The following is a 225,491-nucleotide window of genomic DNA, read 5'->3' on the forward strand; positions in this document are numbered from 1 at the left end:
TGCGACCGCCGAAGAGCAGCAGACCACCGAAGGCAAGGGCGTAGGCCGTGATGACCCACTGACGGTTGCCGTCCGAGATGCCCAGGTCCTGCTGGGCGGAGGGCAGCGCGATGTTCACGATGGTCGCGTCGAGCACGACCATCAGCTGCGCGAGCGCGATGAAGATCAGCGCTTTCCAGCGCCTGGGATCTGTTTCTGACATGGGAGTAGCCACCTAGCGGTACGAGTGGTGAACAAGTGACGGAAAAGCGACGCATGCCGCGCCCGGCGGCTGCGTACTGCGAAGTCGAGCGAGAGAGTCGAGCGAAAGAACGAGGTCAGGAAGCGAGGTCAGGAAGCGAGGCCGGGAAGCGAGGCCAGGTCAGGAAGGACTCAGCACTCGCGAAGGCCCTCCAAGGTCGCCGCCTCACCGGGCAGCTCGGAGCGGGCCGGCGCCATCAGGCCGTCGAGGAACAGCTGTAGATGCCGGTGGACGAAGCGGTCCATGTTCAGGCACGCCGTGCCGGGCAGCGGCCTGGTGAGCTGGGAGAGAGCGACCATCAGGTCCCCGACGGCGATGTCGGTGCGCAGCTGCCCGGCCGCGCGCGCCCTGTGCATGAGCGCGCCGATCACGGCTTCGAGCCGCTCACGGGCGTCGACCAGATCCGGGTGATCAGGGTCGAAGGCCGCCTGGAGGACCGGGCACAGGGCACCGATGCGCTCGTCGGCGGAGGCATGTACGAACCGGCGCAGGGCGTCGAACGCGACGCTCGCGTCGGCGTCGGCCGCCGCGATCGCCTCCTCGGCGTGTGCCGAGACGCGGTCGGTGACGAGCAGGACGACCTGGTGGACCAGTTCGGAACGGTCGGAGAAGTGCCGGTAGACCGTGGCGTTGCCGACGCCCGCCCGGCGCGCGACCTCGTCGAGCGGCACATCGGAGCCGAACTCGACGAACATCTCGCGTGCGGCGGCGACGATCCGCTCCCGGTTGCGCAGGGCGTCGGCCCGCGGGCGGGGCGTGCGGCGCTGCTCAGCGGTTGCGGTCTCCACGGCGGCTCTCCTCAAGTCTGTGATCGAAGTCCGTGATCGAAGTCTGATCGAGCTCTGCGATCGAAGTCGGTGATCGAAGTCTGTGATCGAGCCTCCAGGACGGTGCACGGTGCGCGGTGCACCGTGCGCGGCGCCGGAGCCTCTGTTGCGCGATGCGGGGAATCACTCCCCGTTTCGCTCGGACTCAGGTCTAAACGGGGAAGGACTCCCCGGATATTTCCCATCGCCCGACTTTCTTCCCGTGACCCGCGTCACACCTCCGTGCGCGAAAAACCCACGATCGGTCGCACCCAGCGAGCGCCCGCGCACCCACCGGCACAGGGTGATCGAAAGGGTGCAGCCAGGACCGGCGGCTGCCGCGAGGGGAAGGCCCATGGATGCAGCAGCCGACCTGGAGGCAGATACGCGGAGCCCGACGTGGCGCGGCACTGGCCACCTGCGCCGTCCTTGCCCTCACGGTCACCACATCGGCGAGCACCGGCCGCCTGATGGAGGAGTCCCCCACGGCGGCGGGCCCCGTGTCCCTGGCCCGCGCGACGACACTCAGCCCGTGCATGATCAGCGGCACGATGGGCGTCCAGATGTCGGAGGGCGTACCCACGTCTTCCGGCTACTCCCGCTCCACGGGCACCGTCCGGGCCCTGAACCTCATGGTCGACTTCTCCGACGCCCCCGGTAAGGGCAGCGCGCTCGACCGCCTCGCGGAGTTCTTCCCGCAGACGTCGGACTGGTTCCGCACCAGCTCCTACGGACGTCTCGACTACCGCCCCGATTCGCCGATCTCCGACTGGCTGCGGATGCCCAAGAGCTTCAAGGAGTACGGGATAGAGCGCGGCGCCCCCTTCGACCCGGGCTACCGCGAGCTGGTCCGGGACATAGTGGCCGCGGCGGACCCGGACGTGGACTTCCGGGAGTACGACCTGGTGAACATCCTCATCACGCCGAACGCGGGCCCTTCCGCGCTCGACACGGTCCTGTCGGTGACCTTCGCGGGCAACACCGAGGCGCCCGTCGCGGACGGCGTCCCGGTCTCCAACGCGTCCTTCGTCTACAGCCGCCAGGACGACGGCTCGGGAAACTACGGCGAGACGGGCTACCGCGTGCTCCCGCACGAGAACGGCCACGTCTTCGGCCTGCCCGACCTCTACACGCAGGACGGCGGCGGCGCGGTCGGCCACTGGGACATCATGAGCGAGGACTGGGGCGCCAACAACGACCTGCTCGCCTGGCACAAGTGGAAGCTCGGCTGGCTCGACGACGACCAGATCAGCTGCGCGTCGAACGCGGGCACCACCGAGCACACGCTGAGCCCGCTGGCGACGAACGGCGGCACCAAGCTCGCCTTCGTGCCGCTGAGCACGACCAAGGGGTACGCCGTCGAGGTGCGCACCCGCGGCGGCAACGACGACGCGATCTGCAAGCCCGGCGTCCTGATCTACCGGGTGGACGCCGAGGTCGACACGGGCCGGGGCCCGATCAGCGTCTCCGACTCCACGAAGGACAGCGGCGGCTGCACGCGCCAGCCGAACGTCCACGCGGAACTCTCCGACGCGACCTACGAGCCCGGACAGACCTTCACGGACAAGAAGACGGGCGTACGCATCACGGTGTCGGACATCGACGCGGAGGGCCGGTACCGGGTGCACGTCACGCGCCCATAGCGGAGGGCCGGTACTACCGGGTGCACGTCACGCGCCCATAGCGGAGAGCCGGCACCGGGTGCACGTATGCGCCCATAAAGGCATCCTCAGCCGCCGTTGACCTTGGCGCAGCCGGCGCCGGGAACGGTCTGCTGCACCTGCCGCAGGAAGGCGGCGTTGTCCGAGGTCTTGCGGAGTCGATCGAGGATCGCCTCCAGGTTGCTCTGCGCGTCCCTGCCGTGCAGGGCGCGCCGCAGTCCGCGTACGGCGGTCAACTCATCGGCGGGCACCAGGAGTTCATCACGGCGCGTGCCGGACGGGGTGACGTCGACGGCGGGGAAGACGCGGCGCTCGGCCATGCCGCGGTCGAGGCGGAGCTCCATGTTGCCGGTGCCCTTGAGCTCTTCGAAGTAGTAGTCGTCGGCGCGCGATCCGGTCTCCACGAGCACGGTGGCGAGCATGGTCAGGGACCCGCCCTCCTCCGCGAGCCGCGCGGCACCGAAGAGGCGCTTGGGGCCCTGGATGGCGGCGGCGTCAACACCTCCGGAGAGGGTGCGGCCACCGCTGGACGCCGCGTTGTTGTACGCGCGGCAGAGCCGGGTGAGGGAGTCGAAGAGCATGACGACATCCCTGCCCTCCTCGGTGAGCCGCTTGGCGCGCTCGACGGCGAGTTCGGCGAGGGCGATGTGCTGCTTGGCGGGCCGGTCGAAGGTCGAGGCGAGCACTTCGCCGCGTACGGACCGCTTCATGTCCGTGACCTCTTCGGGCCGTTCGTCGAGCAGCACCACCATGAGGTGCGCCTCGGGGTGGTTCGCGCTGACGGCAGCGGCGATCTGCTGGAGCAGTACGGTCTTGCCGGTGCGCGGCGGCGCGACGATGAGGCCGCGCTGGCCCTTGCCGACAGGGGCGACGAGATCGATGAGCCGGGTCGCGACACTGCCGCCGCCCTCGCCCGGCGTTTCGAGCCTCAGCCGCTCGCGGGGGTGCAGCGGGGTGAGGTCACCGAACCGCGCGCGCCTGCGCAGGGCTTCGGCGGAGTGCCCGTTGACCCGGTCGACGTCGGTGAGGGTGCGGGCCTTGCCGCAGGCTCCCTCGACCAGGTCTCCGGCACGCAGGCCGAGTCGGCGGATGAGCGCGGAGGGGACGGTCACGTCGTTCGGGGTGGCAAGGCGATCGCCGGTACGGAGATGGCCGTTGGCGTTGTGACTCACGTCGAGGATGCCGGAGACGGCTACGACGGGGGTCGCGGCGGGGGTGGTTGAGGTGGGGGTCGTTGAGGTGGGGGTGGTCTTGTTCTGGGTGAGGGTTGCGGTACTCATGGTGGGGTCCTTTCGCGGACATGCGAATGAGGGGCCCGGCGGAACGGTGGGTTCACGTCCCGTACGACGGGCGGAGAAACGAACTGCAGCGAGAGCTTCGAGAAATACGGAAGCTTCGGAACTGCGGGAGCCTCGAAGAGGCGGAAGAAGAGAAGATCTGCACCGGCGCCGCAGAAGGCGGCGTACACACGTGCTGCTTGCAAGGTAGCACATGCCTTGAGCCGTCGAGCGTGACCTGAGTCACCACGGCCTTGCCCGGCCCACCCCGGATCGCCGCACCCGCCCACATGCTCCGCTCCCCCGTTGTGTGGGTCCCACACATGGGACCCCCGTCCGGCGCGCCCTTACGTTTCCGGCCATGACGAGCCCCACTCCACGCGGTGACGCCCCCGCAGGATCCGTAGGACACGTAGGACCCGCAGGACCCGCAGGATCCGCTGGACCCGCAGGATCCGCTGGACCCGCACGACCCGCACGACCCGCAGGGCGAAGGAATCCCTCCACGTCCATGTGAACACGGTGGTCCAACGCCTGGACAGGATCGGCCACTTGCTCGGCGCCGACTGGCAGACCCCGGAGCGTTCCCTGGAGATCCAGCTCGCCCTGCGCCTGCACGTCTGCACGCCTGCACGCCTGCACCTGGACGCCGGTACCGCGTCACCCTGATCCTCCGCGGCTCCCTCTCCTGTTCCTGTCCGGGCGGGGGGCGGTCCGGGCGGCGGACGGTATGAGGAGGGTGGCGATGAGCCCGAGTACGACGAACCCCGCGGCGACATAGCCGCCCAGGGCGACCCCGTCGTTCAGATCGACGCGGACCTCACGGAACGGGACCTCGCGGAACAGAACCTCGCGGAACGGGACAGGGCCGCCGGGTCGGGCTGACCCGGCAACCATTCCTCGCCCCGGTGACGACTGCCCTGCGCAACGCGGACGTAGACGCACACCCACTATCGCCAGGGCGGATGAGGCAATGAGAGCGATCAACGATGAGCGCGGGGCGCGGCACCGCAGGCGTCGGCTGAACCTGACGATCGGCATCCCGGTGGCCCTGACGGCTGCGGCGGGGCTGACGTACGGCACGGCCTTCGGGATCTTCGGCGAGGGCGCGCGGCCACTGGCCGCGGCGGCGAGTTCCGCAGGGGCTTCCGCCGCCGACGTCACCGACGTCACCGATGTCGCGGACGGCTTCGCGTCGGTCAACGCCCTGGGTCAGAACGGGACGTACGGCGGACGCGACGGAAAGACAGTCACCGTCAGAACGCTCGCGGACCTGGAGAAATACGCGACGGCTTCCGACCCGTACGTGATCGTCGTAGCCGCGACGATCACGATGGACCCCAAGGGCAAGGAGATCAAGGTCGCGTCGGACAAGACGATCGTGGGTTCCGGCACCTCGGGCCAGATCGTCGGAGGCGGCTTCTTCCTGGGCCAGGGCGTGCACAACGTGATCATCCGGAACCTCACGATCCGGGACTCGTACGCGGGCACGTGGAACGACAAGGAGCACGACTTCGACGCCGTACAGATGGACGGCGCGCACCACGTGTGGATCGACCACAACGATCTGCGGCACATGGCGGACGGCCTGATAGACAGCCGAAAGGACACCACCTACCTGACGGTGTCCTGGAACAAACTGAGCGACAACAACAAGACCTTCGGCATCGGCTGGACCGAGAACACCACGGCCGACATCACGATCCACCACAACTGGTTCCGCGAGACGGAACAGCGCAACCCGTCCACGGACAACGTGGCCCACGCGCACCTCTACAACAACTACCTCCAGGACGTGGCAGGAACGGACATCACGTCCTCGTACGGAAACTACTCGCGCGGCAACACGAAGATGGTCCTGGAGAACAGCTACTTCGAGGGGCTCAAGAACCCGGTCACCAAGGACAGTTCGGCCTCGATCGTGCAGCGCGGGAATGTCTTCGTCGGGACGAGCGGACGCAACGAGAGCGGCGGCACGGCGTTCGACCCGAAGAGCTTCTACGACTACACGCTGGACAAGGGGTCGGACGTCCCGTCGAAGGTGAAGTCGGGCGCGGGCCCGCGCCCGAGCACCGCCACCACCGCCACTGCCTCTGCCACCACCACCGCCACCCTCACGGTGGCGAAGGACGGCAGCGGCCAGTACAAGACGGTGCAGGCGGCGGTCAATGCCGTACCCGCGAACAACTCCTCGCGGGTGATTGTCTCCATCGCGCCGGGGACGTACCGCGAGACGGTGAAGATCCCGTCCAACAAGCCGCACGTCACGCTCCAGGGCTCTGGGAGCAGCCGCAAGGACACGGTCATCGTGTACGACAACGCGGCGGGCACCCCCAAGCCGGACGGCTCCGGCACCTACGGCACATCGGGCAGCGCGACCGTCGCCGCCGAGGCCGACGACTTCCAGGCCCGCAACCTGACCCTCTCCAACGACTTCGACGAGAAGGCCAACCAGAACCTCGCAGGTCACCAGGCGGTGGCCCTGCGCACGGCAGCCGACAAGGCGTTCCTGGACAGCGTGATCGTCGAGGGCGACCAGGACACGCTCCTCCTGGACACGGCGGCGAAGGACAAACCGGGCCGGGCGTACATCAAGAATTCCAACGTCGTAGGCAACACGGACTTCGTCTTCGGCCGGGCGACAGCAGTGGTGGACCAGTCGGTGATCACCCTCAAGAAGCGCTGGGACGGCACCTCGCAGGGCTACGTCACCGCGCCGAGCACGGCGGCCGACCGCAAGGGCTTCTTGATCACGAACACCACGGTGAACGGCGACGTCTCGGCACGCAGCTTCTACCTGGGCCGCAACTGGCACGCGGGCGGCGACGCGGCGCTTGACCCGCAGACGACGGTGCGCGACTCGACCCTGAGCGCCGCCGTCAAGACGACCCCGTGGGTGGACATGGGCGGCTTCCCCTGGAAGGACGACCGTTTCGCGGAGTACAAGAACACGGGCGCGGGCTCGGGCACGGCGAGCGCCGACCGCCCGCAATTGACGGACGCGCAGGCAGCGAACCAGGAGATCGGCGACTGGCTGGGAAATTGGACCCCGGGTTCCTGAGGAGCAGTACAAGGAATTCGAGAGTTCACATAGCCCACAGAGTTCACAGAATCCACAGAGTCCACGGGGAATGAATTTGCATTCCCTCAAAGAGTGTGGGCACGGCGACGCCACAGAACACAGAGGCACGCACGACCCCCGCCGCCGTGTCCACACTCGCACGAAAAAAGCAAGCGGGAACAGGGAAGTTGCGTCAGGTCGCGTGTTCACACGGACCGCCCCTTTGGCCAGCCGGGCAGACGCGATAATGACCACACGGGGAAATGCATTCGGCGCACGCAGGTGGACGGAATTCGGCTGCTAGGGTTTGGCCTTCGTCACGGGCAGGGAGTTTCTCGCCGTACCGGCGCTCCGGCTCGTATTGCAAGCGGTCACATCACTTCACGCTCACGGCCAAGGCCACAGCCATGGCCACAGCGGCCCACGCCTCCACACATTCCTGGAGCCCTACGCTCATGTCTGCCGACAGCGCCACGACGTCGCCCCTCCCACCACCGCCGAACACCTCCGAAGCGGCCTCCGGAACCTCTACCGGGACCTCTACCGGGACCTCTCCCGGAACCTCCGCCAAGGGCCGCCACCTCGGCCTGGCCCTGTTCGTGATCGCCGCCGCCCAGCTGATGGTGGTCCTCGACGCGACGATCACGAACATCGCCCTGCCCAGCATCCAGACGGACTTGGGCGTCACCGACGCGAATCTGGCCTGGATCGTCAATTCCTACGCCCTGGCCTTCGGCGGACTGCTCCTGCTGGGCGGCAGGGCGGGAGACCTGTTCGGCCGCCGCCGGATGTTCCAGGTGGGCATCGCGGTCTTCACCCTCGCATCCCTCCTGGGCGGCCTGGCTCCCAACGAGGCGCTGCTGATCGGCGCGAGGATCCTCCAAGGAGTGGGCGCGGCACTGGCAGCCCCCAGCGCACTGGCCTTGATCACCACCACGTTCCCAGCCGGTAAGCCGCGCAACACGGCGATGGGCGTGTACGCGGCGATGGGCGGGGTCGGCGCGACGGTGGGCCTGCTGCTCGGCGGCGTACTCACCGACGTACTGGACTGGCGGTGGGTGTTCTTCGTGAACATCCCGATCGGCCTGGCCGTCCTCGCCGGAACCCGCACGCTGGTGGAGGCGGAGCGCCACCGGGGCCGCCTGGACATCCCGGGGGCGATCACCGGGACCGGCGGCTTGATCGCGTTGGTGTACGGGATCACGCGGGGCGGCGAACACGGCTGGACGAACGCCCTGACGCTGACGTCATTCGCCACAGCGGCGGTGTTTCTGCTGGCCTTCCTGCTCCTACAGTCCCGTACGACACACCCGATGATGCCGCTGCGACTGTTCAAGGACCGCAACAGGTGGGGCAGTTACGCGACGATGCTGTTCATCGGGGCGGGCATGTTCGCCACGTTCTACTTCCTGACGCTCTACATGCAGCTGATCCAGGGCTACAGCCCGGTGCGGACGGGCTTCGCGTACCTCCCCTTCAGCTTCGGCATGGCGGCGGCGGCAGGTATCAGCTCCAAGCTGATCGCAAAGGTGCCCCCTCGCCTCCTGGCGGGCCCGGGCCTGCTGGTGGCAACGGCGGGAATGCTCTGGTTCGCAACGCTCACCCCGACCTCCTCCTACGCCACGCACCTCATGCCGGCGATGTTCGTCACGGGCCTGGGCCTGGGGATGAGCTTCGTCCCGATGACTCTGGGCGCGGTGAGCGGAGTGGCCCACGAGGACACGGGAATCGCCTCGGCGCTCCTGAACACGGCACAGCAGATCGGCGGCGCGCTGGGCCTCGCGGTCCTGTCGACGGTCTCCACCTCAACGGCGAACGCGAAGCTCCCGGAGGCGGCCTCAGCCCTGTACCGCGCCCTGTCCACGAAGGACTTCCCCCTGATGTCCCGGGCGGGCGAGGCGGTGACGCACGGCTACACGATGGCGTTCATAGCGGCGGCGTGCATGTTCCTGGCGGGCTTGGCGGTAACGGCACTGGCGATCACCGCGGGCAAGCAGGAACACACGGAGTCCACACCCCCGCCCCACATCGGCTGACGCCACCCCCGGCCAGGCGGCACCGCCCCACCCCCATCCGCTACCCTGTCTGAAACCGCCATCCGTGGCGGCATCAGTCAGCCCCGCCTTCGTAGCTCAGGGGATAGAGCACCGCTCTCCTAAAGCGGGTGTCGCAGGTTCGAATCCTGCCGGGGGCACAGCGAAAAGGCCCCGGACCAATCTTGGTCCGGGGCCTTTGACATCTACTTTTGACATCGACGCGGGCGGTCACTGACGACCGAGGCCCTACTCGGCCGCAGTGATAAGCCTTGTGAAGCTGACCGGCCTACACCGCTTTCCATGCTCGTAGGCCCCGTCGCGGTCTGCTGGAAACTCCGTTCCTGGATACGGACGGTCCCCGGTGATCCGCCGCGGTTGGACGGCTGACTGGCGGGGAGCCACGGGGAAGGTCGCAGGGCGATCCGTCAGCATCGGGCGTCGGCGTGTCCCTCCCGCAGGTCCGGTGCCCAACTAGCCCTGGATCGCCTCAGTTTCCCAAGGCCGGGCGCCAGACGCGTCGGCGCAGTGGAAGCAAGCCGTAGGGTTCCGTCCATGGTGACTGCGACCGTCCGCGAGTGGAACGACGAGGAAGGGTGGGGTGTTCTCGACTCCCCCGAGACTCCCGGCGGCTGCTTCGGCCATTACTCCGACATCCAGGCGACCGGCTTCCGCACGCTGTCGGCCGGACAGCAGGTCGACCTCGCCTGGGAAGCCCCCGGCTTCAAGCAGGACGGGTACGACTACCGCGCGGTGAGCATCGCGCCTCGGGCTGCCTGACCTTCACGGCTGACACGTCACACCCCACGTCGGCACTCGCCCACGAGCCCGGTCTCGCAGGCGACGATCCCGAGCTGGGACGGTCGCGCGCACGCGGCCTGGTGAGGCTTGGGAGGCCTGGGAGGCCGGGGTATGACACCGCCGGGGCCGCCTGGACAGGTGGGCCCGCGCATGGGCGCAGCCTGGTGGTGGCAGACCCAGGATGAGCTGGCACTGCCCGGCTCCGAACGGGTTGGGCAGACTGATCCGCATGACCCACAACAGCACGTACATGAAGGCAGTCACCATCCCCTCGTTCGGCACCGCCGACGTCCTGCGCCTCGACGAGGTGAAGATCCCCGAGCCCGGTCCGGGCCAGGTCTCCATCGATGTGGCGTACGCGGGCGCCAACTTCGCCGAGGTCCTTTACCGCCAGGGCGTGGTGGACGTGCCGCTTCCCTTCGTGCCGGGCATCGAGGTCTCCGGCCGGATCCGGGCGCTCGGCCCCGGGGTCGAGGGGCTGTCGGTGGGGCAGCCGGTCGCCGCCCTGACCATCGTCGACAGCGGTGGCTACGCCGAGGTGGTCACCACGTCGGCGGACCTCGTCGCCCCTCTGGACGGCTACGACCTGAGTCTGGAGACAGCAGCGGCGCTTCCGTCCAACAGCACCACCGCCTTCCTGGTGCTCGACCGCGTGGCCCGCATCGAACCGGGCGAGCGCGTACTGGTACATGCCGCCGCCGGCGGCGTGGGCAGCCAACTCGGCCAGGCCGCGCGGCAGTTGGGTGCGGGTCGAGTGGTCGGCACAGTGGGCAGTGTCGCCAAGATCGAAACCGCCAGAGGCTTCGGCTACGACGAGGCGATCCTGCGGGACAACCACGCCGAGGCGGGCGAATTCGACATCGTGGTCGACATGGTGGGCGGCCCTGCACGTCGCTCCAGCCTGGACCTGCTGGCCCCGATGGGCCGACTGGTCGTGATGGGCAACGCCTCGGGCGCCGAGGACGTCGGCATCTCGTCCAACGAGCTGTGGTTCAGCAACAAGAGCGTCTCCGGCTTCAACCTCGCCGCGTTCTCCGAGGCCTTCCCCGCCCAAGCGGGCCGGGCGCTGCGTCGTGCCGTCGCCGCGGCAGCGGAGGGCCGGATGCGGGTACAGGTCGAAGCCCTCCCGCTGGAGCGAGCCGCCGAAGCGCACCGCCGCATCGAGTCCGGCTCCACCACCGGCAAGCTGGTGCTCACCGTCGGAGGTCAGGGTTGAGAGGTCCTGACATAGGCGTGGGTGTTGAGAGGTCCTGACATAGGCGTGGGTCGGGACGCGCAGCCGTACGGCGGGCAGGGGCCTGACCTCAGCCCCTCAGCCCCCTCCCCTCAGCGCCCCCAGCCCTCAGCCCCAGCCCGGACTCAAGGGCGGATGCGGACCCCGTGGCGCGTGCGCATGCGGTGGAGTTCCCACAGGGCCACCGCCGTCACCGAGATCGGGCCGCCGAGGGCCGCGCACCACTGCGCGGCTGGTGGCCCGTGGGGCAGTCCGCCGTCGAGTGCGACGCTGCAGAGCGTCAGTTCCCAGACGAGTACGACGGTGAGCGCGGCCGGGAGAGCGGCGTGGACGTTGGATGTGTTGAAGGCGTAGCGGGCGGCGTACGCGGAGGCGAAGAGGAGGAACGGCAGCAGCCAGACGAGGCCGATGAGCAGGGCGAGCGCCACCAGGCCGTTCAGGAGCGTGCCGTAGTTCTGTTTCAGGAGAACAGCGCTGCCTGCCAGTACGAGGCCCACGCCCACCAGAATGCCGACGTACCAGCCCACCGCCTTGAGCGGCTCACGCAGGCGGGAGCGGAGCACGCGCCTCTGCGCGGCGGGCGCGTAGCGGATGAAGCCGATGACGACGAGTGGCCCGGTGAAGATGAGCAGCAGCGGGGCGAGGATCACCTTCACCACGCCGTCGTTGGCGACGCCGCTCCAGCCCTCGTCCGCGCCGTAGGCGTAGATCAGGAGGAGGCTCGCGGCCAGGCCGACGATCGCGCGCCACAGCTGTACCCGCGTCACGACCCGGTCCTCGACACGGCCCGCGCCCGGCTGGTTGAAGATCGCCTCGGCGCGGCGGCGGGCGGAACGGATCACCGGGATCAGCGGCGAGACGAAGAGGAACGCGCAGCCGGACCGTCGCCGCCGGACAGGCTGCGGCGGCTGCGGGTACGGATGCGGGTACGGATGCGGGTGGGGCTGAGGGGTCGGATGTGGGTGCGGGTACGGGCTCGGTGGCGGGCCGTACGGGTCCGGGGCGCCGCCCCCCTGTGGCTGTGGCTGGCCGTTTCCCGGTCCCCAGCCCTGATATCCCCCGTGTGCCACTGTTCCCCCTGGTCTCCCGCGACGCTTCCGAGCGCGCGCAGTTTACTGGCCGGAACCGGACGGGCGGCACCCCGACGGTCTCGCCCTCAGGGTTCGGGGTCGGGGTCGGGGGCGAGTTCGGGGTTGGAGCCGGGGTCGAGTTCGGGGTCGTCCGCCGCGTACGGGTGAACGTATCGGCCCTTGTCGAAAGGGGTGAACCAGCTCGTGATCCCCATGGGCGCGATGCCCAGGGCCGCGCCCACCTCGCTCTCGTCGACGCCGTCCATCGAGTCGTCGTACAGCAACTCGTGGTCCATGTCCTCGTAGACGAGGTCGGCGAAGCGGTCCAGCGCCGCGGAGACGCCCTCGTCGAGGAGGCCGAAGGTTTCGAGCGTGACCTCGGCCTCGCGCAGCAGCAGCTTGAGGACCAACTCCTCGGCCACGCAGCTCAGCTCCTTGAAACTCCCCACGGTCAGCCGCGTGGTCAGGGCGATCGCCGTCACCAGGAATCGCCGGGCGAAACGCGCGTCGTACTGCAAGGCGTAGCGCGGGGGCAACTCGTCGAGGAGCCACATGGGACGGTCGCATTCGGCGACGTTGGTTCCCTCCCGGTCCAGCGCGTGCGCGTCCTGGAACAGTTCGTCCATGAGGACGTCCGTGCCCCAGATCAGGGCCCCGGCGGCAAGCTCGGCGTCCTCCGTCGAGATGCCGCCGGAGTCGCCCCCGCTCTCGGCCTCGCCCGCTCGCCACTCTTCGTCCTCGCCCTCTCGCCCCTCTTCGTCCTCGCCCGCTCCCTCGGCCTCGCCCGTTCCCTCGTCCTCGCGCACACCGAACATCCCCGCGCCGAAGGCGGCAAGCCGCGGGGCCATGGTGCGGATCTTGGAACGGATGGCATCGGTCTCCATCGTCGTCCCGGCCGCGTCGGCGGGCGTGGCTCCCCCGGCAAGGCCCATCAGACGCGCACGGCGGGACTCAAGGTCGTCCGGCGGAGCATCAGGGCCGTCAGCCGCGTCCAGGCTCTCCATCGCCAGGTCCGGGTGCAGCTCCACCTGACACCGCACGACGGTCCAGTCCGAGAGCAGATCCGTGCTTTCGAGCAGATCCTCCACCAGTTCCCGGACCGCCTCCTCGGCGAACTCCAGCGCCGGGGCGTCCACGACTACCTTGAGCAGCGCCCCACCGGGATACACGCCCACGAAGGTGTCGAGGAGTTTCACCTCCATCCCGTCGGGGCCCGTGATCTCCTCCACGGACTCGAAGCCGTTCTCAAGAAGGGCGGCGACGCCGACCCGTTGCAGCTCGTCCATCTCCGAGGTGCCGCCGGGCGGTCGGGTATCCACACTCACTGCATATGTCACGCAGTACAGCCTCGCAGGTGGGGCCGCCGCTTGAGCTCGCAATGCCGACTTCCCTGCCGTCGCGGTTTCAACCTGTGTCGAGGGCCCCGCCCCGGGCAGGCATGAGGTGAACTCCCATGGAGGTCGTTCACTCCCGCAGGCCGGCCCCCATGGTTGAGGCGGGCCGGCCGTGGCCCAGGGGAGCCGCTGCGGCCGGATCCTGCCAGCAGACAGGGAGACCGGAAGGCCGCCAACCCCTTCCCCGGTCCGCCAGGCAGCCCCCTCCAGCAGCACGCCAACCCCTTCCCCGGTCCGCCAGGCAAGCCCCCTCCAGCAGCACGCCAACCCCCTCCGGCAGCCCGGCACCCCCCTCCGGAGCGCTGCTGTTACGACCCCCTAATACCTCCCCGCCCAACCCCCGCCCCGTCCCCGCCCTCTCCCCCGGCATGGGGACACACAGTCAGGTGAAGCCGCCGCGCGAGCCCAAACAGCCCCGCGTCCGCGCCCACGTCCGAACCCGCGTCCGCACCCGCACCCGAACCCGCACCCGAACCCGCACCCGCACCCGCACCCGAACTCGCGTTGGAAAGCCACGCCGCCGCCTCATCGACTACCCCCGCCACGGCAGACACGGTCTCCGTCGCTGGCTTCCCTCCTGGCGGCAGTGGGGCGGCTCCCTCATCCTCGTTCTCTCCACCCTCGTCTGCCTCTTCGCCATCGTGTACGCCGCTGTCGACATCCCCGACGAGAACGCCACCGCCCAGCGGGAGGCCAACGTCTACTACTGGGCCGACGGCACCCAGATGGTCAGTACCGGTGAGGTGAACCGGCAGAACGTACGGCTCTCCGAGATTCCCGATGCCGTCGAGAACGCGGTCATCGCCGCCGAGAACGACACCTTCTACAGCGACTCCGGCGTCTCGCCCAAGGGCCTGGCCCGCGCCGCCGTCAACATGGTCCGCGGCCAGGAGACGCAGGGCGGCTCCACCATCACCCAGCAGTACGTGAAGAACACTTACCTCTCCCAGGACCAGACGGTGACGCGGAAGGCCAAGGAGTTCGTCATCGCGTTGAAGGTGGACCGGAAGAAGAGCAAGGAGGAGATCCTCCAGGGGTACCTCAACACCAGTTGGTTCGGGCGTGGCGCCTACGGCATCGAAGCCGCCGCCTACGCCTATTACGGAATCCCCGCCAGGGAGTTGAATGCCAGTCAGGGGGCTGCTCTGGCCGCTCTGTTGAAGGGTGCCGAGCAGTACGATCCCTCGGCGAGCCGCGCCAACCACCTACGTTCCGTGGCCCGTTGGAAGTGGATTCTCGACCGGCAGGTCAAGGCCGGACTCATGGAGCGCGTCGAGCGCGAGAAGTTCACGGACTACCCCGAGCCCCACAAGCAGTCCCGGGCCACCAGTCTCGGCGGGCAGACCGGCTATCTCGTCGACGTCGCGAACAGGTACATCAAGCAGAACACCTCGCTCACCGACAAGGACCTCGCCCACGGCGGCTACAAGATCCACACCACCTTCGACAAGGACAGGATGCGGCGCCTGAAGGGCGCGGTCGAGCGCGTCCTGAAGCGCGACATCGACCCCGAGAAGCGCGTCGCCGACAAGGGGGTGGAGGTGGGCGCCGCCTCCGTGCGGCCGACCGACGGCGCCATCGTCGCGCTGTACGGAGGCGCCGACGCCACCAAGCACTTCACCAACAACGCCGACACCTCCGGCGTTCCCGTCGGCTCCGCCTTCAAGCCCTTCGTCCTGGCCTCCGCCCTCGATCACGGCATCGGTACACAGGCGTCGGGCGGGCGCGGCAAGTGGTGGCAGCCGGTGTCGACCGGCAGTTTCTACGACGACAGCGGCCATCTGCTGGGTTCCGTCGCGCTTAAGCGCGCTGTAGGCCCCGACTCCGATTCCGGCTCCGGCTCCGGCTCCGGCTCCGGCTCCGGCTCCGGCTCCGACAACGGCTCCGGCTCCGGCTCCGGCTCCGGCTCCGGCAACGGCCACCCGGACGACACCAGTCACCCCACCCTGGGCCAGGCCCTGGCGAAGGGCGGCAACGCGACCTACACACGCCTCGGCAAGGAGGTCGGCTGGGAGCGGGTGCGGCGCACCGCCGTCTCCTCCGGGCTTCTCGACGGCAGCATGGCGCGCCTGGACAAGACCTTCCCCATCGGTACGTCGACACCCAGCGCGATCCGGATGGCCGGCGCCTACAGCACCTTCGCCAACCGCGGCCTGCGGCACGACCCCTACTCGGTGACCAAGGTCGTCAAGGACGGCGAGAACGTCGACGGGCTCGCGAGGCCCGATGCGCGGCGCGCGTTGGATCCGGATACGGCCGATGAGGTCGCCGACGCGATGCGGGGTGTCGGCATGTCATCCGTCGATCAGCCGGTCGTCGCCGGACGCACCGGCGATCAGGATCGTCTCCGCTCGGCCTGGTTCACCGCCACCACCGAACATTCGTCGACCGCCGTGACGATGTTCCGCACCACTCCGGACAAGCCTCAGCTGCTGCCCATGTCGGGCGTGGGCGGCAAGAGTTCGCAGCACGGGAACGTCTTTCCGGTACGGATCTGGCAGGACTACGTGAAGGACGAGCGGGCCGGGACCGCGCCGGTGGCAACACAGGGGAAAGGGAAGGGCAAAGGGAAGGGGGAGAGGAAGGAGTACCTGAATGAGCCCTCCGTGCCCAGCAGTTCCCGGTAGCGCGGGGCTCACCCTCAGGACACATCCTCAGGACTCACCCCCAGGACTCACCCCCAGGTCTCACCCTCAGAACTCACCCTCAGGACTCATAGCTGCTCATCCTCAGGTCCCTTCCCCAACCACCGGCCTGCTGCCATCGTTCCGATATGTATCCCTATGGGCCGCCGCCCGGGCCGCCGCCCCGCATCGACTCGGGGCGACTACGGCCCCGCGTGCGGTGGTTCGTCGTCGCGGGAGTCATCGCGGCGGTCTGCGTGGGCATCGGCATAACCAGCTTCGTGCTGACGTTCACCGCGGCGGTGCACTCCGTCGACGACAGCAAAGCGTTCACGAGCGGGCAGTCCGTCACGCTGCGCATGGGGCCCGATGACGACGCCGCCATCTACGTGCGCAATCCCGTCGTCGCTCGTGCGCACTGCGAAGTCGTCTTAGGGCCCTACGGCGCCGCGCCCCGCGTGACCACGCCCGACAGCAGCTTCAGCGTGACCAGGGGCAGCGTCGAGTGGGAGCGCGTGTTCGTGCTCAAGACGGACACCGCCGCGGACTACCGCGTGAAGTGCGACGACCCGCGCGGCGCCCTCACCTTCGCCCCCGGCGACGACGCCGACTTCGCGTCCTTCGTCGGCGGCATCGTCGTGACCGTGGTCGTGCCGCTCCTCGGCCTCCTCGCGGGCAGCGGCATCGCGATCATCGTCGGCGTACGACGCGGCAGGCACCGCCGGTGGCTGGAGGCGCAGGCGTACTACGGCTGACGCCAGGCTGTCCCCGCACTGCCCACGGCTAGCGCGCGTTCTCGCGCATCTCCTCCGGGCAGGCCGTGCCACGTGGCAGTTGGTAGGGGGCGGCGAGGCGGTAGACGCCGGGGCCCGGGGCCAGGAGTTCGGTCCACTTGTCGCCTTCGGCGTCCTCCTCGGCCTCCATCAGGCAGCCGTTGAGGTTGTCGAACTTCTTGGGGGTGTTCTCGTCCAGCTCCCGCTGCCGCTTGGACGCGTCGGTCTCCTTCGGCCCCTCAAGGCCCTTGCCCTCGGCGTCGACGATGCTGAGCCACGGCGAGTACGGCACGCGGATCAGGACGCGGCCCGCCTTCTTCACCTCGATCGTCATCCCGCCCGCCTCCGCACGGTCGACGACCGCGGGCGGATCGGCCAGCGGGGTCGGGTCGGTGACCTCGTACAGCTGCCAGTTGGAGTCCACCCACACCTGCTTCAGATACGGCAGGCCCCTCTCGACCAGCTTCGCCTCGCGCTTGCCGCCGTCGCCGTCGGGCTCGCCGTTGGGCACCACGACGAAATGCACCGACCAGCGCTGGAGCCACTCGTGGTAGTTCGCCGAGTTCAGGGTGTCGTCGTAGAAGAGGGGGTTGCGTTCCATGTCCGCCTGGCGGTTCCAGCCGCGGGCGAGGTTCACGTAGGGCGAGAGCGCGGAGGCCTCGCGGTGGCTGCGCGCGGGCACGACCTCGACGCGGCCCTTGTCCGCGCCGACCTCCTGCAACTCGTTGACGAGCGGCGCGAGCTCACGCGTCCAGGAGGCGACGGGCGTCGTGTGCACCGCGTCGTCGCCCGCCTTGAACCCGACCCAGCCGACGAATCCGGCGAGCCCCACGACGATCACGTACCACTTGCGGGTCTTCGGAACGGCGAACGGCAGGGCGGCGAGCAGCACGACCGCCGCGAAGGACATCGCGAGGCGGGTGATGTTGGAGCCGATCTGCGAGTTGATCAGCCAGACACCGAGCACGAAGATCGCGTACACGACGGTGGTGATCCGCACGGTCTTCCAGTGCTTCGGTACGACGTAGAAGATGAACGCGCAGAAGAGCAGGGGCAGCGAGGCCGACCCGAACGACATCGGCTGCGTACCGGAGAAGGGGAAGAGCCACGCCGAGATGCCCACGACGACGGCGGGCGCGAGCCCGAGCGCGTACGCGCCGGGGTAGCGCTTGCTGAGGAAGAGGGCGGCGGCGACCATGCCCACGAAGAGGCCGGCCACCGGGCTTCCCATGGTCGCGAGCGCGGCGAACGGCGCGGCGACCAGTGCCTTCGCCCACCGCTTGTAGCGCCAGCGGTAGGGCCAGCAGAAGACGGCGGCGACGGCCATCAGCGCGAACATCTGGCCGAGGCCGTACGTCACACGCCCCGACACCGCGTTGCAGAACAGCGCGAAGACACCCGCGAGGGCGGGCCACAGCGGCTGTTTCACCGCGCGGCTGCGGACCAGGATCATCGTGAGCATCGCCGCGGAGATCGTCCCGGCGATCATCATCGTGGTCCGGACGCCGAGCACGGACATCAGATACGGCGATACGACGCTGTACGACACCGGGTGCATCCCGCCGTACCAGGCGAGGTTGTACGCGGAGTCGGGGTGCCGTCCGACGAACTCGGCCCAGGCGTCCTGCGCGGCGAGGTCTCCGCCGCTGTTGGCGAAGATGAAGAACCACAGGACGTGCAGAACGGCCGCGGTGACCGTCGCGATGGTCACGGGGTGCCTCAGGAACCGCATCCACTTGGATTGCCGCTCGGGTACGACAGGTTCGTCGCCGCGCTGGGCGGGCAGCTTTATTCGCGCCCCGGTGCGGGCCCCGCCACCGGTGCCGGAATCAGGATCGGCGTCGTCGGCTCGCGTCGGCTCCGCTGTGGCCACTTGCGGCACTCCCCGTGTCGTTCTGTCCGTCCGGGGGCGTAGGTCGTGATCGTGGGTCGTGTCGGAGGGTCCGTCCCGGAACACCCCGTCGCCCAGCCCCGGTGTACTGCCCCCGAGCTTGTGACGCTAGCACGCAGGGCCCGGAGGGAGCCCGGGGTGGGGGCGCTCTCTCCGGGCCCTGCGTTGTGCTTGTGCGTCGTGCTCGTATGCCGTTGCTTTACGTCGTGCTTGCAGGCGTACTTGTACGTCGTGCTGGTACGTCCGTACTTGTACGTCGTACGTGTACGTCTGTACTTGTACGACGTACGTGTACGTCGGCCTGCGGATGCCTCAGCCGACGCGCTTCAGCTTGGCGCCGAAGCCCGGCTCGCTGAGGTCGCTCTGGAGCGCGACGGGCACCTCCACGGCGCCGTCCTTGCCGTCGCCGACGCTCAGCACACCCACTTCGGTGCCTGCCTTCGCCGAGTGCGGAACCGTATCGCCCGCCTTGTCGCCGAGCTTCAGCTTCACGGTCAGGCCCGACCAGCCCGCGGCGGCGACGTCCTTGGTGGCCACGACCGGGGTCGTGCCGCCCAGACCGTCGTCGACCTGACCGACGACGTCGCCCTTCTTCACTATCGTCTTGGCCGTGAGCGCGCCCTGGCCTGCCTCGATGAGCTTGCGGGTGGCCCCGGTGACCTCGTCGATGTTCGCCGTGCCGTTGCGCCCGTACTGGCCGAGGGCGGCACCGATGATCGTGCGGGTCTGGCCGCCGACCTTCTTCTCCGCGGCGAAGAGGATGTTGCCGCCCGCCGCGGTGGTGGTGCCGGTCTTGATGCCGATGGCGACCGTCGGGACGAGCCCGAAGAAGTTGTTCTGCTTGTCGCCGTTGAGGTCCTTGTAGCTGGGCTGGCGGGAGATCTCGTTGAAGACCGGGTCCTCCATCGCGGCCCGGCCCAGCTTCACGAGGTCCTCGGCGGTGGAGACGGTCGTCTTGTCGAGGCCGCTCGGGTCCGTGTAGTGGGTGTTCTTCATGCCGAGTTCCTTGGCGGTCTTGTTCATCTTCGCGACGAACTCGTCCTCGGAATCGCTCTTGGTGTCCCAGCGGGCGAGCAGCTTGGCGATGTTGTTCGCGGACGGCAGCATGACCGCCTGAAGCGCCTCGTACTGGGTGAGCTTCTGGCCCTCGGAGACCTTGACGACGGACTCGTTCTCCGCCTTGCCCGTCTCGTAGTGCTTCTCCGCCGCGGCGTCGACCGGGATCTTCGGGCCGTTGTTGCCAGTCTTCAGCGGGTGGTCACGCAGGACGAGGTAGACCGTCATGACCTTGGCGATGCTCGCAATCGGCACGGGCTTCTGGTCGCCCGACGTACCGAACGTCCCGATGCCGTTGACGTCCATCGCCGCCTGGCCCTGACTCGGCCACGGCATGGACGGCTTGCCTCCGTCGAAGGAGACGGTCTCCTTCGCGGTGAGCGCGAGGGTGGGCGTCGGCAGCGGACGCACAGCCTGTACGACCGCAAAGACGATCACCAGGAGCAGTACCAGCGGCGTCCACACCTTGACTCGCCGCACGGTGGTGCGGACCCGGGTCTCGGGCGGCGGCGGAGTGTTGGTCAGCTCGGCGAGAAGGTCGAGCGGGGGCCTCGGCGGCAGGGGCTGCTGGGTGGTGTGCTCGGGGCCCGCATTGCCCGGCACCTTTGGGGGCGTGGCCGCCTCAGGTGCGGAGGTCGGCCTGGCAGGCGGCTGTGCGCCGCCGCTGGGCGAGGCGCCGTCGAGGGGCTTGAGCGCGACGAACTTGCTGGTGCGCTCGGCTTCACCCTCCGGCTTCGCCGTGGGCTTTGCGGTCGGCTTTGCGGTCGGCTTCGCGGTCGACTTCGCCTCGGGCTTGGCCTTGTCGGCGGGCTTGTCCTCCGGCTTGTCTTCCGGCTTGTCCTCCGGTTCGGCGGTGCCCTTGCCCTCGGGCTTCTTGGCTCCGGGCTTGTGGTCGCCCAGCTTGAGCATGGTCGTCGGCTGGTCGACCGACTTCGGGGGCAGCGGCGCCTTGAAGATCGCGGTGGCCTGGTCGACTCCGCCCGTGGGGGGTTCGGGGTCCTCGGTCACGGTCTCGTCGTCGGCCGTGTCGGCGGAGTCCTTGGTGTCGGCGGAGGCCTTGGTGCCGGCCGAGGCCTTGGTGTCGCCCTTGGTGGAGCCCTTGGGCTCGTCGGAATCGTCGTCAGGCGCGGCGTCCTCGGGGCTGTCCGCCACGTCGGCGTCACCGGCATCACCGGCATCACCGGCGGAAGCGTCCGCACCCGCAGGCTCGTCGGCCGCGCCAGAACTGTCTGCGCCGTCGGTGCCGTCGGTGCTGTCGGTGCCGTCGGCCGAAGCCGCGCCCCCGTCGCCCCCGTCATCCGCCGCGCCCGAGTCGCCCGAGTCGCCCGAGCGAACCTCCGCATCGGCCGGGGCGTCGTCGGAGGAGCTGTCCCCGTCGGCGGCAGAACCCTCGGCATCGCCGGACCCAGCCGAACCGTCAGCGTCACCCGCCGCCTCGGGCTCGCCGGAGGAGCTCTCATCGGCGTCAGCGTCGGCGGCAGCGTCCTCGTCGGAAGCCGCATCCTCGCCGGACGCGGTTCCCGTCTCCGCGGCCCCGGGGGTCTCCTCGTCCGCCGAGGCCACCCACGCCGCCACAGCGGCCCTCAGGCGCGCGTCGCCGTTCTTCTCACCCTTGGGCTCGCTCTCGGCGCTTTCGGCGCTCTCAGCGCCCTGGGAGCCTTCCGCGCCCTCAGTGGAATCGCCGTCCCCGGGATCCCTGGAATCCTCGGAATCCCCGGAATCCCCGGAATCCCTGGAAGCCTCGGATTCCCCGGAACCGGTGGATTCCCCGGAACCCGCGGCCCCACTCGCCGCAGCCCCACTCGCCGCCGCCGACGACGACGCCGATACCGACGACGCCGTCTCCGACACCGCCTTCGTCGAGAAGACCGCCGTCGCCGTGTCCTCCCGCGCCGCGGGGACCTCGCGGGCCACCGCAAGGCGGGGGTCGCGTTCCTCCGGCGTCGGCGCCGGTACTGACGGTTCTGCCCCAGTCGGTTTCCCCGACGACTTCCGCTGCTTCGACCTGTCGGGGGTCTCGCCCGCCACCGATGCCTCCTCGTACGCCATGCCGCTCGCGTTGCCGTTGCGCCAAAACATGGCCGGACCCGCTGTCCGAACCATGTACCAGTGTCCTGTGTGGGGGCTTAACCCCCGTGGTAGACGAGAACGACATACCTACTGGTTCCCGTACTTACCGGTCACGCACCCTCGACAGACCAATGTGAGAGGGGTCACCCTGTCATTCATCCACGCGGGGAGGCATGGATGGGCAGGAGCCGCAGAACAATTCCGGAGGAGCTTCTGCTGCTCGCTTTGGACCCGGCCACGGGTACCACAGCGCAGCCGCAGTCGCTCGACCTCGGTCTGGCCGGAGCACAGCTAGTGGAGCTGGCGCTGGCCGGACGGATAGCCCCAGACGGGGATCGTATCGCCGTGGTGATGCCACGGCCGACCGGAGATCCGACTCTGGACTCCGCACTGGAACTGCTGCGCAGGCGCGGCAGTCCGGTTCGGGCAGTCCACTGGATTGGCGGGCCCCGACTGGGGCTGCGCCAGATTTACCTCGCGCACCTGGAGCGGTGCGGCATGGTGCATGCCGTTTCGGGCCAGATGTGCGGAGTGCTGCCGACGACTCGCTACCAAGCGACGGACACGGCGATCAGCCGGGACATCAGGTCCCGACTGGACAGTGCGATCCGCACCGGCGTCCCGCCGGACCCGCGGACCGCGGCGCTCGCCGCGCTCGCTCACGCAGTGGGACTCGGCAAGCACCTGTACCCCGGCAACGAGGGGCGTTCATCGCGCTCCCGTCTCCGGGACCTGATCAGGCACGACCCGATGGGCGGCCTCGTGGCGCACGCCGTGATGGACGTCCAGAACGGTGCGGCCGCTCAGCCGCGCCGTAGCCCGGCCCCAGCGGGTCCGGGTGGGCCGGGTGGACCAGGTGGACCAGGCGGTGGCCGACAGCCGGCCAGGACCGCACCGGAACCCGGCGGGGTCCCGATGCAGCCACACCGCGGGTCCATGGCACGCGCCGTGGCCCACTGAGCACGATCACAACTGCACAATCACAACTGCACGATCACAACTGATCGACCGCAGTGAGAAGTAAGTGAAAAGCAGCAAGCAACAAGCAGCAAAAGACTTACCGCAGTACGGCAACAGCTACGCCGCACCGCAGTCCCCCAGACCCGGTACGGGAGCCGCTGGGCCGCGCGGGGCACTGGCACCGGAACGTCCGGACGACGACACCGGTACCTCTGCCCCGCGCGGCCACACATCTTGGCGCCCCGACAGCCGGGCCGCACCCTTCACACCGGTCCTCACGTCCGCCTTCACGTCGCATCGCGCCTCGCACTTCCCAGACTTCACTTCGCACTTCACATCGGCTGTTTCCCAGCGGGTGCGACGCGTTGGTGGCACTCTGCTCAACAGCAGATACGCAAAGTAGAGGCATGTAGTCGGAGGTGCACGTCCCGTGGCGTCCAGTGTCAATCCCACCGTCAGGCGACGCCGTTTGGGCCAGGAGCTCCGCAGGCTCCGCGAGCTCAAGGGCATGACGGCCGAGGAGGTCGCCGAGCGCCTGCTGGTCTCGCAGTCGAAGATCAGCCGCCTCGAGAACGGCCGTCGTTCGATCAGCCAGCGCGATGTACGCGATCTCTGCGGGGTCTACGAGGTCGAGGACCACCGCATCGTCGACTCGCTCATGCAAATGGCCAAGGACTCACGCCAGCAGGGCTGGTGGCACTCCTTCGGCGACATTCCGTACAGCGTCTACATCGGTCTGGAGACGGACGCGGCATCCCTGCGCGTGTACGACCCACAGGTCGTCCCCGGTCTGCTCCAGACCCGTGCGTACGCGGAGGCACTCATCACCGGCGCGCTGCCGGAGACCACGCCGACGGACATCGAGAAGCGCGTCCAGGTCCGTGTCCGCCGCCAGGAGCGCATCAACGCCCCGGAGAACCCCCTGCGCCTGTGGACCGTCCTGGACGAGTCCGCGCTGCGCCGCGTGGTCGGCTCCCGGCATCTGATGCGCGAGCAGCTGGAACATCTCGTGGAGCAGTCCCAGCTGCCGCACGTGACCGTCCAGGTGATTCCCTTCGAGATGGGCGCGCACCCGGGCCTCAACGGCCAGTACGCGATTCTTGAGTTCCCGGACGCCGCGGATTCCAGCGTGGTCTACATCGAGGGTGTCACGAGCGATCTTTATCTGGAGAAGGCGAACGACGTCCAGCAGTACAGCGTGATGTACGAACATTTGCGGGCACAGGCCCTGAATGTTGATCAATCACGCCAACTCATCGCAGACATCGCGAAAGAGTACGCGCGCTAGGACGTAGACCGCGTACGGGACCGCCCGCCAGAAAAGAGTTCGGCACGGTACACCTTTCCCTCGGCGAGGCGGAAGACCCCAGTGGAATATGCCATCCGGTCGAGTGAACGCTCCCTTCACTCGGCGATGTTGGCGAGTAGCGTCATTCACGCCATCAAGCACCACATGTTGGCACAGCCGCTCTCGGCGGTGACCGCAACTCACCCACTGGGCAAACCGGAGTAACCATGGCAATTCATCAGGGCGCTACGAATACATGGATCAAGTCCTCGTATTCCACGGGAAACGGCGCTTGCGTCGAGGTCAAGTCCCCGATTGCAAGCGCAATTTCCGTCCGAGACTCGAAGGTCGACGCGGGGCCCGTCCTCGCCTTTCCCTCCGACTCATGGCGCGCGTTCGTCTCCGAGGTCGGCCGGGAGACATCAGACCTCGGCTGATACTTATCTCCTGTACGTTCCGCACCTCCTCGCATATCAGCCTCATCAGCACCACGGGGTCAGCGAGCGCTCAACAACCTCATAAGCAGAACCGATTGAGCCCTCTCGACTGGCCCGCCGTCCCGGCCGAGGGGGCTCGGCCCTGCCCGCCCCACCCCATCCCATCCCAATCCCGTCCCATCCCATCCCATCCCATCGACCGTTGATCAACGGCTGCCGCAATTGATCGCTAGCGCAATTGATCGACGTAGAGATCCGTTCCCGGGACCGTGGGAATGAACGGCGCCACCAGTTCCACCCGCCCCAGGCCCGACTCCGCCACCGCGTCCGCCCGCCCGGCGAAATGCTCCTGCCAGCACTCGCGCGGATCGGCCTGCAGGAACCAGAGCAGCGTGAGCCGCGTATCGACGCCCTCCACCTGCTTCACGTAGGTCATACGGTCCCCCGGCAGCGGAGTCGGCCGGAAGATCGTCACCATCGCGGCGGGAGATCCGGCGAGTGCGCGCGGCAACTGCTTGGCGCACAGAAACTCCAGCAACTCCGCTCGCCGCTCACCCGAACCACCCGAGCCACCGGAATCACTGGAATCACTGGAATCACCCGGATCACCTGAATCACCGGATCCGCTCGATTCGACGTCGATGACTTCGAGCACGAGGCCTTGGTAGGGGTGGTCGAGCGCGTGGAAGTCGCGGGGTCCTGCCGCCCCGTCCCGGTAGACGGTGGCCTCGTGGTCCTGGAACGCCGTGAACACGTGCGTGCGGTCCTGGTAGACGCGGCCGTCGCGGTTGAGGCGTTTGTTGATGCCGACGGTCCACTTCATGTGCTCGTCGTAGCGGCCTTCGGTGACCCAGTATGTGGAGAGGTAGCAGCCCGCGGTCACGGGCTGGGCGACCGCTGACTTCTCGGGGTAGCGCAGGAGTTGCAGCTCTCGGGGAGCGACCCAGCGGCGGCCCGCGTACATCCAGGGCATCGCCATCGCGCCGGCGTAGTAGTGGTCGTCCTCGTACCAGCGGTTGTACGCGTACTCGTGGCCCGCGTGCGGCTCGACCATGGTGATCAGGGCGTGGCCCGGACGCACGCCGTAGGGTCCGACGGCGGCCAGCTCGCCGTAGACCTCGCCGCGGGTGTCGTCGGGCGAGTGCTCACGTGCGTTCTCGCGGGTGTCGTCGGGCGAGTGCTCGCGTGCGTTCTCGCGGGTGTCGTCACTCATGCCTCTCCCCTTCCTCCCTCTTCCTTCCTCCGGTGGACGCCCATACTCTGACGCCCCGTCAGCAAAACTGCCAGAGCCGGGAGGCGCCCCATGCCGTCGCTCCTCGAAGGAAAGACCGTCGTCGTGTCGGGGGTCGGTGCAGGCCTCGGACATCAGGTGGCGGCCGCCGTGGTGCGCGACGGCGGGCACGCCGTCCTCGGGGCGCGCACGGAGGCGAACCTCGCCAAGTCGGCCGAGGAGATCGACCCCGAGGGCTCGCGCACGGCGTACCGCGCGACCGACATCACCGACGAGTCCCAGTGCGACGCCCTGGCGCTCCTGGCGCGCGAGCGCTTCGGCGGGATCGACGCGGTGGTCCATGTCGCCGCCTGGGACAGCTACTTCGGAGGCATCCAGGACGCGGACTTCGCGACCTGGCAGCAGGTCATCAACGTCAATCTGCTCGGCACGCTGCGCATGACACGGGCCTGCATCCCCGCGCTGAAGGAGCACGGCGGCTCGGTGGTGTTCATCGGCACGCAGTCGGCCGTCGCGGCACCCTCGCAGGTGCGGCAGGCGGCGTACGCGGCGTCGAAGGGCGCGCTGACGTCGGCGATGTACTCCCTCGCCCACGAAGTGGGGCCGGACCGGATCAGGGTCAACACGGTTCTGCCCGGCTGGATGTGGGGTCCGCCGGTCGAGGCGTACGTCCAGTTCACCGCGCACACCGAGGGCGTGCCGGAGGACGAGGTGCGGGGCCGCCTGGCGGAGCGGATGGCACTGCCGGAGCTGGCCACGGACGGGGATGTGGCGGACGCGGCGGTGTTCCTCGCGTCGGACATGGCGCGGTCGATCACGGGACAGTCGCTCCTGGTGAACGCGGGCGAGTTGATGCGGTAGGCGTCGCGCGGGGCGGAACGAAGAACAGGGACGGCTGTACGGGACTCGGGTCCCTGTACAGCCGTTTTCGCATGCTCCGAGGGCCCGGAGGGAGCTCGGGGCAGGGCTTGGCGGGAGCCTGCGGAGGGGGCCCGGCGGGAGCCTGCGGATGGCCCGCCAAGAGCTCCGCCAGGAGCCCGTTGAGGCCCCCCGCTGGATCAAGGATGTGAACGTAGGTCAGCAAACAGAACGATTTTACGTTCTCTTGACCTCACGGGCGGTTGTCCGCGGCGTACGCCCGAACCCACGATGAGCGGGCACTTCAGGCCGCCCACGTCCGTACGTCACGAAACTGGCGAAGTGCACGGCATTTCAGCGCAGTTCACAAGGCGGACCCCTGGAGGGGGCACATGAACAGTCTCGACTGGGCCGTGCTCATCGGCTACTTCGGAATCATGGTCGCGATCGGCGTCTGGTCGCACAAGCGCGTGGACAACGTCAGCGACTTCTTCACCGCGGGCGGCAAGATGCCCTGGTGGCTCTCTGGCATCTCGCACCACATGTCGGGCTACAGCGCGGTGATGTTCACCGGGTACGCGGGCATCGCGTACACCTACGGCGTCACGTCCTTCATCACCTGGTCGTTCCCGATCGCGCTCGGCATCGCCATCGGTTCGAGGCTCTTCGCGCCCCGCATCAACCGGTTGCGCTCGCGACTGCACGTGGCATCGCCGCTCGAATACCTCAAGAACCGCTACAACCTGAAGACCCAGCAGGCTCTCGCCTGGTCCGGCATGCTCCTGAAGATCGTGGACGTGGCCGCCAAGTGGGCCGCCATCTCCACGCTGCTCTCCGTCTTCACCGGCATCTCGATCAACCAGGGCATCCTGATCACCGGCGTGATCACCGCCGTCTACTGCACCATCGGCGGTCTGTGGGCCGACGCGCTCACCGAGCTCGGCCAGTTCATCATCCAGCTCCTTGCCGGTGTCGCGATGTTCGTGGCCGTGGTGGCCAAGCTCGGCGACCACGGCGGCTTCTTCGGAGTCTGGGACGAGCCCGCGCTGGCGGGACACGGGAAGCCGTTGGTCGGCCCGTACGGCACGATCTTCCTTCTGGCGTTCCTCTTCATCAAGCTCTTCGAGTACAACGGCGGCATGCTCAACCAGGCCCAGCGCTACATGGCCACGTCGAGCCCCCGCGAGGCCACGCGCTCGGCCCGGCTCTCGGCGATCCTGTGGCTGGTGTGGCCGGTCGTCCTCTTCTTCCCCATGTGGATGTCCCCGCTCCTGGTCAAGGCACAGAAGCCCGACGGCTCCGACTCGTACGCCCTGATGACCGAACAACTCCTGCCGCACGGCCTGTTGGGCCTGGTCATCGTCGGCTTCTTCTCGCACACGATGGCCATGTGCTCCTCGGACGCCAACGCAATCGCGGCGGTGTTCACGCGGGACGTGGCGCCCGTCGTGTCCGAGAAGGCCAGGGCGTGGAACGACCGCAAGGGTCTGATCGCGGCGCGCCTGACGACGGTGATCTTCCTCGGCCTGTCGATGGCGGTGGCCACGCAGGTCAACTCACCCGCGTTCAAGGACATCATCACGGTCGTCATCAAGTGGGTGGCAGGCCTCATGGGTCCGATCGCGATCCCGATGATGCTGGGTCTGCTGCGTACGTTCCGCAAGTCCGGACCGACGGCGGCGCTGACCAGCTGGTCGATGGGTCTGCTCGCCTTCTGGCTGGTCAACTACCCGATCAACTGGAACGTCGAGGGCGGGGTGCCCCTGGAGTACCAGGTATCGATCCCGCTGGCGGTCTCGCTGATCCTCTACATCGCGATCGGCTACATCAAGCCGGAGGACACTCCGGAGCGGGACGCGATCATCGAGAAGATCAATACGGACGACGACGGCTCCGCCGGGGCCGCTGCGGTTGTTCCGGCACCGGCGGGAGAGGCGGACGAAACGGTCGCCCCCCGTGGCCGCTTGCAGTAGATCACCGGCTCCGCCGAGTTCGCCCTCAGCCGCCGGACGGGCTGGACACCCTCCAGCCCGTCCGGCGGCGCATCGCGTACTACCTACCGCCTACGGGCTACGGGCTACGGGCTACGGGCTACGGGCTACGGGCTACGGGCCACCGCTACACCCGCGGATACTTCGCCAACCACCCCGGCGACGACACCGCGGGCCCGTGCAGTGCGGGCCCCTGTGTCATCTCCATGGCGAAATCGTCCGCGAGCTCAAGAATCGTGGCCCGCCCCTCCAACTCGGTGAGCCAGCCCGGAGGCAGCGCGGTCTCTCCGTGCAGCGCGCCGAGCAGGGCCCCGCACAGTCCTCCGGCGGCAGCGGACGCGCCCCCGTGATTGATGGCGAGTCGCAGCCCGTGGCGGATGTCCTCGCCCACCAGAGCGCAGTAGACGGCGGCGGCGAGCGAACCCTCCGCCCCACCGTCGCCGACCAGCTCCTCCACCCGCGAGGGGTTGGGCATTCCCTGCCGCACGGCCCCCAGAGCATGCTTCAGCGCATCGGTGACGGGCTGATGTCCTGGTCTCGCCGCAAGCAGCGCGAGCGTCCGCTGGATGGCGCCGTCCAGGGATTCCCCGCGGGCGAGCCCGTGCACGATGACGGTGTGCGCGCCGGCCGCGAGGTAGGCCGTGGGATGGCCGTGCGTCTGCACCGCGCACTCCACCGCCAGTTGCAACACCAGCTGCGGCTCCCACCCGACCAGGAGCCCGAAGGGCGCGGACCGGGTGACGGCCTCCGTCCCCTTCTCCTCCGGGTTCTTGGGAGCCTCCAGCGTCCCCATTTTCTCGTCCCCGAACCCCAGCAGGCAGGAGCGGGCGGGCGACCGTCGCGAGTAGAGCCACTCCTCGCGGGCCAGCCACCCGTCCTCCTTGCGCCGCTCGTCGGGCCCCCAGTCGCTCTGGGTGGCCGCCCAGCGGCGGTAGGCGCGGTGCAGGTCGGTGGGCGGATGCCAGGCGCCGGTGTCGCGCCGCACCTGGGCGCGTATGAGTCCGTCGACGGTGAAGAGGGTGAGCTGCGTGGCGGCGGTGACGGCGCCGCGCCTGCCGTGCGCGGAGGCGGGTTCGGTGAGCCCTTCGGCGCCGTGCGCCTCGCGTATCGCCTTGAGGCTCAGCGAGTCGACGGGTGCGCCGAGCGCGTCCCCGACGGCGCCCCCGAGCAGGGTGCCGCGCACCCGGCTGCGGAAGTCCTGCTGCTCGGCGCGGCCCCAGACTCCGGTGGCTGCTGCGGTGCTCACGGCACCTCCTCTCCTGGCTCGCCCCCTGCGCTTCCCGCACTTCTGCGCAGCACTGTAATCGACCGGGAACGCTCGGTTCGGTGGCGAAGAGATATCTGAAGAGTCGCCCGTCAGATCACTTTTGACCGGCCTTCACCAGGCCTCTTCATGGATCTACACAGGGCTGTGGAAACGTCCATTCCATGACCACATGACCACATGACCGTGGACACAGGGGACGCATGGGGGCGGTCTTGTTCGGCGGCTCGGCTCAGCCGTACCAGGTGACGTTGCGGAGGTAGACGCATGTGTGGCGCGGCACCGCGAGGAAGCCGATGAAGCCCCGCCCCCCCCAGAAGGCCAAACTCGCGAAGGCCGCCTTCTCGGTCCAGTCCGTCACAGCCCTGCCTCTGCCTCTGCCTCTGCCGACTCGCGGATCGCACGGATCTCCGCGATGGCAGCCGTCGGGTCCTGCTCCCCGGCGTCCACGATCCGCTCAAGCGTGCGCAGCCGGGCGGCACGCGCCGGATACCGTTCGGTCGCGACGAACACGGCCCAGGAGTGCACGAAGGCCCGCAGCGCGTCCGGAGTGAGCTCAAGCATGGGGATCAACGGCCCGCACGGGCCGTCGGGCTGGGCGCTCACGGTGACCTCCGGTGCGGATGCCTCGGTCCTCGTACGGTACCGGCGGAGTCGGCGGTGTGTTGCTGGGACAGCGCTGGTCACGGGATTCACTTCCGGTAGTTCCTATGCTGCGGTCGCGCCGGAGTGGCTGCAGGCTCGGCACTGGCCCGGCTCAGGGGAGCGGAAGGCGCGGTCGCAGCCTTCGCAGGTCTGGAGCGGGTCGGGGCGGGTCGCCCTCGGTGCAGGGGGCACAACCGGGGGCAGCAGGGCTGTGAGGCGGTGGGCGAGGAAGGCGGCCGGGTGGCGCAGGGGTTCCGGCGGCAGGTCGGTTGCGAGGACCCGCTGTACGTCGGCGGGGATCACCCCGCGCTCCAGCCAGGCGACTGCGGCCGGTACGAGACGGCGTACGTCGCGCTCGGCGAGCAGGAGGCGGGGCGAGAGCGCGCGGAGGCCGGACAGGAGGTCGGCGGCGGCGGTGCGGTGGCGTGACCCCGTCGGCTGCGGCGGCTCCGTCTGCTTGGGGGCCGGGTTATCGGGTGCTTCGTAGGCCGGTGGTTCGGGCTCCCCTGGCGCGTCCGACTCCTCGGGCTCCTCGGGCTGCGGTGCCAGTTCGAGGCGGGGCATGGGGGCCTGCGGGCGTTCCGATCTTTCCGACGCTCCCGCCCCCTGCGGGAGGTTGTACGAGATCGTCCGGGTCACGATCTGCCCGGACGGCAGGCGCTCCTTGATCCGGGCCAGGTAGCCGTGCGCCTCCAACTCCCGCAGAGCGGCGGCGATACGCGTCTCCCCTTCGGGGAACTTCGCCGCCAGCGCCTTGATGCTGACCGGGGTTCCGTCCGGGAGCGACTGGATGTGGATCGCGAGGCCGATCGCCGTCAGGGAGAGTTCGGAGTGCTGGGCCAGAGCGTTGCCGACAACGGTGAACCGCTCGGTGTGCGGCTCGCACACGTGGCCGACGCCTGGCCGCGTTCGGCTGGATCGGCTGGATCGGCGGGAACGGCCGGGGGAGGGGCGCGCAGGCGCGTTAGGGTGCTGCTCAGTCATCGGGAAGCTTCCTTCTTCCTTGGTGGTCAGGCCCTCGTTCGGGATTGCAGTCCCGGCGGGGGCCGTCTCATGTCGCATTCGGTTGTGGGTCGAGGCAGGGCGGATCGCATCCAGTCGCGACAGCCCGGCAGCGCCGACAGTGGCCTAACAAGTTCCTTGATCGCCAGTCGAGTTGGAAATGATCACCCTTCTGGGTGACGGCGCCATACGGGCGGGGTGGGGCGAGGTGGGGTGGGGTTCCCCCAAGCCCTTCGCCTGGTTCTTTTACCTGGTTCTTTTACCTGGTTCTTTGTCTTTGGCGTCGGGCGTTTCCGGGTCACGCCCGGCCACGACCCGGTTCCGGCAGCAGGCTCACTTCCGCCCAGACCGTCTTGCAGGGACCGGGGCCTTCCTCGACACCCCAACGGTCCGCGAACGCCGCGACGATGACCAGACCCCGGCCTGTTTCCGCGTGGCCTCCGGCCGGGTCCGGGATACGGGGGTGCCGGTCGCCGAGGGCGTCGGTCACCGCGATGCGGAGGTTGCGGGTCGCGTCCAGCGCCAGGGTCAGGGTCAGCCGGAAGTCCCGCCCCGGCACTCGCCCGTGCAGGGCGGCGTTCGCCGCGAGTTCGGCGGTGATGTGTTCAGCGCGGTGCGCAGGCTCGGCTGAGCAGTGATCACGCCCATACGTACGGTGACCGTCTTGGTGTTGTCCAGCTTTGTACAGACTGTCCTGCGTGACGTGTTGGGCATGGGAGCCGTTGGGGACGGACAGCACGTCGGAGGTGGGCACCGGTGATGACGGACGGCGACAGCGAACGCACGGGGTACGAGACAGACGAGCCGGGCTGGGATGTCTTCCCAGGGGACGAGTCAGGGTTGGTGGTAGCGGTCGGCCGCCAGATCAGGCTTTGGCGTGAGGAGGCGGGGCTGCGGGCCGCCGAGTTCGGCGAGGCGATCGGGTACGGCGAGGGCCTCGTCTACAAGGTGGAGGCCGGGAAGCGCATTCCCCGACCCGAGTTCCTGCTCAAAGCGGACGAAGTCCTGGGCGCAAGGGGCAAGATCGCCGCGATGGCCGAGGCCGTGGCGGAGGCTCGGTATCCGAAGAAGGTTCGGGACCTGGCCCGGCTGGAGGCGCAGGCGGTCGAGCTGGCGGCGTACCGCAACCACAACCTGCACGGCCTGTTGCAAACAGAGGAATACGCGCGGGCACTGTTCGAGATGCGGCAGCCCGCGTACTCGCAAGAGCAGGTTGAGCAGGCAGTGGCCGCACGGATGACCCGGCGGTCCGTCTTCGAGCGATCGCCCGCTCCAGCGCTCGGCTTCGTCCAGGAAGAGGTGACGCTGCGCCGCCCGATCGGAGGGAAAATGGTACTCCGCCGACAGCTCGAATACCTTTTGCAGGTGGGGAAGTTGCGAAACGTCGCCATCCAAGTAATGCCGACTGTCCGCGAGGACCATGCGGGAATGGACGGCGAGATCCAGGTGCTGAAGTTCAGGGACGGTGCAGCGATGGGGCGCTCCGAGGGGGCGTTCGCAGGCCGCCTCGTCTCTGATCCGAAAGAGCTCCGGATCCTCGAATTTCGGTATGGCATGATCCGGGCCCAGGCTCTCACGCCACAGGAGTCCCTGGCCGTCATCGAGCAAGTGCTGGGAGAGACATGATCCGCAACCCCTCTGCCGGAGACGATGCCGAGCTGGAGTGGTTCAAGAGCAGCTACAGCGACAGCAGCGAGGCTGACTCCTGCGTCGAAGTGGGCTGGCTGAAGAGCAGCCATAGCGACAGCAGCGCGCCCGGTGACTGCGTCGAGATCTCCGCCCCCACCCCCCGCGTCATCCACGTACGCGACTCCAAGAACACCCTCGGCCCCCGACTCGCCTTCGCGAACAGCAGCTGGGCCCCCTTCCTCGCGTACGCGGCAGCGCCCCCGACTCCGGCTAGCTGACCTCCCCTCCCTTCCCCCTCCCCTCCCCTCCCCCAGATCAAGGCCCCACCTTCCTCCCCGGCAGACGCCGAGCGGCGGGACGGGCGCATCGTCATGCCCGGAACAACTCACGCCGCTCGACAGCGGACCCCGCTTGACACCACCAGCGCCCCATCCCCATTATTCAGCTAGTTAACTAGTGGACGGGTGGTGAGAGGGATGCGGTACTACATCGAGAGGCGCCGGGGCGTCGCGGCGTACCAGCAGATCGTCGAGCAGACCAAACGGGCCGTCAGAGCCGGTGCGTTGAAGCCCGGCGACCGGTTGCCGACCGCTCGCGAGGTGGCCGAGACCTGCGCCGTGAACCCGAACACCACGCTCAAGGCCTATCGGGAGCTTGAGCGGGACGGCGTGGTGGAGCTGCGGCAGGGAGTGGGCACGTTCATCGCCGCCGCGAGCACGGAGGCGGACCGGAGTCACACGCCCGACATCGAGTCGCCGCTCTACGCCGAACTGGCGGAGTGGACCGGGCGGGCGCTGGCCGCGGGTCTGGTGGAGGAAGACGTGCGGGATCTGGTCGAACTGGCGCTTCAGGAGCGCCAGCAGACGGCGGCGGGCACTTCCCGCAGCAGTGCGGACGAGCAGAACGGGAGACGGGGATGAGCGGTGCGTCAGGAGAGGCGGCCGTGCGGAACAAGGGGCGGACCGCCCTCGAAGTACGCGGCCTCGGACGGCAGTACGGGCGCCGCTGGGTGCTGCGCGACGCCACGTTCCGGCTGCCCGCAGGGCGCGTATGCGGACTCGTGGGTCCCAACGGCGCGGGCAAGACGACGATGCTGGAGATCTTCGCGGGGCTGCGCGACGCGTCGGCGGGCGAGGCGACGGTCTTCGGCGAACCCGCCGGTGGGGCCCAGGCCCGGCAGCGGGTCGCGTTCCTGCCGCAGGAGAAGCCACTGTTCGCGCGCTTCACGGTCGCCGAGACACTGCGGGCGGGAGGCGAGCTGAACCCGCACTGGGACCAGGAGTTGGCCGAGGACTTCGTGCGGGCCGGATCCATTCCGCTCGACGCCAAGGTGGGAAAGCTGTCCGGCGGCCAGCGCACCCGGGTAGCCCTCGCGGTGGCCCTGGGCAAGCGCCCCGACCTCCTCCTGCTTGATGAGCCGCTCGCCGATCTGGACCCGCTGGTGCGCAGGCAGACCGTCGCCGCACTCCTCGGCGAGGTGGCCGAGCGCGGTATCACCGTCCTGCTCTCCAGCCATCTGGTGGCCGAACTCGACACGCTGTGCGACTACTTGTTGCTCGTGGCCGAGGGCGGGCTGCGCCTTGCCGGTGACGTGGACGAGATCATCAGCGTCCACCGGATGCTGTCCGCGCCCACCGACCGGGTGCCGACCGGGCCCGGCGGGCTGCCCGGGGGGCTTGAGCACCACACGGTCGTGGAGACCCACGGCGACCAGCGGTACACCACCGCCCTTGTCCGCCCCGGCGGTCCGGTCGCCGACTTCTGGGACGCCACCGCGCCGACCCTTGAGGAAGTGGTGCTCGCCTATCTGGCGCAGAGCAGCTCCGCGCAGCCACTGATCAGCCCCAACTCCTATGTTCTCGGCTCCGGTTCGGAGGCAGTGAAGTGAGTACGACGACACAGACGCTCCGGACGGACGGCGGCGGCTCCCCCGGAGCGCCGGGGCGGCAGGCGAGGGCGCGGGCGCGCGGCTTCGGGCCGAGCGGGATGGCCTGGCTGGTGTGGCGCCAGCACCGGACGGCGTTCCTCCTGCTGCTCGTGGTGGCGGCCGTCACCACGGCGGTCCTGGCGTGGCTGGCCCAGGACGCGAGCAGCGCCGTGGCAGCCGTCGAAGGGTCGAGCCCGTCCCCCGTGGCGACCGCCGCCCTCGACACCGCTTACCAACGGCTCGACTTGCTGGGTCTGGCCCTCGCGGGTCTGCCGGTGATCATCGGCGTGTTCATCGGCGCTCCGCTGTTCGCGGGGGACCTGGAGAGCGGCACCGCCAAGTTCGTGTGCGTCCAGTCGCACAGCCGCTGGAGCTGGGTGGGGACGAAGCTCGGCATGGCCGCCCTGTTCTCGGCCGTGGCGGCGCTCTCCACCGGGATCGCCATGAAGGCCCTGTGGACGCCGCTGGCGAACCACATGGCCGTCAACGCGGACTTCACCAGCGCCAGCGGCTTCGACACCACGGGTCCGGTCGCGGTGGCCCTGGCTGTGCTCGGCCTGCTGATCGGCGCCGCCGCCGGGCTCCTCACGCGGCGCACGCTGCCCGCGATGGTGGTGACGTTCGCCGCCCTGCTCGCGGTGAAGACCGTATGGGAGCCGATGCGCATGATGTTCGCGACCACGGTGACGAAGACGACGGGCGACGGCCTGTTCGGCGAGGGCGACGCTCCGGAGGTTCCCGTCAACGCCCTGGAGGTCGACACCTCCTACGTGACCGATGACGGTTCACTCCTCGGCTGGGGCTCCTGTGTGGAGGAGAGCGACAGGCCGGCCTGTCTGCGGCGCGACGGGGTGGTCGGCTGGTCGAAGGAGTACCTGCCCTTCTCCCACATGGACGCCATGCAGTGGGCGGCAAGCGCCGCGCTGGCCGGGGCGCTCCTGGCGATGGCGGCCGTCCTCATCTACGCGGCAAGGCGCGCCCTACGCTGACCCCACCCCCACCACCCCCACCCCCCGCCCATGCCGGGGCACTGCAAGAAAGTCCCGCAAAACACGGCCAATCCAGGCTCTCCAGCGGGATTTTTCTGCAATCCCCCTATATGTGGCGGGGTTTGTAACAGGGACGCCGGGTTGTGTAACGGGAATGTCAGGCAACGTAACGGTGAAGCTGTAGCGCACAACCATCGACGTTAGCCCCTGGTCTCCCTTACGTCACAGCAGTTTCCCCACAGGAGGATCAGTGCGACGTTCACTCATAGCCGCAGTCGCCGTCACCGCGCTCGCGACGCCGCTCGCCATCGCGTTGACGTCCGGTTCCGCAGCCGCCGCCCCCACCGCGGCCAGCAAGCCGGTGACCGACTTCAACCATGACGGATACGCCGACCTCGCCATCTCCGCACCCGGCGGCGCCGTGGACGGCGTGGCCGGCGCGGGCTACGTCTCCATCGTGTACGGATCGGCGTCGGGCGCCGACACCGCGCACGCCAAGCAGATCAACCGCACCACCGCCGGTGTCCCCGGCGACCCCGAGGAGAACGGCAGCTTCGGTGGAAGCACCGAGGCCGCCGACCTCGACGGCGACGGATACACCGACCTCACCGTGAGCAACGACAAGACCGACGCGGTGCTCTGGGGTTCCGCGAACGGACTGACCCAGGCCTCCGAGCTGCAGGGCGGGTACACGGACCAGGTGAAGGCCGGTGACTTCAACGGCGACGGCAAGGCCGACCTCGTCACCAACAATCAGTCCACCATGGAAGTTCGCTACGGCCCGTTCACCCGTGACGGGAAGCCCGCCTCCACCTCGTCCGTCCAGAACGGCGACGACGGCCCCCAGGAGCTCATGGTGGGCGACGTGACCGGTGACGGCGCCGACGACCTCGTCACCGGCCACGCCATGGAGGAGATGCAGCACTCCTCGCGCCTGTGGAAGGGCAGCAAGGACGGCCTCTCCAAGACGTCGACGGAGACCAAGAAGTTCACCACGAACGGCGTCATCGCCGACGTGGACAAGGACGGTTACGGCGACCTGGTGGCCCGCGAGGTCGACGAGGTCTCCGAGACCCAGGTGTACGACGCGGGCGCGGTCCGGGTCATCTACGGCTCCAAGTCCGGCTTCTCCAGCCGTACCGCGAAGATCGACCAGGACACCGCGGGCGTCCCCGGCGCCAGCGAGGCGGCGGAGATCAACGGGCCCGAGTGGGGCGACCAGTTCGGCGCCTCCCTCACCGCGGGCGACGTCACCGGTGACGGCTACCCCGACATCGCGGTGGGCGTGCCCGGCGAGAACCTCGGCGACGCCGCCGACACCGGTGCGATCGTCCTGCTCAAGGGCGGCGCGAACGGCCTGACCGGCTCCGGCGCCCAGGCCTTCAACCAGGGCACGGCGGGCGTCCCCGGCGTCTCGGAGAAGGGCGACAACTTCGGTGAGTCGGTCCAGCTCACCGACGTCAACAAGGACGGCCTCGCCGACCTGACCGTGGGCGTGCCCCAGGAGGACGGCACGACCAAGGACTCCGGCGCCGCCTGGCTGTTCCGCGGCGCGAAGACCGGCCTGACCACGACCGGCATCACGTCGTTCAGCCCGTCCACCCTTGGCACCCCGGAGGCCGGCGCCCGCTTCGGCTCCGACCTCACCGGCTGATCCCCTAGCTCCTCAAGCGGGTCATTCCAGGACCGGGAGCAACTCCGGGAGGTGGCCGTCCGACGCGGCGGCCGCCTCCTGGCGTTCCTGGGGCACCTCTCCGTACAGCGTCGTCCGCGCCTTCGCCGGACGCCCGGCCTCCTCCGCGATCGCGACGAGGTCCTTGACCGAGCGGTACGAGCCGTAACTGGAGCCCGCCATCCGGGAGATGGTCTCCTCCATCAGCGTGCCGCCCAGGTCGTTCGCGCCCGAGCGCAGCATCTCCGCCGCCCCCTCCGTGCCCAGCTTCACCCAGCTGGTCTGGATGTTCGGGATGTGCGGGTGGAGCAGCAGCCTCGCCATCGCGACCACCGCGCGGTTGTCGCGGGTCGTCGGGCCGGGGCGCGCGATCCCCGCCAGGTACACCGGCGCGTTCGTGTGGATGAAGGGGAGCGTCACGAACTCGGTGAACCCCTCGACCCCCTTGGCCAGCGACTCCTCCTGTATGGCGGCCAGCGTGCGGAAGTGGCCGAGCCAGTGCCTCGGCTGGTCCACATGCCCGTACATCATCGTGGAGGACGAGCGGATGCCCAGCTCGTGCGCCGTCTTCACGACCTCGATCCAGGTGGCCGTGGGCAGCTTGCCCTTCGTCAGGACCCAGCGCACCTCGTCGTCGAGGATCTCCGCAGCCGTGCCGGGGATCGAGTCCAGGCCCGCGTCCTTCGCCGCGCTGAGCCAGTCCCGTATCGACAGACCGGTCCGCGTCGCGCCGTTCACGACCTCCATCGGCGAGAAGGCGTGCACATGCATGCCCGGGACGCGCTCCTTCACGGCGCGCGCGATGTCGAAGTACGCGGTGCCGGGCAGGTCGGGGTGGATGCCGCCCTGCATGCACACCTCGGTGGCGCCGACCTCCCACGCCTGCTGGGCCCGGTCGGCGACCTGGTCGAGAGAGAGCGTGTACGCGTCCGCGTCGGTCCTGCGCTGGGCGAAGGCGCAGAAGCGGCAGCCGGTGTAGCAGACGTTGGTGAAGTTGATGTTCCGCGTGACGATGTACGTGACGTCGTCGCCGACCATCGACTTGCGTACGTCGTCAGCGATGCCGCACAGCGCGTCGAGCGCGGGGCCGTCCGCGTGCAGCAGGGCAAGGGCCTGCTCGTCCGTCAGGCGCGTCGGGTCGTCGGCGGCCGTCTTGAGCGCCGCCCGCACGTCGCCGTCGATCCGGGACGGCACCATGCCGGGCGCGGCCTGCTCGCGCAGGGCCTCCCAGTCGCCGTACACCTCGTCGAAGTCGTCGCGGCGGTCGGACGTACGTCCCGTCGTGTCGATCGTGCGGTGCAGGTCCGTGCGGCCCGACGAGGCGACGTACCCCTCGTCCGGCTCCTGCCAGGGCAGACCGGTCGGCCGGGCGTCGGGGTTCGCGAGGCCCGTGTCCGGGTCGACGAGCGCGCGCACGTGCGGAAGGAGACGCGGATCCAGCCAGGGTTCGCCGCGCTCGATGAACTCCGGGTAGATCGTGAGCCGCTCGCGCAGTGTGAAGCCCGCTTCGGCGGTCTTCTCCGCGAGCTCGTCGATGTGCGGCCAGGGGCGCTCGGGGTTCACATGGTCGGGCGTGAGGGGCGAGACGCCGCCCCAGTCGTCGATGCCCGCGCCGATCAGGAGCGCGTACTCGGCGTCGACGAGATTCGGCGGGGCCTGGATGCGGGCGCTCGGGCCCAGGATGTGCCGGGCCACCGCGATGCACGCGGCCAGCTCGTCGAGCTCGGCGTCCGGCATGCCGCGCATCGCCGTGTCGGGCTTGGCGCGGAAGTTCTGGACGATGACTTCCTGGATGCCGTGGTACGAACGCTGCGTCGAGCGGAGCCGGAAGAGCGCGTCCGCCCGCTCCTCGTACGTCTCGCCGATCCCGATGAGGACCCCGGTGGTGAAGGGGACGTTGGAGCGTCCCGCGTCCTCAAGGACCCGCAGCCTGACCGCGGGCTCCTTGTCGGGCGAACCGTGGTGCGGGCCGCCCGGCTCGCTCCACAGCCGGGTCGCCGTCGTCTCCAGCATCATGCCCATGGACGGCGCGACGGGCTTGAGCCGCTGGAGGTCGGTCCAGGTCATGACGCCCGGGTTGAGGTGCGGGAGCAGACCCGTCTCCTCAAGGACGCGGATCGCCATCGCGCGGACGTAGGCGAGCGTGTCGTCGTAGCCCTCCGCCTCCAGCCACTCGCGCGCCTCCGGCCAGCGGTCCTCGGGCCGGTCGCCGAGCGTGAACAGAGCTTCCTTGCAGCCCATTTCCGCGCCGCGCCGGGCGATGTCGACGACCTCGTCCGGCGAGAGGAACATCCCGTGCCCCTCGCGCCGCAGCTTGCCGGGCACGGTCACGAAGGTGCAGTAGTGGCACTTGTCGCGGCACAGCCGCGTCAGCGGGATGAAGACCTTCTTCGAGTACGTGATGACGCCAGGCCGTCCCGCCGCCGCGAGCCCCGCGTCCCGCACCCGCGCGGCGGACGCGGCCACGTCCTTGAGGTCGTCGCCGCGCGCCTGGAGCAGCACGGCGGCTTCGGCGGTGTCGAGCGCGACGCCGTCCCTGGCGCGTTTGAGGGCGCGCCGCATGGCGTTGGCGGTGGGCCGTGCCGGCGCGGGGGTCGGCCCCTGGGGTGCTGAGTCCTGTGGCGCGCTGTTGGTCATACGTCCGAGCATACGAGCGACCTCGCGCAGAAACACCTACAGGTCAGTGCCGGTTGCGGGCTGGTCGCGGGCGGCGGGTGCGAGGGACAGGTACCGCTTGCACGTATCGCTGAAACCGTCGAGCGTGCGCAGCACCTCCGCCGCCCCGCGCGCCGGGAGCTGCACGATGACCTCGTCGATGCCCAGCTCTTCGTAGTGGGCGAGCTTGCCCTCGGTCGGCTCGACGGCGGAGAGCGCCACGTACAGGTCGCCGGGTTCGCGGCCCGCGTCGGCCCAGGCGGCGCGCAGCGCGGGGAGCGCGTCGCGAAGACCGGCCCCGCCGATGGGCAGCCAGCCGTCGGCGTACTCCGCGATCCGCGCGAACAGCTTGGGTCCCGCCGCTCCCCCGATGAGCGTGCGGGGCGCACGCACCGGCTTCGGGTGCGCCTCGCTGGCCCGCACGCTCGCGAACTCGCCCTCGTACGCCGTCGGTCGCTCGGCCCACAGCGCCCGCATGACCGCCATCCGGTCCCGCACGAGCGCGTGCCGCGTGCGCCACTCGACGCCGTGGTCGGCGGCCTCCTCCCTGTTCCAGCCGTAGCCGATGCCGAGGGTGAGACGGCCGCCCGAGAGGTGGCCGAGGGTCGCGATCTGCTTGGCGAGGTCGATGGGGTCGTGCTGTCCGACGAGCGTGATGTTCGTGCCGAGCCCGAGCCTGCTCGTGACGGCGGCGGCCTGGGCGAGGGCCACGAAGGGGTTGAGCATGCGGGCGCACTCGGGCGGGAGTTCACCGCCGGGGTAAGGGGTCTCGCGGGACACCGGGATGTGGGAGTGCTCGGGGAGGTAGAGCGCCGCGAAGCCTCGCTGCTCCAGTTCCCGGGCCAGGCGGACGGGGGTGATGGTCTCGTCGGTGAGGTAGAGGGTGGCGGCAACGCGCATGTGGTGGCCTCCGGTCACGTCGTCGTACGGAGCGGGCTCGCCTACTGGTCGTACGGAGCGGGCTCGTCTACTGGTCGTACGGAGCGGGCTCACTTATTAGCCGTCAGCGGCGCAGGAGTCCATGCCGTGCCCGCGAGCGCCTATGCGCGGAGCCCCGGGTGGCCTAGGATCCGCCGGAATCGACGGAATCGACGGAATCGACGGAATCGACGGAATCGACGGAATCGACGGAATCGGGGGGTTCCTCATGCGGCTTCGTTTCGCGACCGTACTGCTGCTGCTCGGAGCGCTGCTGGGAGGTACGGCTTCCGCGGGCGCGTACGCGGTCGCTCCGCGGACCGCTGCGACCACGGCGGCCACGGCGACAGGCGCGTCGACGGCGTACGCGGCGGGCGCCACTGCCACCAGGACGGACACCAAGGCGGCCGACGAGTCGCGGTCCAAGCCCAAGAAGACGAAAAAGAAGAAGAAGTCCAAGGGCGGCGCCGGGCTGATCTTCGCGATCATCGCCGTCGTCGCGGTCATCATCATCGTCATGATCGCCCTGCGCCGCGTACGCAAGGCTCGTCACCGCCCGTAAGTCTGTCAATTGCCTTCCCTTGCGCCCCAGTTCACGGCTCAATACCAGGGTTGCCCTGCAGTCCCTTCCGACACCCTGGGGAGCCGCCACATGTGCGAGGACGAACACCGCCCGGCCAGAGCCGCCAACACGCCGCTGAACCGGCGCGGTCTGCTCGTGACGGGAGCCGCCGCCGCGCTTACGTTGAACAGCGTGAGCTTCGCGAGCGCCTCGGGGCGTGCATCCGGAAGTGACGACGAGACCAAAGTGGTGCGCGGGACCTTGCCCACCGGGTCGCCCGACTTCGTGTATCTGCCGGTCGAAGTCCCGGAGGGGGTACGGGAGATCCACGTCGCGTACACCTACGAGAAGGTCACCGTCCCGGCGGGCACGCAGGGCAACGCGCTCGACATCGGCGTCTTCGACCAGCGCGGCACGGCACTCGGCGGCAAGGGCTTCAGGGGCTGGTCGGGCGGCGCGCGCACGGAGTTCTTCATCCGCGCCGACGACGCCACTCCCGGCTACATCCCGGGCCCGGTCAAGGCGGGCACCTGGAACATCGCGCTCGGCCCGTACACCGTCGCCCCCCAGGGCCTGCCCTACGAGGTCACGATCACGCTCAAGTACGGGGCGCCCGGCAGGACGCCCAGGCCCGTCTACCCGCCGGAGCGGGCGAAGGGGCGTGGCCGCGCCTGGTACCGCGGCGACTGCCACCTCCACTCCTGGCACTCGGACGGCAGGCGCACCCCGGCCGAGATCGCGGCCCTCGCCCGCGCTGCGGGCCTCGACTTCATCAACACCTCCGACCACAACACGTACTCCTCGCACCCCCACTGGGCCGACCAGGCCGGGGACGACCTGCTGATCATGCTGGGCGAGGAGGTGACCACGCGCAACGGCCACGTGGTCGCCCTCGGCACGGACCCCGGCACGTTCATCGACTGGCGTTACCGCGCCCGCGACAACCGCTTCGGCAAGTTCGCCCGCGAGGTCCGTGACGCGGGCGGCCTCGTCGTCCCCGCTCATCCGCACGGCACCTGCATCGGCTGCAACTGGAAGTTCGGCTTCGGGGAAGCGGACGCGGTGGAGGTGTGGAACGGCGCGTACACGCCGGACGACGAGGTGTCCCTCGCCGAGTGGGACGGCACGCTCGTCGCGTCCGTGCGCGGCCGGAAGCCGTGGATCCCGGCCATGGGCAACAGCGACGCCCACCGCGACCCGGACCCCGTCGGCACCCCGCAGACGGTGGTCCTCGCGGACTCCCTGTCCCGCGACGCCATCCAGGCGGGCATCCGCGCGGGCCACAGCTATGTCGCCGAGTCCAAGAACGTCGCGGTCGAGTTCACGGCCACCGGCGGCAAGGGCAAGCAGGCGGGCATCGGCGACCGCCTCTACGTCGAGCAGGACGCCCCGGTGACCGTCCGCCTCGACGTCACCGGCGCGCCCGGCTGCACGATCCGCTTCGTGACGGACCAGGGCATCCTCTTCACGGGCCCCGCGCTGCCCGAATCCGGCGCCGGTACGGCTCAGTGGCGGACGACGCCTTCGTACGCGGCGTACGTACGGGCCGAGGTCCGCCACGCGCCGACGGTGACGGGTCTGCCGGGCGCCCTTGCCGCCTTCACGAACCCGGTGTTCCTGGGCCGCGGGTAGCTCCGCAGGGCCGGAGCGCGTTCTGGAGCGGGTCAGTCCGCGACGACCAGCGTCGGAGTGTCCCGCTTCAGGACCTCGCCCCGGAAGAACGCCGGGCTCGTGCGGCCCATCACCAGCATGATCACCACGCCGAGGAGCAGCAGGCCCACGCCGATCACGAAGACCGAGCCGACGCCGAGGACGGAGGAGCCGCTGCCGTAGGCGGGGTTCCACATGTCGATGAGGGTCTTGGCGAAGACGCCGGTCAGGAGGACGCCGCCGAGGACCGGAAGCAGGCCCTTGAAGACGAAGTCGCGGACGGAGCCGAGGAGATCGCGGCGGAAGTACCAGACGCAGGCGAAGGCCGTGAGCGCGTAGTAGAAGCAGATCATGAGACCGAGCGCGTAGATCGTGTCGACCAGGACGTGCTCGGAGACCAGCGTCATGACCGTGTAGAAGACGGCGGTCGCGACGCCCGCGGTGACCGTCGCGCGGCCCGGCGTCTTGAAGCGCGGGTGGACGCGTGCGAACGACGGCGGGAGTGCCTCGTACGCGGACATGGCGAGGACCGTGCGGGCCACCGGGATGAACGTCGTCTGCAGGCTCGCCGCCGCCGACGCGAGGACCGCGACGAAGAGCAGGATGCCGAGCGTCGGGCCCATCACGGGGCCCGCGAGGACGGCGAAGACGTTGTCGGAGGTGTCGGGGTTGGCGAGGCCGAGGCCCTTGGTGCCCGCGCCCACCACCATCTGCGCGGCGACGGCCGTCGCGAGGTAGGAGCCGACCAGGACGACCATCGCGATCAGCGCGGCGCGGCCGGGGGTCTTGTCGCTGCCGGTCGTCTCCTCGTTCGCCGCCAGGCAGGCGTCCCAGCCCCAGTAGATGAAGATGGCGAGCGAGAGGCCCGCGGTGAAGGAGGAGAACGACTTCACGGCGAACGGGTTCAGCCATGACCAGGAGAAGTCCTGCGACAGCGGGAACTGCGCGCTGCCCGCCTTCTGGAACGCCATCACGACGAAGATCGCGAGGACGGCCAGCTGAAGCCCCACCAGCGCGTACTGCACGCCCTTGGTGGCCGTCATCCCCCGATAGCTGATGGCCGTCGCGGCCGCGATCAGGGCGAGGCAGGTGAGGATGTGGACGGCCTTGTCGTCGTCCAGGGCCGCCACGGAGTCGTTGCCCGTGATCTCACCGGCCAGGAGCCAGAAGTACGAGGTCGCCACGCCCGCCAGATTGGACAGGACGATGATCGTGGCGATGACCAGACCCCAGCCGCACATCCAGCCGATCCGGGGGCCGAAGGCCTTGACCGTCCAGGTGAACGAGGTGCCGCAGTCCGGCATGGCCTTGTTGAGCTCACGGTAGGCGAAGGCCACCAGGAGCATCGGCAGGAAGCCCGCGAGGAAGACGGCGGGCATGGCGAGGCCGACCTCGCCGGCCGTGGAGCCGAGGGTCGACGTCAGGCAGTAGACGGGGGCGACGGTGGAGATGCCGATGACGGCACTGCCCATGAGGCCGACGGAGTTCCCGCCGAGGCCTTTGGCGCGTACGCCCCCGTCGGGGGCGCCGCCTGCCGTGTCTCCGGCCCGGGGCGCCTGGAGCCGATCGTCCAACTGGGTCATGAACAGGACGTTAAGGGCTGCGGTTTCCACATGCGGAGGATCAGCATCCGGATCGATTTGCTTGCAATCGATGGATGAATTGGGGCAACTCCCATTGATTACTGGAATCGATCACCGAGACGGTTACCTATTACCAGGCAAACGCCAGACCGTCCGATATGCGGGAACCGCAGCACTGTCCGCTTTGTCCTGGTTCAAAATTTTCCCTCGCGTCCTCCCGCGTTCCACATGACGGACATCGGCCCGCTCCCGTCACCCGGGCCGCGTCACGCCGGTCGCGTCACCCCGGCCCCATCACCCCGGCCACACGATCGACTGCAGCTCGCTGTACGCGTGCAGCGCGTACGAACCCACGTCCCGGCCGACCCCGCTCTTCTTGAACCCACCGAACGGCGCCTCCATGTTCCGGCCGATCGTGTTCACGCCGACCCCGCCCGCGCGCAGCCGCCGCGCGACCCGGAAGGCGCGGGCCACGTCGCCCGACCAGACGTAGTCGATGAGGCCGTAGTCGCTGTCGTTGGCCAGCGCGATGCCCTCCTCTTCCTCCTCGAAGGGGACCACCACGACGACCGGGCCGAAGATCTCCTCGCGGACCACCCTCATGTCGTTCGTGCAGTCCGCGAGCAGCGTCGGGGCGACGTAGAAGCCGTGGTCGAGGCCGGGGCCCGCCGGGCGCTCGCCGCCCGCGACGACACGCGCGCCTTCCTTCCGGCCGAGCTCCACGTACGACTCGATACGGTCGCGGTGCGCCGCCGAGATCACCGGGCCGACGATCGTCCCCTTCTCCAGCGGATCACCGACCTTCATGAAGCCGATGTAGCCCGTCAGCTTCTCGATCAGGTCGTCGTAGATCGCGCGGTGCGCGATCACCCGCGTCGGGGCGGTGCAGATCTGTCCGCTGTAGAAGGCGTACGTCGTCCCGATGCCCGCCACCGCCGAGTCCAGGTCCGCGTCCTCGAAGACGAGCGCCGCGCCCTTGCCGCCCAGCTCCATCAGCTGGCGTTTCATGTCGCGACCGCACACCTCGGCGATCCGCTGCCCCACCGACGTCGAGCCCGTGAAGCTCACCATGTCGACGTCGGGCGAGTCCACGGCCGCCTCGCCCACCTCCGGGCGCGCGCCGCTCACCACGTTCACCACGCCCGGGGGCGCCCCGGCCTCCTCAAGGGCCGCCGCCATCCGGTACACCGACAGCGGGTCCTGCGGGGCGGGCTTCACGACCACCGTGTTGCCCATGGCCAGGGCGGGTGCCACCTTGCCCGCCGGGTTGGCCCAGGGGTTGTTGTACGAGGTGACGCAGGTGACGACGCCCACCGGCTGGCGGACGGCGAGCGCACCGAGGACACCCGCCTTCCCCATCGGGCCCGCCTCGCTGATCTGCGGAGGAAGGGCGGACTCGACGGGCTCAAGGGCACCTTTCGCGTACCGCTTGAAGCGCGCCACCGACACCGCGACCTGCATCCCGCGCGCCGTCCCGGCCGTCGCGCCGCTCTCCGCCTGGGCGAGTTCCGCGAACGAGGCGAAGTCGCGCCGCATGATCTCCGCCGCCCGGTCCAGGACGGTGGCCCGCTCCTCGGGTGTCGTACGCGACCAGGCACCGAAGGCGTCGCGGGCCGCCCCCGCCGCCGCGTGCACCTGCTCGCGGCTCGCCTCGGGGGCGAGTCCGACGACACCCTCGGTGGCCGGGTTGATCACTTCATAGTGACCGCCGTCGGGCTCGACCCACTCGCCGCCGATGAAAAGGCGCTGCTGCTCCGGTGGTTCAGGGCTCACTTCGTGCTCACCGTCCTGGTGTCCCGGCCCGAACGCAGCACCGTGCCGGGCGTCGCGCCCGTCACCGTGTCCTCGCGGATGGTTTCGACTCCGTTGACCCAGACGGCGTTGACGCCGATCGCCTTCGAGTCCAGGCGCGGGCTGTCGCCCGGCAGGTCGTGCACCAGCGTGGCCTTGCCCGCGTCGATGCGCTCGGGGTCGAAGAGGACGAGGTCGGCGTGGAAGCCCTCCTCGATACGGCCCCGCTCCCGAAGACCGAAGAGCCGCGCGGGGTCGTCGGTGAGCATCTTGACCGCCTGTTCGAGGGCGACCAGCTTCCGTCCGCGCAGGCAGTCCCCGATGAACCGGGTCGTGTAGGGGGCTCCGCACATCCGGTCCAGGTGCGCGCCCGCGTCGGAGCCGCCCAGCATGACGTCCTCGTGCTGCCACGCCTCCTGGCGCAGGGCCCATGAGTCGGGGTCGTTGTCGGAGGGCATGGGCCACAGGACCGTACGCAGATCGTCGTTGGCGCAGATCTCTACGAGGCACTGGAAGGCCTCCTGGCCGCGCTCGGCGGCGATGTCGCCGACGACGCGCCCGGTGAGGCCTTCGTTCTCCTTGGAGTAGGTGTCCCCGATGACGTACCGGTCGAAGTTCGAGAGGCGCCGGAAGACTCCGGCCTCCTTGCTCGCGGCGTGCCGCAGCATCTCGCCCCTGACGTCCGGGTCGCGCAGCTTGGCGACACGCTCGGGAACGGGGAGTCCGAGCACGTCGCCCCAGCCGGGTATCAGGTTCAGCGCGCAGAAGGTGCCGAGCGACATGTTCATGGGGGTGAGGATCGGCATCGTCAGGGCCACGATCCGGCCACCGGCCTTGCGGGCGCGGTCGCTGGCGGTCAGCTGGCGCGGTACGCGTTCGGGGACGGCGGAGTCGATGGTGAGGACGTTCCAGTTGAGCGGGCGTCCCGCGGCGGCGCTCATCTCCACGAAGAGATCGATCTCCTCGTCGCTGAACTGATCGAGGCACCCGGCGACGATGGCCTCCAGCTGTGTGCCCTCGTGCTCGGCCACGGCCCGGCTGAGCGCGATCAGCTCGTCGGGCTTCGCGTGCCGGGAGGCCACGGGCTGTCCGTCGCCGTCCGAGTGTGTGGACGACTGCGTGGTGGAGAGCCCCCAGGCGCCGGCGTCCATCGCGTCGTGGAAGAGCCGAAGCATCTGGTCGAGCTGCTCGGGGGTCGGCTGCCCGCCGACCGCGTCCGCGCCCATGACGTACCGCCGCAGTGCGCAATGCCCCACCATGAAGCCCGCGTTGACGGCGACGCGCCCGTCCAGGGCGTCCAGATACTCGCCGAACGAGCTCCACGACCAGGGCGCCCCCTCTTCCAGGGCCACCAGCGACATGCCCTCGACCTTGGACATCATCCGCCGCGTGTAGTCGGCGTCCTCGGGCCGGTCGGCGTTCAACGGAGCAAGGGTGAAACCGCAGTTGCCGCCCGCGACGGTGGTGACGCCGTGGTTCAGGGACGGGGTCGCGTACGGGTCCCAGAAGAGCTGGGCGTCGTAGTGGGTGTGCGGGTCGACGAACCCGGGGGCGAGGATGCGTCCCTGGGCGTCTTCGCTGGTCGTGGCCTGCTCGGTGAGGGTTCCGGGTTCGGCGATGACGGCTATGCGGCCGTCCCGGATGCCTACGTCGGCGGTGAACGCGGGGGCGCCGGTCCCGTCTACTACGGTCGCGCCCTTGATGAGGTGGTCGAGCATGGCGTGGACGTCCCCCTTCGGGGCAATCGGGTGGATGGGTGGGAGAGAGATCGCCCGAAGGGCGAAAAAGGGTGCCCCGACCTCCGTCCGGGAAGGGAAGGCCGGGGCAGCGAGTGGGGCGGCTCAACCGCCGGAGGCACCCGCGCCGCGCATACGCGTGGTGCGGTGCACGGGATCCGTGTCGATCTTCGGAATCACGTGCTCACCGATCAGCTTGATCGTGTTCTTCGTGTCCTCGGGCGAGATCCCGATCGGAAGCCCGAAGCTGAGCTGGTCGGCACCGGCCTGCTCCCACCGCTTGCACTGCGTGAGCACCTCGTCCGGGTCGCCGCAGATCATCAGCTCCTCGGCGATGAGCAGCTCGATGATCTCCTCGCTGTACTCGGGGAGCAGCTCGGGCCACTCGGGGATGCCCTCGGGGCGCGGGAAGGTGTCGTGGTAGCGGAAGAGCAGCGACTGGAGGTAGTTGAGGCCGCCGCCGACGGCGATCTCGACGGCCTTCTTGTGCGTCTCCGCGCAGATCGCGGTCGAGGTCACCATGACGTTGTCGTTGACGAAGGCACCGACGGGTTCGGCGTCCTTCACGGCCGTCTTGTACGACTCCAGGACCCACTCCATGTCGGATACCTTCTGCACGCTGAAGCCCAGTACCCCGAGCCCCTTCTTGCCCGCCATCGCATACGAAGGGGGGGACCCGGCGGCGTACCACATGGCCGGGTGCGACTTCCCGTACGGCTTGGGCAGGATCTTGCGGGGCGGCAGCGACCAGTGCTTGCCCTGGAAGCCCACGTACTCGTCCTGGAGCCACATCTTGGGGAACTCGGCGATGGTCTCTTCCCAGAGTTCCTTGGTGTGGTTCATGTCGGTGATGCCCGGCATGAAGCCCAATATCTCGTGCGACCCGGCGCCGCGCCCCGAGCCGAACTCGAAGCGGCCTTCCGAGAGGTGGTCGAGCATGGCGACCTTCTCGGCGACCTTGACCGGATGGTTCACCGGGGCGAGCGGGTTGAAGATGCCGGAGCCCAGGTGGATGCGGTCGGTCGCGTGGGCGAGGTAGCCGAGGAAGACGTCGTTGGCGGAGAGGTGGGAGTACTCCTCCAGGAAGTGGTGCTCGGACGCCCAGGCGTACTTGAAGCCGGACTTGTCCGCCTGGATGACGTACTCGGTCTCCTCGATGAGCGCCTTGTGCTCCGCTTCGGGGTCGACCTTGGCCCGCTTGGCGGGCACGTATCCCTGTACAAAGAGACCGAATTCCAAGGAGGTTCACCATCCTCGTGAGTATCTTCGAGTTTCTGACGAACCGTCAGATTGTGATGCGACGACTGTTCCACCGGCCGCAATGACCGTCAATACCCGGGGCCGCCCTTACTGACGCCGCGTCAGACGATGCTGACGCCCGCGAGCCATCCCCCGTCTATGACGAACGGCTGCCCGGTGATGTAGGCCGAGTCGCCGCCGGTCAGGAAGAGCGCGAGGGCGGCCACCTCCTCGGGCCTGCCGATCCGCCCGAGCGGCACGAGCTTCTTGTAGAGCTCGGCGACGGCCTCCCCCGCCTCGGTGGGGTCGGCGGTCGGGTCGAGCTGTGCGGGGTTGGTCATCGGGGTGTCGACGGCCCCCGGGCAGACGGCGTTGACGCGGATGTTCCTGTCGGCGAGTTCGAGCGCGGCGACGCGTGTGAGCCCGAGGATGGCGTGCTTGGTCGCGGCGTACGCGCCGACGTAGGCCATGCCCGTCATCGCGGCGTACGAGGCGGTGTTCACGATGGTCCCGCCGCCGGCGGCGGCGATCTCGGGCGCCACGGTGCGGATGCCGAGGAAGCAGCCGATCTGGTTGACCTGGATGATCTGTTGGAACTCTTCGAGCGGGGTGCTGAGGAGCTCGTTGAAGCGCAGGATCCCGGCGTTGTTGACCAGGCCGTCGATCTTCCCGAAGGCGTCCTTCGCTGCGCCGGCCGCCGCCTCCCAGTCGGCTTCCCGGCCGACGTCGAGGTGCACGAACCTGGCCACGTCGCCGCCGAGCTCCTTGGCGAGGGCCTCGCCCTGCTCGTCGAGCACGTCGGCGATGACGACCCGCGCCCCCTCGGCGGCGAAGAGCCGCGCCTCCTGTTCGCCCTGCCCGCGCGCCGCCCCGGTGACGATGACGACGCGCCCGTCCAGCTTGCCCATACGAGTCTCCTTGAGTGATGTCTTCAGAGAGGTCTCAGTTGAGGTGCGGGGCGACTTCGGCGGCGAACGCCGCCATCTGGTCGGTGAGTTCGGTACGGCTGCGGCTGCGGAAGCACACCTGTATCTGCTGCACCCCCATCGCCCCGTACGCGCGCAGCGACTCCGCGAGAGCGTCCGGCTTCCCGCTGAGGGTGCGCCGCCCCACGGACCAGCCGGGCTCCCCCACGTACAGGGGCTCGGCGATCGCCCCCACGACGATCGGCTCCGGCACGCCCGCCTCCTCGCGCAGCCGCTTGAGCCTGGCGATCTGCGCGGGCAGCTTGTCGCGCGGGTCGCCCTGCGGCAGCCATCCGTCACCGCGGACGGCGGCCCTGCGGACGGCGGCGGGCGACGAGCCGCCCACCCAGATGGGGACGCGCTCCTGCATGGGGCGGGGACGCTGGCCGAGGCCGCTGAAGTCGTAGTGCTCGCCGTGGTGTTCGGGGTACTCCTCGGGGCCGAGCGCCGCGATGAGCGCGTCGACGGTCTCGTCGAGCACGGGCCCGCGCCGCTCGAAGTCGGCCCCGACGGCGTCGAACTCCTCCTGCACGTGCCCGGCCCCGACCCCGAGGATCAGCCGCCCGCCGCTGAGCCGATCCAGGGTGGCGTACTGCTTGGCGCTGACGAGCGGATGCCGGAGGCCGACGACGGCGACATGGCTCATGAGCCGTACGTTCTCGGTGATCCCGGCGAGGAAGGAGAGGGTGGCCACCGGGTCGTACCAGACGGTGCTCATGGTGTCGGCGAGCCGCCGCGGAATGGCCACGTGATCACAGCTCGCGATGTAGGCGAAGCCGCCACGGTCCGCGGTGCGGGCGATCTCGGCGAGGTCGTCGGTGGTGGCGTCCGCCTCCCACGCCTCCGCGTAGATGACGCTCTGCGACTGGATCGGGAGCTGCATCCCGTAGACCAGTCGCCCTTGCAGGAAGATGTGCGCCAGCGCGTTGACAGCCATGGGAACCCGACCCCTCACCTTGATCTGACGATCTGTCACATACGGCGACGGGACTCATCGTCGTAGCTGACGCACCGTCAGGCAAGGGGTCGGAGACGACTGTCCGCCTCGGTCGCGCTCCCGTTGGCGATGTGTCGGCCGGGACTGCGAGTGCTGTCCGGGCCGGGCCCGCGAAGGGCCGGCATCTTCACCTCCGGCCCGCCGTGCGCCCGCTACAAGGGCCCCGGTGTGAAGGCGTGCGTGGAACTCATCAACCACGACAACTGACATCCAGGGGCCCGCACGGACGCGGGCCCCTTCGCTGACCGGCTACGCCCCGGGCCCCGCCCACAGCCCCTCACCCGTGAGCCCGAGCAACTCGATCGCGTTGCCCCGTACGATCCGGTCGACCACGTCCGGAGCCAGGTGCCCCATCTGGTCCTCGCCGACCTCCCTGGACTTGGGCCAGGTCGAGTCGGAGTGCGGGTAGTCGGTCTCGTACAGGACGTTCCCGACGCCGATCGCGTCGAGGTTCTTCAGCCCGAAGGCGTCATCGAAGAAGCACCCGTAGACGTGCTCGGTGAAGAGCTCGGACGGCGGCCGGTGCACCTTGTCGGCGACCCCGCCCCAGCCCCGGTTCTCCTCCCAGACCACGTCCGCGCGCTCCAGGATGTACGGAATCCAGCCGATCTGCCCCTCGGCGTACATGATCTTGAGGTTCGGGAAGCGCTCGAACTTGCCGCTCATCAGCCAGTCGACCATCGAGAAGCAGCAGTTGGCGAAGGTGATGGTGGACCCGACGGCGGGCGGCGCGTCGGCGGAGGTCGACGGCATCTTGCTGCTCGACCCGATGTGCATGGCGATGACGGTGCCGGTCTCGTCGCAGGCCCGCAGGAAGGGGTCCCACTCGTCCGTGTGGATGGAGGGAAGGCCCAGGTGGGGCGGTATCTCGGAGAAGGCGACGGCACGTACGCCGCGGGCGGCGTTGCGGCGGACCTCGGCGGCGGCCAGCTCCGCGTCCCAGAGCGGAATGAGGGTGAGGGGGATGAGACGGCCGTTCGCCTCGGGCCCGCACCACTCGTCCACCATCCAGTCGTTGTAGGCCTGTACGCCGAGCAGGCCGAGTTCGCGGTCCTTCGCCTCGGTGAACGTCTGCCCGCAGAAGCGGGGGAAGGTCGGGAAGCAGAGGGCGGACTGGACGTGGTTGATGTCCATGTCGGCGAGGCGGTCGGGCACGCTGAAGGACCCCGGGCGCATCTGCTCGTACGTGATGACCTCAAGCTTGATCTCGTCCCTGGCGTACCCGACGGAGGTGTCGAGGCGGGTGAGGGGCCGGTGCAGATCTTCGTAGATCCACCAGTCACCTATGGGCCCTTCGTCCCCCTTCGCCCCCATCACGGGGGCGAACTTCCCACCCAGGAAGCTCATCGACTTCAGGGGCGCCCGGACGACGCGCGGCCCGCTGTCGCGGTACTTCGACGGGAGGCGGTCCCGCCAGACGTGGGCGGGTTCGACGGTGTGGTCGTCCACCGAGATGATCCTCGGGAACGTCGGCAAGGTCTCAGTGGTCTCCATGGGCTCCACGGTAGCGCCGATCTGACGACCCGTCAGCTCTTCGTCAGGTCTTCGTCACCCGTATATCGACGGAGCTCCGGCCGTCCTCGCACGGGCCGGGCCCGGACGCCAGAGTGCGTGGACCCTGTGAGAGCCGTCTCCCACAGCTGACGCATCCGCTATGAACAAGGCAAACTGGCGGGCAGCAAGTGCCGGTGGAATACGGAATCCAGGCAAAGAGCGACAATCGCGGGCAGGGCAGACCCGCGACGCAGGACCAGGCACGGCGCGACGGCCGCGCACGGCAGGGCAGCAGGGGGAGCGATGGACGGTGTACCGCGAGTACCGGACCAGCGGCGTCCGGCCCCGGGGAACGCCCCCGAGGAATTGAGACCGCACTTCAGCGTGCTCGGCCCCGTACGCGCATGGCACGGCGCCGATCAGCTGCCCATGGGCTCTCCGCAGCAGCGCGCCCTGCTCGCGGCGCTCCTCCTGCGGGCCGGCCGCACGGCGACGTCACACGAACTGATCGACGCCCTCTGGGGTGACGAACCGCCCTCGCAGGCGCTCGCCGCAGTGCGTACGTACGCGTCACGGCTGCGCAAGGTCCTGCCCGCCGGTGTCCTGGTCAGCGAGTCGGGCGGCTACGCGATCGCGGTGAGCGAAGGCGCCCTCGACCTGGCGCTCGCGGAGGACCTGTCGGCTGAGGCGGAGAAGGCGCGCGGGGTCGGTGACCTCTGCCAGGCGCGCTCCCTGGTCAACAAGGCGCTCGGCCTCTGGGACGGCGAACCCCTGGCCAACATCCCCGGGCCGTACGCGGAGACGGAGCGCACCCGCCTCGACGAGTGGCGCCTCCAGCTCCTCGAATCCCGCCTGGACATGGACCTGGAGGTCGGCTGCCACGCCGAGGCCGTCTCGGAACTCACCGCCCTCACGGCGGCGCACCCCCTGCGCGAACGCCTGCGCGAGCTGCTGATGCTGGCCCTTTACCGCAGCGGACGCCAGGCGGAAGCCCTCGCGGTCTACGCGGACACCCGTCGCCTGCTCGACGACGAACTGGGGGTGGACCCGCGCCCCGGCCTGAAGGAACTCCAGCAGCGGATCCTCCAGGCGGACCCGGCCCTCGCCGAGCCGTCGGCGGCGACTCCGGAACCGGCCGCGGCGGTGGTGCGCCCCGCGCAGCTCCCGGCGACGGTCCCGGACTTCACGGGCCGAGCCTCCTTCGTATCCGAACTGAGCGACATCCTGTCCGCGGCGGAGGGCCGGGTGATGGCGGTCTCGGCGCTCGCGGGCATCGGGGGCGTGGGCAAGACGACGCTCGCCGTCCATGTGGCGCACGTGGCACGGACGCACTTCCCCGACGGCCAGCTGTACGTGGACCTGCAGGGAGCGGGCGCGCGTGCGGCGGAGCCGGAGACGGTCCTCGGCGCGTTCCTGCGGGCCCTGGGGACCGCCGACTCGGCGATCCCGGACTCCCTGGAGGAGAGGGCGGCCCTCTACCGTTCGGTTCTGGACGGCCGCAGGGTCCTCGTCGTCCTGGACAACGCGCGTGACGCGGCCCAGGTACGTCCCCTGCTCCCCGGCATGGAGGGCTGCGCGGCGCTCGTGACGAGCCGCATCCGGATGGTGGACCTCGCCGGGGCGCACCTGGTGGACCTGGACGTGATGTCCCCCGAGGAGGCCCTCCTCCTCTTCACCCGGATCGTCGGCGAGGAGCGGGTCCAGTCGGAGCGCAAGGCCGCTCTCGACGTGGTGGCGGCGTGCGGCTTCTTGCCCCTCGCCATCCGTATCGCGGCGTCGCGCCTCGCGGCCCGCCGCACCTGGACGGTCTCCACGCTCGCCGCCAAGCTGGCGGACGAGCGGCGCCGCCTGGACGAACTCCAGGCGGGCGACCTCGCGGTCAAGGCGACGTTCGAACTGGGCTACGGCCAGCTGGAGCCGGCGCAGGCCCGGGCGTTCCGCCTCCTCGGCCTCGCGGACGGCCCCGACCTGTCCCTGGCCGCGGCGGCGGCGGTACTTGACCTCCCCGTCGAGGAGACGGAAGACCTCCTTGAGATGCTGGTCGACACGTCCCTGGTCGAGTCGGCGGCACCCGGCCGCTACCGCTACCACGACCTCGTCCGGCTCTACGCGCGTGCGTGCGCCGAGCGGGAACTGCCGCCCGCCGAGCGGGAAGAAGCCCTGTCGCGGTTGCTGGACTTCTATCTGGCGACGGCGGCAGGGGTGTACGCCCTTGAGCGGCCGGGTGACCGTCTCGTGGATCACTTGGCCCCCACCGCGTACGCCGGTCTCTCGTTCGACGACCGGCACAAAGCACTGGGCTGGCTCTACACCGAGGCGAACTGCCTGCTGGCCTGTGCGCAGCAGGCTTCGAAGGGCACGAGCCTGCGGCGCGCGGTCGACCTGCTCTGGGCCTCGCAGGACCTCGCGGAGTCCGGTGCCAACTCCAAGCAGTACGAGGCTGTCGCGCTGTCCGCGCGCGACGCGGCCCAGAGCGCCGGTGACACCCGCACCGAGGCGCGCGCCCGCACGACGATCACCAACGTCCATCTGGTGGCGGGGCGTTATGACATCGCGGACGAGGAAGCCCGCCTGGCCGCGCTGCTCGCGACGGCGGCGGGCGACCCGACTCCGGTCTACTGGGCATCGAACGACCGAGGCATCATCGCCCTCAACCAGGGGCGGTACGCGGACGCCGACGAGCATCTCCTCCGTGCGATAGACGGCGCCCGGGCGGACAAGAGCCGCCCGAACGAGGCGAGCGCCCTGTGCAATCTCTCCCGCATGCACCTGTTCATGGGGCACACCTCACGCGCCATAGACCTCGCCCAGCAGGGCATCGACATCTACGACCGCATAGGACACACCCTGCGCCTGGCCAACGCCCAGTACGCGCTGGGAATAGCGCTGACCCAGGCCGGGCGCCACGCCGAGGCGATGGAACAGCTCGGCGAGGCCCTGCACAAGTTCGAGACGAACAGGCAGCGCCTCTGGGAGGGCACAGCGCACTTCCGCATCGCCCAGGCCCATCTGTCGGCCGAGAGCTCGGCGCAGGCGGCCCAGCACGCGGAACAGGCCCTCGCCATCGGCTGCATCGGCGGCGACCGGACGCGCGCGCACGTCCTGACGACGCTGGGCAAGGCGCTGAGCCGCCTCGGCCAGACGGATCGGGCGCGAGCGTGCTGGCACGAGTCCCTGTCACTGTACGAACAGTGCGGAGCAGCCGAGGCGGACGCGGTGCGAAAGCTCCTGGCGCCGCTCCCCGCGGCCTGACCCAGCGCGTCGGCGTCGCATCGGAGGCGTATCAGCGGTGCGTCGGCGACGTTCATCAATCGTTTATGCCCACCCTGCATTCTGAGTGCAGTCGATCCGTCGCGTCGGGGGGCAGACGGGTCGCCGGGAGCCTCACCTCTCGGGTGAGTGCTCCGCCCGCCCCCTGTCCGGCGGTCCTCGGGGGAGTCGCCGGACAGGGGCGTTCTATATAGTTGCCCGCCGCCGACACCTCAGGAGTTGACAGCATGAGCGACGCAGCGAAGAAGAAGAAGGACGGGATAACCACGCAGGGCGACCACCACAGCCCCGCCCCGCCCGCCGACGGCGCCATCACCACGATGGGCGACCACCACAGCCCGGCGCCGCCCGCCGACGGCGTGGTCACCACGCAGGGCGACCACCACAGCCCCGCCCCACCGGCGAAGGACTGAAGACTTTCATCCTGACGGGGGGTCGACCGCGGTGGCGCGGAGGGGAAGCCACCGCGGTCGACGCATGTCCGGAGCCTGGTTCAGGCAGAACGGCGGCGGAATCGTCCGAGGAACTCTCGGACCACCACGCGCGCACATCCGCCGCCTCTGCCACCAGCACCACGTGCCATCCACATCCACACCCCCATGCCACATCCGCATCTGTATCTGTATCTGTATCCGCATCCGCATCTTGCTCAGAAGGAGCCGCAATGACTCGCGCCAACAAGGTCCTCGTCACTCTGGCCATCGCGGCCGCCGCCACGGCCGGCGCGGCGAGCCCGGCACTTGCCGACAGCCACACCCCGGTCGGCCCGCTCGGCGACCACCACACCCCCGGGAACCCGATCGACGACCACGAGACCCCGATCACCCCGCTCGGCGACCACCACGCCCCGGGCAGTCCGCAGGACTGACCGGGGTGGCAGTAAAGGTGGGCTATTCGTCCTTGCTGACATCCGTGGACGCCGAAAGAATCGGCGCATGCAGATAGCGATCCTCCTCTACGACAAGTTCACCGTCCTCGACGCGGTAGGCCCCTTCCAGACCCTCGCCGGTCTCCCCGACGCCGAAGTCGTGTTCGTGGCCGAGCAGGCCGGTCCCGTCCTCGACGACACCCGCACGCTCTCCCTCGTCGCCACGAAGTCGCTCGCCGAGGTCAGCAGCCCGGACATCGTCGTCGTACCCGGCGGCCCGGAGCCCGACCTGGCGAACGAGGCCGTACTCAGCTGGCTCCGTGCCGTCGACGCGCACACCACCTGGACGACCTCCGTCTGCACCGGCTCCCTGCTCCTCGCGGCAGCAGGCCTGCTCAAGGGCCGCCGCGCCACGTCCCACTGGCTGGCGCTGGAGCAGATCAAGCAGTTCGGGGTCGATTCCACGGGAGAGCGCGTCGTCTTCGACGGTAAGTACGTCACCGGCGCGGGCGTCTCCGCCGGTATCGACATGGGCCTCACCCTCGCCGGGAAGATCGCGGGGGACGAGCACGCGCAGACCGTACAACTGCTCATCGAGTACGACCCCCAGCCGCCGTACGACGCGGGCTCCCCGGAGAAGGCCCCGGCCGCGCTGGTGGAGAAGTTCCGGGCGCAGAGCGTGTCCTAGCCGTCCAGGACGCTAGGACGTGGCCAGGGCCGCAGTGCCGCAGCGGTCAGTTCGCACCAGACGTACTTGCCGGTGTCCCCGCTCTTCGCGAGCGGGTACCAGCCCCAGCCGTCGGAGCAGGACTCGATGAGGGCCAGACCCCGCCCCTCCTCGGCTTCCGGGTCGGCGATACACAGGGGCGGCATCGGCGGTGTGGGGTCGGCGTCCCATACGCCGATCCGGAGGACGCAACCGGCCCAGCGCAGGCGCAGAGCCGCGGGGCCTTTCGTGTGGCGTAAGGCGTTGCTGACCAGCTCGGTGGCCAGGAGTTCGGCGGCTTCTGCGAGGTGGGGCAGTCCGTGGGCGTTGAGGATGAGGCGAAGGGTGCGGCGGCAGATGGTGACGGCGCGGAGGTCGTGGGGGGCGTAGAGGGTGTACTCCCACGGTTCGCCTTGTCCGCCCGGCGCGGCATCACTGATTCTGGGCATGCGCAACTCCCCTTGGAGTAACGGATTTTTGGGCTCGCTGCGCGGTCGGGCTCGGTGGCATGCCGCACCCGCCGTGGCATGGCAGGGCGGTGCGCTTCCGGACTCCCCGGAACTTCGTAGCGTGCACTTCTAGTCACTGACGGTAGGGGTAATTTATGACCCTGGTCAAGTCGCTCGCGTAAACTGCCCTGGTCATCAAATGACGGGAGAGCAGGGGCAGATGCCAGCGCGAAAGGTGATCACGGCCAGACAAGTGCGACTGGCGGCCGAGCTGCGCAAGCTCCGGGAACGGGCAGACCTGTCCGTCCAGGAAGGGGCCCGTGCGCTGGGCATCGCCCAGGCGAAGTTGTCCAACACCGAATCGGCACGCGTCGGGGTGAGCCCGGATCGCGTACGCCACTTCGCCAGCCAGTACGCCTGTGACGACGCCGCCCTGGTGGAAGCGCTGGCAGCCATGGCGGCCGAGCGTGCGAACGGCTGGTGGGAGGAGTACCGGGAACTACTACCGCCAGGGTTCTTGGATCTCGCCGAACTGGAACGAAACGCCCGGTACTTGCACACCATCGAGATCGCGCACGTGCCGGGGTTGTTGCAGACCGAGGAACAGGTGCGGGCGATCTTCGCCTATTCGGTACCGGAGTTTCCCACGAAGGAACTGGAAGCTCGTGTGGACTACCGACTGCGCCGCCAGTCAGTCCTCGATGGTGCCGAGGCCCCACCGTACGAGGCCGTGATCCACGAAGCCGCGCTACGCATCCGCGTGGCCAACCGCGCTGTCGCACGGCGGCAGTTGCTTCATATCCTCGAGATGACGCAGCGACCAGGCATCACCGTGCGCGTCATCCCGTTCGACGTGGACGGCTTCGCCGGTGTCGGCTACCCGATGCTGCATGCGGGCGGCCCGGTTCCGCAGCTCGACACCGTGCTGTTGGACTCCGTACACGGAGTGGCCTTTCTGGACGGCGAGTCACAGCTCAGCCGGTATCGCGCCCTGTTCAGCAAGGTGAAGGGCGCGGCACTCGACGAAGTAGTGTCGAGAGAGCTCATCCACCGGCTTACCAAGGAAGCCTGAGGCGCTCGGACATGACGACGATCACGTGGCAGAAGTCCTCATTCTCCGGCGGCGGAGACGGCGCCAACTGCGTCGAGATCGGCGCCGCACGAGGCACCCTCCACCTCCGCGAAAGCGACACCCCCACCCAAGCCCTGTCCCCCTCCCCCGAGAGCCTCGCCGCCCTGATACGCCACATACGGACGACCACGACCTAACCGCCCGGGATCGCATACGCCGTGTGCGTTGCAGAAAAGTCCCTCCAAAAGGCCCCGCAGGAGCCGTTTCAGCGGGACTTTTCTGCAATCCCCCCCATCGGCCTACCGGCACGGCGCCAGTGTTGACTTGATCTTCGCGATGAAGCTCTCCGGCGTTCGGAATACCTCCTCCGCCCCGAACCGCAGCACCACCCGCACCTCGGGGCATGCCGCGAGGTCGTTGTAGCGGGCCAAGTCGCGGCGGTGGGCCTCTCGTGAGCCGTGGTAGGCGTAGCCCTCGATCTCTACGACCACGCCCTCCTCCCTGAAGAGGAAGTCGGGGCGGCAGCGGCGGCCGTTCGGGGTCAGGAGTTCCACCTGGGTGGAGGGGTGAAGGCCCGCGTCGTGCATCCGCAGCCTCGCCATCGTCTCCGCCGGCGATCCCGCGCGGGGGTCGGCCAGCAGCAGGCGGCGGCGCGCCCGGACGGCGCCCGGTAGTGGAGCGTCCAGGGCTGACGCGATGGCGGCCGTGCCGATCAGCGGACGTCGCCGGGTGCGCCCGAGCGTCCGCCAGGTCAGCGACGAGTCGACGGCCACGAGCGCCTCGTCCCTGGGCCCGGCCCGCAGCAGGTCCGCCAGCGTGCGCGCTACCGTCGTCACTCGCAGCTCTCTCCTCACGGCGATGTCCTGCGGTGGCAGCGCCAGCCAGTGCGTACGGGCCCCGGTACGGCGCCGCGACCGGCGGAGGTCGGTGAACTCCGGTTCCACCCGCAGTACTTCGATGTCCCAGAGCGACGCCGCCGCCGTATGGCTCGCCACGAGACCCGGTATGGCGAGCTGCCCCGCCCTCAGGCAGAGCGACAGATCCACGACGCGTCCCGGCTCTGCCCAGGCGCCACCCGGGATCCGCGTCCATCCCTCGCCGGTCAGCCTCCGGAACAGCTTGTTCCGGGGCCACCCGGCGTCCATGGCCCGGCGCGCGAGCAGCACGCCCCCGACGGCCAGTTCCCGCAGTTCCGGCGGTTCCGGCGGTTCCGGCGGTTGCCGCTGTGGTCGCGGCTCTCGTGTTTCCCCCATCCCGCAAGGCTCCCGCAACGGAGTCCGTCCCGTGCGGCCTGTGGATAACCGCCCTCACGCCGCCGAGTGGAACGCCCCCAGCCAGTCCACCAGAAGCCGGTTCACCTCGAAGGCGCGCTCCTGCTGCACCCAGTGGCCGCAGCCCTCGATGATGTGCGAGGACACCAGGCCGGGCAGGGTCTCCGGGTACGCCTTGATCGCGTCGGCCATCCATGTCGTCGACGCGTCCTGGTCGCCGCCGATGAACAGGGACGGCTGGGTGATCGGGGCTCCGTCCCATGCCGCCAGGTCCTCCCAGTCGCGGTCGACGTTCCGGTAGCGGTTGAGCGCGCCGGTCAGGCCCGTGCGCTCGAACTCGGCCGCGTAGACGTCGAGATCGTCCTCGGTCAGCCAGGAGGGGAGGCCCGATTCCGGCGCGAAACGGTCCGACATCCGTCCGCCCCTGGGCACGAAGTGCAGGCTCGGGGCGTCCGGCGGCGGCATCGTGTCCGCCGACACGCCCGCGTAGAAGCCCGCGAGCCAACCCCGCACATCCGGCTCGATCTCCGCCTCCGCCCTCCCCTGCTCCTGGAAGTAGCTGACGTAGAACTCCTCGTCGGGGCCGCCGATCATGGCGAAGGCGTCCGAGGGGCGGAATCCGTTCCGGGGCGCGTACGGAACGCTCAGCAGGCCCACCGCCGTGAAGACATCGGGCCTGAGCAGCGCCGAGTTCGCCGCGATGCCCGAGCCCCAGTCGTGGCCGACGATCGTCGCGGTCTCCGCGCCCAGGGCACGTACGACACCCACGTTGTCGGCGACGTGCGCCAGCATCCGGTACGCGTCCACCTCACGCGGCTTCGACGAGCGGCCGTATCCGCGCACGTCGATCGCGACCGCGCGGTAGCCCGCCTCGGCGAGGACAGGGAGCTGGTGGCGCCATGAGTACCAGGACTCCGGGAAGCCGTGGACCAGGAGGACCAGCGGGCCCGTGCCCTGCTCCACCAGATGGATCCGGCCGCCTCCAGGGACGTCCACCAGTCGGTGGTGCTGAGTGGGGTGCGGCATGTTTCCTCCCGGATCAGTGGATACGTCCTACGCCATGATCCTGGGCCCACGCCTCCGCTGCCCGCGAGGAACTTTGCCGACTCGGCAAAGACGGGTCGCTCACCCCCGCGCCACCACCACCGCCGCCTTGAGATCCGCCCAGAACTCCGGGCGGACCGTGACCCGGAACCCCAGCCGGTACACCGTCGTCCGCTCTCTGCCCCGCACCCTCAGCCGTACCTCCGTGGGGCCCGGGTGCGAGCGGAGGATCTCCTTGAGCCGGGCGACCGCGTGCGGGGTCACCTGGGGCCCGTGCATGTCGAGGAGTACGGGCGCGTCCGCCGCCGCGCGCGAGAGGTCCGGTACCGAGAGTTCCATGCCCACCAGACGCGGGACGTCCTCCCGCTTGTCGAGGCGGCCCTTCACGAAGACCACCGTGTCCTCCACCAGCTGGGTGGCCAGGAGCTGGTACGTCGCCGGGAAGAACAGGCACTCCAGCGACCCCGCCAAGTCCTCCACCGTGGCCACCGCCCACGCGTTTCCCTGCTTCGTCACCTTGCGCTGGAGGCCGGAGATGATCCCGCCGATCGTCACCACCGCGCCGTCCGCGTGCTCTCCCCCGGTCAGGCTCGCGATCGCCGCGTCGGCCTTGGCGGCGAGGACGTGCTCGATGCCGAACAGGGGGTGGTCGGAGACGTAGAGGCCGAGCATCTCCCGCTCCTGGGCGAGGAGGTACGTCTTCTCCCACTCCTCGGAGGGGAACTCGACGTCGAGGCCGACCCCAGGCCCGGCCGCTTCCCCCTCCCCGCCGAAGAGGTCGAACTGCCCCTCCGCCTCCTTGCGCTTCACCTGTACGACGTCGTCGATCAGGGGTTCGTAGCAGGCAGTCAGCCCCTTGCGCGTGTGGCCCATCTCGTCGAACGCCCCCGCCTTGATGAGGGATTCGGTCGTCCGCTTGTTGCACGCGGTCGCGTCCACCTTCTCCAAGTAGTCCGGGAAGGACTCGTACTTCCCTTTCTCCTCCCGGCACTTGACGATCGAATCGACCACCTGCACGCCGACATTCCGCACCGCCGTCAGGCCGAAGAGAATGACGTCGTCGCCCTGCGCCGCGAAGTTCGCCACCGAGGCGTTCACGTCCGGCGGCAGGACCCTGATCCCCATCCGGCGGCACTCGTTGAGATAGACCGCCGACTTGTCCTTGTCGTCACGGACGGAGGTCAGCACGGCGGCCATGTACTCGGCCGGGTGATTCGCCTTCAGATACGCGGTCCAGTACGAGACCAGTGCGTACGCCGCCGCATGCGCCTTGTTGAACGCGTATCCCGCGAACGGGACAAGGACGTCCCAGACCGCCTGGATCGCCTCGTCGCCATATCCCCGCTCCCGGCAGCCGTCCCGGAAAGGAATGAACTCCTTGTCCAGGACCTCCTTCTTCTTCTTTCCCATCGCACGGCGCAGCAGATCGGCCTGGCCCAGTGTGTAGCCCGCGAGCACCTGGGCCGCCTTCTGCACCTGCTCCTGGTAGACGACCAGGCCGTACGTCAGGCCGAGCACATCGCGCAGGGGCTCCTCCACCTCCGGGTGAAGGGGGGCGATCTCCTGCTGGCCGATCTTCCGCAGCGCGTAATTCGTGTGGGTGTTCATGCCCATCGGGCCGGGGCGGTAGAGCGCCGATACCGCCGTGATGTCCTCGAATTCGTCCGGCTTCATCAGCCGCAGCAACGAACGCATCGGGCCGCCGTCGAACTGGAACACACCCAGCGTGTCTCCGCGCCCGAAGAGTTCGAAGGTGCGGGAATCGTCGAGAGGAAGGGTGAGCAGGTCGAGTTGCATGTTCTTGTTCGCCGCCACCATCTTTACCGCGTCGTCCATGATGGTGAGGTTTCGCAGGCCCAGGAAGTCCATCTTGAGCAGGCCGAGCGACTCGCACTGCGGATAGTCCCACTGCGTGATCGTCACGCCGTCGCTGTGCCGCACCCATACCGGAACATGGTCGGTGATCGTCTCGCTGGACATGATGACGCCGGCCGCGTGCACGCCCATCTGCCGGACCAGGCCCTCGACGCCCTTCGCGGTGTCGATGACCTTCCGCACGTCGGGTTCGTTCTCGTACATTCCACGGATCTCGCCCGCCTCGCCGTGGCGGGGGTGGGCGGGATCCGTGATGCCCGCGAGTTCAATTCCCTTTCCGCCCGCGTCCGGTGGCATCGCTTTGGTGAGGCGGTCGCCCATCGCGTACGGATATCCGAGCACGCGCGCGGAGTCCTTGATGGCGTTCTTCGCCTTGATCTTTCCGTACGTGCCGATCATGGCGACCTTGTCGGCGCCGTACTTCTCGGTCACATAGCGGATCACTTCCACGCGCCTGCGCTCGTCGAAGTCGATGTCGACGTCCGGCATCGAGACGCGCTCGGGATTCAGGAAACGCTCGAAGATGAGGCCGTGGGTGAGGGGGTCCAGGTCCGTGATTCCCATCGCGTACGAGACGAGCGAACCGGCCGCCGAGCCGCGTCCCGGGCCCACCGCGATGCCGTTGCTCTTCGCCCACATGATGAAGTCGGCCACCACGAGGAAGTATCCGGGAAATCCCATCTGGATGATGATGTCCATCTCGTACTCCGCCTGCCGCGCGTAATCCTCCCCCACCCCCTCGGGAAAGCGCCGCCGCATTCCCGTGGCCACCTCCTCCCGGAACCAGCTGACTTCCGTGTAGCCCTCCGGCACGTCGAACCTGGGCATGAGGTCGCGCTTCTCGAACATTCCGGTGGTGTCGATCTGCTCGGCGACCAGGAGGGTGTTGGCGCAGCCCTGCTGCCAGGCGTCCGATGAGTCGATGGCGTACATCTCTTCTGTGGACTTCAGGTGATAGCCGGTCCCGTCGAATCGGAAACGGTCGGGGTCGGAGAGGTTCTTGCCCGTCTGGATGCAGAGCAGGGCGTCATGGGCGGTCGACTCGTGGGCGTACGTGTAGTGCGAGTCGTTCGTGACCAGGGGCGGGATCGCCAGTTTCCTGCCGATTTCCAGGAGGTCGTCACGGACCCGGCTTTCGATCTCGATGCCGTGGTCCATCAGTTCCAGGAAATAGCGGCCCTTGCCGAAGATGTCCTGGTATTCGGACGCGGCGGTCAGCGCCTCGTCGAACTGGCCGAGGCGCAGGCGGGTCTGGAGCTCTCCGGAGGGGCATCCGGTGGAGGCGATGAGCCCCTGTGACCACTGGGAGATCGTCTCCTTGTCCATGCGCGGCCACTTCTGGAGCCAGCCTTCGGCATACGCGTCCGAGGAAAGGCGGAAGAGGTTGTGCAAGCCGGTCCTGTCGGCTGCCCAGAGCGTCTTGTGGGTGTAGCCACCGGAGCCGGAGACGTCGTCGCGCCTCTGGTGCGCCTTGCCCCACCTCACCTTCCGCTTGTCGCGGCGGGACTCCGGGGCTACGTACGCCTCGATGCCGATGATCGGCGTGACGCCCGCGCCCCGTGCCTGGTGGAAGAAGTCGTACGCGCCGTGCAGATTGCCGTGGTCCGTCATCGCGATGTGCGACATGCCCATGTCGGCGCACGCCTTGAACATGTCGCCGAGGCGGGCGGCGCCGTCGAGGAGTGAGTACTGGGTGTGGACGTGCAGGTGGGTGAAGGGCTTCGGCACTTCCACTCCCGTGGTCGGTCAGTCGGGCGATCAGTCAGTCGGCGGTCGTGGCCGACCCGGCTTACTCGTCGAGCCGTCGGGCGATGACGCGCAGGCCGACCGCCATCTCGTGGGCCGACGGCGCGTGGTCGGGGTCGATCAGCCACTGCTGGGTCAGGCCGGCCACCAGAGCCATGTGGACCGAGCCGACCGCGCGGGCCGTGTCCGGGTCATCGGCGGCGTCGATGCCGTGCAGGTGGGCGGCCATCTCGGGGCGTGCGCGCTCGTAGGCGGCGGCGATCTGCTCGCGGATCTCGGGGGCGCGCTCGGCCTGCGCGAAGGCCTCGGTGCTCGCGACCAGCATGGGGCGGTCGCCGGCCTGGGAGTCGATGATGCGGGCCCACATCTGCCGCAGGGGCTCGGGCCGCTCCGACGGGCTGTCCATGATCGCCGTGCCCCACTCCGTGAGGGTCTCCAAGAGGGCGGCGTTGAGCAGCGCCTCCTTGGAGCCGTAGTGGTAGTTGATCGTTCCGACGGGGGCGTTGTTCGCGGCTGCCGCGATGTCCCGGGAGGTCGTACGGGCGTACCCCCGCTCCTGGAGGCATCGCTTGGCGCCGGTCATCAGCTGTTCTCGGTGTCCCATGGGTCCACCGTACAACAGACTTGAACGTCCGTTCAGAACGGTCGTTCAGGACGCCCGTACAGAACGCTCGTTCAGATCGGATGCTCGGATTGTTCGTTCAGGCGGTGTGGCCGGAAGGGTGGCGGCAGGCGTGGCCGGAAGGTGTGGCCCGTCGGCCGACGGCGGAAACTGGTTGGACAGCCCGGGCGTTGCTCGCAGATAGTGCCGCGCATGACCACTCTTGTGCGCCACCTCACGTTCGACTGTTCCGACGCCTACCGTCAGGCCGCTTTCTGGGCCGAAGTGCTCGGCGGGAAGATCGCCGACGACGACTTCCCCGGCGATCCGGAAGCCCTGGTCACCGCCGAGGGCATCTCCCTGCTCTTCGTGACCGTGCCCGACGCCAAGAGCGTCAAGAACCGGCTGCACGTCGATCTTCAGCCGCAGGACCGCACCCGTGACGAGGAGGTCGAGCGGGTCATCGGGCTCGGCGCCAAGCTCGTGGAGGACCACCGGAAGCCCGGCGGGCTCGGCTGGGTCACCCTCAGCGACCTGGAGGGCAACGAGTTCTGCGTCGAGCGCAGCGCGGGCGAGCGCGCGGCGACCGAGTAGCCGGCGGGCGGCCAGCTACGCCGGTCGGCCGCGCAGTTCGCGCTTGAGGACCTTGCCGCTCGCGTTCCGCGGGAGGTCCGCCACGAACTCGATCTCCCTGGGGACCTTGTAGTTCGCCATTTCGCGGCGTGACCACGCGATCAGGTCGTCGGAGGTGAGGACCGCCCCCGGGCGGCGCACCACGTACGCCTTGCCCACCTCGCCGAGCCGCGGATCCGGGACGCCGATCACCGCCACGTCCGCGACCTGCGGATGAACGCCGATCAGCTGCTCTATCTCGGCGGGGTAGGCGTTGAACCCGCCGACGATGAACATGTCCTTGATGCGGTCCGTGATCCGGAGGTTGCCCAGTTCGTCGAGGACCCCGACATCACCCGTCCGCAGCCAGCCGCCCGGCGTGAGCGCCTTCTTCGTCTCCGCCGGGTCCTCGAAGTAGCCCTGCATGACGTTGTGTCCGCGTACGAGGATCTCGCCGGGGTGGCCCGGTGAGAGCTCCTCGCCGCCGGGGCTCACCACCCGCACCTCCGTGTCCGGGATGGCCCGGCCCGAAGTGGAGGCGATGGTCCGCGCGGTGTCCGACTGGTGGCACATCGTGACGATGCCGCTCGCCTCCGAGAGGCCGTACGCCGTCAGGACCGTGGCGATGTGCAGTTCGGTGCGCAGGCGCTCGACCAGTCGCAGCGGGACCACCGCCGCACCCGTCACCACCAGACGCAGGGCCGACAGGTCGTGCTGGTCGCGGGCCGGGTGGTCGAGGAGGGACTGGTGGAGGGTCGGGGGGCCGGGGAGGACGGAGATCCGTTCCGCCGCCACGTTCGCGAGGACCGTGTCCACGTTGAAGACCGGCTGCGGGACCATCGTCGCGCCGCGCATCAGGCAGGCGATGATCCCCGCCTTGTAGCCGAAGGTGTGGAAGAACGGGTTGACGATCAGATAGCGGTCGCCTTCGCACAGGCCCGCGAGTTCGCTCCAGATGCCGTAGCAGCGCAGGGTCTGGGCGTGGGTGATCACAGCGCCCTTGGGGCGCCCCGTGGTGCCCGAGGTGTAGACGATGTCCGAGGGTGCCGAGCCTTCGACGGAGTCCGCGCGTGCCCGTACGTCCTGGCCGCTCACCCCGTCACCACCGGCCACGAAGTCCTTCCAGGCACGGAAGTCCTCCGGGGCGTCGTCGGACAGGACCACCACCTGCTCCAGGTCGGGGAGACCGGGCAGCGGCCCCCTCCCCTTCCCCCTTCCCTGCCCCTCCGCCGCCGCGCGGCGCAGTGACGCGACGTACGACGTGCCGAGGAAGGTGCCGGTCACGAAGAGCAGCTTCGCGCGGCTGCGTTGCAGTACGTAGGCCGCCTCGGCGCCTTTGAAGCGGGTGTTCAGGGGGACGAGGACCGCGCCCGCCGATACCGCACCGAGCGCCGAGACGATCCAGTCCAGGGTGTTGGGGGCCCAGACGGCTACCCGATCACCGGAGTTGACACCGGCCGCCATGCACGCGGCGGCGGCCCTCTCCACGCGTCGGCCGAGCTCGGCGTACGAGACGCGGGTGCGGCCCTCGACGACCGCCTCCCGGCCCCCGAACCGCTCGGACGCCGCCCGGACCAGTCCCGGGATGCTGCCCCACTCCAGGTCGCCGCGCATCACAAGCCCCTCCGCCGCAGTAGCTGACTATCCGTCAGATTAGCTGTAACCTGACGCGCTGTCAGCAGTCGGGACGACGTATGGCGAAGCCCCCGGACCTCGCCACTACGCCACTCGCGGAGGTGCCGTTGCCCATGGCTTCACTCAAAGACGCTACAGCGATAGTCGGGATCGGGCAGACCTCGTTCGCCAAACAACTGCCCGAGGACGAGAAGACGTTGGCCTGCCGGGCGATCGTCGCCGCGCTCGACGACGCGGGCATCGCCCCTTCGGAGGTCGACGCGTTCGCCTCGTACACGATGGAGGAGACGGACGAGGTCGAGGTCGCCAAGGCGATCGGCGCGGGCGACGTGACCTACTTCAGCAAGGTGGGCTACGGAGGCGGCGGTTCCTGCGCGACCATCGCGCACCTCGCGTCCGCCGTCGCCACCGGGCAGGCGAACGTCGGCATCGCCTGGCGCTCCCGCAAGCGGGGCAGCGGGCCGCGCCCCTGGAAGAACACGGCCGTCCAACTCCCCACTCCCGCCCAGTGGACGCGGCCGTTCGGGCTGCTGCGCCCCGCGGACGAGATCGGCATGCTGGCGCGCCGCTACATGCACGAGTACGGCGCGACCCGCGACCACCTCTTCAATGTGGCCCTCGCGTGCAGGAACCGGGCGAACCAGAACCCGGCCGCGATGATGTACGAACGGCCGCTGACCCGCGAGATGTACATGTCGTCGCGATGGATCAGCGAGCCGCTGTGCCTGTTCGACAACTGCCTGGAGACAGACGGCGCGTTGGCGTGCGTGATCGTGTCCGCCGAGCGGGCGCGGGACTGCCGGCAGAAGCCCGTGTACGTCCACTCCGTCGCCCAGGGCCTGCCCGCGCAGCACCACGGCATGGTCAACTACTGGAACGACGACCCGCTGACCGGACCCGCGTGGACGGCCGCCCGACACCTCTGGAAGCAGGCGGACTTCGGCCCGCAGGACGTGGACGTGGCCCAGATCTACGACGCGTTCACGCCGCTGATCCCGCTGTCCCTGGAGGGGTACGGCTTCTGCGGCCGGGGCGAGGGCGGCGCCTTCACCGAGGGCGGCGCACTGGAGAGCGGTGGCCGGCTGCCGATCAACACCGGGGGCGGCGGTCTGAGCGAGGCGTACGTCCACGGCTTCAACCTCATCAACGAGGGCGTGAAGCAGCTGCGTGGCACGAGCACGGCGCAAGTACCGGACGCGGCGACGTGCTTGGTGACGGCGGGCGAGGGCGTACCGACGTCGGCGGTGCTGTTGCGCGCCCCTTAAGGGGCGCGGGGAACCGCGCGAGCAACCACGACGGCCCGCACCCGGAAGAGGCGAGAACATGACAGACGCGACCACCGAGCCCCTGCTCTCCCCCACCATCGATACGGACGGCGCCCCCTTCTGGGAGTACGCCGCCCGGGGCGAACTCCGCATACAGGCCTGCACCGCCTGCGGCGAGCTGCGGTTCCCGCCGAGGCCCTGCTGCCCCCACTGCCAGTCCTTCGACAGCGAGTGGCGCAGGATGAGCGGACGCGGCCGCATCTGGTCCTACGTCCGCCCGCACCCACCCCTGCTCCCCGCCTACGCCGAGCAGGCCCCGTACAACGCGATCATCGTCGAACTGGCCGACGCCCCCCGCATCCGCCTGGTCGGCAACCTGGTCACCGCCCCGGACGCTCCGCTGAACTCCGTCGACCCCGACCGCCTGCGCATCGGCGCGAAGGTGCAGGTCACGTTCACCGACGTGGGCGGGATCGCGACGCCCCGCTGGCTGCTGGAGCGGCCATGACGGCTGCGGGCGCCCTGCGTACGGCGATCGACAAGGACACGGGCGTAGCGGTCGTCACCCTCGACCGCCCCGCGCGCCACAACGCCATCGACCTCGCCACCTGCGAGCAACTCGGCTCCCTCTGGCGGGAGTTCCGCTTCGACGACACCGTACGGGCGATCGTCCTCACCGGCGCGGGGGAGAAGGCGTTCTGCACGGGCATCGACCGCGACACGGACGTACCGCAGCCCGGCTCCCCCTACTCGATGGACGATCCGCTCCTGTCCATCGGCCCCAAGGCCAACGACCTGTGGAAGCCGGTCGTCGCCGCCGTCAACGGCATGGCGTGCGGGGGTGCCTTCTATCTCCTGGGCGAGGCGGAGTTCGTCATCGCCGCCGAGCACGCCACGTTCTTCGACCCGCACACCACGTACGGCATGGTCAGCGCGTACGAGGCGATCCTCATGGCGCAGCGCATGCCGCTCGGCGAGGTCGCGAGGATGTCGCTGATGGGGACGGCCGAGCGGGTCTCCGCGCGGCGGGCGTACGAGATCGGCCTGGTCTCCGAGCTGGTCGCCCCCGCCGACCTGCTGACGGCGGCCGTACGCGCCGCCGAGGTCATCGCCGCCTGCCCGACGGAGCCGGTCCAGGGCACCGTGCGCGCGCTCTGGGCGGCGAAGGAGGCGGCCCGCACCCAGGCCCTGGCCCAGGCGCCGCACCTCATCGCGCTCGGCAGTCTGCCGCCGGAGCGACAGGCGGGGCTCTTCACGGGGCGCGGGTCCGCATTCCGTACCAGGTGAGCGGGGGAGCGGGGGAGCGGGTGAGCGGGTGAGCGGGTGAGAGCCGGGCGGTCACCTCGCGCGGTTCATTCGCTCGGCGTAACGTCACCAGTGGACGGCCGCCGTCCGGAGCCCCTTCCAAAGCTGGTACGACGGCCGTCACGAGGCGGGCCCACACCCGGGAACGGTCCGGCCGCCCCGCCTAGGACCGGGCTGTCCCGGTCCCCCGCTCCGCGTCCAGCGCGTACACGCACCGGTCCTTGCTGCACGCGTACACGACGCCGTCCCGCACCACCGGAGCCCCGGTGATCTCGCCGCCGGTGGCCAGCTTCCAGCGGAGGCGGCCGTCGTCCGCCTTCAGGGTGTACAGCAGGTGGTCCGTCGAACCGAAGTGGATCCGCCGGTCGGCGACGACGGGCGTGCCGACGACCTCGCCACCGGCCTGGAAGCGCCACTTGGGCGTTCCCGTCACCGCGTCCAGCGTGTAGAGCCCCTTGCCGCTGCCCACGTGCACATGCCCGTCCGCGACGAGCACGGGCTCGATCGACGCCCGGGACTCCGTGGCGATGCGCCAGCGGTCACGGCCGTCCATGGCGTCGAGGGCGTACACGGTCCCGAGGTAGTCCGCGAGATACACGCCGCCGCCGGTGACCGCGGGTCCCGGCGCGAACGCGGGCGGGCACAGGAACGCGGCGGGCGCCTCGAAGTGCCAGCGGACGTGCCCGCCGGCCACGTCGATCGCCAGGACCCTGGACCCCGCGGACACGTACACGTACCCGTCCTGCGCGGGCGCGAGCCGCACCGGAACGCCACCGCAGGAGGCCGCGTCGCCAATGGGGTACGACCAGCGCTCCTCGCCGGTACGGGCCTCCAGAGCACGCAGGCGCGCGTCCTTCCAGACGTAGACCGTGCCGTCGTGGACGACGGGTCCCGCCTCGGGGGTCTCGAAGTCGGTCTGGGCTCCGGTGATCTCCCAGAGCTTCTCGCCGTTCGCGGCCTCCCAGGCCTGTACGCCGCCGCCGCGCGTCCCGGTGACGACGGTGCCGCGGTCGGCCTGCAGGGAGTACACCCAGGCATCGGTCGACAGGCGCCACAGGTCGGTGCCCTCGGCGCCGTCGAGGGCGTAGAGCGTGGGGCCGTCCGAGGCGTGGATACGTCCGTCGGCGACCGCCATGGACCAGGCGACGTCCCGCGTCTTGAAGCTGCGGCGGCCCGTGCCGACGTCCAGGGCGTGGACCTCGAAGGACGTGACGTACACGAGGTTCCCCGCGACGGCGGGCGTCCCCCAGACGTCGTTCGACATCCGGAACCGCCACGGGCGCCACGCGGCCCCCGCGTCCGGCGCGGCGGTGGGGGCGGGCACCACGGGGTCGACGCCGTTCGTGACGGCCTTGGACCGCGACCACGAGGCGGCGAGGCCGCCGTCGGCGGGCGGCGCGCTCACGGCTGCGGCGCGCGCGTCGGCCACCCGCGGTCCTGGACCGATCGGCACCTTCGCCCCGGCGAGGTGCACGGGACCGGCGTCCGGCACGTTCCCGAAGGGGGGCGGCTGCGTCGGCGGCACCGGCGGCGCGTGCCGCGGCGGCGGTGCGACGGCGGGGGCGCCACCACGGCCGCCGCCGCTGCGCCCGGAGGCGGCGAGCGCGGCCCGCACGGGCGGACGGCCGCCCCGGCGCGCCTCGATCAGCGCGACGGCCCGCTCGGGCAGCCAGGCGGAGGCCGTGCCGCTGTCGCCGTCCTCGCTCTCCGAGGCGAAGAGGTGGGGCGCCAGCTGGGCCTGGAGGTCGTTGGGGCTCGGCCGCAGCGGCGCCTCCATCTGCATGCACGTCTCGATGAGCGGGCGCAGCTCGTCCGGAAGTCCTGCCAGGTCAGGGCCCTCGCGGAGCAGCATGAAGACGGTCTCGACAGGGTTCGCGCCGTGGAAGGGCGCGTGCCCGGTGGCGGCGAAGACGAGCATCGAGCCGAGCGAGAAGACGTCGCTCGCGCCGGTCACGCTGCGTGAGTCCTTCGCCTGCTCGGGCGACATGTACGCGGGCGTGCCCACCGCGACGTTCGTCATGGTCAGGCGGGTGTTGGAGACGCCGGACGCGATGCCGAAGTCGATCACGCGCGGTCCGTCCTCCACCACGAGGACGTTCGACGGCTTGAGGTCACGGTGGACGAGGCCCGCGCCGTGGATGGACTCCAGGGCCTCGGCGACGCCGGCCGCAAGCCAGCGCACGGCCTGGGTGGGCAGCGGCCCGTGTTCATTCACTATTTCTTCGAGCGAGGGGGCCGGTACGTACGCGGTGGCCAGCCACGGCACCGCCGCACGCGGATCGGCGTCCACCACAGCCGCCGTATAGAAACCGGACACGGCCCGTGCCGCCTCGACCTCACGCGTGAAACGGACGCGGAACAGCTGGTCCTCGGCGAGCTCGGTCCTGACCGTCTTGATCGCCACGCGCCGCCCTGACGCGGAGCGCGCGAGGTAGACAAGGCCCATGCCACCGGCTCCGAGCCGGCCGAGCACCTCGAACGGGCCGATCCGCCTCGGATCGTGCTGCGTCAGCTGATCCACCACTTGCCCTGCCACCTCCCCGTACGCGGGCGCCGTATGAGCGGCCCCGAGCAGCGTCTCACCACCGAGCCGCTCCGGCGGCACGCACCCTGATTCTTCCTGTACGGGGCGACGGTTGCGAACCCGGGGCGGGATCGGGGTGTTGTGGGACAAAGGAGACGCAAGGAGAGACGAGATGCGCGAGTGACGTTTGATTCGAACGTATGAGCTATTCGAATCCGGCGCCGGACCTGTGCGCGGAACAAGGGGCGAATACCGCCTCCAACCCCATTTGCACTCGGCCGAATCGCGCTCCGATCACCCCTCGGTAAGCTGACGGCATGACAGGACAGGTACGTACCGTCGACGGCCGCGTGGCCGGTCGGCGCGGTCAGGCGACGCGTCAGAAGCTGCTCGACTGCCTCAGCGAGATGCTCAGCTCCTCGCCCTACCGGGACGTCAAAGTCATCGACGTCGCCCGGAAGGCGGGGACTTCACCCGCGACCTTCTATCAGTACTTCCCCGACGTCGAGGGCGCCGTCCTTGAGATCGCCGAGCAAATGGCGGCCGAAGGCGCGGAGTTGACCCAGTTCCTCGACGGCCGATCCTGGGTCGGCAAGGCGGGGTGGCAGACCTCGCAGGAGCTGGTCGAGGGCTTCCTCGACTTCTGGCGCAAGAACGACGCGATCCTCCGGGTCGTCGATCTTGGCGCCGCGGAGGGCGACAAACGCTTCTACAAGCTCCGTATGAAGATCCTGAACTCGGTCAACAACTCCCTTACCGACACGGTCAAGGAGCTCCAGGCCAAGGGCAAGGTCGACAAGGACGTGAACCCGGCCGCGATGGCGGGCTCCCTGGTGGCGATGCTCGCCGCGGTCGCCTCGCACCAGCGGGGCTTCCAGACGTGGGGCGTCAAGCAGGCCGAACTGAAGCCCAACCTCGCACTGTTGGTGCATCTGGGCGTAACAGGCAAGAAGCCGACGAAGTAGGGCATCTCGCATATCCTCTCCCACGCTCTTCTCTCCGACGCTTCACCAAGTCCTGTCACCGCAACGGCGGATCACGGTGTTCCAGTGATCCGCCGTTGTGTTCCCCGGGCACTCGATCCGTAGGTCTAGTCCGTGCGTCTAGTCCGTGCGCCGCTCCACGCGGAACAGACGGATCTCCCGTTCCACGCGGGACTGGTACGTCGCGTACGGCGGCCAGAACGCCACCGCCGCGTCCCACGCCGCGTCCCGCTCGTCCCCCGCCAGCAGCCGCGCCCTGACCGGGACGTCCGCGCCCCGCCAGTTGACGTCGGCGTCCGGATGGGCGATGAGGTTGCCGGTCCATACGGGATGCCCCGGGCGCCCGAAGTTGGAGCCGATGAGGATCCAACTCCCCGATTCCTCCGGCATACAGGCCAAGGGTGTGCGCCGCGGAATCCCGCTCTTGGCGCCGCGCACCGTCAGGATCACCCCCGGCAGCATCTTCGCGCTGAGCAGCACCTTGCCTCGCGTGAGGCGGTGCACCGTGCGGTCCATGGCGGGGATGAAGTGCGGGGCGATCTTCGCGAAGGTCCTGGTGGACGACATCTTCTGCATCAGGCGGACACCGGGGGCCATCAGACGGCCACCGTCGGGGTCGCGGGGGGTGTGGAGGTACCGGTCGGCGTCGACGTGCGGGCCGGCGTCGGCGCGAACAGCTCCGCCTGTTCCGCCGCGCGTGCCCGCAGCCGGTGCACGGGCCCGAAGAGCAGCTCGTCGCTCGACGCCCGCTTGAAGTACAGATGCGCCTCGTGCTCCCAGGTGAACCCGATGCCGCCGTGCAACTGCACGGCCTCCGACGCCGCGGTCCGCAACGCGTCGAGCGCCTGCGCGAGCGCAAGGCCCCCGGCCCGTTCGGATCCCGCACCGGCCCGTTCGGATCCCGCACCAGCCCGTTCGGAGCCCGCACCGGCGGCCCACGCCGCGTAGTACGCCGCCGACCGCGCGGCCTGCACCTGCACATACACATCCGCGAGACGGTGCTTGACGGCCTGGAAGGACCCGATCGCCCGCCCGAACTGCTCACGCTGCTTGACGTACTCGACCGTCCTCCCGAGCGCACTGTCCGCCGCGCCCACGGCCTCCGCGGCCAGCACGGTGGCGGCGACGTCACCGACCGCGGCGAGCGCCCCCGGCACATCGGCGTCATCGGCGGCACCCAGCAACTCCGCCTGAACATCACGCAGTTCGACGCGGGCCTGCGGCCTGGTCTCATCGAGGGCCGTCTGCCGGGTCCGTACGAGTCCGGCGGCCCCCTCCCGTACGAGATAGAGGAGAGTGCGCGAGCGGGCGTACCCCCCGGTGTGCGCGGCCACGACGAGCAGTCCCGCGCTGTGCCCGTCGAGGACCTGCTCGGCCTGGCCGTAGAGCCGCCAGACGCCGTCCGACAGCTTGGCCTGCACACCGCCCGCACGGCCGCCGCCCGACCAGTCGCCGAGGTTGTCGCCGACGAGACCGAGCGCGGTGGCCAGACCCGTGCCGGGCACGGCGAGCGCGGCGGCAAGAGTGCCCTGCGCGATGCGCGGAAGCAGCTGCGACCGCTGCTCGTCGGTGCCCAGGAGCTGGAGGAGCGGGGCGACGAGAGCGGCGGTGGCGAAGAGGGGCGAGGGGGCGAGGGCGCGGCCCAGTTCCTCGCTGCCGAGGGCGAGCTCCGCCGGGCCGCATCCCACTCCCCCGTACGCCTCGGGGACGGCGATGCCGGGCAGGCCGAGCTGTCCGGCGAGGGCGGACCAGAGGGCGGCGTCGTACCCGGCGGGTGTGCGGACCGCGGTCCGCACCTCTTGGGGGCCGCAGCGTTTGGTGACGAGCTCACGGAGGGTGCGGCGGATTTCTTCCTGCTCCGCGGTGAAGGCGGCGTCCATCGGCGAGCTCCTCCCCGGGTCGCCGCCGTGTGCGACGAGCCAGATCTGACGGGTCGTCATGCTAAGACGGCGCCCGCCAGATGCACAGGGCCGGGACGACACGTAACGGCTCCCTGCGCACACCCGATCTGATGTACCGTCAGATTCATGCCAACTCCCCTTCCTCCAGGCCCTTCCGCGGCGCCGGCCGGTGCGGTCGCGTCGACGAAGCTCCCGCGAAACGGCCCGCGGAGCCACCCGCGCAAGGTGGCCGTGGTCGGCATATCCCTCTCCGACTGCGGCCGCGTGGACGAGGCCACCCCCTACGCCCTGCACGCCCAGGCCGCCCGCCGCGCCCTCGCCGACTCGGGCCTCGGCCGCGAGGTCATCGACGGCGTCGCGTCCGCGGGCCTCGGCACGCTCGCCCCGGTCGAGGTCGCCGAGTACCTGGGCCTGAGGCCACGCTGGGTCGACTCCACCTCCGTCGGCGGCTCCACCTGGGAGGTCATGGCGGCCCACGCGGTGGACGCGATCGCCGCCGGGCGCGCCAACGCCGTACTCCTCGTGTACGGCTCGACGGCCAGGGCGGACATCAAGGCGAAACGGCGCACATCGAACCTCTCCTTCGGCGCGCGCGGCCCCCTTCAGTTCGAGGTCCCGTACGGCCACTCCCTGATCTCCAAGTACGCGATGGCCGCGCGCCGCCACATGCACGAGTACGGCACGACGCTCGAACAGCTCGCCTCCGTGGCGGTCCAGGCACGGGCGAACGCCGCGACCAACCCCGACGCGATGTACCGCGACCCGATCACCGCCGACGAGGTCCTGGACGGCCCGATGATCGCGGACCCGTTCACCAAACTGCACTGCTGCATACGTTCCGACGGCGGATGCGCGGTGCTCCTCGCGGCGCAGGAGTACGTGGCCGACTGCGCGTCGACGCCGGTCTGGGTGCTCGGCACCGGCGAGCACGTCTCGCACACGACGATGTCGGAGTGGGAGGACTTCACGGTCTCCCCGGCGGCGGTGAGCGGGCGCCTGGCGTTCGAGCGGGCGGGAGTGCGCCCCGCGGACGTCGACGTGGCGGAGATCTACGACGCCTTCACCTACATGACCCTGGTGACCCTTGAGGACCTGGGTTTCTGCGCGAAGGGCGAGGGCGGCGCGTTCGTGGAGAAGGGCCGCCTGCTGCGGGAGGGCGAACTGCCCACGAACACGGACGGCGGCGGCCTCTCCGCCCAGCACCCGGGAATGCGCGGCCTGTTCCTGCTCGTGGAGGCGGTACGGCAACTGCGCGGCGACGCGGGCGAAGGACGCCAGGTGCGGAAGGCGGGAGGAAGGCTGCCGGAGGTGGCGGTGGCGTCCGGTACGGGCGGGTGGTTCTGCTCGTCGGGGACAGTGGTGCTCGGGCGGGGCTGAGGAGGCCTCAGCCTGACGCGCCGACCCCTCCCGTAGATTCGCCGGATGGACGACTCCGACACCAGGCCCGATGACACCACCCACGGCCGCGCCCTCCTGCGCTCCCTCCGCGTCTGGGACACCGAACTTCCCGCCTTCGACCCGGCGACCGCCCCCGCGGGGCCGCTGCCCCTGTTCTGGCAGTGGTTCGTGGACGTGGCCGAGGCGGGTCAGGTGGAGCCGCACACCATGACCCTGGCGACGGCGGACGAGTCGGGCCACCCGGACCTGCGGACGCTGATGCTGCACGACGCGGACGCCTCCGGCTGGCACTTCGGCTCGCACTCGGGCAGCGCGAAGGGCCGCCAGCTCGCGGCGCGCCCCGAGGCCGCGCTCGGGTTCTACTGGCCCGTGCAGGGCCGCCAGATCCGGGTGCGCGGCCGGGTGACGACGGCGAGCGCCACCGAGAGCCGCGCCGATCTCGCACGCCGTTCGCCCGGGGCACTGGCGTCGGCACTGGTCGGCAGACAGAGCGAAGTGCTGCCGTCGTACGGGGACCTGGTGGCCGCGAGCCAGGCCGCCTGGGAGCACGCGCAGGCGGAGCCGGACGCCCCGGCGCCGAGCTGGACGCTGTACGTACTCGAACCGTCGGAGGTCGAGTTCTTCCAGGGGGAAGCGCGGCGCCGGCACGTGCGGCTGCGGTACCGGCGGGGTACGGACGAGAACTGGGTCAAGGAGCTGCTGTGGCCGTGAGGATCACGCCGCGGAACTCTCGCCATAGCTCGCGGCGTGGAACTCTCGCCATAGAGCTCGCGGCGTGGAACTCACGCCGTAGAGCCCACGCCGTAGAACTCTCGCCATAGAGCCCACGCCGTAGAGCCCACGCAGTACCGCTTCACGCCATAGAACTCACGGCGTGAAGCGGTACTGCGTGAAGTCCCGCACCGGGCTGTAGCCGATCCGCAGGTAGAGCCCGGTGCTCGTGAGGTTGGCCAGGTCGGCGAAGAGCAGCACCTCGTCCGCCCCGTCGGCCAGCGCGGCACGGCTGACCTCGACGGTCGCGGCTCCCGCGTAGCCACGGCCGCGGAGCGCGGCGGGGGTGTAGACGGGGGCCACCCGGACCTGGCCCGCGATGCGGCGCGTGCGGCCGGCCATGGCGGCGGGGGTGCCGTCGGGGGTCTCCCAGAGGGTGATGCCTCCGTAGGCGATGCGGGCATCGGCCCACGCAGCGGAGCCGATGATCCTGCTCTCCCCCATGGCTTCCCCGAACTCCCGGTGCCAGCGCATCAGCAGCTCCCGGTCCGCCTCGGTGGCGACGCGCGCGGCACCCTCGGGGGCAGGCTCGGGCGGGGTGAGGGTGCCCAGGCGGTACAGCCGGTCACGGTAGGCGACTTCGGCGGTGACCCCCGTGCGCCGCTCCCACGCCCGCGCGAACGCCTCCGCGGTCTCCCGCTCGCCTCCGACGCCGGGCAGCTTCTCGCCCGCGTCGCAGAGCAGCGCGGCGAGGTCGTCGGCGGCCGTCTCGTCGGCCAGGGGGCTCAGCGAGAGCCGGTGCGGCGGGGTCCACAGGAAGACGCCCTCCACGGCGCCGTCGGCTCCGGTGCGGATACCAAAGCGGGGCGCGTCGTCCCCGTACGCATGGAGCCCTCTCGTGCGCAGATTGTCGGAGGCGCTGAGCAGCACGGTGTGCGTGGTGGGGTCGGAGCGCAGGAAGTCCCCGGCTCGGGCGAGGAATTGATCGAGGCCGGAGGTCAACTGCCAGCTGCCGTGCGCGTCTGAGGAGGCCATGGATCATGATCCCTCGCCTCTCGTGCTCCGCGAAAGCGGATTACGAAGCCCGCGGGGAAACTCGCCGGGAAGCCCGCCGGAACACCGGCACCGTCACGCCCGCCCCCTCCGCCTCCTCCCCCACCTCGCGGAACGCGACCTCAAGCGCCATCCCGATCCGCAGACCGTTCCGCGGCCCGTCCTCCTCGGAGCCGACGATCTCCGTCATCATGCGCGGCCCCTCGGCGAGGTCGACGACCGCGGCGACGTACGGGACGCGGGAGCCGAACGGCGGCAGGTCGTTCCGGTGCACGACGGACCAGGTGTAGAGCGTGGCGCGACCGCTCGCCCGCTCCCAGCCGCCTTCCTCGCTCCAGCAGTACGGGCAGAACTCGCGCGGATAGTGGTGCGCCTCGCCGCACCCGCCGCAGCGCCGGATCAGGAGGTGCCCCTCCGCGGCCGCGTCCCAGTAGGGGCGGGTGAAGGCGTCGGGCTCGGGAAGGTCGGAGCGCGGGTTCACAGGTCGAGCCGGATCGTGTCCATGCGGCGGTCTCTCCCGTTCCGGATGAGGGTTTCTGACGGTACGTCAGTTCAGCGCACGCCCGCCCTTTGCGCAAGAGGCGTACGCAAGAGGCCGTACGCCGCGTGAGCCCTGCGACGTGCGATGGAGCCCACGGACGTACGGCTCGCCGCGTACACCCGTGATCAATTCGCAACCGGTTTGGGGCTTGACCGTCCCCCATCAAGTGACCGCGTGATTACTCTCAGATTCATGGCCGACACCATTCCCCCACAGACGCCACAGCAAGATCGCCCCGTGTACGTCGTCGGCGGCGGACCCGGCGGGCTCTCCGTGGCGGCCGCCCTGCGCGCCCGAGGCGTACGCGCGGTCGTGCTCGAGAAGTCCGACCGCGTCGGCGCCTCCTGGCGCACGCACTACGACCGCCTGCGCCTGCACACGACACGACGTCTCTCCGCACTGCCGGGGCTCGCGATACCGCGCGCCTTCGGACGCTGGGTGTCACGTGACAACGTCATCCGCTACCTGGAGAAGTACACCGAGTTCCACCAGCTGGAGATCGTCACCGGCGTCGAGGTCTCCCGCCTCGAGCGCGCGGCCGACGGCGAGGGCTGGCTCCTGCACGCCACCGGCGGCCGGGAGCTGACCGGCAGCGCGGTCGTGATCGCCACCGGGTACAACCACACCCCCCACCTGCCCGACTGGCCCGGCCGCGACACGTACACGGGCGACCTCGTGCACGCGAGCGCCTACCGCGCCCCGCACCCCTACCAGGGCAAGGACGTCCTGGTCGTGGGCGCGGGCAACACCGGCGCCGAGATCGCCGTCGACCTCGCCGAGGGCGGCGCCGCCCGCGTGCGACTCGCCGTGCGCACCGCACCGCACATCGTCCGCCGCTCCACGGCGGGGTGGCCCGCCCAGCGCACGGGCATCCTGTGCCGCAGGCTGCCCGTCTCGCTCGTCGACCGCCTCGCGGGCCCGATCGCGAAGGTGAGCGTCCCCGACCTGTCCGCGCGGGGGCTCCCCCGCCCCGGCACCGGCCTGTACTCCCGCGTCAAGGAGGGCGCGATCCCGGTACAGGACGTGGGCCTGATCGACGCGGTGCGCGGGGGCCGGGTCGAACCGGTCGCGGCCGTCGAGTCCTTCGAGGGCGGCAAGATCACGCTCGCCGACGGCACGCTGATCGCTCCCGAGGCGGTCGTCGCGGCCACGGGCTACCGGCGCGCCCTTGAGCCGCTCGTCGGAGACCTCGGCGTACTCGACAAGAAGGGCACCCCGCTCGTCCGCGGCGCCCGCACCTCGAAGTCGGCCCCCGGCCTCTTCTTCACCGGGTTCACCAACCCCATCAGCGGCATGCTGCGGGAAATGGCCCTGGACGCCGAGAAGATCGCGAAGGCGGTGTCCAGAGCGCTCTGACGCGACGGCCCGCTCCCCCTCCCCCCGGGCGGCTCCCCCGCCGCCCCTCCCCCCGGGCGGCTCCCCCGCCGCCCCTCCCCGATGGCTTGAACCCCCCGCCCCGGTGGCCTCGGCCGCCGGGGCGGGGTAGCGCTCGCGTGCACATGGGTACGGGTGAGGCAGCGTGCCGGTACGGGCGACAAGGGTGTTACGGGTGGTACGGGCAGTTCCCGCTTCAGGCTTTTGCGTGCAGCACTGTTCCTGACACAGCGTCAGTTCAGTAATCTGACTATGCGTCAGTTGAGTTGCTGTCACACAGGAGCGGGGCGGACCGATGCTTGGATCGACTTACGGCACCTTCACCACCGACCCCCGCCGCGCGCGTGTCGTGGCCTGCGGCGAAACCCCGGCACCCGCCGTCCACGGACAGACCGCCACGGCGGACGACCTGGACGTCGGCGGACGGCCTCTGCACGCCGACGTGCCGGATCTGGACCGGTTCTTCCGGCCCGAGTCCGTCGCCGTCATCGGCGCGTCCGACGCCGAGGGCCGTCCGAACACCGGCATCACCCGTCAGCTCATGGACTGGGCCGAGCGGGGCGGCGCCCGGCTGCATCCGGTGCACCCCACACGTCAGTCCGTCTTCGGCACCCCCTGCTTCCCCTCCGTCGCAGACCTGCCGGAACAGGTCGACCTGGCCGTACTCCTCGTCAGTGATCCCCTTCCCGTCATCGAGGAACTCGCCGAGTCCAAGGTGAAGTTCGCGGTCGCCTTCGCCTCCGGGTTCGCCGAGACCGGCGAGGAGGGCGCGGCCGCACAGGCCCGTCTGTCCGCCGCCGTGGAGCGCTCGGGCATCCGTCTCCTGGGGCCCAACACCAATCTCAACGCCTTCGAGAAGTTCCGCGACGACCTCGAAGGACCGGCGATCGCCCTGATCACCCAGTCCGGCCACCAGGGCCGCCCCGTCTTCACGATGCAGGAGATCGGCGTACGCCTCTCGCACTGGGCGCCCACCGGCAACGAAGCCGACCTGGAGACCGCCGACTTCATCTCCTACTTCGCCGAACGCCCCGAGGTCGGAGCCATCGCCTGTTACGTCGAGGGCCTCAAGGACGGCCGCTCCTTCCTGCTCGCCGCCGACCGCGCCGCCCGGCAGGGCGTGCCCGTCGTCGCGGTCAAGGTCGGCCGCACCGAGACCGGCGCCCGCACGGCCGCCTCACATACCGGCAAACTCACCGGCGCCGACGTGGTCGTCGACGCGGCCATGCGGCAGTTCGGCGTGATCCGCGTGGACGGGCTCGACGAACTCCAGGACACGGCCGCCCTGTTGGCCAGGGCGCGGACTCCGCGGGCCGAAGGCGTCGTCGTGTATTCGATCTCGGGCGGCACGGGCGCGCACTTCTCGGACCTGGCGACCGAGGCGGGGCTGCGGCTTCCCGCCCTCTCCGACGCCAAGCAGACGGAGCTGCACCAGTGGATACCGGACTACTTGAACGTCGCCAACCCCGTCGACAACGGGGGGCACCCGGTGGGCGACTGGCGCGGCCGGAAGATCATCGACGCGATCCTGGACGATCCGGAGGTGGGGGTGCTGATCTGCCCCATCACCGGGCCCTTTCCGCCCATGAGCGACAAGCTGGCGCAGGACCTGGTGGACGCGGCGGAGCAGACGGACAAGCTGGTGTGCGTGGTGTGGGGCTCGCCCGTCGGAACCGAGGAGGCCTACCGCACGACACTGCTCGGCTCGTCGCGCGTCGCCACCTTCCGCACCTTCGCCAACTGCATCACGGCGGTGCGCGCCTATCTGGACCACCACCGGTTCACGACCCGCTACCGCTCCCCCTTCGCCGACGCGCCGCGCACGGCCTCCCCCTCCTTCCGCAAGGCCCAGGCCCTGATGCGGCCCGGTCAGCAGCTGAGCGAGCACGCGGCGAAGCAGTTGCTGCGCGCGTACGGGATTCGCGTGCCGCGCGAGCAGTTGGTGACCAGTGCGGCGGCCGCTGTGCGGGCGGCGGGGCTCGTCGGCTACCCGGTGGTGATGAAGGCGTCCGGGGCGCACCTCGCCCACAAGAGCGAACTCGGCCTGGTGAAGGTCGGTTTGACCTCGGCGAGTCAGGTGCGCGACGCCTATCGGGAACTGACCGACATCGCCCGCTACGAAGGGATCGCGCTGGACGGCGTCCTTGTCTGCCAGATGGTGGAGCGGGGCGTCGAGATGGTCGTGGGCGTGACGCACGACGATCTTTTCGGTCCGACGGTGACCGTCGGGCTCGGGGGTGTCCTCGTCGAGGTCCTGCGGGACGTGGCCGTGCGGGTGCCGCCCTTCGCTGAGGACCAGGCGCTCGCGATGCTCTCCGAGCTGCGCGGGAGGCCGCTCCTGGACGGGGTCCGTGGCGCGCCGCCGGCCGACGTCGACGCCCTCGTCGAGGTGGTGCTTCGGGTGCAGCGGATGGCTCTTGAACTTGGCGACGAGCTGGCTGAGCTGGATATCAACCCCCTGATGGTGTTGCCGCGGGGGCAGGGCGCGGTCGCGCTCGATGCCCTGGCCGTCTGCCGGTGAGTGTCGCGGCGGACCGCCGCCCGACAGCGGACGTCTCCCGAGAACCCACCTGACCGTCCCACGCCCGATCACCCCGCACACGATTCGGAGCCACTCCCCCATGTCGGACACCCCCCTCGACTCATTGGTACTCCACGCCACTGACAACGGCGTCTCCTGGATCACCCTCAACCGCCCCGAAGCCATGAACGCCGTCACCTGGGACCAGCGCGAACGCGTCATCTCGCTGCTCGCCGAAGCCTCCGCGGACCCCGGTGTCCGCGCGGTCGTGATCACCGCGACCGGCAAGGGATTCTGCGCGGGAGCCGATCTGCGCGGTGCGCCGAGCAGTGCCGAGCGGGTGCCCGGTGACGTGGCCCGCACGATCAAGTCGGGCGCCCAGCGCCTCGTCTCCGCCGTCCTGGACTGCGAGAAGCCGGTGATCGCCGCCGTGAACGGGACCGCGGCCGGGATCGGCGCACACCTCGCCTTCGCCTGCGATCTCGTCATCGCGTCGGAACAGGCCAAGTTCATCGAGGTGTTCGTGCGCAGGGGCCTGGTGCCGGACGGCGGCGGGGCCTATCTGCTGCCCCGCCTCATCGGACCGCAGCGGGCCAAGGAGCTGATGTTCTTCGGGGACTCCGTGCCGGCCGCGGACGCCGAACGGCTCGGGCTCGTCAACCGCGTCGTACCCGCCGGTGAGCTGGAGAAGACGGCCCGCGCCTGGGCGGAGCGCCTCGCGGGCGGGCCGACCCGCGCCATCGCCATGACCAAGCAACTGGTCAACGCGTCCCTCGAATCGGACCGGGCGACGGCCTTCGCGGCGGAGGCCGCGGCGCAGGAGATCAACATGACGACGGCGGACGCGAACGAGGGCGTGGCCAGCTTCGTGGAACGCCGTTCACCTTCGTACGAGGGCCGTTGAGCCCTGCGGTTCGTGGCTCATGATTCGGGGCTCATGATTCGGGGCTCATGGCTCGTGGTTCGGGGCTCATGGCTCGGGCTCATGATTCCGGCTCATGATTCGGGGCTCATGATTCGGGGTCCGGTGCGTAGTTCATGGTTCGTACGGCTCCGGACCCTTCCAATCTGACGAACCGTCAGCTTCAATGAGTGATGTGATGGGACATGCGGGAATGGCGGCCACCGCCGTCCGATACCTCAGGTCGGTCGGAGCGCCGACCACCACAGGGCCGGTCGAGGCCCTTCCGCGCCCGCGGCTGCGGGCGGTCGGCGACGACGAGCGGGCACCGCTCGACGCGCGTGAGTTCCGGCGCGTACTGGGGAACTTCGCGACCGGCGTGACCGTGGTGACAGCACCGGCGTCCGAAGGCGAACCGGCCCCGGCCGGATTCGCCTGTCAGTCCTTCTCCGCGCTCTCCCTCGACCCGCCCCTGGTCTCCTTCATGGTCGCGCGTACGTCGACGACATGGCCGCGCATAGCCCGCGCGGGCGTCTTCTGCGTCAACGTCCTCGGCGCCGGCCAGGGCGCGCTCTGCCGCGGCTTCGCGGTGAGCGGCGCCGACAAGTTCGCCGGCGTGGTGTACGACTCCGCGCCCGTCACCGGCTCCCCCCGCCTGGCCGGCGTACCGGCCTGGATCGACTGCACGATCCAGGCGGTGCACACCGGGGGCGACCACCTGATCGTGGTCGGCCGCGTGGACGCCCTCGGCGCCACCGACGACGGCGAACCGCTCCTGTTCCACCGGGGCACGTTCGGCACATTCGGCACGCTCGACCGGCCCGGCACGTCCGCTACGTGAGCGCGGCGGACCGCGCGGCGGTCTCCTCGTCGCCGACCCGCCGCCGGATGACCAGGGCCATCAGCGCCGCCGCCGCGCACAGCGCGCCCGAGGCGATCCACATCACGTCGTACGACCCGAAGGAGTCCCGCACGACACCGCCGATGACGGCCACGAGCGCGGCACCCACCTGGTGCGAGGCGAGCACCCAGCCGAAGACGATGGCGCTGTCGTCGCCGTACTGCTCGCGGCAGAGGGCCAGGGTCGGCGGCACGGTCGCCACCCAGTCGAGGCCGTAGAAGACGATGAAGAAGATCATCGGCGGGTGCACCGTCGCATCGAGCAGCAGCGGCAGGAAGAGCAGCGAGATGCCGCGCAGCGCGTAGTACACGGCGAGCAGCCGCCGCGCGTCGAAGCGGTCCGTGAACCAGCCGGACGCGATCGTGCCCACGACGTCGAAGACGCCGATGACGGCGAGGAGCGACGCGGCCGCCGTGATCGGCATGCCGTGGTCGTGCGCGGCGGGCACGAAGTGCGTCTGGATCAGGCCGTTCGTCGAGGCACCGCAGATGGCGAAGGTCCCGGCGAGCAGCCAGAACGGTCCGGTGCGGGCCGCCTTGAACAGCACGTTGACCGCACGCCGGGCGGCCCCCGTGACGGGTGGGGGCTTCTCCACGAACTCCTCGGCCCCGTACGGCTTCAGGCCCACGTCCGCGGGGTGGTCGCGCAGCAGCAGCCAGACGAACGGGACGACGGCGAGCGCGGCCAGGGCGACGGTCACCGCGGCGGGCCGCCACTCATGGGCCTCCACGAGCCAGGAGAGCAGCGGCAGGAAGATCAGCTGGCCGGAGGCGGAGGCCGCCGTCAGGATGCCGGTGACGAGCCCGCGCCGCGTGGTGAACCACCGGTTGGTGACGGTGGCGGCGAAGGCCAGCGCCATCGATCCCGAGCCGAGGCCGACGAGCAGCCCCCAGCACAGCAGCAGCTGCCAGGCGGACTGCATCCAGACGGTCAGCCCCGAACCGAGCGCGATCACGACAAGAGCGACCGCCACCACCCTCCGGATGCCGAAGCGGTCCATCAGGGCGGCGGCGAACGGCGCGGTGAGCCCGTACAGCGCGAGATTGATGGAGACCGCGAGGCCGATCGTCCCGCGCGACCAGTGGAACTCGTCGTGCAGCGGGTCGATGAGCAGGCCCGGCAGGGACCGGAAGGCCGCGGCGCCGATGATCGTCACGAAGGTCACTGCGGCGACGAACCACGCCCGGTGGATACGACGACGCCGCCCCGGCGCCTCCATGTGCGGCCCCGGCACCTCCGTGGGCGGCCCCGGCACCTCCATGGGCGGCCCCGGCACCTCCGTGGGCGGCTCGACCGGCTGATTCAAGTCTGTCTGGGTCACGACAACCAGCATCCGGGTACCCCCACCCCCGAACGAGTGGCCCGAAGGACAGCATTAGTTAGAATCGGGCCATGGCCTCATCGACCGGCACCACGACCGCCGCGACCGCCACCGCCGCAACCACCACCACCGCCCCCCGTCACCGCGTGGTGGTCCTTGCCATGGACGGCGTCATCCCCTTCGAGTTCGGCATCCCGCAGCGGATCTTCGGCCGCGCGAGGACCGCCGACGGCGAGTACCTCTACGAGGTCGTGACCGCCTCCGTCCGCCCTCCGGGCCCGGTGCGCACGGACGCCGACTTCGCGATCCTCGTGGAGAACGGCCCGGAGTGCCTGGCGACGGCCGACACGGTCGTGATCCCGGCGTCGTACGAACTCGGTCCGGTCTACGAGGAAGGCCGCCTGAGCGACGAACTGGCCTCGGCGCTCGCCCACATCACACCGGGCACGCGCCTGATCTCCATCTGCACGGGCGGCTACGTGCTGGCTGCCGCGGGCTATCTCGACGGGCGCACCGCGACGACGCACTGGTCGTCGGCGGAGCACTTCCAGCGCCTTTTCCCCCGGATCACGGTGGACGCGGAGGTGCTGTTCATCGACGACGGGGACGTCCTCACATCGGCGGGTGTGGCGGCGGGCCTCGACCTCTGCCTCCATGTCGTGCGCAGCGACCACGGAGCGGCGGTCGCGAACGATGTCGCCCGCCGTACGGTGGTGCCTCCGCACCGGGACGGCGGCCAGGCCCAGTACATCCAACGCCCCGTCCCGGAGCCCTCGTTCGCCACCACGACCTCCGCGCGGGCCTGGGCCCTCGCCCGCCTCCACGAGCCGATACAGCTGCGCGACATGGCCGACCAGGAATCCATGTCCGTACGCACCTTCACGCGCAGGTTCCGCGAGGAGGTGGGGATCAGCCCCGGCCAGTGGCTGTCGCAGCAGCGGGTCGAACGTGCGCGGCACCTCCTGGAGTCCAGCGACCTGTCCGTCGACCAGGTCGCCCGGGACGCGGGCTTCGGTACGCCCCAGTCCATGCGACAGCACTTGCAGGCGGCCCTGGGGGTAACCCCCACCGCATACCGCCGCACATTCGCCCAACGGTCCTCACGCTGACCCCGCGCCCCCGCCCCGGCTCCGGCGGCCCCCGCCCCGCCCCCGGCGAGACCCCTCAGAACGTCAGTACTCCCCGCGCCACCCGCCCCGCCTCCGCGTCCCCCACCGCCTTGGCGAAGTCCTCCACCGGGTATGTCTCCGTCACCAGTTCGTCAAGGAGCAGCCGCCCCTCCCGGTACAGCTCCGCGTAGAGCGCGAAGTCCCTCTGCGGGCGCGCCGACCCGTAACGGCAGCCCAGGATCGACTTGTCCAGGAACAGCGACGACACCAGGAACGACGCCTGTGCCGTCGCCGCCGGAACTCCCAGAAGCACCGCCTGCCCATGCCGGTCCAGCAGGTCGATCGCCTGCCGGATCAGCTCGACCCGGCCCACGCACTCAAACGCGTGGTCGGCCCCCGTCGGCAGGATCTCCCTGACCGCGTCCCCCTCCGCCGACGACAAGAAGTGCGTCGCCCCGAACTGCCGCGCCACGCCTTCCTTCCCGGGGTTCGAGTCGACGGCCACGATCCGCGTCGCCCCGGCGATCCTCGCCCCCTGCAGCACATTCAGACCGATGCCCCCGGTCCCGATCACCACCACGCTGTCCCCGCGATCCACCTTCGCGCGGTTGAGGACAGCGCCGACCCCCGTCACCACCCCGCACCCGATCAACGCCGCCGACGTCAGCGGAATGTCCTGCGGGATCTTCACGGCCTGCACGGCCTTCACCACGGTGCGTTCCGCGAACGCGGAGTTCGCCGCGAACTGATAGATCGGCTCACCGCCCCGCGAGAACGGCCGGTCCGGCATCCCGATCGCGCGCCGGCACATCGTCGGCCGCCCCCGATTGCACTCCCCGCAGGCCCCGCAGCTGGCAATGGTCGAGAGCGCCACGTGATCGCCGATCCCCACATGCGTCACCCCCGCACCGACCGCCTCCACCACCCCCGCCCCTTCGTGCCCGAGCACCACCGGCGAAGGGAAGGGAATGGTCCCGTCGATCACGGACAGATCGCTGTGGCAGAGACCCGCGGCCTTGACGCCGACCAGCACCTCCCCCGGACCCGGATCCCGTATCTCAAGGTCGTCGACGACCTCGACCCCGTTCCCTCCGCTCCCCCCGTCCCTGCTCCCCTCGGCCCTGCTCCTGTCGAAAACGACACCCCTCATCGCGCCTCCCTCGGCAGGCCGAGCACGCGCTCGGCGATGATGTTCCGCTGAATCTCGTCCGAGCCGCCGTAGACCGTGTCGGCCCGTGTGAAGAGGAAGAGCCGCTGGAGGGCGTCGAGTTCGTACGGAGTGCTCTCGCTCCAGTCCGCGGGCCCGACGGCAGCCGCGGCCCCCCGCACCCCCATGGCCAGCTCCCCAAGCCGCTGATGCCACCCGCCCCACAGCAGCTTGGCCACACTGGGCGCACCCGGGCCGCCACCATCCGCGTCACCGCCCCCGGAGCCCGAACTGCCCAACGTACGCAGCGCGTTCCACCGCATGACCCGCAACTCCGCCCACTGCCGCACAAGCCGGTCCCGCAGTACGGGATCCTCTGCTGCCCCGCTGTCGACGGCCTCCCGGACCACGCTCTCCAGCTCCTGCGCGAACCCGATCTGCTGGACGAGCGTGGAGACCCCCCGCTCGAATCCCAGCAGCCCCATGGCCACCCGCCACCCGTTCCCGGCACCGCCCACCACATGCGAGGCACGCGCGATCGCCCCGTCGAAGAAGACCTCGTTGAACTCGCTCGTCCCCGTCAGCTGCCGTATGGGCCGCACCTCGATACGTCCGGGCTGGTCCATCGGCACCAACAGGAACGAAATCCCCCGGTGCCCACGAGATCCCTCCTCCGTCCGCGCGAGCACGAAGCACCAGTCCGCCTCATGGGCGAGCGAAGTCCAGATCTTCTGCCCGGTGACGCGGTACGCGTCACCGTCCCGCACCGCCACCGTCCGCAGCCCCGCCAGGTCCGACCCGGCGCCCGGCTCGCTGTACCCCTGGCACCACAGCGCCTCCCCGCGCGCGATGGGCGGCAGGAACTCGTCCCGCTGCTCCCGCGTCCCGTGGGCGATGAGCGTCGGCGCAAGCAGGTTCTCACCGATATGGCCATGGCGCCCGGGAGCCCGCGCCCGCGCGTACTCCTCGGCCCAGACAACCTGCTGGGTCAACGAGGCCCGACGATTCCCGTACGCACCCGAGCCCGAGCCCGAGCCCGAGCCCACACCCCCACCTGGTCCCGCACCCGCGCCCGCCTCCGCTCCCCACCCGAGCCCGATCCATCCACCCCGCCCCAACTCCCGCTCCCAAGCCCGCCGTTCCGCCACCCCCTCGTGCTCACTCCCCGGCCCGCCCCGCCCGACCGCGCCCGCGAACACCCCCGTCAGATGCTCGTCGAGCCAGGCCCGTGCCTCCGCGCGGAACTCCTCGTCCTCGGGCCCGAATCCGAACTCCACCGCCCGGCCCCGGCCTACGCGTTCGGCCGGTCTTTGGCGGCGGCGGCCTTCGCCATCGTCTCCAGCCGGGCCAGCATCGGCATCGGATCGACCCCCACCGTCCCCGGCAGGAAGTCAGCGATCTTCTCCGGGGTCCAGCCGCCCTCGACATACCCGGCCCGCAGCTCACGCGGCTGCGCCCACACGGCGATCTTCGGTCCGGCGACCGTGTAGACCTGCCCGGTGATCTTCTCCTCCCGGGCCCGGTCGCTCAGCAGATACGTGACCAACGCGGCCACGTCCTCCGGCTCCCCGATCTCCGTCAGCTCCATGGGGACGTTGGCGGACATCCGGGTCCTGGCGACCGGCGCGACCGCGTTGGCGCTCACCCCGTACTTGTTCAGGCCGAGCGCCGCGCTGCGCACAAGCGAGATGATCCCGCCCTTGGCCGCGCTGTAGTTGGCCTGTGCGACCGACCCCTGGTGGTTGCCGCTGGTGAAGCCGATGAGCGTGCCCGTCCCCTGCTTCCGCATGACCGCCGACGCGGCCCGGAAGACGGTGAACGTGCCCTTCAGGTGCGTGGCGATCACCGGGTCCCACTCCTGCTCGGACATGTTGAAGAGCATCCGCTCGCGCAGGATCCCGGCGACGCACACCACGCCGTCGATGCGCCCGTACTCGGCGAGCGCGATGTCCACGATCCGCTGACCGCCCGCCATGGTCGAGATGTCGTCGGCGGCGGCGACGGCCTCGCCGCCCGCCGCCTGGATCTCCTTGACCACGCCGTCGGCTATCTCACTGGCCGGTTCGGCGCCCTCCATGGAGACGCCGTAGTCGTTCACGACGACCTTCGCGCCCTCGGCTGCGGCGGCGAGCGCGACCGCCCTGCCGATGCCGCGCCCGGCACCGGTCACGGCCACCACCTTGCCTGCCAAGAAGTTCCCCACGTCCGGCCCCTTCCCGCGGTTTCTGACGGACCGTTAGATTCTATGACCCGTCAGACACCAGAAGACAAGCCCCGGGGAGGACCCATGTCAGACTCGGCACCCTCAGACTCGGCATCCACAGGCGCCACGAACCCGCCCCTGCCACCCGAGTTCCACGACATCGCCAAACGCGTCAACAACTGGGGCCGTTGGGGATCCGAGGACGAGATCGGCACCCTCAACCTCATCACCGACGAGGTCGTACGCGAGGCCGCCGCCACCATTCGCTCCGGCAGGCGCGTTCCGCTCGCGCTCGCCCTCAAGGAGGACGGCGTCCAGACCGGACTGATACGCGGCCGGATCAACCCCCTCCACACGATGGTGCAGATCAACCAGGAGCTCTTCGGCCCCGGCACGGTCGCCACCAGCGACGACGCGGTCACGATGGGGCTGCAGACGGCCACCCACTGGGACGCCCTCACCCACGCGTCACACTCGGGAAAGATCTACAACGGCCGCCCCGCGGACACCATCACCGCCCACACCGGCGCCCGGTTCAGCGGCATCGACAAGGTGCCGCACCTCGTCTCACGCGGCGTCCTGCTCGACGTCGCCCGCGCCAAAGGCGTCGACCGGCTGCCCGGCGATCACGCGGTCACCCCCGAAGACCTGGCCGAGGCCGAGGAGTTCGCGGGGCTCACGGTCCGCGCCGGCGACATCGTCCTCGTACGCACGGGTCAGATCCAGACCTATCTGGCGGGCGACAAGCACGCGTACGGATATCCGTCCCCCGGCCTCTCGGTCCACACCCCGGAGTGGTTCCACGCACGGGATGTCGCGGCGGTCGCCAACGACACCCTCACCTTCGAGATCTTCCCGCCCGAGATCGAGAACCTCTGGCTGCCCGTGCACGCGCTCGACCTGGTCGAGATGGGGATGCTGCAGGGCCAGAACTGGAATCTGGAAAAGTTGTCCACAGCCTGTGCAGAAGTTTCCCGCTACAGCTTCCTGCTCTCCGCGATGCCCGAGCCGTTCATCGGCGGCACGGGAACGCCCGTGGCCCCGGTCGCGGTGTTGTGAGCCCTGCCGCACCGGCCCGTGAGCCCGCCGCCCGCGAGCCCGCCCGGTGAGCCTTCGGATGGCGGCGCCCCGGCTCCCGCCCGAGCGCGTTGCCGCACGCGCCGCCATCCGGCTCCGGCGCACAGGTCCTGCCTTCTCCGGCCACGAAGGGACCGGCGCCGACGGCGACCCACATCTCGTCAAGGGCCGGGCCACAGACACCGTCCCTCGACGTCCCCTCGCGGCGAATCGCTGCACACAAGCGTGACCAATCGGACACGGTACGTCAACGCCCGCCCGGCGATTAGTGAATTATGCCGCTTTTATCCCGGCCGCGCACGGCCGCGCATCGTGGCACCCGGCGGCGCATGCGGGCGCCCGGCCCCGGCATACGGACATCCGGAGCCGACATGCGGGGCTCAGACGGCCTCGTACGCGACGTCCTCGTAGTCCTCGTAGTCCTCATAGGTCGTCCCGTCGAACGCGACCGGCTCGACGCCCGGCTCACACCGGTCCACCTCGCACCAGATGCTCTTGCCCGCGCCTTCGGCCTGCCAGCCCCAGCGGTCGGCGAGGCCTTCGACGAGTTCGAGGCCACGGCCGTTGGTCGCGTCGCCGTCCGCGTGCCGCGGCGCCGGCGGGTGCGCGCTGGCGTCGGCGACCTCGACCCGGACCGTCCCGGTCCCGGGGCCCGCCTGTGCGGACCCCGCGCTCCCCGCCGCCCCCGCGGCTTCCTCGGCGGCGTCAGGGGCGTCTGGTAGTCGCATGCGCAGTACGGCAGGACAGCCCGTATGCACGACCGCGTTGGTGACCAACTCCGAGATCAGCAGGATCAACGTCTCGGCAAGCGGCTCGTCGACCCCTATTCCGGAACAGGCGAGCCGCGAACGCGCCCACCTGCGGGCCCGCCCCACCTCCGCGGGGTCGGGCCTGACCTCCAGCTGAACATGAAGCACCTGCACCGCTCACACCATCCGAACCGGCGGACACATCGCCTCGCGACTCCAAAGGGTCACGGAACGTGATTCCCTTGAGAGACAGCATGGTTGACGTTCAGTCACCCCAACAAGCGCTTCAGGCATATACCAGCGCGAAGGAGTACGCGTGCGGCATACTGTGCGACGCGCGCTGCGGGGGGTCGAACAGGCGGGCATATATCCCTTTCCTGCACTGCGAGCGGTGCGCATTGCCAGGTCCGGCGCCGCCTCGGGGGCAGCACCGGCATGGCTCGACCTCAGAACCACTCGCATCTCACACAAGGTACCGGAGCGGAAGCCCGACTCCATGCCGTGACGAGTCACGCGTAGGACACAACCCGATATCGACGCTCCGTAGCCTCCCCCCACTTGGGGGACTCCACAAGTCGATCACTCTTCGCACAGAGGCACCTCGGGCCTCACAGCGCCGCCGCGAGCTCCTCCTCCGCCCGGGCCGCCGCCTGTCCGAGGCCCGCCCGCACCCAGGCCCGCTTGAGATGCAGATGCACATCGGCTTCCCAGGTGAACCCCATACCGCCGTGCACCTGAAGACAGTCCCGCGCGCCCCGCACCGCCGCCTCGTCGGCGAGCAGCTTGGCCGCCGCGATCTCCAGTACGTCTCCGGTGACGGCCGCGGCATAGACGGCGGCACGGGCGACCTCGACGCGGACCAGCATCTGCGCGCAGAGGTGCTTGACGGCCTGGAATGCCCCGATGGCCTGCCCGAATTGCGTACGTTCCCGGGCGTATCGGACAGCCGTCTCGCAGGTCTTCGCCGCACTGCCCAACTGTTCGGCGGCGATCAGCAGATCCGCCTCGGCCCCCGTGTTCCCCTCCCCTCCGCCACCGGGCACCCGGTGCAGCGGTGTCAGCGGGTCGACGGAGCGCAGCGGAACGGCGCCGGAGGCATCCCCCCGCACCACGTCCGCCTCATCCAGCCAGGGCACGAGCCCGCCGCCGAGCCCGCCGGACACGGCCGTCACCACGGTCACCCCCCGCGCCGCCCCCGCGACATCCCGCGCCGCGAGGAACGTGGCCACCAGCGGCCCGGGAAGCAGCGCCCGCCCCGCCTCCTCGAAGGCCAACACGGCCTCCGGAAGCCCGAGTCCGACCCCGCCCTCCTCCTCCGGCACCCGCAGCGAGAAGAACCCGGCGTCCCCGAGCTCCCGCCAGAGAGCCCGGTCGAGCGAGGGAACCCGCGAGGAGTCCGCGGCGGCCCGCAGAACACCCGCGCCGAACCGCCCCTCCAGGATCTCCCGCATCCCGCCCCTCAACGCCAGTTGATCATCCGAGAGTTGGAAGTCCATACGGCTCCTCACCGCCCCTTGGGGAGGCCGAGTATCCGCTCGGCCACGATGTTCTGCTGGATCTGCGAGGTACCGGCGGCGATCGTGTACGAGAGGGAGGAGAGCCGGTCCAGGGTCCACTCGTGGCCCAGGTCGAGCGCGCCGGGGCCAAGTACCTCGCCCGCGGCCTCGTACAGCTCCTGGCGCGCGTGCGAGTACCGCAGCTTGAAGACGGACCCGCCCACCCCCGGCACACCGCCCCCCGCCCGCTGCGACTCGCTGACGTTCCACTGCGTGAGCCGCCACAGCGCCCCGAACTCCGCGCTCAGCCTGCCGAGCCTGCGGCGCAGGACCGCGTCGTCCCAGCGCCCGTTCTTGCGGGCCTCGCGGGCGAGGTCGCCCAGGACGCGGCGGCAGGCGACGACCTCCCCCACGAAGGCCGTCCCGCGCTCGTACGACAGCGTCACCATCGTCACGCGCCAGCCGTCGTTCTCCGCGCCGACCCTGTTGGCGACGGGCACCCGCACCTCGTCGAGGAACACCTCGGCGAACTCGGCCGAACCCGAGAGCGTGCGCAGCGGCCGGACCGTGATCCCGGGGGCGTCCATCGGCATCGCGAGCCAGGAGATGCCGCGGTGCTTGGGCACGTCCTCGCTCACCGGTGTCGTACGCACGAGGAGCTCGCACCAGTCGGCGACCTCCGCGTGCGAGGTCCAGATCTTGGAACCGCTCACCACGTAGTCGTCGCCGTCCCGCCACGCGCGCGTGCGCAGTGAGGCGAGGTCCGAGCCCGCGTCCGGCTCACTGAATCCCTGGCACCACACCTCGTCGCCGCGCAGCACGGGCGGCAGCCACCGGGCCCGCTGCTCCGGCGTCCCTTCGGACGCGATGGTCGGACCCGCGTGCAGCAGCCCCACGAAGCCCGCGCCCACGTAGGGCGCGCCCGCCTTCTCCGTCTCCTCCAGGAAGATGAGGTGCTGGGTGGGGGTGGCCCCACGGCCGCCCGCGTCGACGGGCCAGTGCAGGCCCGCGTACCCGGCGTCGTACAGCCTGCGCTGCCACCCCATGTCGTACGCGCGCCGCCCCGGCCAGTCCAACGGGTCGGGGCGGGCGGGTAGTTGGGGGAGCGTCCTGGCCAGCCACTCGCGCAGTCCGGCCCGGAAGGATTCCTCCTCCTCGGTGTACGTGAGGTCCACGTCAGGCCCGCCTGTCCGTCATGGTGTCTCCTCCGGCCGCCCGTCCAGTCCCACCGGGCCATCTGATGGCCCGTCAGATGGCAGGCTAGCTCCGCACCCCTGGACCGACAAGGCGGTGAGCCTTACGCTCTCGGCACGATCTGACTGGCCGTCAGCTCTCTGTCTCTCATCCCGCTGGACTCCGGCCGCGAGGGGATCACATGAAGGCCTCAGGGAACGCAGTCGACGAGACCGCGCACGCACTCGGCGCCTCCCGCACCCTCTGGGAGCTCATCGAACGCCGCGCCGCTCTCACGCCCGACGCCCCCGTCCTGATCCAGGCGTCCGCGGGCCGGGCCGACCCCTCCGACGACCGGCGCCTGACCTTCGGCGAGCTGCGCGACCGGTGCGAACGCGTGGCAGCCGGGCTCCACGAAATGGGCGTACGCCCCGGCACCGTCGTGGCCTGGCAGCTGCCCACCCGCATCGAGACCGCCCTGCTCTCCTTCGCTCTCGCCCGTATCGGCGCGGTGCAGTCGCCGGTCATCCCCTTCTACCGCGACCGCGAAGTCGGTTTCGCACTCAGGGAGTCGAAGGCCGAGTTCTTCGCCGTGCCGGGGATGTGGCGCGGCTTCGACCACACGGAGATGGCACGGCGGCTCGGCGCGCGAGGCGTCTTCGAGGCGTACGCGTACGAGGACCTGCCGGACGGCGACCCCTCCGTACTGCCGCCGCCGCCCTCCGACGGCACGTCGGTGCGCTGGATCTACTGGACCTCGGGCACGACGTCCGACCCCAAGGGCGTGCTGCACACGGACCGTTCGCTGATAGCGGGCGGCTCGTGTCTCGCGCACGCGCTGCACCTGTCGGCGGACGACGTCGGCTCGATGGCGTTCCCCTTCGCGCACATCGCGGGCCCGGACTACACGGTGATGCTGCTCCTGTACGGCTTCCCCGCGGTCATGTTCGAGTACTTCGCGCTGCCGGACGCGCTCGACGGCTACCGGCGGCACGGCGTGACGGTGGCGGGCGGATCGACGGCGTTCTACTCGATGTTCCTCGCCGAGCAGCGCAAGCTCGTGGAGCGGCGGGGAAGCGGGGAGCAACCGGGGCTCGCGCCGGGCGAGAAGGTCATCCCGACCCTGCGTCTCCTCGCGGGCGGCGGGGCGCCGAAGCCGCCGGAGATCTATCACGCGGTCGTACGGGAGATGGGCTGTCAGCTCACCCACGGCTACGGCATGACCGAGGTGCCGATGATCACCATGGGTGCGCCCGACGACACCGCGGAGAACCTGGCGACGACGGAGGGGCTGCCGCCGCCGGGGATGGAGATCCGGGTCACGGACGCCGAGGGCAAGGAGGTGCCGGCCGGTGTCGACGGCGAGGTGCGGCTGCGCGGGGAGGCCGTCTGCCAGGGGTATGTGGACCCCGAGCAGAGCGCGGGGGTCTTCGACGCGGACGGCTTCCTGATCACGGGGGACCTGGGGCACGTACGGGCGACGGGGCACCTCGTCCTGACCGGCCGGGCCAAGGACATCATCATCCGCAAGGGCGAGAACATCTCCGCGAAGGAGATCGAGGACCTGCTCCACCGGCATCCGGCCGTGCAGGACGCGGCGGTCATCGGCCTCCCGGACCCCGAACGGGGGGAACGGGTCTGCGCGGTGGTCGAGCAGCGTTCGGCGGACGGCCGGCGGTCGGCGGGCGACCGGGTCCCCGCCCTGACCCTGGAGTCGGTGACGGCGTATCTGCGCGGGGAGGGGCTCTCCACGTACAAGCTGCCGGAGCAACTGGAGCTGGTGGAGGCCCTTCCCCGTAACGAGACGTTGCGCAAGGTGCTCAAGTACAAGCTGCGGGAGCGGTTCGCGCGGAGCTGACAGAGCAGGCCGGTCCGGTCTCTGCCCGGCTCACTCAGGAACGGTGAAGTACGCCGCGAACGCCGCGACGATCTCCTCCTCCGTCACACGCCCGTCCCCGTCCGTGTCGAGCGAGGCGCCCGCCGCGCCCGCGATGTCCGCCGGGACGCCGAGGGCCTTCAGGACGCGCTCGGCCTCTCCCGGGCTGACCGCACCGTCCCCGTCGCCGTCCGCGACCGCGATCACGGCGTCCAGGAAGGGCCGCGCGATCTCGGCGAACCGGGCCGGGTTGTCCCGCAGGCGCTTCACGGCGCCGCCCACGAACTCGGGCTTGGTGATCCGCTGGTCGCCGTCACGGTCGGCGATCCCGGCCATGCCCTGCCAGAAGGCCTCGGCCCCGATGTAGAGGGCCTGGCCCTTCTCGGAGCGTGCCGTCGCGCCGAACTCGGTGAGCAGGGCGGCGGCCGCCGTGCTGAAGTCCTCACGGGAGATGTAGCCATTGCCATCTTGATCGAAGGTGGCGAAACGGGCCGCGATCTTACGCTCGTACTCGGCACTGTCCATGGTGTTCGGGCCGCCTCACTTCTGCGGTTGGGTGCGTGTGCACAGGGGGTTCCCTGGGTGTCTCCAGCAGCGAGCGTACGTCTTCGGCGACCCCCCGGAGGCCGGAAGGCGACGCTTGTGCCAAGACCGGAACAAGAGAGGTTGTACCAGGGACCGATCCTTGGTGATCTTTTGGGTCCGCCTTGACCTCGCCTCACACCTTGCCGATATGTGCGCTTTCATGCGGCCACGACGAGTGACCCAAACCTCCCTGATGTCATGATCGGGTCAAAAGTCATTTACGTATGCGCAAAGCGAACGCACAGCGATTCGCACCCCACTGTCCGTGCGCACGGAATCTCAACTGCCGCTGTCGCAGCAGGGTGTTACGTTCCGGCGCGGACCAGCTCGTGTACGACCGCGCCGCTCGCTACACGAAGAACGCCTGGATACGCGCCTGCCGTGACCGGGGCTCCTTCCACCCGGACAACTGCTCGGTGACCAAGCACTACAAGCGATAGTCACCACAGGCACGAAGCGGCAGCCCTGACCAGCTGCCACGCACGCACACCGGGCCCGGGCCCCCGCCCCGGGCCCTTCGCCTTCTTGGGGGAAGCGATCAGTACGTCGAGCAGCACGTCAGACAGCACGTCAGAAGTCCTCAGCGCCACGGGAGTCGACCTCTCCTACGGCTCGACCACCGCCGTCCGTGACGCCCATCTGACCCTGGCGCGTGGCGAGATCGCGGCGATCACCGGGGCCAGCGGCTCCGGCAAGTCCTCACTCCTGTACTGCCTGGCGGGCGTGCTGCCCCCCGCGCGGGGCGAGGTGCGGTTCGAGGGGCGGGCGTACGGCGAGCTCGACGACGAGGACATCAGCGCGCTGCGCCGCGAGCGCTTCGGCTTCGTCTTCCAGTACGGCGAGCTGCTCCCCGAACTGACCATCGAGGAGAACACCGCCCTGCCCCTGCGCCTCGCGGGACAGCGCAAGCGCCCCGCGCTCAAGGCCGCCGCCGAGGTACTCGACCGCCTCGGGATCGCCGACCTGCGCGAGCGGCGGCCCTCGCAGGTGTCCGGAGGGCAGGGCCAGCGCGTCGCCGTGGCACGGGCGTTGGTGCACAAGCCCGCCGTGGTCTTCGCCGACGAGCCGACCGGCTCCCTGGACAGCGCGAACGCGGCCACCGTCCTCAAGGAGTTCCTCGGCCTCGCCCGCTCGCAGGGCACCGCCGTCCTCCTGGTCACGCACGACGCGAACGTCGCGGCGCAGGCCGATCACCACTACACGATGGCCGACGGAGTCCTCGCCACGAAGGGCGCACCGGCATGAGCGAGTTCCTGCTCGGCCTGCGGCTCCTCTTCGGCTCCGGGCGCGGCTCCCGCGTACGTTTCCTGCTCATGACCCTCGGCGGCTCCCTCGGGGTGTGCTGCCTCGCGCTCGTCCTGACGATTCCCTCGATCCTGGGCGCCCACGACGGACGGTCAGCCGACCGCGACCCGCAGGTCTTCGCCGGCAAGAAGTCCGGGCGGCCCACCCTCGTCCTCCAGCGCTCCGACCCGCACGGCTCGAAGCCGTTCAGCCGCGTCTTCCTGGCCCGTGGCGAGGACGGCGCCGACGTGAAGCCGCCACCCGGCCTGAGTGAGCTCCCCGCCCCCGGAGAGGTGTTCGTCTCCCCCGCGCTGCACGACCAGCTCCGCCGCGAGCCCGGTCTCAAGGGGCTGCTCCCCGGTGATGAGAAGGGCCTGATCGGTCCCTCGGGCCTGACCGACCCGAACGAGCTGTACGCCTACGTCGGCACCACCAAGGACCGGCTCGGCGACGACGCGCGCGCGTTGAAGAGCTTCGGCTCCGAGCACCCGCCCACCACCGCCGTCGAGAAGTCCACCCTCGACATCCTGCGCTTCACCCTCGCCGCCCTCGTGCTGCTGCCCCTCGGCGTTTTCCTCTCGGTCTGCGCCAAACTCTCCGCCGCGAGCCGCAACCGGCGCCTCGCCGCCCTGCGCCTCCTCGGCCTGAGCACCAAGGGCACCCAGCGCGTGAACGCCGCCGAGACCGTCGTGGCCGCCTTCCTCGGGGCGCTCATCGGCCTCGCCGAGTTCTGGCTCCTGAACCAGATCATGGCGAGGACCGGTCTTCCCGGCCTGAAGTGGTACCCCGCCGACGGCGCGCTCTCCGCGTCCACCGTCGCCGTCTGCCTGATCGGCTGCACCGCGCTCTCCTGGTTCGTGGGACGCGGCAGCGCTCGCGCCGCCGCCACCAACCCGCTGAGCACCCGGCGCACCGCTGCCCCGCGCGCGCCCCGCGTCTGGGGCGGCCTGCTGCTCGTCACCGGGCTCGGCATCGTCGTCGGCTACAGCGCGACCGGCCTCACCGACAACCCCGCGCAGTCCACCGGCATCAACTCCCTTCTGGTGCCCGGCGGGGTGCTGCTCACCGGGCTCGGCCTGGTGAGCGTCATGCCGCTGCTCTCGTACGGCATCGCCACGCGCCTCGCCCGCTCCGGCAATCTCGCCCTGAGCCTCGCCATGCGGCGCAACGAGGTCGAGCCGGGCAGTGCGATGCGGGTCGTCACGGGGCTGGTCCTGCTCGTGTTCTCGGCGTCGCTCGCGCAGGGCGTTCTGGTGGAGGAGCAGCAGATCACCCGCTCCGACTCGCCCGTGCAGGAGTACGGCCTGCGGCTCTCGCAGCTGAGCGGGGAGCAGCAGGACAAGCTGCGGGACATCCCGGCGGTGCGGGCGGACGCCATCGTGATGGATCCGCGTACCGACCCCACCAAGGAGGGCGGCGACTGGCAGGCCCCGGCCCTGGTCGCCACCTGCGCGCAGCTCGCGAAGCTGGTGGAGCACGCGGCGGGCTGCGAGGAGGGCAAGGTGCTCAGGCTCCAGGACCCGAACGTGTCCGATTCGCCCATCAAGACCTCCGCGTACGCGATGAAGCAGCGGGGCGGGAGCGGCAAGCGCACCTCGCTGAAGGTGAAGGTGCCCGACGCCACGGTCCTGTTCGACGGGTACGACGTCACCAACATGCCGAGTCCGGGCCTCCTGGTACCGCCCTCCGCGCTCCCGGCGCACACCCTGCCCGTCGCGGCCACGCTCGTCCTCACGTCCGGCTCGGACCCCGGCACGGTACGGGACGTGCTGGACCGCATCGGCGCCATCGCGCCCACGGCGGACGTCGATCCGGCGGGCATCAACATCGACGGCCTCCAGCAGATCACCGTCATCGAGACGCTGCTCGCGCTCGGCATGGTGATGGGCCTGATCATCGGCGTCGCGGCGTTCCTCGTCTCCGTCACCGACCGGGCCGTGGAGCGCCGACCGCAGGTCACCGCGCTGTCCTTGATCGGCGCGCGGGCCCGCACCCTGCGGCTGGTGCAGTGCACGCAGGTCGTGCTGCCGCTGGCCGTGGGTCTGCTGCTCGCGCTCGTCGCGGGGAAGCTCGCCGAGTCCGCCTATCTGGTCACCGGCGGCGGCGAGACCTTCTGGGACGGGGCCGGGGTCCCGCTCCTGGTCGCGGCCATGGCGGGCGTGCTCGTCCTGGCGGTCGTGGGGACGATGCCGCTGGTGGGGCGGCGCATCGATCCGGAACTCATCCGGCGGGACTGACGCGCCGGGCAGGGGCGGGGGCGGGCGGCGTCACGCGGCGAGCGGGGGGGCACGCGGAGAACCGGCGTCACGCGGAGAGCGGGATCGCCTCGTCGTCGACCGCCGCCGTCACGTCCGGGAAGACCTCGAAGAGGCGGCGTACGCCGAGGGCCGCGAAGACGCGGTTCACGTGCGAGCCGTCCTCGGCGCCCTTCGCGGGCAGGATCAGGCGCAGGCGGCCCTGACAGGAGCGGAACAGGCGGCGCGTGGCTATCAGCACGCCGACGCCGCTGGAGTCGCAGAACAGGACGTCGGAGAGGTCGAGGACGAGGCTGTGGCGGCCGTCGGCCACCGCGTCGTGCACGCGCTGGCGCACGATGGGCGAGGTCACCAGGTCCATTTCGCCGGACACCCGCAGAACGGCCCAGCCGTCCTGCTCGTCCACCGCCACCTGCAGCGTCACTCGCACGCCTCTCGCTCGCTGATACCGCTCGCTCGTAGCTCTGCTCGCCTATGCGGAAGCCTTTCCTACGCTTCCTGCGTACGTCGCGGCTGCCCCCGCTCTTCTCCATGAAACACCAGGAACGTCTTTCCCTATCATCCGAGGCGGTGCGGCGGCGCACTTTGCCGCAAAGGGAGTGCGTTGTCGGTGGTGGCGACTACATTCGACGGAGGGTATCGATTCGAACGGCGTCGGCGCGGGCAGGCGCTGCCTGCACGGGCAAGGAACGGCACGCGAGGGGGCCGCATGGCGAAGGACGCGCCGCGTCGCTGGGACCGCCGCATGCAGCAGCGGCTCGCGCACGGGGAAGCAGCCGCGCTCGGCGAGCTGTACGACCGCTTCGCCTCGCTCGTGCACGGCCTCGCCCACCGCGTGCTCGGCGACGAGGACGCCGCCGACCGGCTCACCCGCGAGGTCTTCGCCCACATCTGGGAGAACCCCGACGCGTACGACCCCAAGCAGGGCCCCCTGCGCTCCTGGGTCGCCACGCTCACCCACCAGCGGGCCGTCCGGCGGCTGCGCCAGACCGAGTCCGCCGCCCTGGCCCGCGGCGGCGAGGGCACCGCGGAGGACCTGGAGCGCAAGGTGCGCCGCGCATCGGCCGCCGCCCGCGCGGACTACATCGTCACGGCCATGCCCGCACCGCTGCGCGCCGCCCTGGAGCTCGCCTACTTCCAGCGGCGCGACTACCGCCAGACGGCGGCCGATCTCGGCGTGACGGAGGACGAGGCGCGGCGGCGCCTGCGCCTCGGGCTTCAGCTGCTCTCCACCGCGAACGACGTGGCGGGCCCCGCGGAACCGCACCCCGCACCGGGCTCGCCTCCCGGTTTCGGGAGAGCGCTGTGAACGGCCCCGACCGGCAGGAACCGTTCGAGGACCCGGACCGCCCCGAGAGCGGCGCCGACGCCGGTGCCGAGCACCGGGCCGACCGGGGCGAGCGGAAGGACGCCCGCAGGCCGCCCCGCATACCGCTGCCCCGCACCTCCATAGAGGACACCGGTGCCCCCTTGCCCGACCCTCCCGTCGCCCTCACCCTCGACCACCGCGTCCTGAAGTCCCTCCTCGGGGCCTGGGCGCTCGCCGCCTGCTCGGTCGACGAGGCCATAGCCGTCGAGGAGCACCTGGGGCACTGCGGGCCCTGCGCGGAGGAGGCCCTGCGGCTGCGCGACGCGGTGGGCCTGCTGCACCGGGAGGAGAGCCTCGACCTCGACCCGAGCCTGCGCAACCGCGTCATCGAGAGCTGCCTCGGCCGACGCCCGCCACGCATCCCGGTGCCCGAGTGGGCCATGCCGTACGACGCCGAGACCGCGCGGCTCGACGCGCTGCTGCGCGACATCGGCGCATCGGAGTGGCACGCCCCGGTGGACCTCAGGTGGTTCGACGAGGACCGGCCGGTCAGCCGCCGGACGACGGTGGCCGGGGTGATCGCGCATCTCCTCGCCGTCGACGGCCTGGTCGCGCTCGCTCTCGGCCTCGACGACCCGCTCGGCGGTGAGGGAACACCGCCCTTCGACCCGAGCCGCCGCACCGAGGCGTACTGGAGCGCTTCGTACTTCCCGCCCACGCGCGCAGTGCGCGGCCCCTGGCGCGAGCAGACCCACGAGCTGATCCGCACGGTGTCCTTCACGGCGGGCGGCGCGCACGGCTCCGGCTCCGGCCGCCTCGCCGTTCCCTACAGCGCCCCGGACGACGAGGGCCGCCGCGTCCAACTGCCGCTGCGGGACTCGATGCTGGAGCGCGCCTTCGAGTGCTGGATCCACGCGGGCGACATCGCCGACGCCGTGGACTATCCCTACGAGCCGCCGTCCCCGCGCCATCTGCACCGCATGATCGACCTCGCCGCCCGGCTGCTCCCCGGCACCCTCGCCGAACGCCGCCGCTCGGGGCTCGCCGACCCGGCGCAAGGCCTGGTGGCGGCGGGCGCTCCCGGCCGGAGCCTGCGCCTGGAGATCGAGGGCTTGGGCGGCGGCGAGTGGTTCATCCCGCTCGACTCCCCCGGCGCCGACGCGTCGGCCGACCGTGAGGTGGCCCATGTCGCACTGGACGGCGTCGAGTTCTGCCGCCTCGCCGCGGGCCACGTGTCTCCGCAGGAAGCGGCGGCGGGACAGGACGGAGACCGCAGGGCGATCAAGGACGTACTGTTCGCGGCGGCGTCATTGAGTCGTATGTAGCTGTATGTGGCTGTATGTAGCTACATACAGCTGTATGTGGCCGTACGGGAAGGGCCTGACGGAGAGACGGAGAGCCGTCGCTAGGCGAAGACGACCGTGCGGTGGCCGTTCAGCAGGATCCTGCGCTCCGCATGCCACTTCACGGCCCGCGCGAGCGCCTGGCACTCCACGTCGCGGCCGATCGCGACCAGCTGGTTCGGCGTGACGTCGTGGCCGACCCGCTCGACCTCCTGCTCGATGATCGGGCCCTCGTCGAGGTCCGCCGTCACATAGTGCGCGGTCGCGCCGATCAGCTTCACACCGCGCGCGTGCGCCTGGTGGTAGGGCTTCGCACCCTTGAAGCTCGGCAGGAAGGAGTGGTGGATGTTGATGATCCGGCCGCTGAGCTGCTTGCAGAAGTCGTCCGAGAGCACCTGCATGTAGCGGGCGAGGACGACGAGCTCCACGTTCTCGCCGCGCACGACCTCCAGGATCTGCGCCTCGGCCCGCGCCTTGTTCTCCTTGGTCACCGGGATGTGGTGGAAGGGGATGCCATACGACGCGACCAGCTCGGCGAAGTCCGTGTGGTTGGAGACGACCGCGGCGATCTCGACCGGCAGCGCGCCGATCCGCGAACGGAACAGCAGGTCGTTCAGGCAGTGCCCGAACTTCGACACGAGGAGCACGATGCGCATCTTGTCGTCGGCGCGGCCCAGCTGCCAGTCCATGTGGAAGGAGTCGCCGATCGCCGCGAAGCTCGCCCGCAGCTTCTCCACCGTCACCGGCGGCTCGGCCGAGAAGTGGACGCGCATGAAGAAGAGACCTGTGTCGTGGTCGCCGAACTGCTGGCTGTCCTCGATGTTGCACCCGGTCATGAAGAGATAACTCGACACGGCGTGCACGATGCCCTGCTTGTCCGGGCAGGAGAGGGTGAGGACGTACTGCTCAGCGGGGTCGGCGGACGCGGCGACGGACGGTTCGTTCATGCGCCCAAGGTTCCCACAACCGGGCACCCGTCCGGTCCGCCCTTCCAGAGGCCGGGACCGGGCCGCCGCACGCGAGGGACTAGCTCGCGGTCCGCGTCATGATCCGAAGGACCTCCAGCGTCCGAGGCTGCACGTCCGGCTCCTCCCCGTCACTCACGGAGAGCCGTACATGCGCCTCCCGAGCCGCCCGGACCGCCTCGGGCCAGCCCGGGTGGTCCAGATAGGCGGACACCAACGCGTCGGGCCCGACCTCGTGCATGATCCGCAGGACTCGCAGCACCGCCGCGTCGACGAGAGCCGCCTCCTCGGCGTCGCGGAAGATCGTCCCTACGTACTTCTCGGCGGACCAGTTGTCGAGCCACGTGTCCTCGACCAGGCGGTATACGGCGTCGGTCACGTCCCCGTACTCGTCGCGCCCGGCGAGCCAGCACTCACGCTGGAACCCCGGGTCGGAGAGCATGTGGAGCGCCGAGCGCACGTTGCTGCGCCAGCGCCACCATGGCATGTCGTTCGTTGGCATGCCGCCCATGGTGCTTGAGCGACTGCCGCGACGGGAAGAGTTCTCCGAACCTTGCACGGTCATCGATCGTACGTTCCCCTTTCGTGCAGCCGAATCGGCCCCTGCCATTCACCTTCTTGTCACCATGCGTTGAGAGCGCGTCACTCCATGGTTGGCGCTGCGGCGGAATCGTGCATGACCATGCCCGCCTCGCGACGCACCTTGCTCCCCCACCCCTCCAAAACCGCGTCCCTCACCGCCCTGGTGGCGGTGTGTGCGTCCCTGACCACCGCGTGCGGGGCCATCCCTGGTTCCACGGGGGGATCAAGGGAAGACCCCGTGACCGTCATGACCTGGGCCCCCGAGAAGACCAAGGCGACCAACAAACCCGGCATCCCCGCGATGGCGCAGGCATACGCGCGCTGGGTCAACGCGCACGGCGGGCTCGACGGCCACCAACTCAAGGTCATCACCTGCAACGACCACAACGACCCGGTGGGCGCCGCCGACTGCGCCCGCAAGGCGGTCGACGAGGAGGTCGCGGCCGTCGTCGGCTCCTACAGCCAGCACGGCCAGTCCTTCCTCTCCCCCCTCCAGGTCGCGGGCATCCCCTACATCGGCGGATACGGCGTCACCGACGAGGAGTTCAGCAGCCCCCTGTCGTACCCCGTCAACGGCGGCGAACCGGCACTGATGGCGGGCAACGGCAAGCAGCTCGCAGGGCGCTGCCAGCGCGTCTCCCTCGTACGCCCCGACACCATCGCGGGCGACGATCTCCACAAGCTCCTGGACGCGGGCCTCACCGAGAGCCACCGCAGGCCCTCATCCGACATCCGGGCGCCCGAGGACGGCACCGACTTCACGGCCCAGGCCGAGCAGGCGCTGGACCGCGCGGGCACCGGCGGCTGTGTGACGGCGGCGCTCGGCGCCCGCACGGACACGTTCTACGACTCCTACCGGCGCACCCGGGACGCGTACCCGACCACCAAGATCTCCTCCGTCCTCGGCAGCGTCGACCAGTCCCTCATCGACCGCACGGGCGGCGGCGAGGGACCGTACGAGGGCGCCTACGTCACCAGCTGGTACCCGGCGGCGAGCGATCCCCGCTGGGACGAGATGCGCGGGGCCATCCGTCAGCAGGCGTTCGGCGACAACCGGGTCGATCCGACGGACGCGGGCGTGCAGACGACGTGGATCGCGTACACCGTCCTGAAGAAGGCCGTCGAGTCGCTCGACGGCGGCGAGGTCTCCTCACGGACGCTGCGGCGGGCCCTCGACCGGGGGCTCAAGGTCGAGACGGGCGGTCTCACGCCCACCTTGCGCTGGCGCTTCAAGGACATGCTCGCGGCCAGCGACTTCCCGCGCCTGATCAACGCCGACGTCACGTTCCAGGAGGTGCGGGACGGCCGCCTGGTGCCCGCGCGCAAGGGCTTCGTGAACGTCTCGAAGACCCTGGAGCGGGTGAAGTGACCCGCTCCAGGCGCCCGCACCACGGGTGAACCGAGGCGCGTCCTACAGCTGCGACTTGTCGCGCGTGGTGAGCCCGTGCTGCTCGGCGATGGCGTTCCACAGCCCGGCCGCCTCCTGCTTGGCCGTGGTCGCCTCGCCGCTCGACTTGTTCCCGGCGACCGCCTGCGCCGTCCCGCGGGCGTGGCCCTTCCTGCAGCCCTTCTTGCCCGCGACCTGGCCCGCCCACGCGGCGTAGTGGTTGTCGGCCGCGGCTGACGCCTTCCAGGCCTTGGTGAGGGACGCGGTCAGCTGCGCGTTGGCCGGGAGCTTGTCCACGGAGAGCTGCGAAAGGCGCGTGACCAGGCCGTTGCGCTGCTTGGCCGCGTTGCGCAGATCGGTGGCCGACTGACCGAGGTTGTCGCACTTTCCTACGTTGCGTACGGCGGCGATCACCGAGTCGCGGCTGTTGTTGCTGTCGGCGAGGAGCTTGTCGAGGGCGACGGCCTGCTCCTTGGCCGGGTCGACGGAGGGCGAGGGTTTCCCGTCGGACGGCGCGGACTCTGAGACGGTCTTGGGGCTGTCCTTCTCCTCGTCACCGCCGCCGCTGAGGAGGGCGCCCGCTCCGACGCCGATCAGCGCGATGGCGACACCGATGGCCGCGAAGAGCGGCACCTTCGAGCCGGTGCGGCCCCCGCCGCGCGACGCGGGAGCGGCGGCGGCTCGGCGCGCGGCACGGCCGCCGCCTCCGCCGTCGCCGTGCGCCTGGGCCTGGAACTGGCCCTGCGCCTGGAACTGACCCTGGGCCTGGCCCTGGCCTGCGAGCTGCGGCGGCTCGAAGCGGGGCATCTGCTGGGTCGACGCGGGGCCTTCGGGCTCCGGCTGCTCGGTGCGGAAGAGGCTGTCGAACTCGGCGGGCGGCTGCCGGTCGCCCGGGGCGCCCGGCCGTATCCCGAAGGGCGCCTTGCCGGGCTCGGCAGGCACGGGGGGTATGTACTGCGTGGGCTCGCTGTCGGAACCGGCCGCCGGGGGCAGGGGCGCGCCCGGCACGGGTCCGTGTCCCAGGAACCGCGTGGCGTCCGGGGCGGGTGCCTCGGGCGGCAGGGCGCCGGGGGCCACCGGAGGTATGTACTGCGTGGCGCCTTCGTCGACCCCTGCGCCGTTGCCGGGCATCGCGGGTATGTACTGCGTGGCGTCCGCGTCACCCGGGGCGGCGGGCGGAAGCGGCGCGATGCCTCCCGCGACGGGCGGAAGCGGCGCGCTCGCGCGCGAGCCGCCCGGGGGAAGCTGCCCGGCCTGGACCGCGGGCGGAAGCTGACCTGCCTGACCGGCCGGGGAAATCGCGTGCCCCGGCTGCCCGGGGTACGCGGCGTCGGCGGGCTGCCCCGCGTGGGCCCCGCCCACCGGCTGTCTCGCGTGCGCGCCGCCTGCCTGCTGCCCCGCGTGCGCCCCGCCCGCGCCCGGCCCCGCGTAAGGCCCTTGGGCGGCGTGCTGACCCGCGTGCTGGCCCGCGTGCTGGCCGCCCTGAGCGTGGCCCGCGTACGGCCCGCCCTGGGGCTGTCCGCCGTACCCGGCGCCCTGCGCCTGGCCGCCGTACGGGGCGCCCGAGGGCTCGCCTCCGTAGGAGGCGCCCGAAGAGCCCGCAGCCTCCGGGGGATGGCCGCCGTAAGACTGCTGGCCCCCGTAGGAAGGGCCCTGCGGGTAGCCCTGGTGCCGCGTGCCCTCGGCGGGCAGCGGGGTGCCCGCGCCGTACGACTGCTGCTGGCCGGCCGGGGAGTCCCACGCCTGGCCGGAGCCGGGCGGCGGGTCCGCCGGGGCCGGGCCCCACGGCTGGCCCCAGGGGCTGCCGCCGGGAGGGGCCACCTGGTCGCCGGTGGTGCCGGGCATCAACGGCTCGCTTCCGTCGGCAGGCAGCACGATGCCTTCGTGCGCGTGCCGGTCCGCGGGGTGCGGATCGGAGGAAGCGGCGCCATGCCCGCTCTGCTGCGTCACCGGGACTCCTACGTATGGGGGAACCTACGGAACCGTCGGCTCACGCTACCGGGTCCCCACAGCCGTCTGCCACGCAGCTCAAACCTCCGTCGCCGCTTTAATCGCAGAAGTAACAAAAGCTCTCCGCGAAACGCTGGTTATGTCGCCACGAAGGGGCGATCGCGTACGGGTGTTGGACATTCACGGTGCGAAAAGGGCAGGGACGGGCCACGTTCACCGATGCGCGACACACATCACAAATTCTTCACGCACCCGATCCCGTGCCCGCTCCCGTACCCGATCCCGTGCCGGTCCCGCGTTCCGCCCCGCGCCCGCCTCCGCGCCCCTTCACGCCGCCTGGATGTCCACGCGCGCCCCGAACTCCCTGACCACCGGCTCCTCCTGGTACGGCGCGAGCCGGTCCTGGAAGTCCTCCAGGTACTCCGCGCCCCGGTTCGACCGCAGTGTGCCGAGGAGTTCGACCGCCTTCAGGCCCGTGTGGCAGGCCTGCTCGATGTCCCGCCGCTGCACCTGCGCGGTGGCGAGCAGGACGAGGCCGATCGCCCGCCGCCGCGCCCGCGTCTCGGGATGCCCCGCGAGGGACTCCTCCGCGCTGCGCGCCGCCGCGTCCGCCTGCCCCAGGTCACGGTGACAATGAGCCAGTTCATCGGCCAGATACGCATGGTCGAAGTGCCGGATCCACACGGGGTCGTCGCCCGATTCCGCCTCCCCCGACGCCCGGTCCATCGCCTCGACCGCATGGCCCGCGACCACCTGCGTCGACCGTCCGTCCCCGAGCAGCGCGTGCCCCCTTGCCTCGGCGGCGTAGAACATGGCCTCCGCACGCGGGGTGACCCGCCCGCGCGTCCCCTCCTGGGCCGCCCGCGCCAACTGCGCGATCTCCCGCGGGTTGCCGAGCTGGGCCGCGAGATGGCTCATGGAGGCGGCGAGCACGTACCCGCCGTACCCCCGGTCGCCCGCCGCCTGTGCGAGCCGCAGCGCCTGGATGTAGTAGCGCTGGGCCAGACCCGGCTGGCCCGTGTCCACCGCCATGTACCCGGCGAGTTCCGTCAACCGCGCGACGGCGGCGAACAGTTCGCGCCCCACGGACTCGCGGTACGAACCGGCGAGCAGCCCCGACACCACGCTGTTCAGATAGTGCACGACGACCGGCCGCACATGCCCGCTGCCGTACTGGTGGTCGAGCTTCGTCAGCGCCTCCGTCATGGCCCGCACCGCCGCCACGTCGGAGAGCCCGACCCGCGGCCCCGCCATCCGCCCGACCTGCGCGTCCGGGGACGAGATCAGCCAGTCGCGGCTCGGCTCGACGAGCGCGGACGCGGCGACGGACGAACCGGACAGGAAGTCCCGCCGCCCCACGTCGCTGCGCCACAGCTCGCAGACCTGCTCGATGGCGCCGAGCACGGTGGGCGAGAACTGCAGACCGACGCCGGACGCGAGGTTCTTGCCGTTCGCCATGCCGATCTCGTCGATCGTGACGGTCCGGCCCAGCTTGCGGCCGAGCGCCTCCGCGATGATGCCGGGCGCCCTGCCGCGCGGCTGCTGACCCCGCAGCCACCGGGCGACCGACGTCTTGTCGTAGCGCAGATCGAGTCCGTGCTCCGCGCCGCACATGTTGACCCGACGGGCCAGGCCCGCGTTCGAGCAACCCGCTTCCTGAATGAGTGCCTGCAGCCTTTCATTGGGCTGCCGCGCGACGAGCGGCCTTGCGGCCATGGCGTACCCCCTGATGTGCACCGTGGTTCATCTGGACGGACTGGACGGAGAGGCCGGAATCAGCCACCCCAGATGATCAATGCCCTTGGAACAAACGGAAGATGCACCACAAACGGACCATAAGTCGGTAACTGCGCTGCTTCTTCGGAGTGCCCCAGTCTTGGCTACCCGCACATGGAACCCATTCCCCATGCGCGCCCCCGCCCGTGCACCCATGCGCCCCACATGCAGGATCGATGCTCCGCCCCCGCGCACGCGACGGCCGTAACCGTAGGTGTCGGGCGGAGTTGAGAAGTCCGTGGAAGAGACCATGGGAGTCACGTCAGCCGCGCACATCCCGAAGCAGCGCGGAGAATCCTTGCTGGACACGGCCGTGCGATACGCGGAAGAGCGCCACTGGGACGTGTTCCCCGGGACATGGCTCGAGTCCGTCGAAGGGGCCGAAATCTGCTCGTGCGGTGACGCCGCGTGCACGACGCCCGGTTCGCACCCGGCGCGCGAGGACTGGGCGACGCAGGCGACGGGGAGCGCGACCGCGGCCAGGCGGCTGTGGACCAAGCAGCCGAAGTCCTCGATCCTGCTGCCGACAGGCCGCACGTTCGACGCGATCGACGTACCCGAGACGGCCGGGTTCCTCGCCCTTGCCCGCATGGAGCGCATGGAGCTGACGCTCGGCCCCGTGACCTGCACACCGGACCGCCGGATGCAGTTCTTCGTCCTCCCCGGAGCCGCCGCGAAGGTGCCCGACCTCGTACGCAAGCTCGGGTGGCCGCCGGCCGCGATCGACTGCGTCGCCCTTGGCGAGGGGGCGTACGTGGCCGCGCCGCCGACCCGCTTCGGCGCGACGGGAGCGGTGCAGTGGGCGTGCCGCCCCACCGCGGCGAACCGGTGGCTGCCCGACGCGGAGGAGATCATCTCGCCATTGGCGTACGCGTGCGGTCGGGAGGCGCGTAGGTAGGGGCGGACCTGCGCGGGCTGCGCCTGCTCTTCAAGAGCCTGGCGGAGTTCGAGGGAGTTCGAGGGAGCTCGGCGGAGCCGGTGATCGGCGGTGCGCAGGACGTATCGTGCGAATCCAGCGGCGACGAAGGGCGGACACGGTGAGCGAGCCAGCATCGGCAGCACCATCGGCGGTACGGGTACAAGGACTGTGGAAGGCCTTCGGCCAACAGGTCGCCGTCGCCGGGATCGATCTCACCCTGCCCGCGGGCAAGTTCATCGGCCTCGTCGGCCCGAACGGCGCCGGGAAGACCACCACCCTCTCCATGGTGACCGGGCTCCTCCGCCCGGATCAGGGCACCGTGGAGGTCGTGGGCCACGACGTGTGGGCCGACCCGGTTCAGGTCAAGGCCCGCATCGGCGTCCTGCCCGAAGGGCTGCGTCTCTTCGAGCGCCTCTCGGGGCGTGAACTCCTCGCGTACACCGGGCGGCTGCGCGGGCTCCCCGGCGACGAGGTCGACAAGAGGGCGGCCCAGCTCCTTGACGTGCTCGACCTCGCGGGCGCCCAGCACAAACTGGTCGTCGACTACTCGACGGGCATGCGGAAGAAGATCGGCCTCGCCGCGGCCCTGCTCCACAACCCCGAAGTCCTCTTCCTCGACGAGCCCTTCGAGGGCGTCGACCCGGTGTCCGCGCAGATCATCCGCGGCGTCCTGGAGCGCTACACCGCATCCGGCGCCACCGTCGTCTTCTCCTCGCACGTCATGGAACTCGTCGAATCGCTCTGCGACTGGGTCGCCGTGATGGCGGCGGGACGGATCCGCGCCCAGGGCACCCTCGCCGAGGTGCGCGGCGCGGCCCCCTCGCTCCAGGAGGCGTTCCTGGAACTGGTCGGCGCCAACGGCCGCGACAGCGGCTCGCACCTCGACTGGCTGGGCGGCGGCACCCGATGAGCGCGCCGACGGCGACGTCCGCGCCCTCCATCACCCCCGTCTTCGTACGTCTCAAGCTCTCGCTCCTGCGCAACGGCCTGCACCAGTCGTCAGGACGCCGCGCCGCCTACATCGCGTCCGTCGTCGCGGCGCTCCTCGTCGCCGCGCTCCAGCTCCTCGGCCTGATCGCCCTGCGCGGCAACGAACACGCCGCCACCGTCTCCGTCCTGCTCACCGCGGTACTCGCGCTCGGCTGGGCGGTGATGCCGCTGTTCTTCCCCAGCGGCGACGAGACCCTCGACCCCACCCGCCTGGTGATGCTGCCGCTGCGCCCGCGGCCACTGGTGCGCGCGCTCCTCGTGGCGTCCCTGGTGGGCATCGGCCCGCTCTTCACGCTCTGCCTCGCTCTCGGCGCGGTCGTCTCCCTCGCGCACGGTGCGGCGGCGGCCGTCACCGCGGTCCTGGCCATCGCCCTTACGCTGCTCATCTGCGTGGCCCTCGCGCGCACCGTCGCCGCCGCCAACATCCGCCTCCTGACCAGCCGCAAGGGGCGTGATCTGGCCGTTCTGAGCGGCCTGGTCATCGCGATCGGCGCGCAGCTCGTCAACTTCGGGGCGCAGCGGCTCGGTTCCTCGGGGCTCTCGCAGCTCGAACCGACGGCGGACGTCGTCCGCTGGATCCCGCCCGCGTCGGCGATCGGCGCCGTCGACTCGGTGAGCGAGGCCTCGTACGCGGCGGGGATCGCGCAACTGGCCCTGAGCGCCGCCGCTCTCGCCGCCCTGCTGGCCCTCTGGCAGCGCAGCCTCACCCACCTCATGACGACCCCCGACGGCTCGACGCTCGCGGCGGCGGAACCCACCAAGGCCCGCGCGTCGCGCGGCCCGGGCGGGCTGCTGCCCGGCGGACGCACCGGCACGGTCATGGAGCGCAGCCTGCGCTATGTGTGGCGCGACCCGAAGACGAAGGCGGCCTGGGTGACGTCCCTGGCCATCGGGCTCATCGTGCCGCTCTTCAACGCCATGCAGGGCACGGGATCGATCTACTTCGCGTGCTTCGCGGCCGGGATGCTCGGCGTCCTGATGTACAACCAGTTCGGCCAGGACACATCGGCGTTCTGGATGGTCGCGACGGCGATCTCGTCGACGTACGACGCGTACATCGAACTGCGTGCCCGCGCACTGGCACTGATGGTGATCACCGTTCCGTACGCGACCCTGGTGACGGTCATCACGGCGGCCGTCCTCGGCGACTGGACCGGCCTGCCGGAGGCGCTCGGCCTCTCCTTCGCCCTGCTCGGCGCGATGCTGGCGACGGGCGCGTGGACATCGGCCCGCTTCCCCTATTCGATCCCGCAGGAGGGCTACAAGAACGTGGCCCCCGGACAGGCGGGCCTGGCCTGGATCTCGATCTTCGGCGGAATGGTCGCCGCGGCCCTGCTCTGCGCCCCGGTCATCGCCTTCACCATCTGGCTGCACGTATCGGGCGCGGACTCCTGGACCTGGCTGCTGCTCCCGCTGGGCGGGGTCTACGGAGCGGTGATCACGTACTTCGGCGTACGGCTCGCGGCGCCGAGGGTGGCGCGGCGGCTGCCGGAGATCCTGACGGCGGTCAGCAGGGGCTGAGAGTCCCTGCGCCCGCAGGGAACGCAGACGACCCGCGAGCCGTGGTCCCCGCCGTACGAGACGGCGGGAAGCCGGCCGGACTCACCGGCGGCTCGCGGGTCGGGTGACTGCTTGGGATTGGGCCGGCCGCACGCACATCACACGTGCTGGTCCGGCGCCGAAATCGAGTTGCGACGACGGGCCACTAGCCCGCAGTCACCTCACGCGTCCGGTTTCCATACATCTGCCGAACCACCTCCTCTCCGTGATGACTACAGCCTAGGAACCCGACCGGCTCGGCTCAACCTCTTTTTGAGCAGGCCTCGCGAGGAACATCGAGCCGTCCCGGGACGTTCACGCGGGGCAACGATTTCGTCGAACTTCCGGGAAGTACCTGTGGGCTGCGTCACGTTCGAGTTCAATGATCTGACGTGCGGTACATGCGAAAGTCGCAGAACATGCAGCTCATGAGGACACGGCCTGCAGGGGGTGCCAGGTGAGTGCTTCCCGGCGTAGTGGGACCACCGACGAGCTGGGGCCCGAAGATCCCGGGCCCGGTGGGGCCGAACTGCTTGCGGCACTGCTCGACGGGATGGACGCCGCGTTGTGCGCGTTCGATGCCGACGGAGTGGTGACGCACTGGAATCGTGAGGCCGAGCGGATCCTCGGGTGGTCGGCGGCGGAGGCCGTCGGGCGGCAGGGATTCGCGGGGTGGGCGGTGCGGACCGCCGACGCCGAGGAGGTCGAGGGGCGGCTCCTGTCGGCGATGGACGCGCACGGGCGGCAGGTGCACGAGTTCGCGCTCCTGACGAAGGACGGCGGACGGGTGCTCGTGCGGACCCAGTCCGCAGCCGTGCGGGGCGGGGACGGCAAACCCGCCGGGGTGTACTGCGCCTTCAGCGAGGTCCATGCGCAGATCGACCTGGAGCGGTCCATCGCGCTGAGCGAGGCCCTGTTAGAGAACGCGTCCTGGGGCGTCGTGCTCGTCGACGCCGATCTGCGTCCCGCCGTGGCGAACGAACATGCCGCCCAGGCCCTGGGAATGGGGCGTACGGCCCTGCTGGGGCGGCCCCTCGGGGAGTTGCTCGGGCAGGGCGTGGAGGAGCTGGAGAGCGCGCTGAGCCACGTGCTCGCCGAGGGGGCGCCGCCCGCGCCCGCCGAGATGTGGGTCTCGGTGCGGGCCACGGAGAGCGGCGAGCCGGAGCGGCGTTGCTGGCGCAGCGGCTTCCTGCGGCTCGCGTCGCCGCTCGCGGAGGAGCCCGTGCCGCTGGGGGTCGGCTGGCTCTTCCTGGACGTCACGGAGGCCAAGCAGACGGAGCAGGAGGCGGCGCAACTGCGCTTCCGTTCGCAGCAGTTGCACCGGGCCTCGCGTGCCGCGGGTGAGTGCGAGGATCCGACGGAGGCGGCGACGGTCCAGCTGGACTTCGCCCTCGCCGGGTTCGCCGACCACGCGCTGATCGACCTGGTGGCCTCCCGTACGGCGGCCGAGGAGCCTGTGCGGCTGGTCCGCGTCGCCGCCACGCCCGCGGGCGCTCCGGGGCCGTGTCTGCCGGTGGCCAAGGCGGGCCTGCCGGTCCGCTATCTGGAGGGCCATCCGGCCCCGCAGTGCGTGGACCGGATGGGTTCGGTACGGGCCAGCGCCGGTACCGCGCCGCCCGAGCGTGCCCGGGAGTGGGCGGCGGCCAGGCAGTGGCCGGAGGACTCCGTCCACGCGCTGTGCACGGTGCTGCGCAGCCGGGGGCGGACGCTGGGCGTGGTGACGTTCCTCCGGGGCGCGAGCCGCACCCAGTTCGAACGCGCGGACGCGGCGTATGCGGAGAGCGTCTCGGCGAGGGTCGCGGCTTCGCTCGATCTGGCGGACGTGCTGGGCACGGGGTGAGCCCGTGCGGGGGGAGGTCGTGCGGGGGGAGGTCGTGCGGGGGAAGGTCGTCAACACCGGGCCCGTCGTCCCGCCGGAGACCGTCCCGCACCTCTTCGAGCCGTTCCGGCGCCTGCGGGAGCGTACGCACGCGCGCGGGGAGGGCGCGCGCGGGCCCTCGGCCTGTCCATCGTCTCCGCGATCGCGGAGACGAACGAGGAGGGGGAGGGTTCAGCGTCCGGGTGCCCTTCCCCATGGGCCCGGACGTGCCACACGGGCCTCAGCGGCGGTAGAAGATCCGGTCGCCGTACTCGGCGAACACGCGTCCGTTCCACTCGTGGCCGCCGTCCACGTTCCCCGACCGCAGCAACGGCGGCTCGACGCCCCGCGCGGCGAGCTGCTCGACGGCCGTCGCCACCACGGCCTGCATGATCGCGTTGGTGACCACGCTGGAGGCGGGTCCGAAGGGCGCGTCGACCGTTTCGAGGCTGAGCTCCGCGTCACCGAGGGCGATCTTGGAGTCGATCACGACGTCGCAGTGGTCCTTGAGGAAGGTTCCGGACACGTGCCGCGACTTCGTCTCCGTCGCGTACGCCACCGACGTCACCCCGATGACCTTCAGGCCGAGCGCGCGGGCGTTCATCGCCATCTCCACGGGCAGCGAGTTCCGTCCGGAGAGCGAGATGATCACGAGTACGTCGCCGGGGCGGACCGGCGAGGAGTCCAGGACGGCGCCCGCGAGCCCGTCCACCCGCTCCAGGGCGGAGCCGAGCGTGGCGGGCATGACGTCGATCCCGACGACGCCGGGGACGGCGAGGAGGTTCATCAGGGCGAGGCCGCCGGCGCGGTAGACGACGTCCTGGGCGGCGAGCGAGGAGTGCCCGGCTCCGAAGGCGAAGAGCCTGTTGCCCGTCTCGACCGCGTCGGCGAGCAGCGCGGCCGCCGCGTCGACGTTCCCGCCCTCCTCGTCGCGCACCCGCCCGAGCAGGCCGATCGCGGCGTCGATGTACTGACCGGCCAGCTTGCTCTCGCTCTTCGAGCCCATGCGTCGAGGAACCTTTCGGGGTACGTAGTACGTATGTTTTGTACGTATGTTCTGCACGTGTTTCCCGTGTGCCGCGGCTCACGTTGCGGTCTGGACCAGTGCCCTGTCAATACGGCCCGAGCACCCCGTCAAGGCCGCCAGGACCGGGTTTTCCCCTGGCGCGACCCGGTTGTCAGCGGTATGCGTCAGAATTGGTAGCAGGGCCGGCCGCACGAGCGAGATCTGAGGGGCACCCATGTCGGGGCTGATTGACACCACTGAGATGTATTTGCGCACCATCCTCGAGCTGGAGGAGGAAGGTGTGGTCCCCATGCGCGCCCGGATCGCCGAGCGTCTCGACCAGAGCGGGCCGACGGTGAGCCAGACGGTCGCGCGCATGGAGCGCGATGGTCTGGTGGCGGTCGCGAGCGACCGCCACCTGGAGCTGACGGAGGAGGGCCGCAGGCTCGCCACCCGCGTGATGCGCAAGCACCGCCTCGCGGAGTGCCTGCTCGTCGACGTGATCGGCCTGGAGTGGGAGCAGGTCCACGCGGAGGCGTGTCGCTGGGAACACGTGATGAGCGAGGCGGTGGAGCGCCGCGTCCTGGAGCTCCTGCGCCACCCCACCGAGTCTCCGTACGGCAACCCGATCCCGGGTCTCGAAGAGCTGGGCGAGAAGGACGGGGCCGACCCGTTCCTCGACGAGGGCATGGTGTCCCTGGCCGATCTCGACCCGGGCGCGGAGGGCAAGACCGTCGTGGTGCGCCGCATCGGCGAGCCCATCCAGACGGACGCCCAGCTGATGTACACGCTGCGGCGCGCGGGCGTGCAGCCCGGCTCCGTGGTGAGCGTGACGGAGTCCGCGGGCGGGGTGCTCGTGGGCAGCAGCGGTGAGGCCGCGGAGCTGGACAACGACGTCGCGTCGCACGTCTTCGTCGCCAAGCGCTGAGGTCATGTCGCACGTCTTCGTCGCCAGGCGCTGAGGTCGCGCCGAGGTCACGACAGGAGCCGCTCCGAGACCCTCGGGACCGGGCGGTGGCGTCCGCGACGTGGGGCTCAGGCGGGATCCGGCTCCCGGCATCTCCCGTTACCGGGGGTTAGCGTCAACTAGTGGTAACGGTTGGGCAGTTGTGAAGACCCCAGGATTGTATGGGGTCCAAGATTCAGTGTGCGGAATCGCAGCGCCCGGACGTTTTGCGTGCCAGGCTGTCGCGTGAGGCATATGACCAAAGGGCTCTTGCCGCGTCGGCGCGCGACCGGCCGCCGCGGCTGTGGGAGGGGGCAGGAGGATGTGCCCATCTGGTGAGCGGGAGCGCGTACGCGAGCCGTACGCCTCGGCATGCCCTGAGCACGCAGAGGGCCCCGGCGCCCTTGAGCGCCGGGGCCTGTCCTCCCCTGCGGTGACCCGGAGCCCCGAGCTCCCAGGGTCGTCCCCTTCGGACCGTTTTCCCCGAGCGGCCCGCCTCCCGATGAAGATCTCCCCTCGGCAGCGGCGGCCAATCCTTGAGGGTGGTCACTCGAACGAGGGGTGTTGTCGGCGATCTGGCCGGTTTCGAAAAAGAGTTCGATAACGTGCGGGGGTGCGTGACAGAACCAGGCGTTCAGCCAGGCGTTCAGCCCGAGAGGATTCAAGGGGGGTGCCAGGAACCATGGTGCGGCGCATTGACGTGACAGGCGCGGGTGGCGTTCGCCTCGCCGCCTGGGAGTTCGCCGATCCTCCCAAGTCCAGGGAGACCGACGGTCCACCCGGAGGCGTGCTCTTACTGCACGGCCTGATGGGCCGTGCGTCCCACTGGGCGGGCACCGCCCGCTGGCTCTCCGAGCGGCATCGCGCGGTCGCACTCGACCAGCGTGCGCACGGGCAGAGCGACAAGCCCCCCGAGGGCCCCTTCACCCGCGAGGCCTACGTGGCCGACGCCGAGGCCGCGCTCGTCCAGCTCGGCCTCGCCCCCGCCGTCCTCATCGGCCACTCCATGGGCGCGCTCACCGCCTGGCAGCTCGCCGCGAAGCGCCCCGATCTCGTCCGCGCCCTGATCATCACCGACATGCGGGCCTCCGCCCTCGGCGCCGCCTCGCAGCGCGAGTGGGAGGACTGGTTCAAGGCCTGGCCCGTCCCCTTCGCGACACTCGCCGACGTACGGAAGTGGTTCGGCGAGGACGATCCGTGGGTGGAGCGGACGAACCCCTCACGCGGCGAGTTCTTCGCCGAGGTGATGGCCGAGGGCCCGGACGGCTGGCGCCCCGTCTTCGACCGCGACCAGATGCTGAAGTCCCGCGAGACCTGGGTGTACGACGCCCACTGGGAGTATCTGACCCAGGTCCAGTGCCCCGCCCTGGTCGTCCGCGGCCTGGACGGCGAGCTGGGCCGCGCCGAGGCGCAGGAAATGGTCCGCGTACTGCCCCGCGGGGCGTACGCGGAAGTGGCCGACGCCGGTCACCTGGTGCACTACGACCAGCCGGAGGCCTGGCGCGAGGCGATCCAGCCATTCCTGGACGGGGTTCTGACGGGGTAGCGCCCGGTGCCGCTCACGGGCTGAGGCGCTCGACCGTCCAGCTCTCGGCTGCCGTGCCGGTGCCCTGCTCCGCGCGTTCGTAGCGCAGGCGGTCGTGCAGGCGGTTCGCCCTGCCCTGCCAGAACTCCACGCTCCGCGGCTCGACGCGGAAGCCGCCCCAGTGCGAAGGCGCGGGCACCTGCTCGCCCTCCGGGTAGCGCTCCGCCAGATCGGCGTACGCGCGGTCGAGTTCGTCGCGTGTGGCGATGACCGACGACTGGGCGCTGGCCCAGGCGCCGAGCTGGGAGCCGTGCGGGCGGGTGCGGAAGTACGCCACCGTCTCCTCGCGGGGGACGCGCTCCGCCGTGCCCGTGACGATGACCTGGCGTGCCATCGGATGCCACGGGAAGAGCAGCGCGATGTTCGGGTTCGCGGCCAGTTCACGGGCCTTGCGGGACTCGTAGTTGGTGAAGAAGACGAAGCCGCGCTCGTCGTAGCCCTTCAGCAGGACCGTGCGTGAGCTGGGGCGTCCCGCGGTGTCCACGGTCGAGACGACCATGGCGTTCGGCTCGTGGAGCACGCCCGCGTCGGCCGCGGCGAGTGCCTGTGTGAACCAGAGCGCGAACAGCTCGAAGGGCGTGGCGGGCAGCTCCGCCTGGATGAGTCCGTCAACGCCGTATTGGGCCCGTATGGCGGCGACGTCGGACCCGGGAGGGGCCCCGGCGGCTGATGATGAGTCTGATGCGGAAGCGGCGGCTCGATCGGTCACGCGGTCATCTTGCCGTATACGAAGGGGCACTCGGCGGGCTGTCACGCACCACGGGGAGGTGACGTGTGGCACTGAGTGCCGCGCACCATCGCCAAGGGTGGCACCAACGGATATCGTGCCCCTTCCGTATCGGTTGGGTGACCACCAGCCGCACGGGGCATCACCGGGGTGACCCGACCCGGACCGCGAGTCGAAAACCGGAAGCCACCGACGCACCGGCGTACCGCGGAACCGGACCGGAAATGCCCACTTCTGACACATGGTCACGAGCTGTCTGTCACCACCATCTGTCGCACACATCACGAGGAGCCGCCTGATGTCCGACTTCGTACCCGGACTTGAGGGAGTCATCGCGTTCGAGACGGAGATCGCCGAACCGGATAAGGAAGGCGGCGCGCTTCGCTATCGCGGCGTCGACATCGAGGATCTGGTCGGCCACGTCTCCTTCGGCAACGTCTGGGGCCTGCTCGTCGACGGCGCCTTCAACCCCGGTCTGCCGCCCGCCGAGCCGTTCCCGATCCCGGTGCACTCCGGTGACATCCGCGTCGACGTCCAGTCCGCGCTGGCGATGCTCGCCCCCGTATGGGGACTGAAGCCGCTCCTGGACATCAGCGAGCGGGAGGCCCGCGACGACCTCGCACGCGCCGCCGTCATGGCCCTCTCGTACGTCGCCCAGTCCGCCCGCGGCCAGGGCCTGCCGATGGTGCCGCAGCGCGAGATCGACAAGGCCGACACGGTCGTCGAACGCTTCATGAAGCGCTGGCGCGGCGAGCCCGACCCCAAGCACGTCAAGGCCGTCGACGCGTACTGGACGTCGGCCGCCGAGCACGGCATGAACGCCTCCACGTTCACGGCCCGCGTCATCGCGTCGACGGGCGCGGACGTGGCCGCGGCGCTCTCGGGCGCGGTGGGCGCCATGTCCGGGCCCCTGCACGGCGGGGCGCCCTCCCGTGTCCTCGGCATGATCGAGGAGATCGAGCGGACCGGGGACGCGGTCGCATACGTGAAGCAGGCGCTGGACAAGGGCGAGCGCCTGATGGGCTTCGGCCACCGGGTGTACCGGGCCGAGGACCCTCGCGCGCGGGTCCTGCGCCGTACGGCACGTGAGCTGAGCGCTCCCCGCTTCGAGGTGGCGGAGGCGCTGGAGAAGGCTGCCCTGGACGAGCTGCACGCCCGTCGCCCCGACCGGATCCTTGCGACGAACGTCGAGTTCTGGGCCGCGATCGTCCTGGACTTCGCCGAGGTGCCGGCGCACATGTTCACGTCCATGTTCACGTGCGCGCGGACCGCCGGCTGGTCGGCGCACATTCTTGAGCAGAAGCGGACGGGGCGTCTGGTCCGTCCGTCGGCCCGGTACATGGGCCCCGCGGCGCGGAACCCCCGGGAGGTCGAGGGGTTCGGGGACATCGCGCGGTAGGCAGCCGTGAACAGCGGTGAACAGCGGTAGGCGTACGAACGAGGCGGCGTACTCCGACGTGGTGTCGGTGTACGCCGCCTTGGTGTGGGGCGAGTCGTGGGAGGGCCGCCCGCGCGGTCACGGCGACTACTTCGCGTCACCGTTGAACTTCGAGGCCGACCAGAAGTAGCCGAGCACCGCGAGTCCGACGCACCAGGCGATGGCGATCCAGCCGTTGTTCCCGATCTCGCTGCCGAGGAGCAGGCCGCGCAGGGTCTCGATGGCCGGGGTGAAGGGCTGGTACTCGGCGATCGGCTGGAACCAGCCCGGCATCGCGTCGATGGGGACGAAGGCGCTGGAGATGAGCGGGAGGAAGATCAGCGGCATCGCGTTGTTGCCCGCGGCCTCGGCGTTGGGGCTGACCATGCCCATCCCGACGGCGATCCAGGTGAGCGCCAGGGCGAAGAGCGTGAGCAGTCCGAGGGCCGCGAGCCACTCCAGGGCGGTGGCGTCGGTGGAGCGGAAGCCGATCGCCACGGCGACGGCCCCCATGAGGACCACGCTGGCGATGCACTGCAGGACGCTTCCGACGACGTGTCCGACGAGTACGGAACCGCGGTGGATGGCCATGGTGCGGAAGCGGGCGATGATGCCCTCGGTCATGTCGGTGGAGACGGACACCGCGGTGCCGATCGTGGTGCTGCCGATGGTCATCAGGAGGAGACCCGGCACGAGGTAGGCGATGTAGTCGGAGCGGTCGCCGCCGCTGATGCCCGCGCTCATCACGTCGCCGAAGACATAGACGAAGAGCAGCAGCAGCATGACCGGCGTCAGCAGCAGGTTCAGGGTGAGGGAGGGGTAGCGCCGGGCGTGCAGGAGGTTGCGGCGCAGCATCGTGGACGAGTCACGGACGGAGAGGGAGAGGGTGCTCATCGGACGTTCTCCTTGGGCTGGTTCGGCTGTGCGGCCCGGGCGGGGGCGTGGGTGCTGTCGGTGAGGGCGAAGAACACGTCGTCGAGGTCGGGGGTGTGCACGGTGAGCTCGTCGGCCTCGATGCCCGCGGAGTCCAGCCGGTCGAGGATGGAGCGCAGCTCGCGCTGGCTGCCGTCGCTGGGGAGTTGGAGGGTGAGCGCCTCGTCGTCGCGGGTGACCTCGGACAGGGCGGCGGCGGCCGGCCGGTAGGCGTCCGGGTCGGTGAAGCGGAGGCGGACGTGCCCGCCGGGGATCAGCCGCTTCAGTTCTTCCGCGGTGCCTTCGGCGGCGACAGCGCCGTTGTTCAACACCGCGATACGGTCGGCGAGTTCGTCGGCCTCCTCCAGGTACTGGGTGGTGAGGAAGACGGTCACCCCGCCGGAGACGAGACCGCGGATGATGCCCCACATGTTGTGCCGGGAGCGGGGGTCGAGGCCGGTGGTCGGTTCGTCGAGGAAGATGATCCGGGGGCCGCCGACCAGGGTCATGGCGATGTCGAGGCGGCGTTTCATGCCGCCGGAGTAGGTGGAGGCGGGCTTCTTAGCCGCCTCGGTGAGGTCGAAACGCTCCAGGAGTTCGGCGGCCACCCGCCTGCCCTCCTGCTTGGACAGGTGGTGCAGGTCGGCCATCAGGAGCATGTTCTCCTCGCCGGTGATCAGGCCGTCGACGGCGGAGAACTGCCCGGTGACACCGATCCCGGCGCGCACCGCCTGGGGGTCGGCGGCCCGGTCGTGGCCGCCGACGTACAGCTCGCCGGCGTCGGCGGTGATGAGCGTGGAGAGGATCTTCACGGCGGTGGTCTTCCCGGCGCCGTTCGGGCCGAGCAGGGAGAAGACCGTGCCCTCCGGGACGGCCAGGTCGATGCCGTCCAGGACCGTCTTGTCGCCGTAAGCCTTGCGCAGCCCATGCGCCGCGATGGCCAGGTTCGTCATGAGGAGTGCTCCTTCGAAGCTGCGAGGTCGAGAGGCGTCAGGCATCAGGCATCAGGCATCAGGTGCCAGGCGTCAGGCGTCAGAGCTGTCAGAGCTGTCAGAGGCTGCGGGCGGTGATGTCGCCCTGGGAGACGGTCGCCTTGATGACGAGGCCGGGCGTGCTGTCGCTGTTCTTCAGCGCGTTGTCGATCCGTCCGTAGCTGGTACCGGCGTCCAGGGAGGCGGAGACTCCGCGAGCGGCGACGGCCGTGATGTTGCCCTGCTGGGTGCTGAGCGTGAGCGTGCCGCCGGTGGCCTCGGTGACGTTCACGTCGCCCCGCTGGGTGCTGAGCTCGCCGTCACCCGTGAGGCGGCCGACCGTGATGGTGGCGTCGTGGCCGGAGAGGCGGGCGCTCGCGGCCTCGTCCAGCTTGACCGAGCCGTAGCCGCCCTCGAAGACGACGTCTCCGAGCCGTCCCACGCCCCGGAACTCCGCGGCGGCGGACTTCGCCTCGACACGGGACCCGGCGGGCAGCTGGACCGTGACCTCGACAGCACCGGAGTTGCCGAAGACCCGGTTCTTGCCTTGGGGGACCTGGATCCGCAGGACGCCGTCGGCGTAGGTGACCTCGGTCTGCTCGGCGGCCTTCACGTCGCCGCTCTTCGAGGCGTTGGCGGGCAGGACCTCGACCGTGGTGTCGGCGCGGTCGGCGGCGATGAACTGGATCCGCCCGGCGGGGATGTCGAGGACGGCGGTGACCGGGGCGGAGGTGTCGAACTTCTGCATGGTGTGCTCCTTGTGTCCGTGGTGTTCGCTGCTCTTTCTGATGTCGTGAACGCTACGTTGCATTCGCGGTTCCCTCAATTGCTTCGTTGCGAGGAATCCGCATTAGAGCAGGTCAAAGCCAGTATTTCGTTGCAATGCTTCTGCATGTAATGCAACGCGAGCCACCTGATCGTTGCAATGCAATGAGAGTGAACGCTATGCTGACGGCCGCAGGGAGAGCTGAAGAGAGCCAGAGAGCCAGAGAGCCGAGGAGACCGCGATGCCGGGAGGCAGACTCACCCAGCAGGAACGTCAGCAGATCGCGCTTGGCCTGGCCGACGGCCTCGCCTACGCGGAGATCGCCAGACGTCTCGACCGCCCCACCTCGACGGTCACCCGCGAGGTCATGCGCAACGGCGGCCCCACCGGCTACCGCGCGGACCTGGCCCACCGCGCGACCGAACGCCGCACCCACCAGCGCAGGCAGGCCGCGCCCCGGGGTGCGGACACGCCGCCGCAGGTCCACGGGCGCGACCCCGAGGCCGTACGTGAGTACGAGGAGACGCTCACCACCGTCTTCATGCAGTCGGGCCTGGCCAAGATGATGTCCCGGGTCCTCGCCTGCCTCTACACATCGGACACGGGCAGCGCCACCGCGGCCGAACTCGTCCGGCATCTCCAGGTCAGCCCGGCGTCCGTCTCCAAGGCGATCGCGTTCCTGGAGAGTCAGGACCTGGTCCGCCGGGAGCGCGACGAACGCCGCCGGGAGCGCTACGTCGTCGACGACGACGTCTGGTACCAGTCGATGAAGGCCAGCGCCCGGGCCCTCACCCTGATCGTCGAGACCACACAGCAGGGCGTCGCCATCCTCGGGCCCGACACCCCGGCTGCCATCCGCCTGGAGAACATCGCCCGCTACCTCGACTTCGTCAGCGAGACCACCGCCCGCGCCGCGGAACAGGCCCGCGAGATCCTCCACGTGAAGCCCGGAGCGAGCCGCACATCGGACGAGTGAGCAGGCGCTGGGGCGACTTCACCCCAGCGCGCCCTCCACCAGCCTCGCCCACTGCCCCACCACTCGCTCCCTGCGCGCCCCGTCATCCGTCAGCAGGTTGGCGAGGCCGAGGCCACGCGCCATGTCCAGGAGCCCCTGGACCGTCTCCCGCACCCCCGGCCGCGACTCGTCGGCATCGAGGAGCCGCACCGCGATCCGGTGGGTCTCACGGCCCACCCGCGCCTCCAGCTCCGTCACCCGGTCCCCCAGTTGAGGCTCGTTGGACGCCGCCACCCACAGGTGCAGCGCCGCCCGGAAGAGCGTCCCGGTGTAGAGATCGACGAGGGCAGCGACCACCGACGCCCGGTCCTGCGCCGGGAGCGCCCGCAGCGCGGTGGACCGCTGCTCGGCGACGTACTCCACCGCCGCCGTGAAGAGGTCCTCCCGCGTGGGGAAGTGGTGCTGGGCCGCTCCCCGTGAGACCCCCGCCCGCTCGGCGACCACGGAGACCGTGGACCCCGCCCAGCCGCTCTCGGCGAGGCACGCCACCGCCGCCTCCAGGAGCCGCTGACGCGTCGCGCGGCTGCGGTCCTGCTTGGGCGAGCGATGCGTGGGCGAGCTATCACGATCGGCACGATCAGCCGCGGTCACAGCACCCATGGGCACTCCCGTCGTTCGAGGAAAGCCCCCATTCCCTCCCGCGCCTCCGCCGATGCGAAGAGCCGCGCGGACAGGGCGATGAGGGAGTCCGTGTGGTGGTCGAATGCGTCGAGCACCCTAGCCGTGAGCAGCTTCTTCGTCTCGGCCAGGGCTTGTGGCGCCGCCTTGCGCACCCCGTCGATGAGGGGCCCGAGCTCCGCGTCCACGTCGTCACCGGCCACCGTCACCAGACCGATCCGCGCCGCCTCCGCCCCGCCGAGACGTTCCCCGGTGAGGAAGTAGCGGGACGCCGCACCCGGGTCGAGCCGGGCGAGCAGCGGCATGGAGACGACCGCGGGCGCCACCCCGATCCGTACCTCCGTCAGCGCGAACGACGCCCCCGGCCCCGCACCCGCCATGTCGCAGACGCCGAGCAGACCGAGCCCGCCCGCCCGTACGTGCCCGTCCACCCGCGCCACCACCGGCTTCGGCAGCTCCACGATCCGCCGGAGCAGCGCCACGAAGACGGCCGGGTCCGGCGGCTCCCGCAGATCGGCGCCGGAGCAGAACGTCGAGCCGGTGTGCGTGAGGACGACCGCGCGTACGTCGGGGTCCTCTCCGCAGTCGTCGAGCACCTCCGCGAACCCTTCGAGGAGCCCCGCCGAGAGCGCGTTGCGGTTGGCGGGGTTGTCCAGGGTGAGCGTGGCGATGCCGCGCTTCGGGGGCGCGTACACAAGACCCATGGAATCTCCAGCAGTTGAGGCGGCCGAGGAGCTGAAAGCCGCCGAACGCGGTTTGGTTCGGCACGACTTGGAGGGGGGGATCAGTACGACTTGGGCAGCCCCAGTGTCTGGTGGGACACGTAGTTGAGGATCATCTCCCGGCTCACGGGGGCGATCCGCGCCACCCGCGACGCCACGATCAGCGAGGCGAGGCCGAACTCCTTCGTCAGGCCGTTGCCGCCCAGCGTGTGCACCGACTGGTCGACGGTCTTCACGCACGCGTCGGCGGCGGCGAGCTTGGCCATGTTGGCGGCCTCACCGGCGCCCGTGTCGTCGCCCTCGTCGTAGAGCCGGGCGGCCTTCTGCATCATCAGGCGGGCCAGTTCGATGTCGATGTGCGACTGCGCGAGAGGGTGCGCGATCGCCTGGTGGGCGCCGATCGGGCTCTTCCACACGCTGCGTTCCCTGGCGTATCCGACGGCCCGGGAGAGGGCGTAGCGCGCCATGCCGAGCGAGAACGCCGCCGTCATGATCCGCTCGGGGTTGAGTCCGGCGAAGAGCTGGAGCAGCCCCGCGTCCTCGTCTCCCACCAGCGCGTCGGCGGGCAGCCGCACGTCGTCGAGGGTCAGCTCGAACTGCTTCTCCGGCGCCTGGAGCTCCATCTCGATCCGCCGCCGCCGGAAGCCCTCCGTCTCGCGCGGCACGATGAAGAGGCAGGGCTTGAGGCTGCCGGTCCTGGCGTCCTCCGTACGGCCCACGATGAGTGTGGCGTCGGCGATGTCGACGCCCGATATGAACACCTTGCGGCCGGTCAGGAGCCAGTCGCCGCTCGCGCCGTCCCTGCGTGCGGTCGTCGTGATGCGGTGGGAGTTGGAGCCCGCGTCGGGCTCGGTGATGCCGAACGCCATGGTGCGGCTGCCGTCGGCGAGACCGGGCAGCCAGGCCCGCTTCTGCTCCTCGGTGCCGAAGCGGGCGATGACGGTCCCGCAGATGGCGGGCGAGACGACCATCATCAGCAGCGGACAGCCGGCCGCGCCCAACTCCTCCAGGACGATGGAGAGTTCGGCTATGCCACCGCCGCCCCCGCCGTACTCCTCGGGCAGGTTCACGCCCAGGTAGCCGAGCTTGGCGGCGTCGGCCCACAGCTCGTCGGGGTGGCCCTCGTCGCGCACGACGCGGGTGATGTAGTCGCGCCCGTAGCGCTTGCCGAGTGCGGCGACGGCCGCGCGCAGGGCCTGGTGCTCTTCGGTTTCGAGGACGGTGCTCATACGGATTGCTCCTCCTGTACGACATCTGCGACCTGTACGTCATCTGCGACGTCTACGACTGCGAGCAGGGCGCCGACCTCGACCTGGCGGCCGGGCTCGGCGTGCAGGGCGGTGAGCGTGCCGGAGGCGGGAGCGGATATGCGGTGCTCCATCTTCATGGCCTCCAGCCAGATGAGGGGCTGCCCGGCGGTGACCCGCGTCCCCTCCGCGAGCCCCTCGGCCAGGCGCACGACGGTGCCGGGCATCGGGGCGAGCAGGGATCCCGGCTCCTGCCGGGTGGTGGGTTCGGGGAGCGTCGGGAGCGCGGTGAGTGCGGTGTTGCCGACGTACACGCGACCCTCGTCGCCGTACCGGCTGACCCTGAACTTCCTTCGCACACCGCCGACTTCGAGCACGACGAGCTCCCCGGACACGGAGAGCACCCGCACCCCTTCCGCGCTCAGGCCCTCGCGTGTGTGCCGGTAGCGGACCTCGTGCTCGGCGCCGTCCGGCTCGCTCCGGAAGAGCTTGATCTGCGGCTGCGACGCGAGGTTGCGCCAGCCGCCGAACCGCGAGCGCCCGTGCGCGTCGGCGAGCGCGGCGGCCAGCGGGGCGTGCGGGTCCGGCGCGGGGGCCGCGAGTTCGGCGAGGTGCCGGTCGTAGAAGCCCGTGTCCATACGGGCCTCGACGAACTCCGGGTGCCGCAGGGAACGTACGAGCAACTCCCTGTTGGTGACGGGTCCGTGGACGACCGCACGCTCCAGCGCTCCCGCGAGGGCGCGCACGGCCCCCGCGCGCGTGGGGGCGTACGCGATGGCCTTGGCCAGCATCGGGTCGTAGTGCACGCCGATCGTGTCGCCGTCGGCGTACCCCGTGTCGAGCCGTACGCCCGGCACGGAGAGCCGGTGCAGGGTGCCGGTCTGCGGGGCCCACCGCGCCGCCGGGTCCTCGGCGTAGAGGCGGGCCTCGACGGCGTGTCCGCGCGCCGGTGGCGGATCCTCCGCGAGCCGCACGCCCTCCGCGACCTGGATCTGCGACGCCACCAGGTCGACCCCGAACACGGCCTCGGTCACCGGGTGTTCGACTTGAAGCCGGGTGTTCATCTCCAGGAAGTGCGCCCGGCCCCCCGCGACCAGGAACTCCACCGTGCCCGCCCCGCGATACCCGGTCACGCGCGCCGCGCGCACGGCCTGCGCGTGCAGCTCCTCGACGAGATCGGCGGCGAGACCCGGCGCCGGGGACTCCTCGATCACCTTCTGATGCCTGCGCTGGAGCGTGCAGTCCCGTGTCCCGAGCGCCCAGACGGTGCCGTACGCGTCGGCCATGATCTGCACCTCGACGTGCCGGCCGCCCTCCAGATAGGGCTCGACGAAGACCTCGCCGTCCCCGAAGGCACTGGCCGCCTCCGCGCGGGCAGCCTCCAACTCACCCTTGAGGGAACTCAAGTCCCGTACGACGCGCATGCCGCGCCCGCCACCACCGGCCGCCGCCTTCACCAGAACCGGCAGATCGCCCTCGGTGACGTCGTCGAGGCTCATCGGCGCGATGCCCATGAGTTCCTTGGCGCGCGTCTTGGAGGCCATGGACTCGATCGCCTCGGGCGGCGGCCCGATCCACACGAGCCCGGCGTCGACGACGGCGCGCGCGAAGTCCGCGTTCTCGGAGAGGAAGCCGTAGCCGGGGTGGACGGCGTCCGCGCCGGCGGCCTGCGCCGCCTTCACGATGAGATCGCCGCGCAGGTACGTGTCGGCGGGCGCCGCGCCGGGCAGCCGCACGGCAAAGTCGGCCTCACGGACGTGCAGGGCGTCCGCGTCGGCGTCGGAGTACACGGCGACGGTGGCGATGCCAAGGTCGCGGCAGGTGCGGAAGACGCGGACGGCGATCTCGCCTCGGTTGGCGACGAGCAGAGTGCTGATGGAACTGGTCATGGAATGGGTCATGGGAGGGGTCCTCACATCCGAAAGACGCCGAAGCCACCGCGCGCGCCCTCGTAGGGGGCGGTGTGGATCGCGGACAGGCACAGGCCGAGGACCGTGCGGGTGTCGCGGGGGTCGATGACCCCGTCGTCGTAGAGGCGGCCGGACAGGAACATCGGCAGTGACTCCGACTCGATCTGCTGCTCCACCATGGCGCGCAGAGCGGCGTCGGCATCGTCGTCGTAGGGCTGCCCCTTGGCCGAGGCGGAGGCGCGGGCCACGATCGACAGGACCCCCGCAAGCTGCTGCGGCCCCATGACGGCGGACTTGGAGCTCGGCCAGGCGAAGAGGAAGCGCGGGTCGAAGGCGCGCCCGCACATGCCGTAGTGCCCGGCGCCGTACGAGGCCCCCATCAGCACGCTGAGATGCGGGACGCGCGAGTTCGAGACGGCGTTGATCATCATCGCGCCGTGCTTGATGATGCCGCCCTGCTCGTACTCCTTGCCGACCATGTAGCCGGTGGTGTTGTGCAGGAAGAGCAGCGGGATGTCCCGCTGGTTGGCCAGCTGGATGAACTGGGCGGCCTTCTGTGACTCCTCGCTGAAGAGCACGCCCTGCGCGTTGGCCAGGATGCCGATGGGATAGCCGTGGAGCGAGGCCCACCCCGTCGTGAGGCTCGACCCGTACAGCGGCTTGAACTCGTCGAAGTCGGAGCCGTCGACGATGCGGGCGATGACCTCACGCGGGTCGAAGGGCACCTTGAGATCGCCGGGCACGATGCCGAGCAGCTCGTCCCCGGCGTACTTGGGAGGCTCGACGACAGCCGTCGGATCGGCGTACGCCTTGCGCCAGTTGAGCCGCTTCACGACCCGCCGGGCCTGCCTCAGCGCGTCCCGCTCGTCCTCGGCGAGGTAGTCCGCGAGGCCGGAGGTACGCGCGTGCATCTCGGCACCGCCGAGCGACTCGTCGTCGCTCTCCTCGCCGGTGGCCATCTTCACCAGCGGCGGACCACCGAGGAAGACCTTGGCGCGCTCCTTCACCATGATCACGTGGTCGCTCATGCCGGGGACGTAGGCGCCGCCCGCAGTCGAGTTGCCGAAGACGACGGCGACGGTCGGGATCCCGGCGGCCGACGACTGGGTGAGGTGCTTGAAGAGCGCACCGCCCGGAATGAAGATCTCCTTCTGGGACGGGAGATCGGCGCCTCCCGACTCCACGAGATGGATGGACGGCAGCCGGTTGGCGTGCCCGATCTCGTGCGCCCGGAAGGCCTTCTTCAGGGTCCAGGGGTTGCTGGCCCCGCCGCGCACGGTGGGGTCGTTGGCGGTGATCAGACACTCCACGCCCTCGACGACACCGATGCCGGTCACCATCGATCCGCCGACGGGATAGTCGCTCCCCCAAGCGGCGAGCGGCGACAGTTCGAGGAAGGGCGTGTCGGGGTCGAGGAGCAGCTCGATCCGCTCGCGGGCGAGCAGCTTGCCGCGCCCCCGGTGCCGGGCGACGTACTTCTCGCCGCCGCCCTCAAGGGCCTTGGCCTGCTCGGCGTCGAGCTCGGTGAGCTTGGCGAGCATGGCCTCGCGGTGCTCGGCGTACTCGGCGCTCGCGGGGTCGAGGGCGGACGCGAGGACGGTCACGGGTGTACCTCCGTCGGTTCGATGGGTCCGGCGGCTTCGAGCAGCGCGGCCGGGATGGCGAGATGGCGGGCGCGCAGCCACTCGCCGAGGCCCTTGGCCTGCGGATCGAAGCGGGCCTGGGACGCGACACCCGCGCCGAGGATGCCCTCGACGACGAAGTTCAGCGCCCGCAGATTCGGCAGAACATGCCGTATGACGGTCAAGTCGGCGGCCTCCGGGATGAGTTCACGGAACCGTTCGACGGTCAGCTCATGGGTGAGCCACCGCCAGGCCTCGTCCGTGCGCACCCACACGCCGACGTTCGCGTCCCCGCCCTTGTCACCGCTGCGGGCCCCGGCGACGAGGCCGAGGGGCGCGCGGCGGGTGGGGCTGCCAGGGAGGCGTGGGGGCAGGGGCGGCTGATCGAGGTCTTCGAGTACGAGGCTGCCGCCGCGGGCTTCAATGGACCGCCGCTCGCCTCCCGGCAGGACGGCCAGGTGATCGACGGTGCCGCGCTCGACGTACGCGGCCTCGAAGACTCCGTAGGGCGCGCCGCTGCCCGGGGGCGCCGTGACGTGGAATCCGGGGTAGCTGCCGAGGGCCAGTTCGATCGCGGCGCCGCTGAGGGCGCGGCCGACGGGCTCCTGCCGCGGATCGCGCACGACGAGCCGCAACAGGGCGGATGCGGCCTCCTCGCTCGCGGCGTCCGGCCGATCGGTGCGGGCGAGCTCCCAACGCACCTCCGCGGGACGGGACTTGCTCCGCTCGAAGGCGTCCTCGACCTGAGCGCGCACGAGATCGGCCTTGGCCTCGACATCAAGCCCGGTGAGGACGAAGACGACTTCGTTGCGGAAGCCGCCGAGCCGGTTGAGTCCGACCTTCAGATCCGGCGGCGGGGCCTCTCCGCGCACCCCGGAGACGCGCACCCGGTCGGGCCCCTCCTGGTCGAGGGTGACCGTGTCGAGCCGGGCGGTGACGTCGGGCCCTGCGTACCGGGCGCCGGAGGTCTCGTACAACAGCTGGGCGGTGACCGTACCGACGTCGACGAACCCACCCGTGCCGTCGTGCTTGGTGATGACGCAGGACCCGTCCTCATGGATCTCGGCGACCGGAAAGCCGAGCCGACGCGCATAACTCTCCGAGCGCCCGCCGAAGAAGGCGTAGTTGCCCCCGGTGGCCTGCGTCCCGCATTCGAGGATGTGCCCGGCGACGACGGCACCGGCGAGCCGGTCGAGGTCGCCGTCCGTCTCGCCCCACCCGAAGTGCGCGGCGGCGGGCCCGGTGACGAGGGCGGCGTCGGTCACGCGCCCGGTGACGACGATGTCGGCCCCGCCACGCAGGCAGGCGGCGATCCCGGCGCCGCCGAGATAGGCGTTGGCGGTGAGGGCGTCCGGAAAGCGGGGCCCCAGATCGTCCCCCTCCACATGAGCGACCCGCACCCCGCCCATCCCGAGGCGATCCGCCAACTCCCGTACGCCATCGGCCAGTCCACCGGGGTTCAGCCCACCGGCATTGGCGACGATCTTGACGCCCCGCTCCTGGGCGAGCCCCAGGCACTCCTCCAGCTGCCGCAGGAAGGTCTTCGCGTACCCGCGCGTGGGGTCCCCCAGCCGGTCGCGCCCGAGGATCAGCATGGTCAGCTCGGCGAGGTAGTCGCCGGTGAGGACGTCGAGGGGGCCGCCGGTGAGCATGTCGCGCATGGCGTCGAAGCGGTCGCCGTAGAACCCGGAGGCGTTGCCGATCCGCAGCGGCCCGGTCACAGGCCGCCCTCCTTGGCGGGGCGGCCGGGCCCCGGCGGCCCCGCGAAGGCCTGGGCGATGTCGAGCCACCGCTCGGCGTCAGCACCCTCCGCGCGCAAGGCGAGATCGTCCCGATGAGCGCGCTGCGTGACGAGGAGACAGAAGTCGAGCGCGGGCCCGGTCACCCACTGCCCGGCGTCCTCGGGCCCACTGACCCACAACTCACCGGACGGCATCCGCAACTCGACGCGAAAAGCGTCACCCGGCGCGCTCAGCCCCCGTACCCCGAAGGCGAAGTCCCGGGCCCGCACCCCGATATGGGCCACGTGCCGCAGCCGGTCCGTCGGCACCCGCACGCGGCCAAGCGCGTCGGCGACGTCCTGGCCGTGGGCCCAGGTCTCCATCAGGCGGGCGGTCGCCATGGAGGTGGCGGACATGGGCGGCCCGTACCAGGGAAACCGGGTGCCGCGCGGGGCGGCCGTCAGGGCCTTCAGCAGGTCGTCACGCCCGGCGCGCCACCGCGAGAGCAACTCGGCGGGCGGCAGCCCGGCCCCCTCGTCGGCCCCGTCGTCGACAAACGAATCGGGAGCCGCGAGGGCTTCTTCGACGAGCCGCCCGAAGGCGTCACCATCGGTGACGGCGGTCAGCGCCGCGCGGTCGGTCCAGGCGAGATGGGCGATCTGATGAGCGACGGTCCAGCCTTCGGCGGGGGTGGGCAGCGCCCAGCGCTCACCACTGACTTCCCCTACCAGCTGGTCGAGTTCCTCGCTCTCACGGCGCAGATCGTCGAGTACGGGCACAGCTTCGGGCACGGAGCGCTCCCCTCGGGTCACGAACGGGGTCCCCCCTGCTCGAACGAAGTTGAGAGCTTGGGGAAGTGCCCCGGAGCATGGCAGCGCCCGGAGAAACAAGCAAGCGTGCTTGCATTACTTTCCGGACGCCTCCGGCACCGGCTCCTCGACGGTCTCCGCCGGAGCCAGCACGGCATCCGGGGTGGCCCCCGACGCGACGACGTCCCCGGACCTGCGGGCCGGACCGCGCCCGATCTGGGTCCGGACGGCGCCGATGCTGGCGGCGATGACCAGCGAAATGGCCAGCGCCTCGTTCACGGAGAGGGCCTGATTCAGCACGAGGAACCCGGCGACGGCGGCGATGGCCGGTTCCAGACTCATCATGATCGCGAAGGTGGAGGCGGGCAGCCTGCGCAGAGCGATCAGTTCGAGCGTGTACGGCAGCACGGAGGACATCACGGCGACCGCCGCACCGAGCCCGAGCACCTCGGGCCTGACGAGCTTGTCCCCCGACTCGATGAGGCTGAGCGGCAGGAAGAGGAGCGCCGCGACGACCATCGCGAGGGCGAGCCCGTCGGCCTGCGGGAAGCGACGCCCCGTACGGGCGCTGAAGACGATGTACGTGGCCCACATGGCACCGGCGCCAAGGGCGTAGGCGACACCCACAGGGTCGAGGCCACTGAATCCGCCCCCGCCCCCCAGCAGGAAGACGCCGCAGAGGGCGAGCCCGGCCCAGACGAGATTCAGGGCGCGACGCGAGGCGAAGACGGAGAGGGCGAGCGGCCCGAGCACCTCCAGCGTCACGGCGGGCCCCATGGGAATCCGAGCGACGGACTGATAGAAGAGGCCGTTCATCCCGGCCATGGCCACACCAAAGGCGACGACCGTCCCCCAGTCGGCGCGCGAGTGCCCCCGCACCTTCGGCCTGCAGACGATCATCAGCACCAGAGCGGCGAAGGCGAGCCGCAGGGTCACGATGCCGAGGGCTCCCGCCTTGGGCATCACGCTCACGGCGATGGCTCCGCCGAACTGGACGGAGACTCCGCCCGCGAGCACGAGCCCGAGGGCGCCCCACCGCCCACCGGCCGCCGCCTCCTGGCCACTCCTAGACGCGTCCACAGCAACCCTCTCCGCTCCTCGACCCTCACCCAGTCCACTCACCTGGACCACCCCGTCCACGCTAGTAGACCACGTCAGGCTTATGGACCCCTTTCGCTGCTGACAGGTGCCGATCGCAGGAAAGTCCCGCCCACGCCACCCTCACGTCGGCGTGTCGTGGGACTTCGCTGCAATCCCATCAGAGGAACCGAGCCAGGATCTCCGCCAGGTGGTGTCCGTGTGCGCCTTGCCCCAGCTGTTCCAGCTGGGTTCGGCAGGAGAAGCCGTCCGCGAGGATCAGCGGGGCGCCCTCCGTCTCCGTGGCCGTGGCCCTCTCCGTGGCCGCCCGCACCGACGGGAGCAGCTGCTCCTCCGCGCACGCCACCGACACCTCGTAGTGCCCCGCCTCGAAGCCGAAGTTCCCCGCGAGCCCGCAGCACCCGCCGCTCAGCTCGCCCTCCAGGCCCGCCTTCTCCCGCAGCCGGCGCTCGGCCCCGTCGCCCAGGACCGCGTGCTGATGACAGTGGGTCTGGCCCACCACCGCCCGGCCGACCCGCGGCGGCGCCCAGTCCGGGGCAAGTTCCTCCAGGGCCTGCGCGAACGTCCGTACTCGTCCCGCCAGTTCGGCCGCCCGCGGGTCCTCCCCGACGAGCTCCACCAGGTCCGTCTTGAGCGCCGCCGCGCAGCTCGGTTCGAGGACCACCAGGAGCGCCTCCGATTCGAGCAGCGGCCCCATCCGCTCCAGCGTGCGCCGCATCACCGTGCGAGCCCTGTCCAGCTGGCCGGTGGAGACGTACGTGAGGCCGCAGCACACGTCCCCCGGCGGCACCACGGGACGCAGCCCCGCGGCCTCCAGGACCCGCACCGCGGCCCGCCCCACCGCCGGTGAGAGGTGATCCGTGAACGTGTCGGGCCACACCACGACCGCCGGACCCGCCAGACCCTCCGGAGCGCTCCGCCCCCGGAACCACCGCCGGAAGGACTCCCCCGCCAACCGCGGGATCTCCCTCTCCTGCGCGATCCCGCCCGCCCGTTTCGCCAGCGACGCGAGGACCCCCACCCGGGCGAGCGCGTTGGCCACCCCCGCCGTACGCGTCCGGTCCGCGAGGCGCAGCCACAGCGGCAGCCAGCCCATCGCGTAGTGCGCCGCGGGCCGCCTGCGTCCCTCGTAGTGGTGGTGCAGGAACTCCGCCTTGTACGTGGCCATGTCCACGCCCACCGGGCAGTCCGACCGGCATCCCTTGCAGGACAGGCAGAGGTCGAGCGCGTCCCGCACCTCCTCCGAGCGCCACCCGTCCGTCACCACTTCCCCCGCGAGCATCTCGTGCAGCATCCGGGCCCGGCCCCGCGTGGAGTGCTCCTCCTCGCCCGTCGCCCGGAAGGAGGGGCACATCACCCCGCCGCCCGAACCAGCCGATGCGGTGCGGCACTTGGCGACTCCCACACACCGCCGTACCGCCGCGGAGAAGTCCCCGCCGTCATGGGTGTAGCCGAAGGCCACGTCCACCGGTTCACGCGGCAGCGGGGCGAAACGGAGGTTCGAGTCCAGCGGCGCGGGACGCACCAGCATCCCCGGGTTCAGCAGATCCGCCGGGTCCCACACCCCCTTCACCCGCTCGAAGAGCCCCACGAGCTCGGCCCCGTACATCTTCGGAAGCAACTCCGCCCGTGCCTGCCCGTCCCCGTGCTCCCCCGACAGCGAACCCCCGTGCGCGACCACGACCTCCGCCAGATCCTCCGAGAACCGCCGGAAGCGCCGCACGCCCTCCGCGCTCATCAGGTCGAAGTCGATGCGTACGTGGATGCAGCCGTCCCCGAAGTGCCCGTACGGAGTTCCGCGCAGGCCGTGTTCGGTGAGCAGCCCACGGAAGTCCCGCAGATACGCCCCGAGCCGGGCGGGCGGCACGGCGCAGTCCTCCCAGCCCGGCCACGCCTCGCTGCCGTCCGGCATCCGCGTCGCCGTCCCGCTGGCGTCCTCACGGACCCGCCACAGGGCGCGCTGCCCCGCCGGGTCGGTCACCACCACCGAGTCCACGACGCCCCCGGAGGCGGCCCCCTTGACGATCGCGTCGGCACGCGCGCGTGCCTCGCCCCCGCTCTCCCCGCCCGTCTCCACGAACAGCCAGGCGCCGCCCTTGGGCAGCCCGCTCGCTCCCCGTACGAGATCGGCGGCCATCCCCTCCACCGTCAGCGGCCCGTACGGCAGCAGGCCCGCCGCGGCCTCCGCCGCCGCGCTCTCGTCGGCGTATCCGAGTACCGCCAGGGCACGCGCGCGTGGCGCGTCGACGAGGCGTACGACCGCCTCCGTCAGCACGCCGAGGGTGCCTTCCGAACCGCAGAACGCGCGGGCCAGATCCACGCCCCGCTCGGGGAGCAGGGCGTCCAGGGCGTAGCCGGAGATACGGCGCGGGAGCTCGGGGAATCCGGTGCGCAGGAGTTCGAGATCGCCGTCCACCAACGCGCGCAGGCCGTCGGGCGCGCCGGACCAGCCCCGGCCGAGCGCGAGCCGAGCGCCCCCGCCGCTCACCACCGAGAGGGACGAGACGTTGTCGGCGGTCGTCCCCCAGGCGACCGAGTGCGATCCGCAGGAGTTGTTGCCGATCATTCCGCCCAGGGTGCAGCGGTTGTGGGTGGACGGGTCGGGGCCGAAGGTCAGGCCGTGCGCGGACGCCGCGCCCCGCAGGTCGTCGCAGATCACCCCCGGCTGGACGACCGCGGTCCGCGACTCCGCGTCGAGCGACACGATCCGGTTCATGTGCCGCGTGAAGTCGAGGACGAGCCCCGTACCGGTCGCCTGCCCGGCGATGGACGTACCGGCACCGCGGGCGACGACGGGCACCCCGCGCTCCCGGCACACGGCGAGCGCCGCGGCCACGTCGTCCGCGTCGCGCGGGGCGAGGACGCCGAGTGGCACGCGACGGTAGTTGGACGCGTCCATGGTGTTCAGGGCCCGCGCGGTGACGGAGAAGTCCACCTCCCCCCGCACGGCCGCCCGCAGTTCCTTCGCTACGTCTTCGCCTACGCCTACGCCTTCGCCTACGCCTTCGCCTACGCCTCCGAGATCACTCATGCCCATATCCATGCCCTCAGGATGCATCCGTGAAGGGCCCGATCCGGGGCCAAGGCTCGCGCCTCCCGGGCCGGAGCCTCGGGGTGTCCGCTCTGTGGAGCAGTACGATCTCAGCCGCCGGACGCCCGGATGACGGCCCGCCCCGAGCCGTTAGGCTCACCCCGTGGCTGAGATCCAGATTCCCGCTGACATCAAGCCCGCCGACGGACGTTTCGGCGCGGGCCCCTCCAAGGTGCGCACGGAGGCGCTGGACGCGCTCGCCGCCACCGGTACCTCTCTGCTCGGCACCTCCCACCGCCAGGCCCCGGTCAAGAACCTGGTCGGCAAGGTGCGCGAGGGTGTGCGCGACCTCTTCTCCCTCCCCGAGGGGTACGAGGTGATCCTGGGCAACGGCGGCTCCACCGCCTTCTGGGACGTCGCGACGCACGGCCTGATCGAGAACAAGTCGCAGCACCTCAGCTTCGGCGAGTTCTCCTCCAAGTTCGCCAAGGCCTCGAAGCTCGCCCCGTGGCTCGCCGAGCCCACCGTGATCCAGAGCGAGCCGGGCACGCACCCGGAGCCGCAGGCCGAGGCAGGCGTGGACGTCTACGCGTTCACGCACAACGAGACCTCGACCGGCGTCGCGGCCCCCATCAAGCGGGTGGCCGGCGCGGACGCGGGTTCCCTCGTCCTGGTGGACGCCACCTCCGGCGCGGGCGGCCTCCCGGTCGACATCGCCGAGACGGACGTCTACTACTTCGCCCCGCAGAAGTCCTTCGCCTCGGACGGCGGCCTCTGGCTCGCCGCGTTCTCCCCGGCGGCGATCGAGCGTGCCGAGCGCGTCCACGCGAGCGGCCGGCACGTCCCGGAGTTCTTCAGCCTTCCCACGGCGATCGACAACTCCCGCAAGAACCAGACGTACAACACCCCGGCTCTCGCCACGCTCTTCCTGCTCGGCGAGCAGTTGGAGTGGATGAACAGCCAGGGCGGCCTCGACTTCACGACCGGCCGCACGGCCGCGTCGTCGCAGACGCTCTACGGGTGGGCCGAGGAGTCGAAGTACGCGACGCCCTTCGTCACCGACCCGGCCAAGCGCTCGCAGGTCATCGGCACGATCGACTTCGCGGACGAGATCGACGCGGCGGCGGTCGCGAAGGCTCTGCGCGCGAACGGCATCGTGGACACGGAGCCGTACCGCAAGCTCGGCCGCAACCAGCTTCGCGTGGCGATGTTCCCGGCGATCGATCCGGCGGACGTCGAGGCGCTGACGAAGTGCATCGACTACGTCATCGAGAAGCTCTGACGCTTTCGCTGTCAGCCGCGGTTACTTTGTGGCTGGTCGCAGAGATCCCCGCGCCCCTTCGGGCGCGGGGATCTCTGCTTTTACCCGCTCAACTGCTGCTACCCGCTCAGCTGCTGCTACCTGCTCAGCTGCTTGAACTTCCGTACCGCGAGCGGCAGGAACAGCAGTGAGATCGCCACCGGCCACACCACCGCCATCAGCACCGCGTTCTGCTCGACCCAGCTCGCCCCGCCCGCCCCGGGGTTGCCGAAGAGTTCGCGTGCCGCCGTGCCCGTGGAGGACACCGGGTTCCAGGCGGCGATCGGCGCCAGCCAGTCGGGCATCAGGGACGGCGCGACGAAGACGCTGGAGATCATGGTGAGCGGGAAGGCGACCGCGTAGAGCCCGCCCGCCGCCTCCGGGGTCGGCACCACGAGGCCGAGGAACACGCCGACCCAGATCAGGCTGAACCGCAGCAACAGCAGCAGGCCGAAGGCGGCCAGGGTCTCGGGCAGCCCCGCGCTGGAACGCCAGCCGATGGCCAACGCCGTCAGCGCGAGGATGGTCAGCTCGGCGCAGGCCACGATCAGGTCGGCGAGACCGCGACCCGCCGCCACCGCCGAAGGGGCCATCGGCATCGAGCGGAAGCGGTCGATGACGCCCTTGGAGGAGTCCGTGACCACCGCCATCGCGGTGTTCATGAAGCCGAAGGCCATGGTCATCACGAACATGCCGGGCATCAGGAACTGCTTGTAGTCGCCGTCGTCGCCCCCGCCGGGCACCTTCATCGCCTCCCCGAAGACAAAGCCGTACAGCAGTACGGAGATGATCGGGAAGCCCAGCTGCCAGGCGATGTTGGCGGGCTGGCGCTCGAAGTGGGTGAGATAGCGCCGTGTGACGTTCCAGGTATCGGCGAACGCCCAGTAGAGGCGTCCGCGCGCGGGCAGCGTGTCCGTGGCATCCGTGACATCGGTGGTCAGTACGGCGCTCATGCCGCGATCTCCGTCTTCTTCTCGTCGATGTCGGCGGCTTCCGCGTTCGCTTGGGGCGCGGAGGGCTCCGTGGGCTCCGTCCGGTGTCCCGTGAGGCGCAGGAACACGTCGTCGAGGCTCGGCCTGCGAAGGCCGATGTCCTCCACCGCGACCCCCTGGTCCTGCAGCGTCCGCGCCACGTCCGTCAGCGCGCCGACCCGGTCGGTCACGGCCGCCTGGACGCGCCGCTCCAGGTCGACGGCCTCGGGCACGCCCGCCGCGACCCGGGCGACGGCCTTCATGGCCGCCGGGAGATCGGCGGCCTCGCGCACCACGACCTCCAGGTAGCTGCCGCCCACCGTGTTCTTCAGGCCGTCCGGGGTGTCGTCGGCGATGGCGCGGCCCTGGTCGATGACGGTGATCCGGGACGCGAGTTTGTCGGCCTCATCCAGATACTGGGTGGTGAGCAGGACGGTCGTGCCGTCCGCGACCAACTTCCGCACGGTGTCCCAGACTTCGAGGCGGCCGCGCGGGTCGAGCCCGGTGGTCGGCTCGTCCAGGAAGAGGACCGCGGGCGCGAGGATCATCGAGGCGGCGAGGTCGAGCCTGCGCCGCATGCCTCCGCTGTACTGGCCCGCGCCCTTGCTCGCCGCGTCCACCAGGTCGAACTGCTCAAGGAGTTCCTGGGCGCGCCGCGCGGCCCGCTTGCCGCCCAGATGGAAGAGGCGGCCGAACATCTCCAGGTTCTGCCGCCCGGTGAGGACCTCGTCGACCGCCGCGTACTGGCCGGTCAGACCGATGCGGCCACGTACGACGTCGGGTCGGCGCGCCACATCGGCGCCCGCCACCTCCGCACGCCCGCCGTCGAGGCGTACCAGTGTCGCCAGGATGCGTACGGCGGTGGTCTTGCCCGCGCCGTTCGGGCCGAGCAGTCCGTGCACCGTGCCGCGCTCCACGCGCAGATCGAAGGCGTCAAGGGCCTTCTTCTCCCCGTAGCGCTTGTCGAGCCCCTCGGCCCGCACCGCGTAGTCGTCGTTCTCGCTCACTGCCACCCCTCCAGGATGTGAGTACGCCGTACCCAATGGAGAGTACACCGTACCCAGTTTTGCGAGTACGGTGTACCCAATAACCGGTCCGACGATTAGGCTGAGCGCTATGACGAGCACGAACGGCAGCGGAGAATCCCAGCGCGACGGCGAAGACACCCGCCGCACCGGCAGCGACATCACCCACAGCCTGGAACTGCTCTGGGGCGAGGGCGAACGCCCCACACGGGGCCCCAAACCGGGGCTCACCCTGGACCGGATCGTCACCCAGGCGGTGCGCATCGCGGACGCCGAGGGGCTCACGGCCCTCTCGATGCGCCGCCTGTCCACGGAGCTCGGCACCGGCACGATGTCCCTGTACCGCTACGTCCCCGGCAAGGGCGAGCTGCTCGACCTGATGCTGGACCGCGTCTTCACACGGGCCGGCGAGGCCGAGCGCCCGCCGAGCGGCGGCTGGCGCGAGGCCATGGAGGCGTACGCCCGCGAGACGCTCGTCCTCTACCGCGAGCACCCCTGGCTGCTCCAGGTGAACCAGGCCCGCCCGGTGCTCGGCCCCGGCTCGGTCGGCAGCCTGGAGCACGCCCTCTCCGGGATCAAGTCGATGAGCCTGACCGACCCCGAGCTGATCGGCGTGATCGTCATGGTCGAGGGGTACGTCACCGGGGTCGCCCGCACCCAGGTCCACGAGATGGAGGCGGTGAAGAAGAGCGGCCTGACGGACCAGGCGTTCTGGGAGGCGCAGTCCCCCACGCTCAACCGGATCATGAGCAGCGGCCGCTATCCCCACCTCGCCGGGCTCTCCGACGACGCGTTCGGCTCACAGCTCGACCATTTCGAGTTCGGCCTCCAGCGCCTGCTCGACGGCCTGGACGTGCTGGTGGCGCGGCGCGAGGCCGCGGAGAAGTAACCCGCGCCCCCTCCCGCCGCCTCTCCCCCTCGGCTACTTCCCCCTCGCCTACTTTCGCCGGAACAGCCGCTTCAGGCCGAAGAAGGCGACGAGCACGGCGGCGACGGTCAGCGCGCCCGCCTTGAGGTCACCGTCGAACACGGAGCCCCCGCCGTCACCCGCGCCACCGGAACTCCCGCTACCGGAACCCGAGTCGCCGCCACCGGCCCCCTCGACCTCGACGGGCTCGACCTGGCTCTGCTCGCCCTCGCTGCCGTACATGAGGGTCGTACCGTCCAGGGTGTACGTCACGGACTCGCCCTGCCGCTGGAGCGGCACGCTCAGCCGCCCCTGACGCTCGGGCTTCTTCCCCTCGCCCTTCCAGGTGTACGAGACTCCGCCGAGGTATCCGCGCAGAGCGAGCTGCTTCCCGTCGGGCGAGAAGGCACCGTCCGTGGTCCAGAGACCGGTGTCGCCGAGGCGCTTGAAGACGTTGGTCCCGGAGGCGGACATCCGCGCGGGCCCTTCGTACAGGCCGCCGCCCTCCTCCTTCTTGTCGGCGATGTAGATCCGCCCGGTCCTGGGGTGCACCATCATCGCCTCGGCGTCGCGCGGCCCGCCCTCGTACTTCACCGTGTACTGCGTCGCCCGGACGGTCTGGTCGCCCAGTTTCTTCGGCTCGGGCAGCTTGTAGATCCACACGTGGGGCCAGGTGCCGCCGAGGTTGTCGCCGATGTCGCCGACGTAGATGTTGCCGTCGCTGCCGACGGAGATGGCCTCCACGTCACGGGGCGTCCCGACGCCGGTCATCGTGACGGTGGCGACGGTCTTGCCGGTCCTGCCGTCCACCGCGTAGAGCAGCGCGCCGTTCTTGTCCTGGTCGTTGTGCGTCCAGTAGACGCCCGGGTGGGCGCGGGAGGCGGCGAGGCCGCTCGACTCGATGATGCGCGGGTCCTTGATGGTGAACCCGTCGTGGCTGTCGTCGGCGGTGGCGGGGCCGACGGCGGCGGCGAGAAAGAGCAGGGCTCCGGCGCCGATGGCACCTGTGGCCCTCATGGCACCCATGGCACCCGTCGAAGAACGCAGTGAACGCATGGGCCAAGACTGCCACCCCCTCGCAGGGGGCTGTCGTCCGGCAGGTGTTCAGCCTCACATCGCAGGCCAGGGCGTTGATCCGGGATGATGAGCGGATGCTCAGGTTCATGTTCGTCGGCGACTCGATGACGATCGGCAGCGCGGGGGAACACACCTGGCGCTACCGGATGTGGCAGCACTTGCGGGCCTCCCTCGGAGACTCGGCTTTCGCTGTGGTGGGCCCGCGACGGGCGCTGCACGACAAGGATTCCGGCGAGCCGGTCTCGTACGCCTACGCCTGCGAGGACCCGGACTTCCCACGCCATCACTTCGCGGGCTGGGGCGAGGGCTGGCTGCACATGGCGCCGCGGATGGCGGAGGCGGTGCGGCAGGACAGGCCCGACGTCCTTCTCATCTCGCTCGGCCTGATCGACCTGGGCTTCTACACGGACGCGGAACAGACGGCGCACAACGCACGCCGCTTCGTCGCGGCGGCGAGGTCGGCGAACCCGCACGTCCGGCTCGTCCTGCTCCCCGTCATCCCGAACATCCGGGCCCGGACGGACGCCCCCTTCGCGGCGGAGGTCTCGCGCTTCAACGTGCTCCTCGCGAAGGCGGTCGCGGACCTGGACACGGGCGCGTCCCCGCTGCTCCTCGCCTCGACGCCGCCGTCGTACGACATCGACGTCGACACGTACGACGGGACGCACCCGGGCGAGAGCGGCGAGCACAAACTGGCGGCGGCGTTCGCGGACGCGATGCACCAGGCCTGGGGGCTCGGCGCGCCGTACGAGCCGACGCGCCGGCCCATGACGCCCGTGTCGGCCCTGTCGCCTACCGGCTGAAGTTGGCCTTGAGGGCCTTGAGTCCGGCGATGTCCCACTTCGTGTACTGACCGGCGTACTTCTTGGCGCGTGCGTCACTGCCGCCCTTGGCCCTGGCGTGGCCGCCGTTGGGCGAGCACATGACCGGCCGGTCCTTGCTGCTGTTGGAGACGCACTCGTAGGGGTCGGCGGTCCTGTTGGCGTCAGGGCCGTCCACGTTGGGGTGGTCGAGTCCTATCGAGTGCCCCGTCTCGTGGCTCACCGTGTTGGAGATGAGCGTCGGGGATGCCGCCCAGTCGCCCGGCTTCCAGTACTCGCTGTCGAGCCATATCCATCCGCCCCAAGCGCTCTGGTTTCCACTGGCCGAGCAGGGGTGCGCCTGGGAGTAGCCCGGCTTGTTGCCGGGGGTGAAGGGGCGGTACTTCAGCCCGACGGCTATGACATGGCGCTCGGCGGTGTTACAGGCGTTCTGCTCCTTGTGATAGCCACTGGCCAGCGTGAACTTGGTCCCGGTCACCGAGGTCAGCTGGGCGGCGGTCTTCTTCAACTGCGCCCGCAGCTGCGCCTCCGCCTTCTTGGTCTGCGCGGCGGTGAGCTTGGTGGCGGACGCGTTGGGCTTGACGAGCTGAATGACGTACGGGTCGGGGCTGAGCGACTGTATTTGCCTCTGGGTCAGAATCTTCCATCCGGTGCCCTTGTAGACATCCCCCGCGGCATAGGCCGGATTGCTGAGCGCGACGAGCCCCACGGCAGCGGCGAGGACACCAAGCGATCGGACGATCTTTTTCACGGTCATGCCCCGCATCCTCACCCACCCCACCAACAACTCCCCAACGCCCCCTCCCCTCGGCCATCTCCCGCCCCTCCCGTATCTCGTGTCCCGTTATCCCTTCGGCCCGCGCCGCTAGACGGAAGGCGGATGTCCGGGGCGTGGTCGTCTTCCTAGCGTTCAGGCATGACGGTCGAGAGCAGCGGAGTCGCGAGCAGCGGCATCGGGAGCAGTGGCATCGGGAGCAGCGGAGTCACGAGCAGTGGAGTCGAGAGCGCTGGAGAGGCCGTGCCCCGGGCCGTACGGACAGCCGCGCCCCGACGCGCAGGGGTGCTCCCCGGTGAGCGGGCCCTCGCGCCCGATCTCGCGCGCGGGCTCATGCTGCTGTTCATCGTGCTGTCCAACACCGCGTTCCATCTGACGGCGGCCCGGCACGGGCCATCGGGATGGCAGCCCGTGGACGGCGGGTGGGTCGATCACGCCGTGCAGTTCGCCATGATCACCGTCCTCGACATGCGTATCTATCCGCTCTTCGCGTTCCTCTTCGGGTACGGGATGATGCAGCTCTTCCTGCGGCAGACATCAGCCGGGACCTCGGAGCGCGAGGCCGTGCGGCTGTTGCGGCGACGCAGTCTCTGCCTGGTCGTCATCGGGCTTCTGCACGCCACGTTGCTGATGGCCGGGGACATCGTCGGCTTCTACGGGATCATCAGCCTCGCCCTGGGCTGGCTCTTCCTGCGGCGCGGTGACCGCGCGCTGAAGTGGTGGATCTGGGTGGCCGCCGCTCAGTTCGTGGTGCTTGCCGCCCAGCCCGTCGTATCCGCAGCGCTGGCAGGCGACTTGGGCACGCTGGGCGACTCGGGCGCGGAACCGGGGGCGGACGCGTACGCGGCGGGTGAGGGGAACTGGTTCGCGGCGGCGGGCACCCGCTTCATGAGTGGGCTGTTCGTCACCTTCGCGGCGGCTCCGCTGTCGCTGGTGGGCGGCGCGTACGTCGTCTTCCTGCTGGGATTCCGGGCCGCGCGCGGGCGTCTGCTCGAAGAGCCGGGGCGCCACCTGCCCTTGCTGCGGTGGACCGCCGTGATCGGCATCGCGGTGGGGTGGCTCGGCGCGCTGCCCGCCGCGCTCGCCCATGTCGGGGCGATCACCGTTGCGGACGACGCGCAGAGCGAGGGCGGAGTGCTGACCCTGCTGCGCGACGCGACGGGGAACGCGGCCGGTCTCGGGTACGTGGCTGCCGTGGCGCTGTTCGTCCACTGGTGGACCGGGCGCGAGTCCCACTCCCGCCGTGGAGCGAAGACCGTCACAGCTATCTCCGCCGTCGGCAAGCGCTCCCTCTCCTGCTACCTCGCCCACTCCCTGATCTTCGCCCCGGTCCTCGCCGCCTGGGGCCTCGGTCTCGGCGAGCGTCTGACGAGCGCGACCATGGCGCTGTTCGCGGTGGGGGTGTGGCTGGTGACGGTCGCGGGGGCGTACGCGATGGAGCGGGCGGGGCGGCGGGGGCCGGTGGAGGTGGTGTTGCGGCGGGTCATGTACCGGGGGCGGAGGTGAGGGCGGGGCCGCTGCGGTGGCCGGTCGAGCGGGGGGCCGGTACCACCCGTACCTTCGTGGGCCACGTCGACGCCACATCGTCGAGGAAGACGCCGCAGACCAGGAGCGCGGCGCTGCCTCGCGGACGCAGGTCCCTGCGGCGCAGCTCGGCGTCGAGCGTCGCGAGTGCGGCGGCTCCCTCGGGGGTCGTGGTGCCGCCCGCGTCGAGGACCTCCCGTGCGCCCGCCTGGACCACGCGCAGGCCATGTGGTCCCGCCGCGTACAGAACTCCGGTGTCCTGGAGCGTGCTCATGATGGAGAGAAGGGCGTCCGGCCGCCCCGTCCCCGCCCGCAGAGCCGCCAACGCCCGCCGCACATGCGGGAATCCGGCCCGCGCCTCGCCCCTCGCGCCGGCCGCCCCGTAGCGCGCGGAGACCGTCGATCCGGGCGAGGGGACGCGTGGCGCCGAGCGGTCGCGGAGAGTGGCCAGGCGTTTGGCGGTGGCGGTCAACTCATCGACGGGGGCGCCCGGTTGGAGCGCCGCCGAGGCCAGCAGCAGGCCGAGCGACCAGACGCAGCCCCGGTGCGTGTTCACCCCTCCCGTGGCCCGCAGCATCGACCGCTCCGTCGAACGGCCGATGAAGCCGAGTTCCTCGCGCAGCGCCTGCGTCGGCTCCCCGTTCCTGCGGGCTGCGACCGCCATCGCGGCGAAGCCGGGCCGCAGCGCCTGTGCCGCCCAGCGCACCGCGGTGACGTCCTCCCGGACCGCCCCGGCCCGCGGCGCCATCTCGGCTTCGGCGACGAGCGCCCGGACGGCCGCTCTCGCGAGGCGTTCGTCGTCGTACGCTCCGACAAGACCCACGACCCCGCGCCCCCTACGACTTCGACTTCGACGGAGCGTCAATGGGAGCGCCGCTGGGGGCATCACTGGGCGGCACCGCCATCAACCACCCGTCCTTCGCACCGCCCCCGCCGAGCACCAGGACCTTGCGCCGTTTGAGATCGCTGTCTGCCATGTCCGCGACGCTAGGTCCCGTTCCGGTGCGTTCCCCCGGGGCTGGCTGTGAACCGCCTGTGCGTCGCCCTCACCCCGGGGACACGCCTTACTCGGCCCGGGTCAGCCGGTTCGCAAGCGTCGACATCGTGTACGTGCCGATTCCCATCACGACCTCAAGGGCGTTGCGCTCCGTGTGACCAGCCGCCAGGAACCCCTTCAGCCCGGCGTCCCCGACACCACCCGCGGTCGCGAGCACCTCCAGCGTGAACTGCCGTACCGCCTCCAGCCGTTCATCGCCGAGCGCCCGCCCCTCACGCAGCGCCGCGATCAGCTCGGTATCCGCGCCCAGCTTCCGCAGCTTGCCGGTGTGCATGATCACGCAGATGTGGCAGTCGTTGCGCACGGCGACGGTCATGATGACGACTTCCCGGGCCACAGGATCCAACGTCGTCCGCTCGAAGGACGCGCTCAACTCAAGGAATCCATTGAGCAGTTCGGGCGACTCGGCCAGCCGGGCCACGGCACTCGGCGTCTTCCCGGAAGCCGCGGCCGTACGCTCCATCGCCGCGCGAGAGCCCTCCGGCGCGGTCTCCACGGTGTGCTCGGCAAACAAGGCATTCAAGGCGGACATGACGTACCCCCTACGATGGACAACATGGTTGACGAAAATAAAGTAAACCAGGTTGTCGATACCCGCAAGGGCGACGAGGCGGACGTGCCGTCGGAGCGGGAGTCGAAGCCGGAGCCGGAGCCGGAGTCGAATCCGGAGTCGAATCCGGAGTCGGAGCCGGAGCCGGAGCCGGACTCAAAGAACGACGACCGCCACGGCTTCGAGCTGCCCCTGCTCCTCTTCGCCGGGTTCCGCACCCTGATCGACCGGCTCCACGCCGAACTCGCCCGCCAGGGACACCCCGACGCCCGCCCCGCCCACGGCTTCGCGATGCAGGCGATCGGCGTGCGGGGTGCGAGCGCGAGCGAGGTGGGCCGCCGCCTCGGCGTCACCAAGCAGGCCGCGGGCAAGACCGTCGACCGCCTCATCACCCTCGGCTACGCGGTACGCACCGACGACCCGGCCGACGCCCGCCGCAAACTGGTCCGCCTCACCCCGCACGGCATCGACGTACTGACCCGCTCGGCGGCGATCTTCGATGAGCTGCACGCACAGTGGGCGAAACAGCTCGGCGCCCGGCGCCTGCGCGCGATGGAGGACGACCTGCGCGCCGTCGTACCGCCGGACGCGTTCCGCCTGGACGCGGCGGGCTGGCTGGGCGGCTCGTGACCTTGTCGCCGTGCGTATCGTTGCACTGCGCGTCCGCACTCGACCGAGAGGCGGCCGGGGAGGAGCGCCACGATGCCCCTCGTAGAGACCGACAGGATCGCCGAGTTCCCCCGCGACTGATCACTCCTCGGCCCGCACCCTTGCATAGAGCGCACTTCAAGTCGTTGGCTGAGCAACCATGAAGTACACGCAGCTGGGACGCACAGGACTGAAGGTCAGCCGACTCGCGCTCGGGACCATGAACTTCGGGCCTCTGACCAACGAGCCCGACAGCCACACGATCATGGACGCCGCGCTCGACGCGGGCATCAACTACTTCGATACAGCCAATGTCTACGGGTGGGACGCGAACAAGGGCCGCACCGAGGAGATCCTCGGCACCTGGTTCACGCAGGGCGGCGAGCGGCGCGATAAGGTCGTGCTCGCCACCAAGATGTACGCGAACATGGCCACCGACGGGAAGCCTGCCTGGCCCAACCACGATCTGCTCTCGGCGGTCAACATCCGCCGGTCCGTGGAGGCATCGCTCAAGCGGCTGCAGACCGACTACATCGACATCTACCAGTTCCACCACATCGACCGCCGCACTCCCTTCGAGGAGATCTGGCAGGCGATCGACACCCTCATCACGCAGGGCAAGATCCTTTACGCGGGTTCGTCGAACTTCCCCGGATACAAGATCGCCCAGGCCAACGAGATCGCGAGGCGGCGTGGCAGCTACGGCCTCGTCAGCGAGCAGTGCCTCTACAACCTCGCCGAGCGCAGCGCCGAGATGGAGGTCATCCCGGCCGCCCAGGACTACGGCCTCGGTGTCATCCCGTGGTCGCCGCTGCACAGCGGTCTGCTCGGCGGCGTGCTGAAGAAGGAGGGCGAGGGCAAGCGGCGTGCCGCCGGACGTGCCGCCGCGGAGCTCGCGAAGCCCGAGGTGCGCGCGCGGGTGCAGGCGTACGAGGACCTGCTCGACAAGCACGGCCTCGCACCGGGCGAAGTGGCGCTCGCCTGGCTGCTCACCCGGCCCGGCATCACCGGGCCCATCGTCGGGCCGCGCACCTCGGAGCAGCTCACCAGCGCTCTGCGCGCGGTCGAGCTCGAACTCTCGGACGAGCTGCTCGGCGCGCTGGACGAGATCTTCCCGGGGCCCGGCCCTTCGCCGGAGTCCTTCGCCTGGTAGCAGGTGACGGGTGGCGGACAGCACCTAGCAGGTAGCAGGTAGCAGGTAGCAGGTAGCAGGTAGCAGCGGCTCTACGCGGCCGCGGTCATCGCCATCGCCTCACTGGCCGACCGCGGCCGCCACCGCCACGACGACGAACATCAGCACGAGCACACCGGCCATGATCCGGTTCCTGGTTTTCGGGTCCACGTAGTCGAGGTTAACCGGCTCCGCCCAGTGGCCATCGACCGACCACCTCATAGCGGGGCCGCTCCCCCGGCACGCCGCTCCCGGGCAGATTGCTCCGTACGAGGGTCAGCTCGGCCACGGTCCACTCCGTGCCCGCGAAGTCCGCGAGGCCGTCGGCGTACGCGCGCAAGGACGGTTCCCCGCCGCCGCGGGCCAGCGTGAGGTGCGGGCGGTAGCGGCGGTGCTCCTCCATGGTGATGCCGCACTCGCGGGCCGCGGCGTCCGCCCGCCCGGCGAGGAGGCACAGGGCGTCCACGTCGCCCTCGGCACCGGCCCAGAGCGCGCGGTCGCCGAAGCTTCCGCCGCCTCGGAGCGAGAGCGGGAAGGGGGCGGTGCGGTGCGCGGCCCGCTCCAGGCGGGCGGAGAGCTCCGGGACCGTCTCGTCCGGTACCTCCGACATGAACGCCAGCGTGAAGTGCCAGCTCTCGCGGCGCGTCCAGCGGAGAGCTTCGGCGCCCGGCAGGGGCTTCAACTTCTCTGCCGCCGCGGCCAGTTCGCCCGCCGCGGCGGATGGCGGCAGCAGCGCCGCGAAGAGTCTCATGGGGCGAGTCTCGCCTCCGGCGGGGCGTTTCCCCAACCTCACCCGGCACCGGTCGGGCTGGAACTCGGGTCATGATGACCGCATGGATCACATAAACATCCGCCCCGCAGGACCCGACGACATCCCCACCGTCCTCACCCTCTTCGACGAGGCGGTCGCCTGGCTCGTCTCCCAGGGGCGTACGGGGCAGTGGGGCGATCAGCCCTGGTCGACGAGGCCGAAGACCGTCGCCCTGGTCGAGAAGTATCTGACCACCGGCTCCGCCTGGATCGCGGAGATCGGCGGGGAGGCGGTCGGCACGGTGACGCTGACTGATGGACCGGGGGCGTACATCGCGCCGGTGGACGAGCCGGAGCAGTACATCCACCTGCTGACCGCACGGAACGGCACGGGCGCGGGCGCCGCCCTCCTCGCGCACGCCGCGGAAGAAACCCGGAGCCAGGGGATCTCCCTGCTCCGGGTCGACTGCTACGCGGGCGGTGACGGCAAGCTCGTCGCGTTCTACGAGCGCAACGGCTTCACCCGGACCGAGGCGTTCGTCGAGAAGGACGGCACCTGGCCGGGCCAGGTCCTGGCCCGGCGCGTCTAGCCACGAAGAACGGCCTACGCCGCCGTCGCCAGCTGCTCCCGCGGCACGAACTGCACGTGCTGCTGCCCGCGCCGCAGATCCAGCTTCAGCCGCAGATTCGCGGCGCGGGCCAGCATCAGGCCGACCCCGACCGCGGCCACGGCGCATATGAGGCCGCCGGCGGCCATGCTGACGCGCACCCCGTACGCGTCGGCGAGCCAGCCGAAGAGCGGGCCGCCCAGAGGCGTGCCGCCGGTGAAGACCATCATGAAGAGGGACATGACGCGGCCCCGCATCTCGGGGTCCGTGGCCATCTGGACCGAGGAGTTGGCGGTGACGTTCACCGTCAGGCCGAGGATGCCGATCGGGACGATCAACGCCACGAACATCCACAGCTCGGGCGCGAACGCGGCCACGATCTGCAGCACTCCGAAGGCGATCGCGGCCCCGGCGAGCAGCCTCAGGCGCGAGGTGCCGCGGCGGGCCGCGAGCAGCGCCCCTGCCAACGAGCCGATCGCCATCAGGGTGTTGAAGAGCCCGTACATCCCCACGCCGCCGTGGAAGATGTCGTCCGCGAAGGCGCTCAGCCAGATCGGGAAGTTGAACCCGAAGGTGCCGATGAAGCCGACGAGGACGATCGGCCAGATCAGCTCGGGGTGCTTGGAGACGTAGTTCAGGCCTTCCTTCAGCTGCCCCTTGCCGCGCGGCTTGCGCGGGGTGGCGTGCAGCTCCCCGGTGCGCATCAGGAGCAGGCCGGTGAGCGGCGCGAGGAAGGACAGGCCGTTGGCGAGGAACGCCCAGCCGGGTCCGACGGCGGCGGTGAGACCACTCGCCACGGCGGGGCCGATGAGGCGGGCTGACTGGAAGTTCGCCGAGTTCAGCGAGACGGCGTTGCGGACCTGGTCGGGTCCCACCATCTCGGACACGAAGGACTGCCGGGTCGGGTTGTCGACGACCGTGACGAGGCCCGTGAAGAAGGCCGCGAGGTAGACGTGCCAGACCTGGACGTTGCCGCTCAGGGTGAGCGTGGCGAGAAACAGGCCGCTGATGCTCATCGCGCCCTGCGTACAGAAAAGCAGCTTCCGTTTGGCGAAACGGTCGGCGATGACACCGCCGTACAGGCCGAACAGGAGCATCGGCAGGAACTGCATCGCGGTGGTGATGCCGACCGCGGCCGAGGATCCGGTGAGGCTCAGGACCAGCCAGTCCTGGGTGATGCGCGCCATCCATGTGCCGGTGTTGGAGACAACGGCGCCGGAGGCGAAGAGCCGGTAGTTGCGGATCTTCAGTGAGCTGAACATCGACGACTTGGCGGCGGGGGACTTGTCGAGGGCGGTTGGTGCGGGGGCGGAGTCTGCTCCGGATCCCGTACTCAAAGGCGGTTCGCCTCCTTGGCGTGGTGCGGTCGTACGGCGCACGGCAGGTGGCCGCCGTGTGCGCTTCTTACAGATGTGCGAGCTTCTCCAGTACGGGAGCCGCGGCGCTCAGACGCGCCCACTCGTCGTCGTCGAGCTGCTCGGCCAGGTCGGCCAGCCAGGCGTTCCGCTTGCGGCGGCTCTCTTCGAGCATGGCCTCGGCCGTCTCCGTCTGGGTCACCACCTTCTGGCGGCGGTCCTCGGGATGCGGCTCGAGCCGGACGAGACCCTTGGCTTCGAGCAACGCGACGATGCGGGTCATCGACGGCGGCTGCACGTGTTCCTTGCGGGCCAGCTCACCGGGGGTGGCGTGGCCGCAGCGGGCGAGGGTGCCGAGCACCGACATTTCGGTGGGGCTCAGCGACTCGTCGACCCGCTGGTGCTTGAGTCGACGGGACAGGCGCATCACGGCGGAGCGCAGAGAGTTCACGGCGGCGGCGTCGTCACCATGGGAGAGGTCCGGCATGTTCGTTAGAGTAACTCATTACTCTAGCTAAAGACCACTCGGTTAACACGACGGATCCGATTGGTTCCGCTTAGCGGTCCCGCAGGGCATCCCGCAGGGCACTCGTACGGTCCCGTCGACGGCCCCGAGTGGCTCGAATGGCCCCACTGGCTTCCCGCACCGGAGGCCGCGGAACCCTTTCGTCACCCATATGAGTGAGGCGGCTTCGGAAAGTGAGACACGGCCCGCGCGGCGGCAGCGACCCTGTCACGCATGGGATCGACAGTGCTCAGCCTGCGAATAGACGGTGAGCTGCTCGACCGGCTCAAGCAGCACGCCGCGAAGAGAGGAATGAGCGTCCAGGACTATGTGGTCGGGACGCTCATCCGTGGAGACTTCGACGAACGCTTCCGAAGCGCCGTCGAGGAGACCGAGAAGTTCTACGGGGCGGCCTGATGGCCGCCCCGTAGGCACTCTGACGCAAGGCCGGCCGCCCTTTACGTGAGGCCGAGCGCCGGCATCAGGTAGTAGAAGGCGAAGACGGCCGACACGACGTACATCGCGGCGGGTACCTCACGGCCGCGGCCCGACGCGAGGCGCAGCACGGTGAAGCTGATGAAGCCGATGCCGATGCCGTTCGTGATCGAGTACGTGAACGGCATCATCAGCATCGTCAGGAACGCCGGGATCGCGATGGTGAAGTCGCTCCAGTCGATCTTGCCGATCGAGCCGGACAGGATCAGGAAGCCGACCGCGAGCAGCGCGGGCGTGGCCGCCTGGGACGGCACCATCGTGGCGATGGGCGTGAGGAACAGCGCCACCGCGAAGAGGGCGCCGGTGACGATGTTGGCGAAGCCCGTACGCGCGCCTTCGCCGACGCCCGCCGTGGACTCCACGAAGCAGGTGGTGGCCGACGCGGACGAGGCGCCACCCGCGGCGACCGCGATGCCGTCGACGAACAGGACCTTGTTCATGCCCGGCATGTTGCCGTTGGCGTCGGTCAGCTTGGCCTCGTCGCCGATGCCCATGATCGTGCCCATGGCGTCGAAGAAGCAGGACAGCAGCACGGTGAAGACGAAGAGGATGCCGGTGAGCAGACCGACCTTCTCGAAGCCGCCGAACAGGCTGATCTGACCGACGAGTCCGAAGTCCGGCGAGCTGACCGGGTTGCCCGGCCACTCGGGCGTCGTCAGGCCCCAGGAGGGGATCGTCGCGACCGCGTTGACGATCATCGCCACGATCGTCATGACGACGATGCTGATGAGGATCGCGCCGGGCACCTTGCGCACGAGCAGGCAGAGCGTGAGCAGCACGCCGAGCACGAAGATCAGGACGGGCCAGCCGTTGAGGTGTCCGTCGGCGCCCAGCTGCAGCGGGACCGTGGTGTGCGCGGCGTCCGGCATGCGCGAGACGAAGCCGGAGTCGACGAGGCCGATCAGCATGATGAAGAGGCCGATACCGATCGCGATGCCCTTGCGCAGGCCGAGCGGCACGGCGCTCATCACGCGTTCCCGCAGACCGGTCGCCACGAGCAGCATCACGACGAGGCCCGCGAGGACGACCATGCCCATCGCGTCGGGCCACGACATGCGCGGCGCGAGCTGGAGGGCGACCACGGTGTTCACGCCGAGGCCCGCGGCGAGCGCGATCGGCACATTGCCGATGACGCCCATCAGGAGCGTGGTGAAGGCGGCGGTGAGCACGGTCGCGGTGACCAGCTGCTTGTTGTCGAGCTGGTGCCCGTACATGTCCTTCGCGCTGCCCAGGATGATCGGGTTGAGCACGATGATGTAGGCCATGGCGAAGAAGGTGGCGAAGCCGCCGCGGACCTCCCGGACGAGGGTCGAGCCCCGTTCGGTGATCTTGAAGAAGCCGTCGATGCCACCCTGCGGGGGCTTCGGCGGCTCTTTGCTGGCGTCGACCGGGGTGGTGGCCGAGGAAGGCATGCGGGACCTCGCGGGCTCAGAGAAGAGGAAGATCGTTAAGCGGCGGATTCTGATTGCTTTGTTTGTTCTTACGAAAACAACCAGCCATTAACGAGTCGTTTCAGTATGAATACATGAGAGGAAAATCGCTATCTCCGCGCGTAGACCCTTGCGGCATCAGGGCCAACCGGCCCCCTCGGGATCCCGGCCCGACGACTCGTAAGCTATGCGCATGGAGAAGTGGACACCCAAGCACGACGCGCCGGAGCCCCTGGAGGGCCCCGTCGTCGCCACCATCACGGGCGGCACGATCCTCTGGTTCGTCCTCTTTCTCGTGCAGCTCCCGTTCTACGGCTGGTTCGACGACCGCGACGCCACCTGGTGGGTGTGGACCTGCCTGGCCGGCGCGGGCCTCGGCCTGATCGGCATCTGGTACGTGCGGGGCCGCGACGCGGCGATCAAGCGGGACACGGAGCGCAAGGCGGCGCCGGCCACGGAGTGATCCGTTCCGCCGAGGTCGGCGGCGCCACCCGTACGGCACGTGCCGCACGACCACGTGCCGCACGACCACGTACCGCACGACCACGTACCGCACGACCACGTGCCCTACAACCACGTGCCCTACAACCACGTGCCGTACAACCACGGGAGTGTCCTTGTCCTACCGTGGTCGGATCTTTGGGGCGCTCAAGGGGTGAACCCCCCATCCCGCCCGTACCGTCGTTGGCATGACGCATATCGACGCGGGCGCCGAGCTCGACCCGGTCCACCCGGTGGAGCTGCCCACCGGACGCGCGACGGGTCTGACCGCCGCGGAGGTCGCCGAGCGAGTCGCACGCGGCGAGGTCAACGACGTACCCGTCCGCAGTTCCCGGTCCACCACCGAGATCGTCCGGGCGAACGTCTTCACCCGTTTCAACGCGATCATCGGCGTGCTCTGGGTGATCATGCTCTTCGTCGCGCCGATCCAGGACAGCCTCTTCGGCTTCGTGATCATCGCCAACACGGGCATCGGCATCATCCAGGAGCTGCGCGCCAAGAAGACCCTGGACGGACTCGCGGTCATCGGCGAGTCCAAGCCGACCGTGCGGCGCGACGGCCAAGGCGCCGAGATCTCCACCTCCGAGATCGTCCTCGGCGACCTGGTGGAGCTGGGGCCCGGCGACAAGATCCCCGTGGACGGCGAGGCGGTCGAGACCGACAGCCTGGAAGTCGACGAGTCGCTCCTGACCGGTGAGGCGGACCCGGTCGTCAAGAAGCCCGGCGACAGGATGATGTCGGGCTCGTTCGTGGTCGCGGGCGGCGGCGCGTTCACCGCCACGAAGGTGGGCCGCGAGGCGTACGCGGCGCAGCTGGCCGAGGAGGCGAGCCGCTTCACGCTCGTCCACTCCGAGCTGCGCAACGGCATCTCCACGATCCTCAAGTACGTGACGTGGCTGATGGTCCCGACCTCCATCGGCCTCATCATCAGTCAGCTCGTCGTCAAGGACGACAACTTCAAGGAGTCCATCGCCTACACCGTGGGCGGGATCGTGCCCATGATCCCGGAGGGGCTCGTCCTCCTCACCTCGGTCGCCTTCGCCATAGGAGTCATCCGGCTCGGCCGCCAGCAGTGCCTGGTGCAGGAACTCCCCGCGATCGAGGGCCTGGCCCGCGTCGACACGGTCTGCCTGGACAAGACCGGCACCCTCACCGAGGGCGGCATGGACGTCACCGAGCTGCGCCCCCTGGGCGGCGCGGACGAGGCGTACGTACGCAAGGTCCTCGGCGCCCTCGGCGAGTCCGACCCGCGGCCGAACGCGTCGCTCCAGGCGATCATCGACGCCTACCCCGACAGCGAGGAGTGGCGCTGCACCCAATCGCTGCCCTTCTCCTCCGCCCGCAAGTACAGCGGCGCCGCCTTCAGCGAAGGCGACGGCGACACCTCGGCGTGGCTGCTCGGCGCCCCCGACGTCCTGCTTCCCGACGGCGACCCGTCGCTCGCCGAGATCGAGGACCTCAACCAGCAGGGCCTGCGCGTGCTGCTGCTGGCCCGCGCGGCCGGTGAACTCGACGACGCCGACGTGGCCGAGGGAGCCGAGGCCACCGCCCTGGTCGTCCTGGAGCAGCGCCTTCGCCCGGACGCCGCCGACACCCTGCGCTACTTCGAGGAGCAGGATGTAAGGGCCAAGGTCATCTCCGGCGACAACGCGGTCTCGGTGGGCGCGGTCGCCGGAAAGCTGGGCCTGCCGGGCGCGGAGAACACCGTGGACGCCCGCCGCCTGCCCACGGAGCACGACGAGATGGCCAAGGCCCTGGACGCCAACTCCGTCTTCGGCCGTGTCACCCCGCAGCAGAAGCGCGACATGGTGGGCGCCCTCCAGTCACACGGCCACACGGTCGCGATGACCGGCGACGGCGTGAACGACGTGCTGGCCCTGAAGGACGCCGACATCGGCGTCTCGATGGGCTCCGGCTCGGAGGCGACGCGGGCGGTGGCCCAGATCGTGCTCCTGAACAACAGCTTCGCGACACTGCCCTCGGTGGTCGCGGAGGGCCGCCGGGTCATCGGCAACATCACGCGGGTCGCGACGCTGTTCCTGGTGAAGACCGTCTACTCCGTCGTCATCGCGCTGCTCGTGGTCTGCTCGCAGGTGGAGTACCTGTTCCTGCCACGCCACTTGACGCTGCTCTCGACCCTGACGATCGGTGTCCCGGCCTTCTTCCTCGCCCTCGCCCCCAACAAGGAGCGGGCCAAGCCGCACTTCGTACGAAGGGTCATGCGGTACGCGATCCCGGGCGGTGTCGTCGCGGGCGTCGCCACCTTCTGTACGTACCTGTTGGCGCGCCACCACTACACGGGCGAGGGAGCGCGGGAAGCCGAGACCAGCGCGGCCACCCTTGCGCTGTTCCTGATCGCCATGTGGGTGCTCGCGATCATCGCCCGCCCCTACACGTGGTGGCGCCTTGGCCTGATCGGCGCGATGGGTCTCGGCTTCCTGCTGGTGCTCACCGTTCCGTGGCTCCAGGACTTCTTCCAGCTGAAGCTGGTGGGCGCGACGATGCCATGGGCGGCGGTCGCGATCGCGGCGGTGGCCTCACTGGTGATCGAGGTCATCTACCGCTGGGTGGACCGCCGCTTTCCGGCGTAGGTGCCGCGCGGGTACTAGTTGACGTCGACGAAGTCGCTGGTCGAGGTGACGGCCGGGGTGGTGGACGTACCGGCGAAGACGTAGCGGAAGTAGCCGTCCGCGGAGGCCTTCACGGTCGTCTTCAGGTTGCCCTTGGAGTCGGACGTGATGGTCTTGAGGGTGGAGTAGGAAGCCGCACCCTTCTTCTTGTACTGGAGCTTCACGGGCTGCTTGGTGTAGCCCGCGTACTTGCTGGTCTCCCAGTTGGCGCGGGTCAGGGCGCCGGTGACCGTGAGGGTCTTGCCCTTCTTGACGGGCTCCGGGGAGGCGTTGGTGGTGAGGCGGGCGCTGCGCTGCATGCTCGCGTAGCCGGCCGTGTCCTTGATGATGTAGTCGCCGTCGTTGCCGACCGCGAACGCCGAGACCTTCCACTTGCCGGCCATGACGTTGCTGTAGAGGTCGACCTTCGGGTCGACCGTGACGGTGACCGTGCAGGTGGAGGTGGTCGCGTTGACGACCTTGCACGTGGCACTGTCTTCATCGGCGAAAAGCAGGCCGTCGATGTCGCTGTCGATGTCCGAGCCGTGCCACAGGTAGGCGTCACCGTCGTAGATGCCCTCGGCGTCGGTGGCCGTGACGGCGACGGTGAACTTCTTCTTCTCGGTGGTGCCGACCACGACGTTCTTGCCACCGTTGACGGTGACCTTCGTGATCTTGGTGTCGCCTACGGCCTCGTCGGCGGGGGCGTTGGCTTTGAAGGGCGCGAACTTCGGGACGCTCGGGCCGTCGGCGGCCTGGGCGGCCGGGACGACGAGTGCGGACAGGGCCAGGGTGCCGGTCAGTGCGGCCACGGTGGCACGGATGCGCATGTGTTTCCCCAGGTGGGAAGGGGGCTCCGCGGGGTGTTGGGGGTCGTCACGCGGGGCCCGGTGATCTAGGAGTCTGTTGACTCGGAAGATCAGACCCGCGACCGGGGCTTCTGGTTGTACGGGAAGTGAAGATTTTGTGACCGGGTTCTGGATGAGGCGGTTCCGCTGACTGCGGGCGGACCCCAAAGGGGCGCGAGGAACTGCGCGCTCAACCACTACGCGCCCGCAGGCGACACGACCCGGGCAGCCCCGAACCTCAGGGGCGCGGGGAACTGCGCGGCCGACCCCCACGCACCCGCACCCGCACCCGCACCCGCACCCGCCTCAGTCGAACCAGCGGTCCCGCTCAAGCTCATCCGTCCGCGAAGGATCCTCAAGCAGCGCCGCGACCTCGAAGCGGCGCGGCCACTGGCCCGCCGCCCAGGCGAGACCGGCGCCGACGCCCTCAAGCGTGGCGGCGTGGACGGTGCCGTCCGGCGTCCGCCGCCAGTCGAGCTCGACGTCCCCGGCGAACAGTTCCTCGTACTCGACGTACGTCTGCGGGGTGGCCGGACCGAGCAGGGCCCGCACCGCATCCGGCACCGGATGCTCGGCGCCGTCGCCCGAGGGCTCCTGAGCCGCCGTCTCGCTCAGCCTGCGCACCTGGAACAGCTCGGCCAGGTCCCCCGCCCTGCGGGGCTCCACCGGCAGCAGCGCCACGCCCCCGGCGAGCGGCAGCAGGTCCGGCGCGTCGGCGACGACCGCGTCCGCCACGTCGACCACCACGACCTCACCGTCCACGACGGCCCGCACCTCGTCCGGCATCGTCACCTGCTCCGGGTCCAGGTCGGCCAGGGCGCCGTACAGCGCGTGCAGCTGGGCCGCCGAAACGGTCCGCTCCGGGTCCGCGAGCCGGTCGAGCAGCTCGGCCGCGCCGCCGGGCTCCGCCAGGAGCGCGGCGACCGACGTACGGACGCCCAGGGCGCGAAGCACCTGCTCGTCGTCGAAACCGGAGGCGTCGACGGCGTCGTAGAGGCCTTCGAGCAGCGGGTCGCCGCCCGAGGCCCGCAGACCGGCGGGACGGCGGCCGCCGAGCACGGGATTCCCGCGCAGCCACCAAGCCGTGTACGAACGGACGGTCTGAGTCGTGCCGTCCGGGAGCAGGATCCGCAGCGGCTGCGTGAGGGCGTCCCGCAGCGGCGGGCGCGAGAGCATCGCGAGGGCCTGCGGCCAGCACTCCTCGTCGACCAGATCCAGATCCCGTACGGCGATGATCTCGGTGGCGACCGGCGGAACGGGAGTCTCCGGCAGCCGGTCGAGCACGTCCTCCGCCCACACGTCGACCGCGTCGAGCAGACCGGCGTCATCGGGCTCGGCGAAGTCGCCCTCGCGGGGGTCCAGTTCGTCGGGGTCGAGCACGACGTCCGTGGCGCGGACAAGGGCGAACGTGGCGAGCACGCCGCACGCGGCGAGGGGCTGCTCGCCCCAGCGGTCGGCGAGCTCGGCGTCCACCGTGGCGAGTTCGTCCTCGCGCATGACCTGCGCGAAGGGGCTGCCAGGCAGGACGAGTTCTCCGGCGGGCGCGAGGTCGCCGTCCTCGTCGTCGGGGAGTGCGAGCGCGCCGAGCCAGGGCTCGTCGCCGGGCGCGAGGTTCGCGTCGCGGACGAGCGAGAGCACGATGTCCGCGAGCTCCTCGGCGTCGAGCGCGTCCTCGTCCCACGTGTCGTCGTCGAGGGACGCGGCCACGGCGGCACGGACCTGCGGGGTCGTCAGGACGGCGCGCGGCGTGGCGGGCAGGGCGCCGAGCTTCTCCAGGAGGGGATGTACGGCGTCGGGGTGCGCGACCTTCAGGCCGAGGCGGACGAGCGCGGCCGGGTCGCTGTCGTCGCCGATGACGGGCAGGAGGACCTGCCGGGGCCCGATGGTGGTACGCCCGTCGGCGAGGGGGACGGGAAGTCCCGTCAGGCGGTCGGGGTCGACACCGGCGAGGGTGTCGTACAACCGTCGCCACCAGTCCGGCTCCCGCTCCAGACCGGCGAGGCGGTCGATCGCCTCGGTCAGCGGGACGCGGGCGACGCCGAGGGTGCGCAGCTCGGCGCGGCGTTCGAGCCCGGCGGGCAGCAGGCTGGGCAGCACGTCGGCGAGGACGCGTACGGTCTCGGCGCCCGCGCCTTCGACGACCTCCGCGTCACGCGGCCGCAGCGCGACGGGAACCTGCCACTCGGGCACGTCCGGGTCGTCGTCCTGCGGTGCGGGCTCGACGGCGGGCGGCAGGAAGGCGGTGCGGGGCAGCCGGTCGAGGACGGCCTGGCGCAGGGCGCCGTCGAGCTCGCTCTTGCCGAGCGGTCCGGGGACGAGGCTGATGATGCCTTCCCCGACGGGCCGCCAGTCGGCGAGCAGTTCGGCGTACGCGTCGGCCGCGCGCTGCACCAGGAAGTCGGTGAGGGGCCCGGGCGCCGCGTGCCGCCGGGTGGTGTCGAGCGGGAACGAGGCGATGAGCAGGGCGGGCACGCCGAGGGGCTCGTCGCTCGGCGTCGGCGCGTGCAGGACGGGGGCGCTGCGGGGCGGCTGCGGGGCGCCCTCGCGGTCGGTGGGGACGGCCCAGGTGACGGACCAGTGGGGCCGCAGCCGCTCTTCGACGGGCCGGTCGGCGAGGAGTTCCGGCTCCAGGGGGCCCTGGTGGCTGACGAGGCGCCACCGGGTGTCGCCGTCACGGCTGTCGAAGACATCCACGTAGCCGGGCTCGGCGGTGCGGCGCAGGGTGCGGGGGGCGTGGCCGCCGACCTGGACGACGACTTCCTCAAGGCCCGGGAGGGCGAGAAGAAGAGCGTCGTCGATCCCCTCCAGGAGCCGTACGACGAGGTCCTCGGCGGCGGCGTCGCGCAGGGGCAGGATGACGACGGTGTCGTACCCGTCGGGGGCGGTCCCTTCGGCGGCGAAGGGCAGCCGCAGCAGAGGAACGTGCCCGTCGCGCCTGCGGACCTCGTCCCCGAGGCCGGGGCTGAACCGGGCGGTCTCGGCAGCGAGCTCGCGGGCTTCGGTCAGCGACCACCGGACTCCGCCCGTCCGTCCGACGACGGCGGGCTCGTCGGAGACGGCGAGCACGGCGGCGAAGCCGACACCGAAGCGGCCGACGGCGCCGTTGTTCCGCTCCTCGTTCTGCTCCTCCCGCTTGGCGGAGGCGCGGAGCGTGGAGAGGGATTCGACGCCGGTGGCATCGAGGGGGGCGCCGTTGTTGGCGGCGGCGAGCACGCCGTCCCGGAGGGTGAGGGCGAGGCGGCCCGGGGTGCCGGTCCTCGCTGCCGCGTCGGCGGCGTTCTGGGCGAGCTCGACGATCAGGCGGTCCCGGTAGCCGCCGAGGGCGAGGTCCTCCTCGGCGTTGGCGTCCTCACGGAACCGGGCCGGGCTGGCGGCCCAGGCGTCGAGGACTCCCCGGCGGAGCCGTGCCGTGCCGAACGGGTCAGTACCCTCGGCCGCCGGCCGCACGGTCTTGCTCACGGTGTCGTCTCCCTCGCTCGGTTCGCGGGCCGAACCGTACCGCGTCCTGGGGTTTCCCCGGTGGGCGGTCCGTTCCCGAGTGGCCGGGTGTGGCCTACGGGGGCGCCGCGCCGGGCTTGCGCGGGTCGTCCACGGGCCTGCGGGCTCTCCTCGGGGGCGGGTGTACGTCACCTGCGGGCCGGTCGGGGTTGCCTCTTCCGCGCTCCGCGCGGGGTTCTCCCACCCACCCGCCCGATTGCCCCGCATCGGGCGGTGCGCGCGCCTGCGGGCCGGTGGGCACCTTTCCCGCGCTCCGCGCGGGGTGCCTCCCGCCCAGCCCACCCGATTACCCCGGGTCAACGGGTGGGCGGGCGGGAAAAACTCGCGCGAAGCGCGTAAAGGCAACCCACACCAAGGCTCAGCGAAAGAACCCAGCCCAGCCCCCAAGCCCCGCGCAGAGCGCGGAAACCCGATCAGCCCCACCCGGGGCAGCCGGGGCACCCGGGGCACCCCCACCCCCGCCACCCCCAGCGGGAGCTCAGGAGTGGCCGAGATCCTCCCCCGCACCCACCAACGTCACCGACCCGGAGTCGGCAGCGGGCCGCAGCGGCAGGACGTCCACCCGCGTCTCGTCGAGGACCGGCGCGGCCGGCCGCGTCGGTGTCGGCATCACGGCCGCCTCCGAGTGGCCCCCGCAGCCGTACGCGAGGGACACGACATGCCCGTCCGCAGGACCGAACTCATTCGCACACACCCCGAACGCCTGCCCGAGCGATCCGCCGATCGGGGCAAGGAAGCCACAGCTGACGCAGGACGCGGGCGCGGCCTGCGCCATCGCCGTCTTCGCGCCGTGCGACTCCTCCCAGCGATCGGCCGCAGCATGCAGCCCGTACCGGGAAAGGACGCGCGCCCGGCGCATGCCGAGTTCGTCGGCGAGCGCGGCGATCGAGCCACGCGCGGGCGCCGAAGGCAGCTCGGCGGGCGGGCCCTCGGTGATCTCGGCGTCCTCCGCCTCGACCAGCTCCGCCATCTCCTCCGAGAACACGGAGTTCGGCGGCGGCTCCTCCTCGCCGGAGTATCCGGGTTCGAGGCGCAGGTCCTCGGCATCGGTCGGCAGCAGGTCCCCGGGGCCCATGTCGCCGGGGCGCAGCCGCTCGCTCCAGGGCACCCACTCGGGTGCGAGGAGCGCGTCGGGCCCAGGAAGCAGCACCGTCTCGTCGAGCGTGACGATCTTGCCGCGCGAGGCGCGGGCCACGGTCACGGCCCAGCGCCAGCCCCGGTAGCCGAAGTCCTTGCACTCGAACAGGTGCGTGACGACGCGGTCGCCCTCGACCACGACCTCCACATGCTCACCGACCACACCGGGTGCGGCGGTCTCCTCGGCCGCTTCCCTGGCCAGTCCCACCGCCTCGGCGCACAGGCGGTCGGGAGTACGCGGGGTACGGCTTCGCGTTGTCGCTGCGCTCACAGGTATCGCTTCTCCATTACGCCGTCTCACGAGTGCGCCACCCATACGCGGGGGTGCGGACGGAGCGGACCGGAGGGCCGCGTCGACGTCCGCGCCCGAACGTCCTCGGGCGCACCTACGTCATCCATTCTGCGGGATGACCGAGAGGCGCGCGGCCAAGAACAACCGCCGCAGGCGCGCTACGCACGCTACCTTCTCCTGGCCCCTGGGCCTACACCGGCGTGCCCGCACCCTGCATCGGGGCCCGGCTCGTTGCCGCTTCGTTGCCGCTTCGCGGCGGTTTTCCCGACCACCCACCCGATTGCCCCGCAACCGCCCCGCAGCGGATTTCCGACCGCCCGCCCGATTGCCCCACAGCGTATGCGCACTAGTTCACGCCATTAAGGGGCACTATGACGAGGTGGCTGCCGCGCGGTTGTCGTCCCAGGGAGTGAGCGGACGTCGCCCGGTCCTGAACCGGGCCGCCCGCTGGGTCGGCCGTGCCCTGCACCTGCCTTTCACCGGCACGGCCCGCGGTATCCGCAAGGCCACGCACGCCCACGGCGCGGGCGAGTCGGGGCTCGGCAAGCTCATCGAACTGCACGCCGTGAACGGCGCCGGCGACGTCATGATCACCATCGCGCTCGCCTCGACCGTCTTCTTCTCCGTGCCGACCGACGAGGCCCGCGGCCGTGTCGCCCTCTATCTCGCCATCACCATGGCGCCCTTCACTCTCCTCGCCCCCGTCATCGGCCCCCTCCTGGACCGCCTCCCGCACGGCCGCCGCTACGCGATGGCAGCCGCGATGCTGGCCCGCGCCCTGCTCGCCCTGCTCCTTTCCGAGGCGGTGATCACCGGGAGCCTGGAGCTCTATCCCGCCGCGCTCGGCGTCCTGGTCGCCTCCAAGGCGTACGGGGTCGTACGAAGTGCCGTGGTGCCCCGGCTGCTGCCCAGAGGCTTCTCCCTGGTCAAGGCCAATTCCAGAGTCACGCTCGGCGGGCTGCTCGCCACCGGGATCGCGGCGCCGGTCGGCGCGGGGCTCCAGGCACTCGGCCCGCGCTGGCCGCTGTACGGCGCCTTCGTCATCTTCATCGTCGGAATGCTCCTGTCCCTCTCCCTGCCGTCCACGGTCGACTCGGCGAAGGGCGAGCACAAGGCGCTGCTCGCGTCCGACGAGGAGCACCTGCATCTGCACGCCCGCGCCGAGGCCGCGACGGACACGTCCAAGAAGCGGCGCCTCGGCCTGCGTACGGTCGGGCCCGCCGTCACGCACGCCCTCACCGCGAACGCGTCACTGCGCTGCCTCTCCGGCTTCCTCATCTTCTTCCTCGCCTTCCTGCTGCGCGAGGAACCGCTCGGCGGCCAGAGCGCCGCGGTGTCCCTGGGGATAGTGGGAGTCGCGGCCGGAGCGGGCAACGCGCTGGGCACCGCCGTCGGCGCGGGCCTGAGGTCGCGGGCGCCGGAGGTCATCATCGTGACCGTCGTCGGTGTGGCCCTCGGCGTGGCGATCACCGCTGCGGTGTTCTTCGGGGCGGTGGGCGTCGCCTGTCTGGGCGCGGTGGCGGGTTTCGCGCAGGCCATGTCGAAGCTGTCCCTGGACGCGCTGATCCAGCGGGACGTACCGGAAGAGGTGCGGACCTCCGCCTTCGCCCGTTCGGAGACCATCCTTCAGGTGGCGTGGGTGGTGGGCGGCGGAATCGGCATGGCCCTGCCGCTGAACGGGGCACTGGGGCTCTCGGTGGCCGCGGCGATCGTCGGAATCGGCTGGCTGTCGACCGCGCGGGGCCTGCTCTCGGCGGCCCGGCACGGCGGGAAGCGCAGGCCGCGAGTGGCGTGAGATCGACAACGTGAGTGGCGTGTACCGGACAGCACGAGTGGCGTGAGCCGGACACCACGTGTGGCGTGAGCCGGACAGCACGAGTGGCGTGAGCCCGACAGCACGAGTGGCGTGAGCCCGACAATTCAACAGGTGCGGCACGCCGCGACCCCCACGTGGCGAGACGGCACGGGGTGCCCGATAGCCTTCGCCCATGACCTCCCTGCTCCGCGGCGGAGCCGCACACGTTCACAGCTCGGCGCGCCGCCGCCGTTCCGTGGCCGCCATTGGCGCTGTCTCCGCCGGACTCCTCGTCCTGTCGGCCTGCGACAAGCCGACGCCCCTCGCCACCGTCACGGTCGGCAGCGACTCGGTGAACACCGAGGCCTCCTGCTACAACGACGGCAAGGAGCTCGACCCGTCCCAGCTGCAGGGCTGCCTCAAGGACACGGACGTCAAGTCCATCAAGGTCGACCCCGACGAGAAGGTCCGCTTCGGCGTCGACCCCGAGGTCGCCGAGAAGGGCTGGACGCTCCTGATGAACGGTCAGCCGCTCACCGAGGCCAGCAAGAAGACGTACGTCGTCATCCCCGGCAGCGTCTTCTTCAACCAGCAGTACGGCGGCGGCGCCAAGGCGACCACCGTCAGCCTGCTCGAAGGCGGCAAGGGCTCGACCGCCAAGGCGACGGGCCTGTGGTCGTTCAAGCTGGAGAAGGACGCCTGACCGAGTTCCCGGTGTCCCCCCTCCGGATTCTGGTGGCCACCGCCGTCCCCGCCGAACGGGACGCGGTGGCGAGCCGCCTGCCCCCGTACGCCGACGCCGTCGCTGTCGGCGTCGGCCCCGCCGCCGCCGCGGCGCACACGGCGGCGGCCCTCGCACGCACCCCGTACGACCTCGTGATCTCCGCCGGAATCGGCGGCGGCTTCCAGCCCGACGCGGCCATCGGCTCCCTCGTGCTCGCCGAAGAGATCACCACGGCGGATCTGGGCGCCGAGACGCCCGACGGATTCCTGCCCGTAACCGAACTCGGGTTCGGCGCCGTCACCCACCAGCCGCCCGTTTCCCTCGTACGGGGCCTGGCCGCTGCCTGCGGCGCTCGCACCGGCACCGTCCTGACCGTCTCCACCGTGACCGGCTCCGCCGAGCGCGCCGCCGAGCTGCGGCGCCGCCATCCGCGGGCACTCGCCGAGGCGATGGAGGGATTCGGCGTCGCCGAGGCCGCCGCCGCGTACGCACTGCCCGCCCTGGAGATTCGCGCGATCTCCAACGCCGTCGGGCCGCGGGACCGCGGAGCCTGGCGGATCGGCGAGGCGCTCGGCGCGCTGGGAGGCGCGTTCGGGAAATTCGCGCCCGTACTGGAGAGTTGGAATCGGCATGACTGAATCACCCACGCAGCACGCGAACCCGGACGCGACCCTGAAGCCGGGCTCGGACCTGAAGCCGGACGCGACCCTGAAGCCGGGCTCGGCCCCGTACGCGGGCTCGGATCCGAACGCGGGCTCGGACCCGAACGCGCTACAGATCGCATACTCGCCCTGCCCCAACGACACCTTCGTCTTCGACGCCTGGGCCCACGGCCGGGTGCCGGGCGCGCCCGGGCTGGACGTGACGTTCGCCGACATCGACATCACCAACGGCATGGCCGAGCGCGGCGAGTTCGACATCCTGAAGGTGTCGTACGCCGTTCTGCCCTACGTCCTCGACGAGTACGCCCTGCTGCCGTGCGGCGGGGCGCTCGGGCGCGGCTGCGGTCCGCTGGTGCTCACCCGGGAGGCCGGGGTCGATCTGACCGGCAAGACCGTCGCGGTGCCGAGCGAGAAGTCGACGGCGTACCTGCTGTTCCGGCTCTGGGCCGCGGACACCCTGGCCGGTGACGGCGTGGGCGAGATCGTGGTGCTGCCCTTCGACCAGATCATGCCCGCGGTGCGGGACGGCAAGGTCGACGCGGGGCTCGTCATCCACGAGGCGCGCTTCACCTATCAGAACTACGGGCTCAACTGCCTCGCCGACATGGGCGAGCACTGGGAGCAGACCACGGGCCTGCCCATCCCTCTCGGCGCGATCATCGCCAAGCGGTCACTCGGCGAGGAGCGCCTGCGGCAGCTCGTGGACACCGTCCGTACGTCGGTGCGGATGGCCTGGGACGACCCCGAGGCCTCGCGTCCCTACGTACAGGAGCACGCGCAGGAGATGGATCCGGCGGTCGCCGACCAGCACATCGGTCTGTACGTGAACGAGTTCACGGCCGACCTGGGCGAGAACGGCTACGCGGCGATCCGCGGGCTCCTCACGCGAGCGGCGGCGGAGGGGCTCGTACCGCCCCTCGCGCCCGACGCACTCTCCTTCGGCTGATGGCTCGGCCGATGATTCGGCTGATGATTCGGCCGGTATCCACAGGCCCCGCGGCCTGTATCTACACGTCCAGCTGGTCGGCGACAGCGCGCAGCAGGCCCGCGATCTTCGCACCCGACGCCTTGTCGGGGTAGCGCCCCTTCTCCAGCATCGGCGTGATGTTCTCCAGAACGGTCGTCAAGTCCTGGACGATGGACGCGAGTTCGTCGGGCTTGCGCCGCTGGGCGGCGGCCACGGACGGCGTCGGGTCGAGGATCGCCACCGACAGGGCCTGGTCACCGCGCTGGCCAGCCACTACGCCGAACTCGACGCGCTGACCGGGCTTGAGTGTCTCGACACCTGAGGGGAGTACGGAGGAGTGCACGAAGACGTCGCCGCCGTCATCGCGGGAGAGAAAGCCGAAGCCCTTCTCACTGTTGAACCACTTGACCTTGCCGGTAGGCACGTGAAGTCCTCGTCCTCGTACTTGTCGTCGTACGCGTCTATGCCGCGGAAAACGGCTCTGGATAGCACTACAGCGGGTCGCCCGACCCGCCGGAACCAAGAATATTGGTCCAGGGGCCGGTGACAAGACGTCCCCGGATTCTTCCTTCGGGCTGGGAACTACCCTGGTCGGGTGCGTGACAAAACCCAAGCGAATTCCGCCGGACCGGGCGATGGCCTGGTCCGTACCGGAGCGATCGTCTTCTTCGTCGGAGCCGTGGCCACTCTGGTCACGGTGGCCCCACTGTTCCTCGGCACCGACCCCTTCCCATCCATCGCGTACGCGGTGTGCATGCTGATGGGCGTCGGGTTCGTCGTCGCCGCGGCAGGAGTGCTGCGCGGTATCGCCGTTCAGCGCCGACAGGCGAAATCGGCGGCTACCTAGCGGCGGTCGGCTCGCCGGTGCCCGCGACGTACGCGTCGAGCCAGGCCGGGAACTCCGTCAGATCGCCGAGCACGACGTCCGCGCCCGCCGCGCGCAGTTCCGCTGCGTCGCACGGACCGGTCGCCACCGCGACGGAGAGCGCGGACGCCGTACGCGCGCCGCGTACATCACCGGTGTGGTCACCGACGTACACCGCCGCGTCGTGCTCGCGCAGGGCGTCCGCCTTCGCCTCGGCCCACAGCCAGCCGATCACCGCGTCCGCCTCGATGCCCAGGTGCGCCAGGTGGAGCTTCGCGTTCGGCTCGTGCTTGGCGGTCACCACGATCGCCCGGCCACCGTGGGAGCGCACGGCATCGACCGCCTCGCGGGCGCCGGGCATGGCCAGCGTCGGGGCGATGGCGTATGTGGGATAGATCTCACGGTAGCGGTCGGCCGTCTCCTCGATCCGCTCCTCGGGGAACCAGTGGCGCAGCTCCTGTTCCAGGGGCGGGCCGAGCCGGGAGATGGCGAGATCGGCGTCTATGTACGTTCCTGTCTCGGCGGTCAGGGCCAGGAAGGCTTCCTTGATGCCGGGCCGGGAGTCGATCAGGGTCATGTCGAGGTCGAAGCCGACCGTCAGAGCGCGTGAGGTGGTCATAGGGCCATTGTGCCGAGGCCCGACGCCGGGGGCCGAGGCCCGACGCCCGGGGCCGGGGCCCGACGCCCGGGGCCGGGGCCGGGGGCCAGGGCCTCCCCCGTAGACTTAGCCGAGCCTTACCGCGCCTTCTCATGCTTCTCACTGCGCCTGCTCAGCCCTACCGAACCGAAACGAGCTCAGCCGATGCGTGTGCCAGCCAGACGCGCTGTCGCGATGACGGCGGCCGTCGTGGCACTGCTGCTCGCGGTCCTGTTCAGCCTCTCCGTCGGCGCCCGCGCGATCGCGCCCTCCGCTGTCGTCGACGCGCTCCTGCACGGCGGGCACAGCGACGCCGCCGAGGTCATCCGCGAGATGCGGGTGCCGCGCACGCTCATCGGCCTGATGGTCGGCGCCGCGCTCGCCCTCGCCGGCACCGTCCTTCAGGGCATCACCCGCAACCCCATCGCCGACCCCGGCATCCTCGGCGTCAGCCAGGGCGCGTCGGTGGGCGTGGTCATGGCGATCGCGTTCGCGGGCGTGCACACCCTGACCGGGTACGTCTGGTACGCCTTCGTCGGCGCGGGCATCGCGTCCGTCGCGGTGTACGCGATCGCCGCGAGCGGAAGGGGCGGGGCGACCCCCGTGAAGCTCGCCCTGGGCGGCGCCGCGATCAACGCGCTCCTCGTCTCCCTGACCACCGCGGTCCTCACCACCAAGGCATCGGCCCTGGACGAGTTCCGCTTCTGGCAGGTGGGCTCGCTCGCCGGGCGCGACGCGGAGATCGTCGGGCAGATCTGGCCGTTCCTGCTCGTGGGGCTCGTTCTCGTGCTGTCCGTGGCCCGGGGTCTCGACGCGCTCGCCCTCGGCGAGGACGTGGCCAAGGGCCTCGGGCAGAAGGTCGCGACCGTGCGGATCGTCGGAGGGCTCGGGGCGACCGTGCTCACGGGGGCGGGCGTCGCCGCCGCCGGGCCCATCGCGTTCATCGGGCTCGCGGTCCCGCACATCGCTCGCGCGATCGTGGGCAGTGATCATCGCTGGGTGCTGCCCATGGCCGCTGTCCTGGGGCCGGTCATGCTGCTCGTCTCCGACACCGTGGGGCGCGTCGTCTTTCCGCCGAGTGAGGTGCCCGCCGGGGTGATGACCGCGCTCATCGGGGTGCCGTTCCTTGTGACCCTGGTGCGCCGGAAGGCGGTCGCGGCATGACCGACCGTGGTGGGCAGGCGCTCCGCGGGGCGGGACGGGTGGGCACGACCACCGCGGCGGGGCGGCCTGCGAAGCAGCGCCCCGCCGGGTACGCGGTCCTACGGCTCGGCAGAGCCGCGTTCCTGATACACCGCAGGGCAGCTGCGATCGCCGTGCTCCTGACGCTGCTCCTGGCTGTCGGCTGCCTCGCCTACCTCTGCGTGGGCGAGTCCTTCGTCCCGCCCGGCGAAGTCCTGAAGGTTCTGACGGGGCGACCGTCACCGGACGAACTGGTCGTGGGAACGCTGCGCGAACCCCGTCTGGCCGTGGGCCTCCTCGTCGGCGCGGCCTTCGGCGTCGCGGGCGGGCTCATCCAGACCGTCGCCCGCAACCCCCTGGCCAGCCCCGACATCATCGGCATCAGCCAGGGTGCGAGCGCCCTGACGGTGGGAGCGATGACCCTCGGGGTCACCTCCGCCACCGTCCTGCCCTGGCTCTCGGTGCTCGGCGGCATCGCCGCAGCCGCTCTCGTGTACGTCTTCGCCTGGCGCGGCGGCCTGCACGCCACCCGCTTCGTACTCATCGGCATCGGCTTCGCGATCGCCCTGCGGTCCATCACCACGCTCTTCATGACCAAGGGCGACTATCTCGTCGCCCAGCAGGCGCAGATCTGGATGACGGGCTCGCTCAACGGCCGTGGCTGGGCGGAGGCCGGGCCGCTCGCCCTGGCCCTGCTCGTCCTGCTCCCGTTCGTGTTCTGGGCCGCCCGCGCCCAGCGCTCGGTGACCATGGACGACGACACGGCGACCGCGCTCGGGGTGCGCCTGGGGCACGTACGCCTCGGTCTCGTCCTGCTCGGCGTCGTCCTCGCCTCCGTGGCGACCGGCGCCGCGGGCCCCGTCGACTTCGTGGCGCTGCTCGCCCCGCAGATCGCCCGCCGGATGACCCGCACCGCGCAGATCCCGCTGCTCTGCTCGGCGCTGCTCGGTTCGCTGATCATGGTCGTCGCGGACTTGCTGGCCCGGCGTCTCTTCTCGCCGACCGAGCTGCCGGTCGGGGTTCTCACGGCGGCCGTCGGAGCCCCGTACCTGATCTGGCTGATCGTCACAAGCCACGGCGTCCGCTCCGGCAGCCGTTCCGTCGGAAATGGAGGCACCCAGTGACCGCCGCCCGCCTCAGCGCCCGCGAGCTGACCCTCGCCTACGAGGACCGCGAAGTCGTGCACGAGCTCGACCTAGCGATCCCCGACGGCAAGGTCACGGTCATCGTCGGCCCCAACGCCTGCGGGAAGTCGACGACCCTGCGCGCCCTCGGCCGCCTCCTCAGGCCCAAGAGCGGCGCCGTGCTGCTCGACGGCGACGCGCTCGCCAAGCTGCCGACCAAGAAGATCGCCCAGCAGGTCGGGCTGCTCCCGCAGACGCCGGTCGCCCCCGAGGCCATCACCGTCGCCGACCTCGTCGCGCGCGGGCGCCAGCCGCATCAGCACTGGTGGCAGCAGTGGTCCGACGAGGACGAGCGGGCCGTGACGGAGGCGATGGAACGCACCGACATCGCCGCCATCGCCGAACGGTCCGTGGACGAGCTTTCGGGCGGTCAGCGCCAGCGGGTGTGGATCGCGATGGCCATCGCGCAGGAGACGGACATCCTGCTCCTGGACGAGCCGACGACGTATCTGGACATCGCGCACCAGGTGGAGGTGCTCGATCTGGTCCGGCAGTTGGCCGCGCCCGCCCCGGACGGCGAGCGGGGGCGGACCGTGGTCGTGGTCCTGCACGACCTCAACCAGGCCGCCCGGTACGCCGATCACCTCGTCGCCATGAAGGCGGGCCGGATCGTCGCCGAGGGCGCGCCCGCCGATGTCGTCACCGAGGATCTCGTACGCGAGGTGTTCGGTCTGGAGTGTGTGGTGGTACCGGATCCGGTGACGGGGTCGCCCCTGGTCGTCCCGGGGGCTCCGTGGGTCGCCCAGTCGCGCCCGCACCCCTCGTCCGACCGGAAGGCGGCCCCCAGGCCATGACCACCAAGATCGCCATGATCGCCATGCCAGGTGCGGTGAATCGCCGCCGTGCCCTCGCCGCAGGGGCCCTCGCCCTCAGCGGCGCGCTCGCGCTCTCCGCCTGCGGCTCGTCGGACTCCTCCGACAGCTCCGGCTCGGGCTCCGGCTCCGGCTCTGGCTCCGGCTCTGGCAGGACGCACGTCGTCAAGACCGCCATGGGAGACGTGAAGGTCCCGGTCGCCCCCGAGCGGGTCGTCGTCCTCGACACGGCCGAGCTGGACTCCGCGATCACGCTGGGCGTCAAGCCGGTCGGCTCCACGCACGTCGAGGCGTCGTCGGGCTTCCCCGGCTACCTGCCCAAGGACGAGGTCAGCGGCATCAAGGACGTCGGCGAGATGCTGGACCCGAACATGGAGGCCATCGCGGCCCTCAAGCCGGACGTCATCCTCACCAGCAAGATCCGGCACGCCGCGAAGTACGACCAGCTCAGGCAGATCGCGCCGACGGTGATGACGGAGAACACCGGCTACCCCTGGAAGGAGAACTTCCAGGTCCACGCCGACGCCCTGGGCAAGAAGGCCGAGGCGAAGAAGGTCGTCTCCGACTACGCCGCGCACGCCCGGGAGGTCACTGCTGCCGTCGGCGGTCCGGAGAAGGCCGCGGCGACGAAGGTCAACGTCGTCCGCTTCGTGGAGGGCGCGGACATCCGCGTCTACGGCGAGCGGACGTACATCGCCACGCTCCTCAAGGACGTGGGTCTGGGCCGCCCGGCCATCGCGGCCAAGGCCAAGGACGGCTTCTCGTACGACGTGTCGCCCGAGAAGATCGACCTCGCCGACGCCGACGTCATCTTCCGTTCCACGTACGGCGACCCGAAGAAGGCCAAGCAGACGCAGACCGTCGGCAGTGGCCTGTGGAAGAACATGGACGCGGTGAAGAAGGGCCACGTCCACACCGTCGACGACGAGCTGTGGATCCAGGGCATCGGTTACACGGCGGCGAACAGGATCCTGGACGAGATGCGTACGGACCTGACGCGGCCGTAGTCGCAGCCGTAGTCGCGGCCGTAGTCGCAGCAGTAGTTACTGTCGCCGCTGCGATCTCCACAGGAGGTAGAGCGCGGAGGCGACGGCCGCGCCGCGTACCACCCACGGCCCGGTCTCGGCCATCGCGTCGCTCATGTGGCCGTCGACGATGGGATCGCCCCAGCGGCGATCGCTCCTGCCCCACAGCCAGGTGATCCCGGCGGCCACGGAGAGTACCGGCATGCCGATGACGGCCCACTTCGCCTCGGCGCGGCTCAGCCTGCGCGAGGTGTAGGCGAGGAGCCAGCCACCACCGAGGGCGAGCCAGTTGCCGAGGATGGCGCCGACGGTGAGCAGGGCCGCGGCGAGCAGGAGGAGGGGGTTGGTGAAGCGGGGCGCGGCCGGGGCCACGGCTGCCGCCGTGGGGCGGCGGATGCGGATGCGGCGACGGCGCGTCGCAGCGGGCTCGTCCTCCTCCCACTCCTCTTCCTCATCCTCCCCGTCTTCCCCCTCTTCCTCCTCTTCCTCCGCCTCTTTCACGTCCTTTTCGAGGCGCTTCTTCGGCGGGGGCTTGAGGATCTCCGGGATCTCTACGCCGCCGGTGAAGCCCGGCACGCTGTCGCCGAGGCCGAACGGGCTGCTGTCCGTTCGCCACCAGTCGGGCTCCGAGCCGCCATCACCGAGCTCGTCCGTGCCCGCCAGGTGCGGCGGGGACGGCCCGGGGTCCTCCTCGGGCAGCTCCGGCCTCTCCGCCGCCGGGCGGGGGCGGGGAACCACGCGGCGCAGGCGCTTGGCGCGTTCCTTCGGCTCCCTCTGCTCCCTCGGCTCTCTCGGCTCCGTCTGCTCCGTCTGCTCCCTCTGCGCCCTCGGCTTCTTCAGCTTCTGGGTGCGCTGAGTGGGGACGGCGGGGCGGGATTCTGTGCCTGTGCCTGCGCCTGCGCCTGTGCTCGTGTTCGCCGCTTCGACCAGGTCCTCGGGGCTGCCGAGGCGGTCCAGGATGCGGCGTATCGCTGCCGGGCTGTCGGCCGCCGTCTTCGCCCGGCTCCGGTCGATCTCGTTCCGCAGCTCGGAGACCAGACGCATGCGGGTCCCTGACGGCAGTTGGCACTGCTGAGCCAGGTCGCCGACGCGGCTCAGATAGTCGAAGACGAGCTGATCGCTCTCGATCCCCACGAAGTCCCCTCCGGGGCGGCCCCGTTGACGGCCCGCCCGTTGTACCCGGTGGGTCGACGGTATCGCGTCCGCCGGAGAGCGGGGCCCGGGGGACGCGGCACGGCCGTACGGACATCCGGCGCGGCCCCGCCCCGCAACCGGAGCGACACCGCAACCCGAACCGCTACGGTGAGCGTGATGAGCACCGACGAGCAGCCCCAGCGCCCAGCGGACACCCCCCGGTCCCTCGCCGAGGCACTCCGCTCCCGTGACGACGCGTCCCTCGGCGCGCTGCTCCGAGCCCGCCCCGATCTGCTCACGCCGGTCCCGAACGACCTCACCCAGCTCGCCACCCGCGCGGCCACCCGCGCCTCCGTGGTCCGCGCCCTCGAACGTCTCGACCGGTTCTCCCAGCAGGTCGCCGAGGCGCTCGCCGTGGCACCGGAACCGGCGACGTACGAAGAACTGCACGCACTCGTCGCCGGAGACGAGGGAAGCGGCGGCGACGAGAGCGGCGCGGGAGGCGCGGGAAGCGGCGCCGCCGTGGAGGCCGCGCTCGGCCGCGCCCTGGGCACCCTCCGTGAGCAGGCCCTCATCTGGGGCGCCGAAGACCGCCTCCGCCTGGTCCGCACCGCACGCGAACTCCTCGCCCCCGCCCCGCAGTACCCCTCGCCCACCGGTCTCGGCCCGACCGTCGCCGAGGCCACCGCGGGCATGTCGCCGAACCGCATTCAGGACATCGTGGCGGCGGCCGGGCTCCCCTCGACCCACGACGCGGTCTCCGCGGTGCGCTCGCTCACCGAACTCTTCACGGACCGCACACGGATGTCGGCGCTCCTCGACGAGGCGCCCGCCGAGTCCGTCGAGGTGCTCTCGCGGCTCGTCTGGGGCCCGCCGTACGGCCAGGTGACCGCCGATCCGGCGCGCCACCTGCGCTGGCTCCTGGACCGCGGCCTGCTGCTCCCGACCTCGCCGGGCACGGTCGTCCTCTCCCGCGAGGCGGCCCTGCATCTGCGCGCGGGCCGCGCGCACCGGGTGCTCGAACCGGTGCCGCCGGCCGTCGACGCGCTGCGCGAACACCGTCCACAGGTTGTGGACGCGGCGGCGGCGAGCCAGGCGTACATGGCGCTCGACACCGTCGAGGAGCTCCTGAAGGACTGGGACGAGGGCGGCCCCACGGTCCTTCGCGCGGGCGGCCTGAGCGTGCGCGACCTGAAACGGACGGCGGTGGCCCTGGACGTTCCGGAGCCGGTGGCCGCGTTCTGGGTCGAACTCGCCTACGCGGCGGGCCTTGTGGCCCCGGACGGCGAGGCGGACGAGCGGTACGCGGCGACACCCGCGTACGACGACTGGCAGGAACTGCCCGCCGCCCAGCGCTGGTCCGTCCTCGCCACGGCCTGGCTGACGGCGACCCGCACCTCGGGCCTGATCGGCGGCCGCGACGGCAAGGACCGCACGCTGTCGGCCCTCGGCCCGCACCTGGACCGCTCGTCGGCGCCGGAGATCCGGCACCGGGTGCTCACGCTCCTCACCACGCTGCCGGACGGCGCGAGCCCGACGCCGGAGTCGATCCTCGCGCGTCTGCGCTGGGAGCGACCGCCGCGGGGCTCGGCCGGGGGCGGCGCCTCCGCGGGCGGCGTGTCCACCGGCCCCTCGTCCGGCGGGGCGCCCATGGAACTGCGGGCCCGGATCGCCCAATGGACCTTGAACGAAGCGGAGTTGCTCGGCGTCACAGGGCGCGGCGCGCTGTCCGCGCACGGACGCGCGCTGCTCGGCTCCGAGAGCGGTGAGGGTTCGGCGGAGGCGGGCCCAGGCGCGGGCTCGGGCACAGGCACAGGCACGGGCACAGGCACAAGCACAAGCACAAGCTCAGGATCCGCCCACCCCTCCCCCGCCGAACTCGCCGCGTACGGTGCACGGGCCGCCCGGCTCCTCGCGCCGCAGCTCCCCGAGCCGCTCGACCACGTGCTGCTCCAGGCCGACCTCACGGCCGTGGCCCCTGGCCCCCTCGACCGGCCCCTCGCCGAGACCCTCTCCGTGCTCGCCGACGTCGAGTCGAAGGGCGGGGCGACCGTGTACCGGTTCACGCCCGGCTCCGTGCGGCGGGCGCTCGACGCCGGGAAGTCCGCGTCCGACCTGCACGCCTTCCTCGCCGCGCACTCCCGTACGCCGGTCCCGCAGCCGTTGGCGTACCTCATCGACGACGTCGCCCGTAAACACGGCCACCTGCGGATCGGCGCCGCCTCCGCGTACGTGCGCTGCGACGACGAGGCGCTCCTGAACGAGATCCTCGCCGACAAGCGCTCGCAGGGCCTGCGCCTGCGCCGTCTCGCGCCGACCGTGCTCGCCGCCCAGGCCGACCCCGGGTCGCTCCTCGAAGGACTGCGGGGGATGGGCTTCGCGCCCGCCGCGGAGAGCGCCGAGGGAGACGTACTGATCACGCGGGCGCACGCCCACCGCTCGCCGCCCCGCACCGCGCCCGAGCCGGTCCACGACGGCCCGCCCCTCGCCGACTCCACGCTGACCGGCGCGGCCGTACGCGCCATCCGCGCGGGCGATCTGGCGTCGACCGCCCCCCGCAAGGCGGCCCCGGAGGCGGGCGACGCGCTGCCCCGCACGACGGCGGCGGAGACCCTCGCCACGATGCAGGCCGCTGTCCTGACCAACGAGGCGGTCTGGATCGGCTACGTGAACGCCGAGGGCTCGGCCAGCCAGCGCGTGATCGCCCCGATCCGGGTGGAGGGCGGCTTCGTGACGGCGTACGACCACACGGCGGACGAGGTCAGGACGTACCCCTTGCACCGGGTCACGGGAGTCGCGGAACTGGCGGACGACTAGGGCGGGCCCTGGGCCGCCCGCCCCGGCCGACGGCTGGGGCAGGAACGTATTGGCGCGCCATGCGGCACACTGGACGTTTGGCTTACCGAAAGGGTGCGCGCGTGAATGGTCCCCTGATCGTCCAGTCGGACAAGACTCTCCTGCTCGAGGTCGACCACGAGCAGGCCGACGCCTGCCGCCGTGTCATCGCGCCCTTCGCGGAGCTGGAGCGTGCTCCCGAGCACATCCACACCTACCGCGTGACGCCGCTGGGCCTGTGGAACGCCCGTGCGGCGGGGCACGACGCCGAGCAGGTCGTGGACGCCCTTGTGGAGTTCTCGCGCTACCCCGTGCCGCACGCGCTGCTCGTGGACATCGCCGAGACGATGGCGCGCTACGGACGCCTCACCCTCTCCAAGCACCCCACGCACGGCCTTGTCCTGACCACCACCGACCGGCCGGTCCTGGAAGAGATCCTGCGGTCCAAGAAGGTGCAGCCGCTCGTCGGGGAGCGGGTGGACGCGGACACCGTCGTCGTCCACCCGTCCGAGCGCGGGCAGGTCAAGCAGACCCTCCTGAAGCTGGGCTGGCCCGCCGAGGACCTCGCCGGGTACGTCGACGGCGAGGCGCACCGGATCGAACTCGCGGAGGACGGCTGGGCGCTGCGTCCGTATCAGAAGCAGGCGGTCGAGGGGTTCTGGCACGGCGGCAGTGGCGTGGTCGTACTGCCCTGTGGCGCGGGCAAGACGCTGGTCGGGGCCGGTGCCATGGCCGAGGCCAAGGCGACCACGCTGATCCTGGTGACCAACACGGTCTCCGCCCGGCAGTGGAAGCACGAGCTGATCAAGCGGACCTCGCTGACCGAGGAGGAGATCGGCGAGTACAGCGGTACGCGCAAGGAGATCCGCCCCGTCACCATCGCCACGTATCAAGTCCTGACAACGAAGCGCAAGGGCGTCTACCCGCACCTTGAGCTCTTCGACTCCCGGGACTGGGGCCTGGTCATCTACGACGAGGTGCACCTGCTTCCCGCCCCCGTCTTCAAGTTCACCGCCGACCTCCAGGCCCGGCGCCGCCTGGGCCTGACGGCCACGCTGGTCAGGGAGGACGGCCGCGAGTCGGACGTCTTCTCGCTGATCGGGCCGAAGCGGTTCGACGCTCCGTGGAAGGAGATCGAGGCGCAGGGGTACATCGCGCCCGCGGACTGTGTCGAGGTGCGGGTCAACCTGACGGACTCGGAGCGGCTCGCGTACGCCACTGCCGAGGCCGAGGAGAAGTACCGCTTCTGCGCCACGACGGCGACGAAGCGAAAGGTGACGGAAGCGCTGGTCAAGAAGCACGCGGGCGAGCAGACCCTGGTCATCGGCCAGTACATCGACCAGCTGGACGAGCTGGGCGAGCACCTGGACGCGCCTGTCATCAAGGGCGAGACGACGAACGCGCAGCGCGAGAAGCTGTTCGGGGCGTTCCGGGAGGGCGAGATCTCCGTTCTCGTCGTCTCGAAGGTCGCGAACTTCTCGATCGACCTGCCCGAGGCTACGGTCGCGATCCAGGTGTCGGGGACGTTCGGCTCCCGGCAGGAAGAGGCACAGCGGCTCGGTCGCGTGCTGCGTCCGAAGGCCGACGGTCACGAGGCCCGCTTCTACTCCGTCGTGGCCCGGGACACGATCGACCAGGACTTCGCGGCGCACCGGCAGCGGTTCCTCGCCGAGCAGGGGTACGCGTACCGGATCGTGGACGCGGACGAATTGCTGGCGGACAACTGAGGGCCGCGAGGGCTGTGAGTGCTGTGAGCGCTGTGAGCGCTGTGAGCGCCAGAACGAGCAGGGGGTAGGGCGAGGCCAACGGCTGCTGCCAGAGAGGCAGCCGCAGGTCGAGGTCGCCCCGGTGCGGGACGAGCCACAGGGTGCGGGCCGTGAAGAGGGCCGCCACCGCCGAGGCCAGGCGGGGGCGGCCCTCCGCCATGAGCAGGGTCAGCAGCGGTACGCACCAGATCCAGTGGTGGGACCAGCTGATGGGCGAGACGAGGAGCGCGGTGGCCGCGGCCAGGAGGACGCCGCGGGGTTCGCTTGAGGTGCGGCTCGCGAGCCACATCCCGGTGACGGCGACGAGGGTGGCGGGGACGGCCCACAGGAGTCCCGGGTGCGGGTCGTGGGCCACGCGGGCGATGAGCCCCTGAAGCGACTGGTTGTCGACGATCCACGCCTTGCCGACGCGGCCCGTCTCGAAGATCCGGTGGGTCCAGAAGTCTGCGCTGGCGGCGGGGAGAGCCAGTGCGCCGAGCGCGACGGTTCCGGCGAGCGCCGCGGTGGCGGTCACCCCTTCGCGTACGCGCCCGGTGAGGAGGAGATACGCGATGAAGACCGCCGGGGTGAGCTTGACCCCGGCGGCGACACCGATGGCGAAGCCCTTGCCCACGGCACCGGGGGGCCTGGTCAGATCCCAGAGGATCAGACAGGCGAGGGCGAGATTGATCTGCCCGAAGAGGATGGTCTGGAAGACGGGCTCCAGCCAGAGGGCGAGGGCGGTGCCCGTGAGGAGGGGGGCGAGTCGGGTGGGGAGACCGGCGAGGCGGCAGGAGAGGTGGATCAGGAGTACGAGGAGAGCGATGTTCCCCGCGATGAAGGCGAGCTTGAGGGCGGGGAGGGGGAGCCAGGTGGTCGGTACGAAGAGGATGGCGGCGAACGGGGGGTACGTGGCGGGGAGATCCCACTCGGTGACCGTGAACCCGTAGAGATCACCTCCGTCGGCCACGGCGGCCCCTTCGGCTCGGTAGACGAGGGTGTCTGCCATGGGGATGTGCTGGGTCAGGCAGAGGGTGGCCAGGGCGGCTAGGGAGAGGGCCAGGAGGAGGAGGAGGGCGGCGGCGGATGCTGGCGCGGGGGTATTTACGGTGCGTGACTTTGTGCTCACCCTGGGTTGCTTCACGGCGGCGACTTTAGTGGACCGCGGGGGCCGCTCATCCGGGGGCGGGGCCGCGCCGGTATGTCCGTCCTCGCCATCCGCCAGTGGGCGCCTGTCTGCTTCGGCGGGGGAGTGCCGCGAACCGTGCTCCGGGCGGAAATACCGACACGTCCCCTCACGTCTCGATGCCGACTGCGGGCGGATGATGGTCGGCTCACCGCCCTCACCGCCCTCGCCGCCCTCGCCGCCCTGTGCTTGTTCGCCCACGGGTGAGACGCGGGCCAATCGGGCGGGTGGGCGGGAAAGCTCGTTCGTCGAGGTAAGACGCGGGGCAATCGGGCGGGCGGGCGGGAAAGCTCGTTCGTTCAGGTGAGACCCGGGGCAATCGGGCGGGTGGGCGGGAGAGCTCGTTCGTCGAGGTAAGGCGCGGGGCAATCGGGCGGGCGGGCGGGAAAGCTCGTTCGTCCAGGTGAGACCCGGGGCAATCGGGCGGGCGGGCGGGAAAGCTCGTTCGTCCAGGTAGGACCCGGGGCAATCGGGCGGGTGGGCGGGAGAGCTCGTTCGTCCAGGTGAGGCGCGGGGCACCCCAGCCCCCGGGAGGAAAACCGGTGGCCCCTCCACGCGGGGGAGGCATAAGATGCCCGGTCTGCCCGCGTGGAACGCGGTCGCCGGCCGGACGGAAACCGGCCGGCCCAGAACCCGCACCCAGGCCGGAGGCAACCGTGCATGCCCGCCCCAACCCTCTCTCCCACGAGCAGTCCCACCTCTCGGCGTCCCGCTCGGCCCTGAGAGCGATGCGCGAGGACGCCGAGGCACTCGACATCCGCGACGTCACCGCGAACTGGGTGAACGCCGCCGTCCTGCAGAGCCAGATCGACGAGCGGATCAAATCCCTCGCCGACCTCTCCCACACCCCCCTCTTCTTCGGCCGCCTCGACTACCTCCACGCCCCCGGCGCCGACCAGGCGGAAGGCGCCGAGGGCGAGCAGTTCTACATCGGCCGGCGGCATGTCCACGACGCCGACGGCGACCCGATGGTCATCGACTGGCGCGCCCCCGTGTCACAGCCCTTCTACCGGGCTTCCAAGAAGACGCCGATGGACATCGCCCTGCGACGGCGGTTCGGTTACACGGGCGGCGACCTCACCGCGTACGAGGACGAACGCCTCAGCGACGCCGACGAGGTCGAGCGGACCAGCAAGCTGCTCCAGCAGGAGATCGAGCGGCCCCGCGTCGGCCCGATGCGCGACATCGTCGCCACGATCCAGCCCGAGCAGGACGAGATCGTACGGAGCGGGCTCGGCGGATCCGTCTGCGTGCAGGGCGGTCCCGGTACCGGCAAGACCGCCGTCGGCCTGCACCGCGTCGCCTACCTCCTGTACGCCCACCGGGAGCGCCTGGCCAGGACCGGCACCCTGGTCATCGGCCCCAACAAGTCGTTCCTTCACTACATCGAGCAAGTGCTCCCCGCACTGGGCGAGTTGGAGGTGAAGCAGGCCACCGTCGACGATCTCGTCTCGCACGTCGAGGTGCGGGGCACCGACGAGGCGCCCGCAGCCGTCGTCAAGGGCGACGCCCGCATGGCCGAAGTACTGCGAAAGGCCCTGCGGTCTCACGTGGGTACGCCGAGCGAGCCCCTCATGGTGGTGCGCGGGTCGCGGCGATGGCGCATCCCCGCGTACGAACTCGAAGAGCTCGTGGCCGAGTTGCTCGCCCGCGACATCAGGTACGGAGCCGCCCGCGACGCCCTGCCGCAGCGCATCGCGCACGCCGTGCTCGTGCAGATGGAGCGGGCGGGCGAGGCCCCGGACGACCGCGTACAGGACGCGGTGGCCCGCAACCCCGCCGTGAAGGCCGCCGTCAAGGCCGTGTGGCCGCCCGTCGACCCCGCCAAGCTCGTGCTGCGGCTGCTCTCCGACGCCGATTTCCTCGCCGAGCACGCGGAGGGGGTCCTCGACCCCGACGAGCAGAAGCTCATTCTCTGGGCGAAGCCCGTACGCGGCGTCAAGGCCGCCAAGTGGTCCGCCGCCGATGCCGTGTTGATCGACGAGGCGAGCGACCTCGTCGCCCGGACCCACTCCCTCGGGCATGTCGTACTCGACGAGGCGCAGGACCTCTCCCCCATGCAGTACCGGGCGGTGGGCCGTCGCTGCACCACCGGATCCGCCACCGTCCTCGGTGACCTCGCACAGGGCACCACCCCCTGGGCCACGCGGAGCTGGGAAGAGGCGCTGGGGCATCTGGGGAAGGGCGAGGCCGTGGTGGAGGAGCTCACCGCGGGCTTCCGTGTGCCCCGGGAGGTGATCGCGTTCGCCTCGCGACTGCTTCCCTCCATCGCGCCCGGCCTCGCCGAGGTCAAGTCCGTGCGTGAGTCGGCCGGTTCGCTGGTGGTGCGGCGCGTGGAGGATCTCGAAGCCGCCTCCCTCGAAGCCTGCGTCGAGTCCCTCCGCCACGAGGGGTCCATCGGCCTCATCGCGGCCGACGCGCGCGTCCCGGCGCTCGCCGAAGCCCTCGACGCGGCCGGGATGACGTACCTCTCGCCCGGCGAAGAGACCACCCCCGACACCCGGCTCACACTCGTACCCGCCTCCCTCGCCAAGGGACTTGAGTACGACTACGTGGTCCTCGACGAGCCCGCCGCCGTGGTCGACGGCGAGCCCGACGAGCGGACCGGCCTGCGGCGGCTGTACGTCGCCCTGACCCGCGCCGTCTCGGGGCTCACCGTCGTCCACGCGACCGAACTGCCGGAGCAGCTCGCCCGCTAGACGATCGGTTCCAAGGGGTCGGTGGCCATAGGCGGCCACCGAGCGCGCCCCGAGTGACGCTCGCCTCTCCCGGTTGACCTGAGTAGACCTGTCTGTCTAGCATGACTCGCGATTAGACAGACAGGTCTACTCAAACTTCGGACGGGAATGGTCATGACGAATCTCTCGGTCGTCCCGGCGTCCAAACCGGCGCGCGCCTCGGATGCGGCGCCCGCCGACGCCGGATCCGCTTCCGGATCCGACTCCGCTGCCGTATCGGCGCGGGGCACGCGGCTGCCGCCGAACGTGGCGCTGTACGTACTCGCCTCGATCACTATCTCGTTCCTGGCGGCCTCCAGCGCGCCGACCCCGCTCTACGCGGTCTACCAGGCCGAATGGGGCTTCGACCCGATCACCACCACCGTGGTCTTCGGCGTCTACGCGATGGCCGTGCTGCTCGCGCTGCTCACCATGGGCAAGCTCTCCGACCACGTCGGCAGGCGGCCGATACTGCTGGCCGCGCTGGCGGCGCAGGCCGCCTCGATGATCGTGTTCGCCACCGCCGACGGCGTGCCGGGGCTGATGGTCGCCCGGATCGTCCAGGGCCTGTCGACCGGCGCCGCGCTCGGCGCGATCGGGGCGGGGATAATGGACATCGACCGGTCGCGCGGCACGATCACCAACGCGGTCGCCCCGGGCATCGGCACGGCGACCGGCGCGCTGGTCTCCGGCCTCGTCGTCCAGTTCCTGCCCGCGCCCACGCATCTGGTCTACCTCGGACTGCTGGCCGTCTTCGTCCTCCAGGCCGTCGCCGTCACGCTGATGACGGAGACGGTGACCCGCAAGCCGGGGGCACTGGCCAGCCTGGCGCCGGAGATCAAGCTGCCGCGCGCCGCACGCCACCCGATGCTGGTGGCCGCGCCGGTACTGTTCGCCGTCTGGGCGCTGGCCGGGCTGTACGGGTCACTCGGTCCGTCCCTCGCACGGCAGTTGACCGGTTCCAGGTCCGAAGTCCTCGGCGGGCTGAGCCTGTTCGTGCTCGCCGGGGTGGCCGCCGTCTCGGTGCTGGTCCTGCGGAAGGCGGCCACCCGGACGGTGATGCTCACCGGCATCCTCGCGCTGATCGCCGGGGTGGCCCTCACCCTCGTCTCGATCCGCGATTCCTCCCCCACCGGCTTCTTCGTCGGCACCGCCATCGCGGGCGTCGGCTTCGGCAGCGGGTTCCAGGGCGGCATCCGTACGGTGATGCCGCTGGCCCGGCCGCACGAGAGTTCCGGGGTCCTTTCGCTGCTCTTCATCGTCTCCTACCTGGGCATGGGGGTGCCCGCCGTGATCGCCGGGTTCCTCGTCGTCCACGCGGGCGGACTGACCGCCACCGCGCAGGAGTACGGCGTCGCCGTGATCGTCCTCGCGGCGTTCGCGCTGCTCGGGCTGTTGCGCGGCGGTCGGGACAGGGCGGCGGTCCTGCACGGCGAGCGGGTCGGCGGCAACACCTGAGGGGTGGCCTCCGGCCGGGACTCGGCCGAAGGAGCGCGGTCGGCGCATAATGTAGACAGACCTGTCTGAAGGAGTGACCGTCATGGCGAGTGTCCAGAGCACCGCGAAGCCGTCGGCGCGTGAGCGCCTGCTCGCCGCCGCGAACGAGCTGTTCTACGCCGAGGGCGTGCAGAGCGTCGGGATCGACCGGGTCATCGAGCACGCGGGCGTGGCCAAGGCGTCGCTGTACAACACCTTCGGCGGCAAGGAGCAGCTCGTCCGGGCGTACCTCGACTCCCGGCACGCGGCCACCACCGACCGGATCACCCGGGCCGTCGCGGAGCGCGACACGCCCCGCGAGCAGATGCTGGCGGTCTTCGAGTCCCAGGGGCGGCAGTTCGACCGGCCCGACTTCCGCGGCTGCGCCTTCATCCGCGCCGGCGCCGAGGCCGGCGCCGGCGGGCTGGTCCAGGAAGCGGCAGAGGCCTTCCGCGGCTGGCTGCGCGAACTCTTCACCCGCCTCGCCGTCGAGGCCGGCGCCGCCGCCCCCGAGGCCCTGGGCCACCAGCTCCAACTCCTCTACGACGGCGCCGGCGTCTCCGCCCTGATGGACCACGACTCCACGGTGGCCGCGACCTCCCGCGCGGCGGCGACCGCCCTGATCACGGCGGCGACGGGCGCATCCGCCGAGGCATGAGCGGCGCTCGGCACGCACGCGGGCACGGGAGCGCGAGCGTGAACCACCCGGTGCGCCAGGGCTGCCGACGTGGCGTCGGCGGAGCGGCCCGGCCCGACGCGCCGGGCCGCCTGCGCCGGTCGGGCCCGGTCCGCGGACGGTGCGCCGCAGCCCGCTCGGCCGACGTCCGTCCGCCGGTGTCCCGAGGCAGCACCACCAGCTGATCGAAGTTGGGCACGGGTCGTCAGGACCCGCTTCCCCCGGGGCCGGGCGCGGGACCGTCCGCCGGGGCGTCGGCGGACGGCAGGTGCGTGACGACGAGCACGATGCCCGCGAGCGTCACGATCCGCGTGGCCGCGTCCAGACCGTTCCAGTCCTCCGACTGCCACATGGCGAACCATTCGCCGCCGATGCCGATGAATCCCACCCCGAACAGGACGAGGACCATCAGCAGGCCGACCGTGCCCGCCCTTCGGGCCCGGCGCAGCCCCTGGGGGCGGCGCAGGGCACCCGCCCACAGGGCCGTCGCCGTGAGCAGGACCAGTGCGGCCAGGGTCTCCCAGACGATGATCCCGATGTACGCGGTGTCCTGCAGCGCGGTGGACCCTATGGCGCGCCACATCAGGTCGTCGTCCTTGAAGGTGGTGTCCATCGCCAGGACATGGCGCACGAACTGCTGGTTGCTGTCGAAGTCGGTGATGTTCCCGAACGCGACGAGTGCGATGTAGAGCGCCACCGTTCCGGTGAGCAGCGTCGCGGCAACGGGCAGCGTCCCTGCCGCGAGTATCCGGTCCGCGCGACGCGTCTTGTCCGCCGGTGTCGGCATGAAGTCCCCCTCTTTGTCCGACCTTTGTCCGACCAGTTGTATCGCGTCACGCGGGGAACGTGATCAGGCACCCCGGGCGGAAAGGGATCAGGCGTCCACTGCCGCCCGCCACCGGGCGACGGCCTCGGCGCAGACCGGTGCCGTCCAGCCGCCTGGCCGCGAGGCCCCACCGATGTGGAAGGCGTCGGCGCCCGCCGCCTTCAGCTGCGGAAGGTGGTCGAGGCGGAGGCCGCCGCCCACCAGGATCTGCTGCTCGTAGCCCGGTTCGCCGGACCGCGCGGCCTCGGCGGACAGCGTGGGCAGGCCGTCGTCCACGCCGGTCGCCGAGCCCGCGGTGAGGTAGGTGTCGAGGCCGGGCAGGTCCGCGAGCTGCTTGCGCAGGGCGTCGCGGTCGGGGGTCCGGTCGATGGCCCGGTGGAACGTCCAGCGGCAGCCGTCGAGCACGTCCACCAGCGCTTCCACCGCGGCCAGGTCGGGTCCGCCGGCCTCGTCGAGGAAGCCCAGTACGAACTCGTCGGCGCCCGCGCTCCTGAGCTCGCGCGCACGGCGTACGAGAGCGTCGACGTCACCCGCGTCGAAACCGTCCGCGAGGCGCAGCATCACGCGCAGGGAGATGTCCACGGCGGCACGGATCTCGGCGAAGGTCTCGCGGGACGGGGTCAGGCCGTCCGCGGCCATGTCGGTGACCAGCTCGAGGCGGTCAGCGCCTCCGGCCTGGGCGGCGACGGCGTCCTCGGCGTCGAGGGCGATCACCTCCAGGACTGCACGCTTGCTCATGGATGTCTTCCTTCGGGTCCGGGTCCGGGGTCGCGGCCGCGACCGCACACAGGTCTAGTCCAATTACCCAGCCTACGCGCAGATCACCCCGGCGCGCCCCAAGCGCACCAGGGTGATCGAAAAGTCATGTACACGTCGTACTCGCCGAAGGTTGGGCCCCGCGCCCCCAGCCGTTCAGCCGAGCGGGTCCACCCCCCTCAGCCGAGCGGCTTGAACCCCCTCAACCGCAGGCTGTTGCCGACCACGAAGACCGAGGAGAACGCCATCGCGGCGCCCGCGATCATCGGGTTCAGGAGACCGGCGGCGGCCAGCGGCAGCGCGCCCACGTTGTAGGCGAAGGCCCAGAACAGGTTCGACTTGATCGTGCCGAGGGTGCGGCGCGAGAGGCGGATGGCGTCGGCCGCCGCGCGCAGGTCGCCTCGTACGAGAGTCAGATCGCCCGCCTCGATCGCGGCGTCCGTGCCCGTGCCCATCGCCAGGCCCAGGTCGGCCTGGGCGAGGGCGGCGGCGTCGTTCACGCCGTCGCCGACCATCGCCACGCTCCGGCCCTCCGCCTGGAGCCGCTTCACCACGTCGACCTTGTCCTGCGGCATGACCTCCGCGATCACGTCACCAGGGGCGATGCCCACCTCGGCGGCCACCGATGCCGCGACCGCCTTGTTGTCGCCGGTCAGCAGGATCGGGGTCAGACCGAGGGCGTGCAGGCGCTCGATCGCCTCGGGGCTCGTGTCCTTCACGGCGTCGGCGACCTCCAGGACCGCGCGCGCCTCGCCGTCCCAGGCGACCGCGATGGCCGTACGTCCGGCCGCTTCCGCCTCCGCCTTCGCCCGCGCCAGCTCGACCGGGAGCCGTATCGACCACTCCGCGAGGAGCGCCTCACGGCCGACCAGGACCGCGTGCCCCTCGACGACGCCCTGGACACCCAGGCCCGCCACGTTCGCGAAGCCCTCGGGGGTGGGCAGCGCGCCGACCCGTTCGGCCGCGCCGGTGGCCACCGCCTGGGCGATGGGGTGCTCCGAGGAGTGCTCCAACGCGCCCGCGAGCCGCAGGACTTCTTCCTCACCGACGCCCTGCGCGACACGCGTGGCGAGCAGGGTCATCTTGCCGGTGGTGACGGTGCCGGTCTTGTCCAGGACGATCGTGTCGACCTTGCGGGTCGTCTCCAGGACCTCCGGGCCCTTGATCAGGATGCCGAGCTGGGCGCCGCGTCCGGTGCCGACCATGAGGGCGGTCGGCGTCGCGAGCCCCAGGGCGCACGGGCAGGCGATGATCAGTACGGCGACGGCCGCGGTGAAGGCCGCCGTCAGACCCGAGCCGTTGCCGAGCCAGAAGCCGAGGGTGGCGACGGCGAGCGCGATGACGATGGGCACGAAGACCGCCGAGATCTTGTCGGCGAGGCGCTGGGCCGCCGCCTTGCCGTTCTGCGCGTCCTCGACGAGCTTGGCCATGCGGGCGAGCTGGGTGTCACCGCCGACGCGGGTGGCCTCGACGAGCAGGCGTCCGCCGACGTTCAGCGTGGCGCCGGTGACGGAGTCGCCCTCGGCGACCTCGACCGGCACGGACTCGCCGGTGAGCATCGAGGCGTCCACGGCCGACGCCCCCTCGACGACCTTGCCGTCGGTGGCGATCTTCTCGCCGGGCCGTACGAGGAAATGGTCGCCGACCTTCAAGTCGCCGACCGGAATGGTCTCTTCACGGCCGCTGTCACGCTCTCCCCCACGGATGACGGTGACGTCCTTGGCACCCAGCTGGAGCAGCGCCTTCAGGGCCGCGCCCGCCTTGCGCTTGGAGCGGGCCTCGAAGTAGCGACCGGCGAGGATGAAGGCGGTGACGCCCGCCGCGGCCTCCAGGTAGATGTTCCCGGCGCCGTCCGTGCGGGAGATGGTCAGCTCGAAGGGGTGGGTCATGCCGGGTGTACCGGCCGTGCCGAGGAACAGCGCCCACAGCGACCAGATGAACGCGGCCGACGTGCCGACCGAGATCAGCGTGTCCATCGTCGCCGCGCCGTGCCGCGCGTTCGTGAACGCGGCCTTGTGGAAGGGCCAGGCCGCGTACGTCACGACCGGCGCCGCCAGGGTCAGCGACAGCCACTGCCAGTACTCGAACTGCAGGGCCGGGACCATCGCCATCGCGATGACGGGGACGGAGAGCAGGACCGCCGCCGTCAACCGCTCACGCAGGGGCCGCAACTCCTCGTCGGCCTGCCGATCCCCGTCCGCCGCCGAACCCTGCTCCGTCTCCGTACGGGCCGGGGCGGGCTCCTGCGCGGTGTAGCCGGTGGCCTCGACCGTGGCGATCAGGTCGTGGACGGCGATGTCCTGGCCGCGGTAACTGACCTTGGCCTTCTCGGTGGCGTAGTTGACGGTCGCCTCGACGCCGTCCATGCGGTTGAGCTTCTTCTCGATCCGGGCCGCGCACGAGGCGCAGGTCATGCCACCGATGGCGAGCTCTACTTCTGCCACCTCGGTGGTGCCAGGTGCGCCGGGTGCGCCGGATGTACCGGATGTGGTGGACATGTCTGCGGGCTCCTTGGGGGCGGGGTACCCGGGGTGGGTACCCCCGATAAGATCCATGTATACCCCTGGGGGGTACTGAACGCAAGGGAGGATCGCGGCTTGACTTCATACCCTAGGGGGGTATCTTCGGAATGCGCGAGGAGCGGCGACCGCCCTCCTCCTCCCCCTTCTCGTCTCCCGGGAGCCGTCATGAACACCGGACTGAAGATCACCGCCTTCGCCGCCGCTGTCGCCGCGACCTTCGGCACCGCGTACGGAGTGGGCCGGGGCGTCGACCCCGTGACCTCGCAGAAGAAGCCCGCGAGCGAGCACGGCGGGCACGGCGGGCGCACGGGCGAGAAGGAGGGGTCGGGGCACGCGGCCACCGTGCCCGGCGGTCTGCAGATCTCCGAGCGCGGTTACACGCTCGACCTGAAGACCTCCCGCATCGATGCCGGGAAGCGCGAGGAGCTGCGGTTCGCGGTGGTCAAGGACGGCACGGGCGGGGCAACGGGCAAGAACGTCACCGCATACGAGAGGGAACACGGCAAGGAGCTGCACCTCATCGTCGCCTCACGCGACCTGACGACCTACCGCCACCTGCACCCGACCCTCCCCCAAGCTCTTAAGGAGCAGGGAGGCACCCCCATGGCGGACGGCACCTGGTCGACGCCGGTCGAGCTCCCGGAGGGAGGCGACTACCGCGTCTTCGCCGACTTCAGGCCCAAGGGCGCGAAGGAGGGCCTGACGCTGGGGGCGGACCTGGCGGTGGCGGGGACGTACGCGCCGAAGAAGCTGCCGGAGCAGAGCGCGAAGGCGTCGGTCGACGGCTACGAGGTCAGCCTCAAGGGCGAGTTGAAGCCGGGGAGGTCCAGTGACGTGACCCTGAGCGTGGAGAAGAACGGCAAGCCGGTCACCGACCTCCAGCCCTACCTGGGCTCCTACGGTCACCTGGTCGCCCTGCGCTCAGGCGACCTCGCCTACCTCCACGTACACCCCACAGGCGAACCCGGCGACGGCAGGACCACCCCGGGCCCCGACGTCTCCTTCATGGCCACGGCCCCCAGCGCGGGTTCGTACCGCCTGTTCCTCGACTTCAAGCACGAGGGAAAGGTACGAACGGCGGCGTTCACGGTCCACTCGGGGGCTGTCCAGCCGGGACACGGGGATGAGACTGCCCCGAAGCCGGACGACCACCAGCACTAGGGCCTGGCCGACGGAGTCCTGAGCAGCTGTTTCGAGGGCCGGGTTGCCGCAGAGTCAGCACACGCTTCGATTGTCAGTGGATCGTGTGAGGCTTTCCGAGACCCACCGTTCTCATCATCGGAGTTCTGGAATGACGACCTCTTCACCCCTGACGGTCGCGGAATGGCGCGCGTTCCTCAGCGACTTCAACGCCAGGCACATCAACTCGGACGAGGTCCGTGAGGCCATCGAGGACCAACGCCAGGTCATCAGCGAGGAGCGGCTGGAGGCCGGGTGGGCCGGCGCCGAACCGGCGGGCGAGGAAGCGATCGTGGCCGCCGAGGAGCGGCTCGGGACGAGGCTTCCCCTCTCGTATCGAAACTTCCTCCAAGCCAGTGACGGCTGGGAGGACATCGGGTCCGTCGACCTGTTCCAGGTCGGGGACATCGGCTGGTTCGCCGACCTGGAGGCCGACCTCATCGAAGCGTGGTCGGACAGCGACTCGTTCGTAAACCAGCTCGCCATACTCAAGCGGTGCCTGCTGATCGGCGACGACGACGGCGGCAGCGGCTGCTACTGGCTGCTGCACGCCGACAGCGTCGCGGAGAACGGCGAGTGGACCGCGTATGTGTGGTGGCCCGGTGACGGTGACGACCCCGAGCCCTACCACGACTTCGCCGCCATGGTGCGGGAAGCAGTGCACTCCTAGGTCCTAGGTTCGGCTGATCATGGTCGGAGCCCCTCGGTTCGGGGACAGCGTGCTTGATCTGGCGTCTTCGCAGGTAGCGGCGGTTGCGGCGTGAGCTCACCACGCCGCTCCCACGCCACCCCACCTCTCCCCTCCTCAGCTGAAAACCCCCAGGTCAGCCTCCTTAGCCCCCGCGAGTTCATACCGCGTCCCCGTCAACGGCCGCCCCGCGCTGAGGCGAATCAGCGTCGGCGCATCCCCGATGTACCGCGCGGGCGGCGCGGTGCCACCGGCCGCGCCGAGCAGCAACGGCTCATCCCGCCCGTCAATGTCCGCGTGCAACGCCACCGAGTCCACCGCCTTGCTGTGCGCGGCGAGCAACAGCAGCGCGTCCGGGAGCCCGGGCCCGCCATAGGCCCCCGGCCGGCCCCACGCCTCGCGGACATCCCCCGCGTGCACCCACTCCCCCAGCGCGACGCCGTCGAGGCGCCCCTTGGACCGGGCGATCAGCGGCCCCGCCTCCGTCATCCCGCGCTCCAACTCGTCCACCACACGGGAGTTGGACCAGTCGGCGCGCTCGGCGATGTCACGCTCGTTGCTCTCCGGCGAGTACACGCCCTTCTCGAATCGGCTCTCGACCACCCGCATCAGCGCGGAGCCGCAGTGCGCGAGCACATGGCGCACCGTCCAGCCGGGACAACAGGTCCGGATGCCGTACGCGGCATCGTCGGCGTCCCTCAACAGCGGTATCAGCGCGTCGCGTTCGGTGCGCAGGAGTCGGCCGGGGCGCTCGGGGTCGTACGTCTCGTCAGTCGTCGTGGTCGTCATGGCCGCAGCCAACCCTGTCACCGCCGCGCATGGCAACGGGGAAACGGCAAAGTCAGGCGTCTAGGGTCGCCCCATGGCCGACGACAAGGAACTCCGCGCCCGCTGGCACGCGACCCTGCTCCACGCGAGCGCGGGAACCCCCGACCCCGCGCCCTACGCGGACAACCTGCTCGCGCGCTGGGCCGAGCCGCAGCGGCGATACCACACCACCGCCCACCTCACGGCGGTCCTCGACCACATCGACGTACTGGAGGAGCACGCCGAGGACCCCGAGCTGGTACGGCTCGCGGCCTGGTTCCACGACGCGGTGTACGCGCCCGACCGCTCCGAGAACGAGGAGCGCAGCGCTCGGCTCGCCGAACGCGCCCTCCAAGAAGCGGGGTTGACGCCCGGCGCGACGGCGGAGGTGGCCCGCCTGGTCCGTCTCACCGTCACCCACGACCCCGCCGAAGGCGACCACAACGGCGAGACGCTGTGCGACGCCGACCTGGCGATCCTGGCCGCCGCCCCTGACGCGTACGCCGCGTACGCCGCCGCCGTACGCGAGGAGTACTCCTTCGTGCCGGACGAGGACTTCCGCGCGGGCCGTGCGGCGGTACTCCGCCAGCTCCTGGAACTGCCGAGGCTGTACCGCACCCCGTACGGGACCGCGGAGTGGGAGGACCCCGCGCGCGCGAACCTGGCGACGGAAATTGATCTGCTCGGCGCCTGACGCTCCCGTACGCTCCCCGCATGCTTTCCATGGGTGGGGACCAGGTCGAGGAAGCCGCGGCGCACGCGGCGAAGGTGCTGCGTGCCGTGGTGGGGCTCGACTGGGGCGTCAAGGCGGACGGCCTGGACTGGAGCTGCCTGGAGACGGCCGAGCACGTCGCCGGAGTCCTCGTCGCGTACGCCGGACAGCTGACCGGCCGGGCGACCGACGGGTGGGTCCCCTTCGAGATGGCCTTCGACGAGGGCTCGGGTCCCGATGACGCGATCCGCGTCATCGAGTCGGCCGCCGGCCTGGTGTCGGCGGTGGTGCGGACCACGCCGCCGGGGGTCCGGGCCTACCACCCGTACCCGCACGGCAGCGCGGACGCGACGGGCTTCTCGGCGATGGGTGTCGCCGAACTGCTGCTCCACACGTACGACATCGCGCAGGCGCTCGGCGTGGACACGGAGCCGCCCGCCGCCCTGTGCGAGGCGGTGCTCGCCTGGCTCTTCCCGCAGGTACAGCCCGCGCGTACGCCATCGGACCAGTGGGCGACGCTGCTCTGGGCCACGGGCCGCCGCGCTCTGCCGGGGCGCCCGGCGCGCGACCGGTGGCGTTGGCACAACCCCCTGGAGATCCCCGCCGGGCGGATCGTCCTGCGGGAGGTTTCCCCCGCGGCGGCGGCCGATCTCGCCGTGGGCGGTACGGGGGGTCTGACCTGGATCGAGGGCGGGCCCTTCGACGGGACGCGGACGGCCGCGGAGATGATCACCAAGGCCTACGCGTCCGGCGTCCACCGGCCCGAGTGGGGCATGTTCGCCCTGGTCCGGGTGGAGGACGAGATCACCGTCGGCGGGATGGGCTTCCACGGTCCGCCGGACGAGGAGGGTGTCGCCGAGGTCGGCTACGACCTCGCGGTCGGCGCACGGGGCCGGGGTTACGCCTCCGAGGCCCTGGTCTCCCTCTCCGAGTGGGCCCTCGCCCGGCCCGGGGCGTCGTCCCTCCTGGCCATCGTCGAACCGGAGAACACGGCGTCCCAGGCGGTGGTCGCCCGCGCGGGATACGTCCGCGTCTCGGACCGCGAGGACCTGCGCGCGTACGTGCGGAGCGCCACCGCCTAGGCCGCCGCTCGCTCAGAGGCGGCAGCTGATTTCGAGGCCGTCGTCCACGGGGAACGTGACGCTGTGGTAGCCGTTGGCGGTGTCGCGGACGTGGTCGATGTAGGGGGCGAGGTCGGAGAAGTCCACGTCGTCGGCGACGACGAGGGTGCCGGGGGCGATGTGCGGTTCGAGGAGTTGCAGGACGGGCAGGCAGAGGTTCTTCCACCCGTCCAGGAACAGGAAGTCGACCGGCTCGCGTAGCTCGGCGAGCGTCTCCAGGGCGTTCCCCTCAAGGACGGTGATCACGTCGTCGAGGCCGGTGGCGGCGAAGGTGTCGCGGGCGGCGGTCGCCTTGGCCCGGCTCATCTCCGTGGTGATGACCTGGCCCGTGCCGTTGTCGCGAACGGCCGCGGCCAGATACAGGGTGGAGATGCCGTACGAGGTGCCGAACTCGACGACGGTCGTCGGCCTGGTGGCGCGGACGAGGTTGTAGAGGAGCCGGCCGCCCTCGGCGGAGACCGGCATATAGATCTCCTGCGCCGCGTCGGCGTATTCCTGCGCCGACAGCGCCGCCCGGTCGTAGGACTGGACGCCCCGCATGCGTGCCGCGGCCTCACCGTCACGGTCGGCGGCTTCGAACATGCGGGTCAGGGCGGCGGAGACGCGTGGTTCCGCGAGGGTATGGGCCTTGGTGGGCATGGTGCTTGCTCCTTCTCGGGGAGAGGGGAGGGGGAAGGGGGGAAGAGGGGGAAGGGGGACGGGGGTACGGCCGTCTCGTCAGGCCGTGTAGGCACCCGCGTCGATGTCCGCGAGCAGGGTCGGCCCGGCAGGCTCCCAGGAGAGGAGCCGCCTGGTCGCGTCGGAGGACGCGGTCATGGTGGAGGCGAAGAAGCCGCCGACGAAGCCGAAATGGGCTCCGGCGTCCTGCCGCGCGACCGATTCGACCGGCAGGCCGAGGCTGCGGCCGATCGCCTCGGCGATCGCCTTGGTGGTGACGGCCTCCTCGGCGACGGCGTGCAGCCGCGTCCCCGCGGGTGCCTGCTCCATGCCGAGGCGGATGAGGCGGGCGGCGTCATCGCGGTGCACCGCGGACCAGGTGTCGGAGCCGTCGCCGACGTAGCCGGAGACTCCCTGCTTACGGGCTGCCGCGGTGAGGAAGTTGACGAACCCCCAGTCGCCGCGGCCGTGAACGCTCGGCGAGAACCGGGTGATCACGGTCCGCACGCCCTTGGCCACGTAGTCCAGCGCGAGGTTCTCGCTGCCGCCCCGGTTGGAGTCGGGGCCGATGGCCGGAGAGACGTCGTCCTCCGTGGCGGGCCGCCCCTCGACGAGGCCGGAGAGAGGCGCGGCGACGACGAACGGGCGGTCGGTGCCGGCCAGAGCGTCGCCGAGGGTCTGTACCGCGGCGCGTTCGGAGCGGTCGGTCTCGGCGGGGTTGCCCCAGTCGTGCTTGTTGGCCATGTGGATGACCGCGTCCGCCTGGGCTGCTCCCCGCCGCAGCGAGTCGAGATCGTCCAGGTTTCCGCGTACGACTCCGACGCCCTTGGCCGCGAGAGCCTGCACGGCCTCTTCGGACCGGGCCAGGCCGATGACCTGGTGGCCCGCCGAGATGAGCTCGTCGACGACGGCGGAGCCGATCCAGCCGGTCGCTCCAGTGACAAATGCACGCATGAGCGTGACCTCCTTCGCCCTGAGAAGGGCATGTGAATGATGGGAATGGGTGGTGGTGGGTCGTGGGTGGTGGGTGGTGGGAGTTGCCCTGATCGCGGCGTCGGCGTTCGGCGCCGAGTCAGGTGGCGTGTGGTCCCGCTGCCGCGGCTACCGCGGGACGGTGGCGGTGCGGTGGGCGCGGCGTGCGCCCGCGACGACGACGGCTCCGGCCAGGAGCACGACGAGGGCCGCGGCGCGCAGCGCGGTGTTGGCGCCGTGGGTGAACGCTTCGGTGACGGCGGTGTGATCGGCCGGGGCCAGCGTGAGCGCTTCCTTCACCGTGCGCGGGAGCGGCGTGTGCCGGCTGAGGTCGTCGGGCAGGTGGCGCGTGAACCCGGCCGTGAGGATGGTGCCGACGACGGCCACACCCAGGGCGCTGCCCAGTTCGCGGGTCGCGGACTGCAGGCCTCCGGCGATGCCCGCCCTCTCCACGGGCAGGGCGGAGGCGATCGACGCGGTCAGACAGGGCGCGGCCAGCATGATGCCGAGCCCGATGACGAGCAGACCGGCCGCGTACACGGGGTAGGCCATGGTCGATGCGTACGAGAGGCCGAGCAGTCCCGCGCTGGTGAGCGCGAAGGCGGCGGAGAGTGTCGCGGGGATGCCGACGCTGCGGATGAGCCCGGGAACGTAGCGGGTGCCCAGCAGGATCGGGACGGTCAGCGGGACGATCCCGAGCCCTGCCTGCAGTACGGAGAAGCCGCGCCCGTACTGCAGGAGTGAGGCGTTGACGTAGAAGAGCCCGAAGTTCCCGAAGAACGTGATGGTCATGCCGAGGGCGGCGCTGCTGAGTGCCGGACTGCGGAACAGCCGCGGGTCGAGCATGGGGTGGGGGACGCGCAGCTCGACACGTACCCAGCACAGGCTCAGCAGGACGCTGCAGGCGAAGGCGGTCAGGACGACCGTGCTGCCCCAGCCCTGTTCGGGCCCTTCGATGATGCCGATCAGCAGCGCCACGACGGCCGCCACGAACAACAGCGTGCCGGGTACGTCGAGGGTGCGTTCGTGCCGGGAGCTGCGCGGCGCCGACCGTGCCGCCCACGCCGCGCAGCAGGCCGCGACGAGGGCGACCGCCACGAACAGCGCGCGCCAGGAGCCCGTGCTCAGTACCGCGCCGCCTCCGACGTTGCCGACGACGCCCCCGATGCCGGAGGCCGCCGCCCAGATGGCCAGCGCGTGGGGGCGCCGTTCCGGGGCGGTGGCGTGCAGGAGGATGCCGACGCAGTTGGGCAGGACGCACGCGGCGCCGAGGCCCGTGATGGCGCGCCCGATGAGCATGACCGTCACGTTCGGCGCCATGGCCGACACGACGGCGCCGAACGCGAATATGCCGAGCCCCGCCATGAGGACGCCCTTGCGGCCGAGCTTGTCGCCGGCCGCACCTGCGGGGATGACCAGGCAGGCGAAGATCACGACATAGGCGTCGACGATCCACAGCAGGTTCGACGAGGTCGGTCGCAGTGAACTCGCGGCCAGCTGCGGCACCGCCAGGTTGATCGACGCGACGAATCCGACGACCAGGGCGGTGCACACGCTCACGCAGGCGAGCACCGGGCCGGACCGCTGCGCGGGGCGCAGGGCGCCTTCGAGTGTGGGAGCCACCATTGCTCTCGATTCCTTCTGGGATTGCGGTACATGAAGCACGGCCTACGCAGCACCGCATAAGCGGCACCGCATACGAAGCACGGCCGGAGACTCGTGAACGACTAACGAGTCACCGTGCACCGTAAAGGTAACACATACGAGACACCGTGCCTCGTATAGAGTGGCGGCATGGTGGATGGAAGCGGCCGCGGCAGGCCCCGCAGTGAAAGCGCACGCGCCGCCGTGCTGCACGCCGTCGACGATCTGCTGGTCGAGGTCGGGTACGCGGCCCTGACCATGAAGGGCATCGCCGAGCGGGCGGGCGTGGGCCGTCAGACCGTGTACCGCTGGTGGTCGAACAAGGCGGAAGTCCTCTACGAGGCCAGCGCCATCGACGCCCGGCAGGAACTGTCCGTGCCCGGCAGCGACGATCCCCGCAAGGGCATCAAGGCGTATCTCGACGCCCTCGTCGCCTTCCTGTCCCGCTCCCACGCGGGCGCCGCCTACCGCGCCCTCCTGGGTGAGGCCCAGCACGACGCGGACGTCGCCGCGCTGCTCGCCTCCCGCGACATCCTCGGGGAGAGCGCCGCGGAGGTCGTGGAAGCGGCACGGAAGTCGAGCGGCACCGCCCTCTCGCTCGAACAGGCGACCGCGCTCCTGATCGGCCCGCCCTTCTTCCACATCCTGTCCGGGCGCGGCGCGGACACCATCGACACCGGACAGCTCGCGGAGCAGTTCATGCGCACCCTGAACCATCCGGGGACGTGAGACGCCCGGCACCACAAGGAATGTCAGCCGCGACCCGAGCGTTCAGAACTGTTATGCCGAATCCCGACCCGAAGGCCTCGAAGGCCCCAAAGGCCCCTGCGCCCACGGCCCCCGAGCCAGGGAAGAACGCAAGCCGCAAGACCCCCACGACCACGACCACGACCCGCATGCCCATAGCCGTCTACATCCTCGGCCTTGCCGTCTTCGCCCTCGGCACGAGCGAGTTCATGCTCTCGGGGCTCCTGCCGCCCATCGCCGACGACATGAACGTCTCCATCCCCAACGCGGGCCTGCTCATCTCCGCCTTCGCCATCGGCATGGTCATCGGCGCCCCCCTCCTGGCCGTGGCGACCCTGCGTCTCCCCCGCCGCACGACCCTCATCACCCTCATCACGGTCTTCGGCCTGGGCCAGGTCGCCGGTGCCCTCGCGCCCACGTACGAGATCCTCTTCGCGTCCCGCGTCGTCAGTGCGTTCGCCTGCGCCGGGTTCTGGGCGGTCGGCGCGGCCGTCGCCATCGCGATGGTGCCGATGAACCAGCGGGCCCGCGCCATGGCCGTGATGATCGGCGGCCTCTCCATCGCGAACGTGCTCGGTGTGCCCGCCGGTGCGTTCCTCGGCGACAACTTCGGCTGGCGTTCGGCCTTCTGGGCGGTCGGCGTCGCCTCCGCGATCGCCCTCGTCGGCGTACTCACGCTCATCCCGCGCATCCCGCTCCCGGCCGAGAAGCCGCGCCTCAAGCAGGAACTGGCCATCTACCGCGACCGGCAGGTCTGGCTCTCCATCGCGATCACCGCGCTCGCGGCGGGCGGCGTCTTCTGCGCGTTCTCCTACCTCTCCCCGCTCCTGACGGACGTCGCGGGCCTCGACAAGGGCTGGGTCCCGACCGTCCTCGGTCTCTTCGGTGCGGGCGCGCTCCTCGGCACGGCGGTCGGCGGTCGCATCGCGGACGCGCATCTCTTCGGCGTCATGCTGAGCGGCGCCGCGGCCTCGACGGTCTTCCTCGTGGCGCTCGCCCTCTTCGCCGGTACGGCGCCCGTGGCGATCGCCCTTTCCTTCCTCCTCGGCGTCTCCGCCTTCTACACCGCCCCCGCGCTCAACGCCCGCATGTTCAACGTCGCGGGCGCCGCCCCGACCCTCGCGGGCGCGACCACGACGGCCGCGTTCAACCTGGGCAACACCGGCGGTCCCTGGCTGGGCGGCACGGTCATCGACCTCAAGCTCGGCTACGCGTCGACCGCGTGGGCGGGCGCGGGCATGACGGCGGTGGCGATCGTCGCCGTGGCCGTCTCCCTGCGGCTGCACAGGCGCGCGCCGAGCCGCGTGGTGACCACGTCCGGCGAGAGCGAGTTCGCGCTGAACTCCCTTACGCCGGACGCCCCTTCGGCCTCCGCAGCCCCGCGTCCGTAAGCCTGCGCACCAGTTCCTTCGAGCCGATCTCGACCGCGCCCGCGCGCACCGCGTCCTCGTAGCGGTGCGAGGGCAGGTCGTAGTGGTCGCGCTCGAAGGCGCGCGTCGGGGCGCCGATGCCTGCCGCGAACGCGTGCAGTTCCTCGTACGAGGAGTCGCTGACCAGGTGTGACCACATGCGTCCGTGCCCCGGCCAGGTAGGCGGGTCTATGTAGACCGTCACGCCGGGCCGCCCGTCGGATCACCCATCGGATCGCCCGTCGGACCGCTCGCCGGGCCTCCCGCCGAACCGCCTCCCAGGCCGCCCACCGGGGCCACGATGACGGCCGCCTTGGGGCACACCCAGTGCGGGTCCGGGCCGAGCTCCGGTTCCACGTCCAGGGCGTGCGGGTCGTCCGCGCCGCAGACCGGGCAGAGCGGCCAGCGGCCATAGCGCTCCAGGAGTGCGTCCTGTACGTCCTGGGCGACGAGGCCCGCGACGTACTCGACGCCCTCGGGCCACTGCTCGACCCACCAGCGGCGGTGCACCACCGACTCCTCGACCAGCGAGACGACCTCGGCCTCGGCGACCTCACCGGCCACCAGGTCGGCGAGAACAAGTGCGCGAGCGGCGTGCAGCGCCTGCTCCAGAGGGTCGATCGCTTCCATGCAGCCATTGTCCACCCCACGCGCCACCCATCCCCAAGACCGGAACCGAGAGGGACCGAGCCCGGAGCCGAGCCCGGAGCCGAGATCGGGACCAAAGGGGTCTTGACCGACCCCCGGTACGAAAATATCTTTCAGGCGTGACCAATAACGTGAAGGAAATTTTCGCGGGCGCGGCGCCCCCCGCTCCGGCCGCCCTCGCGGCCAAGGTGCGGACCCTCGCCCCGTCCATGACCCGCTCCATGCAGCTGGTCGCCGAAGCCGTCGCCGGCGACCCCGCGGGCTGCGCGGCCCTCACGGTCACCGGCCTCGCCGAACTCACCGGCACCAGCGAGGCCACGGTGGTCCGCACCGCCCGCCTCCTCGGCTACCCCGGCTACCGCGACCTGCGGCTCGCCCTCGCCGGGCTCGCCGCCCAGCAGCAGTCGGGCCGCGCGCCCGCCGTCACCGCCGACATCGCCGTGGACGATCCGATCGCGGACGTCGTGGCGAAGCTCGCGTACGACGAGCAGCAGACCCTCGCCGACACCGCGGGCGCACTCGACACCGTCCAGCTCGGCGCCGCCGTCGCCGCGCTCGCCGTCGCACCCCGTACCGAGATCTACGGAGTCGCCGCCTCCGGCCTCGTCGCCCAGGACCTCGCACAGAAGCTGCTTCGCATAGGCCACATCGCCCACGCGCACTCCGACCCGCACCTGGCCGTCACGAACGCCGTCACCCTGCACTCCAAGGACGTGGCGATCGCGATCACGCACTCCGGATCGACCGGTGACGTCATCGAGCCGCTGCGGGTCGCCTTCGAGCGCGGGGCGACGACCATCGCGATCACCGGGCGGCCCGGTAGCCCCGTCTCGCAGTACGCGGACCACATCCTGACCACCTCCACCGCGCGCGAGAGCGAGCTCAGGCCCGCCGCGATGTCGTCCCGTACGAGCCAGCTGCTCGTCGTGGACTGCCTGTTCGTGGGCGTCGCCCAGCGGACGTACGAGAGCGCGGCCCCCGCGCTCGCCGCCTCCTACGAAGCGCTCGCGCACCGGCACAGCCCGCGCGGCGGCAACCGCTGAGCCCCACCCGTCACGTCCACCTCTCACGCCCGCACCCGTCACGCCCGCACCCGCACCCCTCGCCGCCGCACACGAAAGAGCCGCACGCCATGCCCTCCACGACCGACGCCACCCCCTCTCCCTCCTCCACCCCCGGCAGCGGAGAGACGTACGGCGAACTCCGCGCCCAGCTGGACACGCTCACCACCGAGGCGTTCCGGCCCGAGCTCTCCGAGATCGACCGGCAGCCCACGCTGGAGATCGCGAAGATCATGAACGGCGAGGACGCCACCGTGCCGACGGCCGTCGCCGAGCAGCTCCCGGCGATCGCCGCCGCCATCGACGCCACCGCCGAGCGCATGGCCCGCGGCGGAAGGCTCGTCTACGCGGGCGCCGGAACGGCCGGGCGCCTGGGAGTGCTCGACGCCTCCGAGTGCCCGCCCACCTTCAACACCGACCCGTCCGAGGTCGTCGGCCTCATCGCGGGCGGGCCGAGCGCCATGGTCACGGCGGTCGAGGGCGCGGAGGACAGCAAGGAGCTTGCGGCCGAGGACCTGGACGGGCTCGGCCTCACCGCGGACGACGTGGTCGTGGGCGTATCGGCGTCGGGCCGCACCCCGTACGCGATCGGCGCGGTGGAGCACGCGAGGCGGCGGGGCGCACTCACCATCGGCCTCTCCTGCAACGCGGGCAGCGGGCTCGCGGCGGCGGCCGACCACGGCATCGAGGTCGTCGTCGGCCCGGAGCTGCTCACCGGCTCCACCCGCCTGAAAGCGGGCACGGCCCAGAAGCTCGTCCTCAACATGCTGTCGACGATCACGATGATCCGCCTCGGCAAGACGTACGGAAACCTGATGGTGGACGTACGCGCGTCGAACGAGAAGCTGCGCGCCCGCTCGCGGCGGATCGTCTCCCTCGCCACCGGCGCGTCCGACGAGGAGATCGAGGCCGCGCTCGCCTCCACCGATGGGGAGGTGAAGAACGCCATCCTCACCATCCTCGGCGGAGTCGACGGCCACACGGCGGCCGACCTGCTCGCGTCGTCGGACGGCCACCTCAGGGACGCACTCGACACGGCACGAACGCCCCGCACCACCACCTGACCCACCTGACCCACCTGCCGCACCCCTCCCATCTGCCCCATCTGACCTACCTGCCCCACCTGCCCCACCTCCCCCTCCTGCCGCTGACCGAACAGCGCCACCCTGCACACAGCAAGGCACCCGCACCATGGCAACTGACAAGAACCGCGCCACAGCCGCCGCGATCCTGCCCCTCGTCGGCGGCGCCCGGAACGTCACGTCCATCGCCCACTGCATGACACGCCTGCGCCTGGGCCTCGCCGACCGCTCGCTGGTCGACGACGAGGCACTGAAGGCGCTGCCCGCCGTGATGGGCGTGGTCGACGACGACACGTACCAGATCGTGCTCGGCCCGGGGATCGTCGCCCGTGTCACCCCGGAGTTCGAGGCCTTGGTGGCGGAGGAGGCGTCCGCGGCCCCGACCGCGACCCCGACGGCACCCGCCGAACACGTGCTCACCGCGGACGAGTTGGCGACGCAGGGGGCAGCCATCCGGGCGGCCCGCAAGGAGAAGAACGCCACCCCGTTCAAGCTCTTCCTGCGCCGCATCGCGAACATCTTCGTGCCGCTGATCCCGGCCCTCATCGGCTGCGGCATCATCGCGGGCATCAACGGCCTCCTGATCAACCTGGAGTGGCTGCCGGGCATCACCCCGGCGCTCGCGGCGATCGCCTCCGGCTTCATGGCGCTGATCGCGGTGTTCGTGGGCTTCAACACGGCGAAGGAGTTCGGCGGTACGCCGATTCTGGGCGGCGCGGTGGCGGCGATCATCGTGTACGCGGGTGTGGCGAACATCGAGGCGTTCGGCCAGAAGCTGTCACCGGGCCAGGGCGGAGTCCTGGGCGCCCTGGGAGCGGCGGTCCTCGCCACGTACATCGAGAAGTGGTGCAGGAGGTGGGTCCCGGAGGCGCTTGACGTCCTGGTCACCCCCACCATCACGGTCCTGCTCTCCGGCCTGGTCACGATCTTCGGCCTGATGTTCCTGGCGGGCGAGGTCTCGACGGGCATCGGTACGGCGGCGAACTGGCTCCTGGACAACACGGGCGCGTTCGCGGGCCTGGTCCTCGGCGGTCTGTTCCTGCCCCTGGTGATGCTGGGCCTGCACCAGGCACTGATCCCCATCCACACCACGCTCATCGAGCAGCAGGGCTTCACGGTCCTGCTCCCCATTCTGGCGATGGCGGGCGCGGGCCAGGTGGGCTGCGCGATCGCGGTCTACAAGCGCCTGAAGAACAACACGTCGATCCGTACGACGATCAAGTCGGCACTCCCGGCGGGCTTCCTGGGCGTGGGCGAACCCCTCATCTACGGCGTCTCACTCCCCCTCGGCCGCCCCTTCATCACTGCGTGCGTGGGCGGCGCGGCGGGCGGTGCGTTCATCGGCTTCTTCTCGATGATCGGCGAGAAGGTCGGCTCCACGGCGATCGGCCCGTCGGGCTGGGCCCTGTTCCCGCTCCTGGACGGCAACAAGGGCCTGGGCCTGACGGTCGCGATCTACGGTGGCGGCCTGCTCGTCGGCTACGTGGTGGGCTTCTTCGCGACGTACTTCTTCGGCTTCAGCAAGCAGATGTTGATCGAACTGAACGTCGACACGACCACCACGACAGCCCCCGAGCAGGCCGTCGCGGATTCCCCTGCCCCGTCCACGGACCCGGCCAAGTCACCCGCCGGGGTCTGACCTCTCCCACACCCGAGGGCGGCACCCAGCTGGCCGGGTGCCGCCCTGCATCAGTGAGGCCGACGCCGACCACGCGTCCCGCCTACGGTCGCCGCCTCAGTCGATCGTTGTACGCCTGCAGGGCATGTGAGACCGCCGCCCTCTTCGTCCGGTGTTCCCCGAGACGCATGGCGGTCGCCAGTACCTCGTCGTCGATTTCGATGCGTGTCAGCGACATTTCGATCACCGGTCAACCGGGGAAGTCGGCGGTATCCACCGTCGCCGCGAACGGATCCGGCAGCTTGAGGCTCTCCCCGAACGGCACCCGCTCGGCGTGCTTGTACGCCCCGTTCTGCGGGCCGGTGAACAACGTGGCTGTCGGGCCGTGCTCATCGAAGCGATCCACGAGGAGGTAGACCGGAACCGGGGCATGCGCATAGGCCCACAGCTTCTTGGTGCGGTCGTCCTTGGCGTTGCTCTGCGACGTGATCTCCACGACGAGCAGGGCTTCCGACGCGTTCAGGGGGTCGTTGGTGTCGGGGTCGGCGGCGTCGACGACATCCCGGGGAGCCAGCACCAGGTCGGGCACGTACAACTTGTCCAAGGGCGCGATGTGGACGCCGAGGGTCTGGTAGACCTCCAGTTTCTCGGAGATCACCCCATAGAGCACCCTGTGCAGCATGGCTGCGATTCCGTTGTGATGCCTGTGCGGCGGGGGTACCAAGACAATCTGCCCTTCATCGATCTCGGCGTGCCAGCCCTCCGGCACATCCAGCTCACGCCACGCCTTGAGCAGGAGGTCCCACGAACGGCGGTCAGGAGCCGTGTCGTGCTCGACCAGTGCTGCGGTCATCGCGGGTCCCTTCTCTTGAAGCCTGCGGCGCGTGAGCGTAGATCGACGAGCCTGCGGTCGTTGACCGCTTTTCCCCAGCGTCCCACGAACGAGCGACCGAGGCGGCGACCCGCTCATCGCGGCCTCGCCTGACCCTGCCGGTTCAGCTCCCGCACTCGTTCCCGCAGCACCTCGCCCGGCGGCGCCTCCCCCACCTTCTCCGGCGGGCAGTCCCACTCCCGGCCACCGCCGAGCGGCCTCAGCTGTACGAGACCGCCCTCGCACCCCATGACCTGCCCCACGCTGCCGTCCCGGTAGTCGACGGCGTACGTCCCCGCCTCCGGCACGCTCGGATCGCCGTCGTTCACCGTGGGCCCTCCAGTACGGCGGCAAGACGCAACGCCGTGTCGAGATTGCAGCGCCCCAACTCCACCAGCGGCAAGGCCCCTTCCGCCGCCGCCGTCAGCGGATCCATCCGCAGGGACGGCAGCGTGACCCCGGCCCCTTCGAGGCCCGCTCTCAGCTGCCGGACGACCTCCTCGGCCGCCCGTACCCGTTCCTCCACTGTCAGCGCCATGCGCCCCGCCTTTCACACTGGGTGTTTCCGTTTCGTCACCCAGCGTGTCCGGTACTGCGTACCCTGAGAAGCGTCGGCGACCCAACAAACCCCCTTGTTCGGTGCAGGAGTTGCCCATGACCCGCCCCAAGGACCTCGACCCCTCATCGAACCCCCGAGCCCTCCTCGGCTGCGAACTCCGCCACGCCCGCGAACGTGCGGGCCTCAGCCAGGACGCGCTGGGCGCCCCGCTCTTCGTCAGCGGCTCCTTCATCGGCCAGCTGGAGGCCGGTACGCGCCGGATGCACCTGGAGTACGCCCACCACTTCGACGAAGTCCTCGATACGGGGGGCTTCTTCACCCGCAACTGCAAGGCCGTCGCCAAGTCCAAGTATCCGGATCACTTCGCGGAGGCTGCGGAGGCGGAGGCCGTTGCCACAGCCGTCAAGGAGTACACGGCGACGCTGATTCCAGGATTGCTCCAGACAGGCGCGTACGCGGAGGCGGTTTTCCGCGCCTACCACCCGACAGGCCTGGACGAAAAGATCAACGCCCTCGTCGTGGCCCGTCTCGAACGGGCTCACCTGCTCGACGACCCAACAACCCCGTTGTTGTGGGCCATCCTCGACGAGGCCGCTCTCAGGAGGAAGGTCGGCGGCGTGGGGGTGGCGGCGGAGGCCCTCCGCCACGTGGCGGCTCTCGCACGCAAGCACCGGGCCATCGTGCAGGTACTGCCATTCGGAGCCGGGGCACACGCCTCCATGACCGGTTCCCTGAAACTCATGGAGTTCGAGGATGCACCCCCGCTCTCCTTCGTCGAAGGACCGGACATGGGCAAGCTCATAGACGATCCGGCCACCGTCACTCGCCATACCTTGACGTTCAGCCTCCTCCAGGCCGCAGCGCTATCCCCTCAGAAGTCCCTGGTCCTGATTGAGTCGGTGGCGCAGGATTATGAGCATGGAGAACAGCAACCGTGAGTACGAGTACGACCTGAGCGCGGCCACCTGGCACAAGTCCAGCTACAGCGGCCCTGACGGAGGCAACTGCCTGGAGATGGCCCGCTGGCGCAAGTCCACGTACAGCGGCGGGGAGGGCGGCAACTGCCTAGAGGTAGCCGACGGTCACCCCGAACTCGTCCCCGTCCGCGACTCCAAGAACCCCACAGGCCCGAAGCTCGTGTTCCGGGCCGCCAGCTGGTCCGAGTTCATCGCGGACCTCAAGGCCAGCTGACCCCGGGGCTCAAGCCGCAAGCCGCGAGCCCTCTTTTCAAGGAACGGGAGGCGGGCCTCAACCCACCCGCCCTCCCTGCGAGTTGGCACAGTCGATCACTTTCGGAGTTCGACTTGCCACGCAACGTGACAACGCTCTACCGTGCCCGATTAACGAACAAAAACAACCCCCGTCAGGTGCTAGCAACACCTGCGGGGGCCTGACCACCAAGATCGAAAGCAGTCGATCCGATGGCTGATACTCAGCTTAGTGCCGCCTTCCGCTCTGTGCACGCAGACCCGCACCCGATGGCCAATCCGGGCTACGGAAAACGCTCGGCGCCCGGACAACTCCGACGCACCGCGCACGACTTCACCCACCTCCCGCCCCGCGAAGCGTCCATCGCCGCGTACCTCGACCGGCTTCCCGACGGCGCGGACATCTCCGTAAAGACCCTGGCCAAGCACCTCCCGTACGGCCAGTGCGCTCTCCGTACCGCCCTCAACAGGCTCCAGGCAGCAGGCCACTTGCGCCGAGGCAGCGAACACGTGCGCGGATCCGGCAGCGCCCGCTGGGTCACCCGGACGTGGTTCTCCCGGACGGCGCGGGACGACGTCTGGTGGGCGGCGTTCACGCGTGGCGACGTACCGGAGAAGGAGCCGGAGCCGGAAGCGAGCAGACCCCGGCACCCCACCCGTAGCCGCGCCTTCATCCTCCTCGCGGCTCTGGGCCGGACGGCCCCCGCGCTGTCGCTCGCGTACGCGGACTGCGTCGCCCTCGAACCCCAGGTCACCGAGTGGTTCACGCGTGGGGCGACGGAGCCGGACATCCTCCGCGCCCTCACCGCAGGGCTGCCCACCCCGGTCCACAGCCCGGCGGCCCTCGTCCGCAGCCGCCTCAAGAGCAAGCTCCCTCCGGAGCCGGCGCCCCGCCCCGCACTTCGCGTACTGGAGTGCGGAAGATGCGGCGCACCCGGCCGCCCCGAAGCCCTGCCCGGCGGCACCTGCGGCCCGTGCCGGGGCGAACCCGTGCGTCACCGCACCGCCCTGGGCCCCACCGAGGTCCGCGCCCACGCGGCACAAGCCCGCGCTGCGGCGACCCGAAACCCCGCACCCATCCACGCCGGAAGCGGGGCCGTTGTAAAGGAGGAGGCGACGCCATGACCCCCAGCACCGAAGAGAGCCCGCAGATGTCCGTCGAGGACTTCGAGGAGATCGAGCACCATGCCCCGGAAACCGTGCGGCTGGAGTTCATCAACGGAAGGCTTGAGGTCAAGGCCGTGCCTGACGGCAGCCGCGGCGAGATCTTCATGTGGCTGCTGCGCCAGTGCATGCAGCATCGCCCGGACCTGAACCTGATGCCCGAACGCGGTCTCAAGGTCGAGGCGTACCGCAAGGGCCGCGCCCGCACGGACGGCTCCCTCGCGCCGGTAGGCCACTTCAGGGGACACGGGGAGTGGTCCGATCCCGAGGGCGTCCTCATGGCCGTCGAGATCACCTCCCGCGACAACGACACCAACCAGCGCGACCGGATCGACAAGCCGATCGGCTACGGCGAGGCCGACATCCCCGTCTACCTCCTCATCGACCGCGACGACAACACTCTCACCGTGTTCAGCGACCCGAAGGACGGCCGGTACCAGCAGGCTCCGTCCTACCCGTGGGGAGCCGCTGTGCAGCTCCCCGCCCCCGTCGGCATCACCCTCGAAACCGAAGAGCTCAAGGACTACGCCGACTGACCCGACGCCCCAACCGCCCCCACGCCCCTGCCGTCCTCACCTGCCGAAGTGCACCGCCGGGAACGCGCCCGCAGCCCTGAGGATCCCGGAGAAGCCACCGGCCAGTTCGGTGAGGCGGGCGGTGGCCGCCGGGCCGAGGTGGGCGTACGGGGCCGCATCGAGGCGGTCGGTGAGCGCCTCGGTCTCCGCGCGCAGAGCCGTGCCCGCCCCCGTGAGGTCCCCCGCCCCGTCCAGCAGGCCACGCTCGCGCAACTGCTCCCGGGCGGCGTCCCATTGCCGCTCGGACCACCCGCGCGTCCGCATGAAGAGTGCCGATGTCGGCGCCTTGCCGGTGGCGTTGTGCAGGACCACCGCCTCGATGCCGGACAGACCGGCCATCGTCAGGGCGACGAGGTGACCGTCACCCCGGTGCTCGCGCAGCAGCGTCGCCGCATGCCACAGGGCGAGGTGCGGTTCTTCGGGTACGGGGAGGTCGGCGTTGGCGGCGTACAGCGGACGCGCCTCCCTGAGGCACGCTTCGGTGGCCCGCAGCGCCAGTTCGGCCGCCTCGGTCATCTCCTTGGATATGAGGGCCTCCGCCCCGAGCAGCCGCCGCAGCGTCCGGTCCGCGCCGCGCAGCCGCGCCGTGAGCACCCTCTCCGGTGCGGTGACGGTCCACGCGGCGGGGATGTACCGCCGTACGTGCTCGTGGTTGAAGTTGAAGAACGTCGCTGTGACGGTGCCCGCCTCGACAGGCCCGAGCGGTGCGGCGCGGCCCGCGAGGTAGACCATGGGGCCTCGCTCAAGGCCGAGTGCCGTGAGTTCTTCCTCCGTCTCCGGAGCGAAGTACATGGCCACGTGCAGAGGGTTGACGGCGTTGTGGCAGTGGCGGCCTGTGCTGGCCTCGATGGACGTCATGCTGTGGCTCCGGTTCCGTCGGTGGGTTCGTCTGTGGGTTCGTCGGTGGGTTCGTGGTGGGGGCAGTCGGCCAGTCCGGCCGCGGTCTGGGTGAGGTGCCGGGTGAGGACATCGGCGGCGGTGTCGGCGTCGCGGGCGAGCGCCGCCTCCTCAAGGCGGCGATGCTCCAGGGCGCCGTCCCGGCCGGGGTTGCGGTGCGCCGACCAGCGGCGGGCCAGCTCGCTCGCGGTCCACATCCGGTCGAAGGTCTCAAGGAGTACGGCGTTGCCGCAGCCATCGAGCAGCGTGCGGTGGAAGACCCGGTGGGCCTCGGCCCATGCGCTGCTGTAGTACTCGCCCTCCTCCGGCTCGAAGGCCGGGATGCGGGTCAGACGGTGGTGGGCGGCTCGTACACGGGCCTCCCAGTCGACGTCGCCGCGCTCGACGGACATGCGCAGCATGACCGGTTCGACGGCCCTGCGGGCCTCCGCGATGTCCTGCCAGCGGCGGTCGGAGAAGGCAGGGACGGCGAAGCCGCGGTTGGGCAGCCGGTCGGCGAGGCCGTCGCCCACCACCCGCACGAGCGCCTCGCGCACGACGGCCAGGCTCACGCCCTGCTCTTTGGCGAGGTCCTGGGGTTTGAGGGGGTCACCGGGAGCGTGATCGCCGCGCATGATCGCGTCCCGCAGGCGTGTGTAGACCTGCTCGGAGAGCATCTGCTTCCCCGCCTGTGGCGAGGTGTGGGGCGTCTGACTCATGACTACACAATAGACGATCCAATGGATAATCGATTACCAGGGTCCACATCGATTCACATGGCGAGCGCTCCCGTCACCTTCGGGACATACTTCCCCCGCGTCATCGCGCGGACCCTGACCGAGTCGAACACCACCACGCCACACCCGTAACCGCCGTAACCGCCGCGCCCGCCCTCGCCCAGGCCCGGCGGCGCCCGCCCCCGTACGGCACAGACGAAAGCGGCCAACACCCCGCTGTCCGAAAGGGTCCCGCTCTCCTTCCGGCGGCCAACCGACGTACCGAAGATGACACCGCACGTCATCCCGGCATCGGAGCCGCACCACCGGAGGGGACCCTTCATGACCGAGCCCAACGAGCCGACGGAAGGCAACGCGCCCGACGAACGGCAGATCGCCGAGGCCTTCGGGGCCGCCGCCCACATCACCCTGGCCCCCGGCCCCCGCGAAGCCAGGGAAGCCCCCGCAGCCGCGCCCGACCCCGACCAGGAATGGACCCTTCCCGGCGGCAGGGCCTGGGTGTACCTCGCCAACTCCAAGCACGGGCTCGTCAAGCCGGTGATCCTCGCCGACGGCTTCAACAGCGGGCCCAGCGAGCTGGACTTCTCCTGGGAGATCATCGAGCGGGGGCCGTACCCGTTCATCAGCGAGCTGCGCAATCGCGGCTACGACGTCATCCTGCTCGGCTTCGACGAGCGCAGCGCGTCCATCCTGGACAACGCCAAGGCCGCCAAATCGGCGATCCAGGAGGCGATCGCGCGGCGCACGGGCGACCACCCGCTGACCGTCGGCGGCTTCAGCATGGGCGGTCTCATCACGCGGTACGCGCTCGCCAAGATGGAACACGAGAAGGTCGACCACCAGACCGCGCTGTACTTCTCCTTCGACAGCCCGCACCGCGGCGCCTGGATCCCCATCGCGCTTCAGTCGTTCGCGCACTACATCCGGCGGCTCAACGCGGCCTTCTCGAACCAGATCAACAGCCCGGCCGCGCGCCAGCTCCTGTGGCAGCACATCTCCGAGTGGGACGACACCCCCGAGATCGACAAGGAGCGCGTCGAGTTCCTCGCCGAGCTGGAGCGGGTCGGCGGCTGGCCGCGCCGCCCGAAGAAGATCGGCGTCGCCAACGGCGTGCGCACCGGACTTGCCAACGGCATCGGCCCCGGCGAGCGGGCGTTCCACGGCCGGGGCCTGGCCATCACCGGAACCCACCTCTACACGCAGCCCGCGGGCCAGGAGAAGCTCGTCGCGCAGCTGCGGGTGGTGACCCTGCGCAAGCCGCAGATCCGCACATCTGATCTGCCCGAGGTCGATGGCGCGCCCGGCGGCACCCTGGAGGGCTTCGGCATCCTCGCCGACGAGCTGAACAAGATCCCCGCCATCATCGGCCTTGGCTCCGAGGCCGAGATCCGCGAGCACTGCTTCGTGCCCTCCGTCAGCGCGGTCGCCCTGCGCGACATCGACAGCCAGGACAAGCTGTACGAGCCCTTCACGGAGAAGGCCGAGGAGAGCGAACTCGACGAGTACCTCTGCGCCGGCCAGAACGAGGGCCACACCCTGGTCACCGAGGAGCTCTGCACCTGGATCATGGACCGGCTGCCGGACTGATCCCCTCCTGGGGGCAGGCGGTGAGCGGCGGCCGGGCCGCAAGGGACTTGAGTCCGACATCGACGACGGCATCGCCTACGCCCTGGCAACGCCCGAGGGCGGTACCCCTTCCTGAGAAGGGATACCGCCCTCGGTACGTGAAGACTGGCCTACCGAGCCGAAGAGGCTCAGAAGTCCATGTCACCGCCCGGCATGCCGCCGCCGGCCGGGGCAGCGCCCGCCTTCTCCGGCTTGTCGGCGATGACGGCCTCGGTGGTGAGGAACAGCGCGGCGATCGACGCGGCGTTCTGCAGGGCAGAGCGCGTGACCTTCGCCGGGTCGAGGATGCCCTCGGCGATCATGTCGACGTACTCACCGGTCGCGGCGTTCAGGCCGTGGCCGACGGTCAGGTTGCGCACCTTCTCGACGACGACACCACCCTCAAGGCCGGCGTTGACCGCGATCTGCTTCAGCGGGGCCTCAAGGGCCAGCTTCACAGCGGCGGCACCGGTGGCCTCGTCGCCTTCGAGCTCAAGCTTCTCGAAGACAGCGGCGGCCTGGATGAGGGCCACGCCACCACCGGCGACGATGCCCTCTTCGACGGCGGCCTTCGCGTTGCGAACGGCGTCCTCGATGCGGTGCTTGCGCTCCTTGAGCTCCACCTCGGTCGCGGCACCGGCCTTGATGACCGCAACACCGCCGGCGAGCTTCGCCAGGCGCTCCTGCAGCTTCTCGCGGTCGTAGTCGCTGTCCGAGTTCTCGATCTCGGCGCGGATCTGGTTGACGCGACCCTGGACCTGGTCGCTCTCACCGGAGCCGTCGACGATCGTGGTCTCGTCCTTGGTGATGACGACCTTGCGGGCACGGCCGAGCAGGTCGAGACCGGCGTTCTCCAGCTTGAGGCCGACCTCCTCGGAGATGACGGTGCCACCGGTGAGGATGGCGATGTCGCCGAGCATGGCCTTGCGGCGGTCACCGAAGCCCGGGGCCTTGACGGCGACGGACTTGAAGGTGCCACGGATCTTGTTGACGACCAGGGTCGACAGGGCCTCGCCCTCGACGTCCTCGGCGATGATCAGCAGCGGCTTGCCGGACTGCATGACCTTCTCGAGGAGCGGAAGGAGGTCCTTCACGTTCGAGATCTTCGAGTTGACGATCAGGATGTACGGGTCGTCGAGCGACGCCTCCATACGCTCCATGTCGGTGGCGAAGTACGCCGAGATGTAGCCCTTGTCGAAGCGCATGCCCTCGGTGAGCTCAAGCTCAAGCCCGAAGGTCTGCGACTCCTCGACGGTGATGACGCCTTCCTTGCCGACCTTGTCCATCGCCTCGGCGATGAGCTCGCCGATCTGGGTGTCGGCGGCGGAGATGGAGGCGGTCGAAGCGATCTGCTCCTTGGTCTCCACGTCCACGGCCTGCTCAAGAAGGGCGCCCGAGACGGCCTCGACGGCCTTCTCGATGCCACGCTTGAGGGCCATCGGGTTGGCACCGGCGGCTACGTTGCGCAGGCCCTCGCGGACCAGCGCCTGCGCCAGGACGGTCGCGGTCGTCGTGCCGTCACCGGCGACGTCGTCCGTCTTCTTCGCGACCTCCTTGACCAGCTCGGCGCCGATCTTCTCGTACGGGTCCTCGAGCTCGATCTCCTTGGCGATGGAAACACCATCGTTGGTGATCGTGGGGGCACCCCACTTCTTCTCGAGGACGACGTTGCGACCCTTGGGGCCCAGGGTCACCTTGACGGCGTCGGCGAGCTGGTTCATGCCGCGCTCGAGGCCGCGCCGTGCCTCCTCGTCGAACGCGATGATCTTGGCCATGTGAAGTGGTCCTCCCGGACAGGGGTGGCATGCTCCGGATCGCATCGGTGCCCGCGACGGACGGCCTGCAAGCCTTGTGGTTCCTTGCCCCACCCGGCCTGCGGGCCTCACCGACCCGATCCAAGTTCTGTCACTCTCACTCGGAGAGTGCTAACGCCAATGATTAGCACTCGACCCCTACGAGTGCAAGCGTCTCTCACGGATCCCAGACACACGAGGGGGCGCACATCGGGGGGCGTACGCACGAGGGGCCCGTACCCCTGTCGGGATACGGGCCCCTCGTCACTCGCTAAGTCGCTGGCCGATCGCGCCGAGATCAGACGGCGAGCTTGACCATGTCCGCCTGTGGACCCTTCTGGCCCTGCGAGATCTCGAACTCCACTCGCTGACCTTCTTCAAGGGTGCGGTAACCGTCCATCTGAATCGCGCTGTAGTGGACGAAAACATCCGCACCACCGTCGACCGCGATGAAGCCGTACCCCTTCTCCGCGTTGAACCACTTGACGGTGCCCTGAGCCATGCCTAACTCCCCTATTACTGGCCCTTGCACGGACCCGCACTTCGCGGGCCCGGGTCAGACCTCACCCCCCCAATGGGTTGTGGAGGCGTGCGCCGGAACGCGTCGACCGCCGCTGAATGTATCTGCCCAACTGCCCTCTGCAACAGGTCAATCGGACGAGAATTCTGGGCATGCGCGATCGGTAATATGCGGAGAATTTGCCGGAGTTCAGGGCAAGTCGGGCCAGACAAATGCCGCGAGAGGCTCAAATAGGCAAGACGCTTTGGCTACTTCTTGTCGGCCCCGGGCCGACTTCATATATGCGCTAGGCACAAACAGCGAAGCTTGCTTCCCAACTGTACCGCGCTCAACCACATGGAATTGCCCCCTCCGCTTCTCTCGCGGAGGGGGCAATGGGAGTGACGCTGCGTACTTTCAGACGGATTCAGCAACCGCCCGCGACGGCGGGAATGATCGAGACGCCGGCGCCGTCCGGCGTCGCGGTCTCAAGGCCCTGCTCGAAACGGACGTCGTCGTCGTTCACGTACACGTTCACGAAGCGCCGCAGCTTGCCCTGGTCGTCGAGGACACGGGCCGCGATACCGGCGTGCTTGGCCTCAAGATCGGCGATGACCTCGGAGAGGTTGGCGCCCTCGGCGGCGACCTCGGACTTGCCGCCGGTGTAGGTGCGGAGAATGGTGGGAATGCGAACGTTGACGCTCATGGGATTCACCTCTTGATATACGGGGGAGGAAGCGCCCCGTAAAGGGCGCGGGGAACTGCGCGAGGACGGACCACGACCGCCGTCCGACGACGGCGGCCGGGCCCCACGGCGACTAACCGGCGAGCCCCGCGGCGCGGAACGCGTCGAGGCTGGGCTTGATCGTCGCCGTCGCCTGAGAGGTCTCGGCAACAGCGTCCAGGGTCTTGAGTCCGTCACCCGTGTTCAGGACCACCGTGGTCAGGGTGGGGTCGATGAGGCCCGCCTCGATCAGCTTCTTGGCGACGCCCACCGTCACCCCGCCCGCGGTCTCCGCGAAGATCCCCTCCGTGCGGGCGAGAAGCTTGATCGCGTCCACGACCTGCTCGTCGTTCACGTCCTCCACCGCGCCGCCCGTGCGACGTGCGATGTCCAGGACGTACGGCCCGTCGGCGGGGTTGCCGATGGCGAGGGACTTGGCGATGGTGTCCGGCTTCTGGGGGCGTACGACGTCGTGCCCGGCCTTGAAGGCGGTCGACACCGGCGAGCAGCCCTCGGCCTGCGCACCGAAGATCTTGTAGGGCTTGTCCTCGACGAGGCCCAGCTTGATGAGCTCCTTGAGGCCCTTGTCGATCTTCGTGAGCTGCGAGCCCGACGCGATCGGGATGACCAGCTGGTCGGGCAGCTGCCAGCCGAGCTGCTCACAGATCTCGTACGCGAGGGTCTTGGAGCCCTCTCCGTAGTACGGCCGCAGGTTCACGTTGACGAAGCCCCAGCCCTCGCCCAGCGGGTCGCCGATGAGCTCGGAGCAGAAGCGGTTCACGTCGTCGTAGTTGCCCTCGATGCCGACGAGCTCGCCGCCGTAGACCGCGGCCATGACGACCTTGCCCTGCTCCAGGTCGTGCGGGATGAACACGCACGAGCGGAAGCCGGCGCGGGCCGCGGCGGCACCCACGGCACCGGCGAGGTTGCCGGTGGAGGAGCAGGAGAGGGTGGTGAATCCGAAGGCGCGCGCCGCCTCGATGGCCTGCGCGACGACGCGGTCCTTGAAGGAGTGCGTCGGGTTCCCGGAGTCGTCCTTGACGAAGAGCTTGCCCTGCTCGACGCCGAGCTCACGGGCGAGGTTGTCGGCCTTGACGAGCTGGGTCCAGCCGGGGTTGATGTTCGGCTTCTCGGCGACGTCCGCGGGGACGGGCAGCAGCGGGGCGTAGCGCCAGATGTTGGCGGGGCCGGACTCGATCTGCTTCCTCAGCGCCTCGGGGTCACCGGTCGGCAGGTCGTACGCGACTTCGAGCGGGCCGAAACAGGCCTGGCAGGCGAAGATCGGGCCGAGGGCGTAGAGCTCGCCGCACTCGCGGCACGAGAGGCCGGACGCGGGGCCGAGATCCACGGACCCACTACGGGAAGCCGTGGTGGAGGGGGTGGTGGTGTCGTTCGTTGCGACAGTCTGCGCAGCCATGGAGGCGAGGCCCTTTCTCCTCATCTTCCCCGCGGCGAATCTCACCGCGAGACGGAATTGGCACCTTCCCCGCCGAGACCTCGCATGCGCGGTCGGCGGGATGGTTGCCGGGGCTTCAACGGGCCGTATCCCTCTGCCCCTCTGGATGAGCGGTATGGCGCCGGGCTTCAGGGGCCCGGGGCGTTTGTTACGCGTCGACCCCCGACATGCGATGGTCATCCGCGTTGTTCAAGACTGTAACCGACGGCCTGGACCCTTGAGATAGTCGTCCGAACCGCGAGATGGATCACATGTAGGCCACACACAGGAGGAACCACCCGTGCTGGAAGAGGCCGAGCGCTGGCTGACCAGGCGTTCCTGGGCTGTTGCCGACCGTCCGCTCAGCGCGCTCGTCGCCGCCAAACGAGCGTCGGGAGCCTCGGTGAGCGTCGTCCTGCCCGCGCTCGACGAGGAGGAGACGGTCGGCGAGATCGTCGCCGTGATCCGCCGCGAGCTGATCGAGAAGGCCGCCCTCGTCGACGAGCTCGTGGTGATCGATTCCGGCTCGCGGGACCGCACGGCCGAGGTCGCGCGCGACGCGGGCGCGCGGGTCGTGCACCGGGACGAGATCCTGCCGCGCATCCCGGCCGTACCCGGCAAGGGCGAGGTCCTGTGGCGCTCGCTCCTGGTGACCGGCGGTGACATCGTCGCGTTCGTCGACGCGGACCTGAAGGAGTTCTCGGCGGACTTCGTCACCGGGATCGTGGGCCCGCTCCTGACCGAGCCCGACGTGCACTTCGTGAAGGCGATGTACGACCGCCCGCTCGCCGGGACCGCGGGTCAGGGCGGCCGGGTCACCGAGCTGATGGCGCGCCCGCTGCTCAACATGCACTGGCCCCAACTGGCCGGGTTCGTCCAGCCGTTGGGCGGCGAGTACGCGGCACGCAGATCCCTCCTCGAACGGCTGCCGTTCCCCGTCGGATACGGGGTGGAGCTCGGCCTGCTCGTCGACGCGCTGCACACCGTGGGCCTCGACGCGCTCGCGCAGGTCGACGTCGGCGTGCGCAGGCACCGGCACCAGGACGGGCAGGCGCTCGGCAGGATGGCGGCGGCGATCTACCGGACGGCGCAGGTCAGGCTCGCGCTCGGTCATCACGTACGCCCCGAGCTCACCCAGTTCGAGCGGGGTGAGCACGGGTTCGAACCGCGGACCCATCCGGTGGACACGGAGGAGCGTCCGCCGATGTCCGGCATCGCGGAGTACACGGCCCGCCGCGTGGCGTAACCATCCAAGACCGGGCATTTTATCTACATTCCCCACTTATGTGGGTCCATATGCGGGTCAGGCAGCTCAGCGTCAGGCAGTCCCGTCTCAGGCAGTCCCGTCTCAGGCAGTTCATGGGAAGCGCGCGACGCGTCGGTGCCGTGGCCATGGCCACGGCCGGTCTCGCGGCAGGCGCGCTGAGCGCCGCAGCCGTACCGGCCGCCGCGGATGTGATCGATCCCTTCGCCAAGCGCTACGACGAATCCCTCTACGGCGACTTCAAGACCATCGGCAACACGGTCATGGGCTGCCCGACGACGCCCGCGGACGGCGAGGTGTCCTGCACCGCGGGCGCGATCCGGGTGATCACGGTGACGGCGCCGGGCAGCAACTGCCCCCGGTCCGTCCGGGGCGGCGACGACCCGTGCACCTCGGCGGTCCACGCGACGCGGCAGCGGGTTCAGGCGCGGCCCGCCCCGCAGCACCAGCAGGGCGATCCCGCGAGACCGGCGGCGGCGAGCGGCCCGGGTCAGCTGGCCGACACGGGCAGCGGCTCCGGCACGATGCTGTACGCGGGCCTCGCGATCTCCCTGAGCGTGCTCGGCGCGCTCGCGGTGGCGGCGGCGAGGAGCAGGCGGGACTAGCGGGGCAGGCCTCGACATCGGCCTTGACGCCGCTCCCTGAACGTATACGGCCGGGCTCGCAAGGGTCCGGCCCTACGTTTGAGCCCTCCCGCTAAGGGCTAGGTTCGGCACATGGTCTCCGAGCACGCCGCCGCCCAGATCCTCGTCGCGTCCAACCGCGGCCCCGTCACGTACTCCCTGGAGGAGAACGGAGAACTGACGGCCAAGCGGGGCGGCGGAGGACTCGTCTCCGGGCTCAGCGCGATCGGAGACTCCGCCGGGGACTCCCTGTGGGTCTGCGCGGCGCTGGGCGACGGTGACCGGGAGGCCGTGCGGCGCGGGGTCGGTGAGCCCGGGGTGCGGATGCTCGACATCGACGCGCGGGTGCACGCCGACGCGTACAACGGCATCGCGAACTCGGTCCTCTGGTTCGTCCACCACATGCTGTACCAAACGCCGCTCGAACCGGCCTTCGGCCCGGAGTTCCGGGCGCAGTGGGCGTCGTACGAGACCTACAACCGGGCCTTCGCCGAGGCGCTCGCGGAGAGCGCCGCGGGGGGCGCGGCGGTCCTCGTCCAGGACTACCACCTGGCCCTCGTGCCGGGGATGCTGCGCGAACTCCGCCCCGACCTGCGCATCGGCCACTTCTCACACACGCCGTGGGCGCCGGTGGACTACTTCCGGATGCTGCCCCAGGACATCGCGGAGCAGCTGCTCCGCGGCATCCTGGGCGCCGACCGCGCGGCGTTCCTGACAGGCCGGTGGGCGGACGCGTTCACGGAGTGCTGCGTCGCCGTCATCGGCGGTACGTCGGGGACGCGGATCGGGGTGCACGGGCTCGGGGCCGACGCGGATTTCCTGCGGGAGCGGTCGCGGCGGGACGATGTGGAGGAGCGGCTCGTCGCGCTGCGGGAGCAGGTCGGGACCGGCCGACGGGTGATTGTCCGGGTGGACCGGACGGAACTGTCGAAGAACATCGTGCGGGGGCTGATGGCGTACCGCGAGCTTCTCGCCTCGCACCCCGAGTGGCGCCAGCGGGTCGTGCATGTCGCGTTCGCGTATCCGTCGCGGCAGGATCTCGCCGTGTACCGCGAGTACACCGCGTCCGTGCAGCGGCTCGCGGACGAGATCAACTCCGAGTACGGGGTCGAGGGCTGGACGCCGGTGGTGCTCCACGTGAAGGACGACTTCGCCCGGTCGCTTGCCGCGTACCGTCTGGCCGACGTGGCGCTGGTGAACCCCATCCGGGACGGGATGAACCTGGTCGCCAAGGAGGTGCCGGTCGTGTCGGACGAGGGGTGCGTGCTGGTGCTTTCGCGGGAGGCGGGGGCGTACGAGGAGCTGGGCGAGGACGCGGTGGTGGTGAACCCCTATGACGTGTCGGGGACGGCTGCGGCGCTGCATGAGGCGCTGACGATGCCGGTGGAGGAGCGGGCGGAGCGAACTAAGCGGCTCGCTGCGGCGGCTACGGCGTTGCCCCCGGCCCAGTGGTTCCTGGATCAGCTGCGGGCACTGGGATAAACGCCGGACGGGCTGAGAATCAGCCCCTCCGGCGTTTGAGGAGCGGGGTCCGGGGCGGAGCCCCAGGTAGGCCCGGGGCGCAGGCACGGTTTTCGGGAAGGGGCGGGGTCGGGGACAGAGTCTGTTCCGGTCAGCCCAGTTGTGCGGCGACCGCGCCGAGCAGGTCCACCACGCCCTGAGGCCCGTCCACCACCAGGTCGGCCCGGTCCGCCAGCTCCGCGACCTCCGCGCTGCCACTGCACACCAGCAAGCCCCGCACCTGATCCGAGCGCAGCTTCTCCACCGCCGCGAAGGCGGGGAGGTCTCCCAGGTCGTCGCCCGCGTAGAGGACGGTCTCGGCGCCGACCTCGCGGACGTAGTCGGCCAGGGCCACCCCCTTGTCCATGCCGGGGGGACGCAACTCCAGGACCAGGCGGCCCGGTTCGACGATCAGGCCGTGGCGGGACGCCAGCTCGGCGAGAGGTTCGCGCAGCTCGTCGAACGCGGCCTGCGGATCGCGCGCACGGCGTGTGTGGACCGCGACCGCACGCCCCTTCTCTTCTATCCACGTGCCGCGCCAGGCACCGATCGCGTCCAGGAACCCGGGGAGTTCGGCGCGGACGGACGCCACCCCGGGGTGCGGCTCGGCCGCGTGCACGGTGGAGGAGACCGCGTCCCAGCGCTCGGCGCCGTAGTGCCCGAGCACGACGAGGTGTTCGAGGCCGGGAACACCCGCGAGACCGCCGTAGCGCACCGCCACGCCCGCCGGGCGCCCGGTGACGACGGCGACGGACCGCACCTTCGGCGCGAGCGCGGCGAGGGCGGGGACGGCACCGGGGTGGGCACGGGCCTGCTCGGGGTCGGGCACGATCGGGGCGAGCGTGCCGTCGAAGTCGAGCGCGATCACGGCCTTCCCGGGCCGCGCGAGGAGCGCGGCAAGGCCCTCGCGCCCTGCCGGTGTCACGGGCTCGGGCAGGTCGGGCACGTCGGGCAGCTCGGGAGAGTACACAGGGTCACCCATGGGCCCGACCCTACGCTCAACGCTCCCCGCGCCGGGACTCCCTGACCCGCCGGAGCCGGTTGACGGTCACCGGATCGTGCGCGAGGGCGCGGGGATCGTCGAGCAGGGCGTTCAGGAGCTGGTAGTAGCGGACCGGCACCAGGCCGAGCTGCTCGCGCACGGCACGCTCCTTGGCGCCGGGCCCGCTCGCCCAGTCGCGGCGCTCCAGGGCGAGGATCGCGCGGTCACGCTCGGAGAGCCCGGTGTCGGGGAACGCGTCGCCCCGCGCGTCGTCGTCCGTGGCATCGGTCATGCCGTCACGCTATTCCGAGTTCTCCTCGGTCGCCGCCTTGGTCTGGATCTGGCTGAGGATCGACTGCGGATTGCCTTCCGGGTCGACGGCCTTGCCGATGTACTTCTTGACATCGACGGAGACCTGCGCCCAGGACGTCTTGCCCACCGGGTACAGCTGCGAGGTGGGCAGCTCGTCGAGGAACGCGGCGAGCGCCTTGTCGTTCTTGTTGCCCGTCATCTGCTGCGCCGCGGACGTCGTGACGGGCAGCAGGTCGTACTCGCGGGAGAAGTCCAGGACGTTCTTCGTGCTGTAGGCGAAGTCGAGGAACTTACCGATCTCCTCGCCGTTGCCGTGCTGCTTGAAGGCCATCATCCAGTCGGCGACGCCCATCGTGGACTGGGCGTGGCCGTTCACGCCGGGCATCGGCACCATGCCGTACTTCACGCCCTTCTTCGCGGCCATCTGCATCAGCGTGGGATGGCCGTTGAGCATGCCCACGTCGCCGCGCGTGAAGGCGGCGAAGGCCTCGGCGCGGTCGAGCTCGGCGGGCGGCGTGTCGCCCGTCAGGCCCTTGCCGACGAGCTCGTCCTTCAGCCAGGTGAAGGTCTTCACGTTCTGCTTGGAGTCGATGTCGTACGTGCCGACGTTGTCGGTGTAGCCGCCGCCACCGCTGAGCAGCCACTGCATCGTCTCGGCCTGCGCCTCTTCCGAGCCGAGCGGCAGGGCGTAGGGGATCTTCACCCCGCGCGCCTTGAGGGCCTTGGCGTCGGCCGCCAGGTCGGTCCAGCTCTGCGGCGGCGTGAGGTCGGCGTCCTTGAAGATCTTCTCGTTGTAGAAGAGCAGGCGCGTGGAGGAGGCGAACGGCATGCCGTACTGGACGCGCTTGACCTCGCCCGCCTCGGCGAGGGGGGCCATGAAGTCGGCCTGGGTGGCGATGGAGACCAGGTCCTCGGTGCGGTACAGCTTGTCCTGCGCGGCGTAGTCGGCGTACGCGCCGATCTGGGCCATGTCGGGGGCGTCGCCCGCCTTGACCATTTCCTTGACCTTGCGGTCCACGTCGGTCCAGGAGTAGACGCTGACGTCGACCTTGATGCCGGGGTTCTTCGCCTCGAACTTCTCGGCGATCTTGTCCCAGTACTTCTGGGAGCTGTTGTCCTTGGAGTCGCCGTAGTCCGCGGCCACCAGCTTGAGGGTGACGTCGCCGGAGTCGCCCGGACCGCCACAGCCTGCGAGCACCGCCGTCATGCTCAGTGCGGCTACCGCCGCGGTCAGTCCTGTCGCGCGCCGCTGCACAGCTGTTCCCACCCTCGAAGATCTTCGTGAACTGCGATTTTCCCCCGCGTACGCACACGAGGTCTACACCACTCAAGTATCGCTTCTGCAACGGCGTGCTACTGACGTCCCACCGTTGCCGAGGAGGCCGACCTGCTGCTAAGCACGTCACGTTCCATCGAGTACCGATGAGCACATCGTGAAGTCCCGCACTGGCAAGGAGCCTTGGCGCATGTCGCGTACCGCAACAGAGATCGCAACCCAGCCCGCCTGCTGGCACCGGGCGGCCGAGGCCGCCGCCGCGTTCGACGGACTGCCGAAGCCGGGTGAGCGGGTGGCCGTCACCGGGTGCGGTACGTCGTGGTTCATGGCCATCGCGTACGCGGCGCTGCGCGAGGCCGCCGGGCAGGGCGAGACGGACGCCTTCGCCTCGTCGGAGTTCCCCGCCGGGCGTACGTACGACCGGGTGGTCGCCATCACCCGGTCCGGCACGACGACGGAGGTCCTCGAACTCCTCGGCGAGCTGAAGGGTGTCGTCCCGACCACGGCCCTCACCGCCGATCCGAAGACCCCGGTCATGGACGCGGCCGACTCGGTGGCCGTCCTGGACTGGGCGGACGAGGAGTCGGTCGTCCAGACCCGCTTCGCCACGACCGCCCTTGCCTTCCTGCGGGCCGGGCTCGGTGACATCCCCGGCGTGAAGTCGATCGCCGATGCCGCGGTCGACGCGGAGCTCGCGGTGACGGAGCCGCTGCCATCGGCGGTTCTGGCGGCCGAGCAGTGGACGTTCCTGGGTCGGGGCTGGACGTACGGTCTCGCCCTCGAAGCCGCGCTGAAGATGCGGGAGGCGGCGGGGGCCTGGACCGAGTCGTACCCGGCGATGGAGTACCGCCACGGGCCGATCGCCATCACCGGGCCCGGCCGTGTGGCCTGGATGTTCGGTGTACTGCCGGAGGGTCTTGCCGGGGATGTCGCCCGGGTGGGCGGGGAACTCGTCGCCCGCGAGGAGGCCGATCCGCTGGCCGATCTGATCCGGGCGCAGCGGCTCGCCGTCGCGCTGGCGGAGTCCCGGGGCTTCGACCCCGACCGGCCCCGGAACCTGACGCGGAGCGTCATTCTGGGCTAGTCGGCTCTCCCGCGGCGGGTGGGTGGCCGATCCTGATTCGCCGCTTCGCGGCGAAATCCTCCCACCCGCCCACTCGATTGCCCCGCACTGATTAGTTGGAATGGACTAGACCTCTCGCACGTCACGCGCGAGACTGTCCCCCGTGAGACATGTCATCGCCCTCGATGTGGGCGGCACCGGAATGAAGGCCGCCCTGGTCGGGGCGGACGGCGCGCTCCTGTACGAGGCGCGGCGGGCCACCGGCCGGGAGCGTGGCGCCGACGCCGTGGTCGAGTCCATCCTCGACTTCGCCGCCGACCTCCGCGCCCACGGGATCAAGGAGTTCGGGGAGCCCGCGGCGGCGGCCGGGGTCGCGATCCCCGGGATCGTCGACACCGAGCGCGGCATCGCGGTCTACGCCGCGAACCTCGGCTGGCGCGACGTCCCCATGCGCGAGCTCCTGAGCCGCAGGCTGGAGGGCGTCCCCGTGACCCTGGGCCACGACGTCCGCACCGGCGGTCTCGCCGAGGGGCGGATCGGCGCGGGCAAGGGTGCCGACCGGTTCCTCTTCGTACCGCTCGGTACGGGGATCGCCGGGGCCATCGGGATCGGCGGCGGCATCGAGCCCGGCGCCCACGGCTCGGCGGGCGAGATCGGGCACATCATCGTGCGCCCCGGCGGCCCGCTCTGCGGCTGCGGCCAGCGCGGCTGCCTGGAGCGGCTCGCCTCCGCGTCCGCGGTGAGCGAGGCCTGGGCTGCGGCGAGCGGTGACCCCGAAGCGGACGCCGCGGACTGCGCGAAGGCCGTGGAGTCGGGCGACCCGCGGGCCCAGGCGGTCTGGCAGAACGCCGTCGACGCGCTCGCCGACGGCCTCATCACCGCCCTCACCCTCCTGGACCCGCACACCCTGATCATCGGTGGCGGTCTCGCCGAGGCCGGGGAAACCTTGTTCACACCCCTGCGGGCGGCCATGACGGAACGCATCGTGACGTTCCAGTCCCAGCCCCTCATCGTCCCCGCCGCACTCGGGGACACCGCGGGATGCCTGGGCGCGGGCCTGCTCGCCTGGGATCTCCTCGCCACCCCCGACCACCCCACCGACCCCACCGACCCCACCGACCCCACCGACCCCACCGACTCCACGGAGGTAACCGCCTGATGGCCACTAGCAAGGTGCTCGCCGGCGCTCAGGTGGTCCTGCCCACCGGGACCATCTCCAACGGCCGTGTGATCGTCGACGGCGCGCGCATCTCCGGGAGCGCTCCCAGCGATGCCGAAGTCATCGACCTGGATCCCGGTCACTGGGTGGTCCCGGGCTTCGTCGACATCCACAACCACGGCGGCGGCGGTGCGTCCTTCACCTCCGGCACCGTCGACGACGTGCTCAAAGGCGTCCACACGCACCGTCTGCACGGCACCACGACCGTCGTCGCGTCGACCGTCACCGGCGAGATGGACTTCCTCGCCCAGCGCGCGGGGATG

Annotated in this window: 199 protein-coding genes, 1 tRNA gene, 2 pseudogenes and 1 riboswitch (2 of these 203 cut by a window edge); of the genes and pseudogenes, 101 read left to right on the forward strand and 101 right to left on the reverse strand. The window is 70.5% G+C overall.

Annotated features, from left to right (window positions below; all coding sequences use genetic code 11):
• Both ACFVXC_RS13595 and ACFVXC_RS13600 read right to left on the reverse strand, forming a co-directional pair.
• A protein-coding gene (locus tag ACFVXC_RS13595; RefSeq protein ID WP_389904870.1) for an MFS transporter crosses the window boundary here: on the reverse strand, positions 1–202 show its start. Its footprint begins 1,310 nt before the window's first position; 202 of the gene's 1,512 nt are visible here — the first part of the coding sequence; it begins with the start codon at positions 200–202; its stop codon lies beyond the left edge, outside the window.
• Positions 203–372: 170 nt separating this feature from the next.
• Positions 373–1,029 (reverse strand): TetR/AcrR family transcriptional regulator, encoded by a 657-nt coding sequence (locus ACFVXC_RS13600; RefSeq protein WP_389904873.1) that lies wholly within the window; start codon positions 1,027–1,029, stop codon positions 373–375.
• Between the two features lie 377 nt (positions 1,030–1,406).
• Between ACFVXC_RS13600 and ACFVXC_RS13605 the strand changes: the two genes are divergently transcribed.
• Entirely contained in the window at positions 1,407–2,690 is a 1,284-nt protein-coding gene (locus ACFVXC_RS13605; RefSeq protein WP_389904875.1) for a M6 family metalloprotease domain-containing protein, read from the forward strand.
• A gap of 86 nt (positions 2,691–2,776) precedes the next feature.
• Here ACFVXC_RS13605 and rho read toward each other — a convergent pair whose 3' ends face one another.
• Positions 2,777–3,988 (reverse strand): transcription termination factor Rho, encoded by a 1,212-nt coding sequence (gene rho, locus ACFVXC_RS13610; protein WP_389904877.1) that lies wholly within the window; start codon positions 3,986–3,988, stop codon positions 2,777–2,779.
• 483 nt (positions 3,989–4,471) lie between these two features.
• Here rho and ACFVXC_RS13615 point away from each other — a divergent pair.
• From ACFVXC_RS13615 to ACFVXC_RS13640, 6 genes and pseudogenes are all read left to right on the forward strand, one after another.
• Positions 4,472–4,654, forward strand: a pseudogene (locus ACFVXC_RS13615) (helix-turn-helix domain-containing protein); the annotation flags it as partial.
• A gap of 304 nt (positions 4,655–4,958) precedes the next feature.
• On the forward strand, positions 4,959–7,046 hold the full coding sequence (locus ACFVXC_RS13620) for a pectinesterase family protein (RefSeq protein WP_389904878.1): 2,088 nt from the start codon (positions 4,959–4,961) through the stop codon (positions 7,044–7,046).
• Between the two features lie 455 nt (positions 7,047–7,501).
• On the forward strand, positions 7,502–9,082 hold the full coding sequence (locus ACFVXC_RS13625; RefSeq protein ID WP_389904880.1) for an MFS transporter: 1,581 nt from the start codon (positions 7,502–7,504) through the stop codon (positions 9,080–9,082).
• 85 nt (positions 9,083–9,167) lie between these two features.
• Positions 9,168–9,240 (forward strand) — tRNA-Arg (locus ACFVXC_RS13630).
• A 394-nt stretch (positions 9,241–9,634) separates the two neighbouring features.
• Positions 9,635–9,859, forward strand: coding sequence for a cold-shock protein (locus ACFVXC_RS13635; protein ID WP_389904882.1), 225 nt, complete (start codon positions 9,635–9,637; stop codon positions 9,857–9,859).
• Between the two features lie 250 nt (positions 9,860–10,109).
• On the forward strand, positions 10,110–11,096 hold the full coding sequence (locus ACFVXC_RS13640; RefSeq protein WP_389904883.1) for a zinc-binding alcohol dehydrogenase family protein: 987 nt from the start codon (positions 10,110–10,112) through the stop codon (positions 11,094–11,096).
• 143 nt (positions 11,097–11,239) lie between these two features.
• Here ACFVXC_RS13640 and ACFVXC_RS13645 read toward each other — a convergent pair whose 3' ends face one another.
• Together ACFVXC_RS13645 and ACFVXC_RS13650 are read right to left on the reverse strand one after the other, a co-directional pair.
• The gene (locus ACFVXC_RS13645) at positions 11,240–11,956 is read right to left on the reverse strand and encodes a hypothetical protein (protein WP_389904884.1); all 717 of its coding nucleotides are present in this window, start codon (positions 11,954–11,956) and stop codon (positions 11,240–11,242) included.
• A 314-nt stretch (positions 11,957–12,270) separates the two neighbouring features.
• Positions 12,271–13,503: a hypothetical protein gene (locus tag ACFVXC_RS13650; protein ID WP_389904886.1), complete on the reverse strand. Its 1,233-nt coding sequence runs from the start codon at positions 13,501–13,503 to the stop codon at positions 12,271–12,273.
• 443 nt (positions 13,504–13,946) lie between these two features.
• Here ACFVXC_RS13650 and ACFVXC_RS13655 point away from each other — a divergent pair, with 443 nt between their 5' ends.
• Positions 13,947–16,205 (forward strand): transglycosylase domain-containing protein, encoded by a 2,259-nt coding sequence (locus tag ACFVXC_RS13655; RefSeq protein ID WP_389904888.1) that lies wholly within the window; start codon positions 13,947–13,949, stop codon positions 16,203–16,205.
• A 146-nt stretch (positions 16,206–16,351) separates the two neighbouring features.
• Complete coding sequence (locus ACFVXC_RS13660) at positions 16,352–16,957, forward strand: hypothetical protein (RefSeq protein WP_389904891.1); 606 nt, start codon at positions 16,352–16,354, stop codon at positions 16,955–16,957.
• Positions 16,958–16,985: 28 nt separating this feature from the next.
• On the opposite strand, the gene ACFVXC_RS13665 is transcribed toward ACFVXC_RS13660, so the two are convergent.
• Positions 16,986–18,848 (reverse strand): MFS transporter, encoded by a 1,863-nt coding sequence (locus ACFVXC_RS13665; protein WP_389904892.1) that lies wholly within the window; start codon positions 18,846–18,848, stop codon positions 16,986–16,988.
• A 330-nt stretch (positions 18,849–19,178) separates the two neighbouring features.
• Positions 19,179–22,025, reverse strand: coding sequence for a D-alanyl-D-alanine carboxypeptidase (locus ACFVXC_RS13670; RefSeq protein ID WP_389904893.1), 2,847 nt, complete (start codon positions 22,023–22,025; stop codon positions 19,179–19,181).
• Between the two features lie 144 nt (positions 22,026–22,169).
• On the opposite strand from ACFVXC_RS13670, the gene ACFVXC_RS13675 reads away from it, so the two are divergent.
• The 3 genes from ACFVXC_RS13675 (at position 22,170) to ACFVXC_RS13685 (ending at position 24,677) form a co-directional block, all read left to right on the forward strand.
• Complete coding sequence (locus ACFVXC_RS13675) at positions 22,170–22,952, forward strand: GPP34 family phosphoprotein (RefSeq protein WP_389904894.1); 783 nt, start codon at positions 22,170–22,172, stop codon at positions 22,950–22,952.
• A 430-nt stretch (positions 22,953–23,382) separates the two neighbouring features.
• Positions 23,383–24,240, forward strand: coding sequence for a helix-turn-helix domain-containing protein (locus ACFVXC_RS13680; RefSeq protein WP_389904897.1), 858 nt, complete (start codon positions 23,383–23,385; stop codon positions 24,238–24,240).
• A 227-nt stretch (positions 24,241–24,467) separates the two neighbouring features.
• On the forward strand, positions 24,468–24,677 hold the full coding sequence (locus tag ACFVXC_RS13685) for a DUF397 domain-containing protein (protein WP_389904899.1): 210 nt from the start codon (positions 24,468–24,470) through the stop codon (positions 24,675–24,677).
• A 229-nt stretch (positions 24,678–24,906) separates the two neighbouring features.
• Here the strand turns inward: ACFVXC_RS13685 and ACFVXC_RS13690 are convergent, their stop codons facing one another.
• On the reverse strand, positions 24,907–25,890 hold the full coding sequence (locus ACFVXC_RS13690; RefSeq protein WP_389904900.1) for a hypothetical protein: 984 nt from the start codon (positions 25,888–25,890) through the stop codon (positions 24,907–24,909).
• 90 nt (positions 25,891–25,980) lie between these two features.
• Here ACFVXC_RS13690 and ACFVXC_RS13695 point away from each other — a divergent pair, with 90 nt between their 5' ends.
• Complete coding sequence (locus tag ACFVXC_RS13695) at positions 25,981–26,769, forward strand: SDR family oxidoreductase (RefSeq protein ID WP_389904901.1); 789 nt, start codon at positions 25,981–25,983, stop codon at positions 26,767–26,769.
• Between the two features lie 389 nt (positions 26,770–27,158).
• Positions 27,159–28,739 carry a sodium:solute symporter family protein gene (locus ACFVXC_RS13700; protein WP_389904902.1) on the forward strand — a complete coding sequence of 527 codons (1,581 nt, stop codon included), beginning with the start codon at positions 27,159–27,161 and terminating at the stop codon, positions 28,737–28,739.
• 145 nt (positions 28,740–28,884) lie between these two features.
• Here ACFVXC_RS13700 and ACFVXC_RS13705 read toward each other — a convergent pair whose 3' ends face one another.
• The 5 genes from ACFVXC_RS13705 to ACFVXC_RS13725 form a co-directional block, all read right to left on the reverse strand.
• Entirely contained in the window at positions 28,885–30,003 is a 1,119-nt protein-coding gene (locus ACFVXC_RS13705) for an ADP-ribosylglycohydrolase family protein (RefSeq protein WP_389904904.1), read from the reverse strand.
• A 250-nt stretch (positions 30,004–30,253) separates the two neighbouring features.
• Positions 30,254–30,382, reverse strand: a complete 129-nt coding sequence (locus ACFVXC_RS13710; protein ID WP_389904906.1) for a hypothetical protein — start codon at positions 30,380–30,382, stop codon at positions 30,254–30,256.
• The gene (locus ACFVXC_RS13715; protein WP_389904908.1) at positions 30,379–30,627 is read right to left on the reverse strand and encodes a hypothetical protein; all 249 of its coding nucleotides are present in this window, start codon (positions 30,625–30,627) and stop codon (positions 30,379–30,381) included. Before ACFVXC_RS13715 ends, ACFVXC_RS13710 begins: the two co-directional genes overlap by 4 nt.
• Before the next feature lie 102 nt (positions 30,628–30,729).
• Positions 30,730–31,650 carry a helix-turn-helix domain-containing protein gene (locus ACFVXC_RS13720; RefSeq protein ID WP_389904910.1) on the reverse strand — a complete coding sequence of 307 codons (921 nt, stop codon included), beginning with the start codon at positions 31,648–31,650 and terminating at the stop codon, positions 30,730–30,732.
• A gap of 316 nt (positions 31,651–31,966) precedes the next feature.
• The gene (locus ACFVXC_RS13725) at positions 31,967–32,422 is read right to left on the reverse strand and encodes an ATP-binding protein (protein ID WP_389904912.1); all 456 of its coding nucleotides are present in this window, start codon (positions 32,420–32,422) and stop codon (positions 31,967–31,969) included.
• A 5-nt stretch (positions 32,423–32,427) separates the two neighbouring features.
• On the opposite strand from ACFVXC_RS13725, the gene ACFVXC_RS13730 reads away from it, so the two are divergent.
• The 6 genes from ACFVXC_RS13730 to ACFVXC_RS13755 all read left to right on the forward strand — a co-directional run bounded on the left by ACFVXC_RS13730 (position 32,428) and on the right by ACFVXC_RS13755 (position 37,867).
• Entirely contained in the window at positions 32,428–33,294 is an 867-nt protein-coding gene (locus ACFVXC_RS13730) for a helix-turn-helix domain-containing protein (RefSeq protein ID WP_389904913.1), read from the forward strand.
• Complete coding sequence (locus tag ACFVXC_RS13735) at positions 33,291–33,575, forward strand: DUF397 domain-containing protein (protein WP_389904915.1); 285 nt, start codon at positions 33,291–33,293, stop codon at positions 33,573–33,575. The genes ACFVXC_RS13730 and ACFVXC_RS13735 overlap by 4 nt, the downstream gene beginning before the upstream one ends.
• 189 nt (positions 33,576–33,764) lie before the next feature.
• Positions 33,765–34,217 carry a GntR family transcriptional regulator gene (locus ACFVXC_RS13740; protein WP_389904917.1) on the forward strand — a complete coding sequence of 151 codons (453 nt, stop codon included), beginning with the start codon at positions 33,765–33,767 and terminating at the stop codon, positions 34,215–34,217.
• Positions 34,214–35,185 carry an ATP-binding cassette domain-containing protein gene (locus tag ACFVXC_RS13745; RefSeq protein WP_389904919.1) on the forward strand — a complete coding sequence of 324 codons (972 nt, stop codon included), beginning with the start codon at positions 34,214–34,216 and terminating at the stop codon, positions 35,183–35,185. Before ACFVXC_RS13740 ends, ACFVXC_RS13745 begins: the two co-directional genes overlap by 4 nt.
• Positions 35,182–36,213 carry an ABC transporter permease gene (locus tag ACFVXC_RS13750; RefSeq protein WP_389904921.1) on the forward strand — a complete coding sequence of 344 codons (1,032 nt, stop codon included), beginning with the start codon at positions 35,182–35,184 and terminating at the stop codon, positions 36,211–36,213. The genes ACFVXC_RS13745 and ACFVXC_RS13750 overlap by 4 nt, the downstream gene beginning before the upstream one ends.
• Before the next feature lie 250 nt (positions 36,214–36,463).
• A complete protein-coding gene (locus tag ACFVXC_RS13755) occupies positions 36,464–37,867 on the forward strand; it encodes an FG-GAP-like repeat-containing protein (protein WP_389904923.1) in 1,404 nt (467 codons plus the stop codon).
• A gap of 21 nt (positions 37,868–37,888) precedes the next feature.
• Here the strand turns inward: ACFVXC_RS13755 and ACFVXC_RS13760 are convergent, their stop codons facing one another.
• Both ACFVXC_RS13760 and ACFVXC_RS13765 read right to left on the reverse strand, forming a co-directional pair.
• A complete protein-coding gene (locus ACFVXC_RS13760; RefSeq protein ID WP_389905297.1) occupies positions 37,889–40,447 on the reverse strand; it encodes a bifunctional FO biosynthesis protein CofGH in 2,559 nt (852 codons plus the stop codon).
• A 111-nt stretch (positions 40,448–40,558) separates the two neighbouring features.
• Positions 40,559–41,440 carry an LLM class F420-dependent oxidoreductase gene (locus tag ACFVXC_RS13765; RefSeq protein WP_389904924.1) on the reverse strand — a complete coding sequence of 294 codons (882 nt, stop codon included), beginning with the start codon at positions 41,438–41,440 and terminating at the stop codon, positions 40,559–40,561.
• Positions 41,441–41,687: 247 nt separating this feature from the next.
• On the opposite strand from ACFVXC_RS13765, the gene ACFVXC_RS13770 reads away from it, so the two are divergent.
• A complete protein-coding gene (locus ACFVXC_RS13770; RefSeq protein ID WP_389904926.1) occupies positions 41,688–42,020 on the forward strand; it encodes a hypothetical protein in 333 nt (110 codons plus the stop codon).
• Between the two features lie 90 nt (positions 42,021–42,110).
• A complete protein-coding gene (locus tag ACFVXC_RS13775; protein WP_389904928.1) occupies positions 42,111–43,652 on the forward strand; it encodes a CehA/McbA family metallohydrolase in 1,542 nt (513 codons plus the stop codon).
• A gap of 32 nt (positions 43,653–43,684) precedes the next feature.
• Here ACFVXC_RS13775 and ACFVXC_RS13780 read toward each other — a convergent pair whose 3' ends face one another.
• The 7 genes from ACFVXC_RS13780 to ACFVXC_RS13810 all read right to left on the reverse strand — a co-directional run bounded on the left by ACFVXC_RS13780 (position 43,685) and on the right by ACFVXC_RS13810 (position 53,457).
• Positions 43,685–45,253 (reverse strand): APC family permease, encoded by a 1,569-nt coding sequence (locus ACFVXC_RS13780; RefSeq protein WP_389904929.1) that lies wholly within the window; start codon positions 45,251–45,253, stop codon positions 43,685–43,687.
• Positions 45,254–45,547: 294 nt separating this feature from the next.
• On the reverse strand, positions 45,548–47,026 hold the full coding sequence (locus tag ACFVXC_RS13785; protein WP_389904930.1) for an aldehyde dehydrogenase family protein: 1,479 nt from the start codon (positions 47,024–47,026) through the stop codon (positions 45,548–45,550).
• Positions 47,023–48,762, reverse strand: coding sequence for an amidohydrolase family protein (locus tag ACFVXC_RS13790; RefSeq protein ID WP_389904932.1), 1,740 nt, complete (start codon positions 48,760–48,762; stop codon positions 47,023–47,025). Before ACFVXC_RS13790 ends, ACFVXC_RS13785 begins: the two co-directional genes overlap by 4 nt.
• A gap of 123 nt (positions 48,763–48,885) precedes the next feature.
• Positions 48,886–50,019: an LLM class flavin-dependent oxidoreductase gene (locus tag ACFVXC_RS13795; RefSeq protein WP_389904934.1), complete on the reverse strand. Its 1,134-nt coding sequence runs from the start codon at positions 50,017–50,019 to the stop codon at positions 48,886–48,888.
• 122 nt (positions 50,020–50,141) lie between these two features.
• Positions 50,142–50,927 (reverse strand): SDR family NAD(P)-dependent oxidoreductase, encoded by a 786-nt coding sequence (locus ACFVXC_RS13800; RefSeq protein ID WP_389904936.1) that lies wholly within the window; start codon positions 50,925–50,927, stop codon positions 50,142–50,144.
• Positions 50,928–50,961: 34 nt separating this feature from the next.
• Positions 50,962–51,921 (reverse strand): LLM class F420-dependent oxidoreductase, encoded by a 960-nt coding sequence (locus tag ACFVXC_RS13805; RefSeq protein WP_389904939.1) that lies wholly within the window; start codon positions 51,919–51,921, stop codon positions 50,962–50,964.
• 309 nt (positions 51,922–52,230) lie between these two features.
• Complete coding sequence (locus ACFVXC_RS13810) at positions 52,231–53,457, reverse strand: amidohydrolase family protein (RefSeq protein WP_389905299.1); 1,227 nt, start codon at positions 53,455–53,457, stop codon at positions 52,231–52,233.
• Between the two features lie 321 nt (positions 53,458–53,778).
• On the opposite strand from ACFVXC_RS13810, the gene ACFVXC_RS13815 reads away from it, so the two are divergent.
• The 4 genes from ACFVXC_RS13815 to ACFVXC_RS13830 all read left to right on the forward strand — a co-directional run bounded on the left by ACFVXC_RS13815 (position 53,779) and on the right by ACFVXC_RS13830 (position 58,301).
• Positions 53,779–56,727 (forward strand): BTAD domain-containing putative transcriptional regulator, encoded by a 2,949-nt coding sequence (locus ACFVXC_RS13815; protein ID WP_389904941.1) that lies wholly within the window; start codon positions 53,779–53,781, stop codon positions 56,725–56,727.
• A 245-nt stretch (positions 56,728–56,972) separates the two neighbouring features.
• Positions 56,973–57,158 (forward strand): sigma-like protein, encoded by a 186-nt coding sequence (locus tag ACFVXC_RS13820; protein ID WP_389904943.1) that lies wholly within the window; start codon positions 56,973–56,975, stop codon positions 57,156–57,158.
• Between the two features lie 251 nt (positions 57,159–57,409).
• Positions 57,410–57,613: a hypothetical protein gene (locus ACFVXC_RS13825; RefSeq protein WP_389904945.1), complete on the forward strand. Its 204-nt coding sequence runs from the start codon at positions 57,410–57,412 to the stop codon at positions 57,611–57,613.
• Positions 57,614–57,680: 67 nt separating this feature from the next.
• Positions 57,681–58,301 (forward strand): DJ-1/PfpI family protein, encoded by a 621-nt coding sequence (locus tag ACFVXC_RS13830; protein ID WP_389904946.1) that lies wholly within the window; start codon positions 57,681–57,683, stop codon positions 58,299–58,301.
• Here ACFVXC_RS13830 and ACFVXC_RS13835 read toward each other — a convergent pair.
• Positions 58,298–58,768: an ATP-binding protein gene (locus tag ACFVXC_RS13835; RefSeq protein WP_389904947.1), complete on the reverse strand. Its 471-nt coding sequence runs from the start codon at positions 58,766–58,768 to the stop codon at positions 58,298–58,300. The two genes, ACFVXC_RS13830 and ACFVXC_RS13835, sit on opposite strands and share 4 nt — an antisense overlap.
• 199 nt (positions 58,769–58,967) lie before the next feature.
• On the opposite strand from ACFVXC_RS13835, the gene ACFVXC_RS13840 reads away from it, so the two are divergent.
• Both ACFVXC_RS13840 and ACFVXC_RS13845 read left to right on the forward strand, forming a co-directional pair.
• A complete protein-coding gene (locus tag ACFVXC_RS13840) occupies positions 58,968–59,840 on the forward strand; it encodes a helix-turn-helix domain-containing protein (RefSeq protein ID WP_389904949.1) in 873 nt (290 codons plus the stop codon).
• A gap of 11 nt (positions 59,841–59,851) precedes the next feature.
• Entirely contained in the window at positions 59,852–60,037 is a 186-nt protein-coding gene (locus ACFVXC_RS13845) for a DUF397 domain-containing protein (protein ID WP_389904951.1), read from the forward strand.
• Between the two features lie 102 nt (positions 60,038–60,139).
• On the opposite strand, the gene ACFVXC_RS13850 is transcribed toward ACFVXC_RS13845, so the two are convergent.
• From ACFVXC_RS13850 to ACFVXC_RS13865, 4 genes are all read right to left on the reverse strand, one after another.
• The gene (locus tag ACFVXC_RS13850; RefSeq protein ID WP_389904952.1) at positions 60,140–61,093 is read right to left on the reverse strand and encodes an endonuclease domain-containing protein; all 954 of its coding nucleotides are present in this window, start codon (positions 61,091–61,093) and stop codon (positions 60,140–60,142) included.
• A 54-nt stretch (positions 61,094–61,147) separates the two neighbouring features.
• Positions 61,148–62,137, reverse strand: a complete 990-nt coding sequence (locus ACFVXC_RS13855; protein WP_389904954.1) for an alpha/beta fold hydrolase — start codon at positions 62,135–62,137, stop codon at positions 61,148–61,150.
• A gap of 99 nt (positions 62,138–62,236) precedes the next feature.
• Positions 62,237–65,764: a DNA polymerase III subunit alpha gene (gene dnaE / locus ACFVXC_RS13860; RefSeq protein ID WP_389904956.1), complete on the reverse strand. Its 3,528-nt coding sequence runs from the start codon at positions 65,762–65,764 to the stop codon at positions 62,237–62,239.
• Between the two features lie 55 nt (positions 65,765–65,819).
• Positions 65,820–66,380 (reverse strand): TetR/AcrR family transcriptional regulator, encoded by a 561-nt coding sequence (locus tag ACFVXC_RS13865; RefSeq protein WP_389904958.1) that lies wholly within the window; start codon positions 66,378–66,380, stop codon positions 65,820–65,822.
• 210 nt (positions 66,381–66,590) lie between these two features.
• Between ACFVXC_RS13865 and ACFVXC_RS13870 the strand changes: the two genes are divergently transcribed.
• Complete coding sequence (locus tag ACFVXC_RS13870) at positions 66,591–66,971, forward strand: VOC family protein (protein WP_389904960.1); 381 nt, start codon at positions 66,591–66,593, stop codon at positions 66,969–66,971.
• Between the two features lie 15 nt (positions 66,972–66,986).
• Here ACFVXC_RS13870 and ACFVXC_RS13875 read toward each other — a convergent pair whose 3' ends face one another.
• Entirely contained in the window at positions 66,987–68,603 is a 1,617-nt protein-coding gene (locus ACFVXC_RS13875; RefSeq protein ID WP_389904961.1) for a FadD3 family acyl-CoA ligase, read from the reverse strand.
• Positions 68,604–68,737: 134 nt separating this feature from the next.
• Between ACFVXC_RS13875 and ACFVXC_RS13880 the strand changes: the two genes are divergently transcribed.
• The 3 genes from ACFVXC_RS13880 to ACFVXC_RS13890 are packed head-to-tail and all read left to right on the forward strand — an operon-like array spanning position 68,738 to position 71,176.
• Positions 68,738–69,889, forward strand: a complete 1,152-nt coding sequence (locus ACFVXC_RS13880) for a lipid-transfer protein (RefSeq protein ID WP_389904962.1) — start codon at positions 68,738–68,740, stop codon at positions 69,887–69,889.
• 58 nt (positions 69,890–69,947) lie between these two features.
• Positions 69,948–70,397, forward strand: a complete 450-nt coding sequence (locus ACFVXC_RS13885) for a Zn-ribbon domain-containing OB-fold protein (RefSeq protein WP_389904964.1) — start codon at positions 69,948–69,950, stop codon at positions 70,395–70,397.
• Positions 70,394–71,176, forward strand: coding sequence for an enoyl-CoA hydratase/isomerase family protein (locus tag ACFVXC_RS13890; protein WP_389904967.1), 783 nt, complete (start codon positions 70,394–70,396; stop codon positions 71,174–71,176). Before ACFVXC_RS13885 ends, ACFVXC_RS13890 begins: the two co-directional genes overlap by 4 nt.
• Positions 71,177–71,357: 181 nt before the next feature.
• On the opposite strand, the gene ACFVXC_RS13895 is transcribed toward ACFVXC_RS13890, so the two are convergent.
• Positions 71,358–73,718, reverse strand: coding sequence for a PQQ-binding-like beta-propeller repeat protein (locus ACFVXC_RS13895; RefSeq protein ID WP_389905301.1), 2,361 nt, complete (start codon positions 73,716–73,718; stop codon positions 71,358–71,360).
• A gap of 317 nt (positions 73,719–74,035) precedes the next feature.
• Here ACFVXC_RS13895 and ACFVXC_RS13900 point away from each other — a divergent pair, with 317 nt between their 5' ends.
• Entirely contained in the window at positions 74,036–74,683 is a 648-nt protein-coding gene (locus tag ACFVXC_RS13900; protein WP_389904968.1) for a TetR family transcriptional regulator, read from the forward strand.
• A gap of 138 nt (positions 74,684–74,821) precedes the next feature.
• Here the strand turns inward: ACFVXC_RS13900 and ACFVXC_RS13905 are convergent, their stop codons facing one another.
• Both ACFVXC_RS13905 and ACFVXC_RS13910 read right to left on the reverse strand, forming a co-directional pair.
• Positions 74,822–75,298, reverse strand: coding sequence for a nitroreductase family deazaflavin-dependent oxidoreductase (locus ACFVXC_RS13905; protein ID WP_389904970.1), 477 nt, complete (start codon positions 75,296–75,298; stop codon positions 74,822–74,824).
• Complete coding sequence (locus ACFVXC_RS13910) at positions 75,298–76,581, reverse strand: acyl-CoA dehydrogenase family protein (protein ID WP_389905302.1); 1,284 nt, start codon at positions 76,579–76,581, stop codon at positions 75,298–75,300. Before ACFVXC_RS13910 ends, ACFVXC_RS13905 begins: the two co-directional genes overlap by 1 nt.
• A gap of 147 nt (positions 76,582–76,728) precedes the next feature.
• On the opposite strand from ACFVXC_RS13910, the gene ACFVXC_RS13915 reads away from it, so the two are divergent.
• The gene (locus tag ACFVXC_RS13915; protein WP_389904971.1) at positions 76,729–77,979 is read left to right on the forward strand and encodes an acetyl-CoA acetyltransferase; all 1,251 of its coding nucleotides are present in this window, start codon (positions 76,729–76,731) and stop codon (positions 77,977–77,979) included.
• A 45-nt stretch (positions 77,980–78,024) separates the two neighbouring features.
• A complete protein-coding gene (locus tag ACFVXC_RS13920; protein ID WP_389904974.1) occupies positions 78,025–78,711 on the forward strand; it encodes a pyridoxal 5'-phosphate synthase in 687 nt (228 codons plus the stop codon).
• Positions 78,712–78,867: 156 nt separating this feature from the next.
• Here ACFVXC_RS13920 and ACFVXC_RS13925 read toward each other — a convergent pair whose 3' ends face one another.
• Both ACFVXC_RS13925 and ACFVXC_RS13930 read right to left on the reverse strand, forming a co-directional pair.
• A complete protein-coding gene (locus tag ACFVXC_RS13925; protein ID WP_389904976.1) occupies positions 78,868–79,746 on the reverse strand; it encodes a GNAT family N-acetyltransferase in 879 nt (292 codons plus the stop codon).
• A 40-nt stretch (positions 79,747–79,786) separates the two neighbouring features.
• On the reverse strand, positions 79,787–80,245 hold the full coding sequence (locus tag ACFVXC_RS13930) for a Zn-ribbon domain-containing OB-fold protein (RefSeq protein ID WP_389904979.1): 459 nt from the start codon (positions 80,243–80,245) through the stop codon (positions 79,787–79,789).
• Positions 80,246–80,497: 252 nt separating this feature from the next.
• On the opposite strand from ACFVXC_RS13930, the gene ACFVXC_RS13935 reads away from it, so the two are divergent.
• The 4 genes from ACFVXC_RS13935 (at position 80,498) to ACFVXC_RS13950 (ending at position 85,942) form a co-directional block, all read left to right on the forward strand.
• A complete protein-coding gene (locus tag ACFVXC_RS13935; RefSeq protein WP_389904981.1) occupies positions 80,498–81,661 on the forward strand; it encodes a flavin-containing monooxygenase in 1,164 nt (387 codons plus the stop codon).
• Positions 81,662–81,974: 313 nt separating this feature from the next.
• The gene (locus ACFVXC_RS13940) at positions 81,975–84,200 is read left to right on the forward strand and encodes an acetate--CoA ligase family protein (RefSeq protein ID WP_389904984.1); all 2,226 of its coding nucleotides are present in this window, start codon (positions 81,975–81,977) and stop codon (positions 84,198–84,200) included.
• Positions 84,201–84,300: 100 nt separating this feature from the next.
• Positions 84,301–85,104 (forward strand): enoyl-CoA hydratase/isomerase family protein, encoded by an 804-nt coding sequence (locus tag ACFVXC_RS13945; RefSeq protein WP_389904986.1) that lies wholly within the window; start codon positions 84,301–84,303, stop codon positions 85,102–85,104.
• Positions 85,105–85,315: 211 nt separating this feature from the next.
• Positions 85,316–85,942: a flavin reductase family protein gene (locus ACFVXC_RS13950; RefSeq protein WP_389905303.1), complete on the forward strand. Its 627-nt coding sequence runs from the start codon at positions 85,316–85,318 to the stop codon at positions 85,940–85,942.
• Here the strand turns inward: ACFVXC_RS13950 and ACFVXC_RS13955 are convergent.
• On the reverse strand, positions 85,935–87,263 hold the full coding sequence (locus tag ACFVXC_RS13955) for an MFS transporter (RefSeq protein WP_389905305.1): 1,329 nt from the start codon (positions 87,261–87,263) through the stop codon (positions 85,935–85,937). The two genes, ACFVXC_RS13950 and ACFVXC_RS13955, sit on opposite strands and share 8 nt — an antisense overlap.
• A 131-nt stretch (positions 87,264–87,394) precedes the next feature.
• On the opposite strand from ACFVXC_RS13955, the gene ACFVXC_RS13960 reads away from it, so the two are divergent.
• Positions 87,395–88,432, forward strand: coding sequence for a GlxA family transcriptional regulator (locus ACFVXC_RS13960; protein ID WP_389904988.1), 1,038 nt, complete (start codon positions 87,395–87,397; stop codon positions 88,430–88,432).
• A 55-nt stretch (positions 88,433–88,487) separates the two neighbouring features.
• Here ACFVXC_RS13960 and ACFVXC_RS13965 read toward each other — a convergent pair whose 3' ends face one another.
• From ACFVXC_RS13965 to ACFVXC_RS13975, 3 genes are read right to left on the reverse strand one after another with little or no spacing between them, the layout of a single operon-like run.
• Positions 88,488–89,582: a Zn-dependent alcohol dehydrogenase gene (locus ACFVXC_RS13965; RefSeq protein ID WP_389904990.1), complete on the reverse strand. Its 1,095-nt coding sequence runs from the start codon at positions 89,580–89,582 to the stop codon at positions 88,488–88,490.
• Entirely contained in the window at positions 89,579–90,856 is a 1,278-nt protein-coding gene (locus tag ACFVXC_RS13970) for an acyl-CoA dehydrogenase family protein (protein ID WP_389904993.1), read from the reverse strand. The genes ACFVXC_RS13965 and ACFVXC_RS13970 overlap by 4 nt, the downstream gene beginning before the upstream one ends.
• A 14-nt stretch (positions 90,857–90,870) precedes the next feature.
• On the reverse strand, positions 90,871–91,782 hold the full coding sequence (locus ACFVXC_RS13975; RefSeq protein WP_389904994.1) for an SDR family NAD(P)-dependent oxidoreductase: 912 nt from the start codon (positions 91,780–91,782) through the stop codon (positions 90,871–90,873).
• Positions 91,783–91,866: 84 nt separating this feature from the next.
• Between ACFVXC_RS13975 and ACFVXC_RS13980 the strand changes: the two genes are divergently transcribed.
• Entirely contained in the window at positions 91,867–92,841 is a 975-nt protein-coding gene (locus ACFVXC_RS13980; protein ID WP_389904996.1) for a cyclase family protein, read from the forward strand.
• Between the two features lie 398 nt (positions 92,842–93,239).
• Here ACFVXC_RS13980 and ACFVXC_RS13985 read toward each other — a convergent pair whose 3' ends face one another.
• The 3 genes from ACFVXC_RS13985 to ACFVXC_RS13995 all read right to left on the reverse strand — a co-directional run bounded on the left by ACFVXC_RS13985 (position 93,240) and on the right by ACFVXC_RS13995 (position 96,279).
• Entirely contained in the window at positions 93,240–93,782 is a 543-nt protein-coding gene (locus ACFVXC_RS13985) for an ATP-binding protein (protein ID WP_389904999.1), read from the reverse strand.
• A gap of 434 nt (positions 93,783–94,216) precedes the next feature.
• Positions 94,217–95,104: an acyl-CoA dehydrogenase family protein gene (locus ACFVXC_RS13990; RefSeq protein WP_389905002.1), complete on the reverse strand. Its 888-nt coding sequence runs from the start codon at positions 95,102–95,104 to the stop codon at positions 94,217–94,219.
• Between the two features lie 8 nt (positions 95,105–95,112).
• A complete protein-coding gene (locus tag ACFVXC_RS13995) occupies positions 95,113–96,279 on the reverse strand; it encodes an acyl-CoA dehydrogenase family protein (protein ID WP_389905005.1) in 1,167 nt (388 codons plus the stop codon).
• 200 nt (positions 96,280–96,479) lie between these two features.
• On the opposite strand from ACFVXC_RS13995, the gene ACFVXC_RS14000 reads away from it, so the two are divergent.
• Complete coding sequence (locus ACFVXC_RS14000) at positions 96,480–98,135, forward strand: class I adenylate-forming enzyme family protein (RefSeq protein WP_389905007.1); 1,656 nt, start codon at positions 96,480–96,482, stop codon at positions 98,133–98,135.
• 30 nt (positions 98,136–98,165) lie between these two features.
• Here the strand turns inward: ACFVXC_RS14000 and ACFVXC_RS14005 are convergent, their stop codons facing one another.
• Positions 98,166–98,678, reverse strand: a complete 513-nt coding sequence (locus ACFVXC_RS14005; RefSeq protein ID WP_389905009.1) for an EF-hand domain-containing protein — start codon at positions 98,676–98,678, stop codon at positions 98,166–98,168.
• Positions 98,679–99,040: 362 nt separating this feature from the next.
• On the opposite strand from ACFVXC_RS14005, the gene ACFVXC_RS14010 reads away from it, so the two are divergent.
• The 3 genes from ACFVXC_RS14010 (at position 99,041) to ACFVXC_RS14020 (ending at position 102,259) form a co-directional block, all read left to right on the forward strand.
• Positions 99,041–99,178, forward strand: coding sequence for a hypothetical protein (locus ACFVXC_RS14010; RefSeq protein WP_389905010.1), 138 nt, complete (start codon positions 99,041–99,043; stop codon positions 99,176–99,178).
• A gap of 85 nt (positions 99,179–99,263) precedes the next feature.
• Positions 99,264–99,983, forward strand: coding sequence for an ABC transporter ATP-binding protein (locus tag ACFVXC_RS14015; RefSeq protein ID WP_389905012.1), 720 nt, complete (start codon positions 99,264–99,266; stop codon positions 99,981–99,983).
• The gene (locus ACFVXC_RS14020) at positions 99,980–102,259 is read left to right on the forward strand and encodes an FtsX-like permease family protein (RefSeq protein ID WP_389905014.1); all 2,280 of its coding nucleotides are present in this window, start codon (positions 99,980–99,982) and stop codon (positions 102,257–102,259) included. The genes ACFVXC_RS14015 and ACFVXC_RS14020 overlap by 4 nt, the downstream gene beginning before the upstream one ends.
• Before the next feature lie 67 nt (positions 102,260–102,326).
• Here the strand turns inward: ACFVXC_RS14020 and ACFVXC_RS14025 are convergent, their stop codons facing one another.
• Positions 102,327–102,701: an STAS domain-containing protein gene (locus ACFVXC_RS14025; RefSeq protein ID WP_383271439.1), complete on the reverse strand. Its 375-nt coding sequence runs from the start codon at positions 102,699–102,701 to the stop codon at positions 102,327–102,329.
• A gap of 285 nt (positions 102,702–102,986) precedes the next feature.
• Here ACFVXC_RS14025 and ACFVXC_RS14030 point away from each other — a divergent pair, with 285 nt between their 5' ends.
• On the forward strand, positions 102,987–103,586 hold the full coding sequence (locus ACFVXC_RS14030) for a sigma-70 family RNA polymerase sigma factor (protein ID WP_389905016.1): 600 nt from the start codon (positions 102,987–102,989) through the stop codon (positions 103,584–103,586).
• Positions 103,583–104,911, forward strand: coding sequence for an MDMPI N domain containing protein (locus ACFVXC_RS14035; RefSeq protein ID WP_389905019.1), 1,329 nt, complete (start codon positions 103,583–103,585; stop codon positions 104,909–104,911). The genes ACFVXC_RS14030 and ACFVXC_RS14035 overlap by 4 nt, the downstream gene beginning before the upstream one ends.
• A gap of 80 nt (positions 104,912–104,991) precedes the next feature.
• Here ACFVXC_RS14035 and purU read toward each other — a convergent pair whose 3' ends face one another.
• Complete coding sequence (gene purU, locus ACFVXC_RS14040; protein WP_389905021.1) at positions 104,992–105,876, reverse strand: formyltetrahydrofolate deformylase; 885 nt, start codon at positions 105,874–105,876, stop codon at positions 104,992–104,994.
• A gap of 79 nt (positions 105,877–105,955) precedes the next feature.
• Positions 105,956–106,459: a hypothetical protein gene (locus ACFVXC_RS14045; RefSeq protein WP_389905023.1), complete on the reverse strand. Its 504-nt coding sequence runs from the start codon at positions 106,457–106,459 to the stop codon at positions 105,956–105,958.
• 117 nt (positions 106,460–106,576) lie between these two features.
• On the opposite strand from ACFVXC_RS14045, the gene ACFVXC_RS14050 reads away from it, so the two are divergent.
• A complete protein-coding gene (locus tag ACFVXC_RS14050) occupies positions 106,577–107,845 on the forward strand; it encodes an ABC transporter substrate-binding protein (RefSeq protein WP_389905306.1) in 1,269 nt (422 codons plus the stop codon).
• A 42-nt stretch (positions 107,846–107,887) separates the two neighbouring features.
• On the opposite strand, the gene ACFVXC_RS14055 is transcribed toward ACFVXC_RS14050, so the two are convergent.
• Both ACFVXC_RS14055 and ACFVXC_RS14060 read right to left on the reverse strand, forming a co-directional pair.
• Positions 107,888–109,813 (reverse strand): hypothetical protein, encoded by a 1,926-nt coding sequence (locus ACFVXC_RS14055; protein ID WP_389905025.1) that lies wholly within the window; start codon positions 109,811–109,813, stop codon positions 107,888–107,890.
• Between the two features lie 327 nt (positions 109,814–110,140).
• Positions 110,141–111,529: a transcriptional regulator gene (locus tag ACFVXC_RS14060; RefSeq protein WP_389905027.1), complete on the reverse strand. Its 1,389-nt coding sequence runs from the start codon at positions 111,527–111,529 to the stop codon at positions 110,141–110,143.
• A gap of 310 nt (positions 111,530–111,839) precedes the next feature.
• Between ACFVXC_RS14060 and ACFVXC_RS14065 the strand changes: the two genes are divergently transcribed.
• The 4 genes from ACFVXC_RS14065 to ACFVXC_RS14080 all read left to right on the forward strand — a co-directional run bounded on the left by ACFVXC_RS14065 (position 111,840) and on the right by ACFVXC_RS14080 (position 116,877).
• The gene (locus ACFVXC_RS14065; RefSeq protein WP_389905029.1) at positions 111,840–112,487 is read left to right on the forward strand and encodes a bifunctional DNA primase/polymerase; all 648 of its coding nucleotides are present in this window, start codon (positions 111,840–111,842) and stop codon (positions 112,485–112,487) included.
• 139 nt (positions 112,488–112,626) lie between these two features.
• Positions 112,627–113,418, forward strand: coding sequence for an ABC transporter ATP-binding protein (locus ACFVXC_RS14070; protein ID WP_389905032.1), 792 nt, complete (start codon positions 112,627–112,629; stop codon positions 113,416–113,418).
• Positions 113,415–115,019 (forward strand): transporter, encoded by a 1,605-nt coding sequence (locus ACFVXC_RS14075; protein WP_389905033.1) that lies wholly within the window; start codon positions 113,415–113,417, stop codon positions 115,017–115,019. Before ACFVXC_RS14070 ends, ACFVXC_RS14075 begins: the two co-directional genes overlap by 4 nt.
• 475 nt (positions 115,020–115,494) lie before the next feature.
• On the forward strand, positions 115,495–116,877 hold the full coding sequence (locus tag ACFVXC_RS14080) for a PAS domain-containing protein (protein ID WP_389905035.1): 1,383 nt from the start codon (positions 115,495–115,497) through the stop codon (positions 116,875–116,877).
• Between the two features lie 259 nt (positions 116,878–117,136).
• On the opposite strand, the gene ACFVXC_RS14085 is transcribed toward ACFVXC_RS14080, so the two are convergent.
• Complete coding sequence (locus ACFVXC_RS14085) at positions 117,137–117,901, reverse strand: SIS domain-containing protein (protein WP_389905037.1); 765 nt, start codon at positions 117,899–117,901, stop codon at positions 117,137–117,139.
• A 235-nt stretch (positions 117,902–118,136) separates the two neighbouring features.
• On the opposite strand from ACFVXC_RS14085, the gene ACFVXC_RS14090 reads away from it, so the two are divergent.
• Together ACFVXC_RS14090 and ACFVXC_RS14095 are read left to right on the forward strand one after the other, a co-directional pair.
• A complete protein-coding gene (locus ACFVXC_RS14090; protein ID WP_389905039.1) occupies positions 118,137–118,829 on the forward strand; it encodes a metal-dependent transcriptional regulator in 693 nt (230 codons plus the stop codon).
• 700 nt (positions 118,830–119,529) lie between these two features.
• Positions 119,530–120,393 carry an alpha/beta fold hydrolase gene (locus ACFVXC_RS14095; protein WP_389905042.1) on the forward strand — a complete coding sequence of 288 codons (864 nt, stop codon included), beginning with the start codon at positions 119,530–119,532 and terminating at the stop codon, positions 120,391–120,393.
• Between the two features lie 13 nt (positions 120,394–120,406).
• On the opposite strand, the gene pdxH is transcribed toward ACFVXC_RS14095, so the two are convergent.
• On the reverse strand, positions 120,407–121,159 hold the full coding sequence (gene pdxH, locus ACFVXC_RS14100; RefSeq protein WP_389905308.1) for a pyridoxamine 5'-phosphate oxidase: 753 nt from the start codon (positions 121,157–121,159) through the stop codon (positions 120,407–120,409).
• Between the two features lie 298 nt (positions 121,160–121,457).
• Between pdxH and ACFVXC_RS14105 the strand changes: the two genes are divergently transcribed.
• Together ACFVXC_RS14105 and ACFVXC_RS14110 are read left to right on the forward strand one after the other, a co-directional pair.
• Positions 121,458–122,558: a citrate synthase 2 gene (locus ACFVXC_RS14105; protein WP_389905044.1), complete on the forward strand. Its 1,101-nt coding sequence runs from the start codon at positions 121,458–121,460 to the stop codon at positions 122,556–122,558.
• 16 nt (positions 122,559–122,574) lie between these two features.
• Positions 122,575–122,727, forward strand: a complete 153-nt coding sequence (locus tag ACFVXC_RS14110; protein ID WP_389905046.1) for a hypothetical protein — start codon at positions 122,575–122,577, stop codon at positions 122,725–122,727.
• Here ACFVXC_RS14110 and ACFVXC_RS14115 read toward each other — a convergent pair.
• From ACFVXC_RS14115 to ACFVXC_RS14125, 3 genes are all read right to left on the reverse strand, one after another.
• Complete coding sequence (locus tag ACFVXC_RS14115; protein WP_389905049.1) at positions 122,685–123,470, reverse strand: ABC transporter permease; 786 nt, start codon at positions 123,468–123,470, stop codon at positions 122,685–122,687. The genes ACFVXC_RS14110 and ACFVXC_RS14115 overlap by 43 nt on opposite strands.
• Entirely contained in the window at positions 123,467–124,441 is a 975-nt protein-coding gene (locus ACFVXC_RS14120) for an ATP-binding cassette domain-containing protein (protein ID WP_389905050.1), read from the reverse strand. Before ACFVXC_RS14120 ends, ACFVXC_RS14115 begins: the two co-directional genes overlap by 4 nt.
• A 97-nt stretch (positions 124,442–124,538) precedes the next feature.
• Entirely contained in the window at positions 124,539–125,207 is a 669-nt protein-coding gene (locus tag ACFVXC_RS14125) for a DUF4097 family beta strand repeat-containing protein (RefSeq protein WP_389905052.1), read from the reverse strand.
• 259 nt (positions 125,208–125,466) lie between these two features.
• Between ACFVXC_RS14125 and ACFVXC_RS14130 the strand changes: the two genes are divergently transcribed.
• Complete coding sequence (locus ACFVXC_RS14130) at positions 125,467–126,201, forward strand: helix-turn-helix domain-containing protein (protein WP_389905054.1); 735 nt, start codon at positions 125,467–125,469, stop codon at positions 126,199–126,201.
• An 18-nt stretch (positions 126,202–126,219) separates the two neighbouring features.
• On the opposite strand, the gene ACFVXC_RS14135 is transcribed toward ACFVXC_RS14130, so the two are convergent.
• The 9 genes from ACFVXC_RS14135 to ACFVXC_RS14175 all read right to left on the reverse strand — a co-directional run bounded on the left by ACFVXC_RS14135 (position 126,220) and on the right by ACFVXC_RS14175 (position 139,018).
• Positions 126,220–126,840 carry a TetR/AcrR family transcriptional regulator gene (locus ACFVXC_RS14135; protein WP_389905056.1) on the reverse strand — a complete coding sequence of 207 codons (621 nt, stop codon included), beginning with the start codon at positions 126,838–126,840 and terminating at the stop codon, positions 126,220–126,222.
• The gene (locus tag ACFVXC_RS14140) at positions 126,828–127,562 is read right to left on the reverse strand and encodes an enoyl-CoA hydratase family protein (protein WP_389905058.1); all 735 of its coding nucleotides are present in this window, start codon (positions 127,560–127,562) and stop codon (positions 126,828–126,830) included. The genes ACFVXC_RS14135 and ACFVXC_RS14140 overlap by 13 nt, the downstream gene beginning before the upstream one ends.
• An 80-nt stretch (positions 127,563–127,642) precedes the next feature.
• Positions 127,643–128,809: an acyl-CoA dehydrogenase family protein gene (locus tag ACFVXC_RS14145; RefSeq protein ID WP_389905060.1), complete on the reverse strand. Its 1,167-nt coding sequence runs from the start codon at positions 128,807–128,809 to the stop codon at positions 127,643–127,645.
• Positions 128,806–130,728, reverse strand: a complete 1,923-nt coding sequence (locus ACFVXC_RS14150; protein ID WP_389905061.1) for a biotin carboxylase N-terminal domain-containing protein — start codon at positions 130,726–130,728, stop codon at positions 128,806–128,808. The genes ACFVXC_RS14145 and ACFVXC_RS14150 overlap by 4 nt, the downstream gene beginning before the upstream one ends.
• Positions 130,729–130,739: 11 nt before the next feature.
• Positions 130,740–132,341 carry an acyl-CoA carboxylase subunit beta gene (locus ACFVXC_RS14155; protein WP_389905063.1) on the reverse strand — a complete coding sequence of 534 codons (1,602 nt, stop codon included), beginning with the start codon at positions 132,339–132,341 and terminating at the stop codon, positions 130,740–130,742.
• On the reverse strand, positions 132,338–134,080 hold the full coding sequence (locus tag ACFVXC_RS14160) for an acyclic terpene utilization AtuA family protein (RefSeq protein ID WP_389905066.1): 1,743 nt from the start codon (positions 134,078–134,080) through the stop codon (positions 132,338–132,340). Before ACFVXC_RS14160 ends, ACFVXC_RS14155 begins: the two co-directional genes overlap by 4 nt.
• A complete protein-coding gene (locus tag ACFVXC_RS14165; RefSeq protein ID WP_389905067.1) occupies positions 134,077–134,871 on the reverse strand; it encodes a TIGR03084 family metal-binding protein in 795 nt (264 codons plus the stop codon). The genes ACFVXC_RS14160 and ACFVXC_RS14165 overlap by 4 nt, the downstream gene beginning before the upstream one ends.
• Before the next feature lie 114 nt (positions 134,872–134,985).
• Positions 134,986–135,969, reverse strand: a complete 984-nt coding sequence (locus ACFVXC_RS14170; RefSeq protein WP_389905069.1) for a DMT family transporter — start codon at positions 135,967–135,969, stop codon at positions 134,986–134,988.
• Between the two features lie 178 nt (positions 135,970–136,147).
• Positions 136,148–139,018, reverse strand: coding sequence for an FAD-binding and (Fe-S)-binding domain-containing protein (locus ACFVXC_RS14175; RefSeq protein ID WP_389905071.1), 2,871 nt, complete (start codon positions 139,016–139,018; stop codon positions 136,148–136,150).
• Positions 139,019–139,181: 163 nt separating this feature from the next.
• Here ACFVXC_RS14175 and serC point away from each other — a divergent pair, with 163 nt between their 5' ends.
• On the forward strand, positions 139,182–140,300 hold the full coding sequence (gene serC, locus ACFVXC_RS14180) for a phosphoserine transaminase (RefSeq protein ID WP_389905073.1): 1,119 nt from the start codon (positions 139,182–139,184) through the stop codon (positions 140,298–140,300).
• Positions 140,301–140,416: 116 nt separating this feature from the next.
• Here the strand turns inward: serC and ACFVXC_RS14185 are convergent, their stop codons facing one another.
• Together ACFVXC_RS14185 and ACFVXC_RS14190 are read right to left on the reverse strand one after the other, a co-directional pair.
• Entirely contained in the window at positions 140,417–141,271 is an 855-nt protein-coding gene (locus ACFVXC_RS14185; protein ID WP_389905075.1) for an ABC transporter permease, read from the reverse strand.
• Positions 141,268–142,296 carry an ATP-binding cassette domain-containing protein gene (locus tag ACFVXC_RS14190; RefSeq protein ID WP_389905076.1) on the reverse strand — a complete coding sequence of 343 codons (1,029 nt, stop codon included), beginning with the start codon at positions 142,294–142,296 and terminating at the stop codon, positions 141,268–141,270. The genes ACFVXC_RS14185 and ACFVXC_RS14190 overlap by 4 nt, the downstream gene beginning before the upstream one ends.
• A gap of 109 nt (positions 142,297–142,405) precedes the next feature.
• Here ACFVXC_RS14190 and ACFVXC_RS14195 point away from each other — a divergent pair, with 109 nt between their 5' ends.
• Positions 142,406–143,203, forward strand: coding sequence for a TetR/AcrR family transcriptional regulator (locus ACFVXC_RS14195; RefSeq protein WP_389905078.1), 798 nt, complete (start codon positions 142,406–142,408; stop codon positions 143,201–143,203).
• 48 nt (positions 143,204–143,251) lie between these two features.
• Here the strand turns inward: ACFVXC_RS14195 and ACFVXC_RS14200 are convergent, their stop codons facing one another.
• Positions 143,252–144,238, reverse strand: coding sequence for a WD40 repeat domain-containing protein (locus ACFVXC_RS14200; RefSeq protein WP_389905079.1), 987 nt, complete (start codon positions 144,236–144,238; stop codon positions 143,252–143,254).
• Between the two features lie 134 nt (positions 144,239–144,372).
• Between ACFVXC_RS14200 and ACFVXC_RS14205 the strand changes: the two genes are divergently transcribed.
• Positions 144,373–145,101 carry a GDSL-type esterase/lipase family protein gene (locus tag ACFVXC_RS14205; RefSeq protein WP_389905081.1) on the forward strand — a complete coding sequence of 243 codons (729 nt, stop codon included), beginning with the start codon at positions 144,373–144,375 and terminating at the stop codon, positions 145,099–145,101.
• Here ACFVXC_RS14205 and ACFVXC_RS14210 read toward each other — a convergent pair.
• Positions 145,091–145,876: a hypothetical protein gene (locus tag ACFVXC_RS14210; protein ID WP_389905084.1), complete on the reverse strand. Its 786-nt coding sequence runs from the start codon at positions 145,874–145,876 to the stop codon at positions 145,091–145,093. The two genes, ACFVXC_RS14205 and ACFVXC_RS14210, sit on opposite strands and share 11 nt — an antisense overlap.
• Positions 145,877–146,227: 351 nt before the next feature.
• On the opposite strand from ACFVXC_RS14210, the gene ACFVXC_RS14215 reads away from it, so the two are divergent.
• On the forward strand, positions 146,228–147,400 hold the full coding sequence (locus tag ACFVXC_RS14215; RefSeq protein WP_389905310.1) for a DUF418 domain-containing protein: 1,173 nt from the start codon (positions 146,228–146,230) through the stop codon (positions 147,398–147,400).
• Here ACFVXC_RS14215 and ACFVXC_RS14220 read toward each other — a convergent pair.
• From ACFVXC_RS14220 to ACFVXC_RS14230, 3 genes are all read right to left on the reverse strand, one after another.
• Positions 147,378–148,241: a triphosphoribosyl-dephospho-CoA synthase gene (locus ACFVXC_RS14220; RefSeq protein WP_389905086.1), complete on the reverse strand. Its 864-nt coding sequence runs from the start codon at positions 148,239–148,241 to the stop codon at positions 147,378–147,380. The genes ACFVXC_RS14215 and ACFVXC_RS14220 overlap by 23 nt on opposite strands.
• A gap of 13 nt (positions 148,242–148,254) precedes the next feature.
• A complete protein-coding gene (locus ACFVXC_RS14225; protein WP_389905089.1) occupies positions 148,255–148,395 on the reverse strand; it encodes a hypothetical protein in 141 nt (46 codons plus the stop codon).
• Positions 148,396–148,482: 87 nt separating this feature from the next.
• The gene (locus ACFVXC_RS14230; protein ID WP_389905092.1) at positions 148,483–149,007 is read right to left on the reverse strand and encodes a carboxymuconolactone decarboxylase family protein; all 525 of its coding nucleotides are present in this window, start codon (positions 149,005–149,007) and stop codon (positions 148,483–148,485) included.
• A 204-nt stretch (positions 149,008–149,211) separates the two neighbouring features.
• Here ACFVXC_RS14230 and ACFVXC_RS14235 point away from each other — a divergent pair, with 204 nt between their 5' ends.
• Together ACFVXC_RS14235 and ACFVXC_RS14240 are read left to right on the forward strand one after the other, a co-directional pair.
• A complete protein-coding gene (locus ACFVXC_RS14235) occupies positions 149,212–149,655 on the forward strand; it encodes a MarR family winged helix-turn-helix transcriptional regulator (protein WP_389905312.1) in 444 nt (147 codons plus the stop codon).
• A 178-nt stretch (positions 149,656–149,833) separates the two neighbouring features.
• On the forward strand, positions 149,834–150,826 hold the full coding sequence (locus tag ACFVXC_RS14240) for an aldo/keto reductase (protein ID WP_389905094.1): 993 nt from the start codon (positions 149,834–149,836) through the stop codon (positions 150,824–150,826).
• A gap of 199 nt (positions 150,827–151,025) precedes the next feature.
• On the opposite strand, the gene thpR is transcribed toward ACFVXC_RS14240, so the two are convergent.
• Positions 151,026–151,595 (reverse strand): RNA 2',3'-cyclic phosphodiesterase, encoded by a 570-nt coding sequence (thpR, locus tag ACFVXC_RS14245; protein WP_389905097.1) that lies wholly within the window; start codon positions 151,593–151,595, stop codon positions 151,026–151,028.
• A gap of 82 nt (positions 151,596–151,677) precedes the next feature.
• Here thpR and ACFVXC_RS14250 point away from each other — a divergent pair, with 82 nt between their 5' ends.
• Complete coding sequence (locus tag ACFVXC_RS14250; RefSeq protein ID WP_389905099.1) at positions 151,678–152,184, forward strand: GNAT family N-acetyltransferase; 507 nt, start codon at positions 151,678–151,680, stop codon at positions 152,182–152,184.
• Between the two features lie 14 nt (positions 152,185–152,198).
• Here ACFVXC_RS14250 and ACFVXC_RS14255 read toward each other — a convergent pair whose 3' ends face one another.
• Positions 152,199–153,539 (reverse strand): MFS transporter, encoded by a 1,341-nt coding sequence (locus ACFVXC_RS14255; RefSeq protein ID WP_389905101.1) that lies wholly within the window; start codon positions 153,537–153,539, stop codon positions 152,199–152,201.
• A 67-nt stretch (positions 153,540–153,606) separates the two neighbouring features.
• Positions 153,607–154,044: a MarR family winged helix-turn-helix transcriptional regulator gene (locus ACFVXC_RS14260; RefSeq protein ID WP_389905104.1), complete on the reverse strand. Its 438-nt coding sequence runs from the start codon at positions 154,042–154,044 to the stop codon at positions 153,607–153,609.
• Positions 154,045–154,296: 252 nt separating this feature from the next.
• Here ACFVXC_RS14260 and ACFVXC_RS14265 point away from each other — a divergent pair, with 252 nt between their 5' ends.
• On the forward strand, positions 154,297–154,479 hold the full coding sequence (locus ACFVXC_RS14265; protein ID WP_367043109.1) for a ribbon-helix-helix protein, CopG family: 183 nt from the start codon (positions 154,297–154,299) through the stop codon (positions 154,477–154,479).
• A 41-nt stretch (positions 154,480–154,520) separates the two neighbouring features.
• Here the strand turns inward: ACFVXC_RS14265 and ACFVXC_RS14270 are convergent, their stop codons facing one another.
• Positions 154,521–155,969 carry an NCS2 family permease gene (locus ACFVXC_RS14270; protein WP_389905106.1) on the reverse strand — a complete coding sequence of 483 codons (1,449 nt, stop codon included), beginning with the start codon at positions 155,967–155,969 and terminating at the stop codon, positions 154,521–154,523.
• Positions 155,970–156,180: 211 nt separating this feature from the next.
• Between ACFVXC_RS14270 and ACFVXC_RS14275 the strand changes: the two genes are divergently transcribed.
• Both ACFVXC_RS14275 and ACFVXC_RS14280 read left to right on the forward strand, forming a co-directional pair.
• Positions 156,181–156,450 carry a DUF2530 domain-containing protein gene (locus tag ACFVXC_RS14275; RefSeq protein WP_389905108.1) on the forward strand — a complete coding sequence of 90 codons (270 nt, stop codon included), beginning with the start codon at positions 156,181–156,183 and terminating at the stop codon, positions 156,448–156,450.
• 226 nt (positions 156,451–156,676) lie between these two features.
• Positions 156,677–159,079, forward strand: a complete 2,403-nt coding sequence (locus tag ACFVXC_RS14280) for an HAD-IC family P-type ATPase (RefSeq protein ID WP_389905110.1) — start codon at positions 156,677–156,679, stop codon at positions 159,077–159,079.
• Between the two features lie 14 nt (positions 159,080–159,093).
• Here ACFVXC_RS14280 and ACFVXC_RS14285 read toward each other — a convergent pair whose 3' ends face one another.
• From ACFVXC_RS14285 to ACFVXC_RS14295, 3 genes are all read right to left on the reverse strand, one after another.
• Positions 159,094–159,927, reverse strand: a complete 834-nt coding sequence (locus tag ACFVXC_RS14285) for a DUF5707 domain-containing protein (RefSeq protein WP_389905112.1) — start codon at positions 159,925–159,927, stop codon at positions 159,094–159,096.
• Between the two features lie 324 nt (positions 159,928–160,251).
• On the reverse strand, positions 160,252–163,404 hold the full coding sequence (locus ACFVXC_RS14290) for a sacsin N-terminal ATP-binding-like domain-containing protein (protein ID WP_389905114.1): 3,153 nt from the start codon (positions 163,402–163,404) through the stop codon (positions 160,252–160,254).
• A gap of 517 nt (positions 163,405–163,921) precedes the next feature.
• Complete coding sequence (locus ACFVXC_RS14295) at positions 163,922–164,851, reverse strand: DUF3027 domain-containing protein (RefSeq protein ID WP_389905115.1); 930 nt, start codon at positions 164,849–164,851, stop codon at positions 163,922–163,924.
• 430 nt (positions 164,852–165,281) lie between these two features.
• Between ACFVXC_RS14295 and ACFVXC_RS14300 the strand changes: the two genes are divergently transcribed.
• The 4 genes from ACFVXC_RS14300 (at position 165,282) to ACFVXC_RS14315 (ending at position 168,999) form a co-directional block, all read left to right on the forward strand.
• Positions 165,282–166,667, forward strand: a complete 1,386-nt coding sequence (locus tag ACFVXC_RS14300) for an MFS transporter (RefSeq protein WP_389905118.1) — start codon at positions 165,282–165,284, stop codon at positions 166,665–166,667.
• 193 nt (positions 166,668–166,860) lie between these two features.
• Positions 166,861–167,370, forward strand: coding sequence for a DUF2771 domain-containing protein (locus ACFVXC_RS14305; RefSeq protein WP_389905120.1), 510 nt, complete (start codon positions 166,861–166,863; stop codon positions 167,368–167,370).
• Complete coding sequence (locus ACFVXC_RS14310; protein ID WP_389905122.1) at positions 167,340–168,029, forward strand: futalosine hydrolase; 690 nt, start codon at positions 167,340–167,342, stop codon at positions 168,027–168,029. The genes ACFVXC_RS14305 and ACFVXC_RS14310 overlap by 31 nt, the downstream gene beginning before the upstream one ends.
• Positions 168,030–168,168: 139 nt before the next feature.
• Positions 168,169–168,999 (forward strand): 1,4-dihydroxy-6-naphthoate synthase, encoded by an 831-nt coding sequence (locus ACFVXC_RS14315; RefSeq protein WP_389905314.1) that lies wholly within the window; start codon positions 168,169–168,171, stop codon positions 168,997–168,999.
• A 61-nt stretch (positions 169,000–169,060) separates the two neighbouring features.
• On the opposite strand, the gene ACFVXC_RS14320 is transcribed toward ACFVXC_RS14315, so the two are convergent.
• Positions 169,061–169,444, reverse strand: a complete 384-nt coding sequence (locus ACFVXC_RS14320) for a cold-shock protein (RefSeq protein WP_389905124.1) — start codon at positions 169,442–169,444, stop codon at positions 169,061–169,063.
• Positions 169,445–169,615: 171 nt separating this feature from the next.
• On the opposite strand from ACFVXC_RS14320, the gene ACFVXC_RS14325 reads away from it, so the two are divergent.
• A complete protein-coding gene (locus ACFVXC_RS14325) occupies positions 169,616–169,867 on the forward strand; it encodes a hypothetical protein (protein ID WP_389905126.1) in 252 nt (83 codons plus the stop codon).
• Here ACFVXC_RS14325 and ACFVXC_RS14330 read toward each other — a convergent pair.
• Positions 169,860–170,504: an HAD family hydrolase gene (locus tag ACFVXC_RS14330; RefSeq protein WP_389905128.1), complete on the reverse strand. Its 645-nt coding sequence runs from the start codon at positions 170,502–170,504 to the stop codon at positions 169,860–169,862. The two genes, ACFVXC_RS14325 and ACFVXC_RS14330, sit on opposite strands and share 8 nt — an antisense overlap.
• Before the next feature lie 183 nt (positions 170,505–170,687).
• Here ACFVXC_RS14330 and ACFVXC_RS14335 point away from each other — a divergent pair, with 183 nt between their 5' ends.
• Genes ACFVXC_RS14335 through ACFVXC_RS14350 form a run of 4 tightly spaced genes read left to right on the forward strand, consistent with a single transcriptional unit; the run spans position 170,688 to position 174,707 of the window.
• Positions 170,688–171,686 carry a FecCD family ABC transporter permease gene (locus tag ACFVXC_RS14335; protein ID WP_389905129.1) on the forward strand — a complete coding sequence of 333 codons (999 nt, stop codon included), beginning with the start codon at positions 170,688–170,690 and terminating at the stop codon, positions 171,684–171,686.
• Complete coding sequence (locus ACFVXC_RS14340; protein ID WP_389905132.1) at positions 171,683–172,828, forward strand: FecCD family ABC transporter permease; 1,146 nt, start codon at positions 171,683–171,685, stop codon at positions 172,826–172,828. The genes ACFVXC_RS14335 and ACFVXC_RS14340 overlap by 4 nt, the downstream gene beginning before the upstream one ends.
• Complete coding sequence (locus ACFVXC_RS14345; protein ID WP_389905133.1) at positions 172,825–173,682, forward strand: ABC transporter ATP-binding protein; 858 nt, start codon at positions 172,825–172,827, stop codon at positions 173,680–173,682. Before ACFVXC_RS14340 ends, ACFVXC_RS14345 begins: the two co-directional genes overlap by 4 nt.
• Positions 173,679–174,707: an ABC transporter substrate-binding protein gene (locus ACFVXC_RS14350; protein ID WP_389905136.1), complete on the forward strand. Its 1,029-nt coding sequence runs from the start codon at positions 173,679–173,681 to the stop codon at positions 174,705–174,707. Before ACFVXC_RS14345 ends, ACFVXC_RS14350 begins: the two co-directional genes overlap by 4 nt.
• 36 nt (positions 174,708–174,743) lie before the next feature.
• Here the strand turns inward: ACFVXC_RS14350 and ACFVXC_RS14355 are convergent, their stop codons facing one another.
• Positions 174,744–175,859 (reverse strand): hypothetical protein, encoded by a 1,116-nt coding sequence (locus tag ACFVXC_RS14355; protein ID WP_389905139.1) that lies wholly within the window; start codon positions 175,857–175,859, stop codon positions 174,744–174,746.
• A 177-nt stretch (positions 175,860–176,036) separates the two neighbouring features.
• Between ACFVXC_RS14355 and ACFVXC_RS14360 the strand changes: the two genes are divergently transcribed.
• Positions 176,037–178,676, forward strand: a complete 2,640-nt coding sequence (locus ACFVXC_RS14360; RefSeq protein ID WP_389905141.1) for a helicase-associated domain-containing protein — start codon at positions 176,037–176,039, stop codon at positions 178,674–178,676.
• Positions 178,677–178,777: 101 nt separating this feature from the next.
• The gene (locus ACFVXC_RS14365; RefSeq protein ID WP_249589228.1) at positions 178,778–180,421 is read left to right on the forward strand and encodes a DNA repair helicase XPB; all 1,644 of its coding nucleotides are present in this window, start codon (positions 178,778–178,780) and stop codon (positions 180,419–180,421) included.
• Here the strand turns inward: ACFVXC_RS14365 and ACFVXC_RS14370 are convergent.
• Positions 180,342–181,448 (reverse strand): annotated as a pseudogene (locus tag ACFVXC_RS14370) (glycosyltransferase 87 family protein); the annotation flags it as partial. The gene ACFVXC_RS14365 and the pseudogene ACFVXC_RS14370 sit on opposite strands and share 80 nt — an antisense overlap.
• An 833-nt stretch (positions 181,449–182,281) precedes the next feature.
• Between ACFVXC_RS14370 and ACFVXC_RS14375 the strand changes: the two are divergent.
• The 3 genes from ACFVXC_RS14375 to ACFVXC_RS14385 all read left to right on the forward strand — a co-directional run bounded on the left by ACFVXC_RS14375 (position 182,282) and on the right by ACFVXC_RS14385 (position 186,476).
• Positions 182,282–184,324 carry a HelD family protein gene (locus tag ACFVXC_RS14375; RefSeq protein ID WP_389905144.1) on the forward strand — a complete coding sequence of 681 codons (2,043 nt, stop codon included), beginning with the start codon at positions 182,282–182,284 and terminating at the stop codon, positions 184,322–184,324.
• 153 nt (positions 184,325–184,477) lie between these two features.
• Positions 184,478–185,800: an MFS transporter gene (locus tag ACFVXC_RS14380; RefSeq protein ID WP_389905147.1), complete on the forward strand. Its 1,323-nt coding sequence runs from the start codon at positions 184,478–184,480 to the stop codon at positions 185,798–185,800.
• 82 nt (positions 185,801–185,882) lie between these two features.
• Entirely contained in the window at positions 185,883–186,476 is a 594-nt protein-coding gene (locus ACFVXC_RS14385) for a TetR/AcrR family transcriptional regulator (protein ID WP_389905150.1), read from the forward strand.
• 223 nt (positions 186,477–186,699) lie between these two features.
• On the opposite strand, the gene ACFVXC_RS14390 is transcribed toward ACFVXC_RS14385, so the two are convergent.
• From ACFVXC_RS14390 to ACFVXC_RS14400, 3 genes are all read right to left on the reverse strand, one after another.
• Positions 186,700–187,281 (reverse strand): DUF2165 domain-containing protein, encoded by a 582-nt coding sequence (locus tag ACFVXC_RS14390; protein WP_389905153.1) that lies wholly within the window; start codon positions 187,279–187,281, stop codon positions 186,700–186,702.
• An 87-nt stretch (positions 187,282–187,368) separates the two neighbouring features.
• Positions 187,369–188,058 (reverse strand): copper homeostasis protein CutC, encoded by a 690-nt coding sequence (locus ACFVXC_RS14395; RefSeq protein ID WP_389905155.1) that lies wholly within the window; start codon positions 188,056–188,058, stop codon positions 187,369–187,371.
• A gap of 197 nt (positions 188,059–188,255) precedes the next feature.
• Positions 188,256–190,574: a heavy metal translocating P-type ATPase gene (locus ACFVXC_RS14400; protein WP_389905158.1), complete on the reverse strand. Its 2,319-nt coding sequence runs from the start codon at positions 190,572–190,574 to the stop codon at positions 188,256–188,258.
• A 189-nt stretch (positions 190,575–190,763) separates the two neighbouring features.
• Between ACFVXC_RS14400 and ACFVXC_RS14405 the strand changes: the two genes are divergently transcribed.
• Positions 190,764–191,759, forward strand: a complete 996-nt coding sequence (locus ACFVXC_RS14405; protein WP_389905160.1) for a hypothetical protein — start codon at positions 190,764–190,766, stop codon at positions 191,757–191,759.
• Positions 191,760–191,889: 130 nt separating this feature from the next.
• On the forward strand, positions 191,890–192,447 hold the full coding sequence (locus ACFVXC_RS14410) for an SMI1/KNR4 family protein (RefSeq protein WP_389905163.1): 558 nt from the start codon (positions 191,890–191,892) through the stop codon (positions 192,445–192,447).
• Positions 192,448–192,582: 135 nt separating this feature from the next.
• Here the strand turns inward: ACFVXC_RS14410 and ACFVXC_RS14415 are convergent, their stop codons facing one another.
• Positions 192,583–193,254, reverse strand: a complete 672-nt coding sequence (locus tag ACFVXC_RS14415) for a maleylpyruvate isomerase family mycothiol-dependent enzyme (RefSeq protein WP_389905165.1) — start codon at positions 193,252–193,254, stop codon at positions 192,583–192,585.
• 73 nt (positions 193,255–193,327) lie between these two features.
• Between ACFVXC_RS14415 and ACFVXC_RS14420 the strand changes: the two genes are divergently transcribed.
• Positions 193,328–193,966 (forward strand): hypothetical protein, encoded by a 639-nt coding sequence (locus ACFVXC_RS14420; protein WP_389905167.1) that lies wholly within the window; start codon positions 193,328–193,330, stop codon positions 193,964–193,966.
• Between the two features lie 20 nt (positions 193,967–193,986).
• Positions 193,987–195,066 carry a GNAT family N-acetyltransferase gene (locus tag ACFVXC_RS14425; RefSeq protein ID WP_389905169.1) on the forward strand — a complete coding sequence of 360 codons (1,080 nt, stop codon included), beginning with the start codon at positions 193,987–193,989 and terminating at the stop codon, positions 195,064–195,066.
• A 12-nt stretch (positions 195,067–195,078) separates the two neighbouring features.
• Here ACFVXC_RS14425 and ACFVXC_RS14430 read toward each other — a convergent pair whose 3' ends face one another.
• From ACFVXC_RS14430 to ACFVXC_RS14440, 3 genes are all read right to left on the reverse strand, one after another.
• Positions 195,079–195,744: an O-methyltransferase gene (locus ACFVXC_RS14430; protein ID WP_389905171.1), complete on the reverse strand. Its 666-nt coding sequence runs from the start codon at positions 195,742–195,744 to the stop codon at positions 195,079–195,081.
• 78 nt (positions 195,745–195,822) lie between these two features.
• Positions 195,823–196,716 carry an SDR family oxidoreductase gene (locus tag ACFVXC_RS14435; protein ID WP_389905172.1) on the reverse strand — a complete coding sequence of 298 codons (894 nt, stop codon included), beginning with the start codon at positions 196,714–196,716 and terminating at the stop codon, positions 195,823–195,825.
• A gap of 147 nt (positions 196,717–196,863) precedes the next feature.
• Positions 196,864–198,360, reverse strand: coding sequence for an MFS transporter (locus ACFVXC_RS14440; protein ID WP_389905174.1), 1,497 nt, complete (start codon positions 198,358–198,360; stop codon positions 196,864–196,866).
• A 168-nt stretch (positions 198,361–198,528) separates the two neighbouring features.
• On the opposite strand from ACFVXC_RS14440, the gene ACFVXC_RS14445 reads away from it, so the two are divergent.
• Together ACFVXC_RS14445 and ACFVXC_RS14450 are read left to right on the forward strand one after the other, a co-directional pair.
• On the forward strand, positions 198,529–199,107 hold the full coding sequence (locus tag ACFVXC_RS14445) for a TetR/AcrR family transcriptional regulator (protein ID WP_389905176.1): 579 nt from the start codon (positions 198,529–198,531) through the stop codon (positions 199,105–199,107).
• A 167-nt stretch (positions 199,108–199,274) separates the two neighbouring features.
• A complete protein-coding gene (locus tag ACFVXC_RS14450) occupies positions 199,275–200,516 on the forward strand; it encodes a Cmx/CmrA family chloramphenicol efflux MFS transporter (RefSeq protein WP_389905178.1) in 1,242 nt (413 codons plus the stop codon).
• On the opposite strand, the gene ACFVXC_RS14455 is transcribed toward ACFVXC_RS14450, so the two are convergent.
• Entirely contained in the window at positions 200,473–200,739 is a 267-nt protein-coding gene (locus ACFVXC_RS14455) for a DUF4031 domain-containing protein (RefSeq protein WP_389905180.1), read from the reverse strand. The two genes, ACFVXC_RS14450 and ACFVXC_RS14455, sit on opposite strands and share 44 nt — an antisense overlap.
• Complete coding sequence (locus tag ACFVXC_RS14460) at positions 200,736–201,164, reverse strand: hypothetical protein (protein WP_389905182.1); 429 nt, start codon at positions 201,162–201,164, stop codon at positions 200,736–200,738. Before ACFVXC_RS14460 ends, ACFVXC_RS14455 begins: the two co-directional genes overlap by 4 nt.
• A gap of 137 nt (positions 201,165–201,301) precedes the next feature.
• Here ACFVXC_RS14460 and ACFVXC_RS14465 point away from each other — a divergent pair, with 137 nt between their 5' ends.
• From ACFVXC_RS14465 to ACFVXC_RS14475, 3 genes are all read left to right on the forward strand, one after another.
• Positions 201,302–202,225, forward strand: coding sequence for a MurR/RpiR family transcriptional regulator (locus ACFVXC_RS14465; protein ID WP_389905184.1), 924 nt, complete (start codon positions 201,302–201,304; stop codon positions 202,223–202,225).
• An 89-nt stretch (positions 202,226–202,314) separates the two neighbouring features.
• A complete protein-coding gene (gene murQ / locus ACFVXC_RS14470) occupies positions 202,315–203,307 on the forward strand; it encodes an N-acetylmuramic acid 6-phosphate etherase (protein WP_389905185.1) in 993 nt (330 codons plus the stop codon).
• Between the two features lie 127 nt (positions 203,308–203,434).
• Complete coding sequence (locus ACFVXC_RS14475; RefSeq protein WP_389905187.1) at positions 203,435–204,964, forward strand: PTS transporter subunit EIIC; 1,530 nt, start codon at positions 203,435–203,437, stop codon at positions 204,962–204,964.
• An 82-nt stretch (positions 204,965–205,046) separates the two neighbouring features.
• Here ACFVXC_RS14475 and ACFVXC_RS14480 read toward each other — a convergent pair whose 3' ends face one another.
• The 4 genes from ACFVXC_RS14480 to ACFVXC_RS14495 form a co-directional block, all read right to left on the reverse strand.
• Positions 205,047–205,181 (reverse strand): type II toxin-antitoxin system VapB family antitoxin, encoded by a 135-nt coding sequence (locus tag ACFVXC_RS14480; RefSeq protein WP_389905188.1) that lies wholly within the window; start codon positions 205,179–205,181, stop codon positions 205,047–205,049.
• A gap of 12 nt (positions 205,182–205,193) precedes the next feature.
• Entirely contained in the window at positions 205,194–205,796 is a 603-nt protein-coding gene (locus tag ACFVXC_RS14485) for a Uma2 family endonuclease (RefSeq protein WP_389905190.1), read from the reverse strand.
• Between the two features lie 113 nt (positions 205,797–205,909).
• Entirely contained in the window at positions 205,910–206,143 is a 234-nt protein-coding gene (locus tag ACFVXC_RS14490) for a hypothetical protein (protein WP_389905192.1), read from the reverse strand.
• Complete coding sequence (locus tag ACFVXC_RS14495) at positions 206,140–206,352, reverse strand: hypothetical protein (protein WP_389905194.1); 213 nt, start codon at positions 206,350–206,352, stop codon at positions 206,140–206,142. The genes ACFVXC_RS14490 and ACFVXC_RS14495 overlap by 4 nt, the downstream gene beginning before the upstream one ends.
• A 116-nt stretch (positions 206,353–206,468) precedes the next feature.
• Between ACFVXC_RS14495 and ACFVXC_RS14500 the strand changes: the two genes are divergently transcribed.
• The 4 genes from ACFVXC_RS14500 to ACFVXC_RS14515 all read left to right on the forward strand — a co-directional run bounded on the left by ACFVXC_RS14500 (position 206,469) and on the right by ACFVXC_RS14515 (position 209,281).
• A complete protein-coding gene (locus ACFVXC_RS14500) occupies positions 206,469–207,311 on the forward strand; it encodes a helix-turn-helix domain-containing protein (protein ID WP_389905196.1) in 843 nt (280 codons plus the stop codon).
• On the forward strand, positions 207,292–207,564 hold the full coding sequence (locus tag ACFVXC_RS14505; protein ID WP_389905198.1) for a DUF397 domain-containing protein: 273 nt from the start codon (positions 207,292–207,294) through the stop codon (positions 207,562–207,564). The genes ACFVXC_RS14500 and ACFVXC_RS14505 overlap by 20 nt, the downstream gene beginning before the upstream one ends.
• 287 nt (positions 207,565–207,851) lie before the next feature.
• The gene (locus tag ACFVXC_RS14510; RefSeq protein WP_389905199.1) at positions 207,852–208,706 is read left to right on the forward strand and encodes a hypothetical protein; all 855 of its coding nucleotides are present in this window, start codon (positions 207,852–207,854) and stop codon (positions 208,704–208,706) included.
• Complete coding sequence (locus ACFVXC_RS14515) at positions 208,703–209,281, forward strand: Uma2 family endonuclease (protein WP_389905201.1); 579 nt, start codon at positions 208,703–208,705, stop codon at positions 209,279–209,281. The genes ACFVXC_RS14510 and ACFVXC_RS14515 overlap by 4 nt, the downstream gene beginning before the upstream one ends.
• A gap of 36 nt (positions 209,282–209,317) precedes the next feature.
• Here the strand turns inward: ACFVXC_RS14515 and ACFVXC_RS14520 are convergent, their stop codons facing one another.
• Genes ACFVXC_RS14520 through ACFVXC_RS14530 form a run of 3 tightly spaced genes read right to left on the reverse strand, consistent with a single transcriptional unit; the run spans position 209,318 to position 211,217 of the window.
• Positions 209,318–210,178 carry a hypothetical protein gene (locus tag ACFVXC_RS14520; protein WP_389905202.1) on the reverse strand — a complete coding sequence of 287 codons (861 nt, stop codon included), beginning with the start codon at positions 210,176–210,178 and terminating at the stop codon, positions 209,318–209,320.
• Positions 210,175–210,915, reverse strand: a complete 741-nt coding sequence (locus ACFVXC_RS14525) for a GntR family transcriptional regulator (RefSeq protein WP_389905204.1) — start codon at positions 210,913–210,915, stop codon at positions 210,175–210,177. Before ACFVXC_RS14525 ends, ACFVXC_RS14520 begins: the two co-directional genes overlap by 4 nt.
• A gap of 53 nt (positions 210,916–210,968) precedes the next feature.
• Positions 210,969–211,217, reverse strand: a complete 249-nt coding sequence (locus tag ACFVXC_RS14530) for a hypothetical protein (protein WP_389905206.1) — start codon at positions 211,215–211,217, stop codon at positions 210,969–210,971.
• A 37-nt stretch (positions 211,218–211,254) separates the two neighbouring features.
• Between ACFVXC_RS14530 and ACFVXC_RS14535 the strand changes: the two genes are divergently transcribed.
• Positions 211,255–212,520 (forward strand): esterase/lipase family protein, encoded by a 1,266-nt coding sequence (locus ACFVXC_RS14535; protein ID WP_389905207.1) that lies wholly within the window; start codon positions 211,255–211,257, stop codon positions 212,518–212,520.
• 167 nt (positions 212,521–212,687) lie between these two features.
• Here ACFVXC_RS14535 and groL read toward each other — a convergent pair whose 3' ends face one another.
• From groL to thrC, 4 genes are all read right to left on the reverse strand, one after another.
• Complete coding sequence (gene groL / locus ACFVXC_RS14540; protein ID WP_389905209.1) at positions 212,688–214,313, reverse strand: chaperonin GroEL; 1,626 nt, start codon at positions 214,311–214,313, stop codon at positions 212,688–212,690.
• 316 nt (positions 214,314–214,629) lie between these two features.
• Positions 214,630–214,833: a cold-shock protein gene (locus ACFVXC_RS14545; protein WP_005315736.1), complete on the reverse strand. Its 204-nt coding sequence runs from the start codon at positions 214,831–214,833 to the stop codon at positions 214,630–214,632.
• Between the two features lie 424 nt (positions 214,834–215,257).
• A complete protein-coding gene (locus ACFVXC_RS14550; RefSeq protein WP_383269896.1) occupies positions 215,258–215,536 on the reverse strand; it encodes a MoaD/ThiS family protein in 279 nt (92 codons plus the stop codon).
• Between the two features lie 112 nt (positions 215,537–215,648).
• Positions 215,649–216,971, reverse strand: coding sequence for a threonine synthase (thrC, locus tag ACFVXC_RS14555; protein ID WP_389905211.1), 1,323 nt, complete (start codon positions 216,969–216,971; stop codon positions 215,649–215,651).
• A gap of 17 nt (positions 216,972–216,988) precedes the next feature.
• Positions 216,989–217,123: riboswitch (SAM riboswitch) on the reverse strand.
• Positions 217,124–217,290: 167 nt separating this feature from the next.
• On the opposite strand from thrC, the gene ACFVXC_RS14560 reads away from it, so the two are divergent.
• From ACFVXC_RS14560 to ACFVXC_RS14570, 3 genes are all read left to right on the forward strand, one after another.
• Positions 217,291–218,235 carry a glucosyl-3-phosphoglycerate synthase gene (locus tag ACFVXC_RS14560; protein ID WP_389905213.1) on the forward strand — a complete coding sequence of 315 codons (945 nt, stop codon included), beginning with the start codon at positions 217,291–217,293 and terminating at the stop codon, positions 218,233–218,235.
• A 113-nt stretch (positions 218,236–218,348) separates the two neighbouring features.
• Positions 218,349–218,858, forward strand: coding sequence for a hypothetical protein (locus tag ACFVXC_RS14565; protein ID WP_389905214.1), 510 nt, complete (start codon positions 218,349–218,351; stop codon positions 218,856–218,858).
• Between the two features lie 111 nt (positions 218,859–218,969).
• Positions 218,970–220,358, forward strand: a complete 1,389-nt coding sequence (locus ACFVXC_RS14570; RefSeq protein ID WP_389905216.1) for a trehalose-6-phosphate synthase — start codon at positions 218,970–218,972, stop codon at positions 220,356–220,358.
• A 130-nt stretch (positions 220,359–220,488) separates the two neighbouring features.
• Here the strand turns inward: ACFVXC_RS14570 and otsB are convergent, their stop codons facing one another.
• Genes otsB through ACFVXC_RS14585 form a run of 3 tightly spaced genes read right to left on the reverse strand, consistent with a single transcriptional unit; the run spans position 220,489 to position 222,877 of the window.
• Entirely contained in the window at positions 220,489–221,358 is an 870-nt protein-coding gene (gene otsB / locus ACFVXC_RS14575; RefSeq protein ID WP_389905218.1) for a trehalose-phosphatase, read from the reverse strand.
• Positions 221,359–221,374: 16 nt separating this feature from the next.
• On the reverse strand, positions 221,375–221,650 hold the full coding sequence (locus ACFVXC_RS14580) for a DUF3263 domain-containing protein (protein ID WP_389905220.1): 276 nt from the start codon (positions 221,648–221,650) through the stop codon (positions 221,375–221,377).
• Between the two features lie 9 nt (positions 221,651–221,659).
• The gene (locus ACFVXC_RS14585) at positions 221,660–222,877 is read right to left on the reverse strand and encodes an extracellular solute-binding protein (protein ID WP_389905315.1); all 1,218 of its coding nucleotides are present in this window, start codon (positions 222,875–222,877) and stop codon (positions 221,660–221,662) included.
• 259 nt (positions 222,878–223,136) lie between these two features.
• On the opposite strand from ACFVXC_RS14585, the gene ACFVXC_RS14590 reads away from it, so the two are divergent.
• The 3 genes from ACFVXC_RS14590 to nagA form a co-directional block, all read left to right on the forward strand.
• The gene (locus tag ACFVXC_RS14590) at positions 223,137–224,030 is read left to right on the forward strand and encodes an SIS domain-containing protein (RefSeq protein ID WP_389905221.1); all 894 of its coding nucleotides are present in this window, start codon (positions 223,137–223,139) and stop codon (positions 224,028–224,030) included.
• A 142-nt stretch (positions 224,031–224,172) separates the two neighbouring features.
• Positions 224,173–225,168, forward strand: coding sequence for an ROK family protein (locus ACFVXC_RS14595; protein ID WP_389905222.1), 996 nt, complete (start codon positions 224,173–224,175; stop codon positions 225,166–225,168).
• On the forward strand, positions 225,168–225,491 hold the 5' end (the start) of the coding sequence (nagA, locus tag ACFVXC_RS14600) for an N-acetylglucosamine-6-phosphate deacetylase (protein ID WP_389905224.1). The gene runs 819 nt beyond the window's last position; only the first 324 of its 1,143 coding nucleotides appear in the window; the start codon lies at positions 225,168–225,170; its stop codon lies beyond the right edge, outside the window. Before ACFVXC_RS14595 ends, nagA begins: the two co-directional genes overlap by 1 nt.

The sequence above is a fragment of the Streptomyces sp. NPDC058257 genome, assembly GCF_042881845.1.
Lineage (GTDB): Bacteria > Actinomycetota > Actinomycetes > Streptomycetales > Streptomycetaceae > Streptomyces.

Excerpts from the sequence above, each read along its gene's own strand:
- ACFVXC_RS13915 (WP_389904971.1), top strand. The coding sequence starts at position 76,729 with ATGCCAACTCCCCTTCCTCCAGGCCCTTCCGCGGCGCCGGCCGGTGCG.
- ACFVXC_RS14150 (WP_389905061.1), bottom strand. The coding sequence starts at position 130,728 with ATGACCCATTCCATGACCAGTTCCATCAGCACTCTGCTCGTCGCCAAC.
- ACFVXC_RS13770 (WP_389904926.1), top strand. The coding sequence starts at position 41,688 with ATGCGGCTTCGTTTCGCGACCGTACTGCTGCTGCTCGGAGCGCTGCTG.
- ACFVXC_RS14000 (WP_389905007.1), top strand. The coding sequence starts at position 96,480 with ATGAAGGCCTCAGGGAACGCAGTCGACGAGACCGCGCACGCACTCGGC.
- purU (WP_389905021.1), bottom strand. The coding sequence starts at position 105,876 with ATGAACGAACCGTCCGTCGCCGCGTCCGCCGACCCCGCTGAGCAGTAC.
- ACFVXC_RS14020 (WP_389905014.1), top strand. The coding sequence starts at position 99,980 with ATGAGCGAGTTCCTGCTCGGCCTGCGGCTCCTCTTCGGCTCCGGGCGC.
- ACFVXC_RS13625 (WP_389904880.1), top strand. The coding sequence starts at position 7,502 with ATGTCTGCCGACAGCGCCACGACGTCGCCCCTCCCACCACCGCCGAAC.
- ACFVXC_RS14415 (WP_389905165.1), bottom strand. The coding sequence starts at position 193,254 with ATGACGACCACGACGACTGACGAGACGTACGACCCCGAGCGCCCCGGC.
- ACFVXC_RS14275 (WP_389905108.1), top strand. The coding sequence starts at position 156,181 with ATGGAGAAGTGGACACCCAAGCACGACGCGCCGGAGCCCCTGGAGGGC.
- ACFVXC_RS14260 (WP_389905104.1), bottom strand. The coding sequence starts at position 154,044 with ATGCCGGACCTCTCCCATGGTGACGACGCCGCCGCCGTGAACTCTCTG.
- ACFVXC_RS14390 (WP_389905153.1), bottom strand. The coding sequence starts at position 187,281 with ATGCCGACACCGGCGGACAAGACGCGTCGCGCGGACCGGATACTCGCG.
- ACFVXC_RS14545 (WP_005315736.1), bottom strand. The coding sequence starts at position 214,833 with ATGGCTCAGGGCACCGTCAAGTGGTTCAACGCGGAGAAGGGGTACGGC.
- ACFVXC_RS14285 (WP_389905112.1), bottom strand. The coding sequence starts at position 159,927 with ATGCGCATCCGTGCCACCGTGGCCGCACTGACCGGCACCCTGGCCCTG.
- ACFVXC_RS14265 (WP_367043109.1), top strand. The coding sequence starts at position 154,297 with ATGGGATCGACAGTGCTCAGCCTGCGAATAGACGGTGAGCTGCTCGAC.
- ACFVXC_RS13900 (WP_389904968.1), top strand. The coding sequence starts at position 74,036 with ATGACAGGACAGGTACGTACCGTCGACGGCCGCGTGGCCGGTCGGCGC.
- ACFVXC_RS13620 (WP_389904878.1), top strand. The coding sequence starts at position 4,959 with ATGAGAGCGATCAACGATGAGCGCGGGGCGCGGCACCGCAGGCGTCGG.
- ACFVXC_RS13685 (WP_389904899.1), top strand. The coding sequence starts at position 24,468 with ATGGCAATTCATCAGGGCGCTACGAATACATGGATCAAGTCCTCGTAT.
- ACFVXC_RS13655 (WP_389904888.1), top strand. The coding sequence starts at position 13,947 with ATGGGGACACACAGTCAGGTGAAGCCGCCGCGCGAGCCCAAACAGCCC.
- ACFVXC_RS13940 (WP_389904984.1), top strand. The coding sequence starts at position 81,975 with ATGCTTGGATCGACTTACGGCACCTTCACCACCGACCCCCGCCGCGCG.
- ACFVXC_RS13960 (WP_389904988.1), top strand. The coding sequence starts at position 87,395 with ATGGCCTCATCGACCGGCACCACGACCGCCGCGACCGCCACCGCCGCA.
- ACFVXC_RS13845 (WP_389904951.1), top strand. The coding sequence starts at position 59,852 with ATGACGACGATCACGTGGCAGAAGTCCTCATTCTCCGGCGGCGGAGAC.
- ACFVXC_RS14060 (WP_389905027.1), bottom strand. The coding sequence starts at position 111,529 with ATGGCCGCAAGGCCGCTCGTCGCGCGGCAGCCCAATGAAAGGCTGCAG.
- ACFVXC_RS13955 (WP_389905305.1), bottom strand. The coding sequence starts at position 87,263 with ATGGAGGTGCCGGGGCCGCCCACGGAGGTGCCGGGGCCGCACATGGAG.
- ACFVXC_RS14005 (WP_389905009.1), bottom strand. The coding sequence starts at position 98,678 with ATGGACAGTGCCGAGTACGAGCGTAAGATCGCGGCCCGTTTCGCCACC.
- thrC (WP_389905211.1), bottom strand. The coding sequence starts at position 216,971 with ATGGCTGCGCAGACTGTCGCAACGAACGACACCACCACCCCCTCCACC.
- ACFVXC_RS14570 (WP_389905216.1), top strand. The coding sequence starts at position 218,970 with ATGGTCTCCGAGCACGCCGCCGCCCAGATCCTCGTCGCGTCCAACCGC.
- ACFVXC_RS13805 (WP_389904939.1), bottom strand. The coding sequence starts at position 51,921 with ATGGCTGTCAACGCGCTGGCGCACATCTTCCTGCAAGGGCGACTGGTC.
- ACFVXC_RS14280 (WP_389905110.1), top strand. The coding sequence starts at position 156,677 with ATGACGCATATCGACGCGGGCGCCGAGCTCGACCCGGTCCACCCGGTG.
- ACFVXC_RS13880 (WP_389904962.1), top strand. The coding sequence starts at position 68,738 with ATGGCTTCACTCAAAGACGCTACAGCGATAGTCGGGATCGGGCAGACC.
- ACFVXC_RS13675 (WP_389904894.1), top strand. The coding sequence starts at position 22,170 with ATGGGCAGGAGCCGCAGAACAATTCCGGAGGAGCTTCTGCTGCTCGCT.
- ACFVXC_RS14460 (WP_389905182.1), bottom strand. The coding sequence starts at position 201,164 with ATGGAAGCGATCGACCCTCTGGAGCAGGCGCTGCACGCCGCTCGCGCA.
- ACFVXC_RS14400 (WP_389905158.1), bottom strand. The coding sequence starts at position 190,574 with ATGTCCACCACATCCGGTACATCCGGCGCACCCGGCGCACCTGGCACC.
- thpR (WP_389905097.1), bottom strand. The coding sequence starts at position 151,595 with ATGAGACTCTTCGCGGCGCTGCTGCCGCCATCCGCCGCGGCGGGCGAA.
- ACFVXC_RS13800 (WP_389904936.1), bottom strand. The coding sequence starts at position 50,927 with ATGGGCAAGCTGGACGGGCGCGTCGTCATCGTCACCGGGGCGGCGCGC.
- ACFVXC_RS13910 (WP_389905302.1), bottom strand. The coding sequence starts at position 76,581 with ATGGACGCCGCCTTCACCGCGGAGCAGGAAGAAATCCGCCGCACCCTC.
- ACFVXC_RS14200 (WP_389905079.1), bottom strand. The coding sequence starts at position 144,238 with ATGAGGGCCACAGGTGCCATCGGCGCCGGAGCCCTGCTCTTTCTCGCC.
- ACFVXC_RS13745 (WP_389904919.1), top strand. The coding sequence starts at position 34,214 with ATGAGCGGTGCGTCAGGAGAGGCGGCCGTGCGGAACAAGGGGCGGACC.
- ACFVXC_RS14115 (WP_389905049.1), bottom strand. The coding sequence starts at position 123,470 with ATGAGCACCCTCTCCCTCTCCGTCCGTGACTCGTCCACGATGCTGCGC.
- ACFVXC_RS13820 (WP_389904943.1), top strand. The coding sequence starts at position 56,973 with ATGAGCGACGCAGCGAAGAAGAAGAAGGACGGGATAACCACGCAGGGC.
- ACFVXC_RS14530 (WP_389905206.1), bottom strand. The coding sequence starts at position 211,217 with ATGACGTGCGGTGTCATCTTCGGTACGTCGGTTGGCCGCCGGAAGGAG.
- ACFVXC_RS14500 (WP_389905196.1), top strand. The coding sequence starts at position 206,469 with ATGACCCGCCCCAAGGACCTCGACCCCTCATCGAACCCCCGAGCCCTC.
- ACFVXC_RS14240 (WP_389905094.1), top strand. The coding sequence starts at position 149,834 with ATGAAGTACACGCAGCTGGGACGCACAGGACTGAAGGTCAGCCGACTC.
- ACFVXC_RS14225 (WP_389905089.1), bottom strand. The coding sequence starts at position 148,395 with ATGGCAGACAGCGATCTCAAACGGCGCAAGGTCCTGGTGCTCGGCGGG.
- ACFVXC_RS13790 (WP_389904932.1), bottom strand. The coding sequence starts at position 48,762 with ATGCTCGACCACCTCATCAAGGGCGCGACCGTAGTAGACGGGACCGGC.
- ACFVXC_RS13965 (WP_389904990.1), bottom strand. The coding sequence starts at position 89,582 with ATGAGGGGTGTCGTTTTCGACAGGAGCAGGGCCGAGGGGAGCAGGGAC.
- ACFVXC_RS13690 (WP_389904900.1), bottom strand. The coding sequence starts at position 25,890 with ATGAGTGACGACACCCGCGAGAACGCACGCGAGCACTCGCCCGACGAC.
- ACFVXC_RS14590 (WP_389905221.1), top strand. The coding sequence starts at position 223,137 with ATGTCGCGTACCGCAACAGAGATCGCAACCCAGCCCGCCTGCTGGCAC.
- ACFVXC_RS14410 (WP_389905163.1), top strand. The coding sequence starts at position 191,890 with ATGACGACCTCTTCACCCCTGACGGTCGCGGAATGGCGCGCGTTCCTC.
- ACFVXC_RS14140 (WP_389905058.1), bottom strand. The coding sequence starts at position 127,562 with ATGGGTCTTGTGTACGCGCCCCCGAAGCGCGGCATCGCCACGCTCACC.
- ACFVXC_RS14045 (WP_389905023.1), bottom strand. The coding sequence starts at position 106,459 with ATGACCGTGCAAGGTTCGGAGAACTCTTCCCGTCGCGGCAGTCGCTCA.
- groL (WP_389905209.1), bottom strand. The coding sequence starts at position 214,313 with ATGGCCAAGATCATCGCGTTCGACGAGGAGGCACGGCGCGGCCTCGAG.
- ACFVXC_RS14525 (WP_389905204.1), bottom strand. The coding sequence starts at position 210,915 with ATGAGTCAGACGCCCCACACCTCGCCACAGGCGGGGAAGCAGATGCTC.
- ACFVXC_RS13735 (WP_389904915.1), top strand. The coding sequence starts at position 33,291 with ATGATCCGCAACCCCTCTGCCGGAGACGATGCCGAGCTGGAGTGGTTC.
- ACFVXC_RS14505 (WP_389905198.1), top strand. The coding sequence starts at position 207,292 with ATGGAGAACAGCAACCGTGAGTACGAGTACGACCTGAGCGCGGCCACC.
- ACFVXC_RS13850 (WP_389904952.1), bottom strand. The coding sequence starts at position 61,093 with ATGGGGGAAACACGAGAGCCGCGACCACAGCGGCAACCGCCGGAACCG.
- ACFVXC_RS14065 (WP_389905029.1), top strand. The coding sequence starts at position 111,840 with ATGGGAGTCACGTCAGCCGCGCACATCCCGAAGCAGCGCGGAGAATCC.
- ACFVXC_RS13925 (WP_389904976.1), bottom strand. The coding sequence starts at position 79,746 with ATGGCCTCCTCAGACGCGCACGGCAGCTGGCAGTTGACCTCCGGCCTC.
- ACFVXC_RS14095 (WP_389905042.1), top strand. The coding sequence starts at position 119,530 with ATGGTGCGGCGCATTGACGTGACAGGCGCGGGTGGCGTTCGCCTCGCC.
- ACFVXC_RS14175 (WP_389905071.1), bottom strand. The coding sequence starts at position 139,018 with ATGAGTGATCTCGGAGGCGTAGGCGAAGGCGTAGGCGAAGGCGTAGGC.
- ACFVXC_RS14350 (WP_389905136.1), top strand. The coding sequence starts at position 173,679 with ATGACCACCAAGATCGCCATGATCGCCATGCCAGGTGCGGTGAATCGC.
- ACFVXC_RS13695 (WP_389904901.1), top strand. The coding sequence starts at position 25,981 with ATGCCGTCGCTCCTCGAAGGAAAGACCGTCGTCGTGTCGGGGGTCGGT.
- ACFVXC_RS13635 (WP_389904882.1), top strand. The coding sequence starts at position 9,635 with ATGGTGACTGCGACCGTCCGCGAGTGGAACGACGAGGAAGGGTGGGGT.
- otsB (WP_389905218.1), bottom strand. The coding sequence starts at position 221,358 with ATGGGTGACCCTGTGTACTCTCCCGAGCTGCCCGACGTGCCCGACCTG.
- ACFVXC_RS14475 (WP_389905187.1), top strand. The coding sequence starts at position 203,435 with ATGGCAACTGACAAGAACCGCGCCACAGCCGCCGCGATCCTGCCCCTC.
- ACFVXC_RS13885 (WP_389904964.1), top strand. The coding sequence starts at position 69,948 with ATGACAGACGCGACCACCGAGCCCCTGCTCTCCCCCACCATCGATACG.
- ACFVXC_RS13760 (WP_389905297.1), bottom strand. The coding sequence starts at position 40,447 with ATGCGGCGCGCCCTCAAACGCGCCAGGGACGGCGTCGCGCTCGACACC.
- ACFVXC_RS13830 (WP_389904946.1), top strand. The coding sequence starts at position 57,681 with ATGCAGATAGCGATCCTCCTCTACGACAAGTTCACCGTCCTCGACGCG.
- ACFVXC_RS14185 (WP_389905075.1), bottom strand. The coding sequence starts at position 141,271 with ATGAGCGCCGTACTGACCACCGATGTCACGGATGCCACGGACACGCTG.
- ACFVXC_RS14085 (WP_389905037.1), bottom strand. The coding sequence starts at position 117,901 with ATGGGCTCGAAGAGCGAGAGCAAGCTGGCCGGTCAGTACATCGACGCC.
- ACFVXC_RS14405 (WP_389905160.1), top strand. The coding sequence starts at position 190,764 with ATGAACACCGGACTGAAGATCACCGCCTTCGCCGCCGCTGTCGCCGCG.
- ACFVXC_RS14420 (WP_389905167.1), top strand. The coding sequence starts at position 193,328 with ATGGCCGACGACAAGGAACTCCGCGCCCGCTGGCACGCGACCCTGCTC.
- ACFVXC_RS14515 (WP_389905201.1), top strand. The coding sequence starts at position 208,703 with ATGACCCCCAGCACCGAAGAGAGCCCGCAGATGTCCGTCGAGGACTTC.
- ACFVXC_RS13920 (WP_389904974.1), top strand. The coding sequence starts at position 78,025 with ATGGACGACTCCGACACCAGGCCCGATGACACCACCCACGGCCGCGCC.
- ACFVXC_RS13980 (WP_389904996.1), top strand. The coding sequence starts at position 91,867 with ATGTCAGACTCGGCACCCTCAGACTCGGCATCCACAGGCGCCACGAAC.
- ACFVXC_RS13720 (WP_389904910.1), bottom strand. The coding sequence starts at position 31,650 with ATGACTGAGCAGCACCCTAACGCGCCTGCGCGCCCCTCCCCCGGCCGT.
- ACFVXC_RS14250 (WP_389905099.1), top strand. The coding sequence starts at position 151,678 with ATGGATCACATAAACATCCGCCCCGCAGGACCCGACGACATCCCCACC.
- ACFVXC_RS14435 (WP_389905172.1), bottom strand. The coding sequence starts at position 196,716 with ATGCGTGCATTTGTCACTGGAGCGACCGGCTGGATCGGCTCCGCCGTC.
- ACFVXC_RS14565 (WP_389905214.1), top strand. The coding sequence starts at position 218,349 with ATGGGAAGCGCGCGACGCGTCGGTGCCGTGGCCATGGCCACGGCCGGT.
- ACFVXC_RS13875 (WP_389904961.1), bottom strand. The coding sequence starts at position 68,603 with ATGCGCGGCGACCTGGAGTGGGGCAGCATCCCGGGACTGGTCCGGGCG.
- ACFVXC_RS13990 (WP_389905002.1), bottom strand. The coding sequence starts at position 95,104 with ATGGACTTCCAACTCTCGGATGATCAACTGGCGTTGAGGGGCGGGATG.
- ACFVXC_RS13640 (WP_389904883.1), top strand. The coding sequence starts at position 10,110 with ATGACCCACAACAGCACGTACATGAAGGCAGTCACCATCCCCTCGTTC.
- ACFVXC_RS14430 (WP_389905171.1), bottom strand. The coding sequence starts at position 195,744 with ATGCCCACCAAGGCCCATACCCTCGCGGAACCACGCGTCTCCGCCGCC.
- ACFVXC_RS14440 (WP_389905174.1), bottom strand. The coding sequence starts at position 198,360 with ATGGTGGCTCCCACACTCGAAGGCGCCCTGCGCCCCGCGCAGCGGTCC.
- ACFVXC_RS13945 (WP_389904986.1), top strand. The coding sequence starts at position 84,301 with ATGTCGGACACCCCCCTCGACTCATTGGTACTCCACGCCACTGACAAC.
- ACFVXC_RS14120 (WP_389905050.1), bottom strand. The coding sequence starts at position 124,441 with ATGACGAACCTGGCCATCGCGGCGCATGGGCTGCGCAAGGCTTACGGC.
- ACFVXC_RS13780 (WP_389904929.1), bottom strand. The coding sequence starts at position 45,253 with ATGACCCAGTTGGACGATCGGCTCCAGGCGCCCCGGGCCGGAGACACG.
- ACFVXC_RS13730 (WP_389904913.1), top strand. The coding sequence starts at position 32,428 with ATGACGGACGGCGACAGCGAACGCACGGGGTACGAGACAGACGAGCCG.
- ACFVXC_RS14510 (WP_389905199.1), top strand. The coding sequence starts at position 207,852 with ATGGCCAATCCGGGCTACGGAAAACGCTCGGCGCCCGGACAACTCCGA.
- ACFVXC_RS13775 (WP_389904928.1), top strand. The coding sequence starts at position 42,111 with ATGTGCGAGGACGAACACCGCCCGGCCAGAGCCGCCAACACGCCGCTG.
- ACFVXC_RS13890 (WP_389904967.1), top strand. The coding sequence starts at position 70,394 with ATGACGGCTGCGGGCGCCCTGCGTACGGCGATCGACAAGGACACGGGC.
- ACFVXC_RS14385 (WP_389905150.1), top strand. The coding sequence starts at position 185,883 with ATGGCGAGTGTCCAGAGCACCGCGAAGCCGTCGGCGCGTGAGCGCCTG.
- ACFVXC_RS13840 (WP_389904949.1), top strand. The coding sequence starts at position 58,968 with ATGACGGGAGAGCAGGGGCAGATGCCAGCGCGAAAGGTGATCACGGCC.
- ACFVXC_RS13815 (WP_389904941.1), top strand. The coding sequence starts at position 53,779 with ATGGACGGTGTACCGCGAGTACCGGACCAGCGGCGTCCGGCCCCGGGG.
- ACFVXC_RS14075 (WP_389905033.1), top strand. The coding sequence starts at position 113,415 with ATGAGCGCGCCGACGGCGACGTCCGCGCCCTCCATCACCCCCGTCTTC.
- ACFVXC_RS14270 (WP_389905106.1), bottom strand. The coding sequence starts at position 155,969 with ATGCCTTCCTCGGCCACCACCCCGGTCGACGCCAGCAAAGAGCCGCCG.
- ACFVXC_RS14535 (WP_389905207.1), top strand. The coding sequence starts at position 211,255 with ATGACCGAGCCCAACGAGCCGACGGAAGGCAACGCGCCCGACGAACGG.
- rho (WP_389904877.1), bottom strand. The coding sequence starts at position 3,988 with ATGAGTACCGCAACCCTCACCCAGAACAAGACCACCCCCACCTCAACG.
- ACFVXC_RS14330 (WP_389905128.1), bottom strand. The coding sequence starts at position 170,504 with ATGACCACCTCACGCGCTCTGACGGTCGGCTTCGACCTCGACATGACC.
- ACFVXC_RS14485 (WP_389905190.1), bottom strand. The coding sequence starts at position 205,796 with ATGACCGCAGCACTGGTCGAGCACGACACGGCTCCTGACCGCCGTTCG.
- ACFVXC_RS14550 (WP_383269896.1), bottom strand. The coding sequence starts at position 215,536 with ATGAGCGTCAACGTTCGCATTCCCACCATTCTCCGCACCTACACCGGC.
- ACFVXC_RS13935 (WP_389904981.1), top strand. The coding sequence starts at position 80,498 with ATGGCCGACACCATTCCCCCACAGACGCCACAGCAAGATCGCCCCGTG.
- ACFVXC_RS14215 (WP_389905310.1), top strand. The coding sequence starts at position 146,228 with ATGCTGCTGTTCATCGTGCTGTCCAACACCGCGTTCCATCTGACGGCG.
- ACFVXC_RS14230 (WP_389905092.1), bottom strand. The coding sequence starts at position 149,007 with ATGTCCGCCTTGAATGCCTTGTTTGCCGAGCACACCGTGGAGACCGCG.
- ACFVXC_RS13670 (WP_389904893.1), bottom strand. The coding sequence starts at position 22,025 with ATGGTTCGGACAGCGGGTCCGGCCATGTTTTGGCGCAACGGCAACGCG.
- ACFVXC_RS13765 (WP_389904924.1), bottom strand. The coding sequence starts at position 41,440 with ATGCGCGTTGCCGCCACCCTCTACCTCACCGACGAGACCATCACCCCC.
- ACFVXC_RS14360 (WP_389905141.1), top strand. The coding sequence starts at position 176,037 with ATGAGCACCGACGAGCAGCCCCAGCGCCCAGCGGACACCCCCCGGTCC.
- ACFVXC_RS14210 (WP_389905084.1), bottom strand. The coding sequence starts at position 145,876 with ATGACCGTGAAAAAGATCGTCCGATCGCTTGGTGTCCTCGCCGCTGCC.
- ACFVXC_RS13865 (WP_389904958.1), bottom strand. The coding sequence starts at position 66,380 with ATGGGACACCGAGAACAGCTGATGACCGGCGCCAAGCGATGCCTCCAG.
- ACFVXC_RS14305 (WP_389905120.1), top strand. The coding sequence starts at position 166,861 with ATGACCTCCCTGCTCCGCGGCGGAGCCGCACACGTTCACAGCTCGGCG.
- ACFVXC_RS14445 (WP_389905176.1), top strand. The coding sequence starts at position 198,529 with ATGGTGGATGGAAGCGGCCGCGGCAGGCCCCGCAGTGAAAGCGCACGC.
- ACFVXC_RS14480 (WP_389905188.1), bottom strand. The coding sequence starts at position 205,181 with ATGTCGCTGACACGCATCGAAATCGACGACGAGGTACTGGCGACCGCC.
- ACFVXC_RS14585 (WP_389905315.1), bottom strand. The coding sequence starts at position 222,877 with ATGACGGCGGTGCTCGCAGGCTGTGGCGGTCCGGGCGACTCCGGCGAC.
- ACFVXC_RS13700 (WP_389904902.1), top strand. The coding sequence starts at position 27,159 with ATGAACAGTCTCGACTGGGCCGTGCTCATCGGCTACTTCGGAATCATG.
- ACFVXC_RS14425 (WP_389905169.1), top strand. The coding sequence starts at position 193,987 with ATGCTTTCCATGGGTGGGGACCAGGTCGAGGAAGCCGCGGCGCACGCG.
- ACFVXC_RS14335 (WP_389905129.1), top strand. The coding sequence starts at position 170,688 with ATGCGTGTGCCAGCCAGACGCGCTGTCGCGATGACGGCGGCCGTCGTG.
- ACFVXC_RS14105 (WP_389905044.1), top strand. The coding sequence starts at position 121,458 with ATGTCCGACTTCGTACCCGGACTTGAGGGAGTCATCGCGTTCGAGACG.
- ACFVXC_RS13950 (WP_389905303.1), top strand. The coding sequence starts at position 85,316 with ATGGCGGCCACCGCCGTCCGATACCTCAGGTCGGTCGGAGCGCCGACC.
- murQ (WP_389905185.1), top strand. The coding sequence starts at position 202,315 with ATGCCCTCCACGACCGACGCCACCCCCTCTCCCTCCTCCACCCCCGGC.
- ACFVXC_RS14380 (WP_389905147.1), top strand. The coding sequence starts at position 184,478 with ATGACGAATCTCTCGGTCGTCCCGGCGTCCAAACCGGCGCGCGCCTCG.
- ACFVXC_RS13835 (WP_389904947.1), bottom strand. The coding sequence starts at position 58,768 with ATGCCCAGAATCAGTGATGCCGCGCCGGGCGGACAAGGCGAACCGTGG.
- ACFVXC_RS14205 (WP_389905081.1), top strand. The coding sequence starts at position 144,373 with ATGCTCAGGTTCATGTTCGTCGGCGACTCGATGACGATCGGCAGCGCG.
- ACFVXC_RS14145 (WP_389905060.1), bottom strand. The coding sequence starts at position 128,809 with ATGAGCACCGTCCTCGAAACCGAAGAGCACCAGGCCCTGCGCGCGGCC.
- ACFVXC_RS14450 (WP_389905178.1), top strand. The coding sequence starts at position 199,275 with ATGCCCATAGCCGTCTACATCCTCGGCCTTGCCGTCTTCGCCCTCGGC.
- ACFVXC_RS14130 (WP_389905054.1), top strand. The coding sequence starts at position 125,467 with ATGCCGGGAGGCAGACTCACCCAGCAGGAACGTCAGCAGATCGCGCTT.
- ACFVXC_RS13870 (WP_389904960.1), top strand. The coding sequence starts at position 66,591 with ATGACCACTCTTGTGCGCCACCTCACGTTCGACTGTTCCGACGCCTAC.
- ACFVXC_RS14090 (WP_389905039.1), top strand. The coding sequence starts at position 118,137 with ATGTCGGGGCTGATTGACACCACTGAGATGTATTTGCGCACCATCCTC.
- ACFVXC_RS14580 (WP_389905220.1), bottom strand. The coding sequence starts at position 221,650 with ATGACCGATGCCACGGACGACGACGCGCGGGGCGACGCGTTCCCCGAC.
- ACFVXC_RS13660 (WP_389904891.1), top strand. The coding sequence starts at position 16,352 with ATGTATCCCTATGGGCCGCCGCCCGGGCCGCCGCCCCGCATCGACTCG.
- ACFVXC_RS14195 (WP_389905078.1), top strand. The coding sequence starts at position 142,406 with ATGACGAGCACGAACGGCAGCGGAGAATCCCAGCGCGACGGCGAAGAC.
- ACFVXC_RS14395 (WP_389905155.1), bottom strand. The coding sequence starts at position 188,058 with ATGAGCAAGCGTGCAGTCCTGGAGGTGATCGCCCTCGACGCCGAGGAC.
- ACFVXC_RS13605 (WP_389904875.1), top strand. The coding sequence starts at position 1,407 with ATGCAGCAGCCGACCTGGAGGCAGATACGCGGAGCCCGACGTGGCGCG.
- ACFVXC_RS13825 (WP_389904945.1), top strand. The coding sequence starts at position 57,410 with ATGACTCGCGCCAACAAGGTCCTCGTCACTCTGGCCATCGCGGCCGCC.
- ACFVXC_RS14050 (WP_389905306.1), top strand. The coding sequence starts at position 106,577 with ATGCCCGCCTCGCGACGCACCTTGCTCCCCCACCCCTCCAAAACCGCG.
- ACFVXC_RS13905 (WP_389904970.1), bottom strand. The coding sequence starts at position 75,298 with ATGGCCCCCGGTGTCCGCCTGATGCAGAAGATGTCGTCCACCAGGACC.
- ACFVXC_RS14340 (WP_389905132.1), top strand. The coding sequence starts at position 171,683 with ATGACCGACCGTGGTGGGCAGGCGCTCCGCGGGGCGGGACGGGTGGGC.
- ACFVXC_RS14495 (WP_389905194.1), bottom strand. The coding sequence starts at position 206,352 with ATGGCGCTGACAGTGGAGGAACGGGTACGGGCGGCCGAGGAGGTCGTC.
- ACFVXC_RS14135 (WP_389905056.1), bottom strand. The coding sequence starts at position 126,840 with ATGGGTGCTGTGACCGCGGCTGATCGTGCCGATCGTGATAGCTCGCCC.
- ACFVXC_RS13855 (WP_389904954.1), bottom strand. The coding sequence starts at position 62,137 with ATGCCGCACCCCACTCAGCACCACCGACTGGTGGACGTCCCTGGAGGC.
- ACFVXC_RS14520 (WP_389905202.1), bottom strand. The coding sequence starts at position 210,178 with ATGACGTCCATCGAGGCCAGCACAGGCCGCCACTGCCACAACGCCGTC.
- ACFVXC_RS14125 (WP_389905052.1), bottom strand. The coding sequence starts at position 125,207 with ATGCAGAAGTTCGACACCTCCGCCCCGGTCACCGCCGTCCTCGACATC.
- ACFVXC_RS14030 (WP_389905016.1), top strand. The coding sequence starts at position 102,987 with ATGGCGAAGGACGCGCCGCGTCGCTGGGACCGCCGCATGCAGCAGCGG.